At 42.1% G+C, this 230,686-nt stretch carries 203 protein-coding genes and 2 tRNA genes (2 of these 205 running past the window's edge); 107 read left to right on the top strand and 98 right to left on the bottom strand.

All coding sequences use genetic code 11. The features are described from left to right. On the bottom strand, positions 1 to 288 hold the 5' end (the start) of the coding sequence (gene mnmD / locus CLV32_RS05700; RefSeq protein WP_133553261.1) for a tRNA (5-methylaminomethyl-2-thiouridine)(34)-methyltransferase MnmD. The gene continues 381 nt to the left of window position 1, outside the view; the window shows 288 of its 669 coding nt (coding positions 1–288); the start codon lies at positions 286 to 288; its stop codon lies off the left edge, out of view. A 53-nt stretch (positions 289 to 341) separates the two neighbouring features. Here mnmD and CLV32_RS05695 point away from each other — a divergent pair, with 53 nt between their 5' ends. The 3 genes from CLV32_RS05695 (at position 342) to CLV32_RS05685 (ending at position 2,206) form a co-directional block, all read left to right on the top strand. Then, positions 342 to 692, top strand: coding sequence for an MmcQ/YjbR family DNA-binding protein (locus CLV32_RS05695; protein ID WP_133553259.1), 351 nt, complete (start codon positions 342 to 344; stop codon positions 690 to 692). Positions 693 to 761: 69 nt separating this feature from the next. After that, positions 762 to 1,451 (top strand): OmpW/AlkL family protein, encoded by a 690-nt coding sequence (locus CLV32_RS05690; protein WP_133553257.1) that lies wholly within the window; start codon positions 762 to 764, stop codon positions 1,449 to 1,451. 56 nt (positions 1,452 to 1,507) lie between these two features. Next, positions 1,508 to 2,206: an SGNH/GDSL hydrolase family protein gene (locus tag CLV32_RS05685; protein ID WP_133553254.1), complete on the top strand. Its 699-nt coding sequence runs from the start codon at positions 1,508 to 1,510 to the stop codon at positions 2,204 to 2,206. Between the two features lie 64 nt (positions 2,207 to 2,270). On the opposite strand, the gene CLV32_RS05680 is transcribed toward CLV32_RS05685, so the two are convergent. Next, a complete protein-coding gene (locus CLV32_RS05680) occupies positions 2,271 to 4,307 on the bottom strand; it encodes a M13 family metallopeptidase (protein WP_133553556.1) in 2,037 nt (678 codons plus the stop codon). Positions 4,308 to 4,757: 450 nt separating this feature from the next. Here CLV32_RS05680 and CLV32_RS05675 point away from each other — a divergent pair, with 450 nt between their 5' ends. Continuing rightward, positions 4,758 to 7,430, top strand: a complete 2,673-nt coding sequence (locus CLV32_RS05675) for a valine--tRNA ligase (RefSeq protein WP_133553252.1) — start codon at positions 4,758 to 4,760, stop codon at positions 7,428 to 7,430. A gap of 406 nt (positions 7,431 to 7,836) precedes the next feature. Here CLV32_RS05675 and CLV32_RS05670 read toward each other — a convergent pair whose 3' ends face one another. After that, positions 7,837 to 8,298 (bottom strand): type I restriction enzyme HsdR N-terminal domain-containing protein, encoded by a 462-nt coding sequence (locus CLV32_RS05670; protein ID WP_133553250.1) that lies wholly within the window; start codon positions 8,296 to 8,298, stop codon positions 7,837 to 7,839. A gap of 55 nt (positions 8,299 to 8,353) precedes the next feature. Between CLV32_RS05670 and holA the strand changes: the two genes are divergently transcribed. From holA to CLV32_RS05650, 4 genes are all read left to right on the top strand, one after another. Next, entirely contained in the window at positions 8,354 to 9,379 is a 1,026-nt protein-coding gene (holA, locus tag CLV32_RS05665) for a DNA polymerase III subunit delta (RefSeq protein WP_133553248.1), read from the top strand. A gap of 82 nt (positions 9,380 to 9,461) precedes the next feature. Then, positions 9,462 to 12,023 (top strand): zinc-dependent metalloprotease, encoded by a 2,562-nt coding sequence (locus tag CLV32_RS05660; RefSeq protein ID WP_133553246.1) that lies wholly within the window; start codon positions 9,462 to 9,464, stop codon positions 12,021 to 12,023. 81 nt (positions 12,024 to 12,104) lie between these two features. Beyond that, entirely contained in the window at positions 12,105 to 12,509 is a 405-nt protein-coding gene (locus CLV32_RS05655) for an EVE domain-containing protein (protein ID WP_133553244.1), read from the top strand. Between the two features lie 88 nt (positions 12,510 to 12,597). Beyond that, positions 12,598 to 13,164 (top strand): hypothetical protein, encoded by a 567-nt coding sequence (locus tag CLV32_RS05650; RefSeq protein WP_133553242.1) that lies wholly within the window; start codon positions 12,598 to 12,600, stop codon positions 13,162 to 13,164. On the opposite strand, the gene CLV32_RS05645 is transcribed toward CLV32_RS05650, so the two are convergent. After that, complete coding sequence (locus CLV32_RS05645; RefSeq protein ID WP_133553240.1) at positions 13,161 to 14,351, bottom strand: cation:proton antiporter; 1,191 nt, start codon at positions 14,349 to 14,351, stop codon at positions 13,161 to 13,163. The two genes, CLV32_RS05650 and CLV32_RS05645, sit on opposite strands and share 4 nt — an antisense overlap. Before the next feature lie 9 nt (positions 14,352 to 14,360). Then, positions 14,361 to 14,885: an acyl-CoA thioesterase gene (locus tag CLV32_RS05640; protein ID WP_133553238.1), complete on the bottom strand. Its 525-nt coding sequence runs from the start codon at positions 14,883 to 14,885 to the stop codon at positions 14,361 to 14,363. 77 nt (positions 14,886 to 14,962) lie between these two features. Here CLV32_RS05640 and CLV32_RS05635 point away from each other — a divergent pair, with 77 nt between their 5' ends. Beyond that, positions 14,963 to 16,453, top strand: a complete 1,491-nt coding sequence (locus tag CLV32_RS05635; protein WP_133553236.1) for an alpha-amylase — start codon at positions 14,963 to 14,965, stop codon at positions 16,451 to 16,453. Here CLV32_RS05635 and CLV32_RS05630 read toward each other — a convergent pair whose 3' ends face one another. Continuing rightward, positions 16,454 to 17,716, bottom strand: a complete 1,263-nt coding sequence (locus CLV32_RS05630; protein ID WP_133553234.1) for a type IX secretion system plug protein — start codon at positions 17,714 to 17,716, stop codon at positions 16,454 to 16,456. Continuing rightward, the gene (locus CLV32_RS05625; RefSeq protein WP_133553232.1) at positions 17,716 to 19,626 is read right to left on the bottom strand and encodes an ABC-F family ATP-binding cassette domain-containing protein; all 1,911 of its coding nucleotides are present in this window, start codon (positions 19,624 to 19,626) and stop codon (positions 17,716 to 17,718) included. Before CLV32_RS05625 ends, CLV32_RS05630 begins: the two co-directional genes overlap by 1 nt. 60 nt (positions 19,627 to 19,686) lie before the next feature. Here CLV32_RS05625 and CLV32_RS05620 point away from each other — a divergent pair, with 60 nt between their 5' ends. Then, positions 19,687 to 20,715 (top strand): quinone-dependent dihydroorotate dehydrogenase, encoded by a 1,029-nt coding sequence (locus CLV32_RS05620; protein ID WP_133553230.1) that lies wholly within the window; start codon positions 19,687 to 19,689, stop codon positions 20,713 to 20,715. 63 nt (positions 20,716 to 20,778) lie between these two features. Here the strand turns inward: CLV32_RS05620 and CLV32_RS05615 are convergent, their stop codons facing one another. The 3 genes from CLV32_RS05615 to CLV32_RS05605 form a co-directional block, all read right to left on the bottom strand. Next, the gene (locus CLV32_RS05615) at positions 20,779 to 20,952 is read right to left on the bottom strand and encodes a spore protein (protein WP_133553228.1); all 174 of its coding nucleotides are present in this window, start codon (positions 20,950 to 20,952) and stop codon (positions 20,779 to 20,781) included. 35 nt (positions 20,953 to 20,987) lie between these two features. After that, positions 20,988 to 21,061: transfer RNA gene (locus CLV32_RS05610), tRNA-Cys, on the bottom strand. Positions 21,062 to 21,110: 49 nt separating this feature from the next. Then, positions 21,111 to 21,860 carry a TrmH family RNA methyltransferase gene (locus CLV32_RS05605; RefSeq protein WP_133553226.1) on the bottom strand — a complete coding sequence of 250 codons (750 nt, stop codon included), beginning with the start codon at positions 21,858 to 21,860 and terminating at the stop codon, positions 21,111 to 21,113. Here CLV32_RS05605 and tamL point away from each other — a divergent pair. After that, positions 21,851 to 24,235 carry a translocation and assembly module lipoprotein TamL gene (tamL, locus tag CLV32_RS05600; RefSeq protein WP_133553224.1) on the top strand — a complete coding sequence of 795 codons (2,385 nt, stop codon included), beginning with the start codon at positions 21,851 to 21,853 and terminating at the stop codon, positions 24,233 to 24,235. The two genes, CLV32_RS05605 and tamL, sit on opposite strands and share 10 nt — an antisense overlap. On the opposite strand, the gene CLV32_RS05595 is transcribed toward tamL, so the two are convergent. Together CLV32_RS05595 and CLV32_RS05590 are read right to left on the bottom strand one after the other, a co-directional pair. Next, positions 24,232 to 24,759, bottom strand: a complete 528-nt coding sequence (locus CLV32_RS05595; protein WP_133553222.1) for a hypothetical protein — start codon at positions 24,757 to 24,759, stop codon at positions 24,232 to 24,234. The genes tamL and CLV32_RS05595 overlap by 4 nt on opposite strands. After that, positions 24,756 to 27,074 carry a patatin-like phospholipase family protein gene (locus CLV32_RS05590; RefSeq protein WP_243732240.1) on the bottom strand — a complete coding sequence of 773 codons (2,319 nt, stop codon included), beginning with the start codon at positions 27,072 to 27,074 and terminating at the stop codon, positions 24,756 to 24,758. The genes CLV32_RS05595 and CLV32_RS05590 overlap by 4 nt, the downstream gene beginning before the upstream one ends. Before the next feature lie 257 nt (positions 27,075 to 27,331). On the opposite strand from CLV32_RS05590, the gene CLV32_RS05585 reads away from it, so the two are divergent. After that, positions 27,332 to 28,057 carry a GDSL-type esterase/lipase family protein gene (locus tag CLV32_RS05585; RefSeq protein WP_133553220.1) on the top strand — a complete coding sequence of 242 codons (726 nt, stop codon included), beginning with the start codon at positions 27,332 to 27,334 and terminating at the stop codon, positions 28,055 to 28,057. Between the two features lie 372 nt (positions 28,058 to 28,429). Here CLV32_RS05585 and CLV32_RS05580 read toward each other — a convergent pair whose 3' ends face one another. From CLV32_RS05580 to CLV32_RS05565, 4 genes are all read right to left on the bottom strand, one after another. After that, on the bottom strand, positions 28,430 to 29,494 hold the full coding sequence (locus CLV32_RS05580) for a type I restriction endonuclease (RefSeq protein WP_133553218.1): 1,065 nt from the start codon (positions 29,492 to 29,494) through the stop codon (positions 28,430 to 28,432). A gap of 73 nt (positions 29,495 to 29,567) precedes the next feature. Continuing rightward, positions 29,568 to 30,239 carry a response regulator gene (locus CLV32_RS05575; protein WP_317130238.1) on the bottom strand — a complete coding sequence of 224 codons (672 nt, stop codon included), beginning with the start codon at positions 30,237 to 30,239 and terminating at the stop codon, positions 29,568 to 29,570. An 8-nt stretch (positions 30,240 to 30,247) separates the two neighbouring features. Further along, entirely contained in the window at positions 30,248 to 31,918 is a 1,671-nt protein-coding gene (locus CLV32_RS05570; RefSeq protein WP_208110952.1) for a tetratricopeptide repeat-containing sensor histidine kinase, read from the bottom strand. Between the two features lie 62 nt (positions 31,919 to 31,980). Beyond that, positions 31,981 to 32,163, bottom strand: a complete 183-nt coding sequence (locus CLV32_RS05565; protein ID WP_133553216.1) for a hypothetical protein — start codon at positions 32,161 to 32,163, stop codon at positions 31,981 to 31,983. 363 nt (positions 32,164 to 32,526) lie between these two features. Between CLV32_RS05565 and CLV32_RS05560 the strand changes: the two genes are divergently transcribed. Continuing rightward, entirely contained in the window at positions 32,527 to 33,453 is a 927-nt protein-coding gene (locus tag CLV32_RS05560) for a hypothetical protein (RefSeq protein WP_133553214.1), read from the top strand. Positions 33,454 to 33,466: 13 nt separating this feature from the next. On the opposite strand, the gene CLV32_RS05555 is transcribed toward CLV32_RS05560, so the two are convergent. After that, on the bottom strand, positions 33,467 to 33,805 hold the full coding sequence (locus tag CLV32_RS05555; RefSeq protein ID WP_166641890.1) for a potassium transporter KefB: 339 nt from the start codon (positions 33,803 to 33,805) through the stop codon (positions 33,467 to 33,469). A 122-nt stretch (positions 33,806 to 33,927) separates the two neighbouring features. Beyond that, positions 33,928 to 34,788 (bottom strand): LytTR family DNA-binding domain-containing protein, encoded by an 861-nt coding sequence (locus tag CLV32_RS05550; RefSeq protein ID WP_208110951.1) that lies wholly within the window; start codon positions 34,786 to 34,788, stop codon positions 33,928 to 33,930. A 191-nt stretch (positions 34,789 to 34,979) separates the two neighbouring features. Here CLV32_RS05550 and CLV32_RS05545 point away from each other — a divergent pair, with 191 nt between their 5' ends. After that, the gene (locus tag CLV32_RS05545; RefSeq protein ID WP_133553210.1) at positions 34,980 to 36,239 is read left to right on the top strand and encodes a TraB/GumN family protein; all 1,260 of its coding nucleotides are present in this window, start codon (positions 34,980 to 34,982) and stop codon (positions 36,237 to 36,239) included. A 72-nt stretch (positions 36,240 to 36,311) separates the two neighbouring features. Here the strand turns inward: CLV32_RS05545 and CLV32_RS05540 are convergent, their stop codons facing one another. Beyond that, entirely contained in the window at positions 36,312 to 36,914 is a 603-nt protein-coding gene (locus tag CLV32_RS05540; RefSeq protein ID WP_133553208.1) for an FMN-dependent NADH-azoreductase, read from the bottom strand. 111 nt (positions 36,915 to 37,025) lie between these two features. Between CLV32_RS05540 and CLV32_RS05535 the strand changes: the two genes are divergently transcribed. From CLV32_RS05535 to CLV32_RS05520, 4 genes are all read left to right on the top strand, one after another. Continuing rightward, entirely contained in the window at positions 37,026 to 37,382 is a 357-nt protein-coding gene (locus CLV32_RS05535; protein ID WP_133553206.1) for a winged helix-turn-helix transcriptional regulator, read from the top strand. A 66-nt stretch (positions 37,383 to 37,448) separates the two neighbouring features. Continuing rightward, positions 37,449 to 37,520 (top strand) — tRNA-Arg (locus CLV32_RS05530). A 154-nt stretch (positions 37,521 to 37,674) separates the two neighbouring features. Further along, complete coding sequence (locus CLV32_RS05525) at positions 37,675 to 39,012, top strand: serine hydrolase domain-containing protein (protein WP_133553204.1); 1,338 nt, start codon at positions 37,675 to 37,677, stop codon at positions 39,010 to 39,012. A gap of 114 nt (positions 39,013 to 39,126) precedes the next feature. Next, positions 39,127 to 39,759: a DNA-3-methyladenine glycosylase family protein gene (locus tag CLV32_RS05520; RefSeq protein ID WP_133553202.1), complete on the top strand. Its 633-nt coding sequence runs from the start codon at positions 39,127 to 39,129 to the stop codon at positions 39,757 to 39,759. A gap of 78 nt (positions 39,760 to 39,837) precedes the next feature. Here CLV32_RS05520 and CLV32_RS05515 read toward each other — a convergent pair whose 3' ends face one another. Further along, positions 39,838 to 40,698 carry a PAS domain-containing protein gene (locus CLV32_RS05515; RefSeq protein ID WP_133553199.1) on the bottom strand — a complete coding sequence of 287 codons (861 nt, stop codon included), beginning with the start codon at positions 40,696 to 40,698 and terminating at the stop codon, positions 39,838 to 39,840. A gap of 187 nt (positions 40,699 to 40,885) precedes the next feature. Here CLV32_RS05515 and CLV32_RS05510 point away from each other — a divergent pair, with 187 nt between their 5' ends. Together CLV32_RS05510 and mgtE are read left to right on the top strand one after the other, a co-directional pair. Beyond that, positions 40,886 to 43,270 carry an ABC transporter permease gene (locus CLV32_RS05510; protein ID WP_133553197.1) on the top strand — a complete coding sequence of 795 codons (2,385 nt, stop codon included), beginning with the start codon at positions 40,886 to 40,888 and terminating at the stop codon, positions 43,268 to 43,270. 134 nt (positions 43,271 to 43,404) lie between these two features. Continuing rightward, complete coding sequence (gene mgtE / locus CLV32_RS05505) at positions 43,405 to 44,781, top strand: magnesium transporter (RefSeq protein ID WP_133553195.1); 1,377 nt, start codon at positions 43,405 to 43,407, stop codon at positions 44,779 to 44,781. 18 nt (positions 44,782 to 44,799) lie between these two features. On the opposite strand, the gene ychF is transcribed toward mgtE, so the two are convergent. Then, positions 44,800 to 45,894: a redox-regulated ATPase YchF gene (ychF, locus tag CLV32_RS05500; protein WP_133553193.1), complete on the bottom strand. Its 1,095-nt coding sequence runs from the start codon at positions 45,892 to 45,894 to the stop codon at positions 44,800 to 44,802. 80 nt (positions 45,895 to 45,974) lie between these two features. Here ychF and CLV32_RS05495 point away from each other — a divergent pair, with 80 nt between their 5' ends. Then, a complete protein-coding gene (locus CLV32_RS05495; protein WP_133553191.1) occupies positions 45,975 to 46,466 on the top strand; it encodes a DUF5362 family protein in 492 nt (163 codons plus the stop codon). Here the strand turns inward: CLV32_RS05495 and CLV32_RS05490 are convergent, their stop codons facing one another. Beyond that, complete coding sequence (locus CLV32_RS05490; RefSeq protein ID WP_133553189.1) at positions 46,467 to 48,893, bottom strand: outer membrane beta-barrel family protein; 2,427 nt, start codon at positions 48,891 to 48,893, stop codon at positions 46,467 to 46,469. 202 nt (positions 48,894 to 49,095) lie between these two features. On the opposite strand from CLV32_RS05490, the gene CLV32_RS05485 reads away from it, so the two are divergent. Both CLV32_RS05485 and CLV32_RS05480 read left to right on the top strand, forming a co-directional pair. Further along, positions 49,096 to 50,106 (top strand): sensor histidine kinase, encoded by a 1,011-nt coding sequence (locus CLV32_RS05485; RefSeq protein ID WP_133553187.1) that lies wholly within the window; start codon positions 49,096 to 49,098, stop codon positions 50,104 to 50,106. A 32-nt stretch (positions 50,107 to 50,138) separates the two neighbouring features. After that, positions 50,139 to 50,876, top strand: coding sequence for a LytR/AlgR family response regulator transcription factor (locus CLV32_RS05480; RefSeq protein ID WP_133553185.1), 738 nt, complete (start codon positions 50,139 to 50,141; stop codon positions 50,874 to 50,876). Between the two features lie 2 nt (positions 50,877 to 50,878). On the opposite strand, the gene CLV32_RS05475 is transcribed toward CLV32_RS05480, so the two are convergent. The 3 genes from CLV32_RS05475 to CLV32_RS23055 are packed head-to-tail and all read right to left on the bottom strand — an operon-like array spanning position 50,879 to position 52,011. Next, the gene (locus tag CLV32_RS05475; RefSeq protein WP_133553183.1) at positions 50,879 to 51,574 is read right to left on the bottom strand and encodes an SRPBCC family protein; all 696 of its coding nucleotides are present in this window, start codon (positions 51,572 to 51,574) and stop codon (positions 50,879 to 50,881) included. A 3-nt stretch (positions 51,575 to 51,577) separates the two neighbouring features. Beyond that, on the bottom strand, positions 51,578 to 51,823 hold the full coding sequence (locus tag CLV32_RS05470) for a hypothetical protein (RefSeq protein WP_133553181.1): 246 nt from the start codon (positions 51,821 to 51,823) through the stop codon (positions 51,578 to 51,580). An 11-nt stretch (positions 51,824 to 51,834) separates the two neighbouring features. Then, positions 51,835 to 52,011, bottom strand: coding sequence for a hypothetical protein (locus CLV32_RS23055; RefSeq protein WP_166641889.1), 177 nt, complete (start codon positions 52,009 to 52,011; stop codon positions 51,835 to 51,837). A 77-nt stretch (positions 52,012 to 52,088) separates the two neighbouring features. Between CLV32_RS23055 and CLV32_RS05465 the strand changes: the two genes are divergently transcribed. Beyond that, positions 52,089 to 53,552 (top strand): M20/M25/M40 family metallo-hydrolase, encoded by a 1,464-nt coding sequence (locus tag CLV32_RS05465; protein WP_133553179.1) that lies wholly within the window; start codon positions 52,089 to 52,091, stop codon positions 53,550 to 53,552. On the opposite strand, the gene CLV32_RS05460 is transcribed toward CLV32_RS05465, so the two are convergent. The 7 genes from CLV32_RS05460 to CLV32_RS05430 form a co-directional block, all read right to left on the bottom strand. Continuing rightward, the gene (locus CLV32_RS05460; RefSeq protein WP_133553177.1) at positions 53,549 to 54,595 is read right to left on the bottom strand and encodes a fatty acid desaturase; all 1,047 of its coding nucleotides are present in this window, start codon (positions 54,593 to 54,595) and stop codon (positions 53,549 to 53,551) included. The genes CLV32_RS05465 and CLV32_RS05460 overlap by 4 nt on opposite strands. Positions 54,596 to 54,699: 104 nt before the next feature. Then, positions 54,700 to 55,431, bottom strand: coding sequence for a DNA-formamidopyrimidine glycosylase family protein (locus CLV32_RS05455; RefSeq protein ID WP_133553175.1), 732 nt, complete (start codon positions 55,429 to 55,431; stop codon positions 54,700 to 54,702). Positions 55,432 to 55,573: 142 nt separating this feature from the next. Continuing rightward, positions 55,574 to 58,717 (bottom strand): efflux RND transporter permease subunit, encoded by a 3,144-nt coding sequence (locus tag CLV32_RS05450; protein ID WP_133553173.1) that lies wholly within the window; start codon positions 58,715 to 58,717, stop codon positions 55,574 to 55,576. Positions 58,718 to 58,749: 32 nt separating this feature from the next. Continuing rightward, a complete protein-coding gene (locus CLV32_RS05445) occupies positions 58,750 to 59,847 on the bottom strand; it encodes an efflux RND transporter periplasmic adaptor subunit (RefSeq protein WP_133553171.1) in 1,098 nt (365 codons plus the stop codon). A 7-nt stretch (positions 59,848 to 59,854) separates the two neighbouring features. Continuing rightward, a complete protein-coding gene (locus tag CLV32_RS05440) occupies positions 59,855 to 61,129 on the bottom strand; it encodes a TolC family protein (RefSeq protein WP_166641888.1) in 1,275 nt (424 codons plus the stop codon). 86 nt (positions 61,130 to 61,215) lie between these two features. After that, positions 61,216 to 62,571 (bottom strand): sensor histidine kinase, encoded by a 1,356-nt coding sequence (locus CLV32_RS05435; protein WP_133553167.1) that lies wholly within the window; start codon positions 62,569 to 62,571, stop codon positions 61,216 to 61,218. 2 nt (positions 62,572 to 62,573) lie between these two features. Continuing rightward, the gene (locus tag CLV32_RS05430; RefSeq protein ID WP_133553164.1) at positions 62,574 to 63,248 is read right to left on the bottom strand and encodes a response regulator transcription factor; all 675 of its coding nucleotides are present in this window, start codon (positions 63,246 to 63,248) and stop codon (positions 62,574 to 62,576) included. Positions 63,249 to 63,435: 187 nt separating this feature from the next. Here CLV32_RS05430 and CLV32_RS05425 point away from each other — a divergent pair, with 187 nt between their 5' ends. Beyond that, complete coding sequence (locus CLV32_RS05425) at positions 63,436 to 63,882, top strand: KTSC domain-containing protein (RefSeq protein ID WP_133553162.1); 447 nt, start codon at positions 63,436 to 63,438, stop codon at positions 63,880 to 63,882. 31 nt (positions 63,883 to 63,913) lie between these two features. On the opposite strand, the gene CLV32_RS05420 is transcribed toward CLV32_RS05425, so the two are convergent. Together CLV32_RS05420 and CLV32_RS05415 are read right to left on the bottom strand one after the other, a co-directional pair. Next, positions 63,914 to 64,486 (bottom strand): NADPH-dependent FMN reductase, encoded by a 573-nt coding sequence (locus tag CLV32_RS05420; protein WP_133553160.1) that lies wholly within the window; start codon positions 64,484 to 64,486, stop codon positions 63,914 to 63,916. Between the two features lie 3 nt (positions 64,487 to 64,489). After that, a complete protein-coding gene (locus CLV32_RS05415; protein ID WP_133553158.1) occupies positions 64,490 to 65,458 on the bottom strand; it encodes a YihY/virulence factor BrkB family protein in 969 nt (322 codons plus the stop codon). Positions 65,459 to 65,617: 159 nt separating this feature from the next. On the opposite strand from CLV32_RS05415, the gene CLV32_RS05410 reads away from it, so the two are divergent. Further along, a complete protein-coding gene (locus CLV32_RS05410) occupies positions 65,618 to 66,220 on the top strand; it encodes a TetR/AcrR family transcriptional regulator (RefSeq protein ID WP_133553156.1) in 603 nt (200 codons plus the stop codon). A gap of 79 nt (positions 66,221 to 66,299) precedes the next feature. Beyond that, on the top strand, positions 66,300 to 66,737 hold the full coding sequence (locus tag CLV32_RS05405; RefSeq protein WP_133553155.1) for a DoxX family protein: 438 nt from the start codon (positions 66,300 to 66,302) through the stop codon (positions 66,735 to 66,737). Here CLV32_RS05405 and CLV32_RS05400 read toward each other — a convergent pair. Beyond that, complete coding sequence (locus CLV32_RS05400) at positions 66,734 to 66,952, bottom strand: hypothetical protein (RefSeq protein ID WP_133553153.1); 219 nt, start codon at positions 66,950 to 66,952, stop codon at positions 66,734 to 66,736. The two genes, CLV32_RS05405 and CLV32_RS05400, sit on opposite strands and share 4 nt — an antisense overlap. Positions 66,953 to 67,066: 114 nt before the next feature. Here CLV32_RS05400 and CLV32_RS05395 point away from each other — a divergent pair, with 114 nt between their 5' ends. The 4 genes from CLV32_RS05395 (at position 67,067) to CLV32_RS05380 (ending at position 72,731) form a co-directional block, all read left to right on the top strand. Then, a complete protein-coding gene (locus tag CLV32_RS05395; protein ID WP_133553151.1) occupies positions 67,067 to 67,666 on the top strand; it encodes an NDR1/HIN1-like protein in 600 nt (199 codons plus the stop codon). Between the two features lie 94 nt (positions 67,667 to 67,760). Then, positions 67,761 to 70,205: a PIG-L family deacetylase gene (locus CLV32_RS05390; RefSeq protein WP_133553149.1), complete on the top strand. Its 2,445-nt coding sequence runs from the start codon at positions 67,761 to 67,763 to the stop codon at positions 70,203 to 70,205. A 127-nt stretch (positions 70,206 to 70,332) separates the two neighbouring features. Continuing rightward, positions 70,333 to 72,033 carry a sodium:solute symporter gene (locus CLV32_RS05385; protein ID WP_133553147.1) on the top strand — a complete coding sequence of 567 codons (1,701 nt, stop codon included), beginning with the start codon at positions 70,333 to 70,335 and terminating at the stop codon, positions 72,031 to 72,033. 20 nt (positions 72,034 to 72,053) lie between these two features. After that, positions 72,054 to 72,731 (top strand): pseudouridine synthase, encoded by a 678-nt coding sequence (locus CLV32_RS05380; protein WP_133553145.1) that lies wholly within the window; start codon positions 72,054 to 72,056, stop codon positions 72,729 to 72,731. Here CLV32_RS05380 and CLV32_RS05375 read toward each other — a convergent pair. After that, positions 72,700 to 74,508, bottom strand: coding sequence for a hypothetical protein (locus CLV32_RS05375; RefSeq protein ID WP_133553144.1), 1,809 nt, complete (start codon positions 74,506 to 74,508; stop codon positions 72,700 to 72,702). The genes CLV32_RS05380 and CLV32_RS05375 overlap by 32 nt on opposite strands. Before the next feature lie 135 nt (positions 74,509 to 74,643). Here CLV32_RS05375 and CLV32_RS05370 point away from each other — a divergent pair, with 135 nt between their 5' ends. From CLV32_RS05370 to hemN, 4 genes are all read left to right on the top strand, one after another. Next, the gene (locus tag CLV32_RS05370) at positions 74,644 to 75,828 is read left to right on the top strand and encodes a PAS domain-containing sensor histidine kinase (RefSeq protein WP_133553142.1); all 1,185 of its coding nucleotides are present in this window, start codon (positions 74,644 to 74,646) and stop codon (positions 75,826 to 75,828) included. 1 nt (position 75,829) lies between these two features. Beyond that, the gene (locus CLV32_RS05365) at positions 75,830 to 76,888 is read left to right on the top strand and encodes a response regulator (protein ID WP_133553139.1); all 1,059 of its coding nucleotides are present in this window, start codon (positions 75,830 to 75,832) and stop codon (positions 76,886 to 76,888) included. Between the two features lie 87 nt (positions 76,889 to 76,975). Next, complete coding sequence (locus tag CLV32_RS05360) at positions 76,976 to 77,452, top strand: Rossmann-fold NAD(P)-binding domain-containing protein (protein WP_133553137.1); 477 nt, start codon at positions 76,976 to 76,978, stop codon at positions 77,450 to 77,452. Further along, the gene (gene hemN, locus CLV32_RS05355; protein ID WP_133553135.1) at positions 77,442 to 78,803 is read left to right on the top strand and encodes an oxygen-independent coproporphyrinogen III oxidase; all 1,362 of its coding nucleotides are present in this window, start codon (positions 77,442 to 77,444) and stop codon (positions 78,801 to 78,803) included. Before CLV32_RS05360 ends, hemN begins: the two co-directional genes overlap by 11 nt. Here hemN and CLV32_RS05350 read toward each other — a convergent pair whose 3' ends face one another. The 8 genes from CLV32_RS05350 to CLV32_RS05320 form a co-directional block, all read right to left on the bottom strand. Further along, complete coding sequence (locus CLV32_RS05350; protein ID WP_243732239.1) at positions 78,804 to 79,556, bottom strand: sulfite exporter TauE/SafE family protein; 753 nt, start codon at positions 79,554 to 79,556, stop codon at positions 78,804 to 78,806. It lies immediately after the preceding gene. After that, on the bottom strand, positions 79,487 to 79,909 hold the full coding sequence (locus CLV32_RS05345) for a FixH family protein (protein ID WP_133553133.1): 423 nt from the start codon (positions 79,907 to 79,909) through the stop codon (positions 79,487 to 79,489). Before CLV32_RS05345 ends, CLV32_RS05350 begins: the two co-directional genes overlap by 70 nt. Positions 79,910 to 79,913: 4 nt before the next feature. Continuing rightward, positions 79,914 to 81,311: a cytochrome c oxidase accessory protein CcoG gene (ccoG, locus tag CLV32_RS05340; protein WP_133553131.1), complete on the bottom strand. Its 1,398-nt coding sequence runs from the start codon at positions 81,309 to 81,311 to the stop codon at positions 79,914 to 79,916. Positions 81,312 to 81,313: 2 nt separating this feature from the next. Beyond that, positions 81,314 to 82,117, bottom strand: coding sequence for a cbb3-type cytochrome c oxidase N-terminal domain-containing protein (locus tag CLV32_RS05335; protein WP_133553129.1), 804 nt, complete (start codon positions 82,115 to 82,117; stop codon positions 81,314 to 81,316). After that, entirely contained in the window at positions 82,114 to 82,281 is a 168-nt protein-coding gene (locus CLV32_RS23050) for a hypothetical protein (protein ID WP_166641887.1), read from the bottom strand. Before CLV32_RS23050 ends, CLV32_RS05335 begins: the two co-directional genes overlap by 4 nt. A gap of 20 nt (positions 82,282 to 82,301) precedes the next feature. Continuing rightward, positions 82,302 to 84,413 carry a cytochrome-c oxidase, cbb3-type subunit I gene (gene ccoN, locus CLV32_RS05330; protein ID WP_133553127.1) on the bottom strand — a complete coding sequence of 704 codons (2,112 nt, stop codon included), beginning with the start codon at positions 84,411 to 84,413 and terminating at the stop codon, positions 82,302 to 82,304. A gap of 72 nt (positions 84,414 to 84,485) precedes the next feature. Then, the gene (gene ccoS, locus CLV32_RS05325; protein WP_133553125.1) at positions 84,486 to 84,668 is read right to left on the bottom strand and encodes a cbb3-type cytochrome oxidase assembly protein CcoS; all 183 of its coding nucleotides are present in this window, start codon (positions 84,666 to 84,668) and stop codon (positions 84,486 to 84,488) included. Continuing rightward, the gene (locus CLV32_RS05320; protein WP_133553123.1) at positions 84,665 to 87,058 is read right to left on the bottom strand and encodes a heavy metal translocating P-type ATPase; all 2,394 of its coding nucleotides are present in this window, start codon (positions 87,056 to 87,058) and stop codon (positions 84,665 to 84,667) included. The genes ccoS and CLV32_RS05320 overlap by 4 nt, the downstream gene beginning before the upstream one ends. Positions 87,059 to 87,644: 586 nt before the next feature. On the opposite strand from CLV32_RS05320, the gene CLV32_RS05315 reads away from it, so the two are divergent. The 12 genes from CLV32_RS05315 to CLV32_RS05260 all read left to right on the top strand — a co-directional run bounded on the left by CLV32_RS05315 (position 87,645) and on the right by CLV32_RS05260 (position 105,451). After that, positions 87,645 to 87,872, top strand: coding sequence for a hypothetical protein (locus CLV32_RS05315; protein WP_133553121.1), 228 nt, complete (start codon positions 87,645 to 87,647; stop codon positions 87,870 to 87,872). Positions 87,873 to 88,310: 438 nt separating this feature from the next. Continuing rightward, the gene (locus CLV32_RS05310; protein ID WP_133553119.1) at positions 88,311 to 89,525 is read left to right on the top strand and encodes a glycoside hydrolase family 88 protein; all 1,215 of its coding nucleotides are present in this window, start codon (positions 88,311 to 88,313) and stop codon (positions 89,523 to 89,525) included. Positions 89,526 to 89,624: 99 nt separating this feature from the next. Beyond that, positions 89,625 to 91,016, top strand: a complete 1,392-nt coding sequence (locus CLV32_RS05305) for a TolC family protein (protein WP_133553117.1) — start codon at positions 89,625 to 89,627, stop codon at positions 91,014 to 91,016. Between the two features lie 12 nt (positions 91,017 to 91,028). Further along, positions 91,029 to 94,310 (top strand): efflux RND transporter permease subunit, encoded by a 3,282-nt coding sequence (locus CLV32_RS05300; RefSeq protein WP_133553115.1) that lies wholly within the window; start codon positions 91,029 to 91,031, stop codon positions 94,308 to 94,310. Positions 94,311 to 94,328: 18 nt separating this feature from the next. Continuing rightward, positions 94,329 to 95,432 carry an efflux RND transporter periplasmic adaptor subunit gene (locus tag CLV32_RS05295; RefSeq protein WP_133553113.1) on the top strand — a complete coding sequence of 368 codons (1,104 nt, stop codon included), beginning with the start codon at positions 94,329 to 94,331 and terminating at the stop codon, positions 95,430 to 95,432. 14 nt (positions 95,433 to 95,446) lie between these two features. Next, on the top strand, positions 95,447 to 96,388 hold the full coding sequence (locus CLV32_RS05290; protein ID WP_133553111.1) for a helix-turn-helix domain-containing protein: 942 nt from the start codon (positions 95,447 to 95,449) through the stop codon (positions 96,386 to 96,388). Between the two features lie 39 nt (positions 96,389 to 96,427). Next, positions 96,428 to 97,195: a TerC family protein gene (locus CLV32_RS05285; RefSeq protein ID WP_133553109.1), complete on the top strand. Its 768-nt coding sequence runs from the start codon at positions 96,428 to 96,430 to the stop codon at positions 97,193 to 97,195. 110 nt (positions 97,196 to 97,305) lie between these two features. Beyond that, on the top strand, positions 97,306 to 97,905 hold the full coding sequence (locus CLV32_RS05280) for a TetR/AcrR family transcriptional regulator (RefSeq protein ID WP_133553107.1): 600 nt from the start codon (positions 97,306 to 97,308) through the stop codon (positions 97,903 to 97,905). Between the two features lie 73 nt (positions 97,906 to 97,978). Beyond that, the gene (locus CLV32_RS05275) at positions 97,979 to 99,172 is read left to right on the top strand and encodes an efflux RND transporter periplasmic adaptor subunit (RefSeq protein WP_133553104.1); all 1,194 of its coding nucleotides are present in this window, start codon (positions 97,979 to 97,981) and stop codon (positions 99,170 to 99,172) included. Positions 99,173 to 99,180: 8 nt separating this feature from the next. After that, positions 99,181 to 102,375: an efflux RND transporter permease subunit gene (locus CLV32_RS05270; RefSeq protein ID WP_133553102.1), complete on the top strand. Its 3,195-nt coding sequence runs from the start codon at positions 99,181 to 99,183 to the stop codon at positions 102,373 to 102,375. A 24-nt stretch (positions 102,376 to 102,399) separates the two neighbouring features. After that, the gene (locus CLV32_RS05265; protein ID WP_133553100.1) at positions 102,400 to 103,809 is read left to right on the top strand and encodes an efflux transporter outer membrane subunit; all 1,410 of its coding nucleotides are present in this window, start codon (positions 102,400 to 102,402) and stop codon (positions 103,807 to 103,809) included. Positions 103,810 to 103,867: 58 nt separating this feature from the next. After that, positions 103,868 to 105,451, top strand: a complete 1,584-nt coding sequence (locus tag CLV32_RS05260) for a L,D-transpeptidase scaffold domain-containing protein (RefSeq protein ID WP_166641886.1) — start codon at positions 103,868 to 103,870, stop codon at positions 105,449 to 105,451. Here the strand turns inward: CLV32_RS05260 and CLV32_RS05255 are convergent. Next, positions 105,416 to 106,231, bottom strand: a complete 816-nt coding sequence (locus CLV32_RS05255) for a murein L,D-transpeptidase catalytic domain family protein (RefSeq protein WP_133553098.1) — start codon at positions 106,229 to 106,231, stop codon at positions 105,416 to 105,418. The genes CLV32_RS05260 and CLV32_RS05255 overlap by 36 nt on opposite strands. Positions 106,232 to 106,589: 358 nt before the next feature. After that, positions 106,590 to 106,814 (bottom strand): hypothetical protein, encoded by a 225-nt coding sequence (locus CLV32_RS05250; protein WP_133553096.1) that lies wholly within the window; start codon positions 106,812 to 106,814, stop codon positions 106,590 to 106,592. A 114-nt stretch (positions 106,815 to 106,928) separates the two neighbouring features. Here CLV32_RS05250 and CLV32_RS05245 point away from each other — a divergent pair, with 114 nt between their 5' ends. After that, positions 106,929 to 107,591: a DUF1345 domain-containing protein gene (locus CLV32_RS05245; protein ID WP_166641885.1), complete on the top strand. Its 663-nt coding sequence runs from the start codon at positions 106,929 to 106,931 to the stop codon at positions 107,589 to 107,591. 6 nt (positions 107,592 to 107,597) lie between these two features. Here the strand turns inward: CLV32_RS05245 and CLV32_RS05240 are convergent, their stop codons facing one another. After that, the gene (locus CLV32_RS05240; RefSeq protein ID WP_133553092.1) at positions 107,598 to 108,971 is read right to left on the bottom strand and encodes an NAD-dependent succinate-semialdehyde dehydrogenase; all 1,374 of its coding nucleotides are present in this window, start codon (positions 108,969 to 108,971) and stop codon (positions 107,598 to 107,600) included. A gap of 150 nt (positions 108,972 to 109,121) precedes the next feature. Here CLV32_RS05240 and CLV32_RS05235 point away from each other — a divergent pair, with 150 nt between their 5' ends. Further along, positions 109,122 to 111,086, top strand: a complete 1,965-nt coding sequence (locus CLV32_RS05235; protein ID WP_133553090.1) for a beta-galactosidase — start codon at positions 109,122 to 109,124, stop codon at positions 111,084 to 111,086. A gap of 6 nt (positions 111,087 to 111,092) precedes the next feature. Here the strand turns inward: CLV32_RS05235 and CLV32_RS05230 are convergent, their stop codons facing one another. Genes CLV32_RS05230 through CLV32_RS05215 form a run of 4 tightly spaced genes read right to left on the bottom strand, consistent with a single transcriptional unit; the run spans position 111,093 to position 113,809 of the window. After that, positions 111,093 to 111,812 carry a hypothetical protein gene (locus CLV32_RS05230; RefSeq protein WP_133553088.1) on the bottom strand — a complete coding sequence of 240 codons (720 nt, stop codon included), beginning with the start codon at positions 111,810 to 111,812 and terminating at the stop codon, positions 111,093 to 111,095. Next, positions 111,809 to 112,192, bottom strand: coding sequence for a GntR family transcriptional regulator (locus CLV32_RS05225; RefSeq protein ID WP_133553086.1), 384 nt, complete (start codon positions 112,190 to 112,192; stop codon positions 111,809 to 111,811). Before CLV32_RS05225 ends, CLV32_RS05230 begins: the two co-directional genes overlap by 4 nt. Beyond that, positions 112,192 to 112,971: a hypothetical protein gene (locus CLV32_RS05220; protein ID WP_133553084.1), complete on the bottom strand. Its 780-nt coding sequence runs from the start codon at positions 112,969 to 112,971 to the stop codon at positions 112,192 to 112,194. Before CLV32_RS05220 ends, CLV32_RS05225 begins: the two co-directional genes overlap by 1 nt. 7 nt (positions 112,972 to 112,978) lie before the next feature. Further along, positions 112,979 to 113,809, bottom strand: a complete 831-nt coding sequence (locus tag CLV32_RS05215) for an ABC transporter ATP-binding protein (RefSeq protein WP_133553082.1) — start codon at positions 113,807 to 113,809, stop codon at positions 112,979 to 112,981. A 240-nt stretch (positions 113,810 to 114,049) separates the two neighbouring features. Between CLV32_RS05215 and treZ the strand changes: the two genes are divergently transcribed. Together treZ and treY are read left to right on the top strand one after the other, a co-directional pair. Continuing rightward, complete coding sequence (gene treZ / locus CLV32_RS05210; protein WP_133553080.1) at positions 114,050 to 115,900, top strand: malto-oligosyltrehalose trehalohydrolase; 1,851 nt, start codon at positions 114,050 to 114,052, stop codon at positions 115,898 to 115,900. After that, positions 115,893 to 119,945: a malto-oligosyltrehalose synthase gene (gene treY, locus CLV32_RS05205; protein ID WP_133553078.1), complete on the top strand. Its 4,053-nt coding sequence runs from the start codon at positions 115,893 to 115,895 to the stop codon at positions 119,943 to 119,945. Before treZ ends, treY begins: the two co-directional genes overlap by 8 nt. A gap of 15 nt (positions 119,946 to 119,960) precedes the next feature. Here treY and CLV32_RS05200 read toward each other — a convergent pair whose 3' ends face one another. Next, complete coding sequence (locus CLV32_RS05200) at positions 119,961 to 120,365, bottom strand: hypothetical protein (protein ID WP_133553076.1); 405 nt, start codon at positions 120,363 to 120,365, stop codon at positions 119,961 to 119,963. A gap of 156 nt (positions 120,366 to 120,521) precedes the next feature. Here CLV32_RS05200 and CLV32_RS05195 point away from each other — a divergent pair, with 156 nt between their 5' ends. The 6 genes from CLV32_RS05195 (at position 120,522) to CLV32_RS05170 (ending at position 126,285) form a co-directional block, all read left to right on the top strand. Next, positions 120,522 to 121,841, top strand: coding sequence for a cytochrome ubiquinol oxidase subunit I (locus CLV32_RS05195; protein ID WP_133553074.1), 1,320 nt, complete (start codon positions 120,522 to 120,524; stop codon positions 121,839 to 121,841). Between the two features lie 4 nt (positions 121,842 to 121,845). Beyond that, a complete protein-coding gene (locus tag CLV32_RS05190) occupies positions 121,846 to 122,871 on the top strand; it encodes a cytochrome d ubiquinol oxidase subunit II (RefSeq protein WP_133553071.1) in 1,026 nt (341 codons plus the stop codon). Positions 122,872 to 122,887: 16 nt separating this feature from the next. Beyond that, positions 122,888 to 123,505, top strand: a complete 618-nt coding sequence (locus CLV32_RS05185) for an HAD family hydrolase (protein ID WP_133553069.1) — start codon at positions 122,888 to 122,890, stop codon at positions 123,503 to 123,505. A 30-nt stretch (positions 123,506 to 123,535) separates the two neighbouring features. Beyond that, positions 123,536 to 124,738 (top strand): DUF763 domain-containing protein, encoded by a 1,203-nt coding sequence (locus CLV32_RS05180; RefSeq protein WP_133553067.1) that lies wholly within the window; start codon positions 123,536 to 123,538, stop codon positions 124,736 to 124,738. Positions 124,739 to 124,848: 110 nt separating this feature from the next. After that, positions 124,849 to 125,592, top strand: coding sequence for an AcvB/VirJ family lysyl-phosphatidylglycerol hydrolase (locus CLV32_RS05175; protein ID WP_133553065.1), 744 nt, complete (start codon positions 124,849 to 124,851; stop codon positions 125,590 to 125,592). Positions 125,593 to 125,595: 3 nt separating this feature from the next. Further along, entirely contained in the window at positions 125,596 to 126,285 is a 690-nt protein-coding gene (locus CLV32_RS05170) for an AcvB/VirJ family lysyl-phosphatidylglycerol hydrolase (RefSeq protein WP_133553063.1), read from the top strand. Positions 126,286 to 126,287: 2 nt separating this feature from the next. Here CLV32_RS05170 and CLV32_RS05165 read toward each other — a convergent pair whose 3' ends face one another. Further along, positions 126,288 to 128,876 carry a phosphatidylglycerol lysyltransferase domain-containing protein gene (locus CLV32_RS05165; protein WP_166641884.1) on the bottom strand — a complete coding sequence of 863 codons (2,589 nt, stop codon included), beginning with the start codon at positions 128,874 to 128,876 and terminating at the stop codon, positions 126,288 to 126,290. Between the two features lie 123 nt (positions 128,877 to 128,999). Between CLV32_RS05165 and CLV32_RS05160 the strand changes: the two genes are divergently transcribed. Together CLV32_RS05160 and CLV32_RS05155 are read left to right on the top strand one after the other, a co-directional pair. Further along, positions 129,000 to 129,929 (top strand): glycosyltransferase family 2 protein, encoded by a 930-nt coding sequence (locus CLV32_RS05160; protein WP_133553059.1) that lies wholly within the window; start codon positions 129,000 to 129,002, stop codon positions 129,927 to 129,929. Between the two features lie 3 nt (positions 129,930 to 129,932). Further along, the gene (locus CLV32_RS05155; RefSeq protein ID WP_133553057.1) at positions 129,933 to 130,706 is read left to right on the top strand and encodes a polysaccharide deacetylase family protein; all 774 of its coding nucleotides are present in this window, start codon (positions 129,933 to 129,935) and stop codon (positions 130,704 to 130,706) included. Here CLV32_RS05155 and CLV32_RS05150 read toward each other — a convergent pair. After that, on the bottom strand, positions 130,701 to 131,186 hold the full coding sequence (locus CLV32_RS05150) for a GtrA family protein (protein ID WP_133553055.1): 486 nt from the start codon (positions 131,184 to 131,186) through the stop codon (positions 130,701 to 130,703). The two genes, CLV32_RS05155 and CLV32_RS05150, sit on opposite strands and share 6 nt — an antisense overlap. Positions 131,187 to 131,277: 91 nt before the next feature. Then, a complete protein-coding gene (locus CLV32_RS05145; protein WP_133553053.1) occupies positions 131,278 to 131,730 on the bottom strand; it encodes a ferritin-like domain-containing protein in 453 nt (150 codons plus the stop codon). Positions 131,731 to 131,907: 177 nt separating this feature from the next. Between CLV32_RS05145 and CLV32_RS05140 the strand changes: the two genes are divergently transcribed. After that, a complete protein-coding gene (locus CLV32_RS05140; RefSeq protein WP_133553051.1) occupies positions 131,908 to 132,921 on the top strand; it encodes an LLM class flavin-dependent oxidoreductase in 1,014 nt (337 codons plus the stop codon). On the opposite strand, the gene CLV32_RS05135 is transcribed toward CLV32_RS05140, so the two are convergent. Continuing rightward, positions 132,904 to 133,998 (bottom strand): alginate lyase family protein, encoded by a 1,095-nt coding sequence (locus CLV32_RS05135; RefSeq protein ID WP_133553049.1) that lies wholly within the window; start codon positions 133,996 to 133,998, stop codon positions 132,904 to 132,906. The two genes, CLV32_RS05140 and CLV32_RS05135, sit on opposite strands and share 18 nt — an antisense overlap. Position 133,999: 1 nt before the next feature. Beyond that, the gene (locus CLV32_RS05130; protein WP_133553047.1) at positions 134,000 to 134,599 is read right to left on the bottom strand and encodes a hypothetical protein; all 600 of its coding nucleotides are present in this window, start codon (positions 134,597 to 134,599) and stop codon (positions 134,000 to 134,002) included. Between the two features lie 415 nt (positions 134,600 to 135,014). Here CLV32_RS05130 and CLV32_RS05125 point away from each other — a divergent pair, with 415 nt between their 5' ends. Continuing rightward, entirely contained in the window at positions 135,015 to 135,233 is a 219-nt protein-coding gene (locus CLV32_RS05125; protein ID WP_133553045.1) for a DUF6965 family protein, read from the top strand. 1 nt (position 135,234) lies between these two features. Beyond that, on the top strand, positions 135,235 to 135,999 hold the full coding sequence (locus tag CLV32_RS05120) for a YdcF family protein (RefSeq protein ID WP_166641883.1): 765 nt from the start codon (positions 135,235 to 135,237) through the stop codon (positions 135,997 to 135,999). A 163-nt stretch (positions 136,000 to 136,162) separates the two neighbouring features. On the opposite strand, the gene CLV32_RS05115 is transcribed toward CLV32_RS05120, so the two are convergent. Together CLV32_RS05115 and CLV32_RS05110 are read right to left on the bottom strand one after the other, a co-directional pair. Beyond that, complete coding sequence (locus tag CLV32_RS05115; RefSeq protein WP_133553041.1) at positions 136,163 to 136,999, bottom strand: tryptophan-rich sensory protein; 837 nt, start codon at positions 136,997 to 136,999, stop codon at positions 136,163 to 136,165. Then, positions 136,980 to 137,546 (bottom strand): PAS domain S-box protein, encoded by a 567-nt coding sequence (locus tag CLV32_RS05110; RefSeq protein ID WP_133553039.1) that lies wholly within the window; start codon positions 137,544 to 137,546, stop codon positions 136,980 to 136,982. Before CLV32_RS05110 ends, CLV32_RS05115 begins: the two co-directional genes overlap by 20 nt. Positions 137,547 to 137,712: 166 nt before the next feature. Between CLV32_RS05110 and CLV32_RS05105 the strand changes: the two genes are divergently transcribed. Both CLV32_RS05105 and CLV32_RS05100 read left to right on the top strand, forming a co-directional pair. Beyond that, entirely contained in the window at positions 137,713 to 140,694 is a 2,982-nt protein-coding gene (locus CLV32_RS05105) for a glycosyltransferase family 117 protein (RefSeq protein ID WP_133553037.1), read from the top strand. Between the two features lie 73 nt (positions 140,695 to 140,767). Next, the gene (locus CLV32_RS05100) at positions 140,768 to 141,172 is read left to right on the top strand and encodes a hypothetical protein (protein ID WP_133553035.1); all 405 of its coding nucleotides are present in this window, start codon (positions 140,768 to 140,770) and stop codon (positions 141,170 to 141,172) included. A 59-nt stretch (positions 141,173 to 141,231) separates the two neighbouring features. Here the strand turns inward: CLV32_RS05100 and CLV32_RS05095 are convergent, their stop codons facing one another. Both CLV32_RS05095 and CLV32_RS05090 read right to left on the bottom strand, forming a co-directional pair. After that, positions 141,232 to 141,558 carry a DUF3276 family protein gene (locus tag CLV32_RS05095; RefSeq protein WP_133553032.1) on the bottom strand — a complete coding sequence of 109 codons (327 nt, stop codon included), beginning with the start codon at positions 141,556 to 141,558 and terminating at the stop codon, positions 141,232 to 141,234. Positions 141,559 to 141,675: 117 nt separating this feature from the next. Then, a complete protein-coding gene (locus tag CLV32_RS05090) occupies positions 141,676 to 143,460 on the bottom strand; it encodes an ABC transporter ATP-binding protein (protein ID WP_133553031.1) in 1,785 nt (594 codons plus the stop codon). Positions 143,461 to 143,574: 114 nt separating this feature from the next. Between CLV32_RS05090 and CLV32_RS05085 the strand changes: the two genes are divergently transcribed. The 9 genes from CLV32_RS05085 (at position 143,575) to CLV32_RS05050 (ending at position 149,647) form a co-directional block, all read left to right on the top strand. Next, positions 143,575 to 144,663, top strand: a complete 1,089-nt coding sequence (locus tag CLV32_RS05085) for a Glu/Leu/Phe/Val family dehydrogenase (protein ID WP_133553029.1) — start codon at positions 143,575 to 143,577, stop codon at positions 144,661 to 144,663. A gap of 88 nt (positions 144,664 to 144,751) precedes the next feature. Beyond that, positions 144,752 to 145,645 carry a transcription antitermination factor NusB gene (gene nusB, locus CLV32_RS05080; RefSeq protein WP_243732238.1) on the top strand — a complete coding sequence of 298 codons (894 nt, stop codon included), beginning with the start codon at positions 144,752 to 144,754 and terminating at the stop codon, positions 145,643 to 145,645. A 21-nt stretch (positions 145,646 to 145,666) separates the two neighbouring features. Then, entirely contained in the window at positions 145,667 to 146,122 is a 456-nt protein-coding gene (locus tag CLV32_RS05075) for a DUF1573 domain-containing protein (RefSeq protein ID WP_133553025.1), read from the top strand. A 25-nt stretch (positions 146,123 to 146,147) separates the two neighbouring features. Next, positions 146,148 to 146,462, top strand: coding sequence for a preprotein translocase subunit YajC (yajC, locus tag CLV32_RS05070; RefSeq protein ID WP_133553023.1), 315 nt, complete (start codon positions 146,148 to 146,150; stop codon positions 146,460 to 146,462). Positions 146,463 to 146,540: 78 nt separating this feature from the next. Beyond that, complete coding sequence (locus tag CLV32_RS05065; protein ID WP_133553021.1) at positions 146,541 to 147,488, top strand: CdaR family protein; 948 nt, start codon at positions 146,541 to 146,543, stop codon at positions 147,486 to 147,488. Next, positions 147,488 to 148,084: a dephospho-CoA kinase gene (coaE, locus tag CLV32_RS05060; protein WP_208110950.1), complete on the top strand. Its 597-nt coding sequence runs from the start codon at positions 147,488 to 147,490 to the stop codon at positions 148,082 to 148,084. The genes CLV32_RS05065 and coaE overlap by 1 nt, the downstream gene beginning before the upstream one ends. Next, complete coding sequence (locus CLV32_RS05055; RefSeq protein ID WP_133553017.1) at positions 148,084 to 149,025, top strand: MBL fold metallo-hydrolase; 942 nt, start codon at positions 148,084 to 148,086, stop codon at positions 149,023 to 149,025. The genes coaE and CLV32_RS05055 overlap by 1 nt, the downstream gene beginning before the upstream one ends. After that, positions 149,025 to 149,189 (top strand): DUF5522 domain-containing protein, encoded by a 165-nt coding sequence (locus tag CLV32_RS23045; protein ID WP_166641882.1) that lies wholly within the window; start codon positions 149,025 to 149,027, stop codon positions 149,187 to 149,189. The genes CLV32_RS05055 and CLV32_RS23045 overlap by 1 nt, the downstream gene beginning before the upstream one ends. Before the next feature lie 8 nt (positions 149,190 to 149,197). Then, positions 149,198 to 149,647 (top strand): MarR family winged helix-turn-helix transcriptional regulator, encoded by a 450-nt coding sequence (locus CLV32_RS05050; protein WP_133553016.1) that lies wholly within the window; start codon positions 149,198 to 149,200, stop codon positions 149,645 to 149,647. Here the strand turns inward: CLV32_RS05050 and CLV32_RS05045 are convergent. From CLV32_RS05045 to CLV32_RS05035, 3 genes are read right to left on the bottom strand one after another with little or no spacing between them, the layout of a single operon-like run. After that, positions 149,644 to 150,363: a ZIP family metal transporter gene (locus CLV32_RS05045; protein ID WP_133553014.1), complete on the bottom strand. Its 720-nt coding sequence runs from the start codon at positions 150,361 to 150,363 to the stop codon at positions 149,644 to 149,646. The genes CLV32_RS05050 and CLV32_RS05045 overlap by 4 nt on opposite strands. Beyond that, the gene (locus CLV32_RS05040) at positions 150,363 to 150,926 is read right to left on the bottom strand and encodes a phosphatase PAP2 family protein (protein WP_133553012.1); all 564 of its coding nucleotides are present in this window, start codon (positions 150,924 to 150,926) and stop codon (positions 150,363 to 150,365) included. The genes CLV32_RS05045 and CLV32_RS05040 overlap by 1 nt, the downstream gene beginning before the upstream one ends. Further along, entirely contained in the window at positions 150,923 to 151,654 is a 732-nt protein-coding gene (locus CLV32_RS05035) for a class I SAM-dependent methyltransferase (RefSeq protein ID WP_133553010.1), read from the bottom strand. Before CLV32_RS05035 ends, CLV32_RS05040 begins: the two co-directional genes overlap by 4 nt. Positions 151,655 to 151,796: 142 nt before the next feature. Here CLV32_RS05035 and glmM point away from each other — a divergent pair, with 142 nt between their 5' ends. From glmM to CLV32_RS05015, 4 genes are all read left to right on the top strand, one after another. Then, complete coding sequence (glmM, locus tag CLV32_RS05030; RefSeq protein ID WP_133553008.1) at positions 151,797 to 153,185, top strand: phosphoglucosamine mutase; 1,389 nt, start codon at positions 151,797 to 151,799, stop codon at positions 153,183 to 153,185. 5 nt (positions 153,186 to 153,190) lie between these two features. After that, on the top strand, positions 153,191 to 154,339 hold the full coding sequence (locus CLV32_RS05025) for a cysteine desulfurase family protein (RefSeq protein ID WP_133553006.1): 1,149 nt from the start codon (positions 153,191 to 153,193) through the stop codon (positions 154,337 to 154,339). 73 nt (positions 154,340 to 154,412) lie between these two features. Then, entirely contained in the window at positions 154,413 to 154,634 is a 222-nt protein-coding gene (locus CLV32_RS05020; protein ID WP_133553004.1) for a hypothetical protein, read from the top strand. A 54-nt stretch (positions 154,635 to 154,688) separates the two neighbouring features. Further along, complete coding sequence (locus CLV32_RS05015; RefSeq protein ID WP_133553002.1) at positions 154,689 to 156,983, top strand: GH92 family glycosyl hydrolase; 2,295 nt, start codon at positions 154,689 to 154,691, stop codon at positions 156,981 to 156,983. A 434-nt stretch (positions 156,984 to 157,417) separates the two neighbouring features. Here CLV32_RS05015 and accD read toward each other — a convergent pair whose 3' ends face one another. After that, positions 157,418 to 158,263: an acetyl-CoA carboxylase, carboxyltransferase subunit beta gene (gene accD, locus CLV32_RS05010; RefSeq protein WP_133552999.1), complete on the bottom strand. Its 846-nt coding sequence runs from the start codon at positions 158,261 to 158,263 to the stop codon at positions 157,418 to 157,420. 152 nt (positions 158,264 to 158,415) lie between these two features. Here accD and fbaA point away from each other — a divergent pair, with 152 nt between their 5' ends. Together fbaA and CLV32_RS05000 are read left to right on the top strand one after the other, a co-directional pair. Next, positions 158,416 to 159,495: a class II fructose-bisphosphate aldolase gene (fbaA, locus tag CLV32_RS05005; RefSeq protein WP_133552997.1), complete on the top strand. Its 1,080-nt coding sequence runs from the start codon at positions 158,416 to 158,418 to the stop codon at positions 159,493 to 159,495. A 62-nt stretch (positions 159,496 to 159,557) separates the two neighbouring features. Continuing rightward, positions 159,558 to 159,980: a GNAT family N-acetyltransferase gene (locus CLV32_RS05000; RefSeq protein WP_133552995.1), complete on the top strand. Its 423-nt coding sequence runs from the start codon at positions 159,558 to 159,560 to the stop codon at positions 159,978 to 159,980. Here CLV32_RS05000 and CLV32_RS04995 read toward each other — a convergent pair whose 3' ends face one another. The 4 genes from CLV32_RS04995 to CLV32_RS04980 form a co-directional block, all read right to left on the bottom strand. Next, positions 159,981 to 160,844: a hydroxymethylglutaryl-CoA lyase gene (locus CLV32_RS04995; protein ID WP_133552993.1), complete on the bottom strand. Its 864-nt coding sequence runs from the start codon at positions 160,842 to 160,844 to the stop codon at positions 159,981 to 159,983. 73 nt (positions 160,845 to 160,917) lie between these two features. Beyond that, positions 160,918 to 163,851 carry a protein translocase subunit SecDF gene (secDF, locus tag CLV32_RS04990; protein ID WP_133552991.1) on the bottom strand — a complete coding sequence of 978 codons (2,934 nt, stop codon included), beginning with the start codon at positions 163,849 to 163,851 and terminating at the stop codon, positions 160,918 to 160,920. A gap of 111 nt (positions 163,852 to 163,962) precedes the next feature. Next, entirely contained in the window at positions 163,963 to 164,448 is a 486-nt protein-coding gene (locus CLV32_RS04985; protein ID WP_133552989.1) for a dihydrofolate reductase, read from the bottom strand. Next, the gene (locus CLV32_RS04980; protein WP_133552987.1) at positions 164,445 to 165,239 is read right to left on the bottom strand and encodes a thymidylate synthase; all 795 of its coding nucleotides are present in this window, start codon (positions 165,237 to 165,239) and stop codon (positions 164,445 to 164,447) included. Before CLV32_RS04980 ends, CLV32_RS04985 begins: the two co-directional genes overlap by 4 nt. Positions 165,240 to 165,374: 135 nt before the next feature. On the opposite strand from CLV32_RS04980, the gene ispE reads away from it, so the two are divergent. After that, positions 165,375 to 166,178 (top strand): 4-(cytidine 5'-diphospho)-2-C-methyl-D-erythritol kinase, encoded by an 804-nt coding sequence (gene ispE / locus CLV32_RS04975; RefSeq protein ID WP_133552986.1) that lies wholly within the window; start codon positions 165,375 to 165,377, stop codon positions 166,176 to 166,178. Between the two features lie 13 nt (positions 166,179 to 166,191). Further along, a complete protein-coding gene (locus tag CLV32_RS04970) occupies positions 166,192 to 166,611 on the top strand; it encodes an OsmC family protein (RefSeq protein WP_133552984.1) in 420 nt (139 codons plus the stop codon). Here the strand turns inward: CLV32_RS04970 and CLV32_RS04965 are convergent. From CLV32_RS04965 to tgt, 5 genes are all read right to left on the bottom strand, one after another. Further along, on the bottom strand, positions 166,608 to 166,883 hold the full coding sequence (locus CLV32_RS04965) for a LapA family protein (protein WP_133552982.1): 276 nt from the start codon (positions 166,881 to 166,883) through the stop codon (positions 166,608 to 166,610). The genes CLV32_RS04970 and CLV32_RS04965 overlap by 4 nt on opposite strands. Positions 166,884 to 166,885: 2 nt before the next feature. Next, a complete protein-coding gene (locus tag CLV32_RS04960; protein ID WP_133552980.1) occupies positions 166,886 to 169,696 on the bottom strand; it encodes a TolB-like translocation protein in 2,811 nt (936 codons plus the stop codon). A 343-nt stretch (positions 169,697 to 170,039) separates the two neighbouring features. After that, positions 170,040 to 170,933 (bottom strand): DMT family transporter, encoded by an 894-nt coding sequence (locus CLV32_RS04955; protein ID WP_133552978.1) that lies wholly within the window; start codon positions 170,931 to 170,933, stop codon positions 170,040 to 170,042. Between the two features lies 1 nt (position 170,934). After that, positions 170,935 to 172,038, bottom strand: coding sequence for an LptF/LptG family permease (locus tag CLV32_RS04950; protein ID WP_133552976.1), 1,104 nt, complete (start codon positions 172,036 to 172,038; stop codon positions 170,935 to 170,937). Further along, positions 172,039 to 173,169 carry a tRNA guanosine(34) transglycosylase Tgt gene (gene tgt, locus CLV32_RS04945; protein ID WP_133552974.1) on the bottom strand — a complete coding sequence of 377 codons (1,131 nt, stop codon included), beginning with the start codon at positions 173,167 to 173,169 and terminating at the stop codon, positions 172,039 to 172,041. Between the two features lie 126 nt (positions 173,170 to 173,295). On the opposite strand from tgt, the gene CLV32_RS04940 reads away from it, so the two are divergent. The 4 genes from CLV32_RS04940 (at position 173,296) to CLV32_RS04925 (ending at position 177,694) form a co-directional block, all read left to right on the top strand. Then, positions 173,296 to 174,417, top strand: coding sequence for a glycosyltransferase (locus CLV32_RS04940; protein ID WP_133552972.1), 1,122 nt, complete (start codon positions 173,296 to 173,298; stop codon positions 174,415 to 174,417). Continuing rightward, positions 174,408 to 175,040, top strand: a complete 633-nt coding sequence (rsmG, locus tag CLV32_RS04935; RefSeq protein ID WP_133552970.1) for a 16S rRNA (guanine(527)-N(7))-methyltransferase RsmG — start codon at positions 174,408 to 174,410, stop codon at positions 175,038 to 175,040. Before CLV32_RS04940 ends, rsmG begins: the two co-directional genes overlap by 10 nt. Positions 175,041 to 175,086: 46 nt before the next feature. Beyond that, a complete protein-coding gene (gene dprA, locus CLV32_RS04930; protein ID WP_133552968.1) occupies positions 175,087 to 176,178 on the top strand; it encodes a DNA-processing protein DprA in 1,092 nt (363 codons plus the stop codon). Positions 176,179 to 176,332: 154 nt separating this feature from the next. Then, the gene (locus CLV32_RS04925; RefSeq protein WP_133552966.1) at positions 176,333 to 177,694 is read left to right on the top strand and encodes a pyridoxal-phosphate dependent enzyme; all 1,362 of its coding nucleotides are present in this window, start codon (positions 176,333 to 176,335) and stop codon (positions 177,692 to 177,694) included. Positions 177,695 to 177,753: 59 nt separating this feature from the next. Here the strand turns inward: CLV32_RS04925 and murA are convergent, their stop codons facing one another. The 4 genes from murA to CLV32_RS04905 all read right to left on the bottom strand — a co-directional run bounded on the left by murA (position 177,754) and on the right by CLV32_RS04905 (position 183,119). Further along, entirely contained in the window at positions 177,754 to 179,079 is a 1,326-nt protein-coding gene (murA, locus tag CLV32_RS04920) for a UDP-N-acetylglucosamine 1-carboxyvinyltransferase (protein WP_133552964.1), read from the bottom strand. A gap of 23 nt (positions 179,080 to 179,102) precedes the next feature. Beyond that, entirely contained in the window at positions 179,103 to 179,777 is a 675-nt protein-coding gene (locus tag CLV32_RS04915; protein ID WP_133552962.1) for a DUF4290 domain-containing protein, read from the bottom strand. A gap of 11 nt (positions 179,778 to 179,788) precedes the next feature. Beyond that, positions 179,789 to 182,095: an ATP-dependent helicase gene (locus CLV32_RS04910; protein ID WP_133552960.1), complete on the bottom strand. Its 2,307-nt coding sequence runs from the start codon at positions 182,093 to 182,095 to the stop codon at positions 179,789 to 179,791. Between the two features lie 67 nt (positions 182,096 to 182,162). Further along, complete coding sequence (locus CLV32_RS04905; protein WP_133552958.1) at positions 182,163 to 183,119, bottom strand: GDSL-type esterase/lipase family protein; 957 nt, start codon at positions 183,117 to 183,119, stop codon at positions 182,163 to 182,165. 85 nt (positions 183,120 to 183,204) lie between these two features. Here CLV32_RS04905 and CLV32_RS04900 point away from each other — a divergent pair, with 85 nt between their 5' ends. From CLV32_RS04900 to ligD, 7 genes are all read left to right on the top strand, one after another. Continuing rightward, positions 183,205 to 184,575 (top strand): dipeptidase, encoded by a 1,371-nt coding sequence (locus CLV32_RS04900; RefSeq protein ID WP_133552956.1) that lies wholly within the window; start codon positions 183,205 to 183,207, stop codon positions 184,573 to 184,575. A gap of 192 nt (positions 184,576 to 184,767) precedes the next feature. Continuing rightward, on the top strand, positions 184,768 to 186,174 hold the full coding sequence (locus CLV32_RS04895) for a sugar MFS transporter (RefSeq protein ID WP_243732237.1): 1,407 nt from the start codon (positions 184,768 to 184,770) through the stop codon (positions 186,172 to 186,174). A gap of 2 nt (positions 186,175 to 186,176) precedes the next feature. Then, positions 186,177 to 186,623 (top strand): GNAT family N-acetyltransferase, encoded by a 447-nt coding sequence (locus tag CLV32_RS04890; protein WP_133552954.1) that lies wholly within the window; start codon positions 186,177 to 186,179, stop codon positions 186,621 to 186,623. A 106-nt stretch (positions 186,624 to 186,729) separates the two neighbouring features. Beyond that, positions 186,730 to 188,610: a M61 family metallopeptidase gene (locus CLV32_RS04885; RefSeq protein WP_133552952.1), complete on the top strand. Its 1,881-nt coding sequence runs from the start codon at positions 186,730 to 186,732 to the stop codon at positions 188,608 to 188,610. A gap of 60 nt (positions 188,611 to 188,670) precedes the next feature. Continuing rightward, complete coding sequence (gene fabF / locus CLV32_RS04880; RefSeq protein WP_133552950.1) at positions 188,671 to 189,915, top strand: beta-ketoacyl-ACP synthase II; 1,245 nt, start codon at positions 188,671 to 188,673, stop codon at positions 189,913 to 189,915. A gap of 53 nt (positions 189,916 to 189,968) precedes the next feature. Continuing rightward, positions 189,969 to 190,400 carry a hypothetical protein gene (locus CLV32_RS04875; protein ID WP_133552948.1) on the top strand — a complete coding sequence of 144 codons (432 nt, stop codon included), beginning with the start codon at positions 189,969 to 189,971 and terminating at the stop codon, positions 190,398 to 190,400. Between the two features lie 45 nt (positions 190,401 to 190,445). After that, on the top strand, positions 190,446 to 193,148 hold the full coding sequence (gene ligD, locus CLV32_RS04870; protein WP_133552946.1) for a DNA ligase D: 2,703 nt from the start codon (positions 190,446 to 190,448) through the stop codon (positions 193,146 to 193,148). Positions 193,149 to 193,169: 21 nt separating this feature from the next. Here ligD and CLV32_RS04865 read toward each other — a convergent pair whose 3' ends face one another. Then, positions 193,170 to 193,520, bottom strand: coding sequence for a hypothetical protein (locus CLV32_RS04865; RefSeq protein ID WP_133552944.1), 351 nt, complete (start codon positions 193,518 to 193,520; stop codon positions 193,170 to 193,172). A 159-nt stretch (positions 193,521 to 193,679) separates the two neighbouring features. Then, on the bottom strand, positions 193,680 to 193,967 hold the full coding sequence (locus CLV32_RS04860) for a hypothetical protein (protein ID WP_133552942.1): 288 nt from the start codon (positions 193,965 to 193,967) through the stop codon (positions 193,680 to 193,682). A 276-nt stretch (positions 193,968 to 194,243) separates the two neighbouring features. Here CLV32_RS04860 and CLV32_RS04855 point away from each other — a divergent pair, with 276 nt between their 5' ends. The 3 genes from CLV32_RS04855 (at position 194,244) to CLV32_RS04845 (ending at position 197,557) form a co-directional block, all read left to right on the top strand. Then, positions 194,244 to 195,083: a methylated-DNA--[protein]-cysteine S-methyltransferase gene (locus tag CLV32_RS04855; RefSeq protein WP_133552940.1), complete on the top strand. Its 840-nt coding sequence runs from the start codon at positions 194,244 to 194,246 to the stop codon at positions 195,081 to 195,083. 315 nt (positions 195,084 to 195,398) lie between these two features. Continuing rightward, positions 195,399 to 196,157, top strand: a complete 759-nt coding sequence (locus CLV32_RS04850) for a LytR/AlgR family response regulator transcription factor (RefSeq protein WP_133552938.1) — start codon at positions 195,399 to 195,401, stop codon at positions 196,155 to 196,157. Positions 196,158 to 196,453: 296 nt separating this feature from the next. Then, on the top strand, positions 196,454 to 197,557 hold the full coding sequence (locus tag CLV32_RS04845) for a sensor histidine kinase (protein WP_133552936.1): 1,104 nt from the start codon (positions 196,454 to 196,456) through the stop codon (positions 197,555 to 197,557). Here the strand turns inward: CLV32_RS04845 and CLV32_RS04840 are convergent. Continuing rightward, positions 197,554 to 200,337, bottom strand: coding sequence for a lantibiotic dehydratase (locus tag CLV32_RS04840; protein ID WP_133552934.1), 2,784 nt, complete (start codon positions 200,335 to 200,337; stop codon positions 197,554 to 197,556). The two genes, CLV32_RS04845 and CLV32_RS04840, sit on opposite strands and share 4 nt — an antisense overlap. 163 nt (positions 200,338 to 200,500) lie before the next feature. On the opposite strand from CLV32_RS04840, the gene lepB reads away from it, so the two are divergent. Beyond that, a complete protein-coding gene (gene lepB / locus CLV32_RS04835; RefSeq protein ID WP_133552932.1) occupies positions 200,501 to 201,691 on the top strand; it encodes a signal peptidase I in 1,191 nt (396 codons plus the stop codon). Between the two features lie 17 nt (positions 201,692 to 201,708). On the opposite strand, the gene CLV32_RS04830 is transcribed toward lepB, so the two are convergent. Both CLV32_RS04830 and CLV32_RS04825 read right to left on the bottom strand, forming a co-directional pair. Beyond that, positions 201,709 to 202,440 (bottom strand): competence protein CoiA, encoded by a 732-nt coding sequence (locus CLV32_RS04830; protein ID WP_133552930.1) that lies wholly within the window; start codon positions 202,438 to 202,440, stop codon positions 201,709 to 201,711. Between the two features lie 103 nt (positions 202,441 to 202,543). Continuing rightward, entirely contained in the window at positions 202,544 to 204,865 is a 2,322-nt protein-coding gene (locus tag CLV32_RS04825; RefSeq protein ID WP_133552928.1) for a S9 family peptidase, read from the bottom strand. 138 nt (positions 204,866 to 205,003) lie between these two features. Here CLV32_RS04825 and CLV32_RS04820 point away from each other — a divergent pair, with 138 nt between their 5' ends. From CLV32_RS04820 to CLV32_RS04805, 4 genes are all read left to right on the top strand, one after another. Continuing rightward, the gene (locus CLV32_RS04820; RefSeq protein ID WP_133552926.1) at positions 205,004 to 205,621 is read left to right on the top strand and encodes a TetR/AcrR family transcriptional regulator; all 618 of its coding nucleotides are present in this window, start codon (positions 205,004 to 205,006) and stop codon (positions 205,619 to 205,621) included. Between the two features lie 125 nt (positions 205,622 to 205,746). Next, positions 205,747 to 207,093, top strand: coding sequence for a TolC family protein (locus CLV32_RS04815; RefSeq protein WP_133552924.1), 1,347 nt, complete (start codon positions 205,747 to 205,749; stop codon positions 207,091 to 207,093). Between the two features lie 11 nt (positions 207,094 to 207,104). Next, entirely contained in the window at positions 207,105 to 208,139 is a 1,035-nt protein-coding gene (locus CLV32_RS04810) for an efflux RND transporter periplasmic adaptor subunit (RefSeq protein WP_133552922.1), read from the top strand. Between the two features lie 6 nt (positions 208,140 to 208,145). Then, positions 208,146 to 211,196, top strand: coding sequence for an efflux RND transporter permease subunit (locus CLV32_RS04805; protein WP_133552920.1), 3,051 nt, complete (start codon positions 208,146 to 208,148; stop codon positions 211,194 to 211,196). Positions 211,197 to 211,238: 42 nt separating this feature from the next. Here CLV32_RS04805 and CLV32_RS04800 read toward each other — a convergent pair whose 3' ends face one another. The 3 genes from CLV32_RS04800 to CLV32_RS04790 form a co-directional block, all read right to left on the bottom strand. Continuing rightward, complete coding sequence (locus tag CLV32_RS04800; protein ID WP_133552918.1) at positions 211,239 to 211,922, bottom strand: efflux RND transporter periplasmic adaptor subunit; 684 nt, start codon at positions 211,920 to 211,922, stop codon at positions 211,239 to 211,241. A 105-nt stretch (positions 211,923 to 212,027) separates the two neighbouring features. Continuing rightward, positions 212,028 to 213,617: a M56 family metallopeptidase gene (locus CLV32_RS04795; protein ID WP_133552916.1), complete on the bottom strand. Its 1,590-nt coding sequence runs from the start codon at positions 213,615 to 213,617 to the stop codon at positions 212,028 to 212,030. 13 nt (positions 213,618 to 213,630) lie between these two features. Further along, positions 213,631 to 214,035, bottom strand: a complete 405-nt coding sequence (locus CLV32_RS04790) for a BlaI/MecI/CopY family transcriptional regulator (RefSeq protein WP_133552914.1) — start codon at positions 214,033 to 214,035, stop codon at positions 213,631 to 213,633. 100 nt (positions 214,036 to 214,135) lie between these two features. Here CLV32_RS04790 and CLV32_RS04785 point away from each other — a divergent pair, with 100 nt between their 5' ends. Further along, positions 214,136 to 214,603: an NUDIX domain-containing protein gene (locus CLV32_RS04785; RefSeq protein WP_133552912.1), complete on the top strand. Its 468-nt coding sequence runs from the start codon at positions 214,136 to 214,138 to the stop codon at positions 214,601 to 214,603. Between the two features lie 39 nt (positions 214,604 to 214,642). Here the strand turns inward: CLV32_RS04785 and CLV32_RS04780 are convergent, their stop codons facing one another. From CLV32_RS04780 to CLV32_RS04765, 4 genes are all read right to left on the bottom strand, one after another. Beyond that, a complete protein-coding gene (locus CLV32_RS04780; protein ID WP_133552910.1) occupies positions 214,643 to 216,745 on the bottom strand; it encodes a glycoside hydrolase family 97 protein in 2,103 nt (700 codons plus the stop codon). Between the two features lie 118 nt (positions 216,746 to 216,863). After that, positions 216,864 to 217,556 carry an alpha/beta hydrolase gene (locus tag CLV32_RS04775; RefSeq protein WP_133552907.1) on the bottom strand — a complete coding sequence of 231 codons (693 nt, stop codon included), beginning with the start codon at positions 217,554 to 217,556 and terminating at the stop codon, positions 216,864 to 216,866. A gap of 14 nt (positions 217,557 to 217,570) precedes the next feature. Continuing rightward, positions 217,571 to 217,882, bottom strand: a complete 312-nt coding sequence (locus tag CLV32_RS04770) for a dioxygenase family protein (protein WP_133552906.1) — start codon at positions 217,880 to 217,882, stop codon at positions 217,571 to 217,573. Then, positions 217,827 to 218,228 (bottom strand): dioxygenase family protein, encoded by a 402-nt coding sequence (locus CLV32_RS04765; protein WP_133552904.1) that lies wholly within the window; start codon positions 218,226 to 218,228, stop codon positions 217,827 to 217,829. The genes CLV32_RS04770 and CLV32_RS04765 overlap by 56 nt, the downstream gene beginning before the upstream one ends. A 179-nt stretch (positions 218,229 to 218,407) precedes the next feature. Here CLV32_RS04765 and CLV32_RS04760 point away from each other — a divergent pair, with 179 nt between their 5' ends. Beyond that, positions 218,408 to 219,214, top strand: coding sequence for a glycoside hydrolase family 25 protein (locus tag CLV32_RS04760; protein WP_133552902.1), 807 nt, complete (start codon positions 218,408 to 218,410; stop codon positions 219,212 to 219,214). Position 219,215: 1 nt separating this feature from the next. Here the strand turns inward: CLV32_RS04760 and CLV32_RS04755 are convergent, their stop codons facing one another. Next, positions 219,216 to 220,313, bottom strand: coding sequence for a mandelate racemase/muconate lactonizing enzyme family protein (locus tag CLV32_RS04755; protein ID WP_133552900.1), 1,098 nt, complete (start codon positions 220,311 to 220,313; stop codon positions 219,216 to 219,218). 50 nt (positions 220,314 to 220,363) lie between these two features. Here CLV32_RS04755 and CLV32_RS04750 point away from each other — a divergent pair, with 50 nt between their 5' ends. Continuing rightward, positions 220,364 to 222,376: a thioredoxin domain-containing protein gene (locus CLV32_RS04750; protein ID WP_133552898.1), complete on the top strand. Its 2,013-nt coding sequence runs from the start codon at positions 220,364 to 220,366 to the stop codon at positions 222,374 to 222,376. An 11-nt stretch (positions 222,377 to 222,387) separates the two neighbouring features. Beyond that, entirely contained in the window at positions 222,388 to 222,888 is a 501-nt protein-coding gene (locus CLV32_RS04745) for an FKBP-type peptidyl-prolyl cis-trans isomerase (protein ID WP_133552896.1), read from the top strand. Positions 222,889 to 222,947: 59 nt separating this feature from the next. On the opposite strand, the gene CLV32_RS04740 is transcribed toward CLV32_RS04745, so the two are convergent. From CLV32_RS04740 to CLV32_RS04720, 5 genes are all read right to left on the bottom strand, one after another. After that, the gene (locus CLV32_RS04740; protein WP_133552894.1) at positions 222,948 to 223,376 is read right to left on the bottom strand and encodes a Fur family transcriptional regulator; all 429 of its coding nucleotides are present in this window, start codon (positions 223,374 to 223,376) and stop codon (positions 222,948 to 222,950) included. 4 nt (positions 223,377 to 223,380) lie between these two features. Next, a complete protein-coding gene (locus tag CLV32_RS04735) occupies positions 223,381 to 223,818 on the bottom strand; it encodes a hypothetical protein (protein WP_133552892.1) in 438 nt (145 codons plus the stop codon). A 1-nt stretch (position 223,819) separates the two neighbouring features. After that, entirely contained in the window at positions 223,820 to 225,034 is a 1,215-nt protein-coding gene (locus tag CLV32_RS04730; protein ID WP_133552890.1) for an ABC transporter permease, read from the bottom strand. After that, the gene (locus CLV32_RS04725) at positions 225,031 to 225,660 is read right to left on the bottom strand and encodes an ABC transporter ATP-binding protein (protein WP_133552888.1); all 630 of its coding nucleotides are present in this window, start codon (positions 225,658 to 225,660) and stop codon (positions 225,031 to 225,033) included. Before CLV32_RS04725 ends, CLV32_RS04730 begins: the two co-directional genes overlap by 4 nt. A gap of 111 nt (positions 225,661 to 225,771) precedes the next feature. After that, positions 225,772 to 226,149 (bottom strand): MerC domain-containing protein, encoded by a 378-nt coding sequence (locus tag CLV32_RS04720; protein WP_133552885.1) that lies wholly within the window; start codon positions 226,147 to 226,149, stop codon positions 225,772 to 225,774. A 72-nt stretch (positions 226,150 to 226,221) separates the two neighbouring features. Between CLV32_RS04720 and CLV32_RS04715 the strand changes: the two genes are divergently transcribed. Beyond that, complete coding sequence (locus tag CLV32_RS04715) at positions 226,222 to 227,424, top strand: GTP-binding protein (protein WP_133552883.1); 1,203 nt, start codon at positions 226,222 to 226,224, stop codon at positions 227,422 to 227,424. Positions 227,425 to 227,656: 232 nt separating this feature from the next. Here CLV32_RS04715 and CLV32_RS04710 read toward each other — a convergent pair whose 3' ends face one another. Then, positions 227,657 to 229,276: an ABC-F family ATP-binding cassette domain-containing protein gene (locus CLV32_RS04710; protein ID WP_133552881.1), complete on the bottom strand. Its 1,620-nt coding sequence runs from the start codon at positions 229,274 to 229,276 to the stop codon at positions 227,657 to 227,659. 107 nt (positions 229,277 to 229,383) lie between these two features. On the opposite strand from CLV32_RS04710, the gene CLV32_RS04705 reads away from it, so the two are divergent. Then, the gene (locus tag CLV32_RS04705) at positions 229,384 to 229,962 is read left to right on the top strand and encodes a nitroreductase family protein (RefSeq protein ID WP_133552880.1); all 579 of its coding nucleotides are present in this window, start codon (positions 229,384 to 229,386) and stop codon (positions 229,960 to 229,962) included. Next, positions 229,962 to 230,420 (top strand): GreA/GreB family elongation factor, encoded by a 459-nt coding sequence (locus CLV32_RS04700; protein WP_243732236.1) that lies wholly within the window; start codon positions 229,962 to 229,964, stop codon positions 230,418 to 230,420. Before CLV32_RS04705 ends, CLV32_RS04700 begins: the two co-directional genes overlap by 1 nt. Before the next feature lie 67 nt (positions 230,421 to 230,487). On the opposite strand, the gene CLV32_RS04695 is transcribed toward CLV32_RS04700, so the two are convergent. Beyond that, on the bottom strand, positions 230,488 to 230,686 hold the 3' end of the coding sequence (locus CLV32_RS04695) for a polysaccharide deacetylase family protein (RefSeq protein ID WP_133552876.1). It continues 677 nt past the right edge of the window; only the last 199 of its 876 coding nucleotides appear in the window; its start codon lies beyond the right edge, outside the window; its stop codon occupies positions 230,488 to 230,490.

The raw sequence follows: 230,686 nt of genomic DNA, 5'->3' as shown, positions 1-230,686 counted from the left end.
AAATTCTTCTTTAGTCAGGGGAAATACTTCCAGCGATATATAATTTACACGCAATTTTTCCTTAACAGCATAATCCAATGTCAGGATAAAATTCAATCCTGTTCCGAATCCGACCTCTAACACTGATAATTCCTGATCGCCGAATTTCGCTGCGGCAGCTTTTAGTCCGGCATCGATAAATACATGCAGACTTTCCTGTAACGCCCCATGCGTAGAATGGTAGTGTTCACCAATAGTTTCGTTATATAACGTGTTGGAGCCGTCGGCAGTAAGGATAATTTTATTCATTTCTGTCAAAATTAAACTAAAGCTGCTTAAATTTAACATTTAAAAACCTGAATATGGATATTGAAATGTTCCGCACCTTTTGCCTGGGTTTACCGGGTACCACTGAAGATTTGAAATGGGGAGAACATTTGTGCTTTTTAATCCACGAAAAAATTTATGTGATTGCATCACTTGATGAAGGAACAATCTCCTTTAAGTGCGAGCCCGAGGAGTTCAATGATCTCGTTGCAAGAGATGGTATTCGACAGGCTGCGCATTTTGCAAAAGGGCAGTGGATAACACTTCAGGATATTGAAGTAGTGACCGACCGCGAACTGAAGGTGCTTATTACCCGTTCAAGGGAATTGGTACTCGCGAAATTGCCTAAGAAATTACAAGCACTTTACCTGCCTGATATCACATAAAATGATGTTGAAGTACATTTTTTAGCAGGGGTAACAGGAATAGCTTTGTTGCAAATAAACGAAGTTATTATGAAAAGGTTAATCGTATTGGCGACCCTTCTGGTTGCCGGAATGCAAGTATTTAGTCAGACTGCAAACACCACAGAACAATGGAGAATCAGGCTACGCGGTGTAGCCGTAATACCACAGGAAAGTGCAACGATAGGTGTTATCGGGGGAGATGCGAAGATCTCGAACTCTTTTATACCTGAATTGGATTTCACGTATTTCTTCAACCGTCATTTCGCGGCGGAGTTGATTTTGGGTACAACGCGACATAAAGTTAGTACTGCAGGCTCAAATTTGAGTGCCATAGGTGGCCCGGGGTCCGCTGATGTAAATTTAGGGAAGGTATGGTTGCTTCCGCCAACATTGACGTTCCAATACCATATGCCAATAGGAAAATTCAATCCTTATTTAGGTGCCGGTGTTAATTACACGATATTCTATAGCGCCGATGCTGGACCAACGGTAAAAGAAGTGTCTTATAAAGATAAATTTGCTTTCGCTGCACAAGCTGGTTTTGACTTTGATATTGCGAAAAACGTTTTTTTGAATATTGATCTGAAAAAGATCTTTCTAAATACTACAGCCACAGTGGATGCTTCCAATCTAACACCTGGAACAAATCCGTCACTCGCACCTGTATTGAGCAATATCCAGGCTGATGTTAAAATTAAACCATGGCTACTTGGAGTTGGGGTAGGTTATAAATTTTAGTTAGCAAATAGTCTGGAATTTTCACATCTTAGGCCTCGTGAAAAACGGGGCTTATAATGTATCAGAATTTTAGAAATACTGCAGTAGTATTATTGCTTGTCATCATCTGTTCATGTAAAAAACAAGTTGAACAGTCAGAAAAAAAGGTCCTTATTCTCGGTAATAGCATGACAATCCATGCGCCCAATGCTGAAATCGGCTGGTATGGCAATTGGGGAATGGCTGCAAGTTCAAAAGATAAAGATTATGTCCACGTGCTGGAAGCAAGACTCGGAATGCCGGTGATACCTGTAAATATCTCCGCATGGGAGGGGAATCATAAAACATTTGATTTGTCAACTCTTGATTCTTATCTAAACCAGAATCCGTTTGTTGTTGTGATACGCCTGGGTGAAAATGTACAGGATTTGAGTGGTCTGAACACATCACTATATCAAATGATAGACTATATACAAGTTAAACTTCCCAAGTCTAAAATATTAATTACCGGTACTTTCTGGAATAATATACCAGTAAACATTGTCCTCGCACAGGTTGCTAAGCAACACAACATTCCTTTTGTAAAACTTTCGCAGCTGGATATTACTGAAAACGTATCTTTCCTAGGGGCCACAGTAATGTCTGTTGACGGCACTCCCTACAAAATAACTAATCAGGCTGTAGCCGGTCATCCCGGAGATCTAGGAATGGAAAGGATGGCAAATGAGATTTACTTGGGCATAGAGTCAATGATGCAACAGGCAATTAGTCGGTAAACAATTGCACAAAAAAACGGCCTTGAAAATTCATTCAAGGCCGTTTTTTTGTGCTTAATTAAGATTACCACATGCGGATTCTATCCTCTGGTTTCTTGTATAGTTTATCACCAGGTTTCACATCAAACGCTTTATACCATGCGTCCATATTTACCGGAGCACCGATCGTTCTGAATTCTCCCGGAGAGTGTGGATCTGTTTTGATCAGTTGAGCAGCACTTTCAGGAAGGATATTTCCTCTCCAAACTTGTGCCCAAGACAGGAAGAAACGTTGATCAGGAGTAAATCCGTCAATTTTGGTGTTCGACTGACCTTGTTTAGTCATTTTGAAGGCAGTATATGCAGCGTTCAAACCACCTAGGTCACCGATGTTTTCACCCATTGTCAGTTTACCAATTACATGCACAGTATCTAATACGGTATACGCATCAAATTGCTCACCTAACGCTTTTGTTTTTGCATCAAATTTAGCGCGGTCTTCTGCTGTCCACCAATTTTTAAGGTTACCGTCTTTGTCGTACTGACTTCCTGAATCATCAAAACCATGTGACATTTCGTGACCAATCACAGCACCAATACCACCATAATTTACAGCATCATCGGCGTTTGGTGCAAAGAAAGGAAACTGTAAGATCCCAGCAGGGAATACGATTTCGTTCATTGTCGGGCTGTAGTATGCATTTACAGTAGGAGGCGTCATACCAAAGCGTGTACGGTCAACAGGTTTGCCCAATTGGTCTAACATTTCTGTATAGCCCCATGCACCTACATTACGCAGATTTTGGAAATACGTATCACGATTAATTACTAAGCCATCATAGTTTTTCCACTTATCAGGATATCCGATTTTAGGTAAGAACGCGTGTAGCTTAGCTAACGCCTTTTCCTTAGTCTCAGGACTCATCCATTCTAATCCCTTAATACGGATTTCGAATGCTGCACGCAGGTTGGTAATCAACTCTGTCATCCTTGCTTTCGCCTCTGGTTTAAAATATTTGGCAACATACAACTGGCCAAGCAACTCACCAATTGCGCCGTCAGTCAATGACGACATTCTCTGCCATCTTGGAGTCTGCACACGCTGACCTGTTTGTGCCTGATTGAATGCAAAGCTTGCTTTAACAAAAGGAGAACTTAAGTTAGATGCAGAACCTTTCAATAAATTCCACTCCAGATATGTTTTCCAATCTGCTACAGGAATGCTTTTGAGCATGCCGTCAAGGCTTACAAAGAATTTTGGTGAAGATACCAGCACAGTATCTTGCCCGTTTACTTTAAATTTAGGGAACAAAACTGCCCAATTTAAATCTGGTGTCGTTTTGCTGAATTCTGCAACAGCAAACTTGTTATAGGTTTTGTATGGATCACGCATTTCCAGACGGCTCATTTGCGCCTCTGCAAATTGTTTCTCGATGCCCATTACAGTCGCAGCTTTTTGTTTTGCGGCATCTGGTGTACTTCCCGTCAGACTAAATAATGTAGTCATATAGGTCAAATAAGCCTCGCGAATTTTTACTGAACGCGCATCATCTTTCAAATAGTAATCACGGTCTGGCAATGTTGTACCACCCTGACCTAAAGAAGGAAGATATTTATTTACGTTCTTTCTATCCTGCGTAATACCGAATCCGAACATCGGGCCACCAATGCCTGACGTACGCATATAGATTACCTGATCTACCACCTGAGGGATAGTCTGAATCTGACTGATTTTTTCCAGATCTGCTTTGATTGGCGTATACCCTAGTTTTTCGATAGTTAAGCTATCCATCGCAGCAGCGTAAAAATCGCCCACTCTGCGTTTTACTGAACCTGCAGGAGCAGATTTGTCAGCTGCGGCTTCCTCTACAAGGCCTTTTACAGCGTTGATATTGAAGTCGCGTAATTCGTTAAAGCTTCCCCAGCGGGTTTCTTTAGCCGGAACTGGATTGTTTTTAACCCAATTTCCACTGGCGTACCTGTAGAAATCGTCGCCTGGTTTAACAGTAAGATCCATGTTGGCAGGATCGATTAATTTTTTTGGAACCTGGGCGTTTGCCGAGAAGCTTGCCGCTACCACACCCAAGAGTGCGAAATAGCTTTTGAGCTGTTGAAGTTTCATCATGATTTAGTTTTCTTCAAATTTAGTTAGTCATTTGCCAAAGGCAATAAAGACTGAAATTAATAAAATTGAATTAAACTATGCCAATGTCTAATGAAAATATTACTTATTGAACCAGTAGTAGATTCTGGTTAATCCCAGTCTTCTCATCACAATGTTTGAAAACGTAAATACCTTGATCGATTTCATTCCTCTTTTGATTTACTATACACTATTAACATATTTTAACACTTTTTATTGTGACTGTTCAAAACATTATGTTATAAGTCTTCCTGGAGTTGCGTTAGCAGATTTTCTGGTGAGGTCTGGAGTTTATCTGGCATAAGTTTCAGCTAAACAGAAGAATAAGTCTCTTTATAAAACTACGGCAGCTGGCGCTGAATTTTCCTCATAGATTATGTCTTTTTTCTTCTTATTTTTGTATTTCATCTGATATTTCCAAATTCTACAATGAGCATTTCCACTAAATACGATCCTACTACAACTGAAGATAAATGGTATAGTTACTGGCTTTCAAAAAAGTTCTTTCATTCTGAGCCTGATGAACGTGAGCCTTACACAATTGTGATTCCTCCGCCAAACGTAACAGGAGTCCTCCATATGGGGCACATGTTAAATAACACCATTCAGGATGTATTGATCCGTAAAGCGCGGATGCAAGGTAAAAATGCATGCTGGGTTCCCGGAACTGATCACGCTTCCATAGCTACCGAAGCCAAAGTTGTGGCCATGCTAAAAGAACGGGGAATCAGCAAAAAGGATCTGAGCAGGGAGGAATTCCTAAGCTACGCCTGGGAATGGAAAGAGAAATACGGTGGTATCATCCTTGATCAGCTGAAGAAACTTGGTGCCAGTTGCGATTGGGATAGAACACGGTTCACCATGGAAGAGGATCTTTCGGATGCGGTTATTGATACCTTTATCCACCTGTATAAAAAAGGCTGGATCTATCGTGGTATTCGCATGGTTAACTGGGATCCTGCAGGTAAAACTGCTGTGTCTGATGAAGAGGTAATCCGTAAGGAAGTAAATCAGAAGTTATACTATATTAAATATGCTGTTTCAGGTACCGATGGTGCGGAAATGTTAACCATTGCAACCACACGCCCTGAGACTATTATGGCCGATGCGGCCATCTGTGTGAATCCTAATGATGAGCGCTATACCCATCTAAAAGGCAAAAAGGTGTTTGTTCCACTGATCAACAGGGAGATCCCGATTATAGAAGATGAATATGTGACCATGGATTTCGGTACAGGCTGCCTGAAAGTTACACCGGCACATGATTTAAATGACTACGAGCTTGGCGTAAAGCATAAGCTTCCGGTGATCGATATCCTTAATGATGACGGTACATTAAATGAATTGGCTGTGATACTTGTTGGTGAAGATCGTTTTGTAGCACGTAAAAAAATTGCCGTGCTCCTCGATGAAGCCGGTCACCTGGATCACGTAGAAGACTATAAATCACAAGTTGGATTCTCTGAGCGTACGGATGCTGCTATTGAGCCGAAACTCTCCCTGCAATGGTTCTGCAAAATGGATGAACTGGCAAAACCCGCGCTTGCAGATGTATTGAATGGAGATGTAAACCTGATTCCTGAGAAATTTGGTAATACCTACCGTCACTGGATGGAGAACGTTAAAGATTGGTGTATCAGCAGGCAGCTGTGGTGGGGACAGCGTATTCCCGCATGGTACGACCATGAAGGGAACTGGGTAGTTGCCAAAACCCAGGATGATGCACTTGATGCATTCCTGAAACTAAAAGATATTGATGGTACTTTCACTGCCGAGGAGGCCGCAGGATTTAAACACCAGCTTTTGCCTTTTATCAGGCAAGATGAAGATGTAATGGATACCTGGTTCAGTTCATGGCTATGGCCGATTTCTGTGTTTGATGGCTTTAAAAATCCTGACAACAAAGACATCAATTATTACTATCCAACAAATGACCTCGTTACAGCACCAGAAATTCTATTCTTCTGGGTGGCACGGATGATCATGGCTGGACATGAGTTTATGGGCAAAAAGCCATTTACTAATGTTTACCTAACCGGTATTGTAAGGGATAAATTGGGTCGGAAAATGTCCAAGTCTCTTGGTAACTCGCCCGATCCAATTGGTCTGATTGAGAAATATGGCGCAGATGGGGTACGTGTAGGGATGCTTTTTAGCTCTCCGGCAGGCAACGACCTGATGTTTGATGAAAGTTATTGTGAACAAGGACGCAATTTTGCCAATAAAATATGGAACGCTTTCCGTCTGGTTAAGGGTTGGGAGGTTGATGAAACTCTGGAAAATCCAAATGCACAGGCCATAGCCTGGTTCGATAATAAATTTAATGAGGCCCTTGCCGAAATTGAAGATAACTTTAAACAATACCGTTTGTCAGAAGCGATTATCAGTACTTATAAATTAGTGTGGGATGACTTCTGTGCCTGGTATCTTGAAATGGTTAAGCCTGTTTATCAACACCCGATAGACGCGGCCTCTTACAAAGCAACATTAGCTTTCTTTGAGCGTATCCTGACCTTACTACATCCATTTATGCCTTTTATCACTGAAGAGATCTGGCACGATGAGGTTTTCGGCGAAAAGGGAGAAATGGACTGTATTATTATTGCCGACTATCCGGTGATAGGAGCTACGGATCCTGTTATCCTCAAGGAAGTTGAAACGGTGAAAGTTGTTGTTGCAGAAATTCGTAACATCAGAAATCTGAAACAGATTTCGCCTAAAGAAGCGTTGCCGCTACAAATAAAAGTAAACTCTGGCCTTGACTACGAAAAATGGTTAAACATCATCTTTAAACTGGCAAATGTAAGTGAGGTTGAATTTGTAAATGATAAAGTTGCTGGCGCTGCAGGATTCATGGTTGGTAATGATGAGTTTTTTGTTCAGTTAAACGAAAGTGTAGATGTTGATGCCGAGCGTGAACGCTTGACTACCGAATTGCACTATTTGCAAGGATTTTTGAAATCTGTTGATGCAAAGTTAAACAATGAGCGCTTTGTACGAAATGCTAAAGGTGATGTAGTACAGAATGAGCGTAACAAAAAAGCGGACGCAGAGGCCAAGATTGCTACTATCGAGGATAGCCTAGCGGCACTAAAAGGATAACTTATCTCCTTTCGCATACGATTGTGCTTTAATAAAAAAAGAGATACAATCTGTTCTCAAGCTGAAATCCTTTTCCTGCGGAAAAATATTTCTAGGCTTGTTCACAGACAGTATCTCTTTTTTTGCAAATAGCCTAGGCAAAATGCCAACCGGATTGGTGCAGCTATGTACCGCCAATTCCAAGTTAATGAAAATTAATCGTTTGTCCGGTAATTTTTGCCAGGACATGGACAGCAGTCTTATAAATCTAAGTTGAGCAAATCGCTTTATTCGCCATTGTTTGTAGCCGCAAAAAATTGATGGTGTCTGGGAACAGGCCTAGGAATGTTTTCCGCAGGAAAAGATTCCAGCCTGTGAGCAGATTCCTTCAATTTTGATCCAAAATAAAGCGACTAAAAAACTTAATTTACAATTGCTGATACTCCGGCAAGTGTTCCACAAAAAGAAATGTTTCTTTAACATGGTCTATGTGGGCATAACAGTGCACCAAACCATTGGTAACAACTAGCCATGGCGTTTTGTGTACGGAGTTGTACCTGGCAGCCTGATCAAATACAGCCTGGTTAATCTTTACATGCGGTGCTTTACACTCCACAACCATTATCCTTTGACCGCTTGTGTTAAAAACAACAATGTCAGTCCGTTTTTGGAGCTTATTCAACGTCAAGCCACCTTCGATCTGTATGAGCGAGCGTGGAAATTTTTTGTCTTTGATCAGGTGTTGTATAAAGTGCTGACGCACCCACTCCTCGGGGCTCAGGACAAGGTGCTTTTTCCTCAGCTCATCAAAAATGAAATGCTGATTGTCTTTCAGCGTGATCCTGAAAGGGTGTTCCGGAAGGTTGAGCACTGTAGGCGTAAACTTCATTTGTGCAAAAATAACCTTTAATATTTAGTATTTAGGGTTTACATTTGGATAAAATATGAGTGCATCAGCAATCCTAAAAGATCTTAAGGCCCGAAAGTTCAAGCCCGTTTACTTACTGCACGGTGAGGAACCGTACTATATAGACCAGATTATCCATTATATGGAAGATACTGTGCTAAACGACATGGAAAAAGGATTTAATCAGACTGTGTTATATGGTAAGGATACTGACATGGCCACTATCCTGAATGCCGCTAAACGCTATCCAATGATGTCTGATTATCAGTTGATTGTAATTAAGGAGGCTCAGGATCTGAAGTGGGGTAAAGAAACAGAGGGCAGTAGTAAAGAGGCAGAATTTGTACAGAGTTATTTTGAAAATCCACTGCCGAGTACAATATTGGTACTGGGCTTCAAGTACGCAAATTTTGATAAGCGTAAGCGTATCTTTAAGTCTATCTCTAAGTCGGGAATTGTATTTCAGTCGGATCCCGTACGCGATTATAAACTGGCACAATGGATTGAGGACCTAGTGGCTGAGAAAGGCTACAAGATCGCTCCCCAGGCAGCGGCACTGATGGCAGAATATTTGGGCTCAGACCTTTCCAAAATCTCCAACGAAGTTGAAAAGCTCTTGCTGAACATTACAAAGGAAATAACCATTGATATAGACCTGGTTCAGAAAAATATCGGAATCAGTAAAGAGTATAACGTTTTTGAATTGCAGAAAGCGCTGGCGACAAAAAATGTACTGAAGTGCAATCAAATCATTAATTATTTCGCCGATAATCCTAAAAGTAACCCTATGGTGATGGTAATGGCGAATCTTAACGCTTACTTTTCAAAGGTGCTCAAATATCATTACCTTCAGAATAAACATGATGCAGCAAAAGAACTTGGTGTAAACCCGTTTTTTGTGAAAGATTATGAGATGGCAGCCAGAAATTATAACCTCAACAAGGTTTTTGATATCATCAGGTTGCTTCGCACCTATGATTTGAAAAGCAAAGGAGTAGAAAGCACGGGAAATACGACCGATGGGGAATTATTAAAGGAACTATTATTTAAAATGCTGCACTAATGTAACTGGAAAGTTATAGATTTTACCTTATCTATTTAGGATTGTTAGCTTACATTTAACGCTTCAAGTTAAACCTAAATAAATGAAAAGAAGTTTTATTTTTTCACTGCTTACCATAGCCTCCCTTTCGGCGGTCTATGCGCAAAATCGTCCTACTACACTACCAGCAGGAGGTGATAGTACCCGGAGAGCTCCTGGTGCGGTAAACGCTCCTGCCAGGGCAACCCCTAAACCTTATGCTACTGTAATTACAGATAAAGCGGTAACCCGTCGCGGGATGATCACTACGCATCGTCTGGATGACAAATTTTTCTTTGAGATCGCCGATTCAACACTGGGAAGAGATATCCTGGTAGTAAGTCGTATTTCAAAGGCAGGAGCTGAAGTAAGAGCTGCTTCCGGATATGCCGGCGACCAGATTGGAAGCTCAGTAATCCGTTTCGAAAAAGGTCCCAACAATAGAATTTTTATGCGTAAAGTATCATTCAGAACCTATGGTCCTGATAGTACTACTGCAATGTATCAGAGTTTAAAAAATTCAAACATTCAGGCTATTGCAGCAGCATTTCCTATCGCTGCCTATACCAATGATAAAAAAGGAAGTGTAATCGATATGACTGATTACATCAATTCTGATAATGATATCTTTAACTTCGGATCTCCTGCAGCTAAAACACGCTTCAGACTGGGCGCTCAGCTATCAGACAGAAGCTATATCCTTGGTGTGAGAAGTTTCCCGTTAAACGTGGAAATCAATACTGTAAAAACCTATAGCCTTACTGCTGCACCTTCTCCATTTGGTGGCGCAGCTCCAATGGGAGGCGGTGGTGCATCAGCAGGATCAAATACTGTTGAATTAAATACCTCGTTGGTTATTCTTCCTAAAGTTCCTATGCAGGCGCGCTATTTTGACCCGCGTGTAGGCTATTTCACTGTAGGTTATACCGATTTCGATCTGAATCCTCAGGGAGTAAAAGAACTGGACCTGATCAAACGCTGGAGATTGGAGCCTAAGCCTGCAGACATGGCAAAATACAAAAGAGGGGAACTCGTAGAGCCGATTAAACCAATTGTGTTCTATATTGACCCTGCAACCCCTAAAAAATGGGTGCCATATCTAATGGCTGGCGTAAATGATTGGAAGAAAGCTTTTGAGAAGGCCGGCTTCAAAAACGCAATTATTGCAAAAGAAGCGCCAACAGCAAAACAGGATTCTACCTGGAGTCTGGATGATGCAACACACTCTGCAATCGTTTATAAACCATCTGAAATTTCTAATGCCAGCGGTCCGAGTATCTCAGATCCACGCAGTGGAGAGATTATGGAAAGTCATATCAACTGGTACCATAACGTAATGAAACTGGTGCACGACTGGTATATGATCCAAACTGCAGCAGTTGATCCACGTGCACGTAAAATGACTTTCAGCGATGAGCTGATGGGAGATCTGATCCGTTTCGTATCATCCCACGAAGTGGGCCATACTTTGGGTCTTCGTCACAACTACGGATCAAGTTCAACAGTTCCTGTAGAGAAATTGCGTGATAAAGCTTTTGTAGAAGCAAACGGTCACACACCTTCAATTATGGATTACGCACGTTTCAATTACGTAGCGCAACCTGAAGATAATATTTCAAGTAAAGGTTTGTATCCACGCATCGGTGATTATGATCTTTGGGCTATCCAATGGGGGTACGGCTTGTTGCCAGAATTTAAAACTCCGGCGGCTGAACAGGCTACCTTAAACAAGATGACAGTTGAAAAACTGAAAAACCACCGTCTGTGGTTCGGTACTGAAACAAATCCTGATGATCCACGTTCTCAGAACGAAGATTTAGGAGATAACGCTATGGTAGCAAGTACCTACGGTATCAAAAACCTGAAAGTGATTTTGGCTAAATTGCCGGAATGGACTAAGAGTGCCAACGAAGGTTATGATGACCTTACCAATATGTACGGACAACTTACAGGTCAGTTTTCAAGATATATGGGGCATGTTGCTAAAAACGTGGGCGGTATCTATGAAACCCCTAAAACCGTAGAAGAAGCGGGAACAATCTATCAGAGAACACCAGCAGCTACGCAAAAAGAAGCGATGACGTTTCTTGATCAGAATCTGTTTACTACGCCAAAATGGTTGTTAAATCAGACTATTCTGGATAACACAGGATTGGATGCCCTTGAAGTGGTAAACAAACTCCAAACACCTATAATCAATCGTCTGTTAAGCGTAGGTACATTAACTAAGTTGGTTTCTGCTGAAGCTACAGATGGAGCGCCTGCCTATAAAATCACTGACCTGTTCTCAGACTTGCAAGGTTCTGTATTCTCTGAACTGAAAAGCGGTCAGGCTATCGATGTATACCGTCGTAATTTGCAGAAAGCTTATGTGGCAAGATTGATTACTATCCTAAAACCAGTTGCTGTTTCTACAGGTGCTGCAATTCAGGTAGGTAGAGGCGGAGCTGTAAACAGCGGAGAACTTACTGCCACTCAAAGTGACGTATTATCAGTTGTTAAAGCACAATTAAAAGATCTTGATACTGCAATCAAATCTGCAACGCCTCAGGCTACAGGTTTAAGTAAGTATCACTTACAGGATCTTTCAGAGCGTATAGAAACCGCACTGGATCCTAAAGGATAATTTTAAACTTTTGTTATTTAAAGGGGATATCGCTGAGATATCCCCTTTTTTTGTTTGCTTATTTTTAGCGTAATTTGCAGCATGAACTACTTCCTGGTCAAATCTGAGCCTTTTAAATACAGTTGGGAACAATTTAATAAAGATGGACGCACCTTCTGGGATGGCGTAAGAAACTATCAGGCACGTAATAACCTCAAAGAAATGAAGGAGGGAGACTTAGTGCTTTTTTACCATAGCAACGAAGGCAAAAATGTAGTGGGTGTCGCAAAAGTAGTTCGGGAATTTTATCAGGATCCTACAACTGACGATACTAATTGGGTAGTTGTAGACCTTTCGCCTGTCGAAAGCCTCAAACATCCTGTCAGTCTTGAACAGATTAAGGCTGAAGAAAGCCTCAAAGATATTTCTCTGATCAGACAAGGCCGACTTTCAGTGATGCAACTCAAAGCTAATGAGTTTGATAAGATCCTGGAAATGGGCTCTTAGATTTATATTATTACTTTTTATTGACAATATTGAAACAAAATTTGACATTAACCCGTTAATCTAGTATCTTACAAATGAAAAGTAATATATGGGAAAACGGGTTTATACGCTATTGTCTGCACTAATGTGCCTTACGCTAAGTAGTGTATATGCTCAGGTTAAGCCTTATCTTGCTATAGTAAAGACAGATAAGGAAACTTTTAAGGGCGTACTCTATGAGGCTTCAGCAGATAGCATTTGTCTTAAAACAGAAAAAAATACAATCTACGTCGCTTCGGCAGATGTAGAAAGCATCAATCTGAAGGAAATTCGTAAGAATTCGAAATACAGGAAGTTTCTGAATTATGATCCTTACAATGACCGCTTCGTAAAGGTTTCCAATAAAATGGTTCCTGTTCGTAAATGGGGCGAGAAAGATCCAACGATCGAAGAAGAACTGAGTGGACGAATCGTTACCTGCGTATATAATACCGCTTTAAACAGCGTAACCTCTACGGTAAGCAGCATATTTAATGGCAGCGTTCGATTTATTGAGATTGACCATAACACGGCAAAGTACAAATCAGAGCTAACAGCTTTAAATATCCATGCTTTACGCTATCAGGCAGAACCTGAAAATAGCACGCTTTCTGTTATCGCAAGCAAAGAAAACTAATTCTCTTCCGGTTTCATAATTCCCTTTCTGGATGCAAGTAATCCGGCACTCATAACCAGGCTGCTTCCCAATACTACCATGAACAGGAAAGAAGCGCCTATCTCGGGTATTTTGAGCTCTGCTGGAAGATTATAATACAGCAGGATGCTGATTAGTCCACGCGGTGCTATAAACAGTTCTGTCTGGCTGTTTTCCTTTCTGAAACTTTTCAGGTAGATCAAACGGATTACATAAATGCTGACTAATATAAAAAACCCATTCGCCAACACGGTTCTGTTATTCAGTTCATAGATATTCATTGTGAAGCCGAAAATAACAAAGAAAAAAGTCCGGATGATAAAGGCTGTCTCTGCCGAAAGCTGATGTAGTTGCGTTAGATCTGTCGATAGATTTTTGTAAATAAATATAGCCCTGAACCATGCATGCTGAATCGTGTCTGCATTGTTCAGGAATAACCCGAATGAAAGTATCAATACCAATGACGAAAGGTGATAAGACTGCCCGATAGCGTATACCAGGATCAGAATAGACAAAATAAGGAAGAATTTAATGTGATGCGATAATTTACCCATCAGGTAAAGCAGCAGCACACAGGAAATTGCAGAAAAAAAAAGGATCAGACCTGTACTCATCGCTAGTCCGGTAAAGGAAGAAATAGAAATCTGCTGGTTAGAGATACAGAAATTGAAAAGGATAATCCCCAGGATATCCGAAAAGGAAGATTCGTAAATAATAAACTCCTTTCCTTTGCTCCTGAGTGCGGCAGCGGAGGGGATGGCTATAGCGGAGCTCACCACGCTAAAGGGAATAGCGTTACATAAACAGATGTATAAGGCGTGTCCAGTGATCTGGTAAATAATAAAGGTAATCACACTAACAGTTACGATCAGAATAATCATCGCGGATAAGAAAGCGCCTTTGATCAGCTGGTTTTTTTGTTTCTCATACTTTAATTCCAAAGATCCTTCAAAAACAATAAGGATCAGCCCAACAGTGCCCAATGTGGGAAGGATCTTTAAAAAATCGAAGGTGTGTAGCTGAAGCTTGTCGACCAATAACCTTAGGCCGATTCCTAAAATCAATAATAGAAGTACTGATGGTAGCTTGGTCTTGCTGGCTACAAGGTCAAATAAGTAAGAAAAAATGACCAGAGCGCTTAAGATGATGAGTATCGTATACGTGGTCATATTTCCCGGTTATTCTGCTTTAAAAAATAGTGCTTTAAGTTCATTGGCGTCTTCAGGGAGCATCTTTCCTGATAATACCAATCTCAGCTGCCTGCGGCGTAAAGCGCCGGCATATAGTTCAATTTCCTCTGCTGTTTCCGGTACAAGTTCAGGCACAGGTATTGTCCGGCCACTTTGATCTACCGCTACAAAAGTATAATACGCTTCATTCGATTTAGCCCGGGCACCTGAAGGAATATTTTCTGCCCATACATCTAACCGCACCTCTACAGAAGTATTGAAAGAGCGTGTTACCTTGGCTTCAATAGTGATCACATCACCCAGTTTAATGGGTTGTTTGAAAGAAACATTATCCACAGAAGCGGTAACAACAATTCTGTTGCAGTGTTTTTGGGCAGAAATAGCCGCCGCAATATCCATCCAATGTAAAAGCCGGCCACCCATTAAATTATTTAGGGTATTGGTATCATTAGGTAATACAAGCTCATTCATGATCGTGAATGAGTGCGTTGGGTTTTTATGTTTAATGCTCATGTTAACCGCAAAAGTAAACAAAAATGTAAGAAACGTGTTATGGTATCGTCCCTTCCAAACAAGCTTAAACTTAAAGAATGGTTAATGAAACACTGATCCAGTATTTTCACTGGTATTATAATGAAGAAGAAAAGCTTTGGGTTAAAGCTGCTAAAGAAGCTCAGCATTTAGAAGAAATAGGAGTTACCATGGTATGGTTGCCGCCAGCGTACAAGTCGACCTCAGGTGTTACCTCCACAGGATATGATTGTTATGACCTATATGACTTAGGTGAGTTTGACCAAAAGAATTCCGTTGTGACCAGGTATGGGTCTAAAGATGAATATATTAATGCGATAAAGACCTTGCAGGATAGGCACATTACGGTAATGGCCGATGTGGTGGTAAATCACAAGGCCGGCGCTGATGAGCTGGAAAGGATTCCGGTGCGCCGGGTAAATCCGGACAACAGGAATCAGTTTATTTCAGATGTATTCGAAATTGATGCATGGACGAAGTTTACTTTCCCTGGCAGAAAGGGGAAATATTCTGAGTTTATCTGGGATCAGCATTGCTTCAGTGGAATAGACTGGGCAGAAGACCTTAAAGAAACAGGCATCTTTTCCATACAGAATCAGTATGGCGATGCCTGGGAAGAGGTGCCATCATCTGAAATGGGTAACTATGATTATCTGATGTTTAACGATATCGACTTCCGCAACAAGGAAGTGCGTGAAGAGCTGAAACGTTGGGGTGAATGGTATTATAAAACATGTGGTATGCGTGGGTTCAGGCTAGATGCGGTGAAGCATATCTCAACCGGTTTTTTAAACGAGTGGATTGACCACATGAATGCAACTTTTGATCAGAAGTTCTTCATCGTTGCCGAAAATTGGATCACTGATGAAGTGCATATCCTGCAACAATATGTCGATGAAACTGAAGGGCGGATGCAGCTTTTTGACTCGCTTTTGCATATGAATTTTCACCGGGCGGGAGATGAACGGCAGGGCTACGACCTGACTAAAATCTTCGAAGGTACTTTAACGCAAACCCATCCAAACTTGTCAATCACTTTTGTTGATAACCACGATTCACAGCCCTTACAGGCACTGGAGTCTTATGTGGAATATTGGTTCAGGCCTTTGGGCTATGCCCTCATCTTATTGCGTGAGCAGGGTATCCCATGTGTATTTTTTCCGGATTTGTACGGATGTAAGTACAGCGATCAAAATGCTGAAGGTGAAACGGTTGAAGTAGAGCTGGTATTTCTGCCTGAGCTAACAGTGCTGACAGATATTCGCAAGCGTTTATCTTATGGCATGCAGCGGGATTACTTTGATCATCCCAATTGTATCGGTTGGACACGATCTGGTGATGAGGAACACGAAGGATCGGCTATTGCTGTAGTAATGAGCAATGGCGATGAAGGCTGGAAAACAATGGAGGTTGGTGCCGAACATACCGGCAAGGAATTTATCGATGCTTTAGGTCGACGTAAAGACAGCGTTCATATTAATGACGAAGGCTGGGGAGATTTCCATTGTGATGGAGAAAGTGTTGCGGTATGGGTTTTGAAAAAGGATTAATTACCTTCTTTTGTTGCTGACATTCGTATAGCCGATAAGCTCATCCCAACGTCCACCGGGCTTGCGGTAATATACAAATACCTGATAGGTATTGTCGGTCTCAAAAAAAGAGCCCTCGAAAAAGATGTCGTTAACCTTGCCGGTTTCGGCATCTTTCCAGAAATATTTGTAGTCGTAAACACCCTGTTTCAAAAAAATGCTTGTGTAGAAACGATTCCTTCCTGCGTCAAACGTCATTTTGTTTTCAGCGTTTATGGCATAATCGTTAAATCGTCCTGCAACATATACATCCCCTTTGCCGGCAGGCGGCTTTGCACTAAGTGTGAATAATACATGGGCGTAATCACTATCAGTATTTTGATCTCTGCCATCCTGATTACGAATAAAGAAGTTTCCATTTTCATCATATACGCTGGCATAGCGGGAGTTACTACCACCATCGGCAAATAGAAATACGTTTAAAGCGGTATCTCTAAGAATCTCCTGCACATGTTCTCCCTTGTACCTGATACTTCGGATGTCGAACTTCCTGAACTCATTGCCTCCGGGAAAATCATTGCTGAGCAGATCATTATAAACGATGGCACCCTGTCTCACAAACGTGGGTTTAGTATTCGTAATTGCCGTCTGACTGATACCATTCTGCATCAGTACCGCTTTGATATCGGTATACGGATTTTGAATAGGAATAGTATGGAAGATAGTGAAATTGATCTTTTGGTTGGTAGACCGTAAAGGAACCTGTGAACTGGGAACAATTTCGATCCCCGCGTTTACAAGATTCTCTACTACATAAAAACGTTGGGATACCACCGCGTTCTGAATATTTCCATCCAGGTATACTTTTAATAGGTAGTTGCCTGTTAGCTTAGGCGCAATTTGCTGATTGGGAAACCTCAGACTATAATGCGTAAACTTTTGTAAGGTGTTTGACGAATATTCATAATCCACAATCCGATCATCAGCATAACTATTCAGGTAATCCAGCGGCGAGAGCCTTGATGACTTCCAGTCGGATGTGCAGTGTTCTATCGTATACCAATAGTTTTTACTTCCTCCATCCAGATCATCAAAAGAAAAATCGATCTGTTCTCCTGAATTGAGAAGTATAACGGGTAGGGACTGCTCCTTGTTGCTGTTCGCACAGATCACAGTTTTTATCTGTGGCTGGTAAACCTTATTCTCGTATGCAAAGGGCTGTTGTGCAACAGCAAAGTGCATACAGGCGGTCAGTATTAAAAGCAGTCCCCCCAATTTCTTCATTAGCCTTCTATTTCCATAATTTCCGCAGCAAGATCTTCCCAAACTTTCTGGGCTTTATCGAGTTCCTGCTTGGCGCCTTGATATTTCTTATTGGCTTCAGCGAGTTTCGCCGGGTTGCCATACACCTGATCGTCTGCAAGCTCTGTTTCAATCTCCTTAACCTGAGTTTCAAGGTCAGAGATTTCTTTTTCTCTTTTCTGTAACTGCTCGTTTAATTTTTTTAACTGAGATTGCTGGTTAGCAGGTTTTTCTTCCGCCACCTTAGGCTTCACTTCTTTTTGTGCCTTTACAGGAATCGTGGTCGGTGCCGCTGGCGGTCTTTTGCTATTCCATTCTTCATACTCAGCATAGGTGCCTGGATATTCTTTGATGTCTTTATCTTCAATAAACCAGATCTTATTTGCTACGTTATCCAGGAAATACCTATCGTGAGATACGGAGATAAAAGTGCCTTCATACTGCTGTAATGCCTGAATAAGGATGTTTACAGACTGGATGTCCAGGTGATTTGTAGGCTCATCGAGAATCAGGAAGTTAGAATCTGTAGTTAGCGATTTAGCCAAAGCAACCCTCGATTTCTCTCCTCCGGATAAAACCCTGATTTTCTTAAACACATCATCCCCGGTAAACAGGAAACATCCCAGGATACCACGTAATTCTGTGTCTGTATGTTTGGGTGCAAAAGCCTGCAGCTCTTCTAAAATGGTATTGCCCAGATGTAAAGATTCCAACTGATGCTGAGCAAAGAAGGTTGTAGTTACATTGTGACCAGTCTCTACCTTACCCTCAAAACCTTCGGCTCCTGCAATAATTCTAAGCAAAGTGGATTTACCTTTACCATTGGCACCGATCAACGCAATTTTGTCACCTTTCTCAATCAGTCCTTCAGCATTTTCCAGAATATCTACATTAGGGTAGCTTTTTGTGGCATCTTCTACTTTGATCACATGGCGGCCTGAAGGTTTAGAGAATTTGAACTTGAAGTTAACCGTTGGGTTATCATCGTCAACATCTTCTACACGTTCCATCTTGTCTAATGCTTTCATGCGCGACTGTGCCATTTTAGCTTTAGAAGCTTTAGCACGGAAACGCTCGATCAAACGTTCTTCTTGTTTAATCTTAGCCTGCTGGTTTTTAAATTCACCTTTTTGAATCTCTCCACGTAGCGCTTTTTCCTCCAGATAGAAGCTATAGTTACCTGCATACGGAGTTAATTTACCTTTGCGGGATTCTACAATTTTATTAACTACCTTATCCAGGAAGTATCTATCGTGAGAAACAATTACAATCGCTCCTTCGAAGCCCATCAGGTAAGTCTCCAGCCATTTAATGGAGGGTAAATCCATGTGGTTGGTAGGCTCATCCAGCAACAGGATGTCAGGTGTCTGCAATAGGATCTTAGCCAACATCACCCGCATTCTCCAGCCTCCTGAAAACGTATTCAATGGACGGTGCTGATCAGCTGTACTGAATCCAAGACCAGCAAGGATTTCATTCGCCCTGTACTCAATATTATAACCGTCTAAGGCTTCGAACTCCTGCTGCTTATCACTAAGCTTGTTTAAAACTTCTTCTGAGTAATCAGTTTCTATCGTTTTAAGTAACTCTTCAATTTCATCATGTAGCTGGTTTTGGCGCTCAAAAGCTTCCATAGCTACATGTAATATGCTGTGGTGTGAATCGTAAGAAAGTAAATCCTGGTTCAGATAACCGATTTTTAGGTCTTTGGCCATTGATATCGAGCCTGATGAAGGCGCATACTCGCCGACAATTATCTTTAGCAGTGTAGACTTACCGGTACCATTAGCGCCAATAAGGCCAATTCTTTCACCCGGTTTGATATGCCAGTCTGCTTCATCGTATAAGGCTCTTGAGCCAATAAGGAAGGTTAAATCGTTTATAGAAATCATGTTGCTGCAAAAATACGATTTTTAGACGCAATTTTTATACAAACGTCCTATCTTCGTGGCATGTATCGTTTAATTAAACCTGTTTTCTTTCGTTTTGATCCAGAAAAGGTTCACCATTTTGTAACCGACAAACTCAAATGGTTCAATGATTATTTTCCCCTGGGCAAAACAATACTGCGCAGCAGCTTTGATGTCCATATTAAAGGACTTGAAAGAGAGGTTTTTGGAATCAAATTCAGGAATCCGGTAGGGCTTGCCGCAGGTTTTGATAAAAACGGAGAATATGTAGAAGTTTTGAGTAACCTTGGTTTCGGTTTTATCGAGGTGGGTACTGTTACACCACTTCCGCAACCTGGAAATGATAAGCCCAGGATGTTCAGGCTCACAGACAACGATGCATTGATCAACAGGATGGGTTTCAACAATAAAGGAGTCGATATCCTTGCTGAACGATTACGATTGCTGCGCGAAAATGATGCTGACATTGTGATTGGTGGAAACATCGGTAAAAATAAAAATACTCCTAATGAAGATGCTGTCAGCGATTATATCAAGTGTTTCGACAGACTGTTTGATGTGGTCGATTATTTTGTGGTTAACGTAAGTTCTCCAAATACACCCGGTTTGAGGGAGTTGCAGGAGAAAGGCCCACTCACGGCGATACTGAATGCGCTGCAACAACGAAATGGAAAAAATGGTATCACTCGACCAGTTCTATTGAAAATAGCGCCAGATCTGACCAACGAGCAACTGGATGATATTATCGACATTGTTAAAGAAACTGGAATTGCCGGGGTAATAGCCACCAATACGACTATAGATAGGTCTAAACTGTCAGGCACAGATAAATCGACTGCAGAAATGGGCGGCCTAAGTGGCAAGCCACTAACACAACGGTCTACAGAAGTTATCCGTTATCTGTCCGACAAGTCGGGCAGAGCGTTCCCAATTATCGGGGTGGGGGGTATCCATTCTCCCGAAGATGCCAAAGAGAAACTTGCGGCGGGGGCTTCCCTGATCCAACTATATACAGGCTTTATTTATGAAGGCCCAGAATTGGTAAAACGAATTTGCAAGGCTTTAGTCTAAAAATAAGGCATAAAAAAACCGCTGTGTGAAACAGCGGTTTTTTTATGCCTTGAATTAAATCAATTATGCTTGTGCTAATTTAGCAAGTAATGCATTGTTGATAGCCAATTGATCTGTAGTTGACTGACGTGAACGGCTTCCCAATTCAATGTTAGTTGCTAATTTCAAAGTCTTAACTTCCAAACGTGAAGTTGTTTTATTTTTTCTGTCTTTTCTTTTTAATCTTGTAACTGCCATTGTCTTAAGCTTTATGTTTTTAATTAATAAAAATCTGGAGGTCGAGAGCGGATTCGAACCGCTGTACGAGGTTTTGCAGACCTCTGCCTAGCCACTCGGCCACTCGACCCTGTTTAAATTCAGGCTGCAAAAATAGCAATTATAAGTTACTATGCAATTTATTTCTGTAAAATTCTGCTAATTTCCGAACAAATGATCGCTGCGGAAATGGCAACATTCAGAGACTCACCAGCGCCGACCTTCGGAATTGTGATGGATTCGTTGATCAAAGCACCTATGGCATCCGATACACCCTGTCCTTCGTTGCCCAATAAAACGATACCTTCCGGACTCCAGTTTACCGCATACAGATTTTTGCCGTCCAGCATTGCCCCATAAACTGGAACATCAGTTTCTTTAAGTAAAATCTCCAGGTCAGTATACCAAATCTTAACCCTCGCCAAAGAACCCATAGTTGCCTGTGCCGTTTTAGGGTTGTAAACATCAACCGTGTTTTCTGAACAGATCACCTGAGTAAAGCCAAACCAATCGGCAGTCCTGATGATGGTTCCCAGATTCCCTGGGTCCTGTATGCCATCCAGTACCAGGTTATATTTTCCTTTAAGATCCGCTATGGAATAATTGCTTTCTTTTGGAATATGTACCAATGCCAGCACGCCTTGTGGAGCCTGCAACGTACTAATCTTTTCCAGTTCGGCGTTGTTTACTTCAAATAACTTTATATTTGAAGGTAGTTTCGGCAGTAAAGACTGATATTGTGGTAAATAACAGATCGTATGGATCTGGAATGCTGAAGGAATAAATTCCAGAATTGATTTTATTCCTTCAATAATAAAAATTCCATGTTCTTTACGGTACTTTTTTTGATGTAACGATTTAATAAAACCTATCTGAGATTTTGAAAGCATACCTTGATTTGATAAAGAAGCACAAGTTTTCTGCAATATTACTATTTATTATTCTTTTCGCCACGGCATGCTCTTCTACAAAGTACATTCAGGACTACCAATCGGTCATGAAAAAGGTAGAGATCGACAGTGTTCCCAAGGCCTTTGATGAAGAAGCATACAATTATGTACAGAAAGACATCCGGCCGGCTCCCAGGTTCGGTATAAATGTTGGCTTGTACAACATTTTTTATGGTCTGTTTAAAACCAAATCGGTTGGAACACCGGCACCGTTGCTTGATAGTGCACTGGTAGAGATTTCAAGAGCGCAGATCGAGAAGTTCCTGATCAGTAAAGGCTATTTTAAGGCGAAAGTAAAATCTGAAATCGAAGTCAAAGATCAAAGGGCTAAAGTTTTCTTTAAAGCTGACCCTGGTACCCCGTTTTCTGTAAATAGATTTACTTATGAGATTCCTGATTCAACGCTAAAAAAAGTCTACCTGGAAAATAAAAATAACTTCACCCATCTTCATGCAGGCATGCAATATGACGATGATTCTCTGGTGTATGAAAGGGAGAAAATCTATGAAGTGATGAAACAGAATGGCTATTTTGATTTCCTTCGCCCTTATGTAAAATATTCAGTTGATTCTAATTTGAATAATAACAAGGTCAATGTCAAGGTCATTGTTGATAATCCGGAGGGAAAAAAAGCGCATTCCGTTTTTACAATAGGCGAGACCAATATCTTAATAGCACCTTCAACAGATGGCTTTCCACCATCGATGGATACCGTAAAATTAAACCCCAGAATTGCGCGTGGGATTCGTTATACCGATATGTCCGGACATTTCAGAAGAAATCCGATTACACGGTATGATTTCATTAAAGAAGGAGAGATCTATAATGTGACTAATGAAAGTTTAACATATGATCGGCTCTACGAGCTCAATGTTTTTAAGAATGTTAAAATAGACTACTTGAAAGCTAAAGATAGTTCTAATAAGGTTGAACCGGTTATCCGGCTTATCCCCCAAAAGAGAATGAGCAACAGGATTGAAGGGGAGGTTCCCTTTAATGCCGGGACAGTTGGTTTTACTTTGAGTAATACCTATACCAATAATAATATATTTAGAGGCGCAGAACGCTTCGAGTTCCAGGTTAAGGGTGGGCTTCAGTCCAGGATTGGAAACGGTGGGTCATTGTTCAGTGATATCTATCAGCGCGACTTCTCCTTAAGTGCCAACCTGTCTGTACCTAGATTGATGGTGCCTTTCGACATCCCGATGATGGGTAAAAATGGGATGCCTTACACTACGTTCTCTACCAGTTATGTCTACTCATTGCAAAAAGGTTTTTTTGATAGAAGGGTGTTTTTAACCTCCTTTACATACGATTGGGTAGAAACGAAATCTAAATTACACTCATTGACGCCGCTCAATTTTGAGTACAGGTTTGGTGGCTTGCTTATCGATACCACTACCGCTGATGGAAAGGCACTGATACTTGCAAATTCATATAACATCAAGTTGTTGGACAGGAAGGACATCACGCTCGGTGTGAAGTACACCTATACGCTGAATGCAAATAAACTTTTGCTGAATCATGACTTTTTCTATTTCAGGGGCAATATCGATATGGCTGGTAACTTATTACAGGGTGTAACAAAGGTTTTCGGTTCAAAGAATGATGTGTCACAAGGCGACTATGCTACGATCCTCGGTTTGCCCTACAATCAGTATGTTCGCCCCGAAGTTGATTTGCGGATGTACCGGAATCTGGGTGGGAGCAGGCAGTTTGTGGCCAGAGTAAATGCAGGTGTAGGTTATGCTTATGGAAATTCAACTGCTATACCATTTGAGAAATTGTTTTTTGCAGGAGGATCCAATGGGATACGTGCCTGGCAAGCCCGGACGCTCGGACCGGGTAATTATAACCGGGCTACCCGAATTGCAACTGAAGAAGCCAGGCGAACGCTATATGGTATAGACCAGTTAGGCCAGATGCATCTTGAGGCCAATTTGGAGTATAGATACCTGTTACTTGATAAATTCTTCGGCGCTGTATTAAAAGGAGCTTTCTTTGTAGATGCCGGAAACGTATGGAACATTTCGCCAGGAAATCCACAGCCAGAAACATATTTTAAGTTTAAGGAGCTAGGTAACCAGATTGGGATAGGCACAGGACTAGGCTTTAGGTATGATCTCGACTATTTTGTATTTAGGTTCGATGTAGGCTTGAAACTTAAGGATCCACAGTTTACCGGATCAGATCAATGGGTCATAGGCAAGTATCTCAGTGGTGGCAAAGAGTTTAAAAACGATTATTATAAAAGCCATAGTCCCGACGGTTATCGCTTTATCCAATATAACTTCGGTATCGGCTTGCCTTTCTAAAACGCTCGTTTGAGTGTGTCAAATATCGTTTCGAAGAAAGTACCGACGCTAAGTCCGTTACTGTGGTTAAAATAGATAAAAACAAGTAAGAGGATGACACCTATAATGATGAACCTTCTAAACGCAAAGATCATCACAATAATGATCACTGGAAAGATAATCAGCCAGATGCTGCTGATCTGATAAGGCGTTAAACTTCCATCTTTTTTGTAAACATACAATAACTTGCTATGTGTACCGCGGTCGTTCTCATGCTTGATGTACACAAAAGATGACCGCTCCAGCTGCAACGGAACTACGGCCACACCGCCATTAAATTTAAGTTGCTGACTGAAGCCACTCACACTAAACGTATACAAGCCGTTGATCTGTTCGAGTGGTTGCTCCAGCGAGTCGGCCGCAATAATAGCTAGTTTGCTGTTTTTTAACAGACTTTCCTTTACAATAAAGTTATTGATGTCTACTTTCTGACTAAAAGCAGAACTGCTTATGGCTAGCAAAAGTAAGAATAGGTAGCGTTTCATTCGATAGATCGTTTATTGTAAATAAGATAACCCAAATGTAGTAAAACCCCGTTTCTTTTTACCGGGTCATCATATAAATTATAACTGAAGCTGATTGGCCCAACAGGCGTATGATAAACAAGCCCTGCTGTGCCCGCATAGTAGCTTTTATGAAATGCTTTAGTATTCTCCACTTCCTGGAAGCCTTCTTGCTGGAACTCTTTGTATGGAAGAAACAAATATCCTTCCACGCGGGCTTCGATGTTTCTGCTGAGTTTGAATATGTTTTTAATTCCTCCGGCAAGGTAGGTTGTTGCCCGGAACTTCTCCAGAAAAAGTGACCTGCTGTCTTGTAGCGGATAAAATGCAGGAGCCGCAATAAGGGTGGAATAGTAATTCGAAAACAATGGTTGGTTTGATACAACACCTTCAACCAAATATCCCATGGTGTATTTGCCCTTGTGAAAAAAATAATTCTCGTCACTTACCTTTAAATTTAACCAGTCGCGATATGTCCGCTTGATACCGGGCTTGTCTAATAAATTTGTATTCCTTGAAATATTTCCGGGTGTATAGTTTTCTCTTCCTGCGAAGTAATTCAAGCTAAAAAGGAAATCCCGGCCGCGACTGGCGTACTGCTTATAGTTTAACGTATTTTGCTCAAAGGTTAAAGCTGTTCTAGACCCGTTGAAGATTGTCTGATCCAATACATCCCCCACTGCATATGTATTTGTTGGGCTATATTCGTCCGTATTATTGATAAATGAAGTTCCGAGTGTAATCCTGGTGTTTCTATTGAGTGGAAAGCCGCCCTTGATTTCTATTTTTCTGTCCGACTGCTCTATGTAGGTAGGGTGTGGGTTCTCGATAAAAATCTGACTCGAATTAAAGAAGTTAAAGTGATTGTAAGTTAACTCTGCAGCCAGGAACAGTGGGAGTTTGGAGGGAAAGTCGACTCTGCCGTTGAGCTGTGCAGATTCGTAAAACCTACCCGAATAAAAATTGGCCCCGAACGCATAAGCCTTACGGTCCAGATAATTATACTGCAACCCAAGGAAGACATTACTGATTGGCCGGGTTGAGATATTTCCGCCGAAATCTATCTTGAAGCTTTTACGTGGCTGCGCAAGGATCTCGAAGTTATAGCTATCGGTAGCGGCATTGTAAGATATTTTTGGATAAATAGTCTCGAATGTTTCATCCGCAACCAGCTTGTAATAGCCCTGTTTAATATCATCGAGATTAAAATTAGCTTTGTCGCGTCTGAAAAGACGCTCAATGTACCGTTTCTGCTGACTGTTCACACCCGTCACTTTAATGTCGCTAAACAGCAAATCGGGTTTCTTGTTGTTAAATGTATTTCTTTTATTCAATAAACTCTGCGGACTTACCCTTCTGTTTACCTCGCGTTTGATCTGCTCCATATTGGCCATGGTGGCATCATAGCCCTGCTTAATGATATCTGCCACCGGGTTGAAATTAGTTACGCTGAAATCTTTCAGGTCTGGCTGAATATAAACCCCCTTGTCACCGATTAGCGTGGAGTCCGACTTAGATAGAAACATGTAAATCATCAGCCTGTTCATCAATCTTTCGTCAGACCCTTTCGGATATTCATTAAAAGTCTTAGATGATACATTGGCACCAATAATATAATCCGGATGAAATTCTCTCCTCATCACATCGGCAGGGAAATTATTATAAAGACCGCCATCAAAAACATATTTTCCATCAAGCTTGATAGGGCGGTACACCAGAGGGACAGTCATTGTTGCCCGAACAGCTTCGGCCAGACTACCTTTCGCCACTGTAATGCTGGTTTGCGAGAGTACATCAGACACCATGCAACGAAAGGGGACAAAAAGATTGTTGAAATTATCTTTGGAAATAGCGGAGGCTTGCGAGAATAGCTCCAAAAGTGCAAAATTGAGCGGTATGTCATTAACAAGAGCCGATCTGAAACTCAGTCTTAAGCTGGTGTCTATCGTGAGTTTGGCTGTGATGATTGAAGAATTAGGGTTGTTTTTTTGAAAGAAAAAACTGAAATCACTTGTGTATTTTCCTGTTACCCAATCCTGAAAATCTTTGCTCAGCGCAATAGCCTCAATCTGCGCCGGACTGTATCCGGCAGCGTACATGGCACCGACAATTCCACCCATAGAGGTTCCTGTAATGTAATCAATAGGAATGTGGTTTTCTTCGAGTGCTTTGAGTGTGCCGATGTGAGCGAGGCCTTTGGCACCTCCACCACTAAAAACCAATCCAACCTTCTGTGCCTGCATAGATAAGCTCAAAAAGCAAAGCAGCATGATCAGAATTGGACTAAAGCACTTCATATCCTAAAAATAGCAGTTTTAAAACCCAAATGGGTCTAAAAATGAAATTTTTAAAAAACGCATTAAACAGGCATAACAGAGGTATTCCCTGCGCTATGTCTGGGATATGTGTGGGTAAGCCCTTTGTAATCCTTGTTTATACCGTAAGGAATGGTGTTTTTGTGCACTTTTTTAAGTGAAAATCGGCTGCGGATCAAATAGACGTTTGCTTTTAACGGCTAATTATTTAGGTTTGTCATTTATCAAACCGCTTTTTTATGAAGTTTAAGCTGATTCTTTTTTTATCGCTGATTGTTAATGTTGCATGTTCTCAGAATAATAATGCACAAACTTCAACAACCTTGCCCGCAAAAGAAGATTTTAAGGACGACTGGGCAAATTTATCCAAATATCAAAAAGAAAATACTGCACTGGGGGAGCCCAAGCAAGGGGAAAAAAGAGTTGTTTTTCTTGGTAGTTCTGTATTTGAATTCTGGAAGCAGAAAGATCCCGGATATTTTGCCGGTAAAGCGTATGTTGATAGAGGAATTGCAGGCCAGATTTCTCCACAGTTGCTGCTGCGTTTTCGTGCAGATGTGATCGATATTAAAGCAAAGGCTGTAATCATACTCGCCGGCAGCAATGATATCGCTGCTAATACCGGGCACATTACCAATGAACGTATTATGGATAATATTAAGTCTATGGTGGAACTTGCTAAGGCCAATCAGATTAAGGTTATTCTATGCGCATATCTGCCGATCATTGACTACCCATGGAGAAAAGGATTAGAACCAGCCGATAAAATTATTGCCCTGAATAAATTAATCAGGGCTTATGCAACGCAGGAGAAGTTAGTACTGCTTGATTATTTTACACCTTTTGTAAACGAGGTGAATGGACAAAAAGAAGAATTGACGGTTGACGGCGTTCACCCTAATTTAAAAGGATACAAAATTATGGAAGCGATTACCGATCAGGCAATTGCAAAGGCGCTGAAGTAAATCATTTAGTTACCTTCCCATTTGCAAAGTGTTTTTCCTTTGCTCTTAGCGTCTTCTAAGGAGATCTTCGTTACCTTATACTGGCAGGTACCCAGTCCCCGGCAGGTAGCAGAATAGTGATATTTTGTCGCATTTCCGCTGTTACAGATATATACGAGTTGTTTAGGAGAAGTTGTTGAACAACTTATTAAAAGAAGAATGAAAAGGATTTTCATAAGCGTTAATCGAATCTATTATATCTTATTGGGTAACTTTATGATTAACGTCCTGTTTTCAAAATGGGGGACTGCTTAGTCCAAGGTGTGAACTTTAAAGCAATCCCCGGCATTTCTTTGAGAGCTAATTTTTTCTATGGATAATCTAATTTGATGCTTAGTAATTCTCTAGCGTTTGATGCAGCTGCTGGCGGTAGCCATATAGTTCATCTAGGCTATGTAATTGCGTCTTTTCACCCGCATCTTTTCCATTGTGAAATGTTTCCAAATATTTCTTTGCGGTATTGAAGTGGAATCTACAGATGGGTTTCCTGTTATTGTCGTCGAGCAGAACGCCAAAATAGGATTGCGTATCTCGAGGAGCTATTCGGGTCGAAGGAATCTTCTCACGCAGAATTGCCTTCACAATTTGAAATGCCTCGAGTTCCTCTTCCGTGGTAATAATTTTGTCTACATCCGGATTCTCGTTAATGGGACCCGCAGTGGTATCATCTCTCTTCTCTATTTTCTCGTTAATATTCAAAGCTGACTTAAGCCGGTCACTGATAGATTCGTTAATCGAGATCGTCAATGCTTTTTTTGTATATTCCTTAAAAACAACCATGCGGTTTGCTGTCAGCGGCTTTTCAAAGAATCTGTTTACAAGTAATTTGACCAGTTCATCGGATGGACTTTCTATCTCTTTTTCAAATTCTTTCCTTATTGCCTTAATATATTTAAGTGCTTCTGCCGAATCGAGAATAGTTTCCAGGCTGTATTGATTTTTTGTAAAGCTTTCAAGGATCTTTATAGAGCTATCTTTTAGATCCTCAATATCGATGGTAAAAAAAGGCTTTTCATCCATGATATTTGGTTTTTCTAAATCCGTGTAGAAATTGTATACCGTACCATTTGTAAGCACGCCGAATCTAGCTTTTGACACATGATAATAGCGGTGCAGCTGAGAATTATGTGCATCAGCATTTTCTTTCCAATGTTTACATTCGAAAATCAGAATCGGCTCATCATTTTTACGGATTACATAATCAACTTTTTCTCCTTTCTTTGTGCCGATATCGCAAATGTGTTCCGGCACAACTTCCGTAGGATTAAAGATGTCATAACCGAGGATTTGGATAAAAGGCAACACAAAAGCGTTTTTAGTCGCCTCTTCGGTATTAATGTGATCTTTCAATCCTACTACCCGTTGATGAAGTTGTTCTAGCTTAAGTTTAAGATCCATGATATGCTTAGTTTTGTTAGTATCAAAGCTATCAGGTCTTGAAGGTGTTTTCTTACTGGAAACCGTAAACCAATTAAATAATTCCGAAGTCTTTACAATATGCAACTAACTGCTCGTTTTTAGAAAAAGAAAGTTCCTCTTTCATTAGATTGAGCCGTTTCTCTACACTACTTAAGCCAGAAGGTTTGATGTTGTTTTGAAGTAGATATGCTGGTATTTCTTTTTGAAGTGTGCCTTTTGAAAGTAAAGAGATGATAGTGATATCAAACTCAGTAAACTCATAAGCATTTTTTTGCTTTACCGTTTGCCTGAGATCAGCAGAAAGGTACAATTTTCCCTTAGAAACGGCCTCTATAGCAGCTTTCAAATCTTTGGCATCGTTTCGAGCCTTACGTACATAACCGTTAATTCCTGATTCTCTAACAAGAGCATCTACTATGGCGGCTTTGTTCTCGGCCGAAAACACGATGATTTTTAAAGTTGGATGGATTGCTCTAACTGCCTGAATGAGTTCGGTACCTCCAGTAAGTTTCTGAGGCCGGTGATCTTCTTCGAACGAAAGGTCAGTGATTATCAGGTCGAAGGGTTCTTCATTTGATAGCAGACTTTTCTTAATGTGCATAAAAGCATCATCACAATAATAGGTGTATTGAGTATTTGTGATTTCCAGATCAGCTAGTGTCTTTTGTACTGATATATTTGCGCTTTCGTGGTCTTCTGCAATTAATACTCTTCTAAACATCATAATTATGGTTAAGGATTAGGAAATGTGATCTGAATTTTCAAGCCTTTTTCAACTTTGGTGTCAAAGATAATTGCTCCACCAACCGTAGCTATACGGTTTCCCGTATTCCTGATTCCATTGTTTTCCTGAACTCCATTTGGCATGCCTACGCCGTTATCAGTGTAGTAAATATTAATGCGATCTTTATCATGCTCAAACTTAAGGGCAACATTTGTAGCCTGACTATGTTTCTTCATATTAACGAGGAGCTCCTGTAGAATGTGTTCCAATTCGTATTTGATTGTGTCGCTGACATTTTTCCAAAGTGCAGAATTGTTCCCTGCAATCAGGATCTTAGTGTCCTCTGTAGCAAATGAAATTAATAGCTCAGAAATAACTTCGTTGAAGTTTTTTAAATTATTAGGGTTTTCATAAGATATGTCGCGTGATTTTTCATACAAGGTTTCTATTCTATCTAAAACCTCTTCTTTATCAATACCGGGGCGGTTTCCTATTTCGGTCATTACACGATAAAGGCCGTTTGCGACGACGTCATGTACTTTCTTTGAAGTTTTCAACTGGCTATCACGAAGTGCGTTTCGCGCACTAATTTCCATGAGCCTTTTTCTTCGTTTAAACCAAATTACGGCGAATACAAAGGCACATATTGAAAATAAAGCTATCCCTAATATTAGGAGTTCTCGTGCGAAGATCTGATATCTTTTTATTGTATTTTCTTTTTGGAGCTGTAGATTTTCGGATTTACTTTTTTGAGCCTCATAACGAATCAGGGCAAACTGGTTTTTAGCAGTATTCCGTGCTGTTTGCAAACTATCCGATAATTTGTGATATATAGTAAAGTATCTTCTGGTGTCGGTTTGAGGGCTGAGCTGTATTAGTTTTTGAAGGGCTTCGAGTTGATCATCAGGGCTGTCTAGCTTTACGGCGATGTGATGCATTTTTTTAGCATAAAATAGTGCCGCGGATATATTTCTACTGGTATAATAATCTGCTAAGTGAGCATAGCTTGAGTTCAAGCCCCATTCGTCATTTTCTGCTTCCCGAATACTTAGTGCTTTGCGTAACTCTGGTTCAGGATTGTAAGCGGGATTTTGAAGCCACTTTGTATAGGACAAATTTGTTAATATCCTGGCATATATTTTTGGGGTTTCTTTGGATTGTAGAAGAATCCCGGAAAATATTTTGATCGCTCGATTATAGTTCCGTTTTTCCTGATATACTAACCCTATATTATTCGCGTTAGTAATTAAGTCTTCTTTGTCATTTGTGTAACGACGAGCAGAATCATAATAAAATATCGCTGCATCATAGTTTTTCAGATTAAAACTGGTAGATCCTAATTCATTGTAATTTGATGATAGACAACTTAAATGTTTGGGATTCCGTTCATCAAGGAATTTTAGGGAGGCGAGCAGACTTTCCTGGCTACCAAAATTGTCTCCGGCGTAATTTTGTATCCATGCCATATAGTTGTACGCGAATGCTGTACTCAGGCTATCTCGGGAGCTCGTTGCTACTTTGTTAAAGTAGTAAAATGCAGAATCTTTGTTCTTTGAAAATAAAGACTTCGCTTTGATGTAATCTGGATCTTTAACTAAAATGCCTACTTTTCTAGGTTGTTTTTTTGAACAACCCATGGTAATTAAAATGAATACACAGAGGAGTAGCGTCTTTTTCAATGAGATTGGTTTTCTCAAATATAAAAAAAAGTAAGGCAGTTATTGCTGCCTTACTTTTTTGATTAAGGTTTGTCTGGAGGATAGTGTCCTGTATCGCCGCCTGTGCCATCACCAGGTGTTGTTGGTGTAGTTGGAGGAGGTGTAGTACAATTTGTAGTGGCTGTACCATCGTTATTTGTTGTATTGATTGAACCTGTAGATGGGCTCGACAATCCTAAGATCAGAGCAATGATTAATTCTAACATTGTTTAAAAATTAAAGAATGAAATACTTTGTAGTCCCCCACGATCGTTCGCGGGGACTGCTACGGTTGTAAATCAGAAGGCCTTCTGAAATTTTTGGGAAGTATGAGAATCAATTGCGGGAGCTTATAACTGCTTCCCAAGCCGGCTACTTACCACCGCAGATCATCTCTTTTTAAAATCAATTTTTTTTGTTCACCACAATAGTTAATCGGGGTGTCGTTGATTTCTGAAACAAATGTATGGCGGTGTAAATGATTAATTATAAGGTGGTTCCGGTAATTCCGATGATTCCGCAGAAATTCCGGGAAACCGTGATAGATTCCGGAAATTCCGTTGTATTTTGCAGAGAAATGCGTTTCAGGAATGTTTGAAGATTATAGAGAAATTGTGTTTGCTGCCTATAAGCGAAAAAAAGAGGAAGGGTTACTTTCATCTAATTTGCATGCTCCCTCACCTGCGCGGTTGAGAAATCAATGCGAGATAACTTACGATGAAAACTATTCTTTAGCGGATGAGAATATTTTAAAAGGTTTTTTTGGCGCCAAAGGGGATGCGACGGACTATAGTCTACGGATCAGAAATTTTGACATAGACAAATTCAGACCTCTTGTTAAATTTTTAAATGGGAGGATCACTTACACCGATGATAAAAACATAGAGCTTTTATCCTGGTTAATTAATTTTAGTCCCAGACCATATCCATTGTGGAAAAAGAATTCAGTGATTTCTGATCAAATAAGTGCTGAGAATAGCGGTATTGAAGATGAGTTGCTGGATAAACAAGATATTAAAAGCGTTGTGCCAAATGAGCCTGAAGGAATTTTGGAGAAATCTTTAAAATCCCATCAGACTGAAAGTGGTTCAACTTATATAGATAAAAGGAAGATAATCTCAAGTCGCGTAGTTTCAAATGCGACAAAACGAAAGTTAATATACGCGTTTGTCGCATCCGCAATAGTTTTTGGATCATCCTATTTTTTTTATAACAAGAACAATCAGGGATGTATGTATTGGAATGGCAACCGTTACCAGTCTGTTGGCTGTAATATAAAAGTGAGTGGTGCAAATGTTTTAGCACTTGATACATTCCAGGTTAATCATGTCAGAAAGATAACAAGGCCTGATACGATTACCCGAAGTTCTATCCGCAAAATCTGGTATGCAAAAATAAACGGGATGCCTGAGTTCTTCACCGACAGTAGCTATCATCCAACTGATAATAGAAAAAGGATGCTTCCATTAACGGAGTACATGTACGACAAATACATTGAACCGCAAAAACATAAATAACTGAATTAAATGGCTAATGCCACATCGTTCCTGCAAGGCCTAAAACTGTTCCCATCCAAAGCCCAATTAAAAGAATGAGTAAGCTTAATATATTCGCAGTGATCATTTTCCAGCCACCTTGCTTACGCAAATGATCTATCAAATAATAAAATAGACCAGCCATAGCTCCACCGTAGGGTACCGTGATTAGTGGTCTGATAAACCAATACTCAGGCCATTCAGGATTTGGCCCCGGAGCCATTAAAAGAAAAATACTGATTAATACCAGACCTATTCCGGCACCCATTAACATGTGCTTAAACAGCACGATTTGAGGTATTGATGGCGATAAAAAATTTTGTTGGTGTGACATAAAATATGAATTAATCTACTTTGTGGCTCAAAGTAAAATAAAGTACTTTGCATTTCAAAGTATTTGGATAAATTTTTTTATTGCTAGTGTTGAGGGTTTAATACTGTTCCGTAAATAGGGCGTTAGGTAGACTTAATCGTCTCTAAGATTATTTTCAAATCTTTAAGTCGTTTTCTTGTAATTACAAACTCACGATCTGCTGCACCAGTTAAGCGAATGATGTATTTTTCAAATTCCCAATAACTGTAATTCTTAACCTGGGCGACATTGATGATCTGTGAGCGGTTGATCCGAAAAAAATCTTTGGGATTTAACTCCTGCTCTAATTCAGCAAGCGTCTTTTTGATGTTAAACTTACCTTCTGATTTATATGCATAGTAATGCTTTTTTTCTACCTCAAACCAGATAATATCAGCAATCCCCAGCAGCATGGTACCCTGGTTGTTGAACCCTTCGATTACCTGTAAAAAGAAATCCTCATTACATTTCACAGTATTTATCTCGGTAGTCAAAAAGTTCTGTGGCCTTCTCATATAACTCATTAACAAATCTATATTGATCAATAAGTAGCCCCATATGATAATAGGAAAAAGATAATTAAAATACATGCTGAAGCTCATAAAGAACTCAGGAAAATATAATGTCCAGCCATGGGTAGGATACAGCAAAAATAGATATCTGAAAAAATTAGTCACTGGTCCGAAAATAAGTATCGAAACAAGGAATAAGGGCAGCGCCTGAAGTTGAAATATTATAATCGGCTTTAGCGCCAATTTGATTTCTTTAAGGTTGAACCACTTTAAATAAAGTCTCATCAAGGTTGCCAGAATCGCAAACGTAATCAGTTCAAAAATATAAAGCTGACGAAAAAAATAGCCGAGATAATGAAGAAAACCTGCTTGTTGTATTCCTGTAACCGGGCTGCGCTGCGGGTTGTTGATCATGTTGATCTGATCTAGCAGGAGTGCGAGAAAAGGGATCAATAAGAAATGATAGAATCGCGAAAATACAAAATGTTGGATCCTTATTTTTTTGGGCTGCATGGCAAGCAAAGATATACTTATGATTCTGGATAAGAAACCCGTATTTCAGACCCAGATATCCTCGATTCAGGATTAAAGCGTCTTTTTTATTTATTTAACCTGCTATACTTGCCTGATCGTATTCAATAATTATGAACATTTTAGAAAAGTTACTTTACATTCCAGCATTGCTTTTTACAATGCATGCTGCTGCGCAAGAAAATCAAAAATACCTCCAGTCTCATGCTGTTGTGGTTAACAATGACAGTCTCGCCGAAAGCAAAATCCTTGGTCAGGAATTCTATGCACATCAGCTTTTTATAGTTGGTGAGATTCACGGTATTCAGAAAGGACAGGATATTGATTATACACTGCTCACGTTCTTAAATCGCAAACTCAATGTTAGGACTTACGTAGCAGAAGTAGATTTTGCCAAAGCCTACCTGTTGAACCAGTATTTGAAAACAGGAGATGAAGGATTGATCGATTCCGTGTTTCGCGACTGGACCGAACAGAATGCACAATGGGCTAATACCGACTTCAAGGATAAAATTAGGAAAATACGGCGCTACAATAAAACAGTTAAACCAACCTTGACCATTCATTTTGAGGGAATTGATCAGATCCAAAACCCTCAGCTGGTTGCTGGGTATTTAAAAGATAAGTTGAATGGTAAACGCGCTCTTCTAAAAGAGGCCAAAGTGCTATTAGCAGCTTTGTATGATAAGAATGATAGTGTCATCGTTCAGGAATCAACCGCGCTTATTAAACAATGGGATAAACGAAATGCATTAAGCGCCACCAAAAATCAGGATGCTGATATCCGGTTTGCGTTAATAAACTGCATGCAAATCAGTTCGCCCCGGGAAGCCCAAATGTATAAGAACTTTAAAAGCCTTTACCAATCGCGGAATTGGAGCGCAGAAAAGCTGTATGGCTTTTTTGGTTTCGCCCATGTTTTAGCAGCTAAGGCAAATGGTGGTAGAAGTACGTCTTTTGTCTATATGTTATCGCAGGATCCTGAGCTCAATCTTCAAGATAAAATTGCTTCTATAGGTCTTTTATATGTCGACTCAAAAATGACCACGCCAACTGATGCTTTGCCAATGGCATGGCGACAAAAGGGGACAAGGTTTACTGCGATAGGACAATACAATCACGACGGGCCGCTAATCAGATTAGAAGATATCGAAAGCTTCAAAAGTGCAACGAAACAGCGGTCAGTCACATTATTTGATCTTGCATCTGCCGGATCTCCCTATCTCACTAGATCCTTGGAGATTAAATACGCGGATATCATGCCCGTTTCACAGCGGTTACTGCTGAATGCACCTGGGACACGCATTACAGACTACCTTCATTACGTGATACTGGTACGAAACTCAGCTGCTACCAATCCGATAAGAGAGTAAACTGAAGAACCAATAACATCGGCACAAAAAACTTCGGTCTTAGAACGGTTTTTTGTGCCGTAAATTCAATCACTAGTCTATCTGAATGCTATTGATGCCTTTTTCTAAAGCACTTTCAGCCATGCCTGGCATAGACGATCCTTCAACCCTGAATACACTGATGTCAGTCATGCCCAAAAATCCAAGAACAGCTTTCAGGTAGGGAGAAATGAAGTCCATTTGTTGCATAGGACCCTCTGAATAAATGCCTCCTGAAGCTATGGCAACATATACTTTTTTTCCTTTGAGTAAGCCTTCAGGTCCATGCTCGCTATAATTAAAGGTAATACCTGCACGTGCAATATGATCAATCCAGGCTTTTAGTGTTGAATGAATATTGAAGTTATATAACGGTGCTCCAATCACAATGATATCTGCATCCTTAAGATCCTGAATTGCATCATTAGAATGCTTAATGGCCGTCAGGTTTTCCGGCGTCCTATTTTCAGCCGGAGTAAAGAAGGCATTTAAATGTGCCTCCTCCAGATGTGGAAACTGATGTTCAACTAAGTTACTTTCCTTAACGGTACTTCCCGGATAGGTAGCTTGAATCTTTTCGATAATCGCATTTCCCAATTTAATACTGAAGGATGCGGCTCCTCTGGGGCTTGATATGATATGCAGAATCTTTTTCATTTTTTATAAATTTTATATGGCCAAATCTATATACATTTGCTTATAAAATATTAGTAGTATACAAAAGGTTAGTGGTAACCTTTATGATAGTTTTTTATTAGTCAGCTAGTTATGGAAGTAGTAGAAAAGATCAATGCGAAAGAATGCAGCAGCAGGTTAGGGCATATCAGTGATTCCTTGTACGTTATTGGCGGTAAATGGAAATTGCCGGTTATCGTAGCGCTACGGGAAGGAAGTAAACGGTTCAATGAAATCCAACGCGCAGTTGAGGGTATATCCGCTAGAGTATTGTCGAGCGAACTGAAGGAACTGGAACTAAACGGCTTCGTGAAAAGAACGGTACATACACAAACGCCTGTTGTAGTAGAATATGAGATTACTGCATATGCAGATACACTTAATGACGTGTTAAACGCGCTGTCATCTTGGGGTGCAATGCATCGCAATACACTTAAAAATGGGAGATAGGCAGCGTCGTTCCTTATTTTTAGAATAGACAAAAATTAATGACCGGATTTCATATCTTTGCGCCAAGCTCCCGTAGTTCAATGGATAGAATTATGGTTTCCGGTACCATCGATGGGGGTTCGAATCCCTTCGGGAGCACAATGAGGCCAGGACTTTTTAGTTTCTGGCCTCATCGTTTTTTATCCTTTCTAATCGAGGCTAAACACAGGTATCATCCCTTTTCAAAATAGTTGCTAAGTCATGTAACGTTGCCCGGTAAAAATTCGTCTGACCTAATAAAGACCCGGCTTCAATGAAATTTATACTGACTAAACTCTTCTTTATTTTAATGTGTTATGGCGCCTTGGCGCAATCTGTACCTGCAAAAGTTGATAGCCTGATTAAGGCTTATGCTTCACTAAACAAGTTCAATGGAAACATTTTGATAACCAAGGCTGGCCGGGAGATATTTGAAGGTTCATATGGATATAACAATATCGAAAAAAACATCAAATGCTCCCGAACGGACGTTTTTCAGCTAGCCTCACTAACCAAAACATTCACTGCCGTATTGATCCTTAAGCTAATTGAGGAAAACAAGCTTTCATTGGATACCCATGTAAAGGATTTCTTCCCTAAACTTCATCCAGAAAAAAATATAACCGTAGCCAATTTACTGAATCATACATCAGGAATTCGGGAGGTGCTTCGCGATTCTGCAATGCGTGCAAAAATAACTGACGGCAGGAAAACTAACCAAAAAGAATTGCTGGCCTATTGTTCTGACCAGCCATTGGATTTTGAACCCGGCACTGAATTTTCATACAGCAACTCAGGTTTTGACTTACTGGGAATGATTATTGAGAAAATAACAGGTAAGTCTTATGGTAACGCGGTAGAGAATTACATTTTCAAGCCATTGAAAATGACGCATAGTGGGTTTGACTATGCGGCGTTAAAAAGTAAACATAAAACAGTTGGATATGAATATTTGTCGGCCACCCGGCATGTCACAGCAAAGGTCTGGGATTGGAGTTGGACAAATGCATCCGGCGGTCTCTACAGTACCGTGGATGATCTCTTACTATGGGATAATGCATTAAAGAACAACTGCATCATCACTGCAAAAATGCTTAACGAAAGTTATACAGCAGGTAAGGGAGATTATGGGTACGGATGGTTTATAGATTTGGTATATGGTAAAAAGGTAGCGTACCACCCAGGAAATCTTGAAGGAGCAACCAGTTATTTTGGCAGGATTCCGCAGGACGATATTTGTATTATCATGCTGACTAACCAAACGAGTACCACAATTGAGACCATTGCATCCAAAATTATCGCCATCCTCAACGGGAAACCTTATACGCTGCCAAAAGCAAAGCAAGAAATTGCGCTGGCCCCAGAACTCATTCAGAAATATATCGGCCGATATGATATTTCCAATTTATATGAAACATCTATCCAATTGATCAATAATAAGTTTTATCTCAACATCAATAACGGTCAACCGATTAGAATTTATCCTGAGACAAAGAATAGCTTTTTCGTTGCGGACTCCAACATGAGCTTGATCGTTAAAACTGATGATCAGGGAAAACTGAACTTAGTTATACGCGATGGATTATCAACGAAATCTGGCGAGCATTTATAAATGTATTAATCCGTTTCCTATTTCCTGGATGTCCATGTTTAAAAATGTAATTTGGAAGCGTAATCGTTAGCCGCTTGTATGCTGGCATTGCTCGATACTTAATTTGATCGGAACATGAATGAAATAGTAAATGAAAAGGACATTCAGACGCTCGTCGGGATTGATCCGATATTTGCAGCCATATACCAGCAATGCGGCGCTCCTCCCAACTGGAGTAGGAGATCAGGATTCGTAACCTTATGCAAACTTATTCTCGAACAACAGGTGAGCCTAGCCTCGGCGCATGCACATTTCCTGAAGCTGAATACTTATATAGGTGATTTTACTCCTGAAAACATCCTGATGTTGAATGATGAAGAAATGCGCAGTTGCCAGATCAGCCGCCAGAAATCCAATTACCTCAGAAATTTGTCAGCTGCGGTATTAGACAAACGAATCGAGTTGGACAAACTACACCTGCTTAATGAACCAGAGATAAGATGTCAGCTTATTGCACTTAAAGGGATCGGGAACTGGACTGTAGATGTTTACCTGCTATTCTGCTTACAGCAAAATGATGTTTTTCCGATCGGCGATATCGCGGTAATTAATACGATGAAAGAATTGACTACTGCACAAACAAAAATGGAAATCATTTCTTATGCGGAGCAGTGGAAGCCATATCGTTCATTAGCAACCTATTTTTTATGGCACTATTATCTGTTAAAACGCAATAGGACTGCGCCTATAGACTATTATATGTTGTAAATTATCTAGCGTTTAAGGTAGTCAGATCGTTAACAGCTTTAACCAAGCCAGCAAACTATTCTTTGTCATTATCTGTCGCTAGGCAGTTTCTTCGTTAATCTTGCTAACGGTTTCATCAAGTTCCCTTGCAGACTGTTCTATATAATCTAAAAATTGGTTAAAAGATTCAGGGTTATCTGTACTGCTTCTTAGCATAGGAATAAGACCCAGTAAATTAGAAAGCGGTCGTCTGATCTCATGCGAATTGAGCCATGCGATCTCTTTCAGCTTCTCGTTTTTCACCTCCAATTGCAAACCGTATTGTTTAATCAGGTCAATGTCCTGTATCGCTCCAACCATTCTTACAGGTTCTCCATATTGATCCAAAATTAAATAGCCCCGGTCGATTACATATTTAAAAGTTCCATCCTTACAGTAGTAGCGATATTCAGCGATCCAGTTGCGTTCTTTAAGCGCAATAAGTTTCTTAAAATCACGGATAACACGTGCCCTGTCTTCCTCATGAATTCTTTGCATATTCCAAAAAGCGTCTCTAACGCGTGCTCCGTCTTCTTCATAACCGAAGAGGGCTTTGTAACCGGTAAGCCATTTGAGCTCGTCTTTTACAATGTCATAATCCCAGATTACATCGCTTGTCGCTTTCGTAACGAGATCGTAGGTATGTAATAGTTCGCTCAAGTCGTCGCGACTATTCCTAAGTTGTTTATTCAGACTCCGTTCTTTCAAGAGCAGAATTTTGTAATAGGAATTAAGAAAAAAGATGCAACTAACGATACTGATGAACAGAAAAATTATGTTTTTAAGCGCGTACAGGTATTGTGCATTAGCTGACGTGATATCTGGATATATGCGGTTAATGAACAAATTCCCGCCAACAAGCCACACTAAGCCAATAGTCAGGTAGAAAAGAATAATCCAGACGATCGACCTTTTTGACATCGCTTAGGTATGAGTGTAATCAAAAATAACAAAAATTACGACATTTGCTTACGGTCTACTGTTCGGCAACGATCTATTACATGTCCGAAAACGCACAACGAATTTCTTATTTGTTTGTTGGAACAGTCCTGAAGTGGTTATTTTTGTTTGGCATGTCTCTGGATAACCATTAAAAAACTAAAAAGGTATGTTCCAACTCAATTTCAAAATTGCCTGGAGAAATCTCTGGAGAAACAGAAGCTACACGCTAATTAATATTCTTGGTTTGTCAATTGGGATGGCGGCATGTATGCTCATCTTTTTATTTATTAGTTATCAGCTTCATTTTGACAGTAACTTTCAGAACAGTGATCGGATTTACCGTTTTGTCACCACTTGGAAATATCCTGGCTACGACGATTTTTCTAAAGGGATTCCTTTACCTCTGGCAGGTGCTGTAAAGAATGATCTTGCAGGAATTGATAAGTCGGCAGTAATTATAAAACGCGGTGGTATTATTCACGTTAAAGATGGGGCTGGAACAGAAACTTTTAAAAGCAGGGTAGCTTTTTACTATGCCGAGCCAGAATTTTTTGAAATATTTAGTTGGGGATGGCTAAAGGGCAATCCCAAAATGGCACTGTCAGCTCCTAATACAGTAGCACTTTCAGCGTCTACTGCCATTCAATACTTCGGTAATACGGAGAATGCGATAGGTAAAAGCCTGAGCATTGGCAATACAATCAATCTTAAAGTGACAGGAGTTTTCGAAGACGCTCCAGTCAACAGCAGCTTTCCATTGAAAATAGTAATAAGCTATACAACATTTAATAGCGCAAAATACGTTAATTGGGATGGAGTAAATTCAGCAATGGAATATTACGTATTGCTAAAAGATGGCCTTAACGCTGTTGACATGACGCAGCCTGTCGCAGATTTCAATAAAAGACATTACGACGATACCAAAATTTTAGGGCATCAACGTAATATCCTCCAATCGCTGAACGATATTCATTTCGACCAGAAATATGGAAGTTTCGCGGAAACATCAGTAAGCAAGAAAGAAATTTACGGGTTGGGTATTATTGGGCTTTTTTTAATATTTACAGCATGTATTAATTTTATCAATTTGGCAACCGCACAGGCAGCTAACCGATCAAAGGAAGTGGGTGTCCGGAAAGTCATGGGTGGTAGTAGATCACAACTTGTGGTTCAGTTTCTCATGGAGACATTTGTAATCACCTGCTTATCTATGCTTGTTGGTAGCGTGATTACCGAGCTGGTCATTCCTGGAATGTCAGACCTGCTAAATATTCATTTTAGTTTTTTTAGTGAGCCACGGGTATATCTATTTATGCTAGCCATGGTTTTGATCGTAAGTCTATTAGCAGGATTTTACCCTGCGATGATTATCTCAGGCTACAGCCCGGCTCTGGCCATAAAGAATAAAATAACGGTAAATGCAGGAGCTCTGGGTTTGCGGAGGGTACTTGTGGTACTGCAGTTTGCTATCACGATTATTTTACTTATCAGCACCCTTTTTATTATGCAACAGATGGCTTATGTCAGAGATAAGCCACTCGGGTTTAACGCCGATGCCGTAGCGATGCTTGGATTGCCCAGCGATAGTCTTAGTCAGAGCAGGTATAACACATTTAAACAAAGGGCGACACAAATTCCAGGTGTAAGTATGCTCAGCTTGTGTCAGGCACCACCCTCGTCTGATAATATTACTACTTCGGATTTTAGTTATAAAGGCAAAAGGAATCAGGATTTTGAACTTCGCCAGGCAAAAGCAGATGACAATTATTTCGATGTATTCGACCTGCATATCATTGCAGGTAAAAAATTCGGAAAAAATGCCGAGCAGGATTTTGCTGTTGTTAACGAAACTTTTGTTAGAAAGATGGGTATATCAGACCCACAGGCAGTAATTGGTCAGATCCTAAATACAAACGGGCACGATATGGTGATAACTGGCGTAGTTAAAGACTTCAATGATCTATCCTTAAAAGAGAATATCTCGCCATTGGTTATTTATCCTCAGGAGAGCGATTATTACGCTGTTGCAGTAAAACTTAGTGGTTCGGAGATTATGCCTGCTATGAAAAAATTGGAAAGTTTGTGGAACAGCACTTTTCCTGAATATGTTTATAATTCAAGTTTTTTAAAAGAAGATCTGAACGGATTTTATGAAAGCGAAAGGCTGATGGGTATGCTCTTCAAAATTGCAGAGGGAGTAATCGTTTTTATTTCCCTGATCGGACTATTTGGCCTGATTTCCTTTGTTGCTGCACAGCGGACACGTGAGGTCGCCATCCGGAAAGTTCTTGGCGCTTCTTCCGTAGAGTTGGTCAGACTGCTCAATAGTTCATTTATAAATATGGTATTTATTGCCAATTTTGTTGCCTGGCCGCTTGCTTATCTGTTCGTTTCAAGATGGTTGGAAACCTTTGCCTACCGAATAGAACTCAGTGTCTGGCCATTCGTATACGCATTTATAGTCTCAATGGGCATTACTGTACTTACAGTAAGTCTGAAGTCTTACAAAACGGCCACCGCCAATACTATAGACGCACTGAAATACGAATAACAGCTATCGTTCAGCCAGTTAAATTACTCCTGCCAAATATTCAAGATAATCCCCTTAAAGATGGCTTTTTAAAAAATAAAAACCCACTTTTGCAATCTTGAAAATAGGTTAGGCGCATGTAAAAAAAGTAGTTTATGGAAGAGCTGATTGTTGAAGAAGTAGTAGAGCTGGTAGAAGGGGGTAACGACGCACAATTAAAAGTTTACCTCGATGATCTGAACATATCCGATGTAGAGCATCTGATCGACGAAATCCCTCAACATGCGGTAAAATTGATCGACACGCTTTCCATCAACCGCGCTGTTAACGTATTCAGGATTCTGGACTTTCCTACCCAGGAAAAGATCCTTAAGAAACTACCTGGTCAGAAGCTGGCTGAGCTGATCAACCTGCTTCCTCCCGATGACCGTACCGCATTGTTTAGTGAGCTGAAAGGGGATGCAGTTAAAAAACTGATTATTCTGCTGCCCGCACAGGCGCGTGTGGAAGCCCTGGCATTGTTAGGCTATAAGGAAGACAGCGTAGGGCGTTTGATGACACCAGATTATATCGCAGTCAAAGCAAACTGGACGATAGCGAGAGTGATCGAGCATATCCGCCTATACGGTAAAAAATCTGAAACGATCGACGTGATCTATGTCATTGATAAAGAGGGCGTGCTGCTCGACGATATCAGAATCATTGAAATTCTACTGGCAAAACCTGAGACACTGGTAGGTGATCTGGCCGACAACCGGACCATCGCATTAAACGTTAACGATCCGCAGGAGGAAGCGATTAATGTATTCCGGATGAACAACCGTGTTGCGCTTCCCGTAACAGATAATAACAATGTATTACTCGGTATCGTAACCGTGGATGATATCCTTTGGATTGCTAATGAAGAGTATACCGAAGATATTCATAAGATAGGTGGTACCCAGGCACTGGATGAGCCTTATCTTGATATTCCGATCTTGCGACTTGTTAAAAAGCGTGCAGGATGGCTGGTGATCCTCTTCCTTGGCGAGATGCTGACGGCAACAGCTATGCAGCATTTTCAGGTAGAACTGGAAAAAGCTGTGATGTTGTCGCTCTTTATTCCACTAATTATGAGTAGCGGTGGTAACAGTGGTTCGCAGGCCTCTACCTTGATTATCCAGGCTATGGCGCTTGGCGAGGTAACGGTAAACTCCTGGTGGAAAGTGATGCGCAGGGAGCTGATTTCAGGATTGCTGCTCGGACTCATTCTGGGGACAATAGGGTATTTCAGAATTGTGCTTTGGCAGAATATGGAAATCTTTGACTATGGTACTCATTGGCAATTAATTGCGCTGACCATATTCTTTACACTGATCGGAATTGTACTTTGGGGAAGTTTGATTGGCTCAATGATGCCTATCCTGATGAAAAAGTTAAAGCTGGATCCGGCAACTTCTTCGGCACCTTTTGTTGCTACTATGGTGGATGTAACAGGTATCGTAATCTATTTTACGGTAGCTATGTCAATATTAAGGGGGATCATGCTATAATCCCCCCATTGGATATCATTATACGTTGAAACGGAAGTGCATAATATCGCCATCTTCCACAACATAGGTTTTTCCTTCAACACCTAATTTGCCTGCATCTTTACACGCAACTTCAGATCCAAGGGTTACGAAGTCTGTGTATTTAATAACCTCTGCACGGATAAAGCCCTTCTCGAAGTCGCTGTGTATCACACCCGCTGCTTGAGGAGCAGTAAATCCTTTAGTAATTGTCCATGCACGTACTTCCTGTACACCGGCAGTGAAATAAGTATATAAATCCAGCAAGTGATATGCAGCACGGATTAATTTATTTACGCCCGATTCTGTTAGTCCCAGGTCGGCCAGGAATTCCTGACGCTCCTCAAAACTTTCCAGTTCAGCAATTTCCGATTCTATTTTTGCCGAAATCACCAATACTTCGGCGTTCTCATCCTTAACAGCTTCTTTAACACGGTCAACATATGTATTTCCATCAATTACCGAGTTTTCGTCTACGTTACACACATACATTACCGGTTTTTGAGTTAACAAACCCAAATCCTGAATGAAGGCGAAGTCGTCTGCTTCAACTGCTGCCGAGCGTACTGACTTACCACTTTCCAGGTGAGTTTTAATCACACTAAGAATATCGAAAGTTCTTTTTGCTTCCTTGTCGGTTTTAGCCATTTTCTCAACTTTCTGAATACGCTTTACAACAGTATCCAGATCCTTCAGCTGCAGTTCGGTATCGATAATTTCTTTATCACGAATAGGGTCAACGGATCCATCAACGTGGATAACGTTTCCGTCGTCGAAACAGCGCAATACGTGAATAATGGCATTTGTTGCCCTGATATTTCCAAGGAACTGATTTCCTAAGCCTTCACCTTTGGATGCACCTTTAACCAAACCGGCAATGTCAACGATTTCAATGGTATTTGGAACCACCTTATTCGGTTTAACCAGTTCTTCCAGTTTTGTTAGGCGGTGATCGGGAACAGTAATTACACCGATGTTAGGCTCTATAGTACAAAAAGGAAAGTTTGCGGCCTGAGCCTTTGCGTTTGATAAACAGTTAAATAAAGTTGATTTTCCCACATTTGGTAAACCTACTATACCACATTGTAATGCCATGAATGATTTTTCTTGATTCGGCGCAAAGGTATCAAAAAAAATCTTTAAGTTTATCGTTCTAAAACAACCTTAATCCCCCTATGGAAAATTTTGATGAAGAATTAGTAAGCCCAGCATCAGAACCTGAAAATATCGCGCTCGTTGTAACTGAGGATATCAGAAGCTACATTTATGAAACTGCCAAATGGTCCAGGTTTCTTTCTATTGTTGGATTTATACTATCAGCCATCGTTGCACTCGCGGCCTTTGGTGCCGGTGCAGTAATAAGCAGTATGCCTGACACACCCGGAATAGGGATCTTCAAGGCGATTGGCGGAGCAGGAGTAACCATACTGTATCTTCTTTTTGCACTGATGTATTTTTACCCAAGCTTGTTGTTGTATAAGTACGCTGGCGCAGCTAAAAACGCGGTGTTATACGGTGATCAGCCGAGCCTGAGTATAGCGATGTCCAAAATGAAATCACTATTTAAGTTTTGGGGTATTCTGACAATTGTAATTATTGCAGCATACGTTCTGCTGATCATATTCATGGTTGCATTGGGTGGCTTTGCAGCAAGTATGGCCAGATAATTACTGACCAACTCTTCCTTCTTCTTCTGCGGTACCTGTTCTTCTGCTCCTTGCGGTCTTGATTTTCATATTGCCAAATTTGTAGCTGAAGTTCAGGGAGATTCTCCTGCTTTCCCATTCGTTATGCCAAAAGGTATTTACATTATTGTATTGTAAAACAGATCTGTAACTGCTTTTCCTGAAGATGTCTGAAACCTTAAGGCTGAGTACTGCATTTTTGTTGGCAAAGGTTTTCTTAGCGGCAATATTAACTCCTGAATTCGAATACACTTTGTACAGTCCCGAAACGGAAGGTGCATTATAATAAGCGTAAATACCCAATACGTATGCTTTTGGTAGGGTAAAGTTGTTATCCGAACTGATTCCCCATGTCCACTTACCAGCATCGTAACTCGTGCCCTGAACATTGGACTGTGTGCGATCATAGCCTGCAGTAAGGTCATTGTTGGTATTCCACCATTTGGTTAGATCGAACGGACTGCCGGTAGATATATAGATGCTTGTTGCTTTTGCAAGGTTTTCTGGGATGGTAACACTGGCTTTTGTAACGTCATTCTGGTAGATCACATTTGCCACTACCTCATTTACTGTTGAGTAACTCAGATTCAGGACCCTGAAGTTTTTGTAAGTATAGTTCAGTTCATAAGAGTTGGAAAATGAAGGCTGCAACATCTGATTGCCCTGAATTGCGGTGTACGGATCTGAATAAAAAGCAAAAGGGTTTAGGCTACTGTAAGAAGGTCTGTTGATCCTGCGGCTGTAAGAACTGTTCAGCTGGTTAAGACTGTCAACCTTCCACGTGGCAAAAATGCTTGGAAAAAGTTTCCAGTAATTCCTGTCGATCACCGTATTTGTGCCGCTTGAGTTTCCTTTACCGATTGTCTGCTCTGCTCTTAATCCAGCTTTCAGATCCAGTGAGCCGATCGTTTTGCTCAGCGATACATAACCTGCGTTGATATTCTCCCTGTACTTAAAAAGGTTGGTACGGTTTGGATCTGTAATCCAGCCGGCAGTTTTTAGTGAATCAAACCTGACATCACTTTTAGCATCAACGAAACTCGTTTTTAAGCCTGTTTCCATCTTAAGTGTCTGACTAAAAGGATGTACATAGTCCATTTTGAATGCGTAGATACTAACTTTTCCAAGGCCATAGTTTCGTAGATCTATTGGATTTCCCGTCACTGCATCCGCCGCATTGAAATAGGTATTTGTAAACTGCTCATTTTTGGTGTTATCATAATAAACATAGTCGGCATCCACGCCAAGTTCCCTTCCCGCGGTATCTATCTTAAATCTGTAATTCAGGTTAACCGCCCTGTTTCCAGTATGGTTTTTTTGCGGGTTAACCATGTTCACACCACCCGCCTTTACACCTGCTGCATTGTAGTTCACGGAATTACTTGTAGTCAGCACATCTTCGGGGTCTGTAAACCCTTTAAACATGAACCCTACAGTATGTTTGTCGTTAATGAAATAGTCGGCACCGGCAGAATAGTTATTGCTTATTCCTTCTGGATGCCAATAATTAAGCTGGTTATACTGCTCGGCACCAATGGTCCTGTTCAGGTGAAGTCTGTTGAAAGAGTTGTAGCGTGAAGCATTAAGCCGGACATAGCTGCTCAGCTTTCCATAGTTATAGTTCAGGTTGATGCCTCCATTTGCTTTCGCATATTTCCCGTAGCCAGCACCTAAGGTAATATTCCCATTGGTGCCCTGCATTTTAATCCTTTTCAATTTAATATTTATGATGCCCCCGCTACCTGCAGCATCGAAGGAGGCTGGAGGATTTGATATCAATTCAATTTTACTAAGCACAGAACCTGGAAGGGATTTGAGATACGTGCTTAGTTCCGATCCGCTCATATAGGTCATTTTCCCATCTATCATTACATTGATGCCGCCTTTACCCTTTAGCAGGATATTGTCGTCTTTATCCAGCTTGATGCCTGGTGCTTTGGAGATTACCTCCAGGCCATTGTCCCCAGCGGTATTCATTTTCTCTACGTCGATAACTGTACGGTCTGATTTGTAGTCTACAACAGGCACCCTGGTCGTTACACTTACTTCCGCCAGTTGGTTAACGCTTTCGGACATGCTGATCGGATCCAGGTTTATAGCCGTGCCAGCAACCTCAAACATCGGGCTGCGTTTAGATTGGAAACCTACAGCTATAACTCGTACCATATAGCTTCCTGGCTTAACAGCCTCAAATCCATACTGTCCTTTATCATTCGTTATCGTTAATGCTGTTTTGGCCGAGTCTGGTAAGTGCATCAATACAACGGATGCATAGGGCAGGGGTTTACTATTGATTTTTTCAACAACGGTACCTTTAACAGATTTCGTTTGAGCTTTTGACGGTGTTGTAAGCAACACAATTAATAAGGTAGTCAGGACAAGTAGGAGCAGGCGTTTTGGCGTATTCATGATTGTTTCGTTTTTGTTGATTCAAATGTCCGGGAATCTTTCAGGGAGATAAATAATATGATCCCAATCCCTGTAACTATTATCCCAATCTTGTTATGCTGGTCTAAAGACTTTGATCCTGCAAAATCAGGGGTTGACATAAAAATTTCCAACCTTGGGATAAGAAAATTGAATTGCGATCTGCTTTTTGCTAGTTTTAACCATGAGTAAGAAAAAGACCGTAGCCATTCATGTCCTTTGCTGGCTAGTTTATCTAAGCTATAATTACCTGGGCATCCTTTTGCATGGTAGCGACTTCACAAGATATTACTTCAATTATTCGATGTCTTTCATAGAGATCATAGAATTCTATATCTGCTACTTGTGGGTATATCCCAGGTTTATGAAGCGAAATAAAGTTCCGCAGTTGATCCTGGGGATTCTGGTTGCGCTGGCTGCCTTTATTGCTTTGCGTTATCTTATTGAAGAAATGCTTTACCCTTATTTCCTCGGTATTAGAAATTACTCCAAAGACACATCTATTACGTACTATATTCAGGATAATATCTATTGGGGTTCCTTTTACATTATCGTTGCAGCAGCAGTATGGAACTCTAAAAATGTATTGCAATCTGAAAAGACCAATCAGATTCTGAAGGAAGAAGCTGTTAAGTCAGAGCTGGCATTTCTGAAGTCGCAGATCAATCCACATTTTCTTTACAATACCTTAAATTATATCTATTCATTGGCTATTCCAGTTTCCGATAAAATGGCCTCCGCAGTACTCCGTTTATCCGACCTGATGCGATACACACTTACTGAAAGTGCAGATGGTAAGGTAAGTGTTGTGAAAGAAGTTGATTATCTGGAAAGTTATATAGAGTTGTTCAGAATGCGTTTTGACCCTAATTTTTACGTTTCTTTTCATACCGATGGTATCAACGACAACCAGCGCATAGCTGCATTATTGTTGATTCCTTTTGTGGAAAATGCCTTTAAACATGGTGTAGTTAACGATCCTGAGCATCCGGTAGAAATTTTCCTGGAGGTTACCGGTAAAACCCTTTCGCTTAAAGTAAAAAATAAGATCAGTAATAACCAGAAAGACCGGTCCAGCGGCGTAGGTCTTATAAATATCCAGCGCAGGCTGCAACTCATTTATCCGGAGAAATATACGCTGAACATAGAAAATCAGGATCAGATTTATCAATCAACGCTGATCATTAAACTTTAATTTGCAATTTAGCTTCAGAAATATTTATTAAGATGATCCGTTGTATAGCTGTTGATGATGAGGCCTACGCTTCCGAAATTCTGGCCACATATATTAAGAGAATTCCTTTTCTTGAACTTGTTGGCACAACTACAAATCCTTTTGAAGCACTTGGATTGATACAGGACGGAAAAGTCGATCTTGTATTCCTTGATATCCAAATGCCAGAACTAACAGGGCTTCAATTTTTGAAGATTTGCGGTAATAAATGCAAGGTTATCCTGACAACGGCATATCCTGAGTACGCGCTTGATGGTTTTGAACTCGACGTCATAGATTATCTATTGAAACCTATTCCTTTTGAACGTTTTTATAAGGCTGTAACTAAAGCACAGGCGTTGATTGAGCCGGTGCAAACTAATACGAGCACGGCAGCAGTTGAAAACCTGGAGCCAGCTTCGTCTAAGGCGGCGGCCGACTATATGTTTATAAAAGGAGAGAGTAAGAATAAATTCCTGAAAGTAAACTATGAGGATATTCTTTATGTAGAGGGATTAAAGAATTATATTTCTGTTTATACCTCGGATCAGCGGTTGGTTACGTACCAAAGCCTTCGTGATCTGGAAACGCAATTGCCACAACCACCTTTTTATCGGGTGCATAAGTCTTATATTGTTGCTTTAGATAAGATCAGGATGGTAGATGGAAACACAATATACATTGCAGAACAATCCATCCCTATAGGGGAAACTTACAGAGATGAATTCTTTAAATTGATCAGAGATAAATAATCCTAGCGGTAGCTCGGTGTCTTATGCTCAATCTGGTATTTGAAATTCTTAATTTCTTTTTGCAACAGATGTTCAAAGTATGGACTTAAAGCCTTGGAAAGGCCGAAGCCAACACCGCCCAATGGGGGGTGATAAGAAAGGACAATCTTAAGCGTTGTTCCTCCGGATATATTGTTTTCAAATTCCACACGGCCCACATGATGAAACAAGGAACCTTCTACAGCCCTCCAGCCAATCAGGCGACCCGGCTCGTCTTTAACAATTTCTGCTTCCCACTTTAAGGTAAACATATTACCAAGTACATTACTTCTCCAGGTAGATAGATGTTCGTCTACCATCTCCACGTTAAGCAGTCGCTGGATGCTGCCGGGGAGGTTGTTCAGATTTCTCCAGTGCGCGTACACCTCGTTCGGAGGAAGGTCTATATCAAATTCGCCCCTTACATTTACTGCATGTGCCTTGCGGGCATCAATGCCCAACTGATCGTAAACCAGGCATTTGCCAGTGAAACCACGATAAGCTAAATAGGCGCCGTATAATAGCTTTGGCTTTAAGGGGTTCTTTAAGCCTGAACGGATCAGCATGCCGCCAAGAAACACAGAGACCAGTCTTTCAGAAAGTCCTACATTCTGGTGATAGCTTTTTTGAATCGAGAAATCGCCTGATCTGGCGTTTAAATGCTCCGGATGCAGTTTCATAGTTTATTTGTGATTTGTTATTGCCTTGCCCAGTTCCTGAACTTCGGTATCAGAAAGGTCGCCCCAAAGCTGAGCCCAGGTGTCCTTGCCTTCCAGTCTAATCTGACTGATCTGCTCATCGCCTTCAAAACAGATATAATATTCTACACCATCAGAGGTCTCATCAGGTTTAACATGAATGGTTTTTGATGTGCCCTGAATGGATACGTCAATATCAAATTCAGGATTGTGTGTGCTCAGTTCTGCCATAATATATTTTTTTATCCGCGTTTCTCAATGGTGTGCCCGATATTGTTTGCGCGCGGTTGTGCGGGTTTGTTATTACATTTCCCCAGTGCGACATAGATCAGTACAAAAATTACAATTGTGGAAAGGCAACCGCCACCCAGTTTCTTTGCACCCCATCCGGCAATTATTGTTTTGAAAAAAGCATTCATAAGATTCTATTTATACCTTATTAACAGTGATCAGGATCAAAGGTTTTTTTTATATTTGGTTGAACCTAAAACTCATTATGAAACTAATCACTCCAGTCAGCATAGCACTTCTTGCTGCACTCAGTCAAGTTTACCCGGCTCAGGCCCAGGATAACTTCGCCAGCGATTTCGGCAAAATCAATTCAGAAGTACAAAGCAGTTCTGCAGCGTATGGAAACCTGAAAAATGCGACCGAAACTATCGGTCATCGTTTAACGGGGTCAGAAAACGGCTCTAAAGCAGAGACTTACGTATATAACCTCCTGAAATCTTACGGCTTGTCAGTACGCTACCAGCCTTTTGAAGTTGAAGGATGGAGCCGCATCAGCATTGATGTTAAAATAGGTCTTCAAAATAGTCTGCAACCTGTAAACGCAGTTACCCTTGCACATTCTCCTGTGAAAGCTGATGTAAAGGGCGAGCTTGTGGATATGGGTAATGGGCTGGAGGCCGATTACACTGCGGATCCTGCAAGGGTAAAAGGTAAAATTGCGTTGATTTATCTGGGCGTATTGCCGGGCTCACCAGCAGGTACAAGAAGTTTGCACCGCTCAGAAAAAACCGCGATAGCAACAAAATATGGGGCTATTGGTGTAGTTATCATCAATACAGTACCTAACGATGTGTTACTTACCGGTACTGCATCTGTTACGGGCAAGTTGATTCCGATTCCTGCGGTATGTATTGGATTGGAAAATGGAATGCGTATTAAGGAACAGCTAAAAGCCGAAAAACAGTTCGCAAGTCTTCAGATGACAAATTTCTCTGGTATGATCAAAGCGCGAAATGTTATTGCAACTATAAAAGGCTCTGAACTACCTGATGAGAAAATCGTTGTTGGCGGTCACCTGGATAGTTGGGATCTTGCTACCGGAGCTATTGACAATGGAATTGGCTCTTTCGCGGTGATCGACATGGCGAGGACCTTTAAAAAACTAAATCTGAAACCGAAACGCACTGTAGAGTTTGTCTTATTTATGGGTGAGGAGCAAGGCTTGCTAGGTTCTAAAGCGTATGTAGAAGATGCTGAAAAATCACATAGCTTATCTAAAGTTCGCTTTATGCTGAACTATGATATGACAAACGATCCAAAAGGTTTTAGCACCAGTCGTAAAGAAATGGAGCCACTCTTCAAATCATGGGGTGCTGATATTGTGAAGCTGGATACAGGATTTAAAAATGTATTCTCCGCTGGCGCAGGGTTGCATAGTGACCACCAGCCATTCATGTTACAGGGAATTCCAACAGGTGGTGGCACAGGCGGGAGATTGCCAAATAACTCCGGACCCTATTATCACTCCAATGGAGATAGCTTTAAACTGGTAGATGAGCAGGGCTTGAAAAATACCGTGCGTTACAGTGCCATGCTTACTTATGCTTTGGCTAATACATCAACCATACCTGTAAAACCTCAGACTGATGAAGAGGTAAAGTTGTTTTTACAACAGAACAATTTAGAAACCCCGCTTAAAATAGCAGGTGAGTGGCGCTGGAAGGATTAGATCCTAACCAGCTCCTTTTTTAATTGCTGCTGCGGAAGATAATACTTTGCGTAAAAATCTTTCTTTGAATCTTTAACGGAACTGATTGCACCCAATTTGTGCATCAACAGGATGTAATACCAGGCAATGTCTACCTGATGTGGTTTAAAACCACTTCTGGCACTTTTTGGATATAAGTGATGGTTATTATGCCACTCGCCGGCAACAATGCCCGGCCAGATCTGATTGATAGACATATCCTTGGTGTTGTGATCAGTTCCTTCTTTGCGCTTATCTTCGCCTTTCCCGTGTCCTTCGTAGTTAAAGGTACGTACGCCAACTGCCCAGAATCCGGCAGCACCGAATAAAGTACAGGCCAATGCGTGCCCACCAATTAGGTAGAATGCCAGATACCAGAAACTCCAGTTCAACACCCAACTTAGGATAGCTCTGTTTGGATTTACGATAGAACCCCATTTCAAATACTGCGTATAGGTATTTGGTTTAACACCCGTATGTTTCATCAAAGAGGTAAGTCTGGAATAGTCGGCCTTGTTCAGGTTTTTAGCAATAGGCTGGTGGTTTACATCAGCCAGAAAGCAATATAGAAATCCTGCCGAAGCATTATATGGGTCGCCCGGCTGATCTGACTTCGCGTGGTGTACATGATGTGAAACCACATAAATCTCTTCCGGAATTACGTTAATGGTCAGGTTCTGTGTAAAGAATCTCCAGAAGTTGTTCTTAAATCTGTAGGCACCATGGGTGCAATACCGATGATGCCAGATGGTACCGTGGGTACCCATGATAATCATGCTGTAAACAAAAGCCGCAGCTACTGTCCACACATTAAAAAATTGGAAAACAAACACGAAGAAAAATGGAATCAGGCACAATACCTTCAGCCAGCTGAAGAATGGAAGCCAGTTTTTTCTGTCTTTAAAAACGTTTAACCGGGAAAAAAACTCAGTAAAAATTTGTTTGTTGGTAGGTTTGATCAGGATCCCTTTTTCGCACTTCCATCCATAGGATGGCTCCTGAAGCACATAATCTAATAGTGGCAATATTTTTGGTTCTTATAATGTGCTGTAAGATAGGGATAAATAATCGACAATTATGCAAATCAAATAGCAACAATCTTACAACCCATGTTCAATGCGATGTGCGTTTAAACATATAAGTGCTGTTTTTCCGGCCAGATATAGGTTCCTCTTTTTCCTTTTCCCAGGTATTCCTTCACAACCTGTGGATGACTCTTGTTTTTTTGCTCGTATACATCCAGGTGCCTTTTCAGGACGTTGGCCTTTTTCCATTTCAGGAAATCAAAGCTAAAATCTCTCACTTCTTTAATCAACTCCTTCAATTTCTTTTCCGGAATAGCTGAAACTTTACTTAAAGGATGAATTTCGGCACGGTATAGCGCCTCATTTTTTATGATATTGCCGGCACCGGTAAAAATATCCTGATCCAGCAACAGGTCAGCGATAATAGCTTTAGGATGTTCGGTAACCTTTTTTAAAGCCAGCTTAGCATCCCATTTTTCAGACATGATATCTGTTGTCCAGTCAAACACCTCGTCCAGATTTTCTTCAATAATTTTAAGCGAGGTGGTATAGAAATTTATTGTGGCGCCCTCAAACTGTAGACTGAGCTGAAGTTTGGTGCTTTTCTCTTCGTTGAGCAGATAGGTGCCAAACATCATCAAATGCACCCGTAAGGTGAAGTCTCCAAAGCAAAGCAAAAAGTTCTTTCCATAAGTCTTCACAGCCTTCAACTGCTGTCCGATAAGGCGATCAGCATCGATCTTGTTCGTTCCGTCTATGCGCAGTACTTTTTTTCCGATAAGATGCAACGCATCGATTTCTTCTTTGAGAATTAAAATAATAGGTCCTTCGGGCATAGCTGCTTAATAAAAACGTGTTTAGAGGGAACGTCCAAAAAATCTGCCAATTCTCTGAACGCCCCTAAAAACACTAACCCAACCACGGAAACTAAAAAAACTATCTTCCCTATACAGGCCCGGATATTTAACCCTGCCTTATTTATTCTGCTTCTGTAGCAGTAATTACTTTTTTCAATTGATTTGCTTTTTTCTGATATGCCCAGTAAAATACAATTGGATATACAAACAAGCTGAACAGTGTATTGGTAATAAGTCCGCCAATCACCACAATGGCCAAAGGTTTGGAAGCTTCTGAACCAATTCCTGTCGACAGGGCTGCTGGCATTAAGCCAATTGCCGCCATCATCGCTGTCATAATTACAGGACGCATCCGGGTAGCTACTCCATCTTTTACAGCATCGGCAAATGTCCAGGTCGGATGGTGCTTGAGTTCGGCGATATTACTCTTAAACCTGGTGATCAGGATTACCCCGTTTTGTACACAAATTCCAAACAATGCGATAAACCCGATACCGGCAGAGATATTGAAGTTTACCCCCGTGGCCAATAGCGCGAGAATACCGCCCACCATGGCAAAAGGAACATTGTTGAGTACAAGGAGAGAATCTTTGATATTGCCAAACAAGACAAATAGGATGAAGAAGATCAACAGTAAGCTGATAGGAACTGCAGTGCTCAACCTTGCTGTAGCACGTTGCTGGTTTTCGAAATCACCCGCCCACTCCAGCTTATATCCTTTAGGAATGTCAATCTGTGCTTTTACCTTTGCTTGTGCCTCGGCAATTGTGCTTCCCATATCTCTTCCACGAATGGAGAACTTAATCGCACCATAGCGCTCGTGTTTATCTCGATAAATAATACTCGGCCCGGTAATTTTGGCGATCGTCGAGATCTCACTCAAAGGTACTTTGGCTCCAGAAAGTGTTGGGATCCGTAAAGCGCCAATCGAAGCCTCATCATTTCTGAAATCTTCAGGATACCTGATCCTGAGGTCAAACTTCCGTTCTCCTTCATATATCTGCGTTGCTGCCTTGCCACCAATAGCCATTTCAATAATGGAATTGGCATCTTCTGTACGCACACCATACAACGCCATCTTGCTTTGGTCGAGCTTGATTTGTAATTCTGGCTGCCCCAGGTTTCTCAAGATACCCAAATCCTCTATTCCGTTAACGGTCTTTAATATATTGAAGATCTTCTCTTCTTTTTTCTCAATGTAATTGAAGTCGTTGCCAAACATCTTAACCACAATGGAGCCCTTAACACCAGATACTGCTTCTTCCACGTTGTCTGATATTGGTTGCGAAAAATTGAGGCTGATGCCAGGAAATCCTTTTAATTTCTCCTGCATGCGTTCTACCAATTGTTCCTTTGTCTCACCACGTTTCCACTCATCTTTCGGGTAGATATCTACCAGGAACTCCATATTGTAGAAACCAGTGGCATCAGTGCCGTCGTTAGGCCGTCCGGTCTGCGACATCACTTGTTTTACCTCTTCGAAGCTTAGGAAGATCTTTCGCATCTCGTTGGAGATTTTCTTTGTCTCATCCAGAGATACACTTAAAGGTGCACTGGCGCGTACATAAATCGACCCTTCATCAAGTGTAGGCAGAAATTCTGTTCCAAGGAACTTGAAAGAGAACAGCCCGATGACCAATGCGACCAGTGTCAGACTGAAAACCAGTTTGCGTGATCTGAAGCATGCAGCATACATCCGCATCACCAGCTTAGTGATGAATTCAAGGAAGATGTTGTGTTTCTCCTTTACATTTTTCTTCAGCAATATACTGGCCATCGCCGGTACCAGGGTGAAGGTCAACAATAGTGCACCCAACAAAGCGAAGCTTAGCGTCCATGCGAGAGGAGAGAACATTTTGCCTTCTACTTTCTCGAAAGTGAAAATCGGAAGCAGTCCGGTGATGATGATCAGCTTGGCAAAGAAAATGCCCTTACCATTTTCCAGACAAGCTTTCTTGATGATGCCCAGCTTACTCATGCCATTGAATTTCTGCATGCCCAACTTATGGGCGTTAAAATCCAGCGCTACGAAGATCCCTTCCACCATAACGACGGCACCATCGATGATAATCCCGAAATCTATCGCTCCCATAGATAGGAGGTTTGCCGACATACCTTTTAATTTCAGACAGATAAATGCAAATAGTAGGGCCAGCGGAATAATGATGGATACGATTAGCGTTGTCCTCCAGTCAGCCATAAACAAGAACACGATCAGCGTTACAAAGATGATGCCCTCCAGCATATTATGCATTACGGTGTGTGTAGCAAAATCTACAAGTTTCTCGCGGTCGTAAAAGGGACTGATCTTAACGTCTCCAGGTAAAATATTGTTGTTGATATCCTGGATTTTATCTTTAAGCGCATGGATTACCTCACTCGGATTTTCACCTTTCCGCATCACTACAATCCCTTCTACAACATCTGGATCGTTATCGCGACCAACCTGCCCCAAGCGGGGAAGGGCAGCCTCTGTTACTTCGGCAATAGTTTTAACATATACTGGAGTGCCGTTATAGTTGTCTACAACAACATTCTTGATCTCATCGATATTGTTGAGTACGCCAATACCTCTAACCACGTAAGCCTGGCCAGCTTGTGTAATTACATCGCCGCCAACATTGATATTGCTTTTTGATACAGCATCATAGAGTTCGGTAGCGGTAACGCCATATTGTATAGATTTTTGAGGGTCTACGGTAATCTGATAGGTTTTAACCTCTCCACCAAAACTTACTACATCGGCGATGCCGGGTACTGACAACAGTTCGCGCTCTACCACCCAGTCCTGTAAAGTTTTGAGTTCACGGATAGATTTTTGGTCACTTTTAAGTGTATACCTGAAGATCTCACCTGTAGGTCCTGTAGCGGGTTGGACTTCTGCTTTTGCCGTGGCAGGCAAGTCAGCATCGTCCAGGTGGTTATTTACCTGAACCCTGGCAAACTGATAGTCTACATCGTCCTCAAAAGCGACCTTTACGATGGAGAGTCCAAATAGGGAAGAAGAACGGATACTTGTTCTTTTTTCTGTGGGATTCATGGCAATCTCCAGAGGGCGGGTTACAAATTTTTCTACCTCCTCGGCACTTCTTCCCGGCCATTGGGTAATGATGGTAACATTGGTATTTGTTACATCAGGAAAAGCCTCAATGGTGGTATGTTTGAAACTTAAATAGCCCGAAAGAATAAGAATGAAAGTCGCAAAGAACACGAAATATTTATTCTTAAGGGCAAAGTTTATGATCGATTTAATGAACTTGTTCATTACAGTTGATTTTTAGTAAGCAAGAAATTGAATTATGGTTTTAGGCTTTCATATAGGAAGAGTTGCTTGGAGCCAACCACACGGTCTCCCGCCGTTAATCCCTTGCTGATATACGCTTTGTCTTCGAACTTTCTGCCGATCTCGACTTCCTGAATCCGAACCTTTTTTGCGGGATCCAGCACAACAACGTAATACTTATCATTATCAAAAATCAGGCAGTCGGCATTTACAACGGGCAGTGTGCTGCCAGATTGGGCGGCGATCTGTACGGTTGCCATCATTCCAGGTTTCAGCTCCAGTCCGGGGTTGTGGATCACCACACGGGCGTTCATCACTTTGCTGTCATTGTCGAGCACACTGTAAACCTTGCTGATAGTCCCTCTAAATTTTTTATCAGGATAAGATAAGATTGAGATATCAACCTCGTCACCTTCTTTAACTTTCGAGATATCAGATTCGTAAATATTGATCATTGCCCATACATCTGAAAGGTCAGCTACAGTAAAGAGATTCTGATTATTATCGGGTCTCACCTGCATACTGTTGTTCACATTCTTTTCGATAACGTAACCATCAATAGGGGAGCGCAAAGCATAACTGCCATTTTTATTTCCACCGTTGAGGGAAAGAATTGCATTGCTTCTTTTGTATTCCGCTTGTTTGATGGTCAGGTCATTCTGAGCCTGTTCAAGTTCCCGGGCTGATGAAAGGCCACTTTTATACATGTCTTCGGCGAGTTTAACACTGCGTTGCGCATTTTTTAAATCCGCGGAAGAGCTGATGGCTTCCTTATCGAAACCAGCCATCTCAGCGCTGCTCATTGTTGCCAGTACCTGGCCCTTGCTTACGCGGTCGCCAAGGTGGACAGGTACATTCTGAACCAATCCACTCACCATCGGGAATATTTTGGCCATCTTGTCTTCATTGGCAGTAATCTTAGCCGAGAAACTCAGGTCGTATCTGTTATTTGCACCTTGGACAGTGTCGATGACCAGTTTTTTGAGCAGTGAATCTGTTACGACGAATTTTTCTTCTTTAGGGGTCTCTTTAGTATGTTCAGTGCAGCTCTGTAGGAGTAGGGCGGTGCCCAAAAGTGCGATGAAACTATAATGTTTAATTGAATGATTCATGGTTGCGTTATTTAAAAATGTTGGATCCGGTAACATAATTTATTTCTTCTTTGGCGTTCATCCGCTCATATTTGAGGTTATTCATCTGAAGCGTACTTGCTTTATAAGAATCATAGAAGTCCAGAAACTCGATCAGACTGATGTTTCTGTTTTTGAAATTCTTGATTACTTCATTGATCAGCTTATCAAAGTCTGAGTTGAAATTCTTATCGAAGCCATTGTACAATGTTTCAGTTCTTTGTGCGGAGGTATAGCTATTGTACACGTCATTTTCCATAATCGCCTCCTGCTGTTGCAATGCCGAACTGCCGGCATCAATGGCGATCTTCGCCTTTTTGATCTCTCCCTGATTCCTGTTAAACAATGGGATCGGAAGCTTAATGCCCAATCCCGTATAATGGTCCGGATAGCTTCCTTTCAGATCGTAGGTTAACGATAGTTCCACATCGGGAACGGCATTTGCTTTCTGAAGTTTCAGGTTATTTTCTGCATAGGTAATACCTGTTCTCGCCAGTTGCAGATCGGCACGGTTTGTACGGGCCGAATCCAGCAGACTGGTATAGGGCTTATTATTAAGCTGGTAGCCTGTATCCTCCGAAGGATCCATGACCAGGCTAAGTTTAGCAGCAGCAGGGATATTGGTTAACAATTTGAGCTGGGTTTGTGTATCTTCCAGGTCGTTCAGTAAACTGCTCTGTTCACCCTGAAGATTATAGAGCAGCGATTTAATGCGAATAATGTCTTTCATCGCCACATTACCCAGTTTAAGTTGCTGTTCTGAAGCGCTCAGGAGTGTTTGCAGTGAAGTGATTTGTTGCTGGTATACTTTTGCAGATTGTTGCGCATAATATGCTTTGTAAAATGTACTGCGCAAGGTGTAGCGTAGTGTACGCAGCAAATCGAAGTATTGATATTCAGCCATTTTTGCTCCGGTTCCGGCAAGCTGGATATTCTTGTTTCTCTTTCCGGCTAAGCGAATAAGCTGGGAAATTGAAGCGTTATATTCTCCGGTGGCCATGCTGGTGCCAAAGAATTTCTTCGTATCCTTATTATACAGGAGATTCTCGTAGCTGATCTCCGGGTTGTCAAACAAACGTGCAGTGATGATGTCTGCTTTGGCTTGATCGGTCTGGTATTTTTGTGCAATCAACTGATAGTTGTTTTTTACAAACCGAACTTCAGCGTCTGGCAAACTTAATTTTAGTGAATCCACCAGTTGGGCGGAAGCTGCTGAGCCAACGCATAGCAGTGCGAGACTCAATATTAGATGCTTTAATTTCATGGTAGGAACCAATTATTTGATTATTGATCAAACCTACTTTGCCCGAATTAAAGAGGAATTAAAGGGAAATTAAAGTGCAATTAAAACTACTCGAAACGTATTTGAAACGTTGTTCCTATGCCTTTTTGTGACTTTATAGTGATGTTGCCATGATACAATCCGATGATTTTATAAGCCATATACAGGCCCATGCCATTGCCTTTATGTGCTTCCTTTACTGATGAAGTGTAAAATGGCTGAAAGATATGCTGCTGTTGGGTTTTTGAGATACCCGGCCCTTGATCGGAGATATCCAGGTGGATGCCATCTGCTCTTAATTCAAGCTTGCAGGTTACAGGTTGATGATCTGAAAACTTGAAGCCATTGGAGATTATATTGTCGATGGCAATCTGCAGCAGCGTAGGATTGGCAGGGATAATCAGTCGGTCTGCATCTTCTGCAAGCTCACCAAACTCTACGAATAATTGATTTTCAGGCAGTTTCTGTTTCCATTGTTCCTGGATCTGCCAAAGTAGTTCGTCGATACGTACGTTTTCCAGGGTGGTGGTGGTGTATTCAAGGTCTGCCTCAGCAAGGCTGAGCAGACTGGCGATGATGTTCTCAAGCTTTTCGGCATCATCAAGTACACCGGTCAATGATTTTTTATAATCTTCAGCCGGGCGCTCTTGCGACAAGGCAATCTCGGCACCGATAACCATCCTGGTGATTGGTGTCCTGAGTTCGTGGGAGGCATTTGCCACGAAAGTTTTTTGCAGCACAAAGGCATGCTCCAGATGTGCAATCAGGTTGTTGAAGTTTGATGCCAATAGTGCAATCTCATCCTGATTTTCGCCTTCCTTAACCCGGAAGTGCAGGTTGTTGGATTTGATCAGTTTTACCTCGGCGATAAATTCGTCCAAGGGCAGTAAAATCCTTTTGGCAATCCAGCGCGCCGTTAACAATAAACAGATTAAGATCACTATAAAAACACCAATCATGATTTTCAATAGCTTCTGAACCCTCGTGATTGTACCTTTATCAATAGCTGAAGCGAGGATGACGAAATCACCCTGATTGTCTTTATAGTAAATACCAACTACCTGCCGGTCTCCGTCCCTGAACTGGATCTTCTTTTTTTCTCTAACTTCATCTATCGTACGTTCCGTCCAGTATTGCTGGTCATCGCCAATAAATGTTGCTGTATTTTTGGCATCGTAAATTCTCAGTACTTCACTATTTAATTTCTCAAAATACTGTGTCCTTACCTTATTGAGTGAATCACTGGAGATCTCGTCGGCCTCCAGATACAGCTTGGCGGTAACCATGGTGCGGTCTGTAAGTCGGGCAAAGAACTCCTGCTCAGTAAATTTTAAAAAGGTAAAATAGACCACTACAAGCACCCCAAGCAGCATCACTGTGCTGATTAGTGTGAAATAGAGTGCAAGCCTGTCTTTGATCTTCACGATTATTTCAAAATATAGCCCATGCCTATTTTCGTGTGAATAAGGCGACGGTCAAATCCCTTTTCAATCTTATTTCTCAGGAAATTGACATATACATCAATCACGTTAGTGCCGGTATCAAAGGTGATATCCCAGGCGGTTTCGGCGATGTATTGTCTGGATAATAGTCTGTTTGGGTTCTTTAAAAACAGCTCCAGCAGGGTAAATTCCTTGGCAGTAAGTTCGATTGTTTTGTCTCCACGGGTAACCACCTTACTATCGCAATCGAGTGTCACATCTTCAAATGTCAAAATGGTATGGGTAGATTCCTGTGGATGGTTCCTGCGCAAAAGCGCTTCGATACGTGCCATAAGTTCTTTGAAATGGAAGGGCTTCACCAGATAATCGTCGGCGCCAGCATTGAGGCCAGTCACTTTATCGTCTATCGTGCCCATGGCAGTTAGCATCAGGACCGGTATGGTGCGCTGGTGTTTACGGATCTCTTTCACAAGCTCAATACCATTCATACCCGGCATCATCACGTCCAGAATAAGCAGGTCGAAAGTTTCTGAACTGAATTTTTCATAGGCGTGGTCACCGTCATAAACGGAAGTAACCTGATAGCCTTGTTCTTCCAGCCCCGTTTTTACCAGTGTTGCTATTTTAACATCATCCTCTGCCAATCCAATTTTTATCATGCTGTTGTATTAATGGTATACACAAATGTAAAATAAATTAAATTAGGTTGCGATGCCTTATCCTGCACAGTGTATCAGGATAAGCACATTCATGTCGCGTATCATGGGAATCCATGTTATTAAATGGTTATATAATTGAAAATTAATATGATTGCAATTTTTTTCTATGTACCTTTGCGCAAATTTTATGAAAAAGATCGTCGATTACAGGAAGTTATTAGGTGTGCAGAAAGACGCCCCATTGAAAGAATTAAAAACTGTTTACAGAAACCTGATGAAGGACTGGCACCCTGATAAATTTCAGGAAAGTGATGAAGCCAAGCTTAATGCAGAACAGAAGAGTAAAGAAATCATTGAGGCTTACCATTTCCTGGTGAGCATCTGTCCTGAAACTTTGGCGCTGTCAATTGATGAGTATAACCAGACTACTGCAACTTGTGGTATCGCTGATTATAGTTGGGCCGGACTAGTGCTTACCGTTAAGTTTCTTGATGGTAGCAGCTACGAATACTTTGAGGTGCCAAGAGCGGTTTATGTAAAATTAGTTAACGCTGATTCTCCGGGTAGATTTGCCAGAAGACACATCTTCAACTCTTTCCCATACAGGAATACAGTGAAACTTGAAACAGCATAATAACAATAGTTAATTTTTTTTTGCTTAAAAGCTATGCAGGCTCGTCCCGCATAGCTTTTAATGCTTTAGTCCAGCGCAGTAATTCGGTCAACATCTGGCCTGCAGCTTTTTGCGACTGCGCATTGGCCTCAAATTGTCCTTCTTCGTTGATGAACTGCGTAAAGAACGGGATATTAACCGCCTCGGCAAGCGGCACTACACTGAGCGTTGCCAGATCTCCCTTCAAACTGTTAGCAGCCCTTGTTCCGGCCGATACGCCGCCATAACTTACAATTCCTGCAGCTTTGTATTTCCACTCCTGACTTAAATACTCCAGTGCATTGCGCAATACCGAAGGATAGCCAAAGTTATATTCAGCTGTTACAAATATAAATGCATCGGCCTCAGTAACCACAACACTCCAGTTTTTTGTGTGCTGCTGACCGTATTGATGCATAGCAGGATGGTTTGGCTCATCCATAAAAGGCAGGTTCCACTCTGCGAGGTCAAGCAACTCCACTTCGAAAGCTCTATGCTGCGTTGCAAAATCCGTAATCCATCGTACCACAGCCGGGCCTTTACGCCCGGGGCGTACAGTAGATGAGATGATCTTAAGTTTATACATATCCTATTTCGTCTTTTCTACAATCTCCTTGGGTTTCTCGTCGTTCTTCTGGATGCTATCTCCACCTGTTTCTACCTCTACCTGACGCATCGTAACTGCATAAGCGCTTGGATGGATAGGTGATCCGTAGTTGATGGCGTAGGCCTTTGTAAACTCAGCACCAAAATATAAAATCAGGGACGAGTAATAGGTCCAGAGCAGGATCACAACCAATGAGCCCGCTGCACCATAGGTGCTGCCTACGTTACTCTTACTGATATAAAACGAGATACCGAATTTACCCAGCATAAACAATATTGCTGTTACCAGGGCACCCAGTGTTACATCGCGCCATTTGATTTCTGCATCCGGAAGCACCTTAAAGATAACACCGAAGATAAAGGTAATCACGCCGAGGGTAATGATCTGGTTAATGATGTAAAATACAATCACAGACACATCACTATAATTTTTCATCAGCCTGTCACTAAACCCATCGATCAGAGAAGTTACCCCGAGCGATACCAGCAAGATAAAACCCAGGCTGATAATCACAGAAAATGAGAGAAACCTATTCTGGATCAACTTCAACCAGCCTCTTTTTGGTTTAGGTTTTAAACCCCAGATCTGATTGATAGAATCCTGAATCTCAGCAAAAACGGTAGTGGATCCAATCAATAAAGTTCCGCCGCCAATTACCAACGCCATGGTGCTTTTACCACTGATTGCCGCTTTGCGGATAATATCCTGTAGTTGTATGGCAGTGTCCTTACCTAAAAAACCTTCCAGCTGACTGTAGATCTCACCCTCAATGGCCTCGCGCTTTAAAAATATACTGCACAGCGAGATAATCAGAATCAGCAACGGCCCCATTGAGAACACGGTATAATAGGCCAGGGAGCCGCTCAGCTTGGTAACCTTATCATCAGAAAAACCAGTGAATGAATCCATCAGTACTTTCCATATTCCCTTAAATGTTATTTTCTTCTTCATGCTATTGATTGCTATTAACTATAAGTTATAAGCAAAATAGTGGCGAATAAGTTTCCGATTTTCCATTTTTGTTAATCTTTCGTCAGTTTCAAACACCAGTTTGAATTATCCAGATTAATACACGTATTTTTGATAACACTGTTAACTTACCTCAGAGATATGGGTGTTTTAGAAAGAAAAATCAGACAAAAAGAAGAACTGCGTACTGCAATTCTCGATGCTGCATGGCAACTCGTTTTAACAGACGGATGGCAGTCACTTTCCATCAGGAAAATCGCTGACGCCATTGAATATAGTATTCCTGTTATCTACAACCACTTTGAAAATAAGGATGCTATTCTGCTCGAATTTACCAGAGAAGGGTTTCTTAAACTCGCAGCGCACTTGATGACCGCTAAGGATGGTGCCAACACGCCGGCAGAACAATTGGAAAGAATTGCTGATGCGTATTGGGATTTTGCTTATGCCAATAAAGAATACTATCAACTTATGTTTGGTTTGGGTATCCCGGCCTGCGAAACGGTAAATCAGATTCCCGAAATGCAGGAGATGACACGGATATTAACGTCAACAATCAAGGCGGCCCTTGCCGCGGGTAATAACCCCGAGGCAGATTACTTCCTTAAATTCCATACCTACTGGTCTATTCTGCATGGACTGGTATCCATACAGATGATAGAAAAAGATGGCAAGCCAGACGATATCAAGAAAATGATCTTGCATGATGCGATGTCGGGCTTTATCAAGTCGCTCATGGGCTAGCCCAACAATTGTTGGGCAAACATTTTTTTTATTGAAATGTTGTTATATTTACACTTATCAGAATTACATATAAGGAAATATGAAACGTATATTCAATACCAACTTCAATCACGGCACGTTAAATTTTGCCTTGCTTGTACTACGGGTAGCCCTGGGTGCATTTATGTTGACGCATGGCATCGGGAAATTTCAGCAGCTGGTAGCGGGAGGGGAAATCAAGTTTGCGGATCCTATAGGTATAGGCGAGCTGCCTTCCTTAATTCTTGCGGTGTTTGCTGAGGTATTCTGTTCTATAGCACTTATAATAGGGTTTGCCACCCGCCTTGCTGTGATTCCATTGATGGTTACTATGTGTATCGCCATATTTATTGTCCACGTACCAGATGGATTCAAAGCGCAGGAACTTCCCGCGCATTATCTGTTAGCTTACTTTTTTATCCTGCTTTCGGGTGCTGGCAAGTTCAGTGTGGATCACCTCATCAGCAAAAAGCTCAATAGAAGATCGAGACTGCGTTAAGACTTTAACTCAAATTCAATCAGCTTACCGATTTCTGCAATGTTGAAATCGGCAAAAGGAGGAGCGAAGTCACCAGTACTCCAGGTTCCTGTACTGCCCAGGAAAAATAAAGTGGAATCTTCCGCCAGACTAATTTCGTAGGCATTTGGCTGGTCTTTCATCGGACTTACCTTATAAACTGTCCCTGCAGCTGTTGTAATTGTGAAGCTTTTCATATCTATAGATGCGTGTTAGCAATATTTTCCTTTTTTTCCGTTATAGAGAGGAAATACATTGTTCGAATGTAGACAAACAAACCAACACCAAACAAATAATTTTAATATACACTTATGAAAAAAATACTCGTTATCTGCATTGCCCTGTTCACTTTGGCGGGCTGCGGAATCAACAAGCAGACGCAACAGATTAAGGCATTGGAAAAATGTACCTATAAAATCTTATCGGCTACTCAAATTACTGTTGCCGGTGCAGATGTACAGCGATTGATCCAGACGCAGGATATTAACCTGGCAAGCTTACCCGGACTGGCATTGGGCCTATTGCGTAAAGATATCCCGCTGCGCGGAAAATTAAATATGCAAATCAGCAATCCCACATCTTCGGATGCTGCGATCAATGAATTCGAATATAAAATCCTGGTCAATAATCAGGAGATTGCTACCGGATTTGTTAACCAGCTCGTAGATGTGCGTGCCGGACAAAGTACCACCGTTCCTGTCGACGTAAACATCAATGTCTATCAGTTTGTATCTAACGGAAAGATCATGAGTGATATCACCAGATTTTTGCAAGGAGGTTCTGGCACAAATGAGCAAAAGGGATTGCTTACCCTTAAAATCAAACCGAGTATAAAAATCGGAAACTCACTGGTTAAGTACCCGGGATTCATTACGATAGACAAAGAAATCAGCAGCAAGATTCTTTTGTAAAAAGAATGATCAAAATAGGATTGTTACTAAAATCCCGGTGCGAACGCACCGGGATTCCTGTTTTTTGAGTAGCTTCGAAAACTAACAATCGAACATGAATTTTAAGGCTTATCTTTCCTGTTTGCTGATCCTGGTTTCAGGCTATTTGCAGGCACAGGTTATTCCACAACTCAACGCTGCAGAAATCAAGCAGGGGCTCGAATCTCTACAGGTAACAGGGAGTGTGCTCTACATGGCAGCACATCCTGATGATGAAAATACAAGGTTACTGGCCTATCTGGCTAAAGAAATGAAAGTCAGAACCGGCTATCTTTCTCTTACACGTGGTGACGGCGGACAAAACCTGATCGGCACTGAGCAGGCAGACTTGCTGGGTGTGATTCGCACGCAGGAGTTGCTTGCAGCAAGGCGTATGGATGGTGCTGAACAGTTCTTTACCCGTGCCAATGATTTTGGGTTTTCTAAAAACCCCGAGGAAAGTTTTAAGGTATGGGGAAAACAAAAGATATTGGGGGATGCCGTATGGGTAATCCGTAATTTTAAGCCTGACGTAATTATCGCCCGCTTCCCGGAAGATTCCCGGGCAGGACATGGTCACCACTCGGCCTCGGCAATCCTGGCTCGTGAGGCATTTACCGCCGCTGCCGATCCAAAGCAATTTCCTGAGCAACTAAAATATACTACGGTTTGGCAGGCTAAACGGGTGGTATGGAATACCTTCAACTTCGGCGGCGCCAATACCACATCACCCGATCAGCTTACGCTTGATGTTGGTGGATACAATGCGCTGTTGGGAAAAAGCTATGGCGAAATTGCCGCAGAAAGTCGGTCGAACCATAAAAGTCAGGGCTTCGGCTCAGCAAAGCAGCGTGGATCAGCACTCGAATATTTTAGCCCCATTGCTGGGGTGCCTGCAAAGAGAGATCTTTTTGAAGGTATAGACTTCTCGCTCAACAGATACCCGCAGCTCGCTAAAGCGCAGCAGATCTTAAAAGCAATCAACCAGAATTATCAGGTGGCAAATCCTTCGCAAAGCATAGCTGCCTTGCTTCAGTTGCGTACGGCAGTAAAAGGCTTGCCGTTTAAACATCAGCAGCTAGACGAATTGATCCTCGCCTGTGCGGGTCTGTTTATTGAAACAACGGTTCCCCGTCAGGCCTATGCTTTGCATGATATGATACCTGTACAGGTTCAGGCGATTTCCAGGACTCCAGCAGGTTTCCCTTTAAAGATCAGTATACAAACAGCGAAAGATGCTGCGCCAAAATTATTGGTGTCCAATCAGCAAACGGTTTTTACGGAACAACTGTCGACAGACAAGATTGGATTAACACAGCCATACTGGCTGGAGAAAAAACATGCTATCGGTAGCTACGAGGTGGACTCCTTGAGTAAACTCGGTCGCCCAGAAAATCCAGCACCATCTATTGGGTCTTTATTGGTTACAATTGGTGATCAGCAGATCAGCGTGCAGCGACCGCTCGTCTATAAATCCACAGATCCTGTGCGGGGAGAACTCTATCAACCGCTTACCATTGCGCCGCCAATTACGGCAACCCTGGCAGAAAAAGCATATGTATTCAATGGCAATACCGAGCGGCAATTGACCGTTACGGTACGCAGTTTTAAAGATAACAGTACAGGTACAGTATCAGCGGAAGCACCGGCAGGATGGACGGTTAGCCCGCAAAGCATTCCTGTTAAGTTCAATAAAACCGGGGAGGAGCAGACGCTCACGTTCCATGTTAAACCAGGGGGCCAGAACGCTTCAGGCACATTCGCATTGTCCGTACAAACAGAAGGAAGTACCTACCACCAAGGATTTCTTCCATTGAGCTATGACCATATTCCCGTTCAGACGCTTTTTCCTTTTGCAGATGCGAAGGTAGAGCGCCTGGATCTTAAAATCGCCGGCAAGCGTATCGGCTACATTGCTGGTGCAGGGGACCTAACAGTGCCTGCGCTGCGCCAGATTGGCTACGAAGTAACGGTACTTACCGAAAGTCAGGTGTTGACGGCCGACTTATCTGGATTTGATGCCATCGTTGCTGGAGTGCGCCTATACAACATAAACGATCATATTGCTGCAATGCAAACCAGGTTAATGGAATACGTCAAAAATGGTGGTACCTATGTGGTGCAGTACAACGTAAACGCGCCGTTAAAAATTGCAGAACTGGGTCCTTATCCTTTCAAGCTAAGTAGAGACCGTGTTACTGAAGAGGATGCAGTGGTAACTTTCCTCGCTCCGGAAAGCCCGCTGCTGAACTTCCCGAATCGCATTACGCAGAAAGATTTTGAGGGCTGGGTGCAGGAACGTGGGATTTATTTCACGACTGCGATGGATGCTAAGTATACACCAATCCTGAGTATGCATGATACCGGCGAACAGGCCAATAACGGTTCGTTGATTGTGGCGGATTATGGAAAAGGTAAATATATTTACACCGGACTGGTATTTTATCGGGAGCTCCCTGCAGGGGTACCAGGTGCTTATCGTTTATTCGTAAACCTACTGTCTGCAGGGGCGGCTAAATAATGGATATGCCAGAAAAGCATCAGGAGCTCCCTCCATTTGTTAAAACCTGGAGACAGTTTTACAGACTGCTGATCTTTTGGCTCGTCCTGCTCATTGTATTGTTTTATCTCTTTACCCAATATTTTGCATGAGCACAACTGACTGGGCAGTATTAATCATCACATTGCTGGCGATTGTAAGCTATGGGGTTTATAAAAGTCGGGGTGCGCAGAACATCGAGGGCTTTCTATTGGGTAACCAAAGTCTGCCCTGGTATAGTGTATGCTTATCTGTTATGGCAACCCAAGCTAGTGCCATCACTTTTTTGTCGGCTCCTGGGCTGGCATACGCTACCGGTATGGGCTTTGTCCAATTCTATTTCGGACTGCCACTGGCAATGATTGTGCTCTGTATCACCTTTGTCCCTATATTTCACAGGCTCAAGGTATATACCGCTTACGAATACCTGGAACAGCGTTTTGACCTGAATACACGGGTGCTCACCGCAATTCTATTCTTGATCCAGCGGGGCCTGTCTACCGGCATTACCATCTATGCACCGGCAATTATTCTTTCTGCGATCTTAAATATCAACACCACCTATACCACACTTTTTATAGGTGGACTGGTAATTTGCTATACAGTTTATGGCGGTACAAAGGCGGTGTCCTATACCCAAATGCTCCAGATGAGCATCATCTTTTGCGGGCTGTTCGCTGCAGGAATTATGGTTGTCCACCTGCTACCCGGAGAAATTGGTTTTTCTAAGGCGATTAATATTGCCGGCAAAATGGGTAGGACAAATGCCATAGATTTTAAGTTCGACTGGAATAATCAGTATACCGTGTGGAGTGGTCTGATCGGTGGCTTCTTTTTGCAGCTCTCTTATTTCGGGACAGACCAGAGTCAGGTTGGCCGTTACTTAACAGGAGCATCTGTTGCCGAGAGCAGGCTGGGGCTGTTGATGAATGGCTTAGTTAAAATCCCAATGCAGTTTCTAATCCTCCTGATTGGGGTGCTTGTATTTACATTTTATCAATACAATAAACCGCCCGTTTTCTTTAACAGTGTAGAACTGAGCAAGCTGGAAAACAGCAAATATAAACCTCAGCTGGATTCCATCAATACTGCATATGAGCAGTCATTTCGTGCCAAGCAGGTGGAGCTGGAAAAGCTGGATGTGGCAGTAGATGCACATGATGAAATTGCTATAGACCGGCAACGTGAGATACTTAAGTCGGCCGATGCACAGTCCAAAGTGCTAAAAAAACGTACGACAGACCTGATGCTGGCGAATGATCCCGGTGCTGATATCAATGATAACAACTATGTTTTTTTGAGCTTTGTGACCAAATACCTCCCTAAAGGACTCATAGGTTTGCTGATTGCGATCATTTTTCTGGCCTCCATGGGATCCACGGCAAGCGCGTTAAATTCTCTTGCTTCGACAAGTGTAATCGATATTTATAAAAGACTGATTAGCAAGCGTGGTAGCGATGAGCATTACTTGAAAATTTCCCGACTAGCAACAATCTTCTGGGGGCTTATTTGTATTGTAATGGCACTTTATGCCAGTCGGATTGGTAACCTGATCGAAGCTGTAAATATCCTCGGTTCTTACATATACGGCACTATTCTGGGCGTCTTTCTGGTCGCATTTTACCTTAAAAAAGTAAATGGGAGATCCGTATTTACAGCGGCTGTACTCACTGAAATTGTGGTCTGTATCTGTGGATGGCAAAAGGTAGTTGCCTATCTGTGGCTTAACGTAATCGGTTGTTTGCTTGTTGTAATTCTGGCCATCGCCATACAGCAATTCAACAGAACCGCAGTTAAAAGCCAGAACTGATCCCTATCTTCGCTGTAATTATGCTGGAAATTGTTTATCAGGATGAACACCTGATTGCTATTAATAAACCCCACGGACTGCTTGTACACCGATCTGCTATGGCGAGTGATGCCAAAGTATTTGCCTTACAGATGCTGCGTGATCAGATCGGCCGGCGCGTCAGCCCTGTGCATCGCCTGGATCGTAAAACCGGAGGACTTTTGTTGTTTGCATTTGAAAAAGATGTGGAAATTTCCATGCATAAACAATTTATGGAAGGCGAGGTGCAAAAGAAATATCAGGCCGTGTTGAGGGGCTATGCGCCGGATGCACTGGATATCGATTATGCACTGACAACAGATGAGGGGGTAGTGCAGGAAGCCTTTACGAGTTTCATTACGCTCAAACGCGCAGAGATTGATATGCCTTTTGGTAAACACGCTACTTCAAGGTACTCGTTAGTAGAGGCCACGCCAACAACAGGGCGGATGCATCAGTTACGTAAACATTTTGCGCATATCTTTTATCCGATCATCGGCGATCGCAAGCATGGCTGTAATAAGCAGAATAAACTTTTTAAAGAGCAATGGGATATGACAACCATGCTGCTCCATGCTTCGGAACTTAATTTTATCCACCCCGTAACCCGTGCACAGATTGAACTCCGTGCGGGTCTGCAGGATGAATTTAAGCGGGTAATGACAATGATGGGATGGTAGTCTGGATAAGCATGCGGATTTTTTGCTCTGCATCGCTAAGCTGCTGCTGAAGCGCTGCTATCGCAGTTGGTGTTTTTAACTGAAGATCTGGTATCAGATTCCGATAATAAGCAATCCCTTGTTGCAGACTTTCTGAGAACTTCTGGAAATGTTTCTCTTTTTTTGCATTCAATATTGCAATATGTGCTGAAATATCTTTTTTAAGGTAATCCAGGTATAGATTTAACTCATTAACAAACAGGTTGGGCCGCTCAACATTTTCTAACAGATCTTCCCGCCCGTAGATGTGGCCGATCATCTGACTTAGCGAATAGCGCCCTGAAAAGTAAGCCAGATTAGGTCCCGGGCAAATACTTACCGCTTTATTTTCTCTAGGCTTAAGGATATCGTTTTTAAGATATGCCGAAGCACATAGGCCTTCACAAAGGCAAACTTTTTCAGTGATACTTTCATAGCGTGCTGCATATTCGGTATCGGCGAGCTCGAGTTCCTTAAGTTGTTCAATCTTGAGGTGTTGGTAAGCCCTGGAAGCAGTACAAATCGGCTGTAAACTGAACTCGGTATTGGTGCATAGGTATTTTTTTTTGCATGGACTACCCGGTCGTCCTTTTTCAATCCGCGCGATGCGCTGACTTTCAGCAGTGCTTTTTCTGAAGTTGTTGAACAACACGCCAAGAGGTGATGAGTTGCTGATAAAGAAGTCGTGCTCATCAGCAGAAATTAACGCCGCCAACGTTTCCTCATCTACATTAGTAGCTTCAGGAACCAATAAAAAAGGGCTTCCCCAGCCTGTAGCGTCAAGCTCATAATGCTTCATCAAGAACTGATGCTCCTCAGCGGTACCAATACCACCCTGGAAACTGATCCGCTGTCCGGGTTTTGGCATGCGGTCCATTCCTTTCTCGTGAAGTGCCACTGTGCAGATGTTCCAGAGTTCATCCAGCAACGCAGTTCTTTTTTCTTTAAATTCTGCCAAAATTGGACCAGTAAGCAGCCCGTCGGTAGCAAAAGCATGCCCCCCGCAGTTTAAACCAGACTCTATCCTGAATTCAGAGATCCAGATTCCTCTTTTCGCCAACATCTTGGCCTGAATATATGCAGATCTGAAATCACTAACCTTCAGGATCACTTTTTTGGTATACATCCCCCCCGCAGCATAAAGCTCCTTACACTGTTCCATATAGGCATATAGCCTGGGGTTTAGCCCGGCTGATATCACTACTGAAGCATTCAGCTTACTCTTTACAAAACCACGCATTGCGGCGATGGCATCGGTAAAGTCGTCACCCAAATAGGTATGGTCATCGCTGTAATTTGCCTTGTCTACTTTCGACATGATGTTCACGTCAATAGCTCCCGCCTGCATGGAATGCTTAAGCTCTGCCTGTAATTTTTTCTTCTGCAAGGGATGGCTTTGGGTCAACATATGCTGATACCATTTCTTCAGCTCTGAGTCTTCGGGAAGTAGCTCGAAATAGGTGGTCAGCTCTGTTCCGGGCACAAAATCCTGCGATTTGAGTATGTCCATCTGACGTTCCAGGATGTCGTGCAGCAGATTCAGGTAGGCCGTAATTCTTCTGGCCCGTGCATCGGGTTCGGCAATGCTGATCGGAACGTAATCCAGTCCCTGTAGCTCTGCATGATATTTTCTCATCCGCTCAGTCAGCTCGTCATCAACGATGGAAACCACCGAAGAAATTCCGAAACGGCCAACTTTTAGCGGGGTGTCTATGGAATAACCTAAACCTAAAACGGGAATGTGGAAAGTGTGGCTCATAAGTATGTTGAATTAACCTGCCGACAAAGGAGCATACATTATTTAAGCTAAAACATGACCAAAGTCACATTGCCAGCATGACGGCCATTAGAATTTTGGCTTCCAAAAAAACTTTATATTTGAAAAAAAGTAAATATGGAAAATGCCAGGCTATTGAATGCGATTATCGAAACCGCCATTGATGGGATCATTACCATCGATCAGCGTGGGATAATCGAATCACTAAACCCGGCGGCACTGAAGCTTTTTGGTTACGACATTGAAGAAGTTGTTGGGCAGAACATCAAGGTTCTAATGCCTGAGCCAGACAAAGGGGCACACGATGGCTACATCCAGCATTATCAGCATACCGGCGAAAAACATATCATCGGCACAGGACGTGAGGTACGTGGCCTGCGTAAAGACGGCTCTACATTCCCTTTCCGCCTGGCAGTGAGTGAGGTTCAGTATGAAGAACGCAAAATTTACACCGGATTTATCCACGATCTCTCCAAAGAAAAAGAAGCGGAAGAACGACTGATGGAATACGCAGCAGAACTGGAAGGTCTGGTAGATGAACGGACAAAGTCGCTCCGTAAAACTGTTGTTGCCCTCAAAGAAGCCAAAGAGGAAGTCAGCATCTCCCTTGAAAAGGAAAAAGAGCTGAATCAGCTCAAAAGCAGGTTTGTTTCCATGGCATCACATGAGTTCAGAACACCACTAAGCTCAGTGCAGCTATCAGCATCACTGATAGAAAAATACGCATTGCCCTTTGATAATAAACATATAGAAAAACATGTAGGCAAGATCAAAAATGCAGTAGGCAACTTAACAAATATCCTGAACGACTTTTTATCGCTGGAGCGACTGGAAGCAGGTAGGGTAGAGCCCACCTTTGCAGCTTTCGACCTTGTTAAGCTCTCTGAGGAAGTTACAGAAGAGATGCAGATGATCGCCAAACAAGATCAAAACATTATTTACCAGCATACGGGACTGGAAAGCATGGTAAACCTGGATCAGAATCTGCTGCGCAATTGCATGATCAACCTGATTGGAAATGCCATCAAATATTCTGGAGAGCATACTTTTATTGAATTTAATACGGAGATTACTGCCGACAGATGCCTGGTTACGATCCGCGACAATGGTATCGGCATTCCTGATGCCGATCAGGTGCAGCTCTTCCAGCCATTTTTCAGGGCACACAATACCGGAAACATCCCGGGAACCGGCCTGGGCCTGAACATCGTGCTGCGCTATGCAACATTGATGAATGGTGAACTCGATTTCGAGAGCAAGATTAACTCAGGGACAACTTTTACGCTATCTTTTAACAAATAACATGAGCAAGACACGCATTTTAATTATAGAAGACAATGATGATATCCGCGAAAGTGTAGTAGAGATACTGGAGCTGGCAGACTATGAAGTTATCGAAGCTGATAATGGAAAGCTCGGTGTAGACCTCGCAATTCATCATCTGCCCGATCTGATTTTGTGCGATATCATGATGCCAGAGCTTGATGGTTATGGTGTATTATACCTCCTTAATAAAAATAAACAGACTGCCGCCACACCATTCATCTTTTTAACCGCTAAAGCGGAGCGTGTGGATATGCGCAAAGGGATGGAAATGGGTGCGGATGACTACCTCACAAAACCTTTTGACGATGTGGAACTGCTCAGTGCCGTAGAAAGTAGGCTAAGCAAGCGAAGCAAGCAGGAAGCCTTTTACAGCAAAAGCCTGGATCAGATGAGTAACCTGATCGGACAAACTTCGGGACTAAAAGAACTCGCAAAAGTCATTACCCAGCGTAAAACCAGGCAAATCAAAAAGAAACAGGTAATCTATTACGAAGGAGATGCTGTAAGTGGCGTTTATCTGGTGCTTAGTGGAAAAGTGAAAACAGTGAAACTTACTGAAGATGGCAGACAGCTGATGACGGGCCTCTATGGGGCCGACGAATATTTTGGTATTGCCGCATTGCTGCTGAACGAACCTTACGCCGAAAGTGGTGAGGCCATGGAAGACTCCACCATCTGTTTGCTGCCCAGAGATCTGATGGACGACCTCTTAAACAGATATCCAGATATCGCCCGTCAGTTTATAAAAATCCTGTCAAATAACCTCATGGAGAAAGAAGAACAGTTGCTGCAATTGGCCTACCATTCCGTGCGCAAGCGACTGGCTGAGGTATTGGTGCGTCTGGTTAAGCAGGAGCCCGAAAACTCATTGCTTGAGCTGAAGGTTTCCAGGGATAACCTGGCGGCACTTGCAGGAATGGCTACAGAGACTGTAAGCAGGATTCTGAGTGACTTCAAAGATGAGCAACTGATTGAGCGTAAAGGGAGTCAGATTGTGATCCTTAACCTGCAGAAGCTGCAGACCCTAAAACAGTAAAAACTGACGAATATCAGTTTTCGGGCTGACTAAAAGCATTCCATAGCAACTGACGCTGCGCTAGTTTTGTAAACTAAAACAGCACGTATGAAAGCAGTAGCTTACAGCATTCAATCTTTTGAAAAGGAACCTCTGGCTTTAGCCAACCACAAAAAACACGAGATTACCCTGATATCTAATTCCTTAACGGAAGAAACTGCGCTCTACGCCACAGGTAAAGAAGCGGTTATCGTATTCAGTGAGGATCTGGTATCTGCAGCAGTAATCAATAAACTGGCAGACCTTGGGGTTAAGTTCCTGGCCACCCGCTCTTCCTCAACTAGTCACATCGATCAGGATGCCGCAGCAACAAGGCACATCAAGATTGCCAATGTTCCTGAAGCGTTACTGGGTTTGCGCAATACTGAAGAACTCGCCATGGCGCTTGCTGAGGAAACGATCCTCAACCTGGATAAGTGGCAGGGGAAAGCCTGTTTAGGTGCTTCTTGTGTATGTGCCAACTCCTGCCGTTCGATGAAGGATCTGTTTAACAAAGATGTTCCGGAGGCAGATCATGAACACTAAAACACTGGCAGAAAAATATACCGTTCCTGCACCAAGATATACCAGCTACCCTACCGTTCCCTATTGGGAAAATGATGCCTTTTCCGCAGCAGCATGGAAGGAAAGTGTAGTCAATAGCTTCATTGCTATGGATAGTACTGAAGGCATCAGTGTATATATACATTTACCTTTTTGTGAAAGTTTATGCACCTACTGTGGCTGTAATACACGCATCACGCGCAACCATGGCGTAGAGGAGCCCTATATGCAGACACTCTGGAAAGAGTGGGAAATGTATCTTGCCCTTTTGCCCAGCCGCCCGCAGATTCGTGAACTCCATCTTGGTGGTGGCACACCGACTTTTTTTAGTCCCGGTAACCTCGCGAAACTCGTAAAGGGTATTTTAGACAGGGCTGATATTCACCCCGCGGCTGAATTCAGCTTTGAGGCCCACCCGGGCAATACTACACATGCCCACCTGGATCAACTGCATGCACTCGGATTTAAGCGTTTAAGTTTCGGTATTCAGGATTTTGATCCCCTGGTGCAGCTTACCATTAACAGGGTTCAAAGCTACGAAGAGGTAGAGCTAGCTACCAATGATGCACGTGCAGCCGGTTATACTTCGATCAATTATGACCTGATCTACGGACTTCCCATGCAAACCATGGCCGGACTTACAGAAACTATTGCAGCTGTGCTTAAATTAAGGCCAGACAGAATTGCATTTTACAGCTATGCGCATGTGCCATGGGTTAAGCCCGGACAACGCAGCTACACAGAAAAAGACCTTCCCGAAGGTGAGTTTAAGCACCAGCTTTACGAGGCTGGCAGAGAGCTGCTCAAAGCAGGCGGGTACCTCGAAATTGGCATGGACCACTTTACCCTGCCCACGGATAGCCTCTTTGAGGCCGAAGCAAAAGGAACTTTACACCGTAACTTTATGGGCTATACCGAGCAGTACAGCCGGCTGATGATCGGCCTGGGCGTAAGTGCCATCAGTGATAGTTGGACCGGGTTTGCTCAAAACGTTAAAAAGGTAGAGGAATATACTGCGCTCGTTAACAGCGGAGAATTGCCGGTTTTCAAAGGACATTTATTAAATGCTGAAGATCTGATTGTAAGACAGCATATCCTGAATATCATGTGTAAAGGTGAAACGAGCTGGACAAGCTATAGCGAATTTAGCGTGCTCGCAGAAGGTATGGAGCGAATGCGCGTGCTGGAAGCGGATGGATTGGTGGTACTGGATGGGAATTCTGTTCGCGTTACCACCGCCGGGAAACGTTTTCTGAGGAACATCTGCATGGCGCTTGATCTCCGTTTATGGCGCAAGGCACCGGCTACGCAACTATTCAGTATCTCAGGTTAATTACCGGCAGTCACTGATCGCATTTGCTTTCGGACTTAGATAGGGGATGTTTAGCTGCATACCCCTTAAAATGAACCAGAAACCCAAACAAACCATCAGATAAGGGATCACCATATTGATCCTGCGGCGCACAATGGCACCCGTAAAGCCCATTCCAACTGTTGCGATCAACATCAGTGGAACTGTGCCTATCCCAAACCAGAACATATAGCTTACTGCGCCTTGTACGGTGGCGGTGTTTAATGCGCCCGCCATTGCCAGGTATACGAACCCGCAAGGTAGCAACCCGTTGATCATCCCGATAATCAGGTGGTTAGCACGGTGCTTAAGTGCGTAGCCAAACAAAGCATGAAAAGGTTTAAGTAAAAATGAAGCTTGTGGGCCGGATACTGAAGAGAATTTAAAGATTCTGGAGGCTGCGGCAATCAGGATCAGCACACCGCTCAATATGCTGAGTGCCTGCTGCAGGCCGGATAACCAGAGCTGCCGGCCAATCAAACCAATTAGTATGCCCAGTATACTGTAAGAGATAATGCGTCCAACCTGGTAACGGAACTTATCGAATAGCAGGTAGCCCCATCCTTTGCGCAAAGAGGGTACGGCAAAGGCCAATGGCCCGCACATACCCACACAATGTACACTGCCCATCAGGCCAATCAGGAAAGCGAGATACTGATCGCTCATTACAACATCACCTCCTGTTCGTAAGTATAAGCCTTCGCACCACTGGTCCAGTCGGCAATTATTTTCCATGATCCTTTTGCTCTGGTTTTTACAGGAATACGGAACTGATGCCTGCCATCTGTTTGCAGCTTCATGTTCACATCCATGCGCTTATCGGCGCTGCGCACCAGTTTAATGGTTCCTGAAGCATCTTGCTTAAATGAAACCAACAGGGTGTCGCCCTGAATCAAGATGACTGGCGCAGCGTGGTCACGCTTCACATTTTCTTTTTTGGTATATACCTCGTTATACCGGATACCTTTTTCGTAATAATCGGTGTCGACTAGCGCATCGCTCTTACTCCGCATCATCATGGTACCTAAAGTGATGATGAATGCCATAAAGCTTAGCATGGCTATAGTTAGTTTTGTTCCCCAGTTCATCGTATTATTCGTTAGGTGGTGCAATAAAAGTTGTTTCAAAATGATCTATGACCTTTCCGCCTGATATTAATTTAAAGCCGATTTCGGTCTTATATTTCTTTATTTCTTTTTGTGGGAGAATGATAAAGAAGGTAAGTTTTGCTGTTTTGCCATACTTCAGCTCATTTGTCTGATCTATGTATTGTATTTTCGCCTCTGGCAGATCGGGCCTGATACTGAATTTAAGATCTCCCTTGGTCTTGTTAACCAGTTCTGCATTATAGAGATTACTTACTGTATGGTCATTGTCGCGCATCTGATACAGCGTGCCGCTTGCCCTTAGTATGGTTGTCTTTACCGCAGATCTGCTCAGCAGCAGATAACCGAGCGTACCTGCCAGCACTAACAGTACAGCACTGTATCCGTAAATTCTTTTGCTCAGTTGAAAAGGCTTTCCATGTTTAACTTCATCCTCAGATTTAAAACCAATAAGCCGCAATGGCCTGTTGATTTTTTCCATTACCATATCGCAGGCATCAATACAGGCTGTACAATTGATACATTCCATTTGGGTGCCGTTTCTGATATCTATCCCCGTAGGGCATACCTGCACGCACAGTTTGCAGTCTATACAGTCGCCAGTAACCTTTGGCTCTGCTTTAGCCCGTTTACCTCGTGGCTCTCCCCGCAGATAGTCGTAAGCCACAATGATACTTTGGTTATCCAGAAGTACCCCCTGCAACCGTCCATAGGGGCAAATAACTGTACACACGAGCTCGCGCATGCGCGAAAACACCAGGTAGAAAACAAAAGTGAAAAGCCAGATGGAAATAAAACCACTCAAGTGTTGTGTTACTGGCTCAACAATGATTTTCCTGAGCGTATCTGACCCGATGAGATAGGCCAGGAAGATATTGGCAATAGCAAAGGATATCGCCAGAAAGATAAAGTGTTTGGCTGTTTTTTTTAAGAACTTTTCGGTCGTTAAGGGGCCTTCGTCCAATTTTTTCTGTTTCAGATGATCACCCTCAATCCACTGTTCTATCTTCCGGAAAACCATTTCCATAAAAATGGTCTGCGGACAAACCCATCCGCAGAAAACCCTTCCGAAAACTACGGTAAACAATACAACGAACACAATAAAGGTGAGGAGTGCCAATACAAAGAGGTAGAAATCTTGAGGCCAGAATACTAGCCCGAAGAACACAAATTTACGTTCCAGCACATTCAACAAGATCAGCTGTTCTCCATTAAGTCTTAAAAATGGTGCTGCTAAGAGCAGCACCAGAAAGAAGTAGCTTAATGCAGAGCGGTACGCATAGAGCTTGCCCTTAATGATTTTGGCGTAGATCCATTTGCGCTTTTTCCCATCGTCTGTTACCGTAGAAATTTGATCTCTGAAAGATTTGGGGTCTTGCGACATGTTTATGGTTGTTTATCTCCCTGCGGTGCTTTGGCGCCGGCAGGTTTGCTACCCTGAAGGGAAAGCACGTAATTGGTGAGCTCAGCAATCTGCTGCGCACTGAGCGATTTCTCCCAGGCAATCATTCCTTTTGCCGGAACGCCATATTTAATTGTTGTGAATACTTCTTTTACCGATCCGCCATGCAGCCAGTACTCATCGGTCAGGTTTGGCCCAACAATACCTTCGGCATGCGCTCCATGGCAGGGTGTACACCTGCTTTGGAACAGTCCTGCACCGGCACTAAGCATTGCCGGGTCCTTGCTCTGTACGATATTGTTTTCATTGACTGCACTTTTGGCATTTGCCGGACTGGCCAGAAACACTAGTTTATCGTTGTTTGCCTGCTCAACTTCGGCGATATATTCTTCTTCCTGTGTTTTACCAAAGCCCAGGAACTCGTAGTTGCACATGTACAAGACGGCAACGATGATGGTGCCGTAAAACAACACCATAAACCAGGCGGGGGTAGGGTTGTTCAGCTCGGAGATACCGTCAAACTTATGCTCCATGATGAGGCTTTCCTCTTCGGCGATAGGTTTTAATCCCATCAGCCTGGTCCAGATGGAAGGTTTGGCTTTTTTCAGTGCCTCAGCTTCCAGCTCAGCCTTAAGCAATAAAGCTTTCTGTTCTGGAGTAGCAAAAACCGTAGGATCAATGGATTCTTTTACGTAGAAACGGATAACCTTCAGTAGCAAAATGGTTACTCCAAGTACCAGGATGGAGGCCACCAGCATCACGATTACTACAATGTCTGCTGAGCTCATAGGTCGTTGTCTTTTAAGGGTAATGCACTCATGTATTCGATCTCATCCTTTTTCATCATTAGGATTATGGCGCCCACGATCAGGAAAAAAAGGACAAATATGCTCATGGAGCTCAGGAGATAGATCTCCTTTCCGTCTATTAAATTTGAAAATTGCTTAAACATGATTTCTATATTTTTTGATGTTACCTGGCTTTAATATCTGTACCTAACCTTTGCAGATAGGCGATCAGTGCAATGATCTCTTTATCGCTCTTAACCTTTACGTTGTTCTTGTTCAGGTCGCCGGCAATTTCTTTAGCCTGAACATCCAGATCTTTATTTGCCTGATTTTCATAGCCTAAATCGTAAGGAACCCCCAGCGTACGCATTGCATTGATTTTTGAGATCGTAGTTGTTGTATCCAGTTTTTGTGTAGTCAACCATTCATATGGAGGCATAATACTTCCTGGCGACATAGTTTGCGGATCCAACAAGTGGTTGTAATGCCATGCGTTAGAGTATTTTCCACCTACACGCTGCAAATCCGGCCCTGTACGTTTTGATCCCCACAAAAATGGGTGGTCATATACAAACTCTCCAGCCTTACTGTATTCTCCATAACGTTCGGTCTCTGAACGGAAAGGCCTGATCATTTGCGAGTGGCAGTTTACGCAACCCTCACGGATATAGACATCCCTGCCTTGCAGTTCCAGTGCAGTATATGGTTTTACGCTGGCAATGGTTGGGATATTTGATTTGATGGTAAACGTTGGCATCATTTCTATCATCCCGCCAATCAGGATCACCACTAGCGAGAGCACCATAAAGATGATCGGTTTGCGTTCCAGGAAGCGGTGTGCTTTACGGTCAGATCCCTGTGGCACATAGTTGGCAGCTAAAGCTTGCGCTTCGGCCGGTTCATTGGCCAGCAACTTACCTGCTTTCGCTGTTTTGATGATGTTATAGGTCATCACGATCACACCGGTCAGATAAAACAGTCCACCGAGCGCGCGTAGCATATACATTGGGATGATTTGGATTACTGTTTCCAGAAAGTTAGGATATTTCAACAAGCCTTCTGGTGTAAACTCTTTCCACATCAGCCCCTGTGTGAAACCTGCAAAGTACAAAGGCACGGCATAGAAAATTATTCCCAGCGTACCGATCCAAAAGTGGAAAGCAGCCAGTTTTTTAGAGTATAACGGAGTTCTGTAGATTCTCGGGATCAGCCAGTATAAAATACCGAAGGTTAGGAATCCATTCCATCCCAGGGCACCTACGTGTACGTGGGCTACTATCCAGTCGGTATAGTGAGCAATGGCATTGATGTTTTTAAGTGCCAGCATTGGCCCCTCAAAAGTGGCCATACCGTAAGCGGTAATACCAACCACCATAAATTTCAGGGTAGCGTCTTCACGAACTTTATCCCAGGCACCGCGCAGGGTAAGCAGCCCGTTGATCATCCCGCCCCAGCTTGGTGCAATCAGCATCAGTGAGAAGGCAGTGCCAAGTGATTGAGCCCAGCCCGGTAAAGAAGTATAGAGTAAATGGTGAGGTCCTGCCCAGATGTAAATGAAAATGAGCGACCAGAAGTGTAGTATACTGAGTTTGTAAGAATAGATAGGGCGATTGGCCATCTTCGGCAGGAAATAATACATCATACCGAGGTAAGGGGTAGTCAGGAAAAACGCTACCGCATTGTGTCCGTACCACCATTGTACCAAAGCATCCTGCACACCGGCATATAGATAATAGCTTTTAAAAGCTGATATCGGTAATTCAAAAGAGTTAACAATATGTAAAACAGCAACAGTAACAAAAGTGGCGATATAAAACCAGATGGCTACATACATGTGCTGCTCTCGGCGTTTAATAATTGTACCGAACATATTGATCCCGAAAACTACCCAGATCAGCGTTATGGCAATATCTATCGGCCATTCCAATTCTGCATATTCATGTGAGGTAGTCAGACCTAAAGGAAGGGTGATGACTGCTGAGACAATGATAAGCTGCCATCCCCAGAAGTGAATCTTGCTCAGCACATCGCTGAACATCCTGGCTTTAAGGAGGCGTTGCAGCGAATAATAAACACCCATAAAAATGGCGTTACCTACAAAGGCGAAGATTACTGCATTAGTGTGCAGCGGGCGGATGCGGCCGAAAGTGGTATACTGGCTACCCATGTTCAGCGCCGGCTTAAAAAGCTGCATGGCGATGAGCAGCCCTACGGTCATGCCAATTATGCCCCAGACGATGGTGGCGATGGCAAAGTTCCTTACGATTTTATTATCGTAGTAAAATTTCTCAGTCATACGAATTGATTACTAATTGATGGGGGTAAAATTACTTGTGCGCGTGCGATGGGGGTATGATTAACATTGTGGCTAAAGATGATCTTCATCACTTTTTTCTGCCCGATTTTGTGCGGGCTGCTCGTCAAACAGCAATCGGATACCAGGCGTATAGGTATCGTCATTCTGCCCCGTTTTACTCGCCCAGAAAAAGGCGAGGAGAAAGATCAGCGCCAGTAAAATACTGATGCCGATCAGCATATAGATCATGTTCATAGTAGTTTGTTTTTACGGGCATAGGCCCTGGCCGAAATACTTGTAAATAGGATAATGGTTACGGTGCTTACGGGCATCAGGATTGCCGCAATCAGCGGCGAAAGGATCCCCTGCACAGCAAAGAAAAGACCAACGAAATTGTAGATCAGGGAGATCACGAAGCTGAAGTGGATTACCTTCACGGCATCTTTAGCCTGCTGGATAAACTGTGGAATCTTAGCAAAGTTTTCACCGTCCAGGATCGCATCGCATCCGGGCGTAAAGTTGTTGATGTTGTCTGTAACTGCAATACCCAGGTCGCTCTGTCTTAGCGCACCGGCATCGTTCAGTCCATCGCCAAACATCAACACCTTGTGTCCAAATTGCTGCAGATTGGCGATATAATCCAACTTATTCTGCGGGCTCTGTTTAAAATGCATCTGCTGGATCCTTGGGAAAAATGGAATGAGACTCTGACGGTCCTGGTCCTGATCTCCCGACAAAAGGTGCAGGTCTGCGCGGCTCCCCATTTTCTGGATTAACCCTTTAAATCCCGGGCGCCATTGTTTGGCAGCAATAAACGAACCCAGGAAATGCCCGTCAACCATGACCAATACAGAACTGGATTCCTGGTTGTACTGTTCGATGCCCAGAAAGGCGGCATTGCCTAGGCGCAGCTGATGCCCATTTACAACCCCGCTGATGCCGCGTCCAACCATTTCTTTGTATTCCATGGCTCCATATTGTGCAGGTTTATCGATCCACTTAACAAGCTCCCTGCTTAAGGGGTGCCCGGAGTTGCGTGCCAGGTCGGCCACCAGCTGCTTCTGCGCTTCAGTAATAATTCCCTCAAACCGGAATCCGGCAGTCTCAGGATTCGTAATCGTACCGGTTTTGTCAAAAACGAAAGTGTCTATGCGTGCAAGCTCTTCTATAACCGATGTGTTTTTGAGGTAGAACTTGTTTTTATCAAATACGCTGAGCACTGCGGCCAGGGTAAAGGGCGAGCTTAAAGCAAGCGCACAGGGGCATGCAATAATAAGTACGGCAGTAAAACTGGCAAGCGCCCTGGATGGATCTGTGAACAGCCAGAAGATACCTGCACCGCTGGCAACCAGCAGTAGTACAATACTGAAATATTTGCTGGCCGTACCACTAAAAGTTTTGATCCGGTCTTTATCCGCTACAAAAGTTTCATTGTTCCATAGACGGGTCAGGTAACTTTGGGATACTGGTTTTACCACCTCCAATTCTATTGCCCCACCCAGCTGCCTGCCGCCGGCATAAACAACCTCGCCCAATACTTTTTGGACAGGTGCGGATTCGCCGGTTACAAAGCTGAAGTCCAGATCTGCATATCCTTTAAGCAAAATAGCATCAGCAGGAATAATCTCATTGCTGCGGATCAGCATCCTATCGCCTTGTTTTAGCTCACTAAGGGGCACCGGACGTTCCGTTCCCTCATTAATTAAAGTGACAGCAACAGGAAAGTACGAACGGTAGTCGCGCTCAAAAGAAAGGTGGTGATAGGTATGTTGCTGCATCCATCGGCCCACCAGCAGGAAGAAAATGAGCCCGCAGAGGGTATCTACAAATCCAGCACCACGCTGCGTAACAATTTCTCCGATGGAGCGCAAAAACATCACGGCAATACCCAGGGCTAAAGGGAAATCCAGATTGAGGACGCCATTCTTTAAATTGATCCATGCGGATTCGAAATAGCCGCGTCCGCTGTAAAATACAACAGGAAGTGCAAAAGCAAGATTCAGCCAGCCAAAGAAATCCTTGAACTGTTGCTCTAGTCCGGAGATCCCAAAATATTCCGGGAAGCTTAGCAGCATGCTGTTGCCGAAGCAAAACCCGGCTACCGCTATTTTGGTCAGCAGCATGCGCGCTTCAGTATTTGATTTTTGTTCTTTAACTACATCCTGCAGGCTGATCAGGGGCTCATAGCCGATGGCACTGAGTGTTTCTACAACCTGACGAAGGGAAAGGTCATCGTTTCTGAACGTGATCATCGTTTGTTTTTTCAGGAAGTCGACTCTCGACTGGATCAGGTCTGGATTGATCTTGTACAGGTTCTCTAACAACCAGATACAGGAGCTGCAATGGATAGCAGGGATATATAAGGTGATTACCGTTACATGCTCATCAGTATAGTCTACCAGATCGGCTGCAATGCGGGGCTCGTCCAGGAACTCGAAATGGGTATTTTGTTTCTTTTGTGTTTGTCCGGGTACATCGTTGTAAACATAATAATCACTCAACTGGTGACTGGATAATAATTGATAAACACCTTTGCAACCCAGGCAGCAAAAATTCTTGTTATCGAGATGATAGGCTTTGGATGGAAGGTTATCGCCGCAGTGGTAACATGCGGTTTCTCCGGATATTAATTTTTCCTGTACCATAATTGATCTTTATCACACAAAATTGCAGTAAAGACCAATTCTGGGACATGATGGCGCTTTGATGGAAAAGTGATATTGGTCACAATTGGGCTGAAAACCATCTAAATGGATTGATTTCAACTTTAGATTGCTTTTCGCTGAGTCCAATGTGATGCCGTGCTGCTACCGTAGTGATACCAAGGTTGGGAGGGGGTTGATTCGGTGTTGCGTCGGTGTTGGTTCGGTGTTGGTTCGGTTCCATACCGACTCAATACCCTCGCAACACCGACGCAACTCCGCGGCAATATCGATTTAATATCGAAGGCACTATGGAAGCACTACGAATGCACTACGTATGCAGTAGCTGCTGCTCTTGATCTGCATCAAGTGTTGTAAATCACAATTTAGCAACTCATGAAAACAGAACAAACGGCCAGATTTAGATGCTAGAAAACAACTCCCTGTTTATTTATGGGAATTTTGGGGATATTGCTATATGCTGATAAAATTAAAACGTGAGTTTAACAGTTTTATATAAAAGATAACGGAAGCCCCTTGAATAAGTTATAAATTAAATCTAGCTTTGTAATAACGTTAAGACAATGATATGAATAGGTATAAAAAACATATAAGGTTATACCGCGCTGAAGATACTATGAGTATTATTACCGGCGCACTTTCTGGCACTACTGGTGGTACATTACTAGGGTCATCTTTCGGGGTTATCGGTGGTATTTTAGGAGGAATTATTGGTGCTTTTTTTACCGGCTATTCCGAATATAAGGATATTCATAAACGACGTTCTATAATTAGGATAGCTCAAGTAAATCCATAGCTCACATTGAGCGTATTTTTCAATACTGCCACAATTCTCTTTTTTGGAAGTATTCTGCTGGTTATTTACGTGGCAATAATGGCTTGCCAAAAAAGGATTAAAGAAATCACTCTGGTAGATGTAGGTCATGTTTTCTTTTCGTCATCATCTATTGGTGGAGGTGTCAAGCTTATTTATTCAACAGTTATAATACTGAATAATTCAACAATAGAAAGCGATAAGTTATATACCATTTACGGTGGCTTTTGTGTGATATGGATTTCAATAGGCTCATTGCAAAAGAAACTTAGAAACACTAAGACATCATTGTTGTAAAATATTAGCTCCTAAATGATATTGTAGCCGGACGTCTAAGCGTCTGATGTGTAGAGTTTAGCATTTCATCTGATTACTTTAAATATTCTGTTATATTTGGCATGACAACCAAATAGCTTTCACATGCACAAAAACTTTTTTAGCGTATGCTTACTGTTGCTTACAACAATAACCTTACGAGCGCAAATTACCGGTACCATCATCGGAAAAACCAATGCTGCAACTGTTAAATCCATTAACGCAGTTTTTAAAGATGCCGACCAGCAATACCTGCATCTGGGCACACTGATTAAACCCAAACAATTTCCTAAAGCTTATTTCCCTCAAAAGGATTCATTATCTACCAGTGATTCTGGATGGTGGTGCAGCGGTTTCTACCCAGGTACACTATTGTATCTATATGAGCAAACCAAAGATCCTGCGTTATTGAAAGCTGCCGATCAGAAGTTACAGGAGCTTAAAGTTGAAGAGTTCAACACCAGCACGCACGATCTTGGCTTTATGATGTACTGTAGCTTCGGTAATGCATATCGATTAAACCCTACGCCAGCATACAAAGAGATCCTGATCAACTCAGCAAAATCTTTGTGTAAACGTTTTGATCCTAAAGTTGGCCTGATCAAATCATGGAACTCCGGCAATCCAAATGACTATACGGTGATCATCGACAACATGATGAACCTGGAGTTATTGTTTTGGGCAACCAAGGTAACTAAGGACTCGAGTTATTACAAAATCGCCGTAACTCATGCCGATAATACCATGAAGAACCACTTCAGACCAGATTACAGTTCTTACCATGTGGTAGTTTATGACGCTCAATCTGGCGCAGTTAAGCAAAAGAAAACAGCTCAGGGTTATGCTGATGCTTCAGCCTGGGCACGTGGACAGGCCTGGGGACTTTACGGTTACACCCTGATGTATCGGGAAACAAAAGACCGGAAATATCTTGAACAGGCGCAGCACATCTCGCAGTTTATTCTGACCAATCCAAACTTGCCTAAAGACAAGATTCCATACTGGGATTTCAACGCACCAAATATCCCGGATGCTTTCCGTGATGCATCGGCAGCAGCCATTATGGCGTCGGCCTGGCTGGAACTTTCAGGGTATGTAAACAAAAAAGATGGGACAGTTTATACCAACACTGCCAAACATATTTTGAATAACTTATCAAGTCCTGAGTACCTCGCCAAACCCGGTACAAACGGTGGTTTTATATTAAAACATAGCGTAGGGCATTTGCCTGCTAAATCCGAAATAGATGTAGCCATTTCGTATGGCGACTACTATTATATCGAAGCACTTGCCAGATTAAAGCAAATTGTAACAAAATAGAGAGAATTAGGAATTATTTGAATTTCATAATTTTTGGTTTGATGTTAATATAAAGTATGGTCTGTAAGCAGATAGATTTGCCAGTGTAAATTTCACACTATGTCTGGTAGATTGAATCTTTTTATCTTTTCCTGCTTTATATTAACATTTTCTTTTAGCGCAGGGGCGCAGACACTTAGTCTGAAGGCCGCCGTAGATACCGCCTTAGCAAATTATGGGACGGTTAAGGCTAAAGGGAACTATGCTAATGCTTCTCTGGCCACAATACAACAGGCCAAAAGAGATTACCTTCCAAACTTCAGTTTAAGTGCACAACAAGATTACGGTACAATCAACGGTCAAAATGGCCCGTCTTACGGACTTGGCGGTCTGGGAACAGCGTCATCAGGACCCGCTTTAGATAAGCAAAATTGGAACGCAGCCTTCGGCGCGCTGTATCTGGCCAACGTAAACTGGGACTTCTTCACCTTTGGGCGCATTAAGCAGCGTATTAAGGTTGCTGAGGCAACATATCAACGCGATAACAAAGATTATGAGCAAGAGAAATTTCAACAGGAAATCCGTGTATCTTCTGCTTACCTGAATTTGCTGGCCGCACAACGGCTCACGAGATCGCAGGAAAAAAACCTGCAACGTGCCATTACTTTTAAAAATACTGCCGTGATCCGTGCAAGTAACGGTTTGATCGCCGGTGTGGACTCCTCACTGGCTAAAGCAGAAGTTTCCAGTGCTAAGATTGCGCTGACAAAGGCGCGCGATGTGGAGCAGGAGCAAGCGAACAGACTGGGCATACTGATGGGTGTAACGGCAACAGATTTCAAGGTTGATACAGCTTCCATCAGCAGGATCCCTTCAAATATGCTAAATGATACCACCATTGCCCAAACACATCCGGTTCTATTATATTATAAAAACCGCGTTGCTGTGAGTAACGAGCAACTCAGCTACTATAAAAGATTGTACTTTCCTACGTTTTCATTATTCGGCGTCATGCAGGGCAGAGGATCGGGCTTCAAGGCTTCTTACATTACCGATCAGCATGCCTACACCTCTAATTATGCAGATGGTGTTAATCCTGTACGTGGAAACTATTTGATTGGAATAGGAATGACCTGGAACCTGACCACCATATTGCGGAACCGTCCGCAGGTAAGATCCCAGCAGTATATCAGTCAGGGATTAACGAATGAATATGAGCAGGTTAACCAGCAGCTTCAGGCACAACTGGCGCTTGCTGAGGCTAAGCTGAAGAATGCGATAGACAACTATCTGGAGGCACCAATACAGGTTAAGGCGGCCTCGGATGCCTATATCCAGAAAAGCACGCTATATAAAAATGGACTTACTACAATAGTCGATCTTACACAAGCCTTATTTACCCTCAACCGCGCAGAAACCGACAGGGATATTGCCTACACCAATGTGTGGCAAGCATTGCTGCTCAAATCTGCCGCGTTAGGAGACTACAATCTATTTATCAAAGAATTTTAAGCCGCTATATACATGAATTTAATACGTTTCGCACTTCGTAAGCCCATCTCCATCATGGTATTTGTTGCCGGGCTGCTGTTCTTCGGGATCAGTGCCATGAGAACGATCAAGGTGGATATCCTCCCGCAAATGAACTTGCCGGTAATCTATATTGCGCACCCTTTTGGTGGGTATACGCCTACACAAATGGAATCTTATTTTGCAAAGAACTACATCAATATCCTCCTTTTTGCCAACGGGATAAAAAGTATTGAAACCAAGAATACCCAGGGTTTGATGCTGATGAAACTGACTTATTATGAGGGGACAAACATGGCTCAGGCGGCCTCAGAGCTAAGTGCACTGTCGAACAGGGCACAGGCAATCTTCCCGCCGGGATCACAGCCCCCGTTTATTATCCGCTTTGATGCTTCGTCATTACCGGTAGGTCAGCTTGTATTGAGCAGCCCCACCAAAACTAACAACGAATTACAGGATTTGGCGAATACCTATGTCCGTTCTTCTTTTACAGCTATCCCCGGACTGTTGGCGCCGGCCCCTTTTGGAGGTAGTCCGCGTACCATTGAGATCGATGTGGATCCGGGACTGATGCGCTCGCACAATCTGACGGTAGATCAGATTGTAGAGGCTATCCGGGTAAACAACCAAACAGCTCCTCCGGGAAATATCAGGATAGGTGATAAAAACTACCTTTTGCCAACCAACTATACCATCCGCAAGGTTAAGGAGTTTGAAAATATCCCTTTGTTTAAAGGAGGTGCACAAAATTTATACCTGCATGATGTTGCTGTTGTTAAGGATGGTGCCGACGTAACTGCCGGCTACGCGTTGATTAATGGAAAAAGGTCTGTATACCTGAGTATCGCTAAATCTGGTGATGCCTCGACCTGGGAAGTAGTGAAAAAGCTGAAAGAAAACCTGCCGGCCATTCAGAATATCCTGCCTGAGGATGTTAAGCTTTCTTATGAGTTTGACCAGTCTGTATATGTAATAAATGCTGTAAAAAGTTTGATCAGTGAGGGTGCGATCGGGGCAATCCTGACCGGTTTAATGGTCTTGTTGTTCCTTGGTGATAAACGCGCAGCGCTGATTGTTATTTTAACAATTCCGACGTCTATTATTGCGGGTGTATTATTCCTCAAGCTTTTTGGGCAAACGATCAATATCATGTCTTTAAGTGGTTTGGCATTGGCCATCGGGATCCTGGTAGATGAGTCTACCGTAACCATAGAGAATATCCACCAGCATTTCGATATGGGAAAACCTAAGGCGCTGGCCATCTGGGATGCCTGTAAGGAGATCGCCTTTCCTAAATTGCTGATCCTTTTGTGTATCCTGGCAGTATTTGCTCCAGCATTTACCATGACGGGCATTCCCGGAGCCTTGTTCCTGCCGCTCGCATTGGCCATAGGCTTCTCCATGATCGTTTCGTTCTTATTATCACAGACTTTTGTGCCTGTATTGGCCAATTGGCTGATGGTTGCGCATCCGCATAAGCATGTGAAAACAGATGATACGATAACTGATGATGAAGATGCTTTTAATCAGACAGGTCTTACGCTTGAGTCCGAAAAACATACACTGCATCAAAAAAGGGTACTGGTAGAACGTAAAGACTTTAATGCTGATGGCAAGATTACGCTGTTCGACAGATTTAGAAATGGCTTTATGCGGATGCTCGACAGGCTGTTTGTATTCCGCAAGCCTGCGGTAATCATTTACCTGGTGGTGATTATTGGATCTGCGGCCTTGTTGCTCATGAATATCGGCAGGGATGTATTGCCTAAAGTAAATTCGAGTCAGTTTCAATTAAGGATGCGCCTGCCCGATGGTACGCGTTTAGAGCGCACCGAAGAAAGTGCCAATAAAATATTGGCAGAACTTAAAAAAATGGTTGGCCCGGAGCATGTGGGTATTACCTCGGTATATGTAGGGCAACACCCCGCTTTATTCTCTGTAAACCCAATCTACCTGTTTATGGGTGGGCCGCATGAGGCTGTATTTCAGGTGGCACTGAAAGATTACCATGAAAACATGGATGATTTTAAAGATGAATTGCGTGCACATATCAAAAAGATTATGCCTACGGTGAAGCTATCTTTTGAACCTATAGAGCTTACCGATAAAGTGCTGAGTCAGGGCTCTCCAACGCCTGTAGAGGTGCGGATTGTTGGTAAAAATAAAAAGATCAATGAGGTGTATGCGGCAAAGATTGTTGCCAAATTGAAGGAAATCAGTTACATGCGTGATGTGCAACTGGCACAACCAATTAAATATCCATCATTGAATATAAATATCGACCGCGTTCGTGCTGCACAACTGGGCGTAGACCTGAATGATATTTCAAGATCGTTGGTTGCTTCTACATCGTCATCCAGATACACAGAGAAAAACAACTGGGTGGATGAGAAGATTGGACTCTCTTATGGGGTGCAGGTGCAGGTGCCTTTAAACCAGATGAACAGTGTTGACGAACTTGGTGAAATCTCTGTATCGAGAAATAACAGTCGCCCGGTATTAAGCGACGTAGCTTCTATCACTCCTGATACCACCTATGGTGAAAATGATGACCTTGGTTCAACGCCTTATTTATCTGTTACCGCCAACCTGAATAAAACAGATCTTGGTACAGCTAACAAAGATGTAGCGGCTGCAATTAAATCATTGGGCGAATTGCCACGCGGAGTAATCGTTACGCCAATTGGTCTAGGTAAAGTACTGACAGAGACCCTGGATAGCTTGCAAACAGGTTTATTGGTTGCCATTGTGGTAATATTCCTGATGCTTTCTGCCAACTTCCAGTCGTTCAGAGTACCTCTCATTATTTTGGCTACAGTGCCTGCCGTAGTGCTGGGATCATTGTTGCTGTTAACGATCACAGGATCTACGCTAAATCTACAATCGTACATGGGAATCATCATGTCGGTAGGGGTTTCCATTGCCAACGCCGTGTTGCTCATCACCAATGCTGAAGAACTACGCAAGAACAATGGCAATGCATTGGAATCTGCCAGGGAGGCTGCGGGACTGAGGCTTCGCCCGATCATCATGACGAGTGTAGCGATGGTTGCAGGGATGTTGCCGATGGCTATTGGCCATGGTGAAGGTGGTGATCAGGTATCACCATTGGGACGCGCGGTAATCGGCGGACTGATTGCATCTACTTTTGCAGTGCTGATTATACTTCCATTGGTTTTTGCATGGTTCCAGGGTAAGGTAGGTACTTCATCGCCATCTCTGGATCCGGAAGACACAGAAAGTATTCACTATATTACAGGTTTGACAGAAAATTAAGGTTTAGATACGATTAACATGAAAAAAAGATTATTCCATAGCGCTACCCTGATGCTGAGCAGTATCGCACTAATAAGCCTGATGGCTGGCTGCTCGGGCGAAGAAAAGAAGGAAAAGGCTGTTGAAGCTAAAGCGCCAGAAATCAAAACCTTTGCGTTACAAAGCCAGAAAATGGCTACCTCGATCAAGTTGCCGGGCGAGTTGGTTGCCTATCAGCAGGTAGATCTGTATGCCAAGGTAAGTAGCTTTGTGAAAACGTTGAAAGCCGATGTAGGGTCACAGGTGTCTAAAGGTCAGCTGTTGATGACCCTGGAAGCTCCGGAAATGACTTCGCAGGTAGCTGCTGCAGAATCAAGGTTAAAATCGCAGGAAGCAGTTTACCTTGCCAGTAAAGCCAATTATGACCGCTTATTTGAAACCAGCAAAACTCCGGGTACGATCTCTAAGAACGACCTTGACCAGGCTATTGCCAAAAGAAACTCTGACCAGGCAAACTTAAGTGCTGCCCGTGCATCCTATAAAGAGGTGGGTACCATCCAGAACTATCTGGAGATCCGCGCGCCTTTTGATGGGATTATAACCTCCAGAAATGTGAACCTGGGTGCCTTTGTTGGTCCTACAGGAAAGGGATCAGAATTTCCGTTGTTTACGCTTCAGGAACAGACACACCTGCGTTTGGTAATCTCTATTCCTGAGTTATATACCGGTTATGTGAAGTCTGGCGATGAAGTGAAGTTCACCGTAAAATCAAAACCTTCAGAGACTTTTACGGCAAAGGCAAAACGGTTATCAGGTGCGTTGGACCTGCGTTTACGTGCTGAAAGAGTGGAAATGGATGTATTGAATCCCAATAAACAACTTTTACCAGGTATGATTGCTGAAGTCTCGGTGGCATTGCCTGCAAATGCGACAACATTTGTCATTCCTAAAACTGCTTTAGTAGAAAGTGCAGAAGGTATTTACCTGATTAAAGCCGAGAATAATAAAGCGGTAAAGGTTATCGTCAAAAAGGGCCGTGAGGATGGTGATAAGATTGAAGTTTTCGGGGATCTGAAGGAAGGTGACCAGATTGTATTGGAGGCTACAGAAGAAATCCACGAAGGAACACCAATCAAACCATAATTTTACAAAAAAGTATGCGTTCAAAGGTTAAAAATCTGGAACTTTACGCAGTGAAGAAAGCCGAGTCACTGCAAGAATTCTATGAACGATTCACAATCGGACATCCGGGGGTATCTATCCCCCGCCTGGACATGATTGCTGATATCGGGCATTTCAATGTGTTTAAGCGTTCGGGTTTTTGTTCCGTTTCTCCGGCGCCCTACAACAGGCGTGATTATTACAAGATCTCCCTGGTTATCGGAACAGGAATCCTTTATTATCCCGATCAGCAGATCAATGTAGACGGTTGTGCTTTATTATTTACCAATCCCAATATTCCGTATTCCTGGGAAGGGATATCAGAAGAACAATCGGGATATTTTTGCCTGTTCACAGAAAACTTTATCAGGAAGCGCAACGAAAGCTTTAGAGAATCGCTACTCTCCAAAACACAGGATATCCCGGTGATTCCTATATCCGCCGAACAGGAGCCTGTTATCTCGGAAATTTTCCAGAAGATGATGGTAGAAATGGATAGCGACTATGTTTACAAGTTCGATCTTTTGCGTAACTATGTCCATTTGCTGGTACATGAGGCACTGAAAAATCAGCCTGCAGACGTGCATCTGAAGCATACCAATGCTTCTACGAGAATTGCGTCGCAATTTATTGAGTTGCTCGAAAGGCAGTTTCCTATTGATTCTACGGACAGAATCCTGGAGTTGAAGACTGCGCACGACTTCGCTGCTAAGCTATCTGTGCATGTGAACCACCTCAACCATGCAGTGAAGGAAGTAACAGGGAAGACAACTTCAGAACATATCGCCAGAAGGATATCTAATGAAGCCATTGCCTTATTAAAATATACGGAATGGAACATTTCCGAAATTGCCTATTGCCTGGGCTTTGAGTACCCGGCAAACTTCAATATCTTCTTTAAAAAGCAAACGCAGTATACGCCTAAATCTTTCCGTTAAGACTGCTATTGTGGCTTAGTCTTTGATCCATCGCTACATATGGAGTTTTTACATAAGATACTAGGTCCGGATATACAGGCGGGCTTGTTGATCATTCTGAATCTGATCCTGATTGAGAGTCTGCTGTCTGTTGATAATGCTGCGGTATTGGCAACGATGGTGATGGACCTCCCTAAAGAACAGCGGGGGAAGGCCCTTAAGTATGGAATTATCGGCGCTTATATCTTTCGGGGAATCTGTTTGTTGCTGGCATCCTGGCTGGTCAAGATTTGGTGGCTGAAACCACTTGGTGGTTTTTATCTGTTGTACCTGGCGGTCAATTATTTTTTTAAGGATAAAAAGAAAGAAGAGACCGAGTCGGTTGATAAGAAGAGGAATTGGTTTTACAGATCTACCGTAGGGTTGCTCGGCACATTTTGGGCAACAGTGGCGCTGGTTGAAGTTATGGATCTTGCCTTTTCAATAGATAATGTTTTTGCTGCTGTGGCTTTTACAGACCACCTTGCATTGATTTATATCGGTGTATTTATCGGTATCCTGGCCATGCGTTTTGTGGCTCAGGTGTTTGTGAAGCTGATGGAGAAATTTTCTTTTCTCGAAGCCTGTGCCTTTTTGGTGATTGGTGTATTGGGACTGAAATTAAGTTCTTCTCTGCTTACTCATTTTAATCCTGAAAGCAAAATCTCTATATTTTTAGAAGGCGAACACGCAGATCTGGCGATATCAATCTTCACCGTCGCACTTTTTGCCCTACCTGTTCTGTCATCACTAATTTTTAATTTTCCGAAACATAAGGTCTCTAAATAGCTTTAGAGGCTGATTTAAGCTTTGTGACAAAGTAATGATATGCATAATCTAAAGAGTTTCTACATTTGCTTAACGGTGTTAGATAATCTATACCTTAAACAATTACCCTCATGGGAAGTAAAGAACGTATACAAAGGCTAAAAGAGGATACCAGACTCAATATTCTGGATGCTGCCCTTCAGATTGTAAAAGAAGAGGGATGGCAATCTTTGAGTATGCGCAAGATCGCGGATGTGATTGAGTATACTGCGCCTATCATCTACGAGTACTTTACCAACAAAGAGGGGATTCTGCTGGAGCTTACCCGTAAAGGTTATATGCTGCTCGGACAAGATATTCAAAAGGCAAAAAGCGGTCATCTGCTTCCTGAGAAACAAATTGAAGCCATGTGGGTTGCTTACTGGGATTTCGCATTTCAAAATAAAGAGCTTTACAAACTGATGTTTGGTGTCGAAATGAATTGCTGTGAACTTAAAAAGTCGCTCCCGGAAGCAGAATTTACCACCGGCATGTTCAACGACGTTATATCTGAACTCATCGATGAAGATAAACGTACCGAAGAGCTGATGTGCAGAAAATATTACACCTACTGGTCTATCGTTCATGGCCTGATCTCTATCAACCTGGTGCAGAAAGGCACCAATGAAGCGATGAATCAGCATATCCTGAGCGATGCCATCAATGGCATTACCCGTTTTATCAATAACTAGTTTTTTTTACCCTTTTACTTAACGCTGTTAAATCAATTAAATCCGTTAATCCCTCATTCTAAATCCAATAAATATGAAATCGCTACAAACATTTCGACTTTTACTTAACGCTGTTAAACGATCTACTATCGTTCTGCCAGCTCTTTTATTACTAATAATTACGCTGATTCAAGCGTGCTCTAATGAGCAACTTCAGGTTAGCACACCACCACCTCCTTCTTTACCGGTGATGTCTGTCAACACCAGTTCTGAAACCACTTACCTGGAATATCCTGCTGCGATCCAGGGCGAAGTCGATCTGGATATTCGTCCACAGGTATCGGGTTATATCGACAAAATCTTCGTTAACGAAGGCCAGTTGGTGAGCAAAGGTCAGCCGCTCTTCAAAATTAATGAGCAGCCTTTCCGTGAGCAACTTAACAATGCTAAAGCAAGCTATCATGCTGCACAAGCTGCAATTTTAAATGCACAATTGGAAGTAGATAAGCTCACTCCGCTTGTACAAAACAAAGTTGTTTCTGATTTTCAACTTAAAACAGCAAAAACAGCGCTTCAGATTGCCACTGCCAATGCAGAACAAGCTAAAGCAGGATTAGGCGCGGCGCAGGTTAATTTAAACTTTACAATGATCACCGCTCCGGTAAACGGCTACGTTGGCCGCATGCCAAAGAAACAGGGAAGTCTGGTATCTCCGGCAGATCAGCAGGCATTGACGCAACTTTCTGATGTACATCAGGTGCACGTTTATTTTGCTTTGAGTGAAAGCGACTATATCGACTTCAATAACAAATATGGCAAAAGCATTGCGCAGGGTGGATTGACTGCTCTGCCGGGTGTTACCTTGATGTTGTCGGATGAATCTGCTTATCCGATCAAAGGAAAAATCGATATGATCGATGGCCAATTTGATAAAACTACGGGCTCGATTACCCTCAGGGCAAGCTTTGCCAATACAAAAGGATTCCTGAGATCAGGAAATACAGGTAAAATCAGATTAAGTCTGCAACATAGCAATGCACTGATGATCCCTCAGGCAGCAACAGTTGAGGTGCAGGATAAGATTTTCGTGTATACTGTATCTAAAGATAACAAAATAACAAAACAACCGGTAACGGTATTGGGAACCAGTGGTACAAGCTACCTGCTTAAAGACGGATTGGTGTCTGGCGACAGGATTGTAACCAGAGGTTTCGAAAACCTGAAAGACGGAGATGTCATCAAGCCAGAGGCACAACCTGTAGTTACTGCCTTTAACGCCACAAAATAAATACTATCATGTTCAAAATATTCTTAAACAGACCAGTACTGGCCACAGTGATCTCCATATTGCTGGTGATCCTGGGGGTACTAGGCTTAACTAAATTACCGCTCCAACAATTTCCGGATATCGCTCCTCCGGCAGTACAGGTTATTGCTTCCTATCCTGGAGCAAATGCAGAGACCGTTTTACGTTCAGTAGCACCTTCTCTGGAGGAATCAATCAACGGGGTTGAAAATATGACCTATATGAGCTCCACGGCCAGTAATGATGGCTCGCTTGTAATTACTGTATATTTTAAATTAGGTACCAATCCCGATCAGGCAGCGGTAAACGTACAAAACCGTGTTGCTCAAGCTACGAGTCAGCTGCCGGCAGAGGTGGTACAAGCAGGTATCAGTACTGCAAAACAGCAGAACAGCCTGATCATGGTGGTAGATTTATACACCCAGGATGAGAGCAAGTACGACCAGACCTTTATGGCCAATTACGCGGCGATCAACCTGATCCCTGAGATCAAAAGGATTCCGGGTGTTGGTCAGGCATCAGTTTTTGGAGGTAGTAAAGATTATTCGATGCGGATCTGGTTAAATCCTTCCAAAATGGCAGCATATAACCTGGTACCCGCAGAGGTAATGGCGAAGATCAAGGATAAGAACCTTGAGGCAGCGCCAGGTCGTTTTGGGGAGAGTAGTAAAAATGCCTTTGAGTATGTAATTACCTATAAAGGTAAACTGAACCATCCTGCCGATTACGAAAATATTGTGATCCGTTCCAATCCTGACGGCTCAGTGCTGAAGTTGAAAGACCTGGCAAAAGTAGAGTTTGGCGCCTATACCTATGGAAGCTTGACGCGGATCAACGGTAAGCCTGGACTGGACATCGGTATCGTTCAGCTTGCCGGATCTAACTCCAATGAGATCCAGATTGCCATCGATAAATTCATGAAGAAAGCCGAAAAGGATTTTCCTAAAGGCGTAAAATATGATATTCTGTATAACACTAAAGTATCGCTTGATCAATCTATAGAGCAGGTAATCCATACGCTGATAGAGGCCTTTATCCTGGTATTTATCGTGGTGTTTATTTTCCTTCAGGATTTTCGTTCTACATTGATTCCTGCCATCGCAGTGCCAGTAGCTATTATCGGAACATTCTTCTTTATGCAGATGTTCGGGTTTTCAATCAACCTGCTGACGCTATTCGCATTGGTTCTTGCCATTGGTATTGTTGTGGATGATGCGATTGTAGTTGTTGAGGCTGTACATGCCAAGATGCAGCATAAACACCTACCACCAAAACCTGCTACTGCAGCGGCGATGCATGAGATCACGGGTGCGATTATCTCGATCACCCTGGTGATGTCGGCAGTATTCCTTCCGGTAGGATTTATGGATGGATCTACTGGTGTTTTCTACAGACAGTTTGCTTTTACGCTGGCTATCGCGATTGTAATTTCAGCTGTGAATGCATTAACATTAAGTCCAGCATTATGTGCCCTCTTCCTGAAAGAACATGTACCTGCAAATGGTCATGAAGGAAAGAAACAGAATTTTTCTCAACGCTTCTTTACGAGCTTCAATACCAGTTTTGACAGCATGACTGCAAGGTATGTAGGCAGCTTAAGATTCCTGATCCGTTACAAATGGGTGGGTATGGTTGGTCTTTTGTTGGTAACGCTGGGTACGGTATGGATGGTTCGTAAAACACCTACCGGATTTATCCCTTCTGAAGATCAGGGTTTCATTGCCATTGCTTTATCTATGCCTGCCGGTGCATCCCTGGATCGTACCACGGCGGTAATGAAAGAAGCTGAGCAGATCCTGCAGCCAGAAAGCTACAACAGGTTGTTGAACGTGCTTTCAGGATTTAACATTCTTACACAAAGTACAAGTCCATCTGCCGGGGTAGCCTTTGTACTGCTCAAACCTACAGCAGAAAGGGGAGCGGTAAAAGATATCAATCAGATCATGAACCAAATTAGCACCAAACTGTCTGTGATTAAGGGTGCGTCATTTTTTGTGTTTACTTTCCCTACAGTTCCCGGTTTTAGTAATGTTGACGGTCTGGATCTGGTATTGCAGGATCGTACGGGTGGCAAACTTGATAAGTTCAGTGCAGTAACCAATCAGTTTCTGGGAGAGCTGATGAAACGTCCTGAAATTGCTGTCGCATTTACCTCTTTTAAAGCCGATTATCCGCAACTGGATATGGAGATTAACGAAGGGAAAGCTGATCAACTGGGTGTGAGCGTAAAAGACATCCTGCAAACAATGCAGGCTTATTTTGGTAGCGCGCAGGCCTCAGATTTTAACCGTTTTGGTAAATATTACCGCGTAATGGTTCAGGCGGGTAAGGAAGACCGTGCCGACCCTTCATCTATCAATGCGGTGTATGTTAAAAATGCTGCCGGAGAAATGGTTCCAATAAATACGTTGGTTACCTTGAAAAGAGTATATGGTCCGGAAACAGCTTCCAGATACAATCTATTCAACTCGATCGGAATCAATGCCATCCCTAAACCGGGTTACAGTTCTGGTGATGCGATCAAAGCAGTTGAAGAAGTTGCGCAAAAACAATTGCCAAGTGGTTATTCGTATGAGTTCAGCGGACTTACCCGTGAAGAGATTTCTTCAGGCGGACAGTCGGTAGTCATCTTCGCACTGTGTCTGCTTTTCGTTTACTTCCTGCTTGCTGCCCAATACGAAAGTTACATCTTGCCGATGGCCGTGATTTTATCGATCCCCGCAGGTGTATTCGGTGTATTTGTAGCGATCGGATTGACCGGAATTGCCAACAACATTTATGTACAGGTAGCTTTGGTCATGCTGATCGGTCTGCTTGCCAAAAATGCCATTCTGATTGTCGAGTTCGCGGTACAGCGGAGAAGAAGCGGTCAGTCGCTCGTCTCTTCAGCACTCGAGGCTGCACGTTTAAGGCTTCGTCCGATTATCATGACATCGTTAGCTTTTATCGTTGGTTTGTTACCTATGATGCGTGCTACAGGCCCTTCGGCTCTGGGTAACCACTCTATCAGTATTGGTGCTGCGGGAGGTATGCTCTCTGGTGTTATCCTTGGCTTGTTCCTGATCCCTGTACTTTTTGTGATTTTCCAATATGCACAGGAAAAATTGAATGGCGAAAGAAGAATCCTCGTTCCTGCCGGAAAAAAGCAAGCACTGATTCATGAAGAGCCCGTTTTGGAGGCTTAAGAAATAAATAAGAATTAAAAAGAAATGAAAACATATATCAAGTTTATACCGGTATTATTGCTGTTGATCTTAAGTGCCTGCAAGGTGTCGAAAGATCTATCAGCTCCGGTAACTGCAACACCTGCGCAATTCAGGGACGTAACGAGTACAGATAGTACCAGCATCGCTACTTTTCCCTGGAAAGAATTCTTTACTGATCCTGCGATTAGCACGCTGATTGACAGTGCACTGGTTAAGAATTACGACTTGCAGATTGCGTTAAAAAATATGGAGTCTTCTGCGTTGCTTTATTCGCAATCAAAAGCTGGGAATATCCCTTCCTTATTTCTAAATGTGACTGCAAATACATCAAGGCCATCAGACAATAGTCTGAACGGCTTAAGTACCTCTACATTTTTAAATACCACCCATATTGAGGATTACAATGCCAACCTGAGTTTATCCTGGGAAGCAGATATCTGGGGAAAGATCAGGAGCCGGAAACAAGCTGCCCTAAGCACTTTCCTGCAAACTTCTGAAGCCAGGAAGGCCGTACAAACATCATTGGTAGCTGAGGTAGCCCGTGGCTATTATCGTTTGCTGATGCTGGATGCGCAAATGGCTATTGCTAAACGAAACCTGGCATTAAATGATAGTACGTTAAGGATGATCCACCTGCAGTTTGATGCCGGACAGGTTACAGCACTGGCGATCCAGCAGGCGGAAGCACAACAGATGGTTGCTGTTCAGCTGATGCCACAACTGGAGCAGGAGATAGGTATTCAGGAAAATGCACTCAGCGTGCTTACTGGTCATATTCCTGCAGCTATAGCGCGTCAGGGTAAACTTAGTGAGATTGCTGCTGATGATCAGTTTGCTGTTGGTTTTCCCTCCGCAATGGTGAGCAGAAGACCCGATGTGCGCAGTGCGGAGCTGGCATTACAGATTGCAAATGCCAATGTAGGTATTGCAAAAGCAAGCCTGTATCCGAGTGTTACAATAACAGCTTCAGGTGGCGTCAATTCTTTTAGGGCAAGCAACTGGTTCAATATTCCTGCCTCTCTTTTTGGAGCCGTTGCGGGTGGGTTAACACAGCCTATACTGGACCGGAAACGCATCACCACCCAGGTGGAAGTTGCGAAGGTAGAGCGCGAGAAAGCAGTGCTTCAGTTTAGAGGGACTGTGCTGACAGCGGTTGCTGAGGTTTCTGACGAGCTGATCAAAACGCAAAAACTCAAACTTCAGTACGATGTTGCTGGCTCGAGGGTACGTACTTTGCAAACTGCAGTTAAGAATTCGAGCATGCTATTTAAGAACGGTATGGCTAATTATCTGGAGGTAATTACTGCGCAAAGAAACTCATTACAGGGCGAACTGGACCTTGCAGCACTGCGCACAGCGCAGCTGGAAGCTAAAGTAGACCTTTACCGTGCTTTAGGGGGCGGTTGGAAATAAAAATTAAAAGATCCCCTGATGTAGTCAAACAAAAGGGGATCTTTTTCCTTATAGGGGTATGATTCTACCTCAACAATCTGCAAAAAATACCCTCCATAATTTCCGCACAAAGCGCTCGTCAGGTGCCCTGCTACCGCTGCTGTTCTTAATTGCGATGCTCTCTGTTATCCTATCATCCTGTGGTAAGAAGAATCGTTCGGACATATCCAAAGCGCTTTATGGAGAGACAAAAAACAAGGCTTTTAAAGATCTGAACAGTGATTCTTTTGCGGTAGTGCTGAAGAAAACACTTGCTACCAGTAAGGCTGCTTTAAGCAACCCTAAGTTGATCACTGCATTTTACGAACAACATGATTATGAACCGGTCCTGGTATTACAGCATTTACCAAAAGGGCAGTTAAAAACAATTACTGAGTATCTTGGTAAATCTGCCGAACATGGCCTGGATCCTGAGATATTTAAATATACCGAGCTGAATACGCTCGTTGGTAAGTTCTATGATAAAAAAGCGATTAAGAGCAAGGAAGAGGCTTATCAGCAGCTCGCGGATCTGGAGATCCTTACTGCAAATTCGCTGATCAATTATAATAATGCGCTGCAGTATGGCATCTTAAGTCCGAGGAAAATTTACGCAAACTATTACACGGAAACAAAAAGGCCTGATAGCAATACCATGCAGCGTGTTTTTGCTATTGGCGATGTAAAGGCTTTTTTGGATAGCATTCAGCCTAAAGATCCTCAGTATATTGCTTTGCAAAAAGCGTTGGCAGGTGGTGCTCGAGATGGCAAGATGACTCCCGAAGAATCTCAACGCGTGTTGACAGTAAATTTAGAACGTCTGCGCTGGAAGAACAAACCTACACAGGATAAATATGTACTGGTGAACATTGCTGACTTTAAACTCGATGTGATGGATCATGGTAAATCTGTGCTGGATATGAAGGTATGTGTTGGGGAAGGCAGAAATAAAGATTACTCGGATAATTTAAAGGAATATGATGAGAACGATTTGAAAAAGGATCGCCCGTTTTCGAGGGAAACTCCACAACTAAACAGCATGATTCACAGCGTTCAGGTAAACCCGGTATGGAATATCCCTGAGAGCATTGCAACAAACGAAATTACAAAGTATGCTGCTTCCGATCGCTACTACCTGTCTAACCATAACATCGATGTATATCAGGATGGCAAAAAAGTTGAAGATCCGGAAACTATCGATTGGTCTGTGGGCAACCCGGGCAAAACTTATAGCTTTAAACAGCGGCCCGGCGAAGAGAATTCATTAGGAAAGATCAAGTTCTTATTTAACAACGAAAGTAGCGTGTATTTGCATGATACCCCGGCTAAGGCAGCTTTTAATCAGGATATGCGGGCAGTAAGTCATGGTTGTGTGCGTGTGCAGAAACCAGAGGAGCTGGCAAAAGCTTTATTTGGCGAGGGGCCGAAGTTTGAACTGATCAGAAAAAATATGGCCGAGGACAATGCCACGGCCACAGATATCGGTTTACCTAAGAAAGTTCCTGTTTACCTAACCTATTTCACTGCCTGGGCAGATCCAAATGGAAGTCTGCAGTTTAGGAAAGATGTTTACGGACTTGATATAGTCTTATATACCTACCTTCAGCGATTGAGCGGAAGCTAATATTTTAGTTGTGTCGGTAATGGTTTTTGTAGCTATACCGGCATAACTTGCTGCCATATGCTCATTCAGGTACCGGGAAGTATAAGCCTGATCTGTACCATTGATGTACAATACGGTTTTGCCTTCTATGGTCTGGATAACCTGACCAGCGAGTTCCGGTGCTACAGCAGGGCATCCCTGACTGCGACCTAGTCTGCCGAGTGCATTAATTGTACCCTGACTAACGTAAGCTGCTCCGTGTACAACGATCGAGCGTTTACGCGCATTGTCATTGTATCCGTCATCCATTCCATCCAACTTCAGGGAACGGCCATGTTTACCGTTGTAAACTTCGCCGGTAACATAAAACCCTAAACTGCTTTGGTATGAATCATCGACATTTGAAAAACGTGTTGCTTTATCATCACCCGTGTTCTGGCCATGGGCCACCCAGGTATTGAGCAATAATGTTTTTTTATCAAGGTCTATAATCCACAAACGTTTGCTGGTACTAGGACGATCCATATCAGCAATACTGATAATAGATTTCATGCTAGAAAGTTTACCCGCATTTTTTAGGTTGTAATAGCCTGTAACGGCTTTTTCGAATACAGCAATGTTAAGCCCACTTTGTTCCAATTCGGCAGAACTATATAAGTCTGCGATGTACTTGCTATACAAAGAATCTTCAGAAATGCTGTGTTGAACTGGCTTAGAGTCTACTGACGATCTCCAACTGGTAATGAAAAGCGAAAAGCCGATTAAAAGTACACCTGCTGCGCCTAAAATGTATTTTCTCATAGAATATTGGTTTGTCTTGCTATGGGTATTGATACGTGAATTTTAGGTAAGTTTTTGCGTCAAATAGAATCTTAAATTGTTCGTTTTTAAATGGTTGAGCTCTTTAGCGTAGAACAAATATACGCAGAAATTAAACAAAATTATAATATATATAGCTCTTTGACCCTTTGCTGACGGTTCTCGGGAGGAGAAACAAGGGTGTAAAACAAGGGGGTATGCTAGTAATTCTGTGTTAACATGCAGAAATATAGTAGGATAGAAATGTAGTATAGGGCGGTAAGGTGTATACTTTGGCAGTATAAACTGTAGAATTTACAGGACGCGACTATTGTAAGATGGAAAGGTAGTTAACTCTAAATTAGTTGATTTGTGCCAGTGCGGCTCCCGTGCGTTTCAAACTATCTACTGTTGTACGGATCGTTTTTAAGGTTTCATCAGGGTTGTAAACCGTTGGTTGAGTGGTTTCCTTCTTTATTTCTATAGGTTTAGGGGCTCTAGAGTCTTTAGAAGCAGAAAATATGAAGGGGAAGGCCATTATAATAACGGCATAGGTTAGTTGTTTAAGATAAGGTAGCGTTTTCATAGCATTTAGGTTGTACTTATGTAAACCAATTTGGATGCCAATATTACTCAGGTTCCGGGTCTTCTTTTTTTTACGTAGCATTGTAATGGCAAAACTATACTGCCGTTATTGTTTATGAAACTGATCTGGCTGGATGCACACCATAAATTAATCATTACTGTAATTATTGCAGCGATAACCTTCGGACTTACTTATGGTAAAGTTGGCGGAGGCATGCAGTTTATGATTGTCTGGGTGGCTTATGCACTGAGTCAGATTTTATTATCGTGGATAACAGTGTTGGCTGTACACCCGATAGAAATGCAGCAGCAGGCCAAACTACAGGATTCAAGCCGGACCCTGATTTTCTTGGTTGTACTGGGAGCGGCACTGGCTAGCCTTTTCGTGGTGCTCCTTTTGTTGAAGTCGACAAAGGAATTATCGGGATGGGACCTTAGATTTCATATCCTGATGTCTATTGCATCGGTGATGTGTTCATGGATTATGGTGCACACACTTTTTGTATTTCGCTACGCACATCTATATTATGGAGATCCTGAAAAAAAGGGACATAAGTTTGCTGAAGGGCTCCAGTTTCCTGAGGAAAAGGAGCCCGACTATCTTGACTTTTGTTATTTTTCTTTCGTTATCGGCATGACCTTTCAGGTTTCCGATGTAGAGATCAGTTCCCGCCGCATTCGACGGCTAGCACTTATGCACAGTATGATTGCTTTCGGCTTTAATACTGTTATTGTTGCGCTAAGCATCAATATCATATCAGGGATCACGGCTAAATAGAGGGTACTACTTGATATAGACGGTCTTGATATTTACGAATTCATGAATTCCGTACAGTCCCAGTTCACGACCGTATCCAGATTGGTTGATTCCTCCGAAAGGAAGCCTTGGGTCAGATTTTACCATTGCATTTACGAAGGCAGAGCCTGCCTGCAGCGCTGTACGTGCAATTCGTTCGCCCTCGGCAATATTGGTAGTAAACACAGCTGATCCTAAACCAAAAGAGGTGTCATTAGCAATAAAAATTGCTTCGGCAGTGTTCTTTGCGCTGATGATTGTAGCTACAGGTCCGAATATCTCTTGATCATAAGCAGGCATTCCTTTTTTTACTCCCGAAAGTATGGTTGGACCATAGAATGCGTGATCGCCATCAAAATCGGGAATTACACCACCAAGTATGCATTTGGCCCCTTTTTTAATATTATCCATTACCTGTTGGTGAAGCTCGTCCCTTAAGTTAGCGCGTGCAATAGGGCCCAGATCTGTACCTTGAGTTAAAGGGTCACCCGTCACCCTTGATGCCATTTTTTCGGTAAATAATGCCGTGAACTCTGCTTCAACTCCTGCTGTTACGATAAAGCGTTTTGCCGCAATGCAACTCTGTCCATTATTGATCAGCCTGCTTTGCGCACAGATTTCTGCGGCTGATTCCAGGTCAGCATCATCCAGGATCAGATAAGGATCGCTGCCGCCAAGTTCAAGTACGCTTTTCTTTAATAAACCTGCCGCCTGTTTGGCTACCTGCATTCCTGCTGCAGTACTGCCTGTAAGCGTTACTGCCTTAACCAGGGGATGGGCAATAACCTTTTGTGCGATTTTGCTGTCGACCATAAGGGTCTGAAAAACATGTTCGGGAAAACCTGCATCAAGCAACACTTTCTCTATCGCCAAAGCACAACCGGGTACATTAGACGCGTGTTTTAAAAGGCCACAATTTCCAGCCATCAAGCCTGGAGCGAGGAAGCGGAATACTTGCCAAAAGGGAAAGTTCCAGGGCATGATAGCGAGCACTATCCCCAGTGGCTGAAAGCTCACATAGCTCTTTGACGCTTCAGTTTCGATGAGTTGATCTGCCAGGTGCGTTGCTCCCGAGGCAGCATAATATTCGCATACTGTAGCACATTTTTCAATTTCATCGAGCCCTCCCTGCAGTGGTTTCCCCATTTCTAGCGCCATGAGGTGTGCGAGTTCATTTTTGCCTTTCCGTAAAATAACCGCAGTATGTTTCAATAGAGCTTCCTTTTCCTTAAAGGAGACTGCGCTCCATGAAGGCCAAACGGCATTTGCACTTTCTATTTTAGTCAACACAGCCTCTTCGCTATCTGCGGTATAAGATTTGATGATGGATCCGTTAACCGGATTAATGGATGTGATCGACATAAGCTTTTAGATTTGGTTATAAAAAAGGAAACGGGGATATCTCGTCCGAAATACCCCCGTTTAAATTAACGCTCTCATATAAATAGACGACAGAATAACACATTATATTGCATAGTGTGCTAAAAATATTTTCATCAAAAGGCATACCCCATGAATCAGAGGCAGAAAGAAAGGCTACCACAGATAGGCGCAGAAGTATTTATCGAACCCGGGCAAACTGCCGGGGAGATCGATAACTGGTTTAAACAACTTCGGGATGCGGGCATGACGGTAACACGGATACGTCTTTTTGAGAGCTATATGCATCATCAAGATGGTTCCTGGGATTTTAGCCTATTTGATATGGCTTTTGAAGCAGCCGAAAAATACGGGATCAAGGTATATGGCAATTTGTTTCCGGCAACGGTTTTTACGGATGTTGGCGGTTTTAAGTTCGCTAAAAGTGAGGCAAATCTCGCAGAGATTGCCAATTATATCCAACATCTGGTTACCCATTTTAAGGATTTTCCTGCATTGTATGGTTGGGTGCCGATCAATGAGCCGGGATCGGGCGTTTTACCAGAAAATGAATTAATCAATGCTGCCTTTGACGCATGGAAACTGAATGAAGTAGAAATGGAGTATAACAGCAACGGTTTTACAAGGCTGGATTTTGCTGAGGAGCGCTTTTTGCTTGAGTATAATACCTGGTTCCTGAAGTGGCTTACTGACGAAATTCATCGTTATGACCCAGGTTCAATTATCCACGTAAACAACCACGCAATTTTCCAGCATGCTGCGGAATATGATTTCCCTGCCTGGCGTGGCTTCCTGACCAGCCTTGGTGGCTCGGCACATGCGAGCTGGCATTTTGGTTATTTTGACCGCCAGCAGTATGCGATAGCTATGTCGGCCAATTCCGAAATTCTGCGTTCCGGTGCAGGTGATATTCCCTGGCTGATGACCGAGTTGCAGGGAGGTAACAATACCTACAGTGCTTTTGATCCGATGTGTCCGACGGAACAGGAAATAGCACAGTGGCTATGGATAACAATAGGTGCTGGGAGTAAAGGCTCCATTTTCTGGTGCCTAAACCCAAGGCGATCGGGTTTTGAGGCAGGGGAGTGGGCGATGCTCGACTTCCAGAATGAACCCACAAAACGTATGCGGGTGGCAACAGATGTGATCAACACAATTAGGCTACATGCTGAAGTATTTGCAGATGTCCAGGTATGTGCATCAAAAATTAATATTATCTACACCCGCGAATCCATGTGGGTGGAGCGTGCGCTCCAGATCCCTGGAAAGGTATATGAAGGAAGGACTGTTGGTGGTGCTATGAAATCAGCCCTTTCCTATTTTGAGGCACTTGCTGAAATAGGCGTACATGCTGGTTTTAAAGAAATCAGGGAGTTTGATTTCAGTCGCGCAGATTACTCTGGCGAAGCCTTGATTCTTTCACATCAGATTAGTATTCCCTCTACCCATTGGCAGGCATTCCATGATTTTGTATTCAGAGGTGGTAAATTAATTGTTGATGGGTTGACTGCTTATTATGATGAGCGGGCATTTACCCTAATGGGTAGCGCTTTTCCTTTTGAAGCTTTATTTGGCGCTACAGTCGGGGAGTTCAAATTTATAGATCATCTTTTTAAGTTTCCAATGCAGGATCCGGAACTAGATTTGTCGGCAACGCTGTGGAAAGCCTCACTTAAACTACTTACTGGCAAAGTGGTAGCCGCCGATGGTACGGAAATCGTTGCGGTACGCAATCAATTTGGCAAAGGAGAGGTACTCTATATGCCAGCATTGGTGGGCCTGGCTGCCCGGATTGAGGGAGATTATTCAACGCTGGTGCAGTTACTTAAGTGTGAACTTGAACAGATTATCAGCGACAGCCTGTTTGTATTTAAAGAACATCAGCCCAAAGTGCTGATTAAGGTTCTTCAATCGGGATCTGAATGGATTACAATACTCATCAACAAAAACAGGGAGCAGCAATTTCTGGATCTTTTAGCACCTAATCTAAAAGCCGATTGCCTGTATGCTGATGGTGGCGGATTGGTACAGGATGATGGTAGGATAACAATTAATCCAGAAGAGACCATGGTAATGAAATGGTCTGCTTCCGGGTAAACTATGTTAATGTATAATTGCCTGTAACGTTTTTCCGTTTAATGATACTGTAGCTCTATCGGAAAGGTTATAGCTTGTTTTGATGATGTTCGGCCCCGAAAGACTCAGTTTACTCTCTCCTGCAACGGTAAAGTCGGCAGAAGCAATGGTATTGTCTTTCGATACCGTCAGGCTGCTACCCCCATGCTGAGCATCACCTACGGTTGCCTTAACGCTCTGGAACTTATTTTTATCCAGAAACACCGTAGAAGCCCTGTCCATCACAAGTTGCAGGGACCCTTCCTTATAACCAGAGATGGTGACTTCTCCACTTACATAAGAATTTTCATCGTCGGCGGTTTTGAAGAGTGACTTCGTGTTTACCTGATCGAGATGGTTTGTTACGACAACAATCGAGCGCCCGTAAATACGGTCTCTCTCAACCTTAGATTTCTTAGTCAGATCGATCTGTAAATTATCTCCATCATGAGACCAGCTTACCTTTTGCTCTGCATTATTACTGATCCAGATCCCTTCTTTAGCACCTTGCTCAATGGTTACTGATACGAGATTAGCACTGCTGATGGTAACGGATTTGAGATCCTTAATTGCCGTGAATTCCATCCCATAAAAAGGATTCTTGTAATCACCTTTCAGGTAAGATGCACGCAGTGTAAAGTTATAGGCGGTTAACGCTGTGATGGTGATAACTACTGCCGATATAATTAAGATTGTGCTCGTTTTCATGATTGTTTGTTTTGGTAATTTTCTTGTTTAAACTGTTCATATCGCTCTTTAATTTCTTCCATGCTGATATCGAGCAGGAAGATGTTTTTAAAGAATTCCGGAAGCTCCTGCCCCAGAAAGCGCTCTTTACTGTATGCCTTGATCTTGTTTTTTGCATCAGGAGCGATGAAAAATCCGATACCACGTTTGTTGACGATCACTTCTCTGCTTTGTAAGAAATCAAAGGCGCGGACCACGGTATTTGGATTTACCTGCAGATCTACTGCAAGTTCCCTTACAGAGGGTATCTTCTGTTCATCTGCCCATTTTCCGAGCATGATGAATTCTCCTACATAGGCTGCTATCTGCAGGTATATAGCTTCGTTTTCTCTGAATTCCATTATACTTCCTTTTCTTTAAGTTTAAAATAAGCACTTGTCCAGAAGATAACCATCAAGAGCACCAAAAGGACGCTCACAATATGAATACTATCTTTTGTTGAATCAATATACCACACATTGTCTCCATCAACTACACCTACGTTATCAAAAGGAACAGCATTACGTACTTCGGGTTTGAAGATCATTTTAATAAGCGGCTGGTTGAGTAAAAAGATCCCAAATACGAAGATCAGTGTCGCAAATGCAGTTTTTATGAGATGAAGTCGCTCGAAAAATATAGCTCCTAAAAATGCTATCGCATGCAATACTGCAAATACAGGGAGCACACGGTACGGCTTCAACTCCTGGTCAAATAAGCTAAGTACTTCGTTTTTATGCACAACATGCATGTTGCCGATATATACTGTTAGGCCATCAACGGTATAGAAGCAAATGAAATATACCAACATGTAGATTGGAAAGGAGTAGAGCCATGCTACCAGGTATTTTTCCAGATGCGATACAGGCAAGGTCAGGATTGGAATTGCTTTTTTCTTATCTCCGAGATCGGAAAATACCATGCTGGTGAAAATAATTCCTGCGAACATAAGAACGGACACCATGAAAGTAAACTGAACTTTTGCAGCCACGTAGCCTTCGTTGGCGTAGGTAGAAAAACCCAGCAGGACGGTTAGGAAGCCAAACAGTACCGCAGTAGACATGAAGTATGTGCTGCGTTGTTCAACAAATTGTTTCTTGAACAGTAAGGAAAAGCGGTTGAAATTAAATGTATTGTTCATGAGAATTTTATTTAAGGGATTGGGTGAGGGCGGCTTGATTACTGAGTAGGCCGTTAAAAAGCAGTTCCATATCAACTTTGCTGTACCGTTGCTGCGCATTGATACTAATGGTGTTGACCCCCATGGAGTTTTCTTCAGCATACAGGATGTTCGAAGTATTGGCTTGTGCCGCAGCGCTGAATAGCAAGCGCTCCCCAATTTCATCGAGACTCTTGTTCAGGATGATCTTCTGTTCGTGTAAAACCAGTAGGGTATCGATGAGGCTGTCCAGATCACGCACCTGATGGGTAGAAATAATTATGCAGCGTTCATCAGTAAGTGCGGAAGCAATGATTTTTCTAAACTGGATTTTTGAAGGAATATCAAGGCCATTTGTCGGTTCATCCATGATCAGTAAAGACGTGTTTGTTGACAAGCCGAAGGCGATCATTACTTTTTTCTGCTGACCGAAAGACAGTTTGTTCAATAGGCTGTTTGAAGGAACATCAAATTCAGCAAGGATTTTATGAAATTGAATGGCGTCGAATTTGGGATAAAATGCTGCTGTGTTATTCAAAAACTGCGTAGCAGTTACTGAAGGCATGTGCATCTCCTCAGGGATAAAAAACAGTTCCTGCAGAAAAGCAGGCTTCCTGTCGCTGGCCAAAAATCCATTTACCTTACAAGTTCCAGCATTCGGGAAAACAAGTCCGGCCAGATTTTTTAATAAGGTAGATTTTCCAGCGCCGTTTTTTCCGAGCAATCCATAGATATGGCCTACTTCCAGATCCAGGTAAAGGTTCCTGAACAGCAACGATTTTTTGCTGTATCCGAAACTTAAGTTAGCGAGTTTGATCATATTTTGAGTTCTAAGTATTGCTATATTGGTGTACTAGTTAGATAGTACACTACAAATGTACGTTTACATTTCAGATTTCAAAATAGTTTCTGAAACAATTTCATAAATACTTTCAATCTATTTTGCCAACTGGCTTAAATGACGGCTTAACTCGGGCAGGGAAGGTGCTAGCAGTAAACGCCCACTCAAAATAATAGAGAAAAGCAAAACATTTATCCTGACTTTTTGATTCCTACCTATATGTTCACAAAGAATGATCTCAAGGAAAGATTACTCGGTATTTGTTTTTCAGAAACTGGTTCAGTGTCTGTAAGAATCTGGGCTCCCAAAGCGATAAGTCTGGCGGTAGTTATTCCTTCCCGCGGTAGTGTGATTGCACTCGAAAAACACTTGAATGGCTATTGGGAGGCCAAGGCTGCTCCACTTAAGAACGGTGACCAGTACCATCTTTTATTGGATGGCCATCGGGTACTGCCAGATCCGACTTCCTTATATCAAACTGAGGGGGTGCATGGCGAATCAACGGTTTTTGACACCCGTATGTATCATTGGAAAGATCAGAGCTGGATTCCCCATCCGCTCTCCGAATACGTGATTTACGAGGTCCATACCGGGACTTTCAGTGAAAGGGGGGATTTTGAGGGAATTATTGATAAACTGGATCACCTGGTTGAACTGGGAATTACGGCCATAGAAATTATGCCTATAGCGCAGTTCCCCGGCGATAGAAATTGGGGTTATGACGGCGTTTTCCCTTATGCAGTACAAAATTCATACGGTGGACCACAAGGTTTTATGGAGCTCGTAGACGCTTGTCATGCTAAAGGCCTGGCTGTTATTCTGGATGTTGTATATAATCACTTTGGTCCTGAGGGAAATTATTTTGAATCTTTTGGGCCTTATTTTACTGATAAGTACGAAACCCCCTGGGGAAAGGCAATTAATTTTGATGATGCTGGTTGCGATGGCGTGCGGGATTTTTTTCTGGAGAACGCATTAATGTGGTTCCGTGATTTCCATGTAGATGCTTTACGACTGGATGCTGTGCATGCCATTAAAGACCTTAGCGCCCGCCATATTTTACAGGATCTATCACAGACAGTTCAGGAACTCGGCAGGCATTTGGGTAAAACCCTACAGCTTATTGTTGAATGCGATCTGAATGATCCACGCTTTTTAGAATCGCCGGAAAAGAACGGCTACGCCATGGATGCACAATGGATTGATGAATTTCATCATGCCCTGCGTGTTACAGCCGGAGAAAAGGCGCAGGGATATTATGAAGACTTTAGCGGACTTCAATCGCTTGCCAAAGCATTTACAACTGCTTATGTGTACGATGGGCAATACTCAAAACATCGCGATAAACATTTTGGCGGCTCTGCAACCGGATTTCCGGGAGAAAAATTTGTCGTATTCTCCCAAAATCACGATCAGGTAGGGAACAGGATGCTCGGCGAGCGGAGTAGTATGTTATATAGTTTCCATATGCTGAAGCTGCTTGCGGGTACCGTTATGGTGAGCCCTTATTTGCCCATGTTATTTATGGGCGAGGAATGGGCGACAAGAAACCCTTTTCTTTATTTTGTGAGTCATACTGATCCTGAACTGATCAAAGCTGTGCGCGAAGGACGTAAATCAGAATTTGCTGCTTTTCATGAAGAAGGGGAGGCACCGGATCCAGAATCTGAAGAAACTTTCCTGAGTTCTAAATTGGATTGGGAGTTGCTGCAACAGCATCAGGGACAGGTATTGTTTAAATTTTATAAAAAGCTTATCGCTTTGCGGAAAGCCTTGCCTGTTTTGCATAATGGTGACCGTAATCAACTTTCTGTAAAATGTTTTCCCGCGCAAAATTGCCTGGCTTTGGAAAGATGGGACGATACGACCCGCGTAATGTGCTTTATGAATTTTTCCAATGTCATTCAATCAGTATCAGTAGCTGAGTCTTTAGTAAACTACAGTTGCGTGCTGGACTCATCAGATCCGCAATGGAGCGGTCCAATTGCGGCATCATTAAATTTTACCGGACAACCCCACTTAACGCTTCAACCCGAATCAATCATCATATATACTTCTACGCATGCATAAGCCTACTTCAACTTACCGGGTACAGTTTCATAAGGATTTTACTTTTAAGGATTTCAAAGAAATCATTCCCTACCTCAGCGATCTGGGCATCCAGACGATTTATGCCTCGCCTATTTTTGAGGCAAGTCCGGGAAGTATGCATGGTTATGATACTGTAAATCCACACCGGATCAATCCTGAAATTGGTACTGAGCAGGAACTTAAAACGATTGCCGTCCTGCTAAAAGATCGGGGCATGGGTTGGATCCAGGACATCGTTCCCAATCATATGGCCTACCATCAAAATAACAGCTGGCTGATGGATGTACTTGAGAAAGGACCGGCTTCAAATTACGTGAAGTATTTCGATATCAATTGGGCAGACAAAAATTTTGAACCTGTAATGGCACCCTTTCTTGGTGATGGGGTTGATGAGGTGATCAACCGTGAAGAGTTACGGGTTATAGATCAGGATGGTGCTTTTAAGTTGGATTATCGGGGGACGTTATGGCCGCTCAATGTGGAGTCTCGTAATGAAATAGGTAGATCTAAGGGTCTTGAAGCGGTTAATCAGGATAAACACTTTTTAAAAGAACTGGTATCAAAGCAATTCTATCGGCTGTGCAGCTGGCAGGAAACAGATTATAAAATCAATTACAGACGTTTTTTTACCGTCAATAGTCTCATCTGCTTAAATATGCAGCATGAAGAGGTATTTGCACACTACCATGCTTATATATTTGATCTGCTTGGTCAGGGTATCTTCCAGGGCTTACGAATTGATCATATCGACGGTCTTTACGATCCGGGTGTTTATCTGCAACGTCTTAGGGATGCAGTTGGCGAGGACACTTATATTGTTGTTGAAAAGATTCTGGAGGATGGTGAAGTCCTTCCCGCCAATTGGCCAATCCAGGGAACAACGGGTTATGAATTTCTTGCTACGGTGAATAACCTCTTTACAAACGGCGATGCCGAGGCCGACTTTTCGGCCTTTTACCAAAAGATCAGTCCCGATAAGCAGGATATTGCCGGACAGATTTATGAGAAGAAGCGGGCATTTCTGGAAAACCACATGGGTGGAGAGCTCAGAAACTTGTGTACCTTATTTTATGAGTTGAAATTAGATGATGTGGGTTCGAGCGAAAACCCGGAACCTGAGGATCTCAAAAAGGTGTTAGGTGAGTTTTTGGTGCATTGCCCAATCTATCGTTTCTATGGCATGCACTTTCCGCTGAAAGGCGGGCAGAAAAAAGAACTCGAAGGTATTTTTGATCTCCTTGAACACCTCGATAATCTTGACAATTTGTCGATTCGTGTACTGCACGAGTTGCTGCTCAAAAAAGATGTAACAGATGAACAGGCTTTTCAGGACAAGATCACAAAATTTTTTAAGCGTTGCATGCAGTTCAGCGGGCCTCTGATGGCAAAGGGCGTAGAGGATACCTTGATGTATACCTACAACAGGTTCATTGGGAATAACGAAGTTGGTGATTCTCCTGATGGATTTGGGATCACGGGAGCGGAGTTTCATGACCGGATGCTGGATAGACAAAAAAATTGGCCGCTTTCGCTGAATGCGAGTGCTACGCATGATACCAAGCGTGGCGAGGATGTGCGAGCACGTTTAAATGTGCTCACAGATTGTAGCAAACGATGGATAAAACTGATAAAAAGTGGGAAAAAACAGAACAAGAAGTTTAAAATAAAAGGGCAGCCAGATGCAAATGATGAGTACCTGATTTATCAGACACTGTCAGGCAGCCTACCCATGCCGGGAGAAGAAGAGCCTGACTATCAGTTGAGGATCAGTGCATATCTGGAAAAAGCATTGCGGGAAGCAAAAAGGAAAACAACTTGGGCAGAGCCGGCTGAAAACTATGAGAAAGCGGCACAGCAATTCGCCGCCAGTCTGTTAAGCACAACAGAGCCTTTTCACCATAAGTTTACTGATTTCCAGCGCGAGCTTTCAGACTACGGTATCATCAATTCGCTGGCGCAGCTGGTACTTAAATTTACTTGTCCGGGTGTGCCCGATGTTTATCAGGGTACGGAGCTCTGGGATTTGAGCCTGGTAGATCCTGATAACCGAAGGCCTGTTGACTACACGTTGAGAAATACCTGGCTGAAAGCACTCCGCGCAGACGGCGTTTCCCTCAGGGAGTTGTGGGAGGAGCGTTACAATGGAAAAATCAAGCTTTGGTTACAAAGTCAACTTTTAAAACTCAGGAAGGAGCAGGAATTTACACAGGCCAGTTACCTACCGCTAAAGGTTAGGGGTAAATACAAGGATCATATCCTCGCGTTTGCCAGGATATATCAAAGAGAATGGACTGTGGTGATTGTACCCCTGCAATTGGCTGCCATTTCTAAAGTTAAGCAACATGGATTGCAGGATCTTGACTGGAAGAATACACGTGTCATCTTACCTGATGACGCTCCGGAAGCATGGACAAGTTGTCTTTGTAAGCAAAATGGCAAACAACATAAGGGATTGCTCATCTCGGAGGTTTTCGTAGATCTTCCGATCGCAATACTGAACCTAAAACATCCGGGAGGGAATCGATCTGCGGGAATACTGATGCACCTGACCGCATTGCCTTCTGCTTTTGGTATTGGTGACATGGGCCCAGAGGCCTTATCTTTTATAGATTTCCTTGCAGCGAGTCATCAGAAATACTGGCAATTGCTGCCCCTGAATCCGATTACTGCGGAACAGTCCTTTTCTCCTTATAGCTCTGTTTCCAGCATGGCAGGTAACGAGATGCTCATCAGTCCGGAGTTACTGCTGGATGATGAATTACTCAGCGCAGAAGACCTTGCGCCTTTTAAGAATTCCGTTATAGCTGATATAGATTATGCTGCTGCCTACAGGTCTAAGACCCAACTGCTGAAGATCGCCTATCGTAATTTTATTGACCAGGGCGCAAATGCACCTCTATTGCCTGCCTATCGTCACTTTATTGAAGATGAGGCAGATTGGCTGGACGACTTTGCCCTCTTTACGGTGCTTAAAAAATCTAATCCGGATGGAGACTGGATTACCTGGCCAGAGCCAGTGCGAAAAAGAGATCTAGAGGCACTACTCAAACTTCAGCAAAACCAGGCAGATGAAATTGCAGAAGTGAAATGGATTCAGTTTGTCTTTTTTAAACAATGGAAACACCTGAAAGAATATGGCAGCATTAATGGAGTAGCTTTATTCGGTGATCTTCCTTTTTATGTGAGTTATGATTCTGCCGATGTTTGGGCAAAACCGAAGCTCTTTAAGCTGGATGAATCGGGCAATAAATTAGGTCTGGCGGGTGTGCCACCGGATTATTTTAATGCAAGTGGTCAGCTATGGGGGATGCCCGTGTACAACTGGAAGGAGATGCAGCAAACGGGCTATAACTGGTGGATAAAACGGCTGCGGAAAAATTTTGAACTATACGACCTCCTCCGCCTGGATCATTTCAGGGCATTTTCTGCATTCTGGGAGGTTCCGGAAGGATCAGAAAATGCAGTCAATGGCGTCTGGGTACAAGGCCCGGCAAGCGATTTCTTCAAGACCATGCTGGCAGAATTCGGCACACTTCCATTTGTTGCCGAAGATCTTGGAGAAATTGATGCGCCTGTATATGCCCTGCGTGACGAATTTAAAATGCCCGGCATGAAAATTCTACAGTTTGCTTTTGGATCCGATATGCCTTATTCTATTCATATTCCGCATCAGTATGAAACAGAAAACTGTGTGGTATACACAGGTACCCATGATAACAATACACTTTTGGGTTGGTATACGACAGAGGCTAACGAGAAAGATAAGAAAAATATCAGTGCCTACCTGGGCCATAAAGTAAAGGCTGACACGGTGAATGATGAGCTCATCAGGATGGCCTATGCATCGAACGCCAGGATTGTGATAATCCCCTTGCAGGATATATTAAGGTTGGACGGTAGGGCGCGGATAAATGTGCCTTCGTCGACAGATAAAAACTGGATCTGGCGTATGCAGCAGGATGCATTGAAAAAATCACATCAACAGTGGTTGGGGAAATTGGCGAAACGGTACGGAAGAATCTGATTGGATGAGGATAGGCTACATTTCAATGGTCGGCTTATCCTCTTCAATTGCCTGCTCTTCTCTTTGAGCAATGAGTTTCTCTTTTTTTAAGTCTATCCTGATGATATTGTACAGGCTCATATAGATGTTCGCTATCCATACTAAGGCAAAGCCGGCAAGGATATAACCACGCCAGTCTGTTGCATAAAGTTTGTAACCTGTAAGTAGGAGCACAAAGATTGTTACATAGTGGCTGAAACAATATTCGCAGGTAAACAGGTAAAAGAATTTCCTTTTAAAGAGGGTGCTTGATTCTTTAGACCATTTGATACAGTACTCTCGGGGCTCCCTGAAAACCTCTTCATGGGTAACCGTCCATGCCATGCAGGCAATTGGAAGGGCGAGAATAAATAGCCAGTAGATTGGTGGATTGGACAGCATATTGGTACTACAACCAGCGGATAGTTTTGTTTGTTATTTAGAGTGTTTAAAAATTGCAATAAAATACGATTTTCCAAATCAGGTGCCAACAATCCCGTAACAGAACGATTACATTTGCCAGTATAGATCAATTGTTTCAGATTTAAAGCACAGTATATGGATGATTTTCTTGCCGCGCGACTTCAGATGGCTTTTTCCCTGGGTTTTCATATTGTGTTTGCCTGCATCGGGATGGTGATGCCATTTTTTATGACTGTTGCTCATTTTATCTGGTTAAAAACTAAAAACCCTGTATATCGCGATGTGACGAAAGCGTGGAGTAAGGGCGTAGCCATATTTTTTGCTACCGGGGCAGTATCAGGTACAGTACTTTCTTTTGAACTTGGTCTGTTATGGCCTAAATTTATGGAACATGCAGGTCCGATATTTGGAATGCCTTTTTCCCTCGAAGGTACCGCGTTCTTTATTGAGGCTATTGCGCTCGGCTTTTACTTGTATGGCTGGGGCAGATTGAAACCCTGGTTCCACTGGGCTACAGGCGTTGTAGTGGGAATCAGTGGGTTGTTATCAGGTATTCTCGTTGTTGCAGCAAACTCCTGGATGAACAGTCCGGCGGGATTTGAGTTTGCCGACGGCCAGTATTTTAACATCGACCCTGTAAAAGCCATGTTCAATGATGCCTGGTTTTCTCAGGCGCTTCATATGAGTATTGCTGCCTTTGCTTCAACAGGCTTTGCTGTTGCAGGTGTGCATGCCCTGATGATTCTTCGGAATAAAAATGTACAGTTCCATCATAAAGCATTTAAGATTGCTGCAATATTTGCTACTATAGCTGCTTGTTTACAACCCCTTAGTGGTGATATCTCTGCAAAGGATGTTGCCAACAGGCAACCGGCAAAACTGGCCGCTATGGAAGCACACTTCCATACAGAAAAGTCTGCACCACTGATTATAGGTGGCATTCCTGATGAAAAAAATGAGACTGTAAAGTATGCTATTGAGATTCCGGGAATGCTCAGCTTTATGGCGCATGGAGATTTTAAGTCGGAAGTTAAAGGGCTGGACAGCATACCCAAGGCCGATCGCCCGCCGGTAGCCGTCACCCATTACGCATTCCAGATCATGGTAGGCCTTGGGATGATTATGCTGGGCATTGCTGCGCTGTATTTCTTTGCCCTATGGAAAAAAAGAAATTGGCTTGCGCAGAACTGGATGCATAAAGTCTTTGTATTTGCCACCCCTGCGGGCTTTATAGCACTCGAAGCGGGCTGGACAGTAACAGAAGTGGGCCGTCAGCCCTGGATTATCCACGGTGTTATGCGTACGGCAGATGCGGTTACCCCAATGCCGGGAATTGCTTGGTCATTCTACCTTTTTACAGCGGTATATATTTCTTTATCTTGCATCGTGAGTTTATTGTTGTACCGACAAATAACCATGGTTGGCCGTTTATACGATTCATCAACTCAATCCTAAGCTTATGCTCTACGTTGTTATCATATTTCTCTGGGCCTCAATTCTTCTTTATGTACTTTTGGGTGGAGCCGATTTCGGTGCTGGCATTATTGAGTTGTTTAGCAGCAAAGCGAATAAGGCAAGAACAAGAAGGACAATGTACGAAGCGATTGGGCCGATTTGGGAGGCCAATCACATGTGGCTGATCATCGCCATTGTGATCCTGTTTGTAGGCTTTCCGAAAATCTACACAACAGTATCTGTATACCTGCACATTCCGCTGGTCTGTATGTTGTTAGGTATTATCGCACGGGGCACGGCATTTGTATTCAGAAATTATGATGCCGTAGAAGATGGTATGCAGAAAATATATACGCCGATTTTTACCTGGTCCAGCCTGATTACGCCTTTCTTTCTGGGCATTATTGCAGCCAGCAGTGTGTCCGGAAGAATTGATACACAGGCTGCAGACTTCCTCTCTGCTTATGTTTTTAGCTGGTTCAATTTGTTTTCCGTAACTGTAGGTCTTTTTACGGTAAGCATCTGTGCTTATCTGGCCACAATTTTTATCATCGGACAGGCCGATAGTGCCGCAGACGAAAGACTTTTTATCAGAAAGGCAAAACGTAGTATTCTAATTGTTATGATAAGTGGAGGGTTGGTTTTTGCTGCGGCTTACGCAGATCAGATTCCCGTGTTTAACTGGATCTTCGGACGTTTGCCTGGAATAGTTGCTATTGTTTCTGCAAGTATCTCACTCCTGATTATGGTTTATCTGCTGGACAAGCAAAAACATGTTTGGCTAAGGCTTCTCGCGGGCTTCCAGGTCACGATGATTCTTTTTGCCGCTACATATACACATTTTCCAAACATCGTATTAATGAAACATGGTGAGAAATTGTCGCTGCTCCTCCATCAGGGACAAGCTAAAACCATAGAAAGTCTGGGTTATGCCCTGCTGATCGGAAGCTTATTTATTTTACCTGCCCTGATCTACCTGATCTATATTTTTCAAACCCGTAAGCCAGGTTCCGAAGAATCGGGCCATTAACATTAAATGATTTATAATGACTGAACAATCCAATTTTGAACGTCTTTCCGCACTTTCTGAAGGAGAATATCAAGCTTTTTTATACGATTGCGACGGTACGCTGGCTGATAATATGCCTAAGCATACGCTATCTTATCTAGAAACGGCGAAGGAGAGCAACGTAGTTTTTGATCCCGCGATTATTGACGAGCTGGCCGGATGGCCAATTGCCAATGTTGTAGCGGAAATAAATAACCGGTACAATGCGTCACTTGTGCCTGCTGATTTTGTAACACGTAAAGCGGCGATTTACACTGAACGTTTTTTGAGTACCATTACCCCGATTGACTACGTGGTAGAACACCTGAAAGCTAATGTTGGTAAGGTGCGAATCGGTGTGGTTTCTGGCGGCGACACCAAAATCATTTCACAAACGCTGGAGATCCTTGGGATTTCTGACCTGGTTGAAGTTTTGGTCTGTTCTGAAGATACTGAACGTGGTAAGCCTTTTGCTGATCCATTTTTAAAAGCTGCAGAATTGCTTGGTGTAGACCCCTCGAAATGCCTTGTTTTTGAAGATGGAAACCCAGGGGTGCAGGCGGCAGAAGCGGCAGGCATGCATTGGATCAGAATCGATCAGTTTAAATTCGGATAATTCCTGTAAATATTACTAACTTTGTTAGTAATGAAAAGATCCGGTTCTGCAGATTTACCATTGCATCACGGCCATGTTCCGCTCTGGTTAGCAGAGCGCATGGCTAAACTTGGTTTTGCCATCACAGAGGCGATCATCACCGAATATGGAACTGCGGAAGTGCTGCGCCGCCTCAGTGATCCTTTTTGGTTTCAAAGTCTGGGTGCAGTAATGGGCATGGACTGGCATTCCTCAGGAATTACTACCTCGGTAATGGGTGCTTTAAAGCGGGCTATTAATCCGCATGCACGCGAACTTGGGATCTATATCTGTGGAGGAAAAGGTAAGCATTCGCGTAATACGCCGCAGGAACTGCTGAAGTTTAGCGAACAGATTGGATTAGATGGTCAGGATCTTGTGCGTTGTAGCAAGCTTAGTGCAAAAGTTGATAACACTGCAGTTCAGGATGGTTTTCAATTATATCTGCACAGCTTTATTGTGGATACACAAGGACGCTGGTCGGTAGTGCAGCAGGGGATGAGTAACAACAGCGCTACGGCACGCCGCTACCACTGGCATTCAGAAGGGCTCAGGTCTTTTGTTGAAGAACCACATACCGCAATCTGCGGTGTTAACCAGGGAAGAATATTAAACATGACTGCTGCTGCCGCGGGAAGTTCGAGAGATGCCATAATGAGTATGGCAGCAGAAGAACCATCACGGATGATTGCTGAGATTCGGCACCTTACCATGCCTGATCACCATGATGTGCGGGCTAAGGATGTAGATCTTAAAAGACTTGGTGCCATGTTGTACCTGACCCATGAACGCCGGCCGGCAGATTTTGAAGCACTTCTTCTTTTGGAAGGCATGGGGCCGAGAACGCTTCAATCCATGGCGTTAGTGAGTGAGGTGATCTATGGTGCACCATCCCGCTTTGACGATCCCGCACGTTTTTCATTTGCCCATGGCGGTAAAGACGGTCATCCCTTCCCCGTCCCACTAAAGGTTTATGATGAGACCATCAGTGTACTCTCCAATGCCGTGCAGCGAGCCAAATTGGACAGGGGAGAGAAACTTCAGGCCATAAGGAAACTCAGCGAAATCTCCACCCTTGCTGAAAAAGGTTTCACACCTAATGCTAATCTCGATGCGGTTATCCAGCGGGAACGTGATGAATCATGGAAATATGAAGGTCGTACGGTTTTTGGTAAAGCAAAGCCACCGGGAAGTCAGCAACTGAAATTATTTTAAATAAGGAGCCAAATCTGTTATCAGATCGTAATAATTGCTTATTTTGTTTCACATTGGTGTATTATTTGCAGGATTGAACTTACATTTATCAACAGGACTAATAGCCTTCTATGAAATTTTGGATTACGCTCTGCGGTTTAGTATGTATTGGATTTTTGAGCAGTTGTGGTATCCTGAAGCGGAACAGAATTATTAACCATCATGGAGTGGAGATTAACGAATATAATCTGCCTGTGATCACCTATCCTTCCTCCAATCCGGGATCCAACAGAATGCTTTTCCTGCTTTCGGGCGATGGGGGCTGGATGGATTTCGAGGATCAGCTTGCTACAGATTTTTCTAAACGTGGCTTTCATGTAATTGGGTTCAATTCGCGAAGCTACTTCTGGGAACAAAAGACGCCGCAACAGACAGCGGATGATATGCTATTGCTAATTGAACAGTATGCAGCAATATATAAGGCAAACCGCATTTACTTAAGTGGCTACTCCTTCGGTGCGGATGTTATCCCCTTTATTTATAATCGTTTACCAAAAGCTGTAAGAAGCAGGGTGGTGGCGCTGGAAATGCTGTCGCCATATGCCTCGTCAGATTTTATGGTTCATACTTCAGACCTGCTCAACATTGCTTCGGATAACAGGATGTACAAAGTGCAGACCGAGGTAGACAGAATTGGCATTCCAATTTATTGCTTCTATGGGCAGACTGAAACCAGCAAGGCCTTCGCTACGTATAAAAAGAGGAACTTTGTGGTGCAGGAGCTTCCCGGCGACCACCATTATGATCCTTCGGGATATGATAAAATAGTAAATATGTTCAGACCATTGCGCTTCCTGAGGCGCTCACCATTTTAATCTATGAAATACCTTAAAATCAGCCTATACATCTTTTTTTTATGTTTGTCTACACAGCTTTTTGCGCAGACGAAGAATGAATTGTCCGAACTTCCATTGCATCTGAACCCCGGTACTGAGGATAAACCGCTGGTAGTTTATATGAGCGGCGATGGGGGCTGGAATAGTTTCTCCCAATCGCTCAGTGCAGAGCTTCAAAAAAACGGATATGCAGTGGTAAGCCTGGACACCAGAAAGTATTTTTGGCAGCAAAAAACGCCGGATCAGTTTGCCAGAGACACACAACGTATCCTTGACCATTATATGAAAACCTGGAATAAAAGCTCCTGGATCCTGCTTGGGTATTCATTTGGTGCTGATGCAGGTTCTTTTGTTCCGTCGAGACTTACAAAGACCAGCGGTAATCAGTTGGAATCTGTAGTATTGTTGTCGCCGGGTTTTTCAACAGGATTTGTTACCAAAATAAGTAACATGCTTGGTTTTGGAGGTACCGATAAAGATCAGTATAAGGTATATCCTGAACTTTTGAAGAGCCCTGCCCCGGTGCTTTGTATTTTCGGTAAAGATGAAGACAGCGACTTGTATCCGGCTTTAAAAACTACTGGAAACATCAAGAAAATGTTGATTCCTGGAAACCACAAGTTCAACGATGATGTGAAGCTGATTACCAAACTGGTGATTCAAAGCCGCTAATTCTATACACCTTCAGAAACACGTTTCAGTGCTCTTGGAACTTGCAAAAGATGGTAATTGTGACTGTAGATTAGGTATTTCTTTTCCCAGGATGGGAAAAACTTATCTTTGTATCTGCGTAAGCCCTTAAACTGACCAAACACTTTAAAGTTTTCGTAGGCATATTTAATTGTCTTCTGGGTAACATTGACGTCTTCCATACCTGATAGCGGCGCCAGCCCCATATTTGCTGAGGTATAGCCTTCTTCTTTCAGGTATAAAAAGGTTTTTGCCAGTAACATATCCAGGATGCCATTCGGTGCATCTGTAACTTTTCGGATCAGGTCATATGTGGCTTCCCCGGGTGCATAGTCAGGTACAAGATTCAGGAAAGCGTATACTTTTTCTTCCTGGTCTTCAATAGTCAAAATTGTTTGCCCCTTCAGGATTGTAGTGTCGAATACGCCCTGTGTAAAAGCAACTTCCTTCTGGTGTAGCTCAACCAGCCATTCCTGACTTACCTTTTCAAGTTTTTGGAGTAGCCCCTCCATCACAGGAGCTTTGTATACTTTTAGCTGATAGCCCTCTGCACTTAAACGATTTACAGCACTACGCGTAGTTTTCATCTTACCCCCGTCCATTGTAAATGTAGTAAGGTTCAGAATTGCCTCTTCTCCAATAGGTATAGATTTACGACCTATGGATTTATAAAATTCAAGCGAAGATTCCGGTACCCGGTAATATGCACTGATGAAGCCGTTCTCCTGACAAAAAATTTCAAAGGCGTCGATCAGGAGGCGTTTGGTTTCGTCATGCTCAGCAACTGGGTCTTCCAGTACTATGGCGAAATGCCTGGTTATTTTAAAGCTTATAAAAGCTGTACGGTCTGGATTGAAGAACAAAAGTTTGTCGGGATAAATCTTGAAATAGTCGAGCGCCGACTTACCATATTTTTTAAGAATATCTTCGGCAGTCTGAAAATCTTCCGGTGAATTGTAGGGCTTGCTGAAATAAGGTTTCAGTAAACTAAAGATAACAAACAGGATTAACAAGGCACCTGCAACGTAAATTGAATCTTCAAAACGCTCACCGAAATGCGTTCTAGGGACCAATGCTTTATCATCTACCAGGAAAAATAGTTTGACTACAGCTGTAATAGCCTGATCAAGTTTAAAATCTATTCCAAAATGGCGCTTGTCAATAAAATAAAATCCAAGAACACCATAGGCTAATACGGCGATTACAGCATATAGGATTACCCAATAGTTAAAGGACACAAACCGGGGGTTGGGCTTCAGCTTATAGGAACTTTTGGTATACCATAAGGAGGATCCGGCAATGAAGGCAAGAATGGCCTCTTCAAAATCTACAGCCTTGATCAGGTGGCCGAAAAATGAGAATCCGGTAATAAATATTGCAGCATACCATGCACGCTTGGATCCTTGTAACAGGAAGATGCTGAGCATGACCAGAATTAGTCCAAACACCAGCACCAGTGAGTTGCTGGTCACGATTACATCTTCAGGAAGAATGTTCTTGACCAACCGCAGTCGGGCAGGAATTGCCGGCGTAATGGCGGAAATAATATTTACGACACCAAGAATCAAAATGATCATGGCAGGTAATACCCTTAGTATTAAGTTGTCTTTTTTGGTAATGAAGCTGATGATTCCGGCAATCAAAGGTAGCCAGAATTCAAAAAACCGGAATAGCAATGTGATTGTTGCTGCCGCAATTACAGGAAAACCAAATTGCTGTAAAATAAAAGTCAATGACAACTCTATCGTTCCCAATCCGCGTAAAAACGGCGACGCAATAAGTAGAACCACCATTACCATGTAGCCGATAATCGCCGCCGGCCAGCTCGCATTAAATCCAAGTGCCAGCATGGAAATATAGAGGTGTATAATCCCAATGATTTCTATTCCTATCGATACGAGTAAAGTCATCCAGAATTCCTTACGGCTTACCTTTTGGTCTATCATGTCGTCTAAAACGGTGCTCACCGATGGACGCATGCGGGAAAGCCACCTATAAGCTAAGCCCTTTTTTGCCACCGAATAGATCAATGCAATCAGTCCCGCAGTAAGCAGGAGCAGGAAGATAAATGCAAGCAGCTCTGCGGTACCGAGGTGCGTGGAAATCAAGGCTATTCCAATTACCGGAATGCCAACAATAACAACAGATAGGATACTGCAAAAGCCGAAAAGGGTAGAGGCAAGGTGGATATTCGATTTCGATATGCCCTGTTCCTCAATTTCTTTAGTGAAAAAAACAAGGGATGAAAATCCGCCTGCAGGTAGAAATACGCTAACGAGGTTTCGCTTTAAGAATAGCCTTAGGGCGCTGCCAAGACTTAATTTTTTGTTTAGCGCTTTAAAGCTATGCACATACATCTGAGCCTGTGCAAGTACGTAGACGATTGTAAGGGCGATGCCCAAAAAAATATAATCGGGCCGGCTTTGCGAGAGCTGGTCCTTGATCTTGATCACTTCAATATGTTCTTCCCGGATGAAGAGCGCCGCCATGGCCAACATGAAGATCGCGACAAAGAATTGCCAGAAAAATTTATTGTAAATGAGTTTTGATATCAGCTGCGTCGCTTTATGCATAAATGCAATTTTAGAAAAATTTACACAATAATTAACATTAAAACTGATCCCATGTTTGAAGAATTCCGTATTCCTGATAGAAATGTTATTTAATTTCGCAATTTTACGTTTTATAGCATACTTATGTCCAAACTGATATCCGTAGTCATACCCGCCTACAACGAGGAGGAAAATATCATTGTGATTATTGACCGCCTGGAAAGCATCTTCAAAACGTTGCATTACGATTTTGAGATCATCCTGGTCGATGACGGTAGTAAGGACAGAACCCTGTCTATCATTAAAACTGCTGCTGCAGCGCGGAGCAATATCTTCTATATCGAGTTTTCGAGGAATTTTGGCCACCAGCCTGCATTGAAAGCCGGACTTGATCAGGCAACAGGAGATGCGGTGATTTCACTGGATGCCGACTTACAACACCCGCCAGAGATGATTGCAGAGATGCTTCAGAAATGGGAAGAGGGCTACGAGGTTGTGTACACGAGAAGACAGGAGGATAAAAACCTTTCCTTAAAAAAAAGAAAGACGTCATCGATGTTTTACAAGTTGCTTAGCTCTCTGTCAGATATAGAAATTGAAGCCGGAACGGCTGATTTCAGACTGTTGGATAAAAAAGTAATTGATGTTTTCAGGGATTTTCATGAGAACGATCCTTTTATCCGCGGACTTGTGAAGTGGCTCGGTTTTAAACAATACGCGATTGATTATATACCGGGAACAAGGTACGCAGGATCTAGTAAGTATAACTTAAAGCGGATGATGAAACTGGCATTGCATGGGGTGACATCTTTCAGTATCAAGCCCTTGTACAGTGCCGTTTATCTTGGGTTTATTTTGTCAAGCCTTTCTATTCTGTATGTTCCCTATGTGTTACATGCGTTTTATGTAGGGGAAGAGGTTGATGGCTGGGCTTCGATGATTATGACTATCGTTTTTTTTGGTGGACTGCAGCTCATTATTCTTGGAATTATCGGACTTTATATTGGCAAGATGTTTATGCAAGGTAAGAACAGGCCAAATTATATCATTCGCTCTACAAATATTTTAAAGTAATATATGGTACTGTTAAGTTTTGATATCGAAGAATTCGATATGGCATTTGAATATGGAAAAACGATCAGTTTTGAAGATCAGATCAGCATATCCGTTACCGGTACCACGGCCATATTGGATTTGTTGAGTAAACACCAGTTAAAGGCTACCTTTTTTTGTACCGCTACATTTGCACAAAATGCCGGGCAAATCATAGCTAGAATTTTGGCTGATGGCCATGAGCTTGCCTCACATGGTTATTACCATTCTGACTTTAAACCCGAGCATCTGAAAGCATCACGATTGGAGCTGGAAAGAATCTCTGGCGTGGAAGTAAAGGGATACCGAATGGCAAGGATGATGCCTGTGGATGAAGAAGAAATAGCCAGGGCAGGGTATAGCTATAACAGCTCCATTAACCCAACGTGGCTTCCCGGCAGGTATAACAATCTCCATGTGTCCCGGACCTGGTTTTACGAAAGTGGGGTGCTGCAACTGCCGGCATCGGTAAGTCCTATGCTACGGTTTCCACTATTCTGGTTGTCGTTTCACAATCTGCCGCTCTGGTTGTACGAACATATTGCGGCACAGACGATTAAAAAAGACGGTTATCTAAATGTGTATTTCCATCCATGGGAGTTTACAGATCTCCACGATAAGGAAAGATTCGGATTCCCCGGTTATGTAAGCAAAAACTCTGGTACGGATATGATCAGCAGGATGGATCAGTTCATGACATGGATTAACCGCGAGGGCTATAAGTCGGGCACTATCCAATCGTTTGTAAATACACTATAGCGGTCGCTGTTTCTTTTTAGCAAAAGTAACATAGGTCTGAAACAAATAACTGAACAACGAAAGTATCACCATAATCAGTGCCTGAGAAGGGGTGGCCCAAAACCCAAATTTTCCGACAAACAGGTGCAAGAGCGCATAGTCCATATAAATACTCATGGCAGTCATTAATCCGTAGCGGAAGAGCTGAACACGTCCGTGCAGATCTGATTCCTGGAAAACAACATATTTGTTCAATAGAAATCCTACTGGAAAACTTACAGACAAGGCAATAATGTAAGCACCGATATATTTATTGACAGACCAGGGGCCAATGTGGACGATGGTATCTGTTAAAATGAAGTTATAGCTGAGGTAAAAAATAAGGATATTCAGTGCAGCATTGCTGCCCCCGGTAACAGCATACCTGAAGGTCTGCCTCGGTAATATTCGTGAAAATGGGGGGTAAAAAAAATCAATGATTTGAAGTATCAGTTGTTTCATCTTGCTCAAAGATAACAAACATTACCCAATCATAGATAAACGCTGCTTTGCATTCAGAAATTAAGCCTGATGCAAAGCAGTGTCTGGCAGATTATACGTTTTGTGGAATCAAACTCTGAATTTCTGTCAATGCTTCCTGGATCCCTTCCCTTTGTTTGCGCAATAAGTCCAGGTGATCAGCGTGATCAACATAATCAGCAATGTACTTATCGTACTTTTCGATGGCTGCAGTTTCGCCCGTAACGATAGCTTCAAGGATAGCTTTGTCTTCCTTGCTACTTAACGCTTGTTTAATGTCGATCCAGGTGCGGTGTAATGCTCCCAAAATACCTCCGCTTTCATTTTCAGCATCTCCGCCGTGTGTAGCGATATGTGCTTTCAAATCACTCGCGTATAAAGCGCGTTGTGCAGAATACTTCAGAAAAACGCCTTTCAGTTCAATTTTTTCTGTTGCCTCACTGGCAGATTCATATCCTTCTTTTCCATCGTTTACAATCGACAGAAGGTCTTTTAAGTCGCTAATAATTTCGTTATTGCTTTCCATAGTATTTTATTTTGTAGATGTGTGTATATAACCGACCGCTGGTCAAATAGTTTTTATTTTCCGAGCATTTGCCAGTATCTGTACGGAATGTCAATTCCTCCATCTTTTAACAGGCGGCGATTTATAATATTTAATTTTGTAGTGCACAGATGGATCATCCTTTTGAAAATTGCACCTATGAAAAATAAGAAACTTAATGATATCGCATATTCTGTATTAGACCTGGCTACTGTTGTTGAAGGCAAAACCCCGGCTGATACTTTTAAAAGAAGCCTTGACTTGGCCCGTCATGCTGAAGAGTGGGGGTTTACAAGATACTGGCTTGCAGAGCACCACAATATGGCCAGTGTTGCCAGTTCAGCAACCTCAGTAGTAATTGGTTATATTGCCGGTGGCACAAAGTCTATTCGTGTTGGTTCGGGTGGCATTATGCTACCAAACCATTCGCCGCTGGTAATTGCAGAACAATTCGGGACACTCGCTTCTATGTATCCCGACAGGATTGACCTTGGTTTGGGTCGTGCTCCCGGAACAGATCAGCTTACAGCGATGGCTATTCGTGGCGATCGTTTCAATGCTGCGCATGATTTCCCCCAGGATATTCTTAAACTTCAAACTTACTTTTCGGCAGAAAATGCCAATGCAAAAGTAAGGGCAATCCCCGGAGAAGGTCTCGATATTCCAATCTGGATTCTTGGTTCCAGTACAGACAGTGCACGTTTGGCCGCGGCAATGGGTCTTCCTTATGCTTTTGCAAGTCATTTTGCTCCTGCCCAGTTTTTGACAGCCATAAATTTATACCGTCAGAATTTCAAGCCTTCGGTGCATTTACAACAGCCCTATGTGATATCCTGCGTAAATGTTGTTGCTGCAGATACCGATGCTGAAGCCAATAAGCTCGCAACGTCCTTATATCAATTATTTCTGGGTATCGTGAGTGGCAAACGTAAGCTCCTTCAGGAACCCATTGATAGCATGGACGACATCTGGAATGCCTATGAAGCGGAGCAAGCCGGGCAAATGCTGGCATGTACCTTTGTGGGAAGTAAGGAAACCCTGCAAAAAGACCTTCAATCATTTTTGGATCAGACGCAGGTAGACGAGATTATGGTGAGTTCGCATATCTTTGACCATCAGGCGAAGCTGAGGTCTTACGAGATCTTTTCTCAGGTCTTAACGGCCAAGGTATAAATCATTCAGTACCAGTTGCCAGTCTGAATACCTGATCGTGTTGTTGTTTATTTTTTGAATCAGCTGAAGGTATCGCTGATCAAAATAATAGGCCAGTGCCAGCGTTTTCAGTCCGGCAACGGGCTTAAATAATGTGCCGGCAACATAATCAGCCTCGCCGTTTTTGGCACGTTCGAGATCGAACTTAACCGTTGATTTTACAAATTCCTCATGTGTTTTTTCGCCGCTTAGGTATGGCACCAGCCATTCCATGGAGTTTTTGATAGAACTGCCACCTGGCGTGGTATAGGTATAAAAATCCAGTTTGCGCTGCTCTTTGATTAAAATAGCCAGCCTGAGCAGGGGCTCCAGGTCGTAAGTATGATAATGCAAGGCATCTCGTTTCAAAAAGTCTATACTAGTGCCGTCGGGATTAAGGTTTCTTGTCAATTGTGCCTTTAATGCTTCGATACTGAAATCCTGTAGAGCAGGGTCGTCTATGGCGAAAGCCACTTCGGCAATTACCTTAAGTCGGTGAGAATTCCAGTTGTTGTAGGTAGTTTCCTTTCTTGGGAATTTTTGAAGTACATAGATTTCCGCGTCTGCTACTTGTTTTAACCAGGCATCAACCTTATTTTTGGATGTAGGATTTAATTGTTCCTTAATCAATACATAACCTGCTATGGCAGCATCCAAATGGGTGTCGTCTATCGGATCGCCTTTTGAACGATTGATCTGTGCCCATGCCTCCAGATAAAGAATTGCCCGGTTAAGATATTTCTTGTCTCCTTTAACCCTGTAGGTAAGTGCAAGATCATATATTTTCTGCAGATCGGGGAGCGCCTTGCCTGTTTTTATTTTAATGGGATCTCCTTTTAAGCGGCCTTCAGTACTGATTGTATCTATGGGATTTGGAGGTGTTACTAAAGCTTGGTTGGCATTCTTCAGGATGCTGGTAAACAAAAGCTGTACCTCAGCATTGCTTTTAATCATGATTTTCAGGTTCCGCAATTGTTTTGCAGTTAAGCCAGTCTGTGCATAGGTACTAAAAGCTCCCGAAAGGCATAATATTACTAGGATAATTAATCTTTTTATCATTTTACTTTTGACTAACGAGACCTTCTACGAGGCCTTTCCACTGGGGATAAGATAAGCCAATTTTTGCAATAAATCCAACTAAGTTATTGCGGATATTGTCTGTAAAGTGTGTGGTGTCAGTATTGGGAACCTCATTGCGGCCATGCTCTTCAGCAAAAACCTCATTGCCGATTCTTTTTATCTGAAAAGTAGAGGTAGCAGCAGCCTTGAAGAAATGAGCCGGCTCCTGATCTGGATGTTTTGGATTTGGACAGGGCCTTGCGCGCAGACTGATCTGTTTGGTAGTATTGATCTGCTCTTCCTGTATATATTCAATATGTACCCAGTCATAGCCATCACCTTTCGTCGTTCCCGGACCGGGGATGTCAATTTTGATGAGGTCTCCGGTTGTTGCAGAACGATCGGCAGGATTTCCACAATGATCACATAGGATGAACGTGGAAGAAGGCAGTTGGCTGATTTCTCCCCAGGAATTAATGTCCAGCAGGCGCTGTTTAGCGGTGGTGTAAAATGCTTTGGCAGCATCGATGTTTTCAAATGAAGCTCGCGCTATAGCGTTCATTTCACTCCCTATTTGTTGTTTCGGTATCGGCTTTTCCATGTTATTTTTTTATTTTAAAACATTCTTCAATGCTTTATGTTATAAAAAAAATAACAAAGATGAAATCCGTCCTGTAAGACTTTTCGTATCTATATACGAAGTCTAGTTGAACAAATGGACTTTTTTATTGCAACAGTTACATCTGTAACGCTTTACTTTAACAAAAAAAAGTAGGTGTTTAAATATAGGTGCGCGCTTAACCCGGGTGTCTAACAAGCCTGAAGCGCAAGATGGGCACTTTTTGTAAGTATGCCCTGTTTCGTTTAACGATAATGTTGAGGTCATTTTAGGTGGTGGTTTTAACTACAAGGTACTGCAATCCCGTTTAATTTCAAATTCAAATTTCCATTTTTTTTTATTTTTACCAATCGGGCTTATTTCGTGCTGAAATTGCAATAAAGCCTATATTTGTGTTATGACAATTGAGGAGATAGAAGGATACTTTACCGGAGTTGAATTGCCGGAATCTGCGACCATAGATACAGGTGTAGTCATTGAAGATATTCCCTTGTTTTTGAGATCACATTTCAGCTTTATCAGGGAAAATCCAGGTAAAAAATCTACCGAGGTTTATTTTGATCGCCTGCAGAGGCTGATCGCGATCATGGATGCTAAAACCAATAACGAAAGTTAATATGTTTTTCTTTCTGTCGAAAACCCTCCAATATTTAACCATGCCGCTGGTATGGATTACGATCCTGATGATCTGCTCTCTTTTCTTGAAAAAAGCAGCTTTTAAAAAGAAGACACTTCTTGCAGCAATAATCTTGCTTATGCTTTTTGGTAGCGATTTCCTTGCTAAAGAAGCGATGAGACTTTGGGAGACGCCAAAGGTATCCATGAAGAGTCTCCCGCACCACAACACGGCCATCGTACTTGGAGGAATTATTTCGCCGCCAAAGAAAGCAGATGAGCAGGCCAATTTTAACAGGGCTGCCAACAGATTGCTGATTGCAGTGCAGTTGTTTAAGATGGGTAAGATCGACACAATCCTGGTAGCTGGAGGAGGTTCGGATATCAAAAAAGAAGATTTGGCAGAGTCTGAGCAGTTGAAACGTTATCTGATTTACTGTGGTGTGCCTGACTCGAGTATCCTGATTGAAAAACGTTCTAAAAACACAATGGAGAATGCCCGCTTTTCAAGGTTGCTTATTGATCAGCAGTCTATGAAAGGTCCTTTTCTGATAATTACGTCTGCTTTTCATATGAAAAGAGCACTCGGCTGCTTTAATCGTGTAGGGCTTAAGGTCGATCCATTTCCTGTAGATTATTACCCTGGCGAACGTAGTTTTAGTTTCGCCCAGCTTTTCATACCATCAGAAGATGGACTCACCAAATCTACTTTGCTGATCCACGAAATTGTAGGTTATCTGGTTTACAGGCTTATGGGCTACGCGTAAGCTATTAAATAGGTTAATAAATAAAAAAAATAATATTTTTTAAAAACCGCACCCAATTTATCCTCGTATATGTATCCGAGAGCGTTTAAGTGGGTGGGGAATGTCGAATGACATTTTCCGCCTTTTTTTATGCCTTATTCTTCAATATAGCATCTGGAGTACGTTATAACTTGTTTAAAGGTGAGATTGGCTTTGGCCGGAATCTTCTGATAGGCCCAAGAGCTCTGTTTTTGTAACCGTGAACACCTGTATTGACAAATATAACGGCGGCGAGCAGAAACGCTGCCCATGCAACGGTAGGATGACTTTCAAGGTTGTTGATGCCAATGGCAACAATTCCCCAGACGCCAACCGTAGCATATTCGCGCATATTTCTCTTCCAGATCATCGTAATAAATATTGTTGTAGCAACAATTAATATAAGAATGGCCAAGAGCTCAGGGTTGAAAGGTGTGCCGGTCCAGCCCAAAGCGGTCAGGTAACAGGCTATGTTTGCGATAGTGGCGACATTAATCCATCCAAAATATAAACTGATCGGCCACCATAAAAGTGCAATTGTCCAAAATTGAGCATCCCAGCGCTCCATATTGTGAATCTGTACGATCCTGAGCAGGGAGATGAAGAGTATGATCATAATCAGTACGGTAAGTCCGATCTGGTCGTATGAAAATGCAAATACCCATGCGGCATTGCATAAATTAGCGAGGATGAACCAAATTCCTGTTTGCGCCGCAACATCAGAATTGCCCTTTTTTGAAAACAAACCAGATGCCTGATAGATTGCAAAAATAACTAAGCCCAGGTAAACAAGCCCCCAGATAGAAAAGGCATAACCTGCAGGTGTAAGTAGGTTGGCATATTTGTCAGACATCGTTTTCATATCTGCCGTACCATTGGCGCCTGAATTTACATAATAACCGGCCCAAACGGCCAGTAAAACGGTCAACAGATTTAATATTTGGAGGACTTTTGTTCCTGTGCTACTTTTGCTGATATCCATTGGTTAATTTTTGTAATTCTTCATCCAGTTCTTCTACAGATTTCAAAAGCATATCCAGGATATGGCTGTTCTCTGTTTCTAGTGTGGATAGTATATTTGCTAAACCCATAATATTGGCTAAAGGTTTTCTGATCAGGTGCGATTGCCTGAAAGCCTGGCGCTCGCGGTAATAATACATCAACATCTCTACTTGCTTTTTCTCGCGTTCAAAACTACTTACATCATAGCCCAGGCAACTGATGCCGCGCGGATCGTCCGTATTATATTGAAATTCCCAATGGGTGTAAATATAGTTCCCTTTTCCGTCATGTTTGCGGATTGTGGTGAGGAACGATTTGCCGGGTTCGGTCAAACACTGTCTGCCTAAATTTAAACAGGTCTCGGCATCGTCGGGATGCATGCTGACAGCAAAAGGCCGGCCTATAATGTCTGCTTTGTCGTAGCCGAAAGAACTTGCGTAGTGTGCGTTAACCTCGAGATAATGTCCGTTTGTGCCCATCAGGACGTAATAAAATAATCGGGTGTTTTCGTTTAAGCAATACGTCATCAGAGCGGTTTTGGAGTAAATGCTTGTTCCAGAAAAACATAAAACGATAGAAATAGGGTGATGTGTTTCCGAAGGTACTTATAAAGGTTTAACATTCTTTAACATTTTTTAACAAAACGGATAAACCCAACGGACTAGATTTGAGTATAACTCAAAACCCATTCCCATGAAACAATATTTACGCATTAACAATCTTGTCGGTTTTTTTGTATTTGTAATCGCAGTAGTCAGCTATTGGCGAACTATGGAGCCTACAGTAAGTTTTTGGGACTGTGGTGAATTCATCTCAGCGGCATATAAGCTTGAGGTAGGGCATCAACCTGGTGCCCCCTTATTTCTGATGATTGGAAAGTTGTTCTCGCTTATGGCTTTAGGGAATACGGCAGGGGTGGCTTATTGGGTTAACTTCAGCGCTGTTCTGGCCAGTGCCGCAACAGTCATGTTCTTGTTCTGGACAATCACGGCACTCGCCCTTCGTATCTATGTGCATCAGCTTAACGGAAAAACCATAGCTGGAATCATTGCCGCCGGAGTTGTTGGGGCACTCGCATTTGCCTATTCCGATACCTTCTGGTTTTCGGCTGTAGAGTCTGAGGTATATGCGCTTTCTTCATTATTTACGGCAGTTACATTCTGGGCAATCCTAAAGTGGGAACGTGAGCTGGATAACAGATGGCTGGTATTCATAGCATACCTTATCGGTTTGTCTATCGGAGTCCACCTGCTCAGTCTCCTTGCTATTCCTGCTGTAGTGCTTGTTTATTACTTTAAAACTACAGCTAACACAACATTATCTGGGACGATTAAGGCTTTGTTTATTGGCAGTGCACTTGTTGGGTTGGTGCAATTTGTTATCATCCAATATGTGGTTCTTTTTGCAGCTAAAGCGGACCTCTTCTTTACCAATACCATGCACTTTAGTATGGGTATTGGCGCTTTTCTGTTTTTAGGAATTCTTGTAGCCGCTATTGCTTATGGAATTCATTATGCCATTAAAAGAAATATGTTCCGTTTAAATTTGGCACTCACCTGTCTGACCTGTGTGCTTTTTGGGTTCAGTTCTTATTTTTTGATTCTAATCCGTGCCAATGCCAAGCCGACGATTAACCTGTCGAATCCTGATAACGCATTTGGCTTGTACAATTACCTCGGCAGAACAAATTATGAGGGCGCACCGTTGCTTTATGGAAATACCTTTGATGCAAAACAGATTTCCATTAAAGAAACGGGAACTAATTATAAAAAGGACAACGATAAGTATGTAGAAACAGGAAAGAATTACAGTTCTGTTTATGATAAAAATATGCTGTTCCCAAGATTGTACAGCACTAAGCCTGCGCATGTCTCTTTTTATAAGCAGTGGCTAAACCTGGGCGAAACAGCGGGGCCATCATTTCTGCAGAACCTGGAATTTTTCACTTCTTATCAAATGGGTTTCATGTACTGGCGTTATTTCTTGTGGAATTTTGCAGGTCGACAAGATGATGTGCAGGGAACTGGTGATCAGAAAAATGGAAATTGGATTACCGGCATCCGTCCTTTAGACCAATTGAGATTGGGAAAACAGTCGGCGCTCCCCCTAAGCATTGCTGCCAATGAGGGGAACCATACTTTTTACGGCCTGCCGCTGATTTTAGGTATTGCCGGTCTGCTTTTTCTATACAGGAAGCAGAGAAAGGAGTTTCTGGTGATCTCGGTGCTGTTTTTCTGTACCGGACTTGCAATTATCATTGTATTAAATCAGGATCCTTTACAAGTTAGGGAAAGGGATTACGCCTATCCCGGTTCTTTTTATGCTTTTGCCATCTGCATTGGCTTCGGTGTATTGGCACTGAAAGAACTGCTTTCAAGGTATACGAATGCTACAGCTGGATTAGTGGCAGCAAGTGTGTTTGCTTTATTTGCCGGTCCTGTATTAATGGGGAGTAAGGGCTGGGCAGATCACGACAGGTCTGCTAAAACTACCGCGCTAACCTGGGCTAAAAATTACCTCAACTCCTGTGCAAAAGATGCGATATTATTTACAAATGCAGATAACGATACTTACCCGTTATGGTATGCACAGGAAGTTGAAGGGATCAGGACGGATGTTCGGGTAATCTGCCTGCAATTTCTTGCCGATGCAGATTTTATCAACCAGATGAAAAAACAATCTTACCTGTCTGCACCCCTGCCAATCACCATGCACCAGAATACCTATAAAACAGGTACCCGGGATTACATGCCTTATGTGGATTATGGTTTAACAGACAGTGTGGAGCTGAGCGATATTCTCGCTGTACTTACCTCTGATAATAAAGCCGATCAGGTGGAGATGAATGACGGTTCATTTTCTAACTTCCTGCCTGCCCATAAATTTAAAATGACCATAGATAAGGACCTTATCCTGAAAACGGGAACGCTGAAAGCTACTGAGAAAGGACAGATCGCTGATGTTATGGAGTGGGAGTTTGGTAAAACCTATGCCGGAAAGTCTGATCTTACGATGTTCGATATTCTGGTGCATAACAACTGGAAAAGACCTGTTTATTTTGCTACGTCGGTTTCTCAGGATACCTATCTTGGGCTAGACAAATATCTGTATCTTGAAGGTTATGCCTACCGCTTGCTGCCCTTAAAACCTGTAGAAGGAGAGAAGACCGAGCATACCCATTCTTCGGTGATGTATAATAATATGGTGTCGAAAATGGATTTCAGTGATTTTAAAAAGACTGCCTATCTGGATCCTGAAAGCAGAAGGGTGCTGGAAAGTACCTGGAACCTCACCAATACGCTGGCTGCTAACCTGCATGCTTCGGGGAATAGCCAGGCAGCAGCCAATCTCCTCATAAAAAGCGTAAAGGAACTACCGCTCCGTAATTATGGTATCAGTGATACGTTAAACAGGATTTATACGGTAGAAAACCTTTATCAGAATAAACAACACGCTGCGGCAAAGGCATTGGCAGCCGATACAGCACGGTTTATTGACCAGGAGCTAAATTACATCGTTTCCCTGGATCCGATTCGTAAGTCTAAATACCTGAATGAAGTTCGGATCGGAATGTATGTGTTAAATGGCCTGGATCAGATTACCGCTGCTTATAAGGATGACGCCCTGAATGCAAGCATTAAGTCCAGGTTCAATAACTATAAGGCATTATTGTAATCGGCGCGTAAGTTTCTGGGAATTGCGAAAACAATATGTTGTCAAACGCTATTACTAAGGTATAATTTATATCATGGACAGATTAGTTATAGAAACAACACTTTCAGATCTCGACGGAATCAGTATGTCGGAAGATCAATTATTTTCGGAATCGGGATCAGCGTTGCTGCTTAGTTTCAAAGCGAGCAATAGCAGTCAGATCGTTGCTGCCTTTGATGCATTGAAGAAAACAATCGGACAACACGAAGTATCCTTCGTTATTTGTAAGACAATGGTTGCCGGAATGTTTGACCTTGAGATTGCCAGTGACGCATTGGACGAGCCGATCAGGCTGAGCAATAAAGTAATCAAGGATGAGCTACTTGCCAAGCTGGAGGAAGATCTGGAAGCGAACAAGGCGGTATGTCTCGCAATCAATGTTTCAGATCAACTGCATTGGATAGATCTGAACCAGGTATCTATTAGAGAATGTGTATAAACGAAATATAGAACATATAAAAAAAGCCCCTTCAGGGGCTTTTTGTTTTTCTTTATAGTCTAGAAAGAAAAGTCATCGTGACCTTTCGTACCTGATACTTCGTGATTATCTGAGTATTCGTAACGCTTCTCGATCACTTCCTGATGATTTTTAATATAGTCTACAGTTTCATTAAGGCCTTCAGCGAATTTTTCAAAATCCTCTTTGTAGAGGAATATTTTATGCTTTACAAAGACGCCGTCTTCGAGTCTTTTTTTGCTTTCTGTTAATGTAAGATAGAAATCACCTGAACGCGTAGCTTTAACATCGAAGAAGTATGTTCTTTTACCCGCTCTTACTTTTTTTGAAAAAACCTCTTCTCTCTCTTTGTTGTCAAATTCTCCCATAATTGGTTCTGGTCATGTTTTGGTAGCGGTAAATATAATGTAATAATTAGCAAAGTTCAAAATAGATATGACAGAATATTTCAGGATGGAAAACGTGCTGTAAAGTGTGTTTATGACTTAGTTGGTCTCTTCTTCCAGCAACTGGTGTTGATACATCTCATGGTAAGCCCCCTCGAGTGCCAGTAAACTCTGGTGAGTGCCTTGTTCTATGATTTCGCCTCCATCCATCACAATGATTTTGTCTGCATTCTTAATTGTCGAAATGCGGTGTGCAATCAGGATGCTGGTTTTGCCTTGCATAACACGTCCAAGGTTGTTTAGGATTTCCTCTTCTGTTCTGGTATCAACTGCAGAAAGACAATCGTCAAAGATCAGGATCTTAGGTTCTTTGACTAGTGCGCGGGCGATCGAAACGCGCTGTTTTTGGCCACCTGACAAGGTGATCCCGCGCTCACCAAGTGTGGTTTCAAACTGGTGCTCAAAATTCAGAATGTTATTCAGTACTGCCGCATTTTCTGCTGCACGCTCTACCTCATCCCCAGTAATCCGATCAAGGCCAAAGGCAATATTGTTTTTGATAGAGTCGGAGAACAAAAATACTTCCTGTGGTACAAAGCCAATCTGATCCCGGTATTGATGCAGGTTTACCTTGCGTAAGGTATGCCCGTCAATACTGATTTCGCCGGCATCGGTATCATACATCCGCATAATCATGTTGGCCAGTGTAGATTTTCCAGATCCGGTACGCCCAATCACGGCAACAAACTGGCCCTGCTCAATTTCGAAGGAGATATTCTTCAATGCCTGGATTCCGGTGTCAGGATAAGTAAAGTCTACATTTTTAAATGAGATATTGCCCTTTAAATCTGATACGTTAATATCGCCAGAGGCAATATCTGGTTTCAATTCGAGGAATTCGTTAATACGCTTTTGCGATGCCGAAGCCCTTTGGATCAATGTGGTTACCCAACCCAGCATAGTTACCGGGAAGGTAAGCTGGTTTACATACACGATGAATTCTGCAATATTCCCTGCGGAGATTGACCCTGCAATAACCTGTCGCCCGCCAACATACACCGTAAGTATCGTGCTCAATCCTACCATCAACAGCATTGTAGGGTAAAAGAACGCCTGTACTTTAACTAAACTCATGGAGTTCTTTTTATAGCCTTCACTTTCTGCGGCAAAAATAGCACTGGTATGTTCTTCACGCACGTAAGACTTAATCACGCGAATTCCTGAGAAGCGTTCCTGGACAAAAGAAGAAAGCCTAGACAGCTGTTCCTGGATCTGCTCACTCTTTTTATTGATCAGCGTGTTGACAAAATAAATGGTAACTACCAATACGGGCAGGGGAAGTAAACAGAAAGTTGCCAGGGTCGCATTTACGCTGTACATCGATGAAATGATCAGCAAAAATAAAACAGCAGTATTAATGGCGTACATAATGGCCGGGCCAACGTACATCCTCACCCGGTTTACATCCTCCGTTGCCCGGTTCATCAGGTCGCCGGTATTGTTACGCCTGTAGAAACCAAGACTCAACCGTTGGTAATGTGCATAGATCTCGTTCTTCATGTCGAATTCAATGTGTCTTGACATCAGGATAATCGTTTGGCGCATAAAAAAAAGAAACAATCCCCGGATCAGGTAAAGAAATAAAACCAGAAAACCGAAATATAATAGGCTATAACTGAAGATGTCATAGATGATTGCCTGATCGTCAAATCCAGAAAATAACCCGTAGATCTGAATGTTTTCAGTAATCAGATTAAACGCGTGGCCGATAACCTGAGCAGGGATTACGCCGAATATATTAGAGATTACGACAAAGAAAATGCCTGGAATGATCCACCATTTATATTTATAGAAATACTTATTTAAAAAACGAAGGTGTTTCATGAACGTGTAAAGTTATGTAAATCGACCTGTTTTTTTAAAAGTCTTTAGTTAAAACTACGTAAAATAATGGTTTTTTTATACTAGTTTTGCGGCATATCTGATAATCATAATCATATGTCTGGTCACAGTTCTGTTATAACCTCCGTTTTAGATCAATTAGGTGCATTGGGACATAAGAAGGTTGTATTCTGTAACGACCCTGACACAGGTTTAAAAGCCATTATTGCTATTCATGACACTACATTAGGGCCAGCACTGGGTGGCACCCGTATGTATAATTATCAGAGTGAAGCCGAGGCCTTGGACGATGTATTGCGCTTGTCGAGGGGCATGACTTACAAGGCATCGATCACCGGACTTAACCTTGGGGGAGGGACTGCTGTAATTATCGGTGATTCCAGAAAAGGTAAATCTGAGGCTATGATGCGTAGCTACGGCCGGTACATCAAAAACCTGAACGGCGAATTTATCACTGCTGAAGATGTAGGTACAACCACAAAAGACATGGAGTATATCCGTATGGAAACTACACATGTTACCGGTGTTCCAGAATCTATTGGCGGTGCAGGTGATCCGTCACCATATTCGGCAAAAGGGGTATACCTGGGTATCAAAGCTTGCGTTAAAGAGGTGTTCGGTACAGATATGCTTGCAGGACGTTCTGTTGTTGTGCAGGGTATCGGCCATGTTGGCGAGCACCTGGTAGGCTTGTTGAGGAGCGAAAATGTAGAGGTCTTCATTAGCGATATCAACGAAGAACGATTACAGTATGTAGCCAGAAAGTATAAAGCCAAGCCCATTGAAGCCGATAAAATATTTGGTATCGATGCAGATATTTATGCACCATGCGCGCTTGGAGCCACTGTAAATGACCGTACGATCCCGAAGATGAAGTTTGCGATTATTGCAGGTTCGGCTAATAACCAGCTTGCCGATGAGCAGGTGCATGGTAAAATCCTGCTGGAGAAAAATATCCTATTTGCACCGGATTACCTGATCAATGCCGGTGGGCTGATCAACTGCTACTCCGAACTGACCGGTTACGGGAGGAAAAGAACAATGCAGCTTACAGAAAACATCTATGAGGCCACGCGCAACGTAATTCAGATGTCTAAAAAAGAAAATATACCAACAATTCTTGCAGCCAACAGAATTGCTGAACAAAGAATCGTTAATATCAAGAAAATAAAATCATCATTTTAAACCCGGTAAATTTACCATCGTTCTTACATAAATGTTAAATAGAAGACACTTACGAATTAAAGCTTTGCAAAATATATATGCATGGCAAATGACAGACAAGAGAGACCTTGCTTCCTCTAAGAAGAACCTCATGAACAGCATCGACAATGTGTACGAAATGTACATCAGGATGCTCGCACTCTTGTCGGAGATTACGGAATATACAGCTATTGATGCCATTGAGCGTGCCAATAAGCATTTTCCAACTCCAGAAGATCTCAATCCCAACCAGAAACTGTTGCATAACAAGTTTATTGTATTGTTGCAGAAAAACCCGGAATTTCAGGCTGCGGTAAACAAATACCAGGTAAACTGGAATGCGGAGCCTGATTTCCTGAAAACTGTTTACAACAAACTTAAAGCTACTCCTGAGTATGCTGCTTACCTGGCAGATCCGAATGATAGCCTTGAAGAATCGAAAGAAATCATCAAGTTTATCTTCAGAAAGATCATCCTGAAAAGCCAGAATATCATTCAAACCTTCGAAGATAAATTCATCAACTGGAGTGTAGATAAGGAAGTGATGCAGGGCATGGTGGCCAAAACATTGAAAAACTTTGTTAACGAAGATCCTTTCAAGAATAAGCTGACACCAATTAGTGCAGACTGGGATGAGGATAGCAAATTTGTACAGGATCTGTTTCTTTATACGCTCAAACATAATAATGAGTATCAGGAAATGATTGCTGAGCGTACCAAGAACTGGGAATCTGAACGTATTGCCCTGATGGATACTATCCTGATGAAAATGGCGATCTGTGAATTGATGAATTTCCCATCAATCCCTGTTAAGGTGACCATTAATGAATACCTGGATCTGTCTAAGGACTACAGTACGCCAAAGAGTAATTCGTTTATAAATGGTATATTGGACAAAATTTTAGGCGACCTGAAAAGAACCAATAGCATCACCAAAATCGGTCGTGGATTAATTGAAGAGTAAAAATTATTAATAATTATACTGATGAAACAAATTTTCGTATTGGCAATTGTTGCATTAACATTTGCTTCATGCCAGCAAACTACAGTTAAAATAGATCCGCCGATTGTAGATAGCACCACATCTAACGGTGCAACAATGGCACCTGCGTCGCCGGATGCTCCGATCCTTACATTTGAAAAAACTACTTACGACTTTGGTAAGATTAAACAAGGAGAGAAAGTACATTACGACTTCATTTTCAAAAACACTGGTAAAACACCATTGATCATCAGCAACGCTACAGCAAGCTGTGGATGTACTGTTCCTGAGCCGCCAAAGGATCCGATTCAACCGGGGGCTGAAAGTGTAATCAAAGTGATTTTTGATAGTACTGGTAAATCAGGTATACAGGATAAAGTGATTACCGTAACTTCTAATGGAAATCCTTCCATCAACGAAGTGCATTTAACAGGAGAAGTACTTGCTCCAGCACAATAACCAAATAAAAATATAAATACAGAATATGACAGCAACAGTAATATTGCAAGCCGCAGGTGGTAGTAGTATGTTAAGCACACTAATACCAATGGTTTTGATTATGGTAGTCTTCTACTTTTTCATGATCAGACCTCAGGTTAAAAAGGCCAAAGACCATAAAAAATTGGTTGAAGACCTAAAAAAAGGTGATAAAATCGTAACAACTGCCGGTATACACGGCCGGATTGTAGACTTGAATGAGACAACCTTCCTGATTGAAGTAGAAGGTGGTACCAAGATCAGATTTGATAAATCTGCTATCTCTTTGGATGCAACAAAAGCAAGCTTGCCAAAAGCTTAATACGAGATATTTCGAGCAGAGCCGCTTCCATATTTGGAGCGGCTTTTTTGTTTTAGTAGATTTGAGTACTTTACAGCCATGCCCTTTATAAAACTCACCAACATAGAAAGAAAACGCTTCCTGGTATTTATTGCCTGTTTGTTGCTTGCTATTGCTGGCTGGCTTTTTCAGGCGCTCAATAATAAGTACGTTTACACGGCTAAAACAGTGCTCGTTTATAAGAACTTCCCTCAAAAGAAAGCTTTTCATCCCCTTCAGTCTGATACTGTGGATCTGCAGGTTGAAGGTACAGGCTGGCAATTGCTGTTTGCCCGGTTGAGGGTTAACCCACAGTCGATCACAATTAGTCTTGATAAGTTGAATAACCGCGACTATATCCTGTTCTCAGAACAGCTCTATAGCGTGAACAAACAGCTGGAGACTTCGCAAAAGATTATTTCTGTGCGCCCGGATACACTCTACTTTGATTTTTCCAAACGCACGGTTAAAAGGGTACCCGTTAAATTAGTGAGCAATTTTGGCTTTGCACCTCAGTACGGAGTCTCCGATGATATCGAAATTACCCCTAATTATGTTACTGTGTCTGGGCCACAGCAAGATATTGAACAGATTAACGACTGGAAAACAGATACGCTTAGTCTGCAACACATCCAGAATACCACGATAACCCGGGTTGCTATGACACAGAACAAACTCAAAAACGTGAATATCTTTCCTTCCAGTGTGGAGATTAAGGTTCCAGTTGATGAATTTACTGAAAAGACGGTGGAAGTACCGCTAAAGGTGATCAATAATAGCGACTATTACACCATTAAGCTTTATCCTAAAAAAGTTAAAGTCACTTTTTTAGTTGCGCTGTCAAGTTATCAGCAGGTTAACGAAGATTTCATTGAGGCATCAGTTGATATTAATGAATGGAAACAATTGAAACATTCCAGACTGTCAGTGAAATTAACGCGTTTTCCTGATTATTGTAAACTGGTGAAGATTGTTCCTGGGAAAGTTGACTTTATCATTGAGAAATAATGTTGAAAATAGGAATTACAGGTGGAATAGGAAGTGGTAAAACCACGGTGTGCCGAGTTTTCGAAACATTAGGAATCCCGGTATTCTATGCAGATACCTCTGCAAAGGAAATTATGGTGAAGGATGAGATCCTGGTAAAAGGGATGAAGGAAACTTTCGGAGCCGAAAGCTATACCGAGGCTGGGGAATTGAATCGGCCCTATATTTCAGGGCTGGTTTTTAACGATCAGCGACAACTTGACCAGCTAAATGCCTTGGTGCATCCCGCAGTATTCAGGGCGTTCGATAACTGGCTAAGTACTGTACCCTCTAACGCTCCGTATATCCTCAAAGAGGCTGCCCTTTTATTTGAAAGTGGCTCGTACCGGATGTGCGATCGGAGTATCTTGGTTACAGCGCCGCTTAAACTCAAACTTGAGCGTGTTACCGGTAGAGATCATACTACCGAAGCCCAGGTATTGGCCAGAATGGACAAGCAACTAAGTGACGAACAAAAAATGCCTATGGCCGATGATCATATTACAAATGATGGATCGGAATCTCTGATTTTACAGGTGCTGGCCTTACACCAGAAATACTTAGACAAAAAATTTTAATGATTCTTGATGATTTTATAGTACCCGGGCCAGCTGGCTTATATTGTGTATATGGGGATTTTTACCTCGACCCAAAAATACCTGTTAAACATGCCGTGATCTCTCATGCACATGGCGACCACGCCATCAGTGGCAATCAGGACGTTTATTGTACCAAACCTACTTCGCTGTTTATGTTGCACAGATATAAGAAGTTTGCGGCTTCAGAATTTCATATCAAGGAATACGGTGAATCGTTTAACCTTAAGTCTGTGAAGATCAGTTTTATATCTGCAGGCCATATGGCGGGATCGGCACAGGTGGTTATGGAATATCTGGGGGTAAGGTATATTTATTCTGGTGATTATAAATTGCAAACTGACCCTACATCAGAGCCGATCCAGTTTATGGAGGCTGATGTTTTCATTACGGAGACAACATTTGCCGATCCGGATACCAGACACCCGGATGCTGAAACTGAAATTACCAACCTCAGCAAAATTACTTCGAACATCATGCTCGGAGCCTATGCCCTTGGTAAAAGTCAGCGTATTGTTCGGTTGATCAGTGACCACTGTCCAGAAAAAAGGATATTGGTGCACCACAGTATCATGCCTTTCATGAAAATATATGAACAACTTGGCATCAGCCTTGGAAAATATGAAGTGTACGACAGGAAGGTCATGAAGAACAATCACAGTGGAATGGTTTATATCGTGCCACCAATGGTTTACCGGAGTTATATCAAGGCGATTAATGTAGTTCGGGTGTTTGCGTCAGGCTGGAAGCATCTAAATAACAATCGTGAGTTAAGTCTCTGCATTTCTGATCACGTTGATTGGAATGATATTATTACTGCCATTGAGCAGGTGAAACCAAAGGAAGTTTGGACAAATCATGGTAGTGGAACTGAGCTGAAGGCGCACTTCAATGAAAAATTGGTCGTTAAATTGCTTAATTAATGGAAGAGGGGGTTGACTTCTATTTTAACGAGGATGGTTTTATGGTTTTCACCAGGAACTACCACCTCAAAAGGGGATACTGCTGTAAAAATAAATGCAGGCACTGCCCCTGGGGATTCGGTAAAATTAAGGACAAGCCAAGCGATGACAACAAAAACAAATAACGCCCAAAATGCAATTGCAGAAAGAGATCAGTACATCAGGATTTGAAAATGAACGTCAGCAAGCAATCGTCAATATTGTATTTACGTTCCACTGGTGTAATGATAAGATAAAACAAGCGATAGCACCTTATGAGGTTACGCCGCAACAATTTAATATACTCCGTATCTTAAGGGGACAATATCCTAAGCCTTGTACCATTAATCTGCTTAAATCCAGAATGCTGGATAAGATGTGTGACGCATCGAGGATCGTTGACCGCCTGATGCAGAAAGATCTGGTGCGTAAGGCAATCAACTCACAGGATAAACGTTCTGTCGACATCCTGATCAGCGATAAAGGTTTGTCTTTATTGAAGACAATGGATCAGGAAGTTGACATCACAGCTATAATATCTCCAAACCTAACGATTGAGGAATCAGAACAGTTAAATTTGTTGCTTGATAAACTGCGCGGTTAATGCCCCGCGCTGAAGTATCCAATTAAGGCCACAGTGATTCCCAGTAGTACGGCCACCAATTTTCGTTTTGTAACCTTATGTTCCACGCTGGATTCAAAAAGAATGGTTGTTGAGATATGCAGGAAGATCCCGATTACAATGCCCATCATTTTGTTGAAATACTGCTCAATACCACCAATTGATCCGGTGCTGATGCCATTACTCACAAAAAATCCGAGGGGCGCCATTAGGGCAAATACTGCAATAGTAAGGATCAGGCCTGTAGGTTTAAAATGATTCTGCATCAGAATACTGGCCAGCGCAAAAGCCGCCGGGATATGGTGTAATGCAATACCGAAAATCAATTCATTATGGTGGTCTTTAGCCAGGGGCATACCTTCCAGAAAGGCGTGCAGGCACAAGCTGATCATAATGCCGTAAGGAAACACCTGCCCTTCAGCATGGTGGTGGATATGGCCGTGTTCCACGCCTTCAGAAAACTGTTCCATAAAAATCTGCAACAAGAATCCGATCAGGATATAGATACCAATCTCTCTGCCATCAGGCCCGCTGTAGGCATCAGGAATCAGGTGGAGTACTGTAATTGCAAAAAGATAGGCGCCACTAAAAGAAAGAATCAGCTTTAGTAATTTAGATTTGTCGCTTTTAACCAAAAAGATTGCGAGGCCTCCAAATAGTGCACAAAAGAATAAAACTAGAATTTTCCAGGCTTCCATCAGATAAAGACTTCTGTTTTTTTATAAATTAAATAAGTAAAGCAACCTATAGTTGTACCCAGTATAGCCCCTGCCATAGTGTCTACGGGGTAATGAACGCCAACATATACCTGCGCAAAAGAAATCATAAAAGCCCAAAGAATTCCTAAAGGAAGAATGGGTTTCCAGCGTTTATAAAACACCAGAATCAGAAAAACAGCAATTGCAAAATGGTTCGTAGCGTGTATAGAAGGGAAGCTGTATCCACTGCCGCAGGGAACCCTGTGGATGATCAGGTCCCGAAGGGTATAGTCATTGCATGGACGCACACGCATGACAAAAGGTTTGATTATTTTTGAGGAAAACATATCGCCGATCCCGAAGGTAAGCAATAGCATGCCGATCAGCAGCCATCCTTTTTTTTTGTATTCACGGAAACAGAAAATGATAATAAAGAGGTATAGCGGCGACCAGAAAAAGGGGTTGCGCAATAATGGCATCAGCCAGTCCAGAAATCCCGATGATAGCCCCCTGTGGATCTTTAAAAACAGATCGATATCAAATTGCTGAATCGTGGCGATCATATTTTTTTACATACTAAAATCAATCGGTCAGAACTTGCCTCATCATAGCTGTCGAGCTTATAGTTGCCAAAAGTTGCCGTAATCTCTAAACCGGCTTTAGTTAACATCCGCTCAAAATCAGCAAAAGTAAAGGCTTGTACGCGCTCTTCAAAAGCATATGCCTTGTGCTTATGTTCAAAATTGATCCGTTTGATGATTTTACCTTCCGAAACAAACTTATGGATATGAAACTCTATACCCTCCATGGTCTTAATTTCCTGAGGATTCAGGTTTTTCAAAATCTTCTGGGTATTAAAATAATCAATCACAAGCGAGCCATCTGCCTTTAACCCTTTTCGGAAAGATTTTAATGCATTGACATGGTCTTTCTCGGTCTCAAAATATCCGAAACTGGTGAAAAGATTCAGCGCAATGTCAAAATAATTAATGAAGGCCAGTTTGCGCATATCATGCACAAAAAAGTGCAGGTGTTTCTGCTCAAATTGCTTGGCATACCGGATACTTTGCTCGGATAAATCTATCCCGGTAACGTCATATCCCTTCTTATTAAGGTATACCGAATGCCGTCCTCTGCCGCAGGCGATGTCAAGAATTCTTGAATCAGGACCGGGCTTTAAATACGCTGAGAGGTTATCAATCAGGAATTCAGCCTCTTCATCATTACGTTGACTGTATAGAATATGATAGTAGGGAGAGTTGAACCAGTACTGAAACCATTTGCGCTGCATAAAGACGGTAATTTATCGACGTAGAAAAAAAACAAATATAGTATTTTGAAATGCAACAATATGGATAATTGAAAGGCTTTGTCTTTAATTCAGGATGCTTCCTAATTTTTTGTTATTTTTGCTTCTTATAATTCTACACAAATTGACATTAATAAAATCTATATCAGGAATACGCGGAACGATAGGTGGGACGGCAGGAAACGGGCTTACACCTGTTGATATTGTCAAATTTACAGCGGCCTACGGTACGTGGGTAGTCAAACATACCGGCATTAAAAAAATTGTACTTGGGCGTGATGCCAGGATCTCTGGCGCTATGGTGAATAACCTGGTAATTGGCACACTTCAGGGTCTGGGTATTGATGTTATAGACCTCGGTCTTTCTACTACACCTACAGTGGAAATCGCTGTTCCTATGGAGCAAGCCGGGGGAGGTATTATCCTGACGGCGAGTCACAATCCAAAACAGTGGAATGCATTGAAATTACTAAACCAACATGGTGAATTTATTAGTGATAGCGATGGCAAGGAAGTGCTTGAGATTGCTGAAGCTGCGGCCTTTGATTTTGCCGGTGTAAATGATCTGGGTAAAGTAACGACTGATGATACTTACCTGCAAAAACATATTGATGCTATCCTGGCTCTGCCTTTGGTGGATCGCGAAGCGATAAAAAATGCGAACTTCAAAATTGCAATAGACTGTGTAAATTCTACAGGTGGTATTTTTGTGCCAGCCCTGCTAAAAGCACTCGGTGTTGAAAAGGTTTATGAGCTTTATTGTACGCCTGATGGTGAGTTTCCACACAATCCGGAACCGCTACCTGAAAACCTGAAAGATATCGCCAAAGAGGTGCAGGATAAAAATGCCGATCTTGGTATTGTAGTAGATCCTGATGTAGACAGATTGTGCTTTGTATCTGAAGATGGAACCATGTTTGGTGAAGAATACACGCTGGTTGCTGTGGCAGATTACATTTTGAAAAACACACCAGGAAATACAGTATCCAATCTTTCCTCTACACGCGCCCTGAGGGATGTGACCGAAAAGCTTGGTGGACAGTATAATGCTGCTGCTGTAGGTGAGGTGAACGTCGTGAATCAGATGAAGGCAACAAATGCTATTATCGGCGGAGAGGGTAATGGCGGGATTATTTATCCGGAGTTACATTACGGAAGGGATGCCCTGGTTGGTATTGCCTTGTTCCTGACTCATCTGGCTAAATTCGGTAAATCTGTATCCCTGCTGAGAGCCAGTTATCCGGGTTATCACATTTCTAAAAATAAAATTACCCTGACTGAAGAAATGGACATTGACGCCCTTTTAGCAAAAGTTCAGGAAAAATATAAAGCAGAGCAGATCTCGACGATTGATGGTTTAAAGATTGATTTTGAGAACGAATGGGTACATTTAAGAAGATCGAACACTGAGCCGATCATCAGGATCTATAGCGAAGCACAGAACGAAACTGTTGCCGAAAACCTAGCCGCTAAAATCATCTCAGATATTAAAGAAATACTAAAACTGAATTAAGTATAATGAACAGGATTTATTTAGACAATGCCGCTACAACACCGCTAGACAAAGAGGTGATCGCCGAAATGGTTAAAGTAATGGAAACCGCATATGGTAACCCTTCTTCGATACATGCACAGGGCCGTGAGGTTCGTACATTGATAGAAAAGGCAAGAAAGACTGTTGCGGGTCTGCTAAATGCTGTTCCTGCCGAGATATTTTTTACTTCTGGTGGTACAGAAGCTGATAATACAGCCATTCGCTGTGGTATTGCTGCCTTTGGGATTAAGCATGCAATTACTTCCAAAATCGAACACCATGCTGTAGAGCATACGTTGACCAACCTGCTTAAACAAGGAGTGATCGATAAACTGAGCTTTGTGAATATTGACGCTAAGGGAAATGTTGACTATGCGCATCTGGAGGAATTGTTGCAAAATAATGAACGTTCTTTTGTGTCACTAATGCACGCCAATAATGAATTAGGCACATTGACAGATATGGAGCGGGTGGGCGACCTTTGTGAAACCTATAATGCCATCTACCACTGTGATACTGTGCAGACTATGGGCCATTACATACATGATGTGAAAAAGTTAAAGGCTCACTTCATTGTTTGTGCAGCACATAAACTACACGGACCTAAAGGCGTAGGTTTTTTATATGTAAACCACGGTATTAAAATCAGCCCCATGATTTATGGGGGCGCACAAGAACGCAACATGCGTGGAGGTACCGAAAACGTATATGGAATAGTAGGCTTAGCCAAAGCGTTGGAGATGGCTTATGCTGAAATGGAGCAACATCAGGCCTATGTGCAGGATCTGAAAACATATATGATCAGTCAGCTGCAGGCAGAGGTGCCAGGTATCACCTTTAATGGTGAGGTAGCGCCTGAAAATAGTCTGTACACAGTATTAAATGTTTCGTTCCCTGAAATGGATATGGCCGATATGTTGTTGTTCAATCTGGATATTCAGGGTATTTCAGCATCTGGCGGAAGCGCTTGCTCGTCGGGTTCAAATATTGGTTCTCACGTGCTTACGGGTATCCAGGCGGATCCTAACCGTCCGTCTGTTCGTTTCTCTTTCAGTAAGTACAATACCAAGGAAGAGCTAGACATCGTGGTAGGCAAACTGAAGCAACTTGTTGCCCAGAATGTAACTGCGTAATTAATTTGCAGAAACAATCTTTAGGTAAGGCTGTTTATAGTAGACATTTATTGTTTACCTAAAAACAAAGCTTATGATACCTGAAGAAAATAATAACGAACTGGAGAAAGACGGAACAAGAAAAACCGTATATAAAGAAACCGAAGAACGAATCAACGAAAAGAAATCTGATGAAGGAGAAACTTCTTCGGTAGCGGATTTAGGACGAACAGACCTGATCTCAAGACCAGAAAGGGCGAACAAGCCTTTAGGCTCGAGTCATGAACCCGGCACAGCCCCAGGAAGCAACTTTTAATAAAAATAATGTATTTTTAAGCCGCAATAGTAAAACAACTATTGCGGCTTTTTTATGTGTAGACAATTTCAAGCTTTCCTTTTGTTGATACTTTGTATCGCCGGTTCCGCGCATGCGCAGTCTAACGGTACTGATCCTGTAGATCTTGTAAATCCATTGATGGGTACTGCGAGCAAACCGAGTTTATCCAACGGTAATACCTATCCGGCGATAGCCGTGCCATGGGGAATGAATTTTTGGACCCCACAAACGGGTAAAATGGGTGATGGATGGGCTTACACGTATGATGCAGACAAAATCAGGGGCTTTAAGCAAACCCATCAGCCTTCGCCCTGGATGAATGACTATGGCCAGTTCTCTGTTATGCCTGGTACAGGAAAGCTGAAGTTTAATCAGGACGATCGCGCCAGCTGGTTCTCCCACAAATCAGAAATTGTAAAACCATATTATTATAGTGTGTACCTCGCAGATGCAGATGTAACGACAGAGTTAACCACAACAGAGCGTGCTGCACAATTCCAGTTTACCTTTCCTAAAACAGACAGTGCCTTTGTGGTAATTGATGCTTTCGATAAAGGATCTTATATCAAAATTATTCCTAAGGAAAGAAAAATCATTGGCTACAGTACAAGGTATGCCCGTGGACCCTTACCGAATTTTAAAAACTACTTTGTAATCTATTTTGATCAGCCTTTTGCATTAAACCATACCTGGCATGCAAATACTTTAGCTAAAGATACCCTGGAAATGACCAGCACGCACGCAGGTGCCATTGTTGGTTTTAAGACCGCCAAGGGGCAGCAGGTGCATATGCAGGTAGCTTCTTCATTTATAAGCTTTGAACAGGCAGATATCTCCTTAAAAAGAGAACTAGGTAAAGACAATTTTGAAGCGACCAAAAAGAAGTCGAGAGCCATCTGGAATGCTACATTAAGCAAAATCAAAGTAGAAGGCGGCACTCCCGAACAAACAAAAACCTTTTATTCCAGCCTATACCGCACCCTGTTTTTTCCAAATAAACTATATGAACTGGATGCAAAACAACAGATCGTTCACTGGAGTCCTTACAATGGCAAAACTCTACCCGGATATATGTTTGCGGGTACTGGATTTTGGGACACCTTCAGGGCATTGTATCCCTTTCTTAACCTGATGTATCCATCCATTAATAAGGAGATGCAAGAAGGCTTGATTAACGATTATAAGGAAGGTGGCTGGTTGCCGGAATGGTCCAGTCCGGGATATGCGAATATTATGATCGGCAATAACTCGGCATCTGTAGTATCTGATGCCTATATTAAAGGAATGCGTGGTTATGATATCGAAACGTTATACCAGGCACTGACACATGGTGCAAATAATGAAGGGCCGATTAGCGCTGTAGGCAGGGCAGGGGTAAAGTATTATAACGAGCTTGGATATGTGCCATACGATGTAAAGATCAATGAGAATGCGGCACGCACGCTGGAATATGCATACGACGATTTTACAATTTACCAGCTCGGCCGTGCGCTAAATAAGCCGAAGGCAGAAACAGAGATTTATGCAAAACGTGCGATGAACTATAAGAATTTATTTGATCCGGCTTCAGGGTTGATGCGTGGAAAAAATAAAGATGGTTCATTCCAATCACCATTCAGCCCTTTCAAATGGGGTGATGCTTTTACCGAAGGAAACAGCTGGCACTACAGCTGGTCCGTATTTCAGGATATCAATGGTTTGGTTAAATTAATGGGAGGTAACAAGAATTTCGTAAATAAGCTGGATTCTGTTTTTATTCTGCCTCCAACGTTTGACGATAGCTATTATGGTGGGGTTATCCATGAGATCAGGGAAATGCAAATTGCCAATATGGGTCAGTATGCCCATGGCAACCAGCCGATACAACACATGATCTATCTGTATAACTACGCGGGCGCACCATGGAAAACACAATATTGGGTTCGTGAAACGATGAACAGAATGTATCAGGCTACGCCTGATGGGTATTGTGGCGATGAAGACAACGGTCAGACTTCGGCATGGTATGTCTTCTCTGCTATGGGATTCTACCCGGTAACTCCGGCAACAGACCAATATGTACTCGGAGCACCATTATTCAAAAAAATCACGCTAAGCCTGGAAAATGGTAAAACAGTCCAGATCAATGCAGCAGCAAACTCCGCACGCAATAAATACGTGCAGACAATGCAGTACAACGGCAAGCCATACGAAAAGAACTGGCTCAGTCACGCTGAATTGCTGAAAGGAGCGGTATTGAACTTCAGTATGTCGGCAACACCCGATCTGCAGCGCGGTACCAAGGAATCAGCATTCCCTTATTCTCTTTCTACAGATCCCGGAAGGTAGCTGAATTTAATAATACACAAAGAGACTGCGTCTTCCATACTGGAAGACGCAGTCTCTTTTTTTTGTTCATAGTATCTGGGATGATCACGTCCCGATTCCCGATATTTTTCGCCCAAAAAAATCGCTCAGATACATTGATCTTCATACCATTAAACAGGGAGATAACAAGGATACTACAGGGGGATAACAGGGACATAACAGGGGCAAAAGCCTATTAGATCCGTTTTATTATATTTTAATTAAACGGTAAACTGTCTGTATTTTTATTGCCACATCCGGGTTGATCTATGATTTGAATGACTTTTTAAATACGACTATTTTATGCCCAACTGCCGGGTAATTTGTAAGTAAATGTGGATGAAAAATGCAGGCATACTAAAAGAGCCCGGCATCATTGATGTCGGGCTCTCAGTTATAAATTTGAATGCGGTTTTTTAGTTGCGCATCATTTTCAAGAAGGCAGCGATTTTTGACTTCATTGCTCTGCGGTCCACAATGAAATCGAGGAAGCCATGTTCCTGAACGAATTCAGAAGTCTGGAATCCTTTAGGCAAATCTTTTTTGATCGTTTCTTTGATAACCCTTGGGCCGGCAAATCCGATTAGTGCACCAGGCTCGGCAATGTTGATGTCGCCAAGCATCGCGTAGGAAGCAGTAACACCGCCTGTAGTCGGATCTGTCAATAAGGAGATATAAGGAACTTTAGCCTGACTTAACAATGCTAACTTAGCGGATGTTTTTGCCATTTGCATTAAAGAAAATGCTGCCTCCATCATCCTGGCTCCACCAGATTTCGAGATCATAAGGAAGGGTACTTTATGTTTTATGCTGTAATCGATAGAGCGGGCAATTTTTTCGCCTACTACAGAACCCATTGAGCCACCAATGAAATTAAAGTCCATACAGGCTACAACGAGTTCTTCGCCATCAACTTTGCCATGAGCAGCCCGTATCGCATCTTTTAAGCCTGTTTTGGCCATGCTATCTACAAGACGGTCTGTATATGGTTTTGTATCTGTAAACTTTAATGGATCTCCTGAGGTTAGGTTGGGGAACAGTTCAGTGAACTCGTTGTTGTCAAACAGGACCTGAAAATATTCTGCAGATCCTACTCTCAAATGGTAGTCACAATAATGACACACATATTTGTTTTCGATCAGGTCAGCGCTATGTAAAGCCTTTTTGCAATTAGGACACTTGTTCCATAAACCGTCAGGCGCTTCTTTTTTCTCTTCGGTAAGTGTGCTGATACCTTTTTTTTCTCTCTTAAACCAAGCCATGTTATTAGTTGAAAAATGCGACTACAAAGAAACGAAAAAAAAATTGAACAGCGATGAATGGTTTGTCCTTATGTTAAGTTAAAATAAAAGACCTATAGATTTGCCTGAAACTATATTTTTCCTAACTTCGGCATATACAAATTTTAAAAAACATGAGTTTAAAAGGCTACAAAGGCGTAATTTACGGAGATGCCGTTCAGGAATTATTTGAACAGGCTAAGAAACATCAGTTTGCATTGCCAGCTGTGAATGTGACCGGTACAAATACGATTAATGCCGTTATGGAGACTGCAAAGGCAGTAAATTCTCCAGTGATGATTCAATTGTCAAATGGCGGTGCACAATTTTATGCAGGTAAAACCCTGAATAATGACAAATTACAGGCCTGTGTTCTGGGCGCTGTATCTGCAGCAAAACATGTTCATTTATTAGCTGAACACTACGGCGTTGCCGTTGTTTTACATACAGATCATGCTGCAAAAAAATTATTACCATGGATCGACGGACTGTTGGATCATGGCGAGCAGTTTTTTGCTGAGCATGGTAAACCATTGTTTTCTTCTCATATGTTGGACCTGTCTGAGGAGCCTATTGAAGAAAATATGGAGATCTCTGCAAAATATCTGGAGCGCATGGCTAAAATGGGCATGACTATCGAGATTGAGCTGGGTGTTACCGGTGGAGAAGAAGATGGTGTTGATAACAGCGATGTTGACAGCTCTAAATTATACACCCAACCTTCTGAGGTAGCTTATGCTTACGAAGAATTAAGTAAAGTTAGTGATAAGTTTACCGTAGCTGCTGCTTTTGGTAACGTACATGGTGTATATAAACCAGGGAATGTTAAGTTGCAGCCGGTAATTCTTAAAAATTCTCAGGATTTTATCAAAGAGAAATTTGGATTGACTGCTGAGAAACCTATCAATTTTGTATTCCATGGCGGATCGGGTTCTTCTCAGGAAGAAATCAGAGAAGCTATTTCTTACGGAGCCATCAAAATGAATATCGATACCGATATGCAATGGGCTTTCTGGGAAGGTATCCTGGATTACTATAAAGCAAATGAAGCTTATCTTCAGGGACAGATTGGCAATCCTGACGGTGAGGATAAACCAAACAAAAAATACTATGATCCACGTGTGTGGTTGCGTAAAGGTGAAGAGACCTTTGTTAAACGTTTAACTCAGGCTTTCGAAGATCTGAACTGCAGAGACGCGAGCGATAAATTGTAAATTAAGTTTTTTATAGAGGCCATAAGTTATGCTTATGGCCTTTTTTTTGTACCATGAGCATTATGGAAATCCTTGAAGTAAAAAAAATAAGCAGTCAGGAAGAGCTGGAAAAAGCGTTTGCTATCCGGAAGATCGTCTTTGTTGACGAGCAAGGTTGCCCGCCAGAGCTGGAGTGGGAAAATGAAGATGTGTCAACACATTTTCTGGCAACCATGGACAACCAGCCTGTTGGTGCTTGTCGCTGGCGTAAAACAGATGCTGGCTATAAGCTGGAGCGTTTTGCGGTGCTTAAAGAATACCGCGGCAAGCGCGTAGGGCAGGCCCTTGTTGCTGCAACACTGGCTGACCTACCTGTAGATGCCCCTTATGTATATTTGAACGCACAGATTGATGCCGTAGGCCTGTATAGCAAGTTTGGCTTTGCTGTGGAAGGTGAACAGTTTGAAGAGGCCGGGATCCAGCACTTCAAAATGGTTAAAAAATAATTATCCCTTTCCGAATACGGTTGATGACATGGCCATCGCTTCTTCCCATTTTGAAAGGTTGAGCGCTGGCCCTTTTTGTTGGGTATTTAGATAGCTGAGTACCCGTTCTGTAGCCATATTCCCGGTTAAGGCATCGCTTGCCATTGGGCAGCCGCCATATCCTTTCAGTGCACTGTCAAATCTTTTGCATCCACTTTCAAATGCTGCCCGGATCTTTTCATCACTTTCTGAAGGTGTGGTGTGGAGGTGGAGGCCGACTTCAGTATTTGGGAAGAGCCTTTGCATGTACGGCAATACTTCTGCAATCTGGCTGGGTGTGGAGATTCCTGTGGTATCAGATAGAGATAGGATCTCTACGCCTGATGCTACCAATTCTGATGCCCGTTGTTCCAGAATTTCTATACTCCAGTCATCACCATACGGATTTCCGAAACCCATTGATAAATAGACTACAGCTTTCTTTGCTGCACGGTCGCAATGCTCCAGCATTTGTGATACCGTATCCAGAGACTGCGTGATACTTGAATTGGTGTTCCTTTGCTGAAAGGTTTCAGAAATAGAAAAAGGAAATCCAAGATAGTCTATCTCCTGATGTTGAACGGCAGCTTCAACGCCTTTGAGGTTGGCTACAATGGCAAGTAGCTTAGTTTTTGTACTGCTGAGATCAAGCTGTGCCAATACTTCGGCAGTGTCTCTCAATTGAGGGATGGCTTTGGGTGAAACGAAACTTCCGAAGTCGATAGTATCAAAACCCACTTGTAGCAAAAGGTTGAGGTAATTGGCCTTGACGTTAGTATCTATAAAATGATGCATGCCCTGCATGGCATCCCTGGGACATTCTACAAGCTTAATCTCCTGATTCATGTTACAAATATACAAACAAAAAAGGTGTGCCTTATGGGGCACACCTTTCGAAATATTGTTGCGGAATTACTTCCTATTTTGATTTTCCTAAATCTACTACGATTGGTGTAGAGATACATAATGATGAGTAAGTACCGATTACACGTCCAAGCAATAAAGCGAAGATGAATCCTCTGATACTGTCTCCACCGAAGATGAAGATCACAAGCAATACGAAGAATACTGTCAATGAAGTCAGGATTGTTCTGCTCAAAGTGCTGTTTAGTGCAAAGTTGATTACTGTATTACGTTCTTCGCCATGAATATCCTCTTTACCTGTTTCAGCAAGTTTCTCACGAATCCTGTCGAATACAACAACTGTTTCAGTCATGGTGTAAGACATTACCGTTAAGATCGCAGCGATGAAATCCTGACCGATCTCCAGAGAGAAAGGAAGCACGCCATCAAGGATAGTATAGAATGATAATACCAGCAGTACATCATGGAAGAGTGCAATTACGGCACCCAAGCCATAGTTGAGTTTCTTAAACCTCACGATGATGTATACAAACATAATCAGACATGAGAACAAGATTGCGCCGTAAGCACTGTAAACTAAGTCACTTGCAATGATAGGTCCAACTTTCTGGTTACTCTCAATGGTGTATTTGGTATCAGTTTTAGCCAAACCAGCTCTCAAAGCGTCTTCTACAACTTTATCAGCATTCAATGCAGGATCAGAGATGTGGAATGTTGTTGTGATTTTAAGTTCGTTTGCCTGACCTGCAGTTTTAACTTCTGGAGCTTCGTTATCAAAATACGGAGTCAGTTTTGCTTTTACATCTTCAGTGTTCATTCCTTTATCGAAATGTACAATGTAATAGCGACCTCCTTTGAAGTCGATACCCAATCTCAGTCCACCATTTTTGAAGTACATTCCTATACCTGCTAAAATGATAACTGAAGAAATGATATAGTAGATCTTTCTGCGTCCAACGAAGTTGAAGGCAATGTTTTTGAAGGCATGTAAAGTTACGCTGTTACCGAAAGTGATGTTGCTGTTTTTGTTCAACAAACCTTCGAATACCAGACGGGAGATCAATACGGCACAGAACAATGAAGAAAGGATACCGATACATAGCGTAGTAGCAAATCCTTGTACTGGTCCGCTTCCGAAGATGTAAAGGATGATACCCAGGATTAAGATCGTAACGTTTGAGTCAATAATAGAAGGCATTGCGTGTTTGAAACCTTCTTTGATGGCTAATGCAGTGCTTTTTCCTTGCAGCAATTCTTCTCTGACCCTTTCAAAGATCAGGATGTTCGCATCAACAGATAAACCGATTACGAGAATGATACCTGCGATACCCGGCAACGTTAATACTGCACCCAGAGAAACCAGGATACCCATTATGAAGAACAGGTTGATCAACAAAGCTAAGTTGGCTACCCATCCTGCTTTGTTATAATACAAGGCCATAAAGATCAGGATCACCACAAATGCAAGTACGAAAGATAACAAACCGTTATCGATAGCAGCTTGTCCTAAAGATGGACCAACAACGAACTCACCCACAATGCGTGCAGGAGCAGGAAGTTTACCAGCTTTTAAGATGTTTGATAAATCTTGAGTATCGTTTACAGTGAAGTTACCTGTGATAGAAGAAATACCGTTAGGGATTTCATTTTGAACCGTAGGAGCAGAGTATACTGCATTGTCAAGGACAATAGCAATCGATTTTTTATTGTTTGGATCAGCAGATGCTTCAGCAGTGATTTTTTTCCATTTAGCAGCACCGTCACCAGTCATGTACATGGTTACTTCAGGTTTGCCTTTTTGATCGTAATCATGACGGGCATCGCTGATTGCATCGCCACCTAAATCTGGTTTGCCATCGGCAGAGGTAACTTTGATTGCATATAATTCAAAAACTTTAGAACCTTCGATAGGCTTAACACTCCACATAAATTTGAAGCTCGAAGGAACGATAGAAGCAATTTCAGGTCTTTTCAGGTAGCTGTTTACTTTTGCAGTATCTTTTTGTGCAGTCCATCCAACAACTGGTCCCGGGCGTAAAGCTGGTTGTCCGTTTTGACCTGTATAGGTTGGGACGTTCAGAACAGCGAACAACGGATTGTTTTTTGTAGCCTCTAGTTGTTTAGCAACAGAATCTTTGGTGTCGGTTTTTTTACCAAGACCAGCAAGTTTACTTTCAGTTTTAGCAGCAGTATCTTTTACAGCTGTTGCGGTAGTGTCTTTCAAAGTTGAAGCAAGTGTCTTGTTGATGTTCTCCATCACGCTATACACTTCTTCATTTTGATATACTTGCCAGAATTGTAATTCTGCAGAACCTTGAAGCAATTTGTGAATTCTTTCTTTGTCCTGTACACCTGGCATCTCGATCAGGATACGGTTTGTACCTTCCTGTTTTTGCATGTTCGGACTCACAACACCAAATCCGTCGATACGACTTCTGATGATGATGAATGAACGGTCGATTGCGCTGGTCGCTTCTTTTGACAAATAGCTTTTTACTTCAGCATTGCTCGCATCGCCTTTTAACTGCTGTGCGTTATCCTGAGTTGCAAAGAAATCTGCAAGTTTGCCGTTAGGGCTTAATTTTTCATAGTTGTTTACAAACAGGCTGATGAAATCTTTTCCGCCAGCGTTCAATTCAGTTTGTGCATTTGACACAGCCTGATTGAAATTTGCATCAGTAGGGTTGTTCGCAAGAGATTTTACCAACTCGGCCAAAGAAATCTCCATGGTCACGTTCATACCACCTTTTAAGTCAAGACCTAAATTGATTTCTTTTGATTTACAGAATTCGTAGTTGAAACCGAATACTGGATAAACCGGCACAGTAGCCATAGAATCTAAATAGGCTCTCTCTTTGATAGGATCGCCTTTAGCATATGCTTTCGCATTTTTTTCTACGTTCGAGGTAACGAAATTGAACGAGAGAGAATACACACAGACAATACCTAAGAGTATTGCCATAAATTTTATAAAACCTTTACCTTGCATTTGTTGTTTGTAATTATTGTATCTGGTATAATTTTTTTTAACAAGTCGGCAAATCTAATTAAATTTTTAATTTATAGACTGCCTTATTTGAGTTTTTATTTTGAGGGTCAACTATTTGCTTTCAAGCGTCTCAAAAGTGAATGCAACCTCGTTTTTCTCATCAGGAAGGTGGCTTTCGGAGCTCACAACTGTCCATTTACTGCGATCAAGCTCCGGGAAGAACGTATCGGCATCATAATTTTCGTGTACTACGGTAAGGTAGATCCTGTTTGTCAGGCTTAAAGCCTGGGTATAGATCTGTGCTCCGCCGATAATGAAAACTTCTTCCTCATGTGCACAAAGGGCTAATGCGTGTTCTATGGTATTTGTGACCTCTGCTCCTATAATCAGCAGATCTTCCTGGCGGGTAACCACGATATTTCTGCGGTTTGGCAGGGCCTTGCCCATAGAGTCAAAGGTTTTTCTTCCCATGATCACAGTATGTCCACTGGTAATCGTTTTAAAATGTTTCAGGTCTGTGGGCAGTTTCCACAGAAGTTTGTTGTCTTTGCCAATGGCGTTGTTCTCGGCTATGGCTACAATGATGGAAACGATCATACGGCTACTGCTCCTTTGATATGTGGATGTGGATCATAATTTTCGAGCGTGAAATCCTCAAACTTAAAGTCGAACAGGTTCTTCACATCAGGATTCAACTTCATCGTTGGAAGGAGTTTCTCGGTACGGCTCAACTGTAGTTTAGCCTGTTCGATATGGTTGTTGTACAGGTGCGCATCTCCGAGGGTATGGATGAAGTCGCCATATTCAAGATCACATACCTGTGCCACCATCATGGTGAGCAGGGCATAAGATGCAATATTAAATGGAACACCCAGAAATATATCGGCACTGCGCTGATAAAGCTGACAGCTCAATTTTCCATCGGCTACATAAAACTGAAAGAATGCATGACAGGGTGGGAGCGCCATGCTGTCGATTTCGGCTACATTCCATGCAGATACAATGATCCTTCTGGAATCAGGATTGTTTTTGATGGTATCAACGATTTTGGCAATCTGATCTATGGTGCCACCTTCGGGGGTTGGCCACGACCGCCATTGAGATCCGTAAACAGGACCCAGGTCGCCATTTTCGTCGGCCCATTCATCCCAGATTTTAACGTTATTTTCTTTAAGGTACCTGATATTGGTATCTCCTGAAAGAAACCAGATCAGTTCGTGTATGATGGACTTTAAATGCAATTTTTTTGTGGTCACCATGGGGAAGCCCTCGGCTAGGTTAAAGCGCATCTGGTAGCCAAACACGCTGATTGTGCCCGTTCCGGTACGGTCATGTTTCTGCGCACCATGATCGAGTACATGCTGCATCAAATCTAAATATTGTTTCATGATCTTAATTAGCGAAACACAAAACTATCATTTTATTCGCTGGCAGAACATGAAAAATATTAAAATTAAATCAAAATAACGTTTGTGGCTGCATTAGTATTTTTAAGTTTGCGTATTCTATATTAACAGACAGATATGCTTGCATTTGCCAATGCCAAAATCAATATTGGACTAAACATCACAGAGAAGCGCGCCGATGGGTATCATAACCTGGAGACTGTTTTTTATCCTGTGCGGCTTCACGATGTTATAGAAATTACGGATGCTGAGGAATTACATTGCGTGGTTAAGGGAATCTCTTTTGCTGGTAATGAAATGGATAATATCTGTGTGAAGGCCTTCAGGTTACTCCAGCAAGACCATAACCTCCCTGCGCAGCAGATTACTTTGCTAAAGAACATCCCTGTTGGTGCAGGATTGGGTGGGGGGTCTGCAGATGCGGCATTTCTGATAAAATTATTGAACGAGCGGTTTAATATTGGATTGTCGGTGGCTGAAATGGAAGATTATGCCAGGCAACTTGGTGCTGATTGTGCTTTCTTTGTCCGTAACACACCAGTGTTTGCTTTTGATAAGGGTGATCAGTTTGAAGATGTTGAGCTGGATTTGTCAGCTTACTGCATTGTGCTGGTGATGCCACCTATACATGTCTCGACCGCAGTTGCCTACGCCGGTGTTAAGCCAGTAAAACGAAGTGCTGACCTGAAGGTCAATATTACTTTACCGGTAAGCAGTTGGAAGGATAGTGTGACCAATGATTTTGAAATTTCGGTTTTTAAGGAATTTCCTGAGATTGGTCATATCAAAAACAAATTGTATGAACATGGCGCCGTATATGCTGCGATGAGTGGCAGTGGGGCCTGTGTATTTGCTATATTTGAGCATCAAATCTCATTACCCGATCTTGAAGTTAACAATCGGGTATATTACAACGTTTAAAATGAATCTTCCCATGGAAATTAACCTGATCAGGAAAAACGATAAATTTAATTTTGAAGCCGAGAACGCAATGGGTCAGACCGTTGAGCTTGATGCTAAGCCGGAGATTGGTGGGACAGGCAAAGGATTCAGGCCAATGGAGATGCTTTTGGTTGGTCTTGGGGGGTGTAGTGGGATAGATATGGTAAATGTGCTGACTAAGCAAAAAGAGCCATTGGATGATATCCGTATTTCGATCAGGGCGAGCAGGAAGGATGAAGAGATGCCACCAATTTTTGATGTGATCAACATCCATTTTATACTTTCTGGTGCTTTAAATCCACAGAAAGTCGAACGTGCACTCGCGCTTACTTTCGACAAATACTGCTCGGTATCTAATATACTCGGCCGGTCAGCCGAGATCAAATTCAGTTACGAAATCTCAGCTTCCTAGCTGATATAATCTTTGTCTTCATCACTCAGTGCTGATTTTGCAGGTACTTCTACTACCTCTGCATGGTCGTCGTAGCTGCTATAGGTGCGTTTTGGTTTACCGGCAATAAAACCGAGCACGAAACCGATTAGGGTACACACACCAATCACAACGAGTTTAGAGATGTTGACTTTGTCTACGAGGAAGTTGAATTCTACGGCGTCTGTGTTAATCACCAGGAAAATCGTAATGATGGCGGTGAATAGAATGATGAAAACTGTTTTGGCGGTCATTTTTAGAAGGTATAATTAACAAAAAATTCTACAATTGGTTTTTGATGGTAGCTCTGGTTGATGAATACAAATCTCGTGCCCACGTCGACAAGTGGCTGGTATCTCAATAAATTCATGTCGCTGTGAAATTCCATTCCAAAGGTTTTCGGTTGCGCGAGCGTGGTTTCATTGCCGATGTTTTCGTAATGGAGAAAGATGCCACCCCTAATGTTTCTGATGTATGCCAGTGGTCCGACTTCTGCATCGGGAAAAGCAATAGGGAACCTGTAGTTGAATAGTAAAGTGTTGATGAGCTTGCTTTTAGCGAGGATGTTATTGTATCCGTAAACGGTATTAATTTCCACATTGTATCTCCTAACACCTGATGCCTGCTGGTAATTGAAGCTGGCCAGGAAGCTATGGTTTTTTGCAAGACCTGGAAAATAGGCGAAGCTTTCGGCTGAAAAAAGACTTCCAGCAAGATTGTTGTCGAACGGCTGGTGAAGGTAACGAAACCTGAGGATCTGTCCCCATTGCGGGGCAATATCGCGCTCTGCCTGACGGATGCTGTGTGATAACGTGATACCGTAGGTCATTGGGAAATTGAGGCTCGTAATAAAATTTGAGGGCATATTCTCAGCAGCGTACCGCTGGGTGTAGCTGGTAGCAACCGAGGCTGACAATCCATAGTTGTTGTTCAGGGCATTTAGGTTAACTGGGATGAGTGCGCTCAGGGAAGTATAGTTTTCGCGCCAGTCGCCCTGTTGCATGCCTTTGTTTGTGTTGTAGAATGTTCTTTTGGGTCTGTTGCTATAGTTGGCGGTAAAAATGGGGTAGAAACTTTTTAACGAGACGCCTGCATTGTATTCAAAGCGACGCAGGTCGCGGTAATAATTTACGCCAGCATAGGAATCCATGGTGTTAAGCAGATTGTTTGATCGCAGTTGCAATCCGCCGATATAGTCATTTTCAATAACCGGAATGACGCTGTGGATGTTAATGAGGTGACCGAGTTTGCGGTAAGGGGTGCTGAGGTAATTGCTGTCGGGAATATTTTCAAAGATATGGCCGGCATTTTCCTGTGCCGCCGCCTCCGCACCGAAAAATACAAAGTGATTCTGACCCAGCGTGTCAGGTATCAAGTCTGAAGTGGCCACTTCATAGCCACGAAGCCCATAATCGTTAAATACAAACTGATCTTTGTTTCTGGCTGGATTGAAATTGAAGGCGCCGAATTTAGAGGCGCTCAGAACGCTTATCTTTCTGGAGGCAGTGTCTATGTTGTAGATGTTATCGATACCGCTGTAATGAGCGTTAAACGCGATTCCTTTGGAATAAAATACTGGCCTGCTTAATTGCTGTCTTGAATTTCCAATTAAAAGCGTTTTTCTACCTGATTTTGTTGCTGTCCAGAGTGACTTTCCTTTTTCTGAAACGGAAATGTAGGTGATGGTATTTCCGGCCTCATTAAACGAAGGAGTTTGCAACATCAGGTTTTCTGCGTTTGGATAGACAAAACTGATTTTTCCGGTAAGGGCATCGATTTCGGTGAGCGCAACCCGATTGCTTAGGTCCACTGAGACTGTAATGATTTTTGTTGCATCTGATGAGAGGGAAGGAGAGAAGAGGCGGGAGCGGCGACTGAGTGTATTGAATTTTCCTGTTGCAATTTCGTAGCGGCAGATGACGCTGTAGCTGCGTTGCCTGAATCGTGGGTCGTATCTGATCTCGTCCCATACGATCACTCCGTTCGCGTAGCTGAACCAGGGTTGCTCCTGATAGCCGATAGCAAGTAGTGTGTGTTCTCTTTTGTTGCTGTCAATTGTGATGAACCGGGCCGTTTTTGCTTTGCTCTGTTTCAGGGTCAGCACCCTTCCATCAGGAAGCTCAACCGGCATAAAATAGTCTGTCGCATACCCTGCTTTCTTGTTCAGCAAGGTGTAGGTCTGGTGGGGTTGAAGTCCGTCCTGATCGAGCCATTTTTCATTCAGGATTTCGCTGGTGTACCGATACCATTGCGGACTTGTTTTACCGGAAAATTTGCGCAGACTTTTTGAGAAAGGATAGAGCCTTAACGGTCGGTTTTTAATATCAGTTAGCAGACTGTCGAAAATTGCTTTTCCAGCATTTTTTCTAATCAGGGAACTCATGAGATATCCGAGTTGATAATAGCCAGGAGTGACGTCTTTTTGGGAGCCGAAGTTGGCCTTGCTATAAGAGAATTTTTCGCCACTGAGCAGGCTTGTTCGGTAAGGCATGATCCATGCTGGCTGGCGTCCGCGACCCGATTGACTCAGGGAGGTTTCTGTGCTTACGGCATCGCCTTCAAAAAACCACAATGGGATACTTGCACCCATCCAGGCAAAGTAGACTTCTTCAGGAAAAGGGTAGGCTCGGCCGCTGGTAAGTTTGTCGAACTGTGCGGCGTGCCGGAGCTCATGGACAGCGAGATTATTTAGCCAGTCCTGACTATCGAATTGCTGCGGTGGAGTGGTGTTGAATTCTGACTTTTTAGGACCCAGCTGAACAAAGCCATTTGCGATCACGCCACGGTTCTGGAACACGATGGGAAGGGTGGTTTTGCGTAGGCCGAGGCTGGCCCCCTCATAGGGGAAAATGTGCCCGATTGTATTGGCCATCCTTTGAGCCTCGGTTTCCAGTTCGGCAGGGAAGATGATTTTGAAGCCGCCAGTATTAATCTGCCGCCAGTTTACACTAAGCGGGTTTTGTTCCCCTCCAAATAATTGCCCAAAAGAAACATGTGAAATTAATATTAATATAGATAGGGTTAAATATCTGAAAAAAATATACTTATGTTTATTAAAATGCTTCATTAATGCGAAATGCTAATATTTTTAGTTTTTAAAACGTGTTTTTGATTTTTACAAGTGAAGTATTATGGTAATTATGTAGTTATATAAATCTGATTATGAATGTAGTTATAGTTTTTGTATAAATCTATAAAAGCATTGTTTTTCGATAGATTTATTGGAAATTGTATGACATATCATCTTCTTTTTTAATTAATTTTTCTATTGATTGAATTCAGCTCTTAAGGTACACTATTTACGGCAAATTCTTTTGCATTTTTTTAGAATAATTCCTCGATGTGTATAACGAATTTTGCGCTGCGATTCAGGATTCAGCTATCCCTCCTACCCTTGTTGGGTTCGAAAACTAAGCTCTATTTTTGCGTTTTTTGTAAATGGGATAACCAAAAACAGAGCCAAGTATCAGAGCTGCTCCGAAGTAAAAACCAGTGGTCATGGTCTCCTTATTTCCAAAGAAAATGAAGGCTAGGATGATGCCGTAAACGGGCTCGAGATTGGTGATGAGCGCGACTCTGAAAGCCGACAATACGCGCATTACCGACACCCCTGCAACGTAGGCCAGTGCCGTGCAGATGGTACCTAGAATAAACAGGTAAATCCAATCGTGTGCACTTAGGTTGAATTGTTCTGTTTGTAGTGAATGGTCAAAAAATCGATAGAGCGAGATCCAGAAAAAGGCACCCAAAATCTCGTAAAATCCAATGATTGCCGCATCGGTTTTTTGTACCAGCGTGGAGTTGATAATGGAGAAAAGACTCGATGCGAGCGCAGCCGATAAGCCAAAAATAATGCCACTTGTATAGCTTGTTTCGAACTTGAAAATAAGATAGATTCCGGCAATGATTATGAGTCCGACAACAATATCTCCGGGCTCCATTTTAACTCGTTTTATGAGGGGCTCAAGTACTGCTGTAAAGAGGGTAAATGAGGATAAACAAACCAGTGTGACAGATACTGTCGAAACCTTGATGGCATGGAAAAAAAGTATCCAGTGCAGGGCTACAATACTACCTGTAAAGAAGAACTGCAAGAACTGTTTCTTGCTGATCAGAAGACTTGTTTTTGTGAGGCTGAAATAGAGGAAAAGTGTGATGCTTGCGATGCCCACACGGTACCAGACCATCTGTACTGCGTTAATCGAAATAAGCTCTCCCAGTATGCCGGTAAAGCCCCAAATAAAAACTGTCAAATGAAGGATAATGAGGTTTTTCGTGGCTGAGACTGGCGGGGTTTTAAGCATGTTATTTGGGGGCTTTGCGAAGTAAAATCAAGCCGAGTACTCCGAAAAATATGGTGGGTATTAAGACTGCTAACAGGGGCGGAATACCCCCTTTTAACGAGAACATCTTGGCAAATTGATTCAATACTATGTAGGCGAAACTCAGGAAAATGCCCATTCCGAGCGGTAGCCCTACGCCACCTCTAACCTTGCGTGATGAGAGGGCTACACCAATTAATGTCAGTACGAAGGCTGATAGTGGCTGTAAATAACGTTTGTACTGCTCGAACAGTAAGTCACTCATGATGCCCGAGCCGCGGATATTTTCCTTTTTGATTTTATCACGAAGTTCAGTATTACTCATGTTTTCGAAGACGTTATCGTAGGCGGAAAAGTCATCCGGCTTCATATCCAGTATGGTATCTTTTTTCTTGTCCCCACCGGTGACAAAGGTCTCTTTAAGGCCATCTATATTCCTGACTGTATAGTTGGAGATCTTCCAGGAGCGCTTAACAGAGTCCCAGGCGATCACATCTGCAACGATTTTCTGACGCATTTCATCGCCGTTAAAGTGCTCCAGCCTAAACTGAGAGCCAATATTGGTTCTGTTGTCAAATCCCCCGATAGATATATAAGTATGGTCATCCAGCTTCATATGAATCTGGTTTTTGATGAAAGGATCGTTTTTCTTAATGTAGTTATTCTCGAAGTTGTTCTTGATTTTGTTGGTATATGGAAGAATAAACAGGTTTGACGCCAGATTGGCGCTGAAAATGATGAAGGCTGAGATGAAGTAGGGTTTAAGAAATCTGTTGAAACTGACTCCGCCGCTTAAAATAGGGACGATTTCAGTTTGATCAGCCATCTTAGCCGTAAAGAAGATCACCGCGATAAAATTGATAAGCGGCGACAACATGTTGATATAGAAAGGAATAGATCCGGCATAGTATAATGTGATTACCTGCCATAAATTCAGATTATTGCCGAGGAAGTCATCGAGTTTTTCCGACAAATCAAAGATAATAATAATCACCACGAAGATAGATAGGGTATAAATAAATGTACCCAGATACTTCCCGATGATATACCTGTCAATAATTTTTAATCTGTTTGTACCCAGCTGCATCTATAGTTTTTGACCTAATACCTTAACCATCTTGTTCTTCCAGTCGTAAAAAGTCCCGTCAATGATCTTTTCTCTCGCCTGATTAACTAACCACAAATAGAAGTTTAAATTGTGCAGGGTTGCAATTTGCGCGCCTAAAATCTCTTTGGAGTGCATTAAGTGTCTTAAGTAAGCCTTTGAATAGACTTGATCTGCGAATAGGTCACTTTCGGCATCCAGTGGAGAATGATCGTCTTCCCACTTTTTGTTGCCGATATTAATGATTCCATTTCTGGTAAACAGCATGCCATTTCTAGCATTTCTCGTTGGCATTACACAATCGAACATGTCTACACCTAAAGCTATGTTTTCCAGTATGTTGATGGGGGTTCCTACGCCCATCAGGTATCGCGGTTTATCTTCGGGCAGGATATCACAGACCACCTCGGTCATGCCATACATCTCTTCCGCTGGTTCACCTACAGAAAGTCCGCCAATGGCGTTTCCCTCGCGGTTCATAGAAGCGATAAATTCAGCAGATTTTACGCGCAAGTCCTTATATACTGATCCCTGTACGATCGGGAAAAGTGTTTGTTCAAAGCCGTATTTTGGAGATGTTGAGTCTACACGTGCACAGCAGCGCTTAAGCCACCTGTGGGTCATGTTGATCGATGCAGCGGCATATTTATAATCACAGGGATAGGGGGTGCATTCATCGAAAGCCATGATGATATCTGCTCCGATGGTGCGCTGAATATCCATCGCATATTCTGGTGTGAACAGGTGTTTCGAACCATCAATATGAGAACGGAAGGTTACACCTTCTTCCTTGATCTTCCTTACTTTACTCAAGGAGTAAACCTGATAGCCGCCGCTGTCTGTCAGGATAGGGCGATCCCAGCCGATGAATTTATGGAGTCCGCCTGCATTTTCAAGGATACCCAGTCCCGGCCTAAGGTAGAGGTGATAGGTGTTTCCAAGGATGATCTGGGCATTAATGTCGTCTTTAAGCTCACGCTGATGTACCGCTTTCACGGTACCTGCCGTTCCAACAGGCATAAATATGGGTGTTTGTATATCGCCATGGGCTGTCGTAACTGTTCCTGCCCTTGCTTTGGAATGGGGATCTTGCGCTTGTAAGCTAAATTTCATATTAATTCTATCAAAAAATCTGTCAAAAGTAAGAAAAAACGCGTGATTACGGGCTTAAATTTTTTATCAACATAAACGAACATTACAGATTAAAAATCAGAAATTTGACCCTTCAAAAAATCATTCGTGGAATTAACTTTAGTAGAGCTCTGCCTTGCGGGCGTATTCATTTTTTGTTTTATCGTACAGCTGTATTTCAGCTTGTTTGTGCACCTTAGGTTACTAACTTATAAATCGGAAGAGCCATTGCCCACACCGCAAAAACCGATCACTGTCATTATTTGTGCCCGTAATGAGGCCAAAAATCTGACTGGGTTTCTGCCGCAGGTTCTGGCGCAGGATTATCCTGATTTTGAGGTTGTTGTTGTAAATGACAGGTCTTGGGATGGAACGGAAGAACTTCTGGAGCAATTTGCAAAAGACTATAGTCGTTTAAAGGTTGTTACTGTTGCTGAGGGTACCAAGTTTATTGCGGGGAAGAAGTTCGCTGTAACTATGGGGATTAAGGCTGCAACACACGAGTGGCTTGTTTTTACGGATGCAGACTGTTTTCCAGCTTCTGTAAACTGGCTTTCGGAGATGCAGCAACCTCCAGATGAGCATACCGAGCTAATGCTTGGGTATTCCCCTTATGTGCATAAAAGCGGCTTATTGAATGCGCTGATTCGATTTGAAACGTTCTTTACTGCTGTAAATTATCTGTCCTTTGCCATTAAAGGGATGCCATACATGGGTGTAGGACGCAATATGGCATACCAGAAATCACTTTTTTTTAAGAATAAGGGCTTTGCTGCACACATGCACATTCCTTCTGGTGATGATGACCTTTTCGTTAATGCGCATGCTACACCAACAAATACGGTAATCAGAGTTGCTAAGGATGCACAGGTATGGAGTGAGCCGAATACCAGCCTTGGTGCTTATTTAAAGCAAAAAAAGAGGCATTTTGGAGCTGGAAAGCTTTACAAAACGAAACATAAAGTGATCCTTACCAGTCAGATCGTTTTTCAGTTCTTATATTATATTGCGTTTGCAGCCTGTTGTTTTTTTAAGATGCTGCTGTTGCCTGCGATTGCATTGTTTGTGCTGAGCCTGATTATCCGTTCCTTCATTTATCCGAAATTGCTGAGGCGCCTGAGTTATCCCGGACTTGTGTGGTGGTTTCCAATTCTTGATATACTGCTATTTGTTTTCTTAGTCTTTAACGGCATTCTGTCTATATTTGTAAAAAAAATCCAGTGGAAATAAAATCGATAATCATTCAGCATTATTTCAAAAATCTTACCGAACAGCAGATCGAACGCTTTGACCGTCTTTATGATTTATACAGCTTTTGGAATGCTCAGATCAATGTGATATCAAGAAAAGATATAGATGAATTGTATGAAAGGCATATCCTACATTCACTGGGTATCGCTAAGTTTATTACCTTCAAACCGGGAGAGAAAGTCCTTGATGTAGGCACTGGCGGCGGATTTCCTGGAATTCCATTGGCCATTATGTTTCCCGAGACACAGTTTCACCTGGTCGATTCTATTGGAAAGAAAATCAAGGTTGTGACTGAAGTTGCTGCAGCGCTGGGGTTGGAGAACGTAACGGCCACTCATCTGCGTGCTGAGCAGGTACCAGATAAATATGATTTTGTCGTATCGAGGGCGGTTACTCGGCTTATCGACTTTTATCCCTGGATTAAAGATAAGTTTAATAAAAATTCCAAAAACGCTGTTGCGAACGGTATTTTATATCTTAAAGGGGGGGACCTTGCTGAAGAGATTGCTGAATCCAGGCTCAAGGCTGAACTTTACCCACTTTCTGCTTATTTTGAAGAAGAGTTTTTCGATACCAAATACGTGGTTTACATCCCGCAGTAAGTAAAATTTATTACCACATATCTATCTGAACGGATTAACTTAGCTGATGAGTACAATTCATCAGATTGGCCTGAGTTTGATTAAAAATGTTGGCCATATCACTGCTAAGAACTTATTGGTGACATTTGGCACGGCCGAAGCTGTCTTTCAGGCAAGCGCAGCTGACTTGCTGGCTACACCTGGGATCGGTGTAGGGATAGTTCGGGAAATTAAGTCAGGCAAAGCCCTTAAAGAAGCTGAAAATGACCTCATAGAGATTCAGAAAAGGCAGATTAAACCAGTTTTTTATACCGATGCCGACTTTCCTTCGCGGTTAAGGGAATGCCATGACGCGCCCATTATTATGTATTATAAGGGGCAGGCGAATCTAAACCGTCAACGTGTAGTTAGTATCGTTGGAACCCGAAAAGCAAGTGCTTACGGACGTCTGCTGTGCCGTCAGTTACTGGAAACATTGCGTCAGTACGATGTGCTGGTGGTTAGTGGACTTGCCTTTGGGATAGATGTGGCTGCACATCAAGAATGCCTGAATCAAAATGTGCCCACGGTAGGAATTTTGGGCCATGGCTTGGACCGGATGTATCCACGCCTTCATGAATCCATTGCGGGCAAAATGCTTGATCAGGGGGGGCTTCTTACTGAATTCCCGTTATTCACTAACCCTGACAAAGAAAACTTTCCAAAGCGAAACAGGATCATTGCCGGAATGGCAGATGTCACGATTGTTGTAGAGGCGGCTATAAAAGGCGGAGCGCTCATTACTGCAGAGCTTGCCGGATCTTATAACAGGGATGTATTTGCTTTCCCCGGACGCAGTACGGATGTGTATTCTCAAGGGTGTAATTTTCTGATCAAGACAAATAGGGCAGGACTCATTAATCATCCGGAAGACCTGATACAGATGATGAGCTGGGAGCAAAAAGAGCTTAAAGTGAAACAATTGGAGCTTTCCGTATTGCAGGCGCTTACTGAAGAGGAACGTAAAATAGTCGGATTTCTCCATGTTGCTCCTGCCAGGATTGATCAGATCGCTCAGCACGTCCAGGTGAAACAAAGTACACTTACCATGCATTTGCTGAGCCTGGAAATGCAGGGACTGATTGTACTTTCACCAGGACAACTTTACAAAGAAGGTTAATCATTATTTGGGCATTGGAAATATATAAGACTGTTAAGTAGTCTATTGAACTACTAGATTAAAATATAATTTTATATATTGATATTATTTAGAATTAAATTTCAAATTATATTTTATAAATAGAATATCAAACTACAAGCTGTACTTTTGTACTATGTGGTATAACAATATATTGGAGACCATCGGGAATACTCCGCTGGTAAAATTGAATAATATAACTAAAGAAATTGAGGCTACTGTTCTGGCAAAAGTAGAAACAACCAACCCTGGAAACTCTATCAAAGACAGGATGGCGGTTAAAATGATTGAGGATGCCGAGCGCAGCGGCAAACTGAAGCCTGGAGGTACAATTATCGAAGGTACTTCTGGTAATACGGGTATGGGATTGGCTATGGCGGCTATCATTAAAGGCTACAAATGTATTTTCACTACAACAGATAAGCAGTCAAAGGAGAAAGTTGATGCCCTGCGCGCGTTTGGTGCAGAGGTTATTGTTTGTCCTACCAATGTGGAGCCTGAGGATCCAAGGTCATACTATTCGGTTTCGTCACGTTTAGAGCGTGAGGTTCCTAATTCCTGGAAACCAAATCAATACGATAACCTTGCTAATACGCAGGCGCATTATGAACAAACAGGTCCTGAAATCTGGGCACAGACAGAGGGTAAGATTACCCATCTTGTTGTTGGTGTTGGTACCGGGGGTACAATTTCTGGAACCGGGAAATACCTGAAAGAACAGAATCCTAATATCAAGGTATGGGGTATAGACACTTATGGCTCTGTATTTAAGAAGTATAAAGAAACAGGCATTCTGGATAAGAATGAGATTTATCCATACATCACTGAAGGTATTGGAGAAGATTTTCTTCCTAAGAACGTTGATTTTGATGTAATTGATCTGTTTGAAAAAGTAACAGATAAAGATGCTGCACTGATGACACGTGATATTGCGCGTAAAGAAGGTATTTTTGTTGGTAACTCTGCTGGTTCTGCTATCGCTGGTTTACTTCAACTGAAGGATAAGCTGAAGCCTGAAGATGTGGTTGTCGTTATTTTTCATGATCATGGCAGCCGTTATATGGGGAAAATGTACAATGAAGATTGGTTGCGTGAACGAGGTTTCCTAAACGACGAGAAGCTAACAGCGAAGTCAATCCTAGCCAAAAAAGAGGCTGCGGAGATCATAACAATTGATCTTGAGAAAACAATTATTGAGGCTATTAATACAATGAACATGCTGAATATCTCACAGATTCCAGTCACTCAAAAAGGTATGGTTGTTGGAAAGCTTGCTGAAGGAGACATTTTGAAAGCTTTATTGGAGAATCCGTCTCTGAAATCTGCTCCGGTTCAGGAAATTATGTCGGCAACTTTCCCTTTCGTGGATATGAATACTTCGATAGATAAAATTTCTACACTGATTAATAAAGAAAACAGTGCTGTGTTGGTTGAGACTGCTGATGGTAAGTTTGACATCATTACACAGTACGATATCATCAATGCCATTTCTGGATAACCAGTATTAATAAGACATAAAAAAAGCCCTTAAAGGGCTTTTTTTATGTCTGTATATTTCTAATGACTTGGACCAGATCCTTCGACTCTTTTGATCTGGGCACCTAATGCACGAAGTCTGATATCGATATCCTGATAGCCACGTTCAATCTGCTCGATATTATAGATTGTAGACTTCCCTTCAGCAGAAAGTGCTGCAATAAGCAGGGAAACACCAGCTCTGATATCCGGAGAGGTCATACTAATTCCTCTTAATTTGTAAGCTTTATTGATTCCGTTAACTGAGGCTCTGTGTGGATCACATAATATGATCTGAGCACCCATATCTATCAGTTTATCAACGAAGAACAGCCTGCTTTCAAACATTTTCTGATGAATCAATACCGAGCCTTTCGCCTGGGTAGCAACAACTAACACGATACTAAGCAAATCCGGAGTGAAGCCCGGCCATGGTGAATCTGCAATAGTAAGCATAGATCCATCGATAAACGACTCGATCACATAGTGTTTTTGGGAAGGAATATAAATATCGTCGCCCCTAAGTTCGAATTGGATTCCCAGCTTGCGAAATACTTCAGGTATAACGCCAAGTTCAGAATAGCACACATTTTTAATGGTAATTTCTGATTCTGTCATGGCTGCCAGTCCTATAAAAGAGCCAATTTCGATCATATCGGGAAGCATACGGTGCTCTGTTCCACCCAATTTAGTTACGCCCTCAATCGTTAGTAAGTTAGAGCCGATGCCTGAAATCTTGGCACCCATGCGGTTCAACATTTTGCATAACTGTTGAAGGTATGGCTCGCAGGCGGCATTATAAATTGTGGTAGTACCTTTAGCAAGTACAGCAGTCATCACAATATTTGCCGTTCCTGTTACAGATGCTTCATCCAGAAGAATATAGGCGCCTTGTAAGTTTGTGGCATCGACATTAAAGAATTCCTTTTTGCTGTCGTAGATAAATTTTGCTCCAAGTTTTTCAAAACCTAAAAAGTGCGTGTCTAGCCTTCTGCGTCCGATTTTATCACCTCCCGGCTTAGGAATGGCAGCTCTTCCAAAGCGACCCAGCAGAGGGCCCACAATCATAATGGAGCCTCTTAAGCTCCCGCCTTTGGACCTAAATGTTTCAGATTCAAAGAAGCCGAGGTTGATGTCTGCTGCCTGGAATGTATAGGTGTCTTTGGATAAACGTTCAACAATAACGCCCAGATCACCTAATAACTCGATGAGTTTGTTGACATCTTTAATATCTGGAATATTGCTAATCGTAATTTTTTGATCGGTCAGTAAAACTGCAGAAAGGATCTGCAGGGCTTCATTCTTTGCTCCCTGGGGTTGAATTTCACCCTTTAGCTTTTTGCCGCCGATTATTTCAAATGCATTCATGCGTGATAATTTTTCAGGCAGCTTTAGTACCTTGATTTTGGATTATTGTTCCTTTGAGAACGGTTGTTCGTATTATTTTGTTTTCCTTTATTGTTGCTGTTGCTGCGTCCACGATTGTTATTATTGGTAGGACGGTTAATCACGGGTTTAAACTCAACTTTATTTAAGTTAAAGTTGTCATCCAGTTTAAGTTCGCCTCCAGAGAGTTCCCGCAGATTTTTTAAGATGGTTTCGTCAGCTACATTATCCTTGTTCCATTGCACATAGGCCATTTTCATGAAGTTGGCAATACCTTGAACCATAGCGGTTTTACGTTCCGGATCTTCCACTGCTTTAGTTTTTTCGATCAGTACTTCCACAGTTTTTCCATAATGTTTATAGGTAATCCGTTGTTGCGGATAGCCTATATGCTTTGGTTTTGCTGCTGCCTGTTCAGGCGTAGGTTTGGGATAGGGGGAATCTACGTCTATTTTATAACCTGAAATGATGTGCAGGTGATCCCATAATTTATGTTTAAAATCGGCAACATCCCGAAGGTGTGGATTTAAGAATCCCATCAGATCTATCACTGCCTGGGCGTATTTATTGCGTTCTTCCAGTTCTGGCAATTCGCAAATATACTTCACCATGTTTTGCACATTGCGGCCGTATTCTGCGAGTATCAACTCAGTTCTGGTCGTGTTATAATCGAAATTCATATCAGATAAACTTATTTAACGATGCGTAATTTAGCAAATTTTAATAATAACTGCTTATTTCCCAGACCCTGAAAAAATACAGTTGCTTTAATATCAGGAAGAGCACCTTCCAGGTTTACTATCTTGCCAAATCCAAACTTCTCGTGCTCAACATCCATACCATTTTGAAATTCAGCAGGATTGCTGGCAGTAAAACCTGGGGTTGGCACATGTGCTTTTGGTAAAATTGATGTTTTCGGGCGTTGGGCCGGGGTGCTGGTATTTGCTGTACTTGCTGCCGCCGGTTTAGGCTTACTAAAGCTATCTCGTTGTTGTGTCCAGGTACGTCGTTCATCAGAAAAACCCTGACCATCGAGCACACTTTTTGTTGGTTTTACCACTTCAAGCTCCAGGTAACGGGCATTAATTTCTTCTATAAATCTGCTGGGTTCACAGCTGGTTAGTGTTCCCCAACGGTATCTCGAAGTTGCATAGGTAAGCGTAAGCTTTTTTTCCGCGCGGGTGATCGCTACATAGAATAAACGTCGTTCCTCCTCCAGATCGGTGCGTGAATTTAGTGACATCTGGGAAGGGAAAAGATTTTCCTCAAGTCCTACAACGAAGACATTTTTGAATTCAAGTCCCTTTGCAGAGTGGATAGTCATCAGTGAGACGGTATCCTTTTCTTTATCATCCTGTCTGTCGTCATTAGTCAGCAGCGCGATATCCTGCATGAAAATCGCCAAACTACGGTCTTCAATATCTTCACGTTCAGCAAATTCTTTAATACCATTCAAGAGCTCCTGAATGTTCTCATAGCGGCTACGACCTTCAATGCTGTCGTCGGTATGTAATTCTTTTAAAATCCCTGAATGCTGGGCTATATATAATGCTGTTTCATAAGCATCCAGCTTTTTTGACTCTGCTGCGAAGCTCTGAATCAGCATAGCGAAATCATTAAGCTGATTGGCGATGCGGCCCTCTATGTATTGAGCAGGGTTGCATATAACTTGCCACATGGTGATGTCGTGTTTATCGGCAGCAACAATAATCTTCTCCACTGTCGTGTCACCAAGACCTCGGCGTGGGTAGTTGATCACGCGTTTAATTGCTTCTTCATCGCCAGGATTAAAAGTGAGGCGGAAGTAGGCAATTAAGTCTTTAATCTCCTTACGTTGATAAAAACTGAGCCCGCCATAGATCTTATAAGGAACATTAAGCTTTCTCAGGGCTTCCTCCATGGCACGCGACTGTGCATTTGTGCGATACAAAATAGCGAAATCCTTATAGTTATAGCCTTTTGAGGTTCTTTCCTGCATAATACCTTCGGCTACGAGTTTTCCTTCTTCGTTATCCGTAAAAGCACGCTGAACCTTAATGCGGTCGCCAGATTCGTTCTCAGAGAAAACGTTCTTTTCCAACTGGTTTTTATTGTTGGCGATAATACTATTGGCAACTTCTACAATATTCTGTGTAGATCGATAATTTTGCTCTAATTTGTACACCTGTAATTCAGGGTAATCACGTTCGAAATTTAAGATATTTTGAATGTTCGCCCCCCGAAATGCATAGATACTCTGAGCATCATCACCTACAACACAAATATTCTGATATGCTGCGGCAAGTTTTTTAACAATAGTATATTGTGAAAAGTTAGTATCCTGATACTCATCCACCATCAGGTATCTGAATTTTTGCTGGTATTTATTAAGTACGTCGGGATGTGTTTTAAGTAAAACATTCGTTTTAAACAATAAGTCGTCAAAATCCATCGCACCGGCTTTGAAGCACCTTTTGGTATAAGTTTCGTAGATTACGCCCGTAAGTGGTCTTTTGTTGCCGCTATCTTCGGCCTGAATCTCAGCATTTTCCAAGTACTCAGTATGGGATATGAGGTTGTTTTTAGCTGCCGATATCCTGTTGTACACGAAATTTACATTGTATAGTTTATCATCCAGCTGCATCTCTCTTAATATAGATCTGAGCAAGCTTTTGCTGTCATCTGTATCATAGATTGTGAAATTTGGTGGATAGCCAATCTTTTGTGCTTCTACGCGTAATATCTTGGCAAACACAGAGTGGAATGTTCCCATCCAGATGCTTTTTGCCTCTGCGCCAACAACCTTTGAAATACGCTCACGCATATCTTTCGAAGCTTTGTTGGTAAAGGTAAGTACCAGTATATTAAAAGGATCAACACCTTTTTGAATCAAGTGTGCCACCCTGTATGTGATTACCCTTGTTTTGCCCGAGCCGGCACCCGCAACAATCATTGCCGGGCCTTCGGTATTTTCAACAGCTGCACGTTGCTGTGGGTTTAATCCTGCTAAATAATCCAAAATAGAATAATAGTTTTAAGATGCGAAGTTATAAAATGAGTGCGAATTTTGGTTGCTTTGTGTAAAACTAATGTGCAACAATAAGCTTTTTCGTAGCTGTAAATAAACCGGATTCTGTTGTTACCCGGTAAATATACATGCCAGCGGCAAGTAGGCTGAGGTTAATGGGAACAATATGTTTACCATTATTCAGATATTCATCCAGTGGTGTCTGAACCAACTTACCACGAAGGTCGTAAATTTTAACGGTCACTTTATCAGCCTCTGGTAAAATGATATCAATATTGGTGGTCTGACCGGCAGGGTTTGGGTAATTCTGTGTAACTGTGAATTGCAGGAAACGGTCAGCAATAATTTTATTTACAGTATCAAAAAGCACATAAGCCATTAAGCTGTATCCTCTGGCATTTGGATGAAATGGATCCTGATACAGACTGAAATCCCGACGGATAACACCATTTATATCGGCAAGTGTCAGTTTATATTTTGTTACTAAAGTCCGGTAAAAGGCATTCAGTAACCTGATCTGAACATTTGCATTCCTGTTCCGTACATCAGTTCTGTCGTCTACATTCTGTAAAGTACACATGATGGGCACGAGCCCTGCCGCCAGCGATCGCTCTACGATCTCCGTCATATTTGCCTGGGTTTCAGTAATAGTAAGTTTTTTATCTACGATAGCCAGGGCGTCATTAATACCCATATTGATAATAATGAATCCGGTTTTTCCAATAATGGCATCGTCCAGACGTGCTAGCCCCTGAGCCGTGGTTTGGCCAGCAATACCATAGTTGGAAATATTAATGGTTTTATTGGTGTAGCATTTGACAAAGAATCCAGTAAGGTAAGTCTGAAAGTTTAATCCGTTGACACCCTGTACAGTACTTGCACCAAAGGTCACAATGTTTACACTGTCCTTCGCATAATATTGTGCTGTTTCCGGGCAACTGACTGTCTGCGCAGATAATTTCGTGAAACTGATAAAAAAAAGCGCAATGCATATTGCAAGAGCACGGTATGCCATTATTATAAACTAGTTATTCCCCCTGTGAGATACGCTTTCGGAACAAATATACCAAAAATTATATCTTTGCTTAAAATCATTTAACATGGAAGAGATCAAAAAATATGTAGCAGAACACAAAGAGCGTTTTTTAGAGGAGCTTTTTGAATTGTTGCGTTTCCCATCAGTAAGTGCAGATCCTAAATTTAAAGACGACGTACTGAAGACTGCAGATTTTGTTGCAAAAAAATTGGTAGAAGCAGGTGCAGATAAAGTCGAAGTATGTCCTACAGCTGGTTACCCAATTGTGTACGGAGAGAAAATTGTTGACGCTGCATTACCTACCGTGCTGATTTATGGGCACTATGATGTTCAACCTGCCGATCCTTTGGAATTATGGCATACCCCACCATTTGAGCCAACTGTACGCGACGGAAAAATCTATGCACGAGGTGCTTGTGATGACAAAGGACAGTTTTATATGCATGTAAAAGCATTTGAACTGATGATGAAGACCAACACGTTGAGTTGTAATGTTAAGTTTATGATTGAAGGTGAGGAAGAGGTGGGCTCTGCTAACCTTGGTATTTTTGTTAAGGAAAATGCTGAACGCCTGAAAGCTGATGTAGTTCTGATTTCTGACACATCAATGATCAGCATGGAGAATCCTTCTATTGAGACCGGCTTACGTGGATTGGCTTATATGGAAGTTGAAGTAACCGGACCTAACAGGGATCTACATTCAGGGGTTTACGGTGGGGCAGTAGCTAATCCAGCAACTATCTTGTGTAAAATGATCGCCTCCCTTCACGACGAAAACAATCATATCACCATTCCAGAGTTCTATAATAATGTTGTTGAACTATCGGATGGCGAAAAAAAAGCCTTAAATTCTGCTCCTTTTGATCTGGAAGACTATAAAAAAGATCTTGATATCGATGCGGAGTGGGGAGAAAAAGGATACTCTACCCTGGAACGCACAGGTACAAGACCGACTCTGGAAGTGAACGGTATCTGGAGTGGCTACATTGGAGAGGGTGCAAAAACTGTATTACCATCCAAAGCAAATGCAAAGATTTCTATGCGGTTGGTGCCAAATCAAAGCTCGGATGAGATTTCGGAAATATTCACTAAACACTTTGTAAAAATAGCACCTGCATATGTCAAGGTTAAAGTAACGGCACACCATGGTGGTGAGCCTGTTGTTACTCCAACTGACAGCATCGCTTACAAAGCAGCAGAACAGGCTATAGAAGATTCATTTGGTAAAAAGCCGATCCCTACCAGAGGTGGCGGCAGTATTCCTATTGTAGCATTGTTTGAAGATGTGTTGGGTATCAAATCCGTTTTATTCGGTTTTGGCCTGGATAGCGATGCGCTACACTCACCAAATGAAAAATATGATATATATAATTACTACAAAGGAATAGAAACCCTTCCATTGTTTCATCGTTATTTTGCTAAATTAAATCAATAAGCATTTGTTTGTTTGCAATTTGGTTAGTATGCTTCAAAACAAAGCATTAGCTATAGAAGCCGGGTCTTTACCTGGCTTTTGTAGTTAATACACTTTGAAAATTAATCGCCTGATCTGGGATTATTGGTAGAATAAATCCTTTATTTGTGTTTTGAACCTACTATAGCAGGGGTTCATTTATCAAATAATAAGATGGATACTACTACAACAGTAAAAAAAGGCAATTCGCTCATCCCATTGGTCACCATGACATTTCTGTTTTTCATGTGGGGCTTTATAACCTGTATGAACGATATTCTGATTCCACATTTACGTGCATTTTTTCAGCTTAATTTTGCACAGTCGATGCTCGTTCAGTTTGCTTTCTTCGGCGCGTACTTTGTGGGCTCACTTATTTATTTTTTGATATCTTATTATAAAGGAGATCCTATCAATAAGATCGGTTATAAAAAGGGAATTATTGCTGGAGTACTATTATCTGCTTTGGGTTGTTGTTTATTCTATCCTGCGGCAAGCCTTGCCATCTACGGCGTATTCCTTGCGGCACTTTTCGTACTTGGACTTGGTTTTACGATTCTTCAGATAACTGCGAATGCATATGTGACGCTTTTAGGCCCTGAGGAAAGTGCTTCCAGCCGTTTGAATCTTACACAAGCGTTTAATTCTTTTGGTACTACAATAGCGCCTGTATTGGGCGGGCACCTAATCTTTACTTTATTTTTGCAGGATGGGAAAGTAACAGCCGACTCTACCCGGATTCCTTATCTAATTTTTGCTGGTATCTTGGTTGTGCTTGCACTAATTATAAGTCGTGTAAAATTGCCCTCTTTCAGCTCTGAAGAATCCAGCGAAAAGGGGCTGGGTGCACTAAAATTTCCACAGTTAAGAATGGGCGTTTTAGGTATCTTCTGTTATGTTGGCGCTGAGGTGGGTATCGGTAGCCTTTTGATCAGTTTTATGGCTAAGGAGGACATTATGAATATTCCTGAAGCAATTAGTAAAAACTACCTTGCATTGTACTGGGGTGGGGCTATGATTGGGCGGTTCCTGGGCGCGATCTCATTAAGCAGCCTTGCACAAGCAAAGAAAGTAATATATATGGTAGTTACTGCGGCGTTAGTATATCTGCTGGTATTCAGCATCGTCGATGTGACATTTGAACAAACCAGTTTCTTTATTATATTCATTGTGCTGAATATTGTGGCTTTTGTAGTGGGTAAATCCGCGCCAGCAAGAACACTGGTATTGTTTGCAGGTGTAAATATTGCGCTATTGTTGCTCGCTGTAGTAAGTAAAGGCGAGATGGCTTTATTCCCCATCCTCGGTATCGGCCTTTTTAATTCTATTATGTTTTCCAATATCTATACCCTTGCTATTTCGGGACTGGGTAAATATGTGAGTCAGGGTTCATCTTTGCTGATTATGGCTATTTTGGGTGGCGCCTTACTACCGTTAGTTCAGGGTATGATTGCTGATGCTTATGGGATTCAACACTCCTTTTTCCTGCCGGCAGTATGTTACTTATATATCTTAATCTTTGGTGTGTATTGTATGCGTAAAGTTCAGGTGACTGACCAGAAAGTCAATGTAAATCATTAAGAATGATCATAGAAAAGAGATGTAAGCCTTTCGATGCCCTTTCGGTAAAAGAACTCTACGACGCGTTACAGTTACGCAGTGAGGTCTTCGTAGTGGAACAGAACTGCGTATTCCTTGATGCGGATGGAAAAGACGAATTTTGTCATCACGTCCTGTTTTATAGAGAACAGCAGCTTATAGCGTATACCAGAATTGTTCCGGCAGGGGTGTCTTATCCTTCTGCTTCACTGGGTAGAATTATTACAAGTCGATCCACAAGAGGAACAGGCCTTGGAAAAATTCTTGTTCAATACAGTATCGATGCATTAACAGAAATTTACGGTTGCTGTCCGATTGAGATTGGCGCACAGCTTTACGCTAAAGCATTTTATGCTCAATTGGGTTTTGTTGAACAGGGGGAGATTTACGACGAAGACGGGATTGACCATATCCATATGCTCAGAGCTTGATTTTTGCAGGGCGAAGGCCAGTTTTAACGATCAATTTCTGGTAAGAAATTAATGACAATACACGATTTACTGCTATAATGCCTACATTCGAGGACAAGTTATTTGTATGAAAAAATTTCTACTTCCCGCTTTCACTGCGCTGACTGCGCTTACTATGGGTACGTATGCCTCGGCAATTGCTCAGAGTCCTATCGCTTATACAGTTTCCTTTCCTAACGCGATCCACCATGAGGCAGAGATCAGTGTTCAGTTCAAACAGCTGACGGCTGCGCCGTTAAGGGTACGCATGAGCCGTTCCTCACCAGGGCGTTATGCTACGCATGAATTTGGTAAAAATATATATCATGTTAAAGCATTTAATGCTGCGGGGAAACCACTTGTGTTAAATCAGTTGGAAGGGGATGTTTGGGAAATCCCGAAACATGAGGCTGAAGTACAGATTAAATATACCCTTTTTGGAAACTGGGTGGACGGTACTTATGCGGCGATAGATCAAAGTCATGCACATCTGAACATGCCTGCTACATTAATGTGGGCCTATGGGATGGATCAAAAACCAATTACTGTTCAGTTTAACGATTTAAAAAAGCAAGGCTGGCGCGTAATTACGCAACTTAAACCTATGGGAAATGATGTGTTTTATGCCGCTAACCTACAATACCTGATGGACAGTCCGGCCGAGTTAACACTAGATAAGCATGTGAGCTGGGAAGTGGTTAATCCTGATGGAAAAAAGCAGGAGATTAGCTTGTCTACGCACTCTGACGACGATCAAGCTGTAGTAAATAAGTTTGCCGATATGGTAAAGCGTGTAGTGCTTGAAGAGCAGGCTATCTTTGGTGAGCTTCCTGCATTTGACTACGGCAAGTATGTTTTTCTGCATGATGTACACCCAAGTACTGCCGGCGATGGCATGGAGCACCGGAACTCTACGGTTATCGTTCAGCCTGCGAAAGCAATTGAGGGTAATGAGCGCAGGCTGCTTGGTACATTCTCTCATGAGTTTTTCCACAGTTGGAATGTGGAGCGGATCAGGCCAAAAACATTGGAACCATTTAATTTTGCCCATGCGAATATGAGCAATGAGCTTTGGTTCGCAGAAGGTTTTACACAATATTATGGTGCGCTGACCCTGACTAGAGCCGGACTTAATTCCGTAGACGATATGCTGAGCAGTGCAACAGGTCTAATCAATTCTGTACTTAATACTCCTGGAGCAGCAAATTTTTCTGCCGTGGAGAGTAGTCGTTATGCAGTGTTTGCTGATGCCAATGTAGCTGTTGATGCGACTAATAAAGCAAATATCTTTAATAGTTATTACTCCTATGGTGGTGCCGTAGCACTTGCATTGGACTTACAGTTACGTTCAGAATTTAACCTGACGCTTGACAATTATATGAGGCAGGTATGGCTCGCGCACGGTAAAACTGAAAGGGCGTATACGATACCAGACCTGCAAAACGTATTGGCGAAATTTACGGGCAAGCCTGAGTTTGCTGCTGGCTTTTTCACTAAGTATGTATATGGCCTACAAAAGGCAGATTATGCTGGGTTATTGGATAAAGCCGGGCTTGTGTTGAAGCGAGAGCGTGCTGGCAAAGCCTGGGCCGGAAGACTGGGCGCTTTATCATCCAGATCGAGCGAGGGCGTATCAAGATCCACAGCTGCAGAGGGGCTGATGATCTCGTCAAGTACTTTAATGGGGACACCGGTTTATAAAGCTGGGCTGGATGCTGGCGACATGATTACGGTTGCTGATGGGAAAAATGTTAAAGATATGACGACATTTAATGAGGTCATTGCTGCACATCAGCCAGGTGATGAAGTTAAAATTCAGTATGCAAACAGAACTGGCAAGCATGAGACCGTGATTGTACTTGAAGAGGACCCAGGGCTAACCCTTGTTACCTACGAAAAAGCAGGAAAAACGCCTAGTGCTGCACAGCTATCACTTCGTAATGACTGGCTTTCGAGCAAAATAAAATAAACTCAATATTATACCAAACGGTATAATATTGATTAACTTTGTCTGACTAAAATCAATATTATGTTAAAACGTGTTGCCGTTACAGGCCTTGGTGCCTTGACCCCAATAGGAAATGATGTTCCAACTTTTTGGAAAAATACTGTTGCAGGTGTTAGTGGAGCAGCCACTATCACGCGCTTTGATGCTTCGCTTTTTAGAACTCAGTTTGCCTGCGAACTTAAAAATTATGATCCGACCTTGTTTCTGGATCGTAATGAGCTGAAACGTACAGACCGTTTTACACAATATGCCTTAATTGCTGCGGCAGAAGCTATTGCTGATTCCGGATTTCAATTTGATCGAATGGATCCTTTCGATGTTGGAGTGATTTGGGGATCAGGACAAGGTGGAATGGAGACGTTTGAAGAGCAGGTAACTGAATATGCAACGGGAGATAAAAGACCACGTTTCAGTCCTTTTTTCGTGCCTAAACTCATTGCTAATATGGCTTCCGGGATGATCTCTATTAAAAATGGATATATGGGTATTAACTATACTACGGTTTCTGCCTGCGCAACGTCCAATACTGCTATTATGGATGCGTTTAATTACATCCGCTTGGGCAAAGCTAAAATTATTATTACCGGAGGTTCCGAAGCGGGCATTACTCCGGCTTCTATCGGTGGATTCTGTGCAATGAAGGCTATGTCTGCACAAAACGATAATCCAACTGGGGCTTCCAGGCCGTTTGATAGTACACGTGACGGATTTGTGATGGGAGAGGGTGCGGGCGCACTGGTTCTTGAAGAATATGAGCACGCAGTAAGTCGTGGGGCCACCATTTACGGAGAGTTACTTGGCGCTGCAATGACGGCCGATGCCTACCACATGACGGCCACGCATCCACAGGGTCTTGGTGCTTCGAAAGCAATGCATATTGCTTTAAAGGAGGCTGGAAAAACAATTATGGATGTTGACTACCTGAATACTCACGCTACTTCTACACCTGTTGGGGATCTTTCGGAGATTCAAGCGGTATTGGCATTGACGGGAACGCAGACCCCAAAGATGAAGATCAGTGCGACGAAATCAATGACAGGCCACTTGCTTGGTGCTGCAGGTGCTATTGAAGCAATTATCTGTCTGTTATCGATGCGCGACAGTATTATACCAGCTACGATCAATACGACTAATCTGGATCCTTCTATTCCTGAAAATCTTGATATTGTACTTAATAAAGCAATCTCTGCAAATGTTGATCTCACGATGAGTAATACATTTGGATTTGGGGGCCATAATGGCATCGTAGTGTTCGGTAAATCGTAATCGTATCGGATAGTCAATATTTAAGAGTACCTTTGGCTAATCCAAAAAAATTTATGAATTACGAAGAATTTTACGAAGAGCTGATCGGAGAGATTGAGCAGGTTACAGTTGTACTTAAGGCTTATGATGATCTGGAAGATTATTTCATGAACACAAGGAACAACCGCGTGACGTATGAATCCTATGTTTTAAATTCTTTACCGAAGTCGATTTCAGATATTATTTACATTCTGGGAACAGGTAATCTGAACTTGTCGGCTGAGCATGAACTTAGAAATACCTTGAAAAATAATACGAGGCTGGCCTATACGAAGCGGGTGCTGAATCTAATTCGCGATAATCGGGAGAAAGTAATTGCTACTTTCAAAACACAGGCAAAAATATCTAACGAAGCGCTGCTGATCAACTTAAAAAATGATCTTGTTGGCGATCTAACAAAAAACCAATACCGTGTTAGTACGCTGCAGGAATTGATGCGTAAATAGTAAACTATACCGGGCTCATGGTTGTTAACCTTAAAATCGTTAACCATGAGCCTGGAAAAGTATGTAGCCAAGCGGGATTTCTCTAAGACCGCTGAACCAAAATCCGGAAAAAGTAAAGACAAAGACAAACTACGCTTTGTCATTCAGAAGCACGATGCTTCGCGCTTACATTATGATTTCCGTTTGGAAATGGAAGGCGTGATGAAAAGCTGGGCCGTTCCTAAAGGGCCATCTACAGATCCCAAAACTAAAAGACTTGCAATGATGGTTGAAGACCATCCTCTGGATTACCGTACTTTCGAGGGGATTATACCTAAAGGAGAGTACGGAGGAGGCACTGTGATTGTATGGGATGAAGGTACTTATGAGCCAATTGAGCCTGTGAAAGGCAAGAAAGCAATGGAGAGACATTTGCTGGAACAATTAAATTCAGGATCGTTAAAAATCAAGTTGCATGGAGAAAAGCTTAAGGGGGAGTATGCACTTGTCAAAACTCATGGAATGGGTGAAAATGGATGGCTCTTGATTAAACACAAAGATGATTTTGCTTCTGCCAGTGATATTACTAAACTTGATAAATCAGTCTTGTCAGGTAAGACCATAGACGCCATGGCTAAAACCAGCGAAAAGGTGTGGAAGTCTGGTCACGAAGAACAAATTGTTTCTAAGAAACCAGTAACGGCTAAAACGCCTAAGAATGCGGAACAAACGATTGTAACAACCCCCAAAGCGCTAAACAAGTTATTAAAAGAAGCTCCGAAAGCGAAGATGCCTACAGGTATTAAGCCGATGTTAGCTACTTTAGTAGATGAGCCTTTTGATAATACTGATTGGCAATATGAGGTTAAATGGGATGGTTATCGAGCTTTAGCGTTTGTGAATAAGGGCGAGGTAAACCTGCTGTCCAGAAATAACAAGAGTTTCAATGATAAATTCTATCCTATTCATGAACTGCTACGAACATGGAAACTGGATGCGGTATTGGATGGTGAGATTCTGGTATTGAATGAAAAAGGTATTTCTAATTTCGGACAGTTGCAAAACTGGCGTAGTGAGGCTGATGGTGAACTGGTCTTTTACGTTTTCGATATCTTATGGTATGCTGGTAAGAATCTTCAGGAACTTACATTAGCTGAACGACAGTCTATCCTGGCCGATGTACTGCCTGTAAATGATGATCGTGTAAGACTGGGTCAGGTATTTAAGGCGAGTGGTATTGATTTTTATAAAGCTGCAGAACGATTGGGATTAGAGGGGATCATTGCAAAGAAATCAGAGAGCACTTATGCTGCCGGATCGCGGTCTAAGGAATGGCTGAAAATTAAGGTACACAAAAGGCAGGAAGTTGTTATTGCGGGGTTTACAAGAAATGAAGGCACCTCTAAGCAGTTTAGTTCTCTTTTGCTGGGGGTTTATGAAGCGGATACATTATATTATGTAGGGAAGGTCGGTACTGGTTTCTCAGATCAGTTGCAGAAGGATATGATGGACCAGTTTGAACCGTTAATCACCAATAAGAGTCCATTCGAAGTAATACCGGATGTTAACAAACCATCCAGGTTCAGACCTGATCCGCCAAAGGCCAAGGCCATTTGGCTTAAACCAGAATTGGTATGTGAAGTTGCCTTTACTGAGGTAACAGACGATGGGGTATTCAGGCATCCTTCATTCCAGGGAATGCGTGTTGATAAAAAAGCGAAAGATGTTGTTCGGGAAACCGCTGCCCCTGTTCAGGAGGTTCTCGAAGGGGCAATCGAAGAAAAAGCAGAAGATAAACACGCTGATGCACTTAAACCGCCAAAAAATAAGGAACGGAAAACGTTGCTTAATCCTAAGGATGAAACTCAGGTGAGAAAAATCTGCGGGCATGATTTGAAATTTACGAACTTAAAAAAGTTATACTGGCCGGACGACAAGATTTCTAAAAGAGATATGTTTAATTTCTATTATCAGATAGCTGATTATATTCTTCCCTACCTGAAAGACAGGCCTATGTCTTTAAACAGATTTCCGGGAGGGATCCACGGACATAGCTTCTACCAAAAAGATGTTACCGATAAAGCTCCTGACTGGGCTAAAACTTTTCCTTATACGACAAGTGATGGGGAAGCTAAAAATTATCTGGTAGGTGATGATGAAGCAACACTGCTTTGGATGGCCAGTCTCGGATGTATAGAGATGAATCCCTGGTTTAGTAGAATCCAGTCACCAGATAATCCCGATTACTGCGTTATCGATCTGGATCCTGATAAAAATACTTTTGACCAGGTTATTGAAGCTGCGAATGAAGTAAAAAAAGTGTTGGATGAATTAGATGTGCCCGCCTATTGTAAAACATCAGGCTCAACAGGAATGCATATTTACATTCCCCTGGCCGGAAAATATACGTATGATCAATCACAGATGTTTGCACGTATTTTGGTTGATATTGTGCACAAACAAATTCCAGAATTTACAAGCCTTGAGCGTATGATTGCGAACAGAAAAGGAAAAATGTATCTTGACTTTTTGCAAAACAGGCCTGGTGCTACAATTGCTGGCCCTTATTCGCTCAGACCTAAACCGGGAGCTACAGTTTCCATGCCCCTGCATTGGGATGAAGTAAAACCCGGTTTGAAAATGACTGATTTCCATATTTTTAATGCTGTAGAGAGAGTTAAATCAGAAGGCGATTTGTTCAAAGGAGTATTAGGTAAAGGAATTGATCTCGAAAAAACGATTGCTGCTGCGAAAAGAATCTTTGGTTAATTAGTCAACCTTACCTCTGTATTAACTCGCCATGTTGTTGCTCAAGGTATGGCTTTCAATTAGGATTCCCCGAAGGCCATTGTCCATACAGCATATACCGTAAACATGTACTGGCATTCCAGCATTATTAAGTTGGTGATATTCTTCCTCTATGGTGATATGTTGACAAGGAAGTTTCTGATCATGCTGCACGCAGAAGTATTGTTGTTGCTCATCCTGTGTGAAATCCAGGACATATCCTTTCTGATGTAGCGCAATGATTATTTCGCTCATACGGTGTGCGTAACTACTGTCGTGTTGGTGTAAAGGAACTGGTCTTTTTGATCCTTGATATGTATTTGGTTCAGGACTCAGGTGAAAGAGATTTGCCATTGGTTATCTGTTTTATAGGTTTTAGGTTGGTTGACATATTAGCTCAATAGCTATGCCATATTTTTGTTAAGGTGTTGATAGACAACTTTATGTTGTTAGTTGTTAGTGCGCGAATTCTCCACGCAAGCATTTAATATTAACGGTTATAATTTTGATTTGTTATTGATAAGTATGATCCAGGCATCTGGATTCATTTAGTAGTAACCCCCGCAAGCCATTTTCAGTTTCTAAGGAATAAAGGTAACGGCGTTCTTCTCCTGGTGCCATAAAGCACTCTAGGCTGATGATTTTGACCGCACAGAGTTCTAGTTCAGAATTTGTTTGGACACAAATTATTTTCTTGCCCGCATGTTGAAAATCATAAACGAAACCATTTTCCTGAAGCTGGATAATTCGCTTGGAGAGTGGGCTAATTCTGTTGTTTACGTTTATACTTTCCTCTTTCATATTTTTTAGTTATACTATTAAGTAGTTCCTGATGGTATGAACGTCAAATTGAAATACATAGTAATTTGGGGTAAATATTTTAGAAGACTAAAAAAACACATCGTTCAATTCATTCATTTTCAATAAGTAATATCAGATTCTTGTTGATTTGGTCATTTCTGTCTGCGTAGGGAAACCTGATTGAATTAATTTTCGGAAACAGTTTTTAATATTGAGCAAGATTCGGGTTTAAAAAAATCTATTGATAGCGTAAGTTTGCTTTACTAGCTGCTGAATATGGAAACACAGGAAGAACTAAATTATTACAGGATTGCCGAGGCAATAGATTTTCTAAAATTAAATTTCAAATCCCAGCCTGATCTTGAAACTGTTGCTGCACATATGAATATGAGCCCTTTTCACTTCCAAAGGATGTTCAAGGAATGGGCTGGAGTGACGCCAAAACAGTTCTTACAATATTTAAGTGTTAATCACGCTAAACTGATGTTGCGCGAGCAACAGTCAACACTCTTTCAGACCGCCCATGAGACAGGTCTTTCCGGTACCGGAAGATTACACGATCTTTTTATTAAAATAGAGGGAATGACACCGGGGGAGTATCAAAAAGGAGGGGTTGCGCTTGAAATCAGTTTTAATTTTATACCAAGCCCTTTTGGTAAACTCATGGTGGCATCTACAGGCAAAGGAATTTGTTATATGGCTTTTGCCGACGATGGAGAAGAGGCTGCGTTGGTAGAACTTAAGCGTCAGTTTCCTGCCGCAGGTTACAAATTTGGCGAAGATGAATTCCAAAAAGCTGCTGGTAGTATTTTTATGCGGGATTGGTCTAAAATAAAGGAACTTCGTTTGCATCTTAAAGGAACTTCTTTTCAGCTTAATGTATGGCAAACTTTACTTTCGGTGCCAATGGGAAGGCTAACAACGTACGCCAAGCTCGCTACGGAGGTAGGCAGCCCAAAAGCTTGTCGTGCTATCGGTTCGGCGGTTGCCGGCAATCCAGTAGCTGTATTGATCCCTTGCCACAGGGTAATCAGATCAACAGGTGAAATTGGACAATATCATTGGGGGAGTAAGCGTAAGTCGGCAATGATAGGTTGGGAGGCTTCGAAAATCTAAAAAAATTGAGGATATGAATCCCCAATTTTCAAACAGACACCAATTTTAGAGCGCATCGGATATTTTCAGAAATAGTTAATAGTTGTTACTTCATCACACCGGTTTAACTTATGTGATGATAACAAAAGTACCCGTGTTAGATATGGTTCAAAACTTTGTTACGTGAAACCTATGATTTGTTACGTGAAACCAATATTTTGTTACACGAAATCAATATTTTGGAGCTCATGCTAATAATTAGCACATAATATAAAGGATAAAGCGCGTTGAATTTTTTAAGTTTGATAAGAGTACAGGAAATGTATCAAACAGTATATGGAGAAAATTTGGAAGTGCATAGTAATTGACGACGAGATGCATGCGGTGGAACTGCTTGAAGAATATATAGAAAGTATGCCTAACATGGAGGTATTTAAGGCCTACACAAATCCGTTAGATGCCCTTGCGGAGATATCCGCGGAAGACGAGATCGACTTTGTTTTTCTGGATATTGATATGCCCAGGATAACGGGATTAGAACTTGCTGAAGCTTTACGGAATAAAACAAAATACCTGGTTTTCACTACGGGTCATTCCAAATTTGCAATCAATGCATTTGAAGTTAATGCAGACCAATTTATGCTAAAGCCAATCTCTATGAGTAAATTCGCTCTGGTAGTGAATGAGTTATTGAAAAACAGGGCTTTGAAACAGGAATTGGTACCTATTTCAGAGTCTAAAACAGATGATTTTTTTATCAATACTGATCAAAAAAACAAATTAATACGTATTAACCCCAGTGAGATTATTGCCATTGAAGGGATGGATAATTATGTCAAAATACATACAATATCAGGTCCGATCACGGCCTATTTCACAATGAAGGAATTGGAAGAGAAGTTAAAGGGTGATGATGCATTTTTTAGAGTACAAAAATCTTATATCGTAGCAAAATACTACATTAAACATGTAGACGGACATATGATTCACTGCACTAACGGACTTGTTATCCCAATAGGAGTGGTATATAAGTCTGCTTTTATAGAATATTTATCACAAAATACTTTTAGATCAACGCGGAAAATAGGACGTTAAACATATTATCCGGTCAAATATCGACCGGATAATAGTTTGTTTGTTAAATTTGCGCTGATGTAGAGCACGTGCTGGTTCCTGTTGGCAACGTTGGATCGGTAGAAATTTGTTTTTCAACTTGCTTTCTAGATCTGAAATTGAACAAGGTTTTTTTTTGAAGTCTGCCGGTGTTTTTTTTTGTTTTCATACTGTTTTTTTTATCAAAATAGCAGCAAACAAATGGGGCATAAAAAACTCTTACGTCAACCAATTCTTAATTTACGCATAAGTATATATTATCTAAAGAAATCGAAAAAATGTTACACGAAACAGATCAGGTCATACGCGAAAAAAAAGAGATACTTGGTGTGATCGCCCCCTATAGAATTCATTTGATTTGCTGGTCTCTTTTTATTAGCTATGAAATTATCATGGTTGGATTGATTAATGAGCGGTTTAACGCTGCTCCTTACTATTTGGCTTTTTATACGCTAAATATTACGTTATTCTATTCGTTCGCACACAAGATTCTGCCATTTGCCTTGAAAAATAAACATTACATTTCCGTCTTATTGCCTCTTGGCCTATTATTTACCTTTTGTTTGTATTATGGGGTGACACTTTTTCTGGATGCTTTGTTAAGAGCTTCTAAGGATGAGCCTAAGGCTTTTGATCTGCCGTACATATATGCAACTGTTATAAGGAGCCTATATCGGTTTTTGCTTTTTATTGGCTTCAGCACAGGTTACTATTACTTGGTTACATTTTTGGAGGAGCGAGAAAGAGTCGAAGAGAAAGAAAAGGAAAAATTAGTTGCGGAAATTCAGAAGCAGCACATCCAGAATGAACTGGTGAAATCTCAAAATGCCTTACTTAAGGCTCAGATTAACCCACATTTTCTGTTTAATACTTTAAATTTCATTTTCACAAGTAGTAGGAAAGGCGCTCCGGAAGCAGCCGAAGCTATTTTGTCACTCTCAGAGATCATGCGTTTTTCGATCGATAGCGGTAATAATCAGACGGAGTCTGACATATTGCTGGAACTTGAGCAGGTTAATAACTTAATCCATTTGCATCGACTCCGGTTAGGTAGTCCCTTTTTTATTGATCTTGAATACTCAGTTGCTGAGCTTACCGAGGTCAAGATTATTCCCCTGATAGTTATCACGCTTGTAGAGAACATTTTTAAACATGGCGATCTGGAACAACCTGAGCGCCCGGGTAAAATACAAATCAGCAGGGACAATGGTATACTCCAGATTGTAACTGAAAATTATCGGCACAACCGAGCAACTATAAGTCACAATATCGGTTTACAGAATCTACGGATGAGGCTGGATATGGCATACGGTGAGCGTTCACACTTCAATGTGATCACTACCGATTCACAGATTTTTAAGACAGTTCTGACGATTGGTTAAAGTCTATTTCCTTTTATTACCTGTTGCATGAAATCTTTAACCATAAAGCTATATATAATCAGTTCATGGATTCTTTGCTGAGAACTAAAAATCCTGTTTACATGCATATGAAATAAACTGTTAAAAAGCCGGATTCCCCGCTGTTTGTCACATGACTTTAATAGTCTGTTAAAACATTTTTCCATTGCGGCGGTACTTGGATCTTTCGGTAGTATTGTAGCGTTCAATCGTACAATTGTAGCATAGGCTTTATTAATTAACTTCATATCTGTTGTTTGTAGCTGGTGCTCACGGATAAATGCATTTTCTGTCTCTTTTAAAACATTTTTTTGCTCGTCGGGATTGAGATTTAGCATATTGAGCATGAGAGCACCAAGACGCGCACACAAAAGATATTTATGATCTGTATCAAAACTGGCGGCAAGAACAGCGAGCACATATCTACTGGATAATTCGAAAAAATGTTCTACTCCTGTCATAAGATCGCTGCCATATCTTTCCAGTTCCCGTATATATGGTTTTATTTGGATATCGGTTATTAAGCCATTTTCGATATCTTCCTGCAGTAGGTCTATCAGTTCTGAAATGTAAAAGTATCCGTATTTGGTATCTTTCATTTGGATCCTAAATCGAAGATGTTCAGCGGGGTAATTATAGCGTATAAAAAAATAACATTCAAAGGCGTCCTGATAAGCTTCAAGAAAAGCAGGAATTTGATTTGTCAAAAGAAGATCTATTCTTGACGAGTGGCAATAAATTTCAAAATATACCCAATTATTTCCCTGAGGAATGATCTTTTTGTGCTGCGATTGTAGAGTTTGGTGATGAGCTGAATGGTAGGGTTTGTATAATTGTTCAGTATGGCAAAGCGTGAGTTGCATCTGTGCGTGATAGGACGCTTTATTTGTATCAACCACAGTACGTTCGTCAACAGAGAAAGCCTCTCGAATATAAAAATCTGTCTTTTGTATGGCAAATTGATTGAATGCAGCCATGTCCGTTGTATTTTCTCGGTCAAATCGTAGCGTTTGATCACCAGTACCAGCCGTAAAATAACGAGATATTTCGTTGCTTTCTAATTGCTCATCTATAGATTTATTAACGAAAATAAGCCATTGAGCCGCAGATACGACAATCTCGTTAAACTGTATCCTGGGATAGAAATAAAGCCCTGGCAGAACATCGTGTACATTAAAGGTTAAATCAGATTGGATATTTTGATGCTGAAGGTCACATAGAAATCTAAATATTGAAAGGTCCGATCTCCTATAATTATAGGCAGAAGATAGTCGTGGAACTAGTCGCTTCTGACGTTTTTTTGAAAACAAGATGAGTTCATCTTCTCTTAGCACGACAGCAAGGTCATTCATCGGAATAAGTTCCTTGCTTGTGGCAAAGTTGAGCATCATAAGCTCATGCTGATAGATTTCTCTCCTCCGATTAATGTTATCCACGTTGTATTCGGCAGTATAGCCAATATCGAAAAAGATAACATCAGGATTGCTTTCTGATTCCATTGTGGCTGTTGCTTTGCAATGCGCCAAGAGTTTTTCACTTCCCAATGTGAAGCGGCCAGAAAGTGCATTTGCGGTACATCCACCTATAGAGTCGGGAATAACAAGGTTATCTGAAAGATGGAGAAGTGCACTGAAATTATTAGGTGGTCTTAGGTTAGAAGGCCCAGCCAAAAAATTACGGATATCAATGACCACATTTTTATCACCTTTTGTATCATAAATGGCATTTAGTAAAAAATTCCTCAGTTTATCATCGTAGGCAGACTTTTCTTGATTCCGCGGTCGTTCTGCGCGCGCAGAAAGCGCCGTTATTAAATCATCGTTCTCGCTGCTACTTTCTAATTGGTTATAGCCTAAACCTATTTCGGGATCAAGTGCCACTAGCAAATCGACTTCCTGCTGTTCGTATTTATGTCTGAATGCTTTTTTGAAATCGTTTAAAGGCGCGGCTTCGCGTTTCGGCATGACACGCAATAGAAAGTCAATGTAAGCCGGAAGAGATCGGAATAAAGATTGGTCAATATTGCCGTCCAGAACGGTCCGCTCTGTAAGGTTGTAAGTCTTGCCATTTTCAGGGTGCCTTTGATCAAAACTGCTGTGAGAGTCTCCACCAATAATATCAGGATCCAAGTCCGTAAACAGCAATCCCGTATCGAGCATGTCTTTGATTAGTATTGTTAAATCTTCCTGGTCGATTGTAGATAAAAAAAGAATTTGCAGATCACTATAGCGAGTAGGTAAATTGCAACACGCAAGTATGGAAGCAATCTTTTCCTCATTTTCCACTTCAGCGAGTTCAAAGCTATTTTCATAAGCATATAAGAATCGTAAGCGATTGCCTACTAAATAGATACTGGAATTTGCAACAATCAGCCGATCTTTTTTGAAAATTACGTTTTCAGATTTATCTATTTCTTTAATGTACGACCAGTCTGGGAAGCTATGTACAAGTTGATGCTCAGCAATATGCAATTGTCTTTTGAGATCTGCACGGTGTTCGAGTTCAGCAAGTCCAAAACCAGCGAACTTCCCGTATGGCACCCCTCTATATTTTGCTCTATTGAAATATTTCCACAAAGTAAATTGTGTTTTAGGTGTTGCATTTGCTAAATCAATTGAGTCTATGTTAGCTATAACCTGATGAAACGCAGGCGAGGACTCTGTTATAGCATCCTTTAATGATACCCACGATTGTTCGATGTCAGCATTTTGTGAGAATTGCGGAATGCGTAATAGTACGAAGGGCGAGATGCTGATTTTCATAAAACATGGCTAATGGAGCTAACGAAAGTAGCGCTCAGTCTATGTTATGAGAAAACAGTTACGGAAAATCCTGATATAGTTACGTGAAATTAGGATTTTATTAGTTTCTGTGCAATCTGTTGTAACATCAGTGGGTAAGAGGCGTCTGAATTAAAATTAAGACATGTGGTTTAAAAGAAAAGAAAATACTGGTGTAGCCACTACTAAGAAGAAAGGTAAATTTCGGGAATGGGCAGATGCCATTGTATTCGCCGTTATTGCCGCTACTATAATCCGGATGTTTTTTATTGAGGCATATACAATCCCCTCTGGTTCCATGGAAAAATCCCTGTTAATTGGTGATTTTTTATTTGTTAGCAAGCTAAATTATGGACCTCGAATTCCGATGACACCAGTGGCATTTCCTTTTGCGCATCATACGATGCCCCTTACCGGTACACAGGCTTTTTATCCGGGGATACAATGGAAGTACCGAAGGTTACCAGGACTCCAAAAAATCAAACGAAATGATGTGGTTGTGTTCAATGCTCCAGAGGGAGACACCGTAACGCTCGAAAACCAGGATGCAAATTATTATCAGCTCGTTAGGCAACTAGGGCGTGCATCAGTGCACGCACAATACACCGTTGTCTACCGCCCCGTTGATAAAAGGGAAAATCTAATTAAAAGGTGCATCGGAATTGCGGGCGATACCTTTGCAATTCATGATGGGCTTGTTTACATTAATGGCAAGCCTGTGCCTTTAAAAGAATCTGGAACGGGACAGTATGTTGTCACATTTAAAACCAATGATGTTAATTTTGGTGTGTTTGAAGAGATGGGGTTTGTCGTCAACGCAGATATTTCTGCGCTTTCTGCAACAAGCTATTTATTCAGGGGGACACCGGATGCGATGAGGTCAGTGGCTAAACTTGATTTTGTTAAAGCGGTAACAAGCAGCCCATCTGATCATACTCCTGATCCTGACGTATATCCATCAGATCCAAACAGAAAGTGGAATCTTGATAATATGGATAGCTTTGTTATTCCTAAAAAGGGATTGACAATAGTTTTAGATAGTTCCAGCATTGCGCTCTATGATAGGGTAATTCGGGTTTATGAAGGCAATAGTTTAGTCGGATCTGAATCTGGTTGGCTAATCAATGGCGGTCCAGCTAAAACCTATACATTTAAAATGGATTACTACTGGATGATGGGCGATAACAGATATAATTCGCTGGATTCCAGATTTTGGGGTTTTGTACCCGAAGATCATATTGTGGGTAAGGCGCTATTTACATGGATGAGTTTTGATTCCAACGCATCCTTTCTACACAAAATCCGTTGGAACAGGGTGTTACGTGCAATACACTAATTGTTAGGTGAGCATTATTATTTCTCACGGATATAGTGTTTGATAAATTCTTTTTTGGGAACTAATTGCAGGTAGTGGAAATCCGAAATCGTATGTTGTTGCTTTTTTCTGAGCCAGTATAAAAAATGGCCTCCAAAATCAATGAATATAGGGGCTGCTGAGCTATACCATGCTATATGCGGATGCTTCCAGGCAAAAGAGTAATGTTGCGTGGATAGTTTGATTGCCTTAATGTCAGGATGAAAAACAGTAACGAGCTTGGTAGTAGACTTTCTGAGAAATCGAAGATGGATATCTCCCTCAAATTCAAAATCTTTTAATGCCGGATCAGTAGGGTCAGGGATTGGTTTCCCCAGTTGGAATCCTTTAAATTTAAGTCCGTTTACTACCCAGATAATCTTACCGTAAAAAGCATTTCTTGACTGTAATTCAGAGATAGATAAAGGAGAATTCTGAAACTCTATAGTAATTTCTTCCGGAGTGTGGATATCTGCACGATGACATTCTTTTGTTAGCACATCAAAAAAGCTTACTTCACGATAGCTTTCAGGAAAACAATTTTTCCAATTACGATGCCATTCGGTTTCTGTTTCCCACCATAGGTCACAATTTTCGTTAGCGCGATGTGCCCAGTGATGTAATTTGATATCCCCACACTTCGCGTGCATGTCGGTTCCGCAATCTATGCAGACTCCCTTAATGCCCTTTTTTGGAGCAGATTTTATTCCGTTAACTAGAGCGTATTGCAAAGCGACGATGTTTTAATATTTTAACATATAGCAAAAGGCAAACTAATGTTTGCCTTTTGCTATATGTTAAAAATTGGTGTTTCTCCAATGATAGTAGATTTTGTTATTGCGCGGGTGGGCCGGCAGGGGAGTCCTGCTGAATCAAATAATCAATCGGAGGTTCAGCTCCGAGCAGATTTTTCACAAAATAGTCCCAACGACGGCGCATCATGTAGTTAGAGTAATTACCGTAACCGTGTGCGCTGTTAGGGAAAATTACAAGGTCAAAACTTTTATTGGCTTTAATCAGGGCTTCAGCAACAAGCATTGTATTTGATGGCGGCACATTATTGTCCATCATTCCATGTGCAAGCATAAGTTTTCCTTTCAGGAATTTCGCATAAGTCTGATTTGCCTGTGCTTCATACGCGGAGTTCGATATCAGGCCGTTATAACGTTCGCCCCAGTCATCCTCGTAATTTCTATTGTCATGATTTCCAGATTCTGCAATACCTACCTTAAAGAAGTCAGGATAGCGGAACATAGCGGCGGCTGTGGCAAAACCACCACCAGAATGGCCCCAAATTCCTACTTTAGCAGTATCAATCGGAAATTTCTGCGCAAGCTGCCTAATGGCTGTAATCTGATCTGGCAGGGTGTTTTCAGACATATCTCCATAGCTCATGTCGTGGAAACTCTTCGACCGAAATGGATTACTTGTTCCCTCAATCACAACTACTATGAAGCCCAGCTCTGCGAGCGCCTGGTTATCGCGTCTCGAAGCAGAGAATGACCAGCTTCCCACACTTCCGCCTTGTGGTCCAGGATAAATGTAGTCAATAACGGGATATTTCTTATTTGGGTCTATTTGCGTTGGTGTATAAACAAGCCCGTAAAGAGGTGTTTTTCCATCATGTGCCTGTACCGATACAGCAACCGGTGGTTTCCAACCGCTTGCTACAAGCCTGGACAAATCGGTCTTTTCTAGCGTAGATATCAATTTACCTCCCATACTACGCACCACAGTGAGCGGGGCTATATCGGGTTGCGAATAACTATCAACAAAATAGGTGTAGGCAGGGGAGAAGCTGATCTGATGATTTCCGGCTTCTGGCGTTAACAAGGTTAAGTTTTTACCATCAAACCCTATTTTATAGAGATAAGAAAAATATGGGTTGCCGGGTTCGCGGCCACCCGCCATAAAATAAATAGCACGTGCCTTTTCATCAACGCGTACAATTTTCGAAACTACCCAATCCCCTTTGGTAATTTGATTTTTAATTTTTCCGGTCGTTGAATTATACAAATACAAGTGACCCCAATTATCTCTTTCAGAATACCAGATAATTTCGTTTGATGCAGGCAAGTATCTCCAGTTAATGGCTCCCCGACCAGATTCAAATTGTGTAGCTACAACTTCTTCAAAAATTTCCCGAACATCTCCGCTTGCTGCATCAGCAATTCTGAATTTCTCCTGTTTATGATCTCGTGATGTGGATAAAAATGCGACTTGTGTTCCGTCTACATTCCAATCTATATCATCAAAAGTACCGCTGCTAGAGATATCATCACTTAAAGTAGCACGGTGTGGATCTGCAGGGATTTTAAGTGGAATAACTTTAGGCTGGTCGACGTTAATAATTACGCGTTCTATCTTGATTATATTTTTATCCCCTGGTAATGGATATTTCCACGACTTCAATTCGGGTTTCCCAACATTAGTGGTTACAAGATACATATCATTTACATCACGCTGATCCTGTTTAAATGTAGCAATCTTTTTGGAGTCCGGAGACCACCGTAATATGGCGCGATCGCTCGACTTCCATCCTGCATTATCTGTCGCATATCCATAGTCCTTGACGCCATCTGTTGTGAGCTGTATTTGTTTGTTATCTCCAAGCTCATGAACCCAGAGATTGTAATCTTTAATATACGCCCCTCTTTTACCATCAGGAGAAAGCACCTCGGCTGTTCGTCCGCCCCGTCCCGCAGGCCGCGCTTCACCTTCTGAATTATCAGCAGCAATGGTGTTGTCTGATAGGTTGTACAACCATTTTTTTCTATCAGCATTAAAGCTAATCGATTTTTCATCATTTGAAAAGCTAATGGTTTGAAAGGGCAATTTATCGGCACTAAACTGCTTGCCGGAGGCCGTTGATAGTGCAATAGCAAGTTTTTGATGATCAAAGGCCGCTGAATGGCCCTTCTTTGCCGGATCGACCAATATAAATTCCGTGCCTTTTGTAGTTTTTAGCACATACCAGAAACGATCTGAGCCGAGCCAGTTTGGTCTGATACTGGCAGCGTCAACAAGCTTATCTGTCGCGTTGCTTAAAAAGCCTTCTGCACGTGCGTAGTCCTTTGCTGTCAGCACCTTGCCTTGTTGTGCATTAGCGCTTAGTATACAGGCGATCGCACCAATACCAAGTAGATATTTTTTCATTATGAATAACAATTAGTTTAGTTAATAACAGCCAATATAGTCGAAAAATTATCAAGGATTTGATCTGCCGGAAATTTGTTACAAATAGATTTGTATTTTGTGAACACTGTTTAGTATGTTTGTGGTGTTAATTATTGTATGGCCATCAAAGACAGAAAAGAGCGTGATAAATTGGACCGGCGAAAGCTGATCATAGAATCTGCTACGCGTTTGTTTTTGGAGCAAGGATATGAAAAGACATCTATTAGAAACATAGCCGATGATATTGAGTATAGCCCGGCAACCATCTATCTATATTTCAAGGAAAAAGATGAAATCTTCTTTATCATCCACGAACAAGGCTTTGCTTTGCTTAATCAGGAATTTGCGAATATTGGTGATATCAAGGATCCTTTTGAACGGTTGCAAGAACTTGGAAAGACATATTTGAATTTTGGTTTGAGGAATCCTGACTATTATGACCTGATGTTCATCATGCGTGCTCCGCTTTCAGAAATTGCTTGTCATGATAAATGGGAAGCTGGAGATGCGGCACTCAATCACCTGTACAATACCGTTGACGAATGTTTAAGTCAGAAAGTAATTCACATAGGAGATAAGTTAATGATCTCAATGGCGATCTGGTCTTTTGTACACGGGCTTGTATCGTTATACGTACGGGAACGATTTAAAGCAGTGGCAAACTCAGCTGATGATGCCACTAAGAAGATGGTTTTCGAATCGCTACAATATTTTTTAAACAGTTTAAGAGCTTAAAAAAATTTACACAGTACTAAACATCGTTTAGTAAAAAATCATTGATCAATTAAATACTAGAAAGGGTAAGTGACTACTCGCTTTGTTAATATATAAACACTGTTCATATAATAAACGATGAAATAATGAGAAAAATTAAACGAACTTTATTAATGGTAGCACTTTTTGCCAGTATGCCATTCTACTTGCGGGCACAATCTACGCTGGCCAAGTACTTGGATGAAGCACTCCGAAATAACCTGGGTTTACAAAGTGCGGATTTTGCCCTTGAAAAAAGTTTATACGCATTGAAGGAGGCTAAAGGTTTATTTTTGCCCGATGTAAATTTCAGTACACAGTACTTGGCATCAGGAGGAGGTAGAAAAATTGAAATACCTGTTGGCGATCTCCTCAACCCTGTATATACCTCTTTAAACAATCTGACTGGATCTACCAAATTTCCACAAATAGAAAATGTAAGTCAGACTTTTAACCCCAACAATTATTATGATGCGAAGGTGAGAACATCTATGCCCCTGTTCAACGCAGAAATTACTTACAATACACGAATCCGGGGCGCTCAGATTTCATTGCAGCAGGCTCAATTAAGTGTTTATAAACGTGAACTGATCAAAAATGTTAAGGTAGCATATTATACATATCAACAGATTCTGGGCACAATTAGCATTCTGGAAAATGGATTGATTATTGCCACTGAGAACCTGCGTATCAACCAGACGTTGGTCAAAAATGGAAAGGCAATACGCACGGTGGTAAGTAGGGCTGAGAATGAAGTTACCGGCCTGCAGGCGCAACTTCAGGAGGCCAGGTTACAGGTGGTTAGCGCAGCCGGCTATTTCAACTTTTTGTTGAATAAACCTCTTAATGCCGTAGTAGATATTGACGCCAATACGGGAATTCCACTATTAGGGGATACCACAACTACTGGAAGCAGGAGGGAGGAACTCGTAGCGTACGCGTCAGTTGTGAAGGTTCGTTCTCTCGAAACGGGGATGCGCAAATCAGCATATCTGCCAAAAATAAATACTTTTCTTGATTTAGGTGCTCAGGGCGACTTTCTGACCATAAACCGGCAATCTCCTTATTATCTATTGGGGGTAACCGCGTCCTGGCAAATTTTCGCGGGAAACCAGAACAAGAATAGAATTCAGCAAGCGGCTGTAGAGCAGAAATCTGCTGAAAGTCAAGCTGTGGAAGCCGAAAAACGCCTTGCGCTCGAAGCATTGACTGCAACAAATACTTATCATGCCGCTGTCGAAAATTACACCGCTGCAGTTAGTCAGGCGAGTCTATCTAAACAGTATCTAAAGGATGAACAAAGGCTTTATAAGGAAGGACAGGCACTTTATCTGGAATTACTGGATGCTCAAAGCCGACTTATCAGCGATGATATCAAACAGAGTATTGCATTTTTAACTGTTCAAATCAGGCACGCTGAGCTCGAAAGGGCTAAAGCAAGCTATCAATTTTAAACTCCAAGCATATGAAAATTTATAAAATCTGGACTTTCTTTTTTTTCGGTTCAGTGGTAGTTACGAGCTGCCATGCACCCAAGCCCGTTGAGAAAACGGATGATAAAATCCCGGTCAGACTTATCTCTGCTACGGCACTTCAGCAAAGCGAACCCATAGAAACGTCGGGCTTGTTGTCGTCAGATAAACAGAGTAACCTTTCTTTTAAAGGCGGCGGCATCATCAGCAGAATACTTGTGGATGGTGGTGATCATGTTAGTGCTGGGCAGTTGCTGGCGGTATTAAATCTGACCGAAGTGAACGCACAACTGAATCAGGCAGAAGAGAATTTCAATAAATTACAACGGGATGCTCAGCGTACGGCTAATCTTTTTAAGGACAGTGTGAGTACCCGAGAGCAATATGAAAACACCCAGACGGCATTGACAATTGCTAAAAGACAGCTCGAGATAGCACGTTATAATGCAACTCAATCGAGTATTATTGCACCTAGTGATGGAGTAGTATTGAAAAAATCTGCCAATGTCGGTGAGCGTGTTGAAGGTGGAGTTCCAGTATTTTTTGTTGGCGGGACTGCGACTTCAGACTGGATCATAACCTGTGGGATTACTGATAAGGACCGATCCAGATTAACGGGAAGCGAAACTGCGGAGATTTCATTTGATACCTGGCCGGAAACTTTTACCGGAAAAATCAAAAGTTTATCTCAGGGAAGCGATGTGGCTTCTGGGTTATATCAGGTTGAAGTACGTGTTGATGCCGGCGGGAAGAAGCTTGTTTCAGGACTCTTTGCAAAAGTGAAAATTATACCTAAAACGAAGACAAATTTATTGTCGGTGCCTATGGATGCCTTAATAGAAGGAGAAAATGACAATGCCTACGTTTTTGTTGCTTCAGGAAAATATGCTCAAAAAAAAGCGGTCAAGGTAGCCTATCTAAGTGGCGACCGGGTGTTTCTGTTGTCAGGAATCCAAGTTACTGATCAAGTGATCAGACAGGGATCTGCTTATCTCAACAATGGCTCCGAAATTAAAATCGTTAAATAAACAGCTATGAAATTACCTGAATTTGCCGTCAAAAATTACCAGTTTACGCTGGTCATATTTATAGCTGTTTTTGCGCTTGGTCTGTACTCTCTATTCAGCATGCCGCGCAGCGAGGATCCTGAAACACATCCACCCGCTTTCACGGTGGTAGTAGTTTACCCAGGTACAAATCCTAAAGACATGGAGCAACTTGTTGTTGATCCAATGGAGAAGAAAATTAATGAGCTGGATGGGATTAAGCACGTGATCACAGATGTAAGTAATGGGCTTGTCGTAATGCAAATTATTTATAAATACAGTTCAAATCCAGATGATAAATATCAGGAGGTGGTGCGGGAAATTAATAGCCTCAGACCACAATTACCAGCGGACATTGCTAGTATTAGGATCGATAAACAAATCCCTTCTGACGTAAGCATCTATCAATTTGCTTTGGTTAGTGAAAATGCATCGAACGGAATGCTGAAAAAATATGCAAAGGCACTTAAGGAAAAGCTGGAAAAAGTACCTGCACTCAAGAAAATCGCCTATGCCGGAGTACCCGAACATCAAGTAAATGTGAGGCTTAATATCCAGAAAATTGCTCAGGAGAAGTTGACACAGAATCAGGTGATTGCCGCACTGCAAAGCGAAAGTGTGAATATTCCTGGTGGAAGTATCAGCATTGCAAACAGAAAAGTGAATATTAAGACTAGTGGGAATTACACGAATCTTGATGAAGTAAAAAAAACTGTAGTATTTTCATCAGGTCCTAAGGTAGTTTATTTGCAGGATGTAGCTGATGTGAGTCTCGGATACGAAGAGCAGACGCACATAGCCAGATTTAATGGGTACCGATCCAGTTTCATTAATGCCAGTCTAAAAGACAAGGAGAACATTATCAGTGTGCAGGATAAGGTGGATCCGATAATTGCCGATTTTCAAAAGGACTTGCCATCAAATATACAGCTCGTAAAAGTTTTTGATCAGGCCAGTAGTGTAGATGTGAGACTCTCTCACTTCGCCAGGGACTTCGGAATCGCTATCCTGTTAGTTCTTGTTACACTGTTACCACTGGGCACCCGGGCTTCAGTGGTGGTCATGATAAGTATTCCTTTATCGCTTGCGATCGGGTTAACATTGATGAACCTTTTGGGATACAACATCAACCAATTGAGTATCGTGGGCATGATTGTGGCTCTTGGTATTTTAGTGGATGACAGCATTGTTGTTGTTGAAAATATTGAGCGGTACTTACGTATGGGCTATGGGCGTGTCGAAGCTTCTATTAAAGCGACCTCACAAATTGGTATTGCTGTAATTGGATGTACTGTATTGTTAATTTTTGCATTTCTCCCTATAGTATTCTTGCCTGAGGGGGCGGGGGAGTTTATACGCAGTCTTCCATTATCAGTCATCACCACCATCTTTGCATCGATGCTGGTTTCGCTTACTGTCGTTCCATTCCTTGCCAGCGTGATCCTGAAACCACATGCAAATGAAGAGGGAAACTTCCTCTTGCGTGCCTTGAAAAAGGGTATTCATACCACCTATGGAAAAATACTAACGCTCGCTTTGCATAACCCTGTGCGTACTTTATTGATCATTGGTACTATTTTCTTGCTGTCGTTGGGCCTAGTTCCTTTAATTGGTAGCAGCTTATTCCCGAAATCTGAAAAACCGATGTTTCTGATTCAGATTGAAACGCCTGAGGGTACAAATTTACAGACAACCGATCAGGTGACGCGGTTTGTAGAATCGAAGTTGAAAAAGATTCCGGAGATAAGTTCTTTCTCCAGCAATGTAGGTAAAGGGAACCCGCGCATCTATTATAATGTAATACCACATAATGAAAGTGAGAATTTCGCTGAGATTTTTGTACAAGTTGCAGGTTTGGAGACGCGCGATAAAGTTGCAGTGATCGAAAAGTTAAGAAAACAGTTAGAGGGATATCCGGGTGCTGTTATTAAGGTCAAAGACTTTGAGCAGGGACCACCTGTGGAAGCACCGCTCGCGTATAGAATTTATTCTGATGATTTAGTCGAATTGCGTAAAACAGCTTTTGCTATAGCAGCCCTAATCGCGAAGCAGGAAGGTACAATTTATGTGAATAATCCACTCTTGGTTATGCCCATTGATTTAAAAGTTATCATCAATAAGGAAAAAGCGGGGATATTGGGAGTTTCATCGTCAGATATAGATAAAACCGTTCGACTCGGATCTGCGGGTTTAAATGTGGCCAGTTATCTCGAAGATAAGGGCAAAGTAGACCCTTATGCAATCAATGTGTCAATACCGAGAAAATCTACAATTCAGGATGTCAGTATGTTTGATCGACTGTATGTGCCATCTGCTACAGGCATTAGTGTTCCACTGAAGAGTATTGCAAGCATAGGTTTTGAAAGTGTGCCAAATCAGATCAGACATTACGACAAGGATCGGTATGTGACGATCTCGTCATTTGTAAAGCCTGGATATAATGTGCAGCAGCTCGATGCGCAGATCACATCAAAACTTAATGAATATAAATTTCCAAAAGGATTTTCATTTAAAGTAGCGGGAGAAAAGGAAAGTAAAGACGAGAGCTTTGGAAACCTTGGAATCATTCTGATTGTAACTGTTTTTGGGTTCCTAAGTGTACTGATTTTAGAATTTAAGACTTTTAAAAGTATCCTGATTGTGCTGTCTGTTATCCCACTTGGCATTGTTGGCGGACTAACCATGCTCTATCTTGCTGGGGAGACTCTTTCTTTCACGGCCACGATAGGTTTTATTGCATTGATTGGTATAGAGGTGAAAAATTCCCTGCTTGTGGTTGATTTCACAAATCAATTACGTGCTCAGGGGCGTGATATTGAAACGGCGATTATTGAAGCCGGTGAGGTACGTTTTGTACCGATATTGCTCACCTCATTAACTGCAATCGGGGGTTTACTACCTTTGGTTATTGAATATAGCCAACTTTATTCTCCCCTGGCACTCGTGTTAATTGGTGGGTTGATCAGTTCAACCTTATTATCCCGGTTAGTAACCCCCGTAATGTATAAACTGTTGCCACCTGCGGTAATTGTAGAATAGGCATAAAGTTAGCGGCTGCTCGATTGAGCAGCCGTTTCCCATCTAGTTATGTTCCTGGTGAAAGGTGTAATTGAATTTACGCCCTGTGAAGCTACCATACTTGTTGCTGTATTTTTTAAACAACGCATCTGGTTGTTTTACATTGTTTACGGTAATACCGGTCTCCGTAATCTCCAGATCATAAAGGCTTTCACTATTTTTGATCACGTGATCTGCAACAAGATCTGCTGTTAAAGAGCTGATCATCTTGCGCTCTTTTGTGGCGCGTTCCCTGTCTTTAGTTGCTCTTACCCTGTCCAGTGTTGCCCGTTCTCTATCTCTTGTCGCTCTTGCCTGATCTGTCGCTGCTCTCGCCCGGTCGTCTTTGGCTCTTTGTAAATCTCCAGCGGCACTTTTTTTGTCGGCCAGTGCATTTTCACGATCTCTGGTTGCCTGAATTCTATCTTGGGACGCTCTTTCACGATCCCTTTTGGCACTCGCATTGTCTGTTTTAACTTTCGCCATCGTTGTACTGATCAGCTCACTATAATTTTTCCAATCATTTTCAGGGATTTTTTTTCCATCGATGGTCAACGCGGTAAGTTGGTCATTTTGGAGTGACATCTCCACTGTTTTACCATTGTTGTTGGTACTGATTGTGGCGTTGGAATTACGTTGTGCAAAAGCAGTGGTGCTTAATAGTAGGGTAGTTGCGATCAGCAAATTCCTTTTAAAAACTGTTTTCATCTTTTTTGGGTTTAAATTGTTTTATAAATTTTTGGCAATAGCATTCCAGATAACCCTCAGGAAATCTTAAATTCATGTTTTGCTTAGTTTTTAGTTGGTTACTCTTTAGTGATTTGTTTTAACCTGCATTCTTTCAAATTCGGCCTTCTGGCGATCAAAATAGGCTCTTTTTTTATCCTCTGCTGCGCGATTTCGGTCTGCAATAGCTTGTTGCATGTCTGCTACAGCCTGATCCCTATCTTTCGATGCGCGTTCTCTGTCGGCAGCAGCCTGGTTACGATCAATTGACATTTGAATTTTCGCTTCCAAAGCCAACGCCTGATCTTTCATAGCCTTTGCGCGATCACGGGAAGCTTGGGCCCGGTCTTTTGCGGCCTGAGCAAGAACCCTATTTGCCTCTGCATTCACTTTGGCAATTTCGGCCCGATCTCTTACTGCCTGTGCTTTATATTCCGCTGCTAGAGCCCGCTCTTCCAATGTATGACGTTGATCGTCGATAACTTGATTATGCGCTAAAATCTCATTTGGTGCAACGTCTTCTCTAATCGTGATATGAGTGGTCAGTAATTCTTTTGTTGCTGACGTAATTACCTTTTCAATTCTTTTCCTAACCGCATATTTTGCCTGTTGCAGCGTATTTTTATTGTTTTCAGCTGTAGGTTTAACCAAGCCTATTGCCGAAGAAAAAGTCACCAACGCCGAAAGAAAGATTACAATGCTGAAGAGTGCAAATTTTTCCATTGGCACAAGCGGTTTGTACTGATTATTAACAATTCTTTTGACCCGATTTAGCAATTGGTTTTTCTTGCCGGGAAAGGTCATTGCGTAACCTGCAGAACTATCGGAAGCGTATTCTCTGAAATTAATCAAGGCATGTATAAAGTCTCTTTTATTTCCTGTTTGCGCCAATGCGATATCGTCACAACAATGCTCCCTTTCGTCGCGTAGCAGTGAGGAAATCCAAAGTAACCCCGGGTTGAAAAAGAATATGGCCTCTGTAATAGTCTGCAGTAAATTTGTGAGATAATCGTTTCGTTTGATGTGTGCAAGTTCATGGAGCAGCACAGCTTCGATCTGAGCAGGTGGAAGACCTGATAAAAGTCCGGCGGGAATAAGTACCAGTGGCTTAAGGTGACCGATTACAACAGGGAAATTGACATATCCCGATTCCATCAGAGCCACAGATTTTCTAATGCCTAAGTTTCGACAAAGTGTTTTTGTTTTTTCAATCCAGTATAAATCAGGCTGAATGAGATTACGACTGCGTACCTGTTGGAGTGCTGCTATGTTTCCCGTTAATTTAAATAGCTGCCAAATAAATAGCAAAGCCCAAATCATTACAATTGATGCTGCGTTTTGTGTAGAATATTGGACAACTAAATCCAGGAAGTATTTTAGGTTGTACGTGTTAGAAGAAGTTGTCTCAAGCGCATAATTGCCTGCTAAAAAATGGCGATTTTTAACCACATTACCAGCACTTATGTTCCATTCGTAAATAAACGTCGAAACTACAGTGATCAAAAAGGCGGCGAAATGAAAATGAATGACCCTGTATCTGACATCGGCCTTCATTCTCGCGGTAACCATCACCAAAATGCCCGCAAGCAGAGCTAATAATAATCCTTGCCAGAGCGAATGTAAAAGCATCCAACTAAAAGATTGGAGGATGCGGTCGGTGAGGGTATGAATCTCCATTGATAGTTCTGTTTTAAATTTGATTATCCAGATTTTTTAACAATTCTTTTATCTTTTTTAATTCAGCAGCTGAGGTTTTTTCATTACCCAGTAAAGCCATCATCAGGTTACTTGGCGAACCGTCATAAATCGTATCAACAAAGCGACCAAGCATATTCCCTTTCACTTTACCTTCTTCCATTGCAGGTGTGTAGACATGCTTCATCTGGCTTTCATCACGATTTAACATGCCTTTTTCCTTCATAACCTGCATTAGTTTTAAGGTTGAGGTATAGATAACAGCTTCTTTCTGCTCGTTTAATTTATCATGTACAAACCGAACTGTGGAAGGACCATATTGCCACAATGTGCGAAGTACATCGAGTTCTGTTTTGGTAGGTACAATTTCTTCAGGCTTGTGCTTTTTAAACAATGTCATAAATCAAAGGTATGCATTAAAAACGTACGTTGAAATACTTATTTAATTTTTGTTGAAAATGACTGATTTTACCTACTTTAATCTCTTGATTCCATAAGTCATGAAACAAAGCGCAGGGATTTTACTTTACCGTCAAAGCAGTTCATTAACAGAGGTTTTCCTGGTTCATCCTGGAGGGCCGTATTTCCGCAATAAGCAGGATGGCTGGTGGACAGTTCCGAAAGGTGAGCCCAAAGCAGGGGAGTCGTTAGAGCAAACTGCACTGAGGGAATTCGAAGAAGAGACTGGTTATGTCGTTATTGGTGAACTTCTGCCACTGCGTCCGATTAAACAAAAAGGCGGCAAGGTGGTTTACTGCTGGGCGGCACCCGGAGATCTGGATCCAGAAATCACTAGTAATGTTTTCGAAATAGAATGGCCACCCAGATCTGGGCAGAAAAGGAGTTTTCCGGAAATAGATCAAGCATGTTGGTCAGATTTCGAAACAGCAAAAAAACTAATTAACGAACAACAAACCCCCTTCCTTGATGAATTGAAGGAGGTACTTTCAAGTCATAAAAAAACCTGACAGCTGATGCCGTCAGGTTCCTTAAAAAAAAAATCTGTATTATTTTACACTGATTGCTAAACCTCCACTGGAAGCCAATGCCTGTTTAAGCACGGTTTTTGAAGTGACCTTCATTTTACGGATTGTGTAGCTTTGTGGATTTTTATCGTAACTAGCGTCTTTCCCATCTGCGTAGATAGTTGCAGTATACGTTTTTCCTTTCGGTAAATAGTCGAACGTTACAGTAGCTGTTCTTGGATTTTCATCGGTGATGGCACCGATATACCACTCGTCTTTATTTTTTGCCTTACGAGCTATAGTAATATAGTCTCCTGGCTCGGCTTCCAGGATCTTAGTTTCATCCCAGTCTACAGCAACATCTTTAATAAATTGAAAAGCATCCATAAACTTAGCGTACGTTTCAGGAAGATCGGCTGCCATTTGTAATGGGCTATACATGGTTACGTATAACGCAAGTTGTTTAACCAAAGTTGTATGTACAAAAGAAGTGTTCTCAGGATTGTATGCACTGATTTTTGTTTGGAAAATGCCAGGAGTATAATCCATTGGTCCTCCCATCAATCTTGTAAAAGGAAGGATTGTAGTATGATCTGGGTTGTTCCCTCCAAAAGATTCATATTCCGTACCACGTGCTGCTTCGTTAGCAAGCAGATTTGGATATGTACGGTTTAGACCTGTAGGACGCACAGCTTCATGGGCATTAACCATAATTTTATATTCGGCGGCTTTTGTAATCGCGTACATGTAGTGGTTAACTAACCATTGTCCATAATGGTGTTCTCCACGTGGGATAATATTACCCACATACCCGCTTTTTACGGAGTTGTACCCATTGTTGACCATAAACTTATAAGCAGTATCCAAGTGGCGCTCGTAATTACGGACTGACCCTGACGTTTCGTGGTGCATGATGATTTTAATGTTTTTGGAAGCCGCGTATCTATGAAGCTCTGCCACATCGAAATCAGGGTATGGGGTTACAAAGTCAAACACATAGTCTTTTGTTTTTCCAAACCAGTCTTCCCAGCCTTCGTTCCAGCCTTCTACTAAAACAGCATCAAGACCATTTTTTGCAGCAAAATCGATGTACTCTTTAACGTGCGCTGTATTTGCCGCATGTTTTCCATTAGGCGTAGTTTTAGCATAGTCTGTTACGCCAAGCTGAACGCTTTCCAGGTTGTTATATGCCCAGGTACTTTTTCCAGTGATCATTTCCCACCATACACCTACATATTTTATAGGCTTGATCCAGGAAACATCTTTATATTTTGTTGGCTCGTTGAGGTTCAGGATTAATCGTGATGCAAGGATATCTGTTGCCTTATCGCTAACAACGATCGTTCTCCATGGCGATTGCGTAGGTGCCTGAAGATATCCTTTGTCGCCAACTGCATCAGGAGTAAGAAACGATTCCAGAATCATATGTTGGTCATCCAGATTTAATGACATAGTTGAGTAATCTATCAATGCAGCCTCATGAATATTAATATACAATCCATTATCGCTTTTCATCATCAATGGCGTTTGTAAGCCTGTAGGTGAGAATGTTGTTTGAGATGCATTTGGCGTTACCGCTTCTTTCATTTTACCACGAACCTCAGAAAGCTTAGAAGTCATAGTGCTATACTCTTGTGTGTCGTAGTCGCCAGGCAACCAGAATGCTTTATGATCTCCAGCCAGTGCAAATTGTGTTTTTTCTTCCTTAATAATAAAGTAGTTTAGGTTTGCCTGAGCGGGAAACTCATAGCGGAAGCCAAGTCCGTCGTTAAACAAACGAAATCTGATTCTGATAAAGCGGTCTTTGACGGCTTTCTGAGCCAATGTAACCAATAGTTCAGTATAGTTATTTCTTATGTTTTTTTGCTCGCCTAAAACAGGACTCCAGGTTTCATCAAAGGTGTTTTGCTCAGTTTTGGTTATCGAAAAGCCATCCAGAAAAGAAGGAACATCTTTAGTTTCCAGACCAAGTTTACTGGATTTAATTACCGATTTCTGTTTGTAATCAAGCTGGTAGGTTGGAACGCCATTATCTTTCAGCGCGAAAGTTAGGGTCAGATTTTTGTCTGGTGAGGTAATCACCTGTGCTTTTACCCACGCTACGGTGCAGAATAGGCTTACGAATAATAAAATGGATTTACGCATGATTGGTATTCAGTTATGATAAAATAAAGAGCGCGCTAAAGGCGGCTAAGTTAAGCTTTGGGGGCTTAGAATAAAAATCAGTGACATTATTTTTTCGGTGTAATCAGATTTGCTATTGCTATAAGCGCTGCTGATTTAGCCAGGCGAGAAAATCATCAAACACTTGGTTAGTTAAGGCATGGGGCATATCATACTCGTGATAGCTCGCTGTAATTCCTAGGCTCGAAAAGTAATTGTAAGCATCCCTGGCGTAATGGATAGGCAATACCTCATCTTTAGTTCCGTGGGCAATAAAAAGGCCTGGCGAGGCTAAAGATGCTGCCGGTTTGGCAAATTCCTTGACTTCTTCAAGTAGCCTACCGCTCCAGGCGGCTATGCCGGCAAGTTTTTTAGGATACGTAAGGAAAGCACTGTAACACATGATGGCTCCCTGACTAAATCCAGCCAGGAATACCTGTTTGGCATCTGCCTCGTATTTCTCGACGACCTGGTTAATAAATTGTCTAATTACATCTCTGCTTTTCTCCGCTTGCTCCAGATTAATTTTAGGCTTTCCAGAAGAAAAATCTACTTCGTACCAGCCAAAGCGGTCTGGGCCGAGTTGGTAAGGCGCACGTGCTGCGACGACAAGAAATTCCTCTGGAATTTGTTTGGCACGCCTAAAAAGGTCATGCTCGTTGCTCCCTACGCCATGAAGTAGAATTAATACAGGCGCTTTGGTTGCTACCCTTGATTGTCGCACCAGATAATGCAGAATTAGTTGATCCCCTTTAAGATGCTCCATAATTGATGGTTCGTATTTTTTTTCCATAATATAATAAATAGTTATCCGCCCTGAAAGCAGCGCATACTTATTCCGCCATGCTGATAGACTTCGTAAAAATGTGTGATCGCTTCATCCTTATCCAACAATCCCAGTGCATATAACATCGGAAGGTAATGATCACTGGTGGGAATAGAAAGTAGTGCCGCGCTGCCCAAGGCAGAATAATTAATAAGATCCTCGAAATTCCGGGCATCGATCTGGCGTTTTACTATAGTGTCGAACTCCAGATTCCAGTCGAAGGGAACTGCGTTAATATCATTCCAGAAGAACAGTCCAGGCACCATGATCCAGCCCAATAGTATGATCTTCAATAATATTGGTATGGTTTACCAGCTCTTTGAGTTCCCTAGCTAAATCGGGATGACCGGGAGCAGGGTAGTTTATCTGGAATAACCTTTTGTCGAATGGCCCGAAGTCGTGTATTGTACGCGGCAAAGGATTTATGCTCACAGCGGTGCCAATAGTTTCCCAATGGGCAGAAATCACAAGGATAGCGGCAGGCGTTTCTAAGCTTTGCCCTTGTAATGCTAATGCCTGGGTATACGGATTGTCAGATACGGCGTTGAGCGGGTGTCCATGACCTACAAAAAGCACAGGCATCTTTTTTACACGCACTGGGTAGTTTTGCGTTTTTTTATGTAATTGCTGTAGCTGCATAACAGATGTTTTTGATGTCACAAAAGTCGGTCATACACAGTAAAAAGTATTTGAGCTAGGTTAAGAAAAAAAGAAATGTTGACTCCTTTTTGTATTTTTACCCCGTGCCTCCGATTAACAAAAAATCTCCTGTCAGGAAACCAATACCTCGTCCCAAAACTGGTGTAAGGGCGAAAAAAATGAACAAAAATGCGACGTCAAAACTTGTTGTTCGGTTTCTCGGCATTATAGCCATTTTGATTTTACTTTCGCCATTATATTATGGCTATGTAATTAAAGGATTCACATCTACCTGGCGATGGATAATAGATTGGCATGCCGATCCAAATTATCGAAGCTATACGAGCTATGCAATCAAAATACCTAAAAAGTACAACATTCATGGGATTGATGTTTCTTATTATCAGGGTAAAATAGATTGGAAGAGAGTAAGGGAAATGAAAGAAGATGATGTGCGCATCACTTTTGCTATCATCAAGGCTTCGGAGGGTGTTCTGAGCGTTGATCCTTATTTCCAGAGAAATTGGCGCGAAGCTGCCAAGGCAGGGATTGTATGTGGTGCCTATCATTTCTTCAGACCGCAAAAGTCGGGAGAATGGCAAGCGAGATTTTTTCTGCAGACTGTAAAGTTTGAGCCCGGCGACTTGCCTCCGGTGGTTGATATTGAGCAGCTCAATGGTGTTGCTCCCGCGCAAATGCGCAAAGAGCTTACCGCCTTCATTCGTGTTGTAGAAAAACGTATAAAGGTCAAGCCGATCATCTATTCCGGCATTACTTTTTACAAAGATTATCTACGTGGCTATTTTGATGAATATCCGCTATGGATTGCACACTATCATCAGCCAAAATTAAATCTTGATGCCAGTACAAAATGGTACTTCTGGCAACACTCTGACCGGGCAAAAATTAGCGGTATTAATCATGTTGTAGATTTTAATGCTTTTAAAGGGGACAGTTTGAGCTTTTATCAGTTGTTGATCCAATAGATTAGATCACCCATTTTTCGCAGTTTTCCAGGAACACAGGATCTGCATCGGCACCAATGCCTGGAAGATCGGGGACGTCAAGAAAATAGCCATCATAAGTAAGTCCATCTACTACAGGGTCAACAAGGTGCCCTAACAGGCAGGTATCCAGATCGAAATAAATGACATTGGGGCTTGACAGGGCGAAATGTAAATTTGCAGACAAGGCAATCCTGCTTTCCAGCATACTCCCGATCATGCATTTCATGCCATGCTGTAATGCTATTTCATGAATCTTTTGAGCTTCTAGTATTCCGCCAGACTTTGAGAACTTAATATTCAGAAAGCTGCAGGAGCTGTTGTTGATCAGTTTCCTTGCATCATGGTGGTTGTAGCAGCTTTCATCAGCCATTAATTTAATAGGACTATTGAGATTCAATTCAGGAAGTCGGTCGTCAAACCATGTACGCATAGGTTGTTCACAAAATTCTATGTTGAACGGCTCAAGTTTGCCCAAGGCTAGCAACGCATCGTCAAAACTCCAGCCTTGATTGGCATCCAACCGTAAAGTCATTTCCGAACCCACAGCCTCACGGATCAGTGCTACGCGTTCGACATCCTCCAGAACCTTCTTCCCGAGCTTAATCTTGAGGATGCGACAGCCCTGGCGTTGGTACTTTAGAGCAGATAGTGCCATATTCTCGGGAGTGTCAATGCCTATAGTCATGTCGGTCTCGATCATACGCTTATGGCCACCAAGAAATTTGTACAGAGGCAGCCCCGCGTCTTTTGCCGCGATATCAAACAGTGCCATGTCAAAAGCACTTTTTATAGTACTGTTGTGAGCAGCAAAGCCCAACAAATCATTCATCCGGTCGGGGATTTGTAGGGGATCTTTACCGATAAGGATCTGTGCAAACTCCCTGGCCATAGACAGGCAGGTATCCTGTGTCTCGCCAACGATCATAGGAAAAGCCGAGCACTCACCCACACCATATATTCCGGCATCAGTAAATATTTTTAAAAATACATTTTGTGCAAAATCCATGGTTCCCGTAGCGATTACGAAAGGCTCCATAGGGATACTAAAGCGGTATATTTCTGTGTGGGTAATCTTCATAAGGAATAGCTTTCCGTAAAAGTACGATTTTATCTTTTTACCTTTAGCCTATGAATTTTGAAGCCAACAACCTCATCAAAGCATCATCTCCCTATTTATTGCAACACGCCTATAACCCCGTTAATTGGTTTGAATGGGGGGAGGAAGCCTTAACAAAGGCCAAGACTGAAAACAAACTGATACTTGTGAGCATCGGCTATTCAGCCTGTCACTGGTGTCATGTTATGGAACGCGAAAGCTTTGAAAAACAGGAAGTAGCTGAGGTAATGAACAGACATTTTGTTTGTATCAAGGTTGATCGCGAGGAGAGGCCTGATATCGACCAGATCTATATGCTGGCAGTGCAACTGATGACGGGTAGCGGGGGCTGGCCATTAAATTGTATTTGCCTGCCGGATCAGCGGCCTGTTTATGGAGGTACCTATTTTAAGAAGGATGATTGGATCAATATTTTACTAAATGTTGCAGATTTGTATGCTAATGAGCCAGGAAAAGCAGTAGAATATGCTGAACGCTTAACGGAAGGTGTAAGGAATGCAGAACAGATCGTTCCAGGAATAAAAGGAGCATCATATAGCGAGGCAGACTTAAAAGGGATTATCGATCCTTGGAAAAGGAATTTTGATATGTCTGAAGGTGGATACAACCGATCGCCAAAGTTTCCCCTGCCCAATAACTGGCAGTTTATGCTGCGGTATAGTCACTTGATGGAGGACGATGCCACGTTTGTTTCAACTATGCTTACCTTAGAGAAGATGGCGTATGGTGGGATCTATGACCATGTTGGGGGAGGCTTTGCCAGGTATTCTGTGGACGGACAATGGCATGTGCCGCATTTTGAGAAAATGCTATATGACAACGGTCAGTTAATCAGCCTTTATGCGGAGGCCTATCAGTATAGTAAAATTCCGCTTTTTAAAGAGATAGTTGCTGAGAGTATTGGCTGGCTGGACAGGGAGATGACCTCTGAAACAGGACTTTTCTATGCGGCATTAGATGCTGATAGCGAAGGAATAGAAGGGAAATTTTACGTATGGGATAAATCGGAATTTGATGCTGTTTTGGGAGAAGATGCTGCGTTGCTAAACGATTATTTTCATGTAAACGAAAAAGGCAACTGGGAAGAAGAACATACAAATATTTTATTACGTAAATTCTCAGAAGAAGATTATGCAGCGGTTAAAGGCTTAACAGTTATCGATCTGGAGCAAAAAATCAGACGTGCAAAAAAGGCATTGCTTGAAGCAAGAAGCAAGCGCGTACGTCCGGGACTGGATGATAAATGTCTGACTGCATGGAATGGCCTGGCTATCCGCGGACTTGCAGATAGTTACAGAGTTTTTAAAGACGAACGCTATTATTTCATGGCAAAAAAGGCAGCCCTTTTTATCCTGAAAGAAATGAAAACTGATGAAGGGATGCTGTACCGTAATTATAAAGATGGCAAAGTAAGTATTGTAGGCTTTCTGGATGACTACGCCTGCATGATCGATAGTTTGTTGGCTCTTTACGCAGCAGATTTTGATCAGCAATGGCTTGATGCTGCAGAGGAATTAGCAGGTTATGTGCTGTCTAACTTTTCAGATCAGCTGAGCCCGATGTTTTTTTATACTGCCGCCAAAGAGGAAGCATTAATTGCCAGGAAATATGAAGTAATGGACAACGTCATTCCTGCATCAAACTCAATGATGGCGCAGAACCTGCATGCCCTAGGACTGTTTTTTGATAAACAGGAATACCTGGATAAGGCTGCCGATATGCTCGCTGCAGTACATCCGCAAATGGCACGCTATGGATCGGGGTATTCCAACTGGGGGACACAACTGCTTAATGAAGTTTTCGGAATAAACGAGATCGCAGTTACTGGCGAAGATCCGTCTGAAATACTCAACGCACTGGAGCTGCAGTATATCCCTAATAAAATTACATTATCGGGAACAAATACTTTGCTTCCATTGTTAAAAGATAAGCAAAGCATTGAAACAAAAATCTATATTTGCCGCAATAAATCATGTCAGCTGCCCGTAGGCACAGTTGAAGAAGCATTAAAATTAATAAACTAAATAAGATTCTAATGAGTATTAAACCCAATACTGTAGTATCATTGACGTATGAACTGCATACAACCAATGAAGAAGGACAACAAGTTTTTGTAGAAAAAGCTGATGAGCAGAACGCATTAGTTTTCTTGTATGGTACAGGCATGATGTTGCCTAAATTTGAAGAGCATTTATTAGGCCTTAATGTAGGCGATGCATACAGCTTTGAGCTTAGTGCCGAAGATGGCTATGGAGAAATTGATCCGGGAGCATACGCAGATTTGCCAAAAGATATGTTCAAAGAAGTTGAATTGCCAAATGTTGGTGATGTAATTCCTTTACAAGATAATCAGGGTAACCACTTCAGAGCTGGCGTTACCGCTATTCATGAAGATACAATCGCTGTAGATCTGAATCATCCTATGGCTGGAAAGAACCTTATTTTTGCTGGTGAAATTTTATCAGTACGTGAGGCTACCGAAGAAGAATTAAGTCACGGTCACGCACACGGTGCTGACGGACACGAAGGTCACTAACAGGATCTAAAATCATAAAAAAACGGCATGGAAATTCTCCATGCCGTTTTTTTATGATGCTAATTTTTTACCCGGGCGTTGCATTTTTCGCAAACACCATAGGCTGTTGAATTCAATGCAACAGCAGAGAATCCTGCTGGCATTTTGACCTGAGGTATGGTAACATCTAGACAGTATATTTTGTGGCAATTGGTGCAGTTAAAATGTACATGCTCATCGTGGTGATGCTCAGAAGTACAGGAAGATGAGCAGATCGCATAATTTGCAGTGCCATTTAAATCCATAACCCGGTGTAGTATTCCTTTATCCTCGTAAACATTAAGAATACGATAAAGCGTAACACGGTCAATCTCTTTACCCAACTTTTTCTCGAGCTCAGGTTGCGAAATGGCTACGTTATCCATGGCAATCTCTTCCAGTACGCGGACACGCTGTTTTGTATGTTTGAGGTCGTTTTGTTTTAAAATATCGATAGGATCTATTTTCATCTTGTTAGATAGATTTGCCGTTAATGAGTGCAATAGGTGGATTGTCGAGCGCATTTGCAGTGCTCAAACGTAGGGTTCCTTTAATTGTAACTGTTTGGTAAGTGAATTTAATAGGCTCAGTAAGTTCTACTAGAACCATGATTGGTACACCATTTTTGCCGCAAAAAAAGCATTGATTGATCGGCAATGTGGATAGCATAAACTTAGTTTGTTTCATCCCATCTTTGATCGGGACAATATAACCCTCCAGCTCAAAAGGCTTATTTGCATATTTCTTAATCTCTGGTGTAAACTGAGCATACATCTGGGTGTCTTTAATGATTTTAAAATCAACACCGCCCACAACGTCCCAGTTAGCAGATATAATCTGATCTGCAGGATCATGCTGTGCTTTGGCAACAATGCCCGAAAATAAGAATAAGACAAAGAGTAATTTTTTCATGTTAATTTTTTGATAAGATTTTAGAAATGTTGGCACTGTATGCTTGAATTGCTGGGATTACTGAAGCAAATATACCGATCAACAGCCCAGCAATCAAGAGGTAGATTTCATCTTTAAGGAATAGTAAACCATTTAATTTTGCCTGACTGCTTTCCTGGAAATGACTGATTAAACCAAGTGCCGCGTGCCCGAGTGCGATACCAATTACCGTTCCAGCGAGCGTAAGCAGCATCCCTTCTATGATGACAATAAGGAATAACTTGGTTCTGGATGCTCCTAATGTTCGCATAATCGCAAGGTCGTAACTCCGTTCTTTTAAAGAGTTATACAAATTTACAAACACACTAATGGCGGCAATCAGCATAATAAGCACCGCAAACCATTGTAGTGTATCAACGCCCACACCAATCAATGAAAAAAGTCGTGTGCTTTCCTGTGCCGGAGACGCGGCCTGTAAATTTGTAGATTGATTTACCATCCTCGGAAACATTACGACAGCCATTGGAGACCGGTATTGGATCAATAGAGAAGTAATCTCTCTGTCCTGAATCTCAGCTGCTGCTGTTGGATCTTCTGCTTTACTATGATCATGTTCTTCTTCAGGATCATGCATTTTCCAGACACTCGAAATGTTGGTAAGGATTAAGTTGTCAGTCACATTGCCTTGCGGACTTAGGATACCAGCAACCTTATAGGCGTGCGCTTTATGGATATCAGTGGTTCCTGTCAGGCCATGTGCCCCATAAAAGGAGTCGCCAACCTTAAGCTGTTGAGTTCTGGCAACATCAGCGCCGATGGTGGTCTCAAAATCGCCTGACCATAATTTTCCTTCTTGTATCTGAAGTTTATAAAGCGCTGCAAAATTAGAATCTGTTCCAACAATACGAATCCCATTATAATTGTCGCCCAATGCTAGTGGTACAGCACGCTTAACCCATGGATTATGCGCTAGCGCATCAGCATCTTTTTGTGGAATATTACCTGTTGGAAAATCAATATAATAAATGCTGCTCAGGATTAACTGTAGTGGACTTCCCTTAGCACCTATTACAAGGTCGATATCCTTTGAGTTGTTATTGAGTTTATCGCTAATCTGCGCTGATGCCAATAATAAGAGTGTTAAGATCCCTGTTCCGAATGCAACCAACATCATGTTCAATGCAGACGATAAGGGTTTTGACCAAATGCTTTTCCAGCTTATTTTTAACGGGCTCATATTAATTCGTAGGTATTGGTAAAAGCATCTTTAACTCTCTTGTCGTGCGTAGCAACCACTAGTGTAGCCTGGTTCAAACCAGATTGTTGCAGCAATAAATCTAATACTGCAAATGCATTTTTGTCATCCAGACTAGATGTAGGTTCATCAGCGATTAACAGGGCCGGCCTGTTTACTACCGCACGGGCAATAGATACGCGCTGCAATTGTCCCTGACTAAGGGTGGCCGGGTAAGCATGCATTTTATGATCGATATCAAGCGAAGCTAAAACCTCAGTTACCCGTTCCTGATCAGTTTTGAGACCGGCAAAAGTTTGCGCCAAAATCAAATTTTCTGCAATAGTCAAACTCTTGATCAGGTGTGGACGCTGGAAGATAATACCTATATGGCGCCCCCTGAATTGATCCAGTTTCCGCGATGTGAGCTCATATATCGATGTGTCCTCAATAAAAACTTTTCCTATTTCAGGTTTTAATATTCCAGTGAGAATATGTAGTAAAGTCGTTTTTCCGCTTCCTGAGCCGCCAAGTAACAACCATTGTTCACCATTGTTGATTTTCCAGTCCCTGAATTTTATTGCCTGGGTACCGGAGTAGGTATGGGCTACTGATTTTAGTTCAATCATAGATTCTTTATCGGTGGTTAAAGATAGTTCAGAATTAAAGTTTATGCAATGACATTGCATTTTATGAGTGTAAAGTAATTGCTACCTGTCCGCCACTTAGGCTGTACTCTATTAGTGGCGGCAAATTTTGGTGTGTCTCCAATTGATTAGGTGTGCCGCAGCAATAACAATTCCGCCTGCAGGTATTAAAATGGATTCCAGGCTTTCGATCAGAATGTGTCCTGTACCAATACATAGAAATCCGCTCACCAGTACAACTATTGGTAATGCTTTTTTATGTTTAGGATAGGAGCTTAACAAAGCATAAGTGCCGATGATTAGTGATAAGCTGATCATTCCTATTTCGAACCAGATATTCGCGAGAAATTCGAGACCAAATAAAGGTAAAGTAGTGATGATTACAGGTAGGGCGGCACAATGTATTGCACATGCTATCGACGCCGTGATTCCGAGTTTATCAAGACTGCCAGATTGAGTAAGTGATTTCATGGTACAAATATAAATGCAAATAAGTTGCATTAAGTAATATTAGTCTCATATATTTGCAACTAAATTGCTTTTATGATTAGAAAAAAATTACCAGTAACCGTGCTCAGTGGATTTCTTGGTAGCGGAAAAACAACGCTATTAAATCATATTTTACACAATAAAGAACAGCTTAAAGTTGCGTTAATTGTGAATGATATGAGCGAGATCAATATTGATGCGCGCACGGTAGAGCAGCAACATATGCTTTCAAGAACTGAAGAAAAACTTGTCGAAATGAGTAACGGATGTATTTGTTGCACTTTGCGTGAAGATCTGATTGCGGAAGTAGAAAAGCTTGCGCTTGAAAACCGGTTTGACTATCTCATCATCGAAAGCTCCGGTATTTCTGAGCCTATTCCGGTTGCACAAACATTTAGCTATGTTGATGAACAGGCTGGAATCGATCTAAGCCAGTTTAGTCGCTTAGACACCATGGTCACGGTTGTAGATTGTTTCAATTTCAGAAAAGATTTTGGAACGGCAGAACTGCTTCAAGACAGGCTTTGGGTAGACGATATCGCTGATCGCAGAACAATTGTCAACTTGCTCACGGATCAGATCGAATTTGCTAATGTAATTATATTGAATAAGACTGACCTCATCAGTAATGCAGATTTGCAATTGATTCAGGCGGTAATTGGCAAGTTAAATCCTGAAGCTAAACAGATAACATCAACCTTTAGTAAGGTTGATATTAAAGAAGTCCTAGACACAGGCCTATTTGATTTCGAACGCTCATCGCAGGGGGCGGGCTGGACCAGTGAATTAAATACCGCCCACGATCCAGAAACCGAGGTGTACGGGATCAGCAGCATGGTATTTCGATCGGCTAAACCATTTCATCCTGAACGTTTATGGGATTATCTGAACGCGTCATTCCCACCAAATGTGATTCGCACAAAAGGACTGTTCTGGTTGGCGGCAATGCCAGAAATGGCGCTGAACTTTTCTCAGGCAGGAGGATCGTTACGCATCGAAAACGCCGGGGTATGGTGGGATAGTATGACGCTAGAGGAAAGACTCGGTTTTAGTGATTATGTTGAAAATCGGAAGGCTATAGAAAGCCGCTGGGATACCCAATTTGGTGATCGCATGAATGAACTTGTATTAATAGCCCAGGATCTCGATAACGTGCAATTGAAAAAGGAATTAGAAAGTTGCCTGCTTACCAATAGGGAACTGGAGCTATATAGGGAACGCTACATTTTTCAGAATCCCTTTGAGAGAGTGTTATAATTAATTAATGCAATATTGTTGCAACTAATAATAATACGTCTATATTTGTAATTCATTATTTAGTTAAGTAGGAAGTTCGTTTTGAACCTCATCAGTCAAAACTTATTTTCATTTTAGTTCAAAAGGATTATTGTGGATGCAATAATCCTTTTTTAGTTAATCACGTTAATAATAAACACGAAAGGCAGGAAATTATCCTGCCTTCGTTATAAAATGCTGTTTCTAGATATATTTAATAATGACTTGCTCTCAATTCTGCAATTTCAGGACTGTTGATGTAATCATCGTAAGTCATCATTTTATCGATTGTTCCTTTTGGCGTGATCTCTATAATACGGGTGGCTACAGATTCCGTCAATGCATGATCTCGTGAGGTAAACAAAATAGTTCCTTTAAAATCCTTCATTCCATTGTTTAACGCTGTAATAGATTCGAGATCCAAGTGATTTGTAGGCTCGTCGAAAAGTAATAGATTAGCATGCTTCAACATCATTTGAGAAAACATACAACGCATTTTTTCACCACCTGAAAGCACTTTAGTGTTTTTGAGTACTTCTTCTCCAGAGAACAACATCCTGCCGAGGAAACTCCTTACAAACTGTTCATCTTTGTCGGTGTCCGAATATTCACGCAGCCAATCCACAAGATTCATGTCTTTGCCTGCAAAATACTGTGAATTATCATTCGGGATGTCGGCAACATTAATAGTGATTCCGAATTTAAAGTCACCAGTATAATTGGGCTCGCGACCTGTCAGCACATTATAAAATGCTGCGGTAGCCAGGCTGTTTTGAGAAAGGATAGCAATCTTGTCGCCTTTGTTCACCATAAAGCTAATGTTTTTAAACATCACTTCTCCATTAGCGCTGTGAGATAGGTTTTCTACCTGAAGAATCTGGTCTCCGGCTTCGCGACCAAGGTTGTTGAATAATATAGCAGGATATTTGCGACTGGAAGCCTTAATTTCAGAGATATCGATTTTATCAAGTGCTTTCTTACGTGAGGTAGCCTGTTTTGATTTTGAGGCATTAGCGCTAAAGCGCTGTATAAATTCCTGAAGTTCTTTAACTTTTTCCTCCAGTTTTTTATTCTGGTCTCCACGTTGTTTAAGTGCAAGTTGACTTGACTCGTACCAGAATGTATAGTTACCAGAGTAGGTAGTCATTTTGCTGAAGTCGATATCAACAATATGTGTACATACCGCATCCAGGAAGTGCCTGTCATGGGAAACAACCAATACAATGTTTTCGTAATCAGCAAGGAAATTTTCTAACCATGCAATAGTCTCGATATCTAAATCATTCGTAGGCTCATCTAGCAAAAGAATATCAGGATTTCCAAAAAGCGCCTGAGCCAAAAGAACCCTTACTTTTTGATTACCATCAATTTCTTTCAGTTGTTTATAATGCTGATCTTCTTTGATACCGAGATTGCTGAGCATAGTAGCAGCGTTGCTTTCCATATTCCAGCCGTCCATTTCAGCGAATCTGTTTTCCAATTCACCGGCACGTTCACCATCTTTATCAGAGAAATCTTCTTTTGCATAGATTGCATCTTTCTCTTTCATAATGTCGTAAAGCTCACTATGCCCCATCATTACGGTTTCGATCACCGAAAACTCATCAAATTCATAGTGATTTTGTTTTAAAACCGCCATACGTTCACCGGGCGTAATGGCTACGCTTCCTGAAGTTTGGGTAACATCACCTGAAAGGATTTTTAAGAAAGTAGACTTACCTGCTCCGTTCGCGCCAATTACCCCATAACAGTTGCCCTGGGTAAATTTTAAGTTAACATCTTCAAATAAGGTACGTTTTCCGTAGCGTAACGATAAATTAGAAACTGAAATCATATGTAGGAAATAAGCCGCAAAGGTAGGCAATATTCTCCATTCCTTGCAAGATCCAGACAATTCTTGGGTGCTTTGGACAAAAATTACGCTAATTTTGCTTTTAGATTATGAAAGAAAAAATCACGATACTCAATCAAATCATTCAGGAGCGCCGAAGTATATTTCCGGTTAGCTATACCACCGACGAAATACCTGTTACCATAATTGAGACCATTCTGGCTAATGCCAATTATGCACCAACGCACAAGCTTACGCAGCCTTGGAGATTTATTGTCTACAGAAATGCGGGAAAAAAACATTTAGCACAAGAATTGGCGCGTTTATATAAAGAAAATACGCCCGCAGAAAAGTTCCTGCAAAAGAAATACGATAGCATTACCGAGAAAATAGGTCAAAGCAGTTGTGTGATTGCGATCAATGCTCAGCTACACCCTGATAAGTTACCAGAATGGGAAGAAATTGCGGCTGTAGGATGTGCGGTGCAAAATATGGCCCTAACTGCTGAAGCAATGGGAGTGGGTGCTTACTGGAGTTCACCGGGTACTATCTCAGAGCTTGGGGCATTCATGGAGCTCGGCGCTGAAGAAAAGTGCTTCGGACTATTTTATATGGGTTATCATCAGGAGGAGTCACGACCTGCGAAAAGAACGCCAATAGCTGACAAGGTAAGGTGGGTAGAAGCATAATGGACGAAATAAATCTAAAAAAGGAACTTTACGAACTTTGTAGAGAATTTATCCTCGGTAGAATAGAAACTGCGGAAACCGCACTCGAACAATCGCGCGAAGCCAGTAATGATGATACAAAGAGCAGCGCGGGAGATAAATTTGAAACTACCCGGGAAATGATGGCTCAGGATATAGGCCGTACAAAAGGACTGCTTGCAGATGCGCAACAAAATCTTAAAGTTTTAGAGTCTATCATAGATGTGAGTATTGGAGAGCGTGTACGAAACGGTAATCTAGTCTATACCAATCAGGGGATTTTCTATATCAGCATTAGTGCCGGCTCACTCAGTTCGGGCAAGAGTCAGGCATTTGCTATCTCTGCATTGTCTCCGGTAGGCAAAATGATGGTTGGAAAAAAGGTAGGTGAAAGTTTTACTTTTAACCAGAAGGAATATCAGATCACAGCGATATTTTGAAAATTAAAGAGTACAAAAAAGGCGGACATCGTTAAAATGTCCGCCTTTTTTTATTAACTAAAAGCTGTTAGAAGCTGTTTTTAATACTGTTGCTCAAAGTGCGCGCAGACCAATATCCACTTGCAATGATCCTTCTGATTGTAAATAGCGGATCATTCTGATCGCGTTTCTCTGCAAGGATATATGCCGATTTAAAACCTCTTTTTTTCAACTCAGGAAAAGCCTCAGGATTCCATAAACCGAATGGATAAGCAAAGTGTTCGATC

The sequence above is a fragment of the Pedobacter duraquae genome (assembly GCF_004362245.1).
Taxonomy (GTDB): domain Bacteria; phylum Bacteroidota; class Bacteroidia; order Sphingobacteriales; family Sphingobacteriaceae; genus Pedobacter; species Pedobacter duraquae.
Note: the sequence above shows the minus strand (reverse complement) of the source record. Positions and strands in the feature narration are given on the sequence as shown.

What these genes read in the sequence shown, in the direction of transcription:
- ispE (WP_133552986.1), top strand. Translation starts at nt 165,375, where the DNA reads ATGCTTGCATTTGCCAATGCCAAAATCAATATTGGACTAAACATCACA.
- CLV32_RS05240 (WP_133553092.1), bottom strand. Translation starts at nt 108,971, where the DNA reads ATGTCGATCACATCCATTAATCCGGTTAACGGATCCATCATCAAATCT.
- CLV32_RS05305 (WP_133553117.1), top strand. Translation starts at nt 89,625, where the DNA reads ATGTCTGGTAGATTGAATCTTTTTATCTTTTCCTGCTTTATATTAACA.
- CLV32_RS05495 (WP_133553191.1), top strand. Translation starts at nt 45,975, where the DNA reads ATGGAAAATTTTGATGAAGAATTAGTAAGCCCAGCATCAGAACCTGAA.
- CLV32_RS05465 (WP_133553179.1), top strand. Translation starts at nt 52,089, where the DNA reads ATGAAACTAATCACTCCAGTCAGCATAGCACTTCTTGCTGCACTCAGT.
- CLV32_RS04810 (WP_133552922.1), top strand. Translation starts at nt 207,105, where the DNA reads ATGAAAATTTATAAAATCTGGACTTTCTTTTTTTTCGGTTCAGTGGTA.
- CLV32_RS04950 (WP_133552976.1), bottom strand. Translation starts at nt 172,038, where the DNA reads ATGCAGCTGGGTACAAACAGATTAAAAATTATTGACAGGTATATCATC.
- CLV32_RS04765 (WP_133552904.1), bottom strand. Translation starts at nt 218,228, where the DNA reads ATGCAGCTACAGCAATTACATAAAAAAACGCAAAACTACCCAGTGCGT.
- CLV32_RS04730 (WP_133552890.1), bottom strand. Translation starts at nt 225,034, where the DNA reads ATGAGCCCGTTAAAAATAAGCTGGAAAAGCATTTGGTCAAAACCCTTA.
- CLV32_RS05360 (WP_133553137.1), top strand. Translation starts at nt 76,976, where the DNA reads ATGAAAGCAGTAGCTTACAGCATTCAATCTTTTGAAAAGGAACCTCTG.
- CLV32_RS05370 (WP_133553142.1), top strand. Translation starts at nt 74,644, where the DNA reads ATGGAAAATGCCAGGCTATTGAATGCGATTATCGAAACCGCCATTGAT.
- CLV32_RS05245 (WP_166641885.1), top strand. Translation starts at nt 106,929, where the DNA reads ATGAAACTGATCTGGCTGGATGCACACCATAAATTAATCATTACTGTA.
- CLV32_RS04825 (WP_133552928.1), bottom strand. Translation starts at nt 204,865, where the DNA reads ATGAAAAAATATCTACTTGGTATTGGTGCGATCGCCTGTATACTAAGC.
- CLV32_RS04905 (WP_133552958.1), bottom strand. Translation starts at nt 183,119, where the DNA reads ATGGCATACCGTGCTCTTGCAATATGCATTGCGCTTTTTTTTATCAGT.
- CLV32_RS05200 (WP_133553076.1), bottom strand. Translation starts at nt 120,365, where the DNA reads ATGCTGTCCAATCCACCAATCTACTGGCTATTTATTCTCGCCCTTCCA.
- CLV32_RS05615 (WP_133553228.1), bottom strand. Translation starts at nt 20,952, where the DNA reads ATGGCAGTTACAAGATTAAAAAGAAAAGACAGAAAAAATAAAACAACT.
- CLV32_RS05645 (WP_133553240.1), bottom strand. Translation starts at nt 14,351, where the DNA reads ATGACCACGTATACGATACTCATCATCTTAAGCGCTCTGGTCATTTTT.
- CLV32_RS05405 (WP_133553155.1), top strand. Translation starts at nt 66,300, where the DNA reads ATGAAACGTATATTCAATACCAACTTCAATCACGGCACGTTAAATTTT.
- CLV32_RS05100 (WP_133553035.1), top strand. Translation starts at nt 140,768, where the DNA reads ATGGACAGATTAGTTATAGAAACAACACTTTCAGATCTCGACGGAATC.
- CLV32_RS05490 (WP_133553189.1), bottom strand. Translation starts at nt 48,893, where the DNA reads ATGAATACGCCAAAACGCCTGCTCCTACTTGTCCTGACTACCTTATTA.
- CLV32_RS05660 (WP_133553246.1), top strand. Translation starts at nt 9,462, where the DNA reads ATGAAAAGAAGTTTTATTTTTTCACTGCTTACCATAGCCTCCCTTTCG.
- CLV32_RS05255 (WP_133553098.1), bottom strand. Translation starts at nt 106,231, where the DNA reads ATGAGAAAATACATTTTAGGCGCAGCAGGTGTACTTTTAATCGGCTTT.
- CLV32_RS05185 (WP_133553069.1), top strand. Translation starts at nt 122,888, where the DNA reads ATGACTGAACAATCCAATTTTGAACGTCTTTCCGCACTTTCTGAAGGA.
- CLV32_RS05520 (WP_133553202.1), top strand. Translation starts at nt 39,127, where the DNA reads ATGAATGAAATAGTAAATGAAAAGGACATTCAGACGCTCGTCGGGATT.
- CLV32_RS05540 (WP_133553208.1), bottom strand. Translation starts at nt 36,914, where the DNA reads ATGAAAAAGATTCTGCATATCATATCAAGCCCCAGAGGAGCCGCATCC.
- CLV32_RS05525 (WP_133553204.1), top strand. Translation starts at nt 37,675, where the DNA reads ATGAAATTTATACTGACTAAACTCTTCTTTATTTTAATGTGTTATGGC.
- CLV32_RS05655 (WP_133553244.1), top strand. Translation starts at nt 12,105, where the DNA reads ATGAACTACTTCCTGGTCAAATCTGAGCCTTTTAAATACAGTTGGGAA.
- CLV32_RS05420 (WP_133553160.1), bottom strand. Translation starts at nt 64,486, where the DNA reads ATGTATAAACTTAAGATCATCTCATCTACTGTACGCCCCGGGCGTAAA.
- CLV32_RS04755 (WP_133552900.1), bottom strand. Translation starts at nt 220,313, where the DNA reads ATGAAGATTACCCACACAGAAATATACCGCTTTAGTATCCCTATGGAG.
- CLV32_RS23050 (WP_166641887.1), bottom strand. Translation starts at nt 82,281, where the DNA reads ATGTTTAAGCAATTTTCAAATTTAATAGACGGAAAGGAGATCTATCTC.
- CLV32_RS05605 (WP_133553226.1), bottom strand. Translation starts at nt 21,860, where the DNA reads ATGCTTTCAAAATCTCAGATAGGTTTTATTAAATCGTTACATCAAAAA.
- CLV32_RS05365 (WP_133553139.1), top strand. Translation starts at nt 75,830, where the DNA reads ATGAGCAAGACACGCATTTTAATTATAGAAGACAATGATGATATCCGC.
- CLV32_RS05150 (WP_133553055.1), bottom strand. Translation starts at nt 131,186, where the DNA reads ATGAAACAACTGATACTTCAAATCATTGATTTTTTTTACCCCCCATTT.
- CLV32_RS05475 (WP_133553183.1), bottom strand. Translation starts at nt 51,574, where the DNA reads ATGAAACTGCATCCGGAGCATTTAAACGCCAGATCAGGCGATTTCTCG.
- CLV32_RS04720 (WP_133552885.1), bottom strand. Translation starts at nt 226,149, where the DNA reads ATGAAATCACTTACTCAATCTGGCAGTCTTGATAAACTCGGAATCACG.
- CLV32_RS05515 (WP_133553199.1), bottom strand. Translation starts at nt 40,698, where the DNA reads ATGTCAAAAAGGTCGATCGTCTGGATTATTCTTTTCTACCTGACTATT.
- hemN (WP_133553135.1), top strand. Translation starts at nt 77,442, where the DNA reads ATGAACACTAAAACACTGGCAGAAAAATATACCGTTCCTGCACCAAGA.
- CLV32_RS04895 (WP_243732237.1), top strand. Translation starts at nt 184,768, where the DNA reads ATGGATACTACTACAACAGTAAAAAAAGGCAATTCGCTCATCCCATTG.
- CLV32_RS23055 (WP_166641889.1), bottom strand. Translation starts at nt 52,011, where the DNA reads ATGAATGCTTTTTTCAAAACAATAATTGCCGGATGGGGTGCAAAGAAA.
- CLV32_RS04740 (WP_133552894.1), bottom strand. Translation starts at nt 223,376, where the DNA reads ATGAAAATAGATCCTATCGATATTTTAAAACAAAACGACCTCAAACAT.
- CLV32_RS05685 (WP_133553254.1), top strand. Translation starts at nt 1,508, where the DNA reads ATGTATCAGAATTTTAGAAATACTGCAGTAGTATTATTGCTTGTCATC.
- CLV32_RS05215 (WP_133553082.1), bottom strand. Translation starts at nt 113,809, where the DNA reads ATGATCAAACTCGCTAACTTAAGTTTCGGATACAGCAAAAAATCGTTG.
- nusB (WP_243732238.1), top strand. Translation starts at nt 144,752, where the DNA reads ATGACAGACAAGAGAGACCTTGCTTCCTCTAAGAAGAACCTCATGAAC.
- CLV32_RS05375 (WP_133553144.1), bottom strand. Translation starts at nt 74,508, where the DNA reads ATGAGCCACACTTTCCACATTCCCGTTTTAGGTTTAGGTTATTCCATA.
- CLV32_RS05630 (WP_133553234.1), bottom strand. Translation starts at nt 17,716, where the DNA reads ATGAAGAAATTGGGGGGACTGCTTTTAATACTGACCGCCTGTATGCAC.
- CLV32_RS05680 (WP_133553556.1), bottom strand. Translation starts at nt 4,307, where the DNA reads ATGAAACTTCAACAGCTCAAAAGCTATTTCGCACTCTTGGGTGTGGTA.
- CLV32_RS05015 (WP_133553002.1), top strand. Translation starts at nt 154,689, where the DNA reads ATGTGTAGACAATTTCAAGCTTTCCTTTTGTTGATACTTTGTATCGCC.
- murA (WP_133552964.1), bottom strand. Translation starts at nt 179,079, where the DNA reads ATGAATGCATTTGAAATAATCGGCGGCAAAAAGCTAAAGGGTGAAATT.
- CLV32_RS04915 (WP_133552962.1), bottom strand. Translation starts at nt 179,777, where the DNA reads ATGAATTTCGATTATAACACGACCAGAACTGAGTTGATACTCGCAGAA.
- treY (WP_133553078.1), top strand. Translation starts at nt 115,893, where the DNA reads ATGCATAAGCCTACTTCAACTTACCGGGTACAGTTTCATAAGGATTTT.
- CLV32_RS05450 (WP_133553173.1), bottom strand. Translation starts at nt 58,717, where the DNA reads ATGAACAAGTTCATTAAATCGATCATAAACTTTGCCCTTAAGAATAAA.
- CLV32_RS05385 (WP_133553147.1), top strand. Translation starts at nt 70,333, where the DNA reads ATGAGCACAACTGACTGGGCAGTATTAATCATCACATTGCTGGCGATT.
- CLV32_RS05590 (WP_243732240.1), bottom strand. Translation starts at nt 27,074, where the DNA reads ATGAAGTGCTTTAGTCCAATTCTGATCATGCTGCTTTGCTTTTTGAGC.
- CLV32_RS04760 (WP_133552902.1), top strand. Translation starts at nt 218,408, where the DNA reads ATGAACAAAAATGCGACGTCAAAACTTGTTGTTCGGTTTCTCGGCATT.
- CLV32_RS05380 (WP_133553145.1), top strand. Translation starts at nt 72,054, where the DNA reads ATGCTGGAAATTGTTTATCAGGATGAACACCTGATTGCTATTAATAAA.
- CLV32_RS04970 (WP_133552984.1), top strand. Translation starts at nt 166,192, where the DNA reads ATGGAAATTAACCTGATCAGGAAAAACGATAAATTTAATTTTGAAGCC.
- CLV32_RS04790 (WP_133552914.1), bottom strand. Translation starts at nt 214,035, where the DNA reads ATGACATTGTTTAAAAAGCACAAGCCTGAAGAAATTGTACCTACCAAA.
- CLV32_RS05275 (WP_133553104.1), top strand. Translation starts at nt 97,979, where the DNA reads ATGAAATCGCTACAAACATTTCGACTTTTACTTAACGCTGTTAAACGA.
- yajC (WP_133553023.1), top strand. Translation starts at nt 146,148, where the DNA reads ATGACAGCAACAGTAATATTGCAAGCCGCAGGTGGTAGTAGTATGTTA.
- CLV32_RS04850 (WP_133552938.1), top strand. Translation starts at nt 195,399, where the DNA reads ATGGAGAAAATTTGGAAGTGCATAGTAATTGACGACGAGATGCATGCG.
- CLV32_RS04805 (WP_133552920.1), top strand. Translation starts at nt 208,146, where the DNA reads ATGAAATTACCTGAATTTGCCGTCAAAAATTACCAGTTTACGCTGGTC.
- CLV32_RS23045 (WP_166641882.1), top strand. Translation starts at nt 149,025, where the DNA reads ATGGAAGAGGGGGTTGACTTCTATTTTAACGAGGATGGTTTTATGGTT.
- CLV32_RS05050 (WP_133553016.1), top strand. Translation starts at nt 149,198, where the DNA reads ATGCAATTGCAGAAAGAGATCAGTACATCAGGATTTGAAAATGAACGT.
- CLV32_RS05135 (WP_133553049.1), bottom strand. Translation starts at nt 133,998, where the DNA reads ATGATAAAAAGATTAATTATCCTAGTAATATTATGCCTTTCGGGAGCT.
- CLV32_RS04705 (WP_133552880.1), top strand. Translation starts at nt 229,384, where the DNA reads ATGAAAGAAAAAATCACGATACTCAATCAAATCATTCAGGAGCGCCGA.
- fabF (WP_133552950.1), top strand. Translation starts at nt 188,671, where the DNA reads ATGTTAAAACGTGTTGCCGTTACAGGCCTTGGTGCCTTGACCCCAATA.
- CLV32_RS05640 (WP_133553238.1), bottom strand. Translation starts at nt 14,885, where the DNA reads ATGAGCATTAAACATAAAAACCCAACGCACTCATTCACGATCATGAAT.
- CLV32_RS05040 (WP_133553012.1), bottom strand. Translation starts at nt 150,926, where the DNA reads ATGATCGCCACGATTCAGCAATTTGATATCGATCTGTTTTTAAAGATC.
- CLV32_RS05105 (WP_133553037.1), top strand. Translation starts at nt 137,713, where the DNA reads ATGAAACAATATTTACGCATTAACAATCTTGTCGGTTTTTTTGTATTT.
- CLV32_RS04925 (WP_133552966.1), top strand. Translation starts at nt 176,333, where the DNA reads ATGTGGTATAACAATATATTGGAGACCATCGGGAATACTCCGCTGGTA.
- CLV32_RS05095 (WP_133553032.1), bottom strand. Translation starts at nt 141,558, where the DNA reads ATGGGAGAATTTGACAACAAAGAGAGAGAAGAGGTTTTTTCAAAAAAA.
- CLV32_RS05580 (WP_133553218.1), bottom strand. Translation starts at nt 29,494, where the DNA reads ATGGATCTTAAACTTAAGCTAGAACAACTTCATCAACGGGTAGTAGGA.
- CLV32_RS05415 (WP_133553158.1), bottom strand. Translation starts at nt 65,458, where the DNA reads ATGAAGAAGAAAATAACATTTAAGGGAATATGGAAAGTACTGATGGAT.
- CLV32_RS04875 (WP_133552948.1), top strand. Translation starts at nt 189,969, where the DNA reads ATGAATTACGAAGAATTTTACGAAGAGCTGATCGGAGAGATTGAGCAG.
- CLV32_RS04800 (WP_133552918.1), bottom strand. Translation starts at nt 211,922, where the DNA reads ATGAAAACAGTTTTTAAAAGGAATTTGCTGATCGCAACTACCCTACTA.
- CLV32_RS04980 (WP_133552987.1), bottom strand. Translation starts at nt 165,239, where the DNA reads ATGAAACAATATTTAGATTTGATGCAGCATGTACTCGATCATGGTGCG.
- CLV32_RS04815 (WP_133552924.1), top strand. Translation starts at nt 205,747, where the DNA reads ATGAGAAAAATTAAACGAACTTTATTAATGGTAGCACTTTTTGCCAGT.
- CLV32_RS04960 (WP_133552980.1), bottom strand. Translation starts at nt 169,696, where the DNA reads ATGAAGCATTTTAATAAACATAAGTATATTTTTTTCAGATATTTAACC.
- CLV32_RS05555 (WP_166641890.1), bottom strand. Translation starts at nt 33,805, where the DNA reads ATGTCACACCAACAAAATTTTTTATCGCCATCAATACCTCAAATCGTG.
- CLV32_RS05065 (WP_133553021.1), top strand. Translation starts at nt 146,541, where the DNA reads ATGCCCTTTATAAAACTCACCAACATAGAAAGAAAACGCTTCCTGGTA.
- CLV32_RS04745 (WP_133552896.1), top strand. Translation starts at nt 222,388, where the DNA reads ATGAGTATTAAACCCAATACTGTAGTATCATTGACGTATGAACTGCAT.
- CLV32_RS05120 (WP_166641883.1), top strand. Translation starts at nt 135,235, where the DNA reads ATGTTTTTCTTTCTGTCGAAAACCCTCCAATATTTAACCATGCCGCTG.
- CLV32_RS04995 (WP_133552993.1), bottom strand. Translation starts at nt 160,844, where the DNA reads ATGAATCAGGAGATTAAGCTTGTAGAATGTCCCAGGGATGCCATGCAG.
- CLV32_RS05485 (WP_133553187.1), top strand. Translation starts at nt 49,096, where the DNA reads ATGAGTAAGAAAAAGACCGTAGCCATTCATGTCCTTTGCTGGCTAGTT.
- CLV32_RS05265 (WP_133553100.1), top strand. Translation starts at nt 102,400, where the DNA reads ATGAAAACATATATCAAGTTTATACCGGTATTATTGCTGTTGATCTTA.
- CLV32_RS05300 (WP_133553115.1), top strand. Translation starts at nt 91,029, where the DNA reads ATGAATTTAATACGTTTCGCACTTCGTAAGCCCATCTCCATCATGGTA.
- CLV32_RS04795 (WP_133552916.1), bottom strand. Translation starts at nt 213,617, where the DNA reads ATGGAGATTCATACCCTCACCGACCGCATCCTCCAATCTTTTAGTTGG.
- CLV32_RS05190 (WP_133553071.1), top strand. Translation starts at nt 121,846, where the DNA reads ATGCTCTACGTTGTTATCATATTTCTCTGGGCCTCAATTCTTCTTTAT.
- CLV32_RS05510 (WP_133553197.1), top strand. Translation starts at nt 40,886, where the DNA reads ATGTTCCAACTCAATTTCAAAATTGCCTGGAGAAATCTCTGGAGAAAC.
- CLV32_RS05115 (WP_133553041.1), bottom strand. Translation starts at nt 136,999, where the DNA reads ATGGATATCAGCAAAAGTAGCACAGGAACAAAAGTCCTCCAAATATTA.
- CLV32_RS04855 (WP_133552940.1), top strand. Translation starts at nt 194,244, where the DNA reads ATGGAAACACAGGAAGAACTAAATTATTACAGGATTGCCGAGGCAATA.
- treZ (WP_133553080.1), top strand. Translation starts at nt 114,050, where the DNA reads ATGTTCACAAAGAATGATCTCAAGGAAAGATTACTCGGTATTTGTTTT.
- ccoS (WP_133553125.1), bottom strand. Translation starts at nt 84,668, where the DNA reads ATGAACATGATCTATATGCTGATCGGCATCAGTATTTTACTGGCGCTG.
- CLV32_RS05320 (WP_133553123.1), bottom strand. Translation starts at nt 87,058, where the DNA reads ATGGTACAGGAAAAATTAATATCCGGAGAAACCGCATGTTACCACTGC.
- CLV32_RS05170 (WP_133553063.1), top strand. Translation starts at nt 125,596, where the DNA reads ATGAAATACCTTAAAATCAGCCTATACATCTTTTTTTTATGTTTGTCT.
- CLV32_RS05575 (WP_317130238.1), bottom strand. Translation starts at nt 30,239, where the DNA reads ATGATGTTTAGAAGAGTATTAATTGCAGAAGACCACGAAAGCGCAAAT.
- CLV32_RS05695 (WP_133553259.1), top strand. Translation starts at nt 342, where the DNA reads ATGGATATTGAAATGTTCCGCACCTTTTGCCTGGGTTTACCGGGTACC.
- CLV32_RS05560 (WP_133553214.1), top strand. Translation starts at nt 32,527, where the DNA reads ATGTTTGAAGATTATAGAGAAATTGTGTTTGCTGCCTATAAGCGAAAA.
- CLV32_RS05025 (WP_133553006.1), top strand. Translation starts at nt 153,191, where the DNA reads ATGAACAGGATTTATTTAGACAATGCCGCTACAACACCGCTAGACAAA.
- CLV32_RS05110 (WP_133553039.1), bottom strand. Translation starts at nt 137,546, where the DNA reads ATGACGTATTGCTTAAACGAAAACACCCGATTATTTTATTACGTCCTG.
- CLV32_RS04985 (WP_133552989.1), bottom strand. Translation starts at nt 164,448, where the DNA reads ATGATCGTTTCCATCATTGTAGCCATAGCCGAGAACAACGCCATTGGC.
- CLV32_RS04890 (WP_133552954.1), top strand. Translation starts at nt 186,177, where the DNA reads ATGATCATAGAAAAGAGATGTAAGCCTTTCGATGCCCTTTCGGTAAAA.
- CLV32_RS05180 (WP_133553067.1), top strand. Translation starts at nt 123,536, where the DNA reads ATGAAAAGATCCGGTTCTGCAGATTTACCATTGCATCACGGCCATGTT.
- CLV32_RS04725 (WP_133552888.1), bottom strand. Translation starts at nt 225,660, where the DNA reads ATGATTGAACTAAAATCAGTAGCCCATACCTACTCCGGTACCCAGGCA.
- CLV32_RS05620 (WP_133553230.1), top strand. Translation starts at nt 19,687, where the DNA reads ATGTATCGTTTAATTAAACCTGTTTTCTTTCGTTTTGATCCAGAAAAG.
- CLV32_RS04700 (WP_243732236.1), top strand. Translation starts at nt 229,962, where the DNA reads ATGGACGAAATAAATCTAAAAAAGGAACTTTACGAACTTTGTAGAGAA.
- CLV32_RS05055 (WP_133553017.1), top strand. Translation starts at nt 148,084, where the DNA reads ATGATTCTTGATGATTTTATAGTACCCGGGCCAGCTGGCTTATATTGT.
- CLV32_RS04735 (WP_133552892.1), bottom strand. Translation starts at nt 223,818, where the DNA reads ATGAAAAAATTACTCTTTGTCTTATTCTTATTTTCGGGCATTGTTGCC.
- CLV32_RS05195 (WP_133553074.1), top strand. Translation starts at nt 120,522, where the DNA reads ATGGATGATTTTCTTGCCGCGCGACTTCAGATGGCTTTTTCCCTGGGT.
- CLV32_RS05390 (WP_133553149.1), top strand. Translation starts at nt 67,761, where the DNA reads ATGAATTTTAAGGCTTATCTTTCCTGTTTGCTGATCCTGGTTTCAGGC.
- CLV32_RS05145 (WP_133553053.1), bottom strand. Translation starts at nt 131,730, where the DNA reads ATGGAAAGCAATAACGAAATTATTAGCGACTTAAAAGACCTTCTGTCG.
- CLV32_RS04965 (WP_133552982.1), bottom strand. Translation starts at nt 166,883, where the DNA reads ATGACCGCCAAAACAGTTTTCATCATTCTATTCACCGCCATCATTACG.
- CLV32_RS05285 (WP_133553109.1), top strand. Translation starts at nt 96,428, where the DNA reads ATGGAGTTTTTACATAAGATACTAGGTCCGGATATACAGGCGGGCTTG.
- CLV32_RS04820 (WP_133552926.1), top strand. Translation starts at nt 205,004, where the DNA reads ATGGCCATCAAAGACAGAAAAGAGCGTGATAAATTGGACCGGCGAAAG.
- CLV32_RS05690 (WP_133553257.1), top strand. Translation starts at nt 762, where the DNA reads ATGAAAAGGTTAATCGTATTGGCGACCCTTCTGGTTGCCGGAATGCAA.
- ychF (WP_133553193.1), bottom strand. Translation starts at nt 45,894, where the DNA reads ATGGCATTACAATGTGGTATAGTAGGTTTACCAAATGTGGGAAAATCA.
- fbaA (WP_133552997.1), top strand. Translation starts at nt 158,416, where the DNA reads ATGAGTTTAAAAGGCTACAAAGGCGTAATTTACGGAGATGCCGTTCAG.
- CLV32_RS05155 (WP_133553057.1), top strand. Translation starts at nt 129,933, where the DNA reads ATGGTACTGTTAAGTTTTGATATCGAAGAATTCGATATGGCATTTGAA.
- CLV32_RS05345 (WP_133553133.1), bottom strand. Translation starts at nt 79,909, where the DNA reads ATGAACTGGGGAACAAAACTAACTATAGCCATGCTAAGCTTTATGGCA.
- holA (WP_133553248.1), top strand. Translation starts at nt 8,354, where the DNA reads ATGAGTGCATCAGCAATCCTAAAAGATCTTAAGGCCCGAAAGTTCAAG.
- accD (WP_133552999.1), bottom strand. Translation starts at nt 158,263, where the DNA reads ATGGCTTGGTTTAAGAGAGAAAAAAAAGGTATCAGCACACTTACCGAA.
- CLV32_RS05085 (WP_133553029.1), top strand. Translation starts at nt 143,575, where the DNA reads ATGTCTGGTCACAGTTCTGTTATAACCTCCGTTTTAGATCAATTAGGT.
- CLV32_RS05130 (WP_133553047.1), bottom strand. Translation starts at nt 134,599, where the DNA reads ATGGAAAAGCCGATACCGAAACAACAAATAGGGAGTGAAATGAACGCT.
- CLV32_RS05425 (WP_133553162.1), top strand. Translation starts at nt 63,436, where the DNA reads ATGAAAAAGATCGTCGATTACAGGAAGTTATTAGGTGTGCAGAAAGAC.
- CLV32_RS05230 (WP_133553088.1), bottom strand. Translation starts at nt 111,812, where the DNA reads ATGAAAACGAGCACAATCTTAATTATATCGGCAGTAGTTATCACCATC.
- CLV32_RS04750 (WP_133552898.1), top strand. Translation starts at nt 220,364, where the DNA reads ATGAATTTTGAAGCCAACAACCTCATCAAAGCATCATCTCCCTATTTA.
- CLV32_RS05565 (WP_133553216.1), bottom strand. Translation starts at nt 32,163, where the DNA reads ATGTTAGAATTAATCATTGCTCTGATCTTAGGATTGTCGAGCCCATCT.
- ligD (WP_133552946.1), top strand. Translation starts at nt 190,446, where the DNA reads ATGAGCCTGGAAAAGTATGTAGCCAAGCGGGATTTCTCTAAGACCGCT.
- CLV32_RS05395 (WP_133553151.1), top strand. Translation starts at nt 67,067, where the DNA reads ATGAAAAAAATACTCGTTATCTGCATTGCCCTGTTCACTTTGGCGGGC.
- tgt (WP_133552974.1), bottom strand. Translation starts at nt 173,169, where the DNA reads ATGAAATTTAGCTTACAAGCGCAAGATCCCCATTCCAAAGCAAGGGCA.
- CLV32_RS05440 (WP_166641888.1), bottom strand. Translation starts at nt 61,129, where the DNA reads ATGAAATTAAAGCATCTAATATTGAGTCTCGCACTGCTATGCGTTGGC.
- CLV32_RS05045 (WP_133553014.1), bottom strand. Translation starts at nt 150,363, where the DNA reads ATGGAAGCCTGGAAAATTCTAGTTTTATTCTTTTGTGCACTATTTGGA.
- CLV32_RS04845 (WP_133552936.1), top strand. Translation starts at nt 196,454, where the DNA reads ATGTTACACGAAACAGATCAGGTCATACGCGAAAAAAAAGAGATACTT.
- CLV32_RS05270 (WP_133553102.1), top strand. Translation starts at nt 99,181, where the DNA reads ATGTTCAAAATATTCTTAAACAGACCAGTACTGGCCACAGTGATCTCC.
- secDF (WP_133552991.1), bottom strand. Translation starts at nt 163,851, where the DNA reads ATGCAAGGTAAAGGTTTTATAAAATTTATGGCAATACTCTTAGGTATT.
- CLV32_RS05125 (WP_133553045.1), top strand. Translation starts at nt 135,015, where the DNA reads ATGACAATTGAGGAGATAGAAGGATACTTTACCGGAGTTGAATTGCCG.
- CLV32_RS04775 (WP_133552907.1), bottom strand. Translation starts at nt 217,556, where the DNA reads ATGGAAAAAAAATACGAACCATCAATTATGGAGCATCTTAAAGGGGAT.
- CLV32_RS05220 (WP_133553084.1), bottom strand. Translation starts at nt 112,971, where the DNA reads ATGAACAATACATTTAATTTCAACCGCTTTTCCTTACTGTTCAAGAAA.
- lepB (WP_133552932.1), top strand. Translation starts at nt 200,501, where the DNA reads ATGTGGTTTAAAAGAAAAGAAAATACTGGTGTAGCCACTACTAAGAAG.
- CLV32_RS05535 (WP_133553206.1), top strand. Translation starts at nt 37,026, where the DNA reads ATGGAAGTAGTAGAAAAGATCAATGCGAAAGAATGCAGCAGCAGGTTA.
- CLV32_RS05595 (WP_133553222.1), bottom strand. Translation starts at nt 24,759, where the DNA reads ATGAAACGCTACCTATTCTTACTTTTGCTAGCCATAAGCAGTTCTGCT.
- CLV32_RS05250 (WP_133553096.1), bottom strand. Translation starts at nt 106,814, where the DNA reads ATGAAAACGCTACCTTATCTTAAACAACTAACCTATGCCGTTATTATA.
- dprA (WP_133552968.1), top strand. Translation starts at nt 175,087, where the DNA reads ATGAGTACAATTCATCAGATTGGCCTGAGTTTGATTAAAAATGTTGGC.
- CLV32_RS05470 (WP_133553181.1), bottom strand. Translation starts at nt 51,823, where the DNA reads ATGGCAGAACTGAGCACACACAATCCTGAATTTGATATTGACGTATCC.
- CLV32_RS05075 (WP_133553025.1), top strand. Translation starts at nt 145,667, where the DNA reads ATGAAACAAATTTTCGTATTGGCAATTGTTGCATTAACATTTGCTTCA.
- CLV32_RS04865 (WP_133552944.1), bottom strand. Translation starts at nt 193,520, where the DNA reads ATGGCAAATCTCTTTCACCTGAGTCCTGAACCAAATACATATCAAGGA.
- CLV32_RS04900 (WP_133552956.1), top strand. Translation starts at nt 183,205, where the DNA reads ATGGAAGAGATCAAAAAATATGTAGCAGAACACAAAGAGCGTTTTTTA.
- CLV32_RS05545 (WP_133553210.1), top strand. Translation starts at nt 34,980, where the DNA reads ATGAACATTTTAGAAAAGTTACTTTACATTCCAGCATTGCTTTTTACA.
- CLV32_RS05650 (WP_133553242.1), top strand. Translation starts at nt 12,598, where the DNA reads ATGGGAAAACGGGTTTATACGCTATTGTCTGCACTAATGTGCCTTACG.
- CLV32_RS05635 (WP_133553236.1), top strand. Translation starts at nt 14,963, where the DNA reads ATGGTTAATGAAACACTGATCCAGTATTTTCACTGGTATTATAATGAA.
- CLV32_RS04840 (WP_133552934.1), bottom strand. Translation starts at nt 200,337, where the DNA reads ATGAAAATCAGCATCTCGCCCTTCGTACTATTACGCATTCCGCAATTC.
- CLV32_RS05410 (WP_133553156.1), top strand. Translation starts at nt 65,618, where the DNA reads ATGGGTGTTTTAGAAAGAAAAATCAGACAAAAAGAAGAACTGCGTACT.
- CLV32_RS05670 (WP_133553250.1), bottom strand. Translation starts at nt 8,298, where the DNA reads ATGAAGTTTACGCCTACAGTGCTCAACCTTCCGGAACACCCTTTCAGG.
- CLV32_RS05020 (WP_133553004.1), top strand. Translation starts at nt 154,413, where the DNA reads ATGATACCTGAAGAAAATAATAACGAACTGGAGAAAGACGGAACAAGA.
- CLV32_RS05235 (WP_133553090.1), top strand. Translation starts at nt 109,122, where the DNA reads ATGAATCAGAGGCAGAAAGAAAGGCTACCACAGATAGGCGCAGAAGTA.
- CLV32_RS05675 (WP_133553252.1), top strand. Translation starts at nt 4,758, where the DNA reads ATGAGCATTTCCACTAAATACGATCCTACTACAACTGAAGATAAATGG.
- CLV32_RS05035 (WP_133553010.1), bottom strand. Translation starts at nt 151,654, where the DNA reads ATGCAGCGCAAATGGTTTCAGTACTGGTTCAACTCTCCCTACTATCAT.
- mgtE (WP_133553195.1), top strand. Translation starts at nt 43,405, where the DNA reads ATGGAAGAGCTGATTGTTGAAGAAGTAGTAGAGCTGGTAGAAGGGGGT.
- CLV32_RS05445 (WP_133553171.1), bottom strand. Translation starts at nt 59,847, where the DNA reads ATGAATCATTCAATTAAACATTATAGTTTCATCGCACTTTTGGGCACC.
- CLV32_RS05585 (WP_133553220.1), top strand. Translation starts at nt 27,332, where the DNA reads ATGAAGTTTAAGCTGATTCTTTTTTTATCGCTGATTGTTAATGTTGCA.
- CLV32_RS05290 (WP_133553111.1), top strand. Translation starts at nt 95,447, where the DNA reads ATGCGTTCAAAGGTTAAAAATCTGGAACTTTACGCAGTGAAGAAAGCC.
- CLV32_RS05260 (WP_166641886.1), top strand. Translation starts at nt 103,868, where the DNA reads ATGATTCTACCTCAACAATCTGCAAAAAATACCCTCCATAATTTCCGC.
- CLV32_RS04780 (WP_133552910.1), bottom strand. Translation starts at nt 216,745, where the DNA reads ATGCGTAAATCCATTTTATTATTCGTAAGCCTATTCTGCACCGTAGCG.
- CLV32_RS04715 (WP_133552883.1), top strand. Translation starts at nt 226,222, where the DNA reads ATGATTAGAAAAAAATTACCAGTAACCGTGCTCAGTGGATTTCTTGGT.
- CLV32_RS05160 (WP_133553059.1), top strand. Translation starts at nt 129,000, where the DNA reads ATGTCCAAACTGATATCCGTAGTCATACCCGCCTACAACGAGGAGGAA.
- CLV32_RS05480 (WP_133553185.1), top strand. Translation starts at nt 50,139, where the DNA reads ATGATCCGTTGTATAGCTGTTGATGATGAGGCCTACGCTTCCGAAATT.
- CLV32_RS05295 (WP_133553113.1), top strand. Translation starts at nt 94,329, where the DNA reads ATGAAAAAAAGATTATTCCATAGCGCTACCCTGATGCTGAGCAGTATC.
- CLV32_RS05000 (WP_133552995.1), top strand. Translation starts at nt 159,558, where the DNA reads ATGGAAATCCTTGAAGTAAAAAAAATAAGCAGTCAGGAAGAGCTGGAA.
- CLV32_RS05310 (WP_133553119.1), top strand. Translation starts at nt 88,311, where the DNA reads ATGCACAAAAACTTTTTTAGCGTATGCTTACTGTTGCTTACAACAATA.
- ccoG (WP_133553131.1), bottom strand. Translation starts at nt 81,311, where the DNA reads ATGTCGCAAGACCCCAAATCTTTCAGAGATCAAATTTCTACGGTAACA.
- CLV32_RS04860 (WP_133552942.1), bottom strand. Translation starts at nt 193,967, where the DNA reads ATGAAAGAGGAAAGTATAAACGTAAACAACAGAATTAGCCCACTCTCC.
- ccoN (WP_133553127.1), bottom strand. Translation starts at nt 84,413, where the DNA reads ATGACTGAGAAATTTTACTACGATAATAAAATCGTAAGGAACTTTGCC.
- CLV32_RS05455 (WP_133553175.1), bottom strand. Translation starts at nt 55,431, where the DNA reads ATGCCCGAAGGACCTATTATTTTAATTCTCAAAGAAGAAATCGATGCG.
- CLV32_RS05350 (WP_243732239.1), bottom strand. Translation starts at nt 79,556, where the DNA reads ATGGAAAATAATTGCCGACTGGACCAGTGGTGCGAAGGCTTATACTTA.
- CLV32_RS05335 (WP_133553129.1), bottom strand. Translation starts at nt 82,117, where the DNA reads ATGAGCTCAGCAGACATTGTAGTAATCGTGATGCTGGTGGCCTCCATC.
- CLV32_RS05625 (WP_133553232.1), bottom strand. Translation starts at nt 19,626, where the DNA reads ATGATTTCTATAAACGATTTAACCTTCCTTATTGGCTCAAGAGCCTTA.
- CLV32_RS05430 (WP_133553164.1), bottom strand. Translation starts at nt 63,248, where the DNA reads ATGATAAAAATTGGATTGGCAGAGGATGATGTTAAAATAGCAACACTG.
- CLV32_RS05225 (WP_133553086.1), bottom strand. Translation starts at nt 112,192, where the DNA reads ATGGAATTCAGAGAAAACGAAGCTATATACCTGCAGATAGCAGCCTAT.
- CLV32_RS04785 (WP_133552912.1), top strand. Translation starts at nt 214,136, where the DNA reads ATGAAACAAAGCGCAGGGATTTTACTTTACCGTCAAAGCAGTTCATTA.
- coaE (WP_208110950.1), top strand. Translation starts at nt 147,488, where the DNA reads ATGTTGAAAATAGGAATTACAGGTGGAATAGGAAGTGGTAAAACCACG.
- CLV32_RS04955 (WP_133552978.1), bottom strand. Translation starts at nt 170,933, where the DNA reads ATGCTTAAAACCCCGCCAGTCTCAGCCACGAAAAACCTCATTATCCTT.
- CLV32_RS05165 (WP_166641884.1), bottom strand. Translation starts at nt 128,876, where the DNA reads ATGCATAAAGCGACGCAGCTGATATCAAAACTCATTTACAATAAATTT.
- CLV32_RS04885 (WP_133552952.1), top strand. Translation starts at nt 186,730, where the DNA reads ATGAAAAAATTTCTACTTCCCGCTTTCACTGCGCTGACTGCGCTTACT.
- CLV32_RS05280 (WP_133553107.1), top strand. Translation starts at nt 97,306, where the DNA reads ATGGGAAGTAAAGAACGTATACAAAGGCTAAAAGAGGATACCAGACTC.
- CLV32_RS05400 (WP_133553153.1), bottom strand. Translation starts at nt 66,952, where the DNA reads ATGAAAAGCTTCACAATTACAACAGCTGCAGGGACAGTTTATAAGGTA.
- CLV32_RS04710 (WP_133552881.1), bottom strand. Translation starts at nt 229,276, where the DNA reads ATGATTTCAGTTTCTAATTTATCGTTACGCTACGGAAAACGTACCTTA.
- CLV32_RS05140 (WP_133553051.1), top strand. Translation starts at nt 131,908, where the DNA reads ATGAAAAATAAGAAACTTAATGATATCGCATATTCTGTATTAGACCTG.
- CLV32_RS05315 (WP_133553121.1), top strand. Translation starts at nt 87,645, where the DNA reads ATGAATAGGTATAAAAAACATATAAGGTTATACCGCGCTGAAGATACT.
- CLV32_RS05090 (WP_133553031.1), bottom strand. Translation starts at nt 143,460, where the DNA reads ATGAAACACCTTCGTTTTTTAAATAAGTATTTCTATAAATATAAATGG.
- CLV32_RS05175 (WP_133553065.1), top strand. Translation starts at nt 124,849, where the DNA reads ATGAAATTTTGGATTACGCTCTGCGGTTTAGTATGTATTGGATTTTTG.